Origin of the sequence: Paenibacillus sp. RC334 (assembly GCF_030034735.1) — a bacterium.
GTDB lineage: Bacteria > Bacillota > Bacilli > Paenibacillales > Paenibacillaceae > Paenibacillus > Paenibacillus terrae_A.
The window spans coordinates 5,190,072-5,420,757 of sequence record NZ_CP125370.1; the positions used below are offsets into that span (position 1 = coordinate 5,190,072).

The window sequence follows — 230,686 nt, forward strand, 5'->3', positions numbered from 1 at the left end:
ACACCTTGAATCATGGCATTACGCATTTCAGATAATGTATCCTGCAGGATAGGATCGTTTCTAAGCATCCCACTCTTGGCCTTGGTTGTCCAGAGCTTGACTTCATCATCGCTCATACCGGCTTTTTGTTCCGTCGTAAGCGGAGCGTATTTTTTATATCTCTCCTCACTAACCTTGCTGTTGAGTGTAGCAAGAACATCATTATAAGCATCAACAAAGCTTTGAATATTTTCGACGATCTTATCCGTATCTTTGGTAGCTTCTATTCTTGTCGCAGCACCACCTGCTGTCTTAAGCGTAATATCAATACCATTAATGGTAAAATTATTAGAAGATTTTTTGACTTCAAGTCCATTTACCTTTAGCAAAGCATCGGTTCCGTTCGTTGAAGATAGTTTAAACTCACTACTAATTTGAGAATCAATATTGAATGCTTGGGAACCGGTGGTTTTACTTGTTAATGACAAACCGGATTTGGCATCATATAGAGCAGTTACTCCTGTCTTACTGTTCTCATTAATTTTTTTGACAAACGATTCAATCGTTTCGTTGGCATCCACATCAATGGTGGCCCCACCAACCTGAACCGTACGAGCTGCCCCATCTGAAAAGGCAAGCTCAGTGCTTGCCTTTTCAGACCATGAGCTGTCTGAGACAGATCTTGCGGCAGTAGCGAGATTTATTACCGAGATATCCAATACCCCACTGGCAGACGATGAAGCCGATGCAGTCAACGCGTCACTATTTCCCGTTACTGTTACTTTCTGCGGATTCATTGAAGCAGTACGACTTAATGTACCTAGTTTATCTTGTAGAAATGAAACAACTTTAGTACTGGACTCACGATAGTTTTCCCGTTTCCATTCCATCAGTTGTTTTTGTTGATTCAGCTTATCTAGCGGTACACGTTCAGCAGTCATCAACTTTTTGACCATTGCATCAATATCCATCCCAGAGGCAAGGCCACTTATTCTGGTTACCATAATTATATGTCCCCCTATACTTTTTTATCGATAATTATTCCAGAAATTTCCATCATCATAGCCGCTATATCCAGAATTTTCTCAGGAGGTACCTCACGAATCAAATCTCCCGTTTCCTTGTTCATCACTTTTATCATGATTGCATGTGTCTTTTCATGTACCGATATTTCAAACGTCTTCTGTGGGCCTTGAATAGCATCAATTGCTTTCTGTAGCTCCAAAACTGCTTCCTCATGTGTCTGCTGTTTCTGCGCGGTACCACTTCTATTGGCTGTCTGGACAGCATCTTGTACAGTAGCATAATTGGTTTCGGCATCTGAAGGGGCTTCACGTTGTATTCCTGCTGATGGCTGAATCGGCAACAAACTCCCAGTGCTAGGGGGATCATCGAGTCCATAGAATAACCTCCATTAATAATATTAGACACAATAAAACCGTTCTGTATTTGAAATGCCAATACATTATATATCGGTAAATGAGTGCAAATATTTATGAAAAAAATAAAATAAAAAACAAAAAAAAGATCCTGCGATACACAGGATCTTTTTTTTGTAAACTTATGTCGTTTAAAATTAACGCAGCAACGACAATACGCCTTGTGGCGCGGAGTTTGCTTGTGAAAGCATAGATTGGGAAGCTTGCAGCAAGATGTTGTTTTTGGACAGAGTAACCATTTCTTTTGCCATGTCAGTATCACGAATACGGGATTCGGAAGCTGTCAGGTTTTCTACAGTTGTGCCCAAGTTGTTGGAAGTGTATTCCATACGGTTTTGCATAGCACCGAGGTTCGCACGTTGCTTAGCAACAGCTTCAATTGCAGCTGTTGTAGCAGAAAGTTTTACATCAGATTTGAGGCCACGGAAACCAGTGGAACTGATACCTTTAATACTGAGAACGAACACGTTATCATCAGCTTGGATTTTAACGGTTCCACCAGAAATCGCAATACCGTTGAATTTAGTGTTGGACAGGATTGCATCAATTTGACCGCCCAATTGACCAAGTTCTGCTTTGATGTTGGATTTATCGCCAGCGCTGTAAGTATCATTAAGTTGTTGAACGCCCAGTTCTTTCATACGAGTCAACATGGAGGATACTTCGTTCATTGCACCCTCAGCTGTTTGTGCGAAAGAGATACCGTCTTGAACGTTACGTTGTGCTTGTTCCAGACCACGGATTTGACCGCGCATTTTTTCGGAAATGGAGAGACCAGCAGCATCGTCAGCTGCACGGTTGATACGCAGACCTGAAGACAATTTTTCCATGTTTTTACTTGCTGCTGTGTTGTTCAATTGCATGTTACGGTGTGTATTTACTGCTGGTAAGTTGTGATTGATAATCATTTTATATTTCCTCCCTGAAATGGTTTAATTCCCACGTCCTTGTGGTATAAGCGTCTTCACAGGTCGGCCGCCCTGAAGAATTACCGCTCTAAAATATATATCGACCCTATGATGAGAATTGTTTATAGCATTCCAGCTTTTTTTTGAAATATTTTCTTAGTAGTTTTCGAAACTTTCAAACTCACCCAAGTGGAGATTTTCGATATTACGATAAACGGTGGAGAACATGGTTATATCAAAATTATTGTTCCAGATAATTAAGCATAAAATCTAGTCAAACAAAGACCGACACTTTACTTGTGTCGGCCTTCCTCAATGTATGTGCACCTCTAAGATTAGCGAATCAGGACTTTCTCTCTTCCATCTCCAACATTGCACTTTGAATGGCATTGGAATCCATAACTGCACATTGATTGTTTTGCTGAATAGCATCAAAGACTTCTTTTCGGTAAATATCGATATCCTTAGGAGCAGAAATACCAATTTTCACATTATCCCCTTCAACGGAAAGAACAGTAATGACGATATCATTCTGAATCACAATGGATTCACCCTTTTTACGCGTCAATACGAGCATCAGGACTCACCGCCTTTATCGGGCTCTATTCCATTCCATAATGGATGCTTAATTGTATAGTCTGTATTCTGCAAAACGATTTGCTTTCCTGTATGCTGTTCAACGTTAAAAATTAAAGGTGCAAGCAAATTCACCGTTGTTTTGGATTGATCGCTGTTCCATGTGCAGATACATCGTACTGCTATCTGTTCTTGACTGGTAATTCCAATATCCTCAAGAGCATCATCAGATAGCTCAAATTCATAATCTTCAAAAAAATCAAAGGGATTTACAGTAATAAAAATAGTAGCAGGTTGCTCTACTGCACTGAAAAGACTAAATAATTCATTATGCTCCTGTAGTTGAAATTCCCGAAGTTGTTCAAAGCCCGGTATTCCTTTTGGAAACACATAAAGAACGGTGTTGGTATCTTGGTTTTCTTCTTCTATTTTCTGTTTTGGGGTCATTAGTAACTCCTCCTATAAATAGTAACAAAAAAGCTACGGACCACTCGTCCATAGCTTCAAGTAACAATGTCAAAGATAAAAATCAACTCATAAAGTCCATCAGAGATGGCTGCATGATCTTGGCAGATGATTTCAAGGCAGCCTCATAGATAGTTTGGGCAGATGTAGCTTGAATCATCAGACTGGCAACGTCTGCATCCTCTGTTTTGGCTTGAAGTGTCGTCAAATTCAAATTACGATCATCTAAACGGGCTTGTACCAATTCAACCCGGTTCGTGCGTGCACCTACTTCAGACAAACTTGTTTGCATTTTGGTAAAACGGGATTCAATGCTTGAAAGTTGACTTGATATTGCTGTACTATTCCCACTGGTTAATGCGGTGGATAATGCATCCATGACCTTAAAAACATTATCTGCATCTGTCGATTTCCCGAAAAAATCGCTGCCTGACGTGTTTACCCGAAATGCATCTTGATCCCCGATCGCATAACTAACTGCACCTTGATCCGGATTAATCTGATCATAACTCGTGACCGTAGCTGATAGCTGATACGGTGCCTGATCATAATTTTGCCCATTGAAAACATACTTCCCACGAAGCTGACTGTTACCAATATTCATCATTTGCTCTTTTAGTTGGTCAACTTCCAGTTTAATCGAATCCAGGGCGGATTGAGGAAGTGTTTCACTTGAAGCCTGAACTGTCAGCTCTTTAAGCCGCTTCATTACATCACCGGCCTGTTGCATAGTCGTATCAGTAAAATCCAACCAGCTAACTGCTGCGTCTGAATTGGTTTTGTATTGTTCATTAGAAGCTAGCTCAGCTCTGTAACGTAGTGCATAGGTTACTCCTACAGGGTCGTCTGAAGGCTTATTCAACTTACGACCTGTAGAAATCTGGTTCTCCATTTTGCCCATATTATTGTTATTCCGATTCAGGTTACTGAGCAGTTGCATATTGGTCATCCCTGAGGTTACTCGAATTGGCATAACTTACTCCACCTTCTCATTATACTAGAGACCTACGCGGCCTGTACCATTAATCAGCTTGTCCAACAGTTGGTCAAATGTAGTCATGAACCGTGAGGCTGCACTATAAGCATGCTGAAATTTGATCATATTGGACATTTCTTCATCCAATGACACCCCACTGACCGACTGACGGTTCATGTCCACTTGCTCGGTCAACAGCTGTGCATTTTGTGATTGGCGCTCTGCTTCCTTGGTTTGGACGCCCAATTGTCCTACGATTGAACTGAAGAAGTCATCTACAGTGGTTGTCTGGGCTTGAGTGGTATTAAAGCCAAACTTCACATTTTTCAGGTTCGCCATTGTCAATGCCAAAGCATTGTTACCTACGGTTACCTTCTCATTCGCCGTACCCGTTCCATCTACCCGCAAAGAGCTGGAAATTTTGTTGGGATCATCTTGAATATCCTTATTCAGCGTAATATTACCTGCTGTAATGGCAGCCCCATCTTTGGAGGTAAAGAACGCCCCACCTTTTTGCGGTGTCGTGCCACTAAGCGTGTATCCTAGCTGGTGAAGGCCATTAATCCCTTGTACGGTTACTTTTAAATCGGCCGTCAAGGTTCTATTGTTATTCGCATTCGAGTAAGTGACTGCTGTGTTATTGGCACCCGAATTCAGTACCGTTCCCTCGGGTAGAACTGTACCTGCGGGTAAAGTAATTTCAATGTTGCCATTTGCCAGGGTATTAGCCAACTGGTCCATCTGACTCTTGTAATCCGCTACATATTTATCCCGGGATAGAATCATACCGTACACTTCTCCGCCGGTTAATGTCCCCCCCTGATATGCAGCCTCAAGACCAGCCGCCGTAATAGCGGTTACCTCTGTACCCGCAACAGCTACTTGTCCGGCCACCGTTACCTGATAGCCGTTATCCAACTGAGTTACCTGCACATTCGCAAGTTTGGACAACTGGTCAATCGCATAATCCCGCTGATCCCGCAAATCATTCGGGTTATCTCCAATTTGCTCCAGTTTATAAATATTACCGTTCAGATCCGCTACAGACTGCAATAATGAGTTCATCTCAGTTGTTTTTAATGTAACGTTACTAGTCAAATCAGAACTGAGTGCATCCAACTGTTTGCTGGCCTGATTCATAGCATCTGTCAGAGCAAGCGTAGTCTCTTTTACAATTTTGCGATTCGTAACATCCTGAGGATCTTGGCTCAGATCGGACCATGCATCCCAAAAGTTATCCATGACTTTGCGGATCCCCGTATCCGAGGGCTCGTTCATAATCGTTTCCAGCTTATTCAACGTATCATAGCGGATATCCCAGCCACCTTGAGAAGAACTTTCGTTGCGGTACTGGTCATCCAGAAATGTCTGACGAACACGCTCAATAGCGGTAAATTCGACCCCTGTACCCATCTGACCTCTTACAACAGAACGGTTCAAACCATACGCCTCCATAGATTCAGAGGCTTTCATACTGACCACTTGTCTGGAATAACCGGCTGTGTTGGCATTGGAAATATTGTGTCCGGTTGTATTTAATGCTGCCGTTTGTGTGTTTAAGCTTCTTTTGGCTGTTTCTATACCATGAAATGTTGAGACCATGTTTTCCTCCTTCTATTAGGCGCGTGTATCAAATAGGCCCGCCGTCACAGTTGATATACTTTTATCGGCCGGGCGCTGGTAAGTCGCTTCCGATTCCGCATAATATGACATACTCTCAATGGAAAAATCGATATAGGAAATCGCCTGCTGTATAAGCTGTTGATTCAACTCATTTAGTTTCTTCAATTCCTGAAGAGTATTCGCCAAATTTTTTTGAATATGAAGGAGCCGCTGCTTGTCTTCTAGATCAAAAACGAGACGGGACAATTCCGTAATATTGAGGTTCAACCTGGACTTAATACCACGTTCCTGCAAAAATGCATATGCAGCCTGCATACGTTGTTCATCCAACTGCTCAATGTATCTGGAAAGCTTCGATTCCTGATTCATGACAGCGATAAGTTGTTCCACCCGATTGGAGATCAGCGCATCTTTTTTCTGCTCTCCCAATGAAATTAATTGCTGATGTGACACTCTGAGTTCCTCCAACACATCAATCAGGCGCTCTAAAGGCATACCCTTCACCTAGCTTTCGGAAGACTGTTTGAAGTAAGGTAACAGCTTCTCTGCAATTTTGTCAGCATCCACACGGTAGGTTCCAGAAGCTACTTGCTGCTTAAGCTCCTGAATCTTTTTAACGCGGTCTGCGTCACTGCTGCGGTTCAGCATTTCCATCGCTTCCGGGGAAATCGAGACCTCGTCCTTGCGACGGGATTTCTTTTGTTCCTCCTGGCGTCCTGCTTCAATATTTCGTTGATATGGGTTAATGGCTCCGATGCGGTTGGTCTCGTTAATTTTCATAACTTCCACCTTCCTTATTTATTTGAAATGGTCAGAATGTATCAGACGACATAGCGTCGAACATGGTTCGTATTATGTCTTACTTCTTTATTTTGTGCATGTTTGCTAAAAATAAAAAAACCGATAAGCTCTATAAAGATTATCGGCGGTATTTGAAACTTTTTGAATAGCTGAATTCGTTTTTAATTCCCTTGTACTACTTTCCGCGAAGTTTATCAATCGCACTGTAGGTACCTGAACCCATACCATTACTCTGATCCTGCTTGCTGCTTTCGCTGGCGGCCTGATGCAGGTCTTTGGTCAGGCGTGTTCGACAAGAATCGCACATATGCCCTTCCCGTATCGGTGTCCCGCATACCTCGCAAGGATACGTCATATTAGGCGCATTAGCAATGGAAATACGTCCCTCACGTATAAAGGTCGTAACTTGCTTAACGGATATCCCGGTAGCCTCCGAAAGCTCCTGCATATGACAGCCCTTATTTTCACGTATATATTTGACGCATTGCTCGTATTCAAGCTCAATTTCTTTAATACAGTTTGGGCAGATTCCCCTAACATTCATAATAAACAGCTTTCCACAGCGAGGACAGTTATCCAAGTTCATCCTCTGCAGCGCCCCTTTCCTGTTTCCGGTCTTGTATTGGTGTATCCTTACATTACCTTACACCTAAGAGCCTCGTCTAGCGAATATTTTTAAAAAAAGAGTGATAGATTTTACACAATTGCACATTTTGTACGATATCATAATAAAGGTACAAAATGCTTAACGTACTCTGTATTAGGAAGTGCAACGAGAAATCTAAGCATTTAAATCCTACACCAGCTAACGGGGCCATAACCTAATATCAAATCTTTACTTACATCTATATAATGATATGCAAATCGCATGTAACCTAAGGAGACAAATGATTTCTCCCAGATCAATCTAATGCATGTGTCTATTTATCGTCATACAACGCTCAGGTTTTTAGATGAAAATAAAATAAGCGCCATTCCGGTTATTTCGGGAATAGCGCTTCACTATAATTAAAATAGCTGTATATGATTATAATTGGATGTAGATATACGAATCAAGATGAGGGAAAAACCGGGCGAAACAATCCTCAGAAGAATTCATGTTCACCTGTGCCCCGAATGCCACCAAGTAACTGCTACAAATCCGGGGGAACGGCGCCCATACGAATGCTCCGCACATGGAGTGTGGGTATTCATTATATCAATGCGACTAACATCATCCCAGCTTAAAATCTATCTGAAGATAGGTGTAGACGCACCATTGAAAATTTGCAGTCCAAAAAAACATGCTATTTCACAAATAATTATTCAAAAAAGCATTGTTTTAATAGAGGCCTTCCCGTATACTGTAGTCAAACACTTGGTTTAATAAAAACATTTTATTATGAATTTATAATGAATTATTTATTAGTGTTTGTTTGTGGAACTTGCAGTTCTTGGCCTGCTTTAATCAGGTCGTTGATTTTAAGCAGTTCTTCAACAGTTACACCGTATTTTTCAGCAATGGAAGTCAGCGTATCGCCATCTTGAACACTTACTGTGATTGTATTTACAGTAGCCGGTGTTACAGTTGTAGTAGCTGGTGTTGTTGTTTGATTATTGTTCTCGGCAGCTGGTTGAGCCGGTGTTGTAGTCGTAGCATTTTCAGTTCCGAAGAGTCTAGCTTCCAGTGCTTTCTGTGCTGCTTCTTGTTGTTCAATAATCAGTTGTAGTTCTGCCTGATCCTTGTTGTAATCCGAGTTAGACTTTGCGGATACTTGACCTGTAGCAAGTGGACTCAACAGAGATACTGCACCTAAACTGATTGCCAACATGCTAGATACTGCTACTTTTTTCATTACGTTTTTCATGATTTTTTTCTCTCCTCTTTTTTAAGTCAAATTTTAATTAACTGCTTTACTACTGAGCGAGACACTCCCAATGTCCGCTCTGTTGTCGTTAGCTAATCATTTATTACCAAACCATGTTAGCTATCAACAGATAGAAATTGTACTCCTATTTTCCAAATAAATCAACCTCTAAATTGAAATATTCTGTTTTCATCCCTCACTTCCTTACTTTTTGTGTGTGTCTATATTTTTATTATATACCTCTCTCTATCTCGTTGTCAAATCTTGCTTATTGTGCGGTTTAAAAGGCTTCTCTGCTCTAGCATTTGGGCTTTTCTCGGAACGGTATGAACTTTTTTCCCTGGCTCCAAACCAAAACTCTCGTAAAGGGGACATGAAATTCAGGCTTATGACCTTGCCAAAGTCAGACAAAAAATGGTCATATGTATACCCTCTTCGGATGCCTTTTCCCCTAAAACACGCGCACACGCTTGTAAAGTACTTCCAGTTGTATAAATATCGTCCACCAGCAAAACAGTAACATATTTATGATACTCCATTTTGCGTTGAAACTCAGCATTTAAAACAAAATGCTTAATTAACTCCGTCATACCTGGCACAACAGAGAACGCATTATACATCGTGTGTGTGCGTTCTTTTTTTGTTTTGAAGCTTTGTTTGCCAGTATCTTGCGGACGAGCAAGTAAAGGTAAAAAGAGCAGCTTATTCCGCTTGGCAAGCTCCTCTGCCAAAATTTGAGCCTGATTGAAACCTCGCTCTGTCAGTCGTGTCTCACTTACCGGAACACATGTCACCAAATTCACGTTCCGCAGAGACTGATTGAAACGAAAATATTCCCGACCAGTAAACTCATGCCTCATAGCCTGATAAGCCCGATGCATCATTTCGCCGAGCGGAGGACCGTACTTTTCATTTCCGCGATACTTAAACTGCCCAATCCATTCTCTCATGATAGGCGTATAGCTAGCCGCACTCCGATTACACACATAGTAGCGTGCTGTCCGGTCAGACCTTACACAATCAGGACAAAATGTCGAGCGTCCACAATGAACACATCGAATGTTGTGAATCCAGGGAATTTGAGCCGAACAAGAAGTACAAATCCCGGGAAACTTGGAAAAACTCCCAGCGTGAATTCCACAAGCGATACATGTTTCCGACTGACGCTGAAGTAGCCAATTCAAAAAAAGTTGAGTTCTGCGCATCATTTTCATACAAAATGCACCTCTCTTGGTAGTTTACGTGTCAACATTGCATCAGGTTTCACATTTCCAAAAAAACTTTTTTTATTTTGCGCATTTAATGTTTTACCTCCTGTAGATAGTCCTTTTTTCGCGCTAGTGTATTCATACGCTTAATTTGTCTAATCGCCCTCTTTTGGCCGCGAGTCCATTGGGGAGATGTGAAAACGACGCTTCCACGCGGGTCATCCTTCGACCTTCCTGCTCGACCAGCCATTTGTACCAGAGAAGCTTCATCAAAAAGACTGCTATCCGCGTCCAGTACATATACATCACTCCGTGGAACCGTCACACCGCGTTCCAAAATAGTGGTTGTGACCAGTACACGTATTTCAGTTGCCCGAAAGGAACGTACCTTAGCGCTTCGCTCTTCATCCTGGGATGAGGTGCCCGCAATTGGGATATGAGGCAGGCGTTTGATCAACAATTCTACTAGAGATTGAATATGTGAGATTCGTGTTACAAACAGGAAGACCTGAGCGCCGCGATGTATGGATGCGGACAAGCGTTGAATCAGGGATGCAGGAAGCCGCCCTTTTTGCAGCCAATGCTTCACCGGAGTAGTCTCCAAACGGAATGGGACAGGCAGTGGATGACGATGAAAACGAACGGGAACCTTGGCGTGCGGTAATAGGCCGCGTGCAGCCTCTTTTTGCAATAGTATCGGTGGAGTAGCAGACAAATAAATGAATTTCCCCTCCGGCTTACACACAGCCTGTGCGGCAAAGGCGAGCATAGGATCATTGTGATAAGGAAACGCGTCAATCTCGTCAATGACAACCAGATCAAAGGCCTGACGATAACGCAGAAGCTGATGAGTTGTCGCAAGTGTCAGCTGTCCCCTTTGCCAGCGTTCATCACTGCCTCCATAGAGCGTCACCATGCTTACATGGGGAAAGGCGATTGCCAAACGGGGGGCCAATTCCAGTACCACATCCCGACGCGGTGTCGCTACAAGCGCCGTTCCTCCATGCTCCAGCACATGTTGCAGGAGTGGAAACATCATTTCTGTCTTGCCTGCGCCAGTCACGGCCCAGAGTAAAAACCGCTCTGCCGCGACATCGGCCTTACCGCCGACGCCAGGCATGTGCCATACGCCTTCGCCAGTTGTTGGCGAAGAATGCCTGCTGCTGCTGTCGCGGGCAAGGACATTGCCCTGCGGCGCAGCAGCAGGGCTTGGCCCCCGGCGTGTAGCCATGCCACGCCGCAGCAGCTCGCACGCCCGGAGCCAGAGGCTTTGCGGGCGGACTGGCCCCCGCACCCCACCGGGCGGTGCGGCCAAAAGCGCAGCGCCGCTTCGGCGGCGGCGCGTTGCGCAGGGCTCAGCCCCCAGCGGTCAAGCTCCGCGGCCGGGGCTGTGTCCGCCGTGCGCGGCACGGCGGGTTTCGCTGCACCGCGCAGCAGCAGCGAGCACTCACGGCTGCGCCCCAGCGCGAGACACGTCTCGCAGTAGGCGCACGCCTTGCGTCCGCACGATGCACAGCCCGTGCGGTACATCGCCCCGCTGCCGCAACGATTGCAGCGGAGATCACGCGCGGCGGACCGGCGCGTATATGGTGCAAGGCCAGCAGCAAAGCTGAGCCGGCCTTGCAGGTACGCGAGCTGCGCAGCTGAGCGCCAAACGCGCTCCAAACCTGGCGCCGCCTCAGCCAGCAGCGCTTCAGCTTCCGGAACGAGCAACTGGCGTCCTGACAGCAAATCAGCCAGCACATCCGCTTGTCGTGCCACACACTCCATATCCAGTTTTTCGATTTCACTGTTAAAATGCCTTGTTTGACTGAGGTACGTTACTCCTGCCATTCTCCGTTCCTCACTCCCTCTCCCAAACATCATGCTGCTTGGATGGAGTATCTGCCCATCCCAAATGCATATAGCATCGATTCCTTTGGCCAAATACTGATCTGCGTCAAAAGGCTCTGAATTCAGCTCATCCTTTAGCTGTGCGAGAACGTATTGCCACCATTGCTCCCTTGTCCATCGCTCCATGTCCGTTGATCCCCTGAACACTTCACACAGCTTTACGCCCCAAGGCAACGGAAGACCTCGCCCCAGTATCACCCATTTTTCGACAGCATTCTCCTGTCCATCGCTCGCTTTCAACCACCATGTCATATCTACTCGAATATCCACGGATAAGCGGATATCCCATTTCCCCCTATAATTGACCACATATACCGAAATTTTCATTTGGCCCCCCTCCCACTCCTCAAGTGTTTGTTTTTCCTCCTACCCATACAACAAAAAAAGCACACTTCCATGGCTCATAGCCTGAAGTGTACTTCACATCATTCGGATTTCAGCGAAATCCCTTTTATCTTGCATATGCAATTCCTTATAACATTTATATCCGGTTTCGACCGTAATGTCCACAATACTTTGTCATTAACGAACAAGTGGAGCATCCACCAACGGGTTGACTGTTCTGAGGTCAATAACAACCTGCTTTTCACCGCCTGACCTCGGTAAAACCGGGTTTCCCGGTGAAAAACGATATGAAATGACCGAAACATCCATATGGCTGTAACCTATCATCCGTGTAAGGATCGGCAGCGTATCGTCCACGGATTCATCATCCAGTACCGTCACATGCAGCGGCTTACGACGTAACCAGGCAAGTATGCTCAATGAACGCATCACCCACTCCACACGTTCTCCGTCATTAGAAGTAATGACAATATAACGGGTCGGCCATTGATCCGAAGATAACGCACGCACATCGTCGCCATTGCGATAGGCTTGAACCGCTTGCCGTATATACATAAGATGCACGACTGCGGCTCCCAGACCATATATAAGCAATATCCAAACCAAATGAGCCATCACGAAGGTTCCACCTCCTCCTATAGCGACAATATATGCCGTATAACAGGAAGAGGTGTCACGGTTATGTACTGGGTTTCAAAGACTACACTTTACAGCGTAACCCATCCGTATTTGATTGAGTTAATAACCGCTTGTGTCCGGTCATCAACCTCCATTTTTTGCAAAATACTGCTGACATGGTTTTTGACCGTTTTTTCACTAATGAATAAATATTCACCGATCATCTTGTTGCTCTTGCCTTCTGCCATTAAGCGCAACACTTCAGCCTCACGACGGGTCAGTGGGTTATTTTCGCCTGCGACGAACTTCACGCCAGCTTCCTTGGTATGACCTTCAGCCATAGCCCCGGTTTCATTCAGGTACGTCATCCGACGGAGCTGCTGAATGAGTTTACCCGTTACCTTCGGATGAATAAACGCATACCCTTCATGTACAGAGCGAATCGCGTTAATGAGGGACTCGGCCTCCATATCTTTTAACAGGTAGCCGTTAGCTCCCTTGCGCAACGTCTCGAATACATAGCTTTCATCATCATGAATGGACAGAATGATAACTTTGACATCCGGGAACATCTCACGCAGTTTTTCAGTTGCCTCTACACCGTTTTCAATAGGCATATTAATGTCCATCAGAACGATATCCGGCTTCTCTACATTACAGAACTCCAACACCTGAATACCATCGCCACATTCGCCGATGACCTCAATGTCGTCCTCCATATTCAAAATACGTTTAAGCCCTTCACGGAACAACTGATGATCGTCCGCCAAGAGTACTTTAATGGGTGCGTTACTAATTTCCTGATTTTCCATGTTGTTACTCCTTTCCCTTTTCCACGTTGGTTGGGATATGAATCACTATCTTGGTGCCTTGATTCTCAGCTGATTCGATCTCCATTCTCCCCTCGAGCAGTTCAACCCTTTCCCGCATACCAATCAGACCAAAATGCCCATGATCTTTGCTTTTCTGCTGAAAAAGCTCTGGCTTAAAGCCCAGACCGTTATCCTGCACCACGATTTTTACAAGCTGCGCCTGATAAGTAATCTCAACAAGCACATAGGTAGGATAAGCATGCTTGGCAGCGTTGGTCAAAGCTTCTTGGATCAGACGGTAAATGGCTGCTTCCATCGCGGAAGAGAGACGGTGTTCCTTGCCCCTTGTTTCAAAAAGCGATCTAATCTTCGTTTTCTCTTCAAAATCCTGCACATATTTCCGGAGCGTCGGAACAAGTCCCAAGTCATCCAGGGCCATAGGACGCAGATTGAAAATAACCTTTCGCATTTCCTCAAGACTGGAGCGAACCTGTTTCTTCAAGTCTACTATTTCGTCCTGAACCATCTTAAATTCCTGCTTGGCGATCATTCTTTCCACAATTTCCGTCCTAAGCACTAGATGCGCAAGAAGCTGTGCAGGTCCATCGTGAATTTCACGGGATATCCGCTTGCGCTCCTCTTCCTGGGCTAAAATAATTTTCAGACCAATAAACTGCCGGTTTTTGGCCGATTCGATGATCCGCGTTACTTGTCCCAACTCACCCGACAAGTATTCCAGCACGACGCCCATCTGCGAACCGATGGTTTCGGCCCGCTCGACAGAGGCCTCGACACTTTTAGCCCGCTTTTGAAGATCATCTCTTCTGGCCTTGAGGTACATTTCCTTCTCGCGAAAGATCATCACATCGAGCTGAAGCTGTGTTGCTTTCTCGTAAGCCTGCTTGATATCCTCTTCCGAATAGCGGACAAAGTCACGGCTGACCTCAGTCAGCCGAATACGGGACCGCCGATAGTTCATTTCCAACTGGTCCACCTTTTCAATCGTTTCTGCCGTTTCCTTCAGGACGCTCTGGAGTTCCTGATTTAATGTGATCAGCTCGGTCCGGGCCGTGTCCAAAATTTCGAACATCTGATATTTACTGTTCTCCATCACCTGAATGGCATTCTTAATGACTCGGTCTATGATATCGGCTTGAAAGTCCACAAATGTTCTACTCCAATCCTAGCATTTCAAGTATATATCATACCATATCATGACTGGAGGGTGATGGTCTTCGTTTCTTGTTCCCATTTTACAGTCATTCCTAACTGCTCTGACACGAGTCTTAATGGGACTAAAGTCCTGCCACCTAACACAATGGGCGCTACATCAGTGCTCTGACGCTTGCCGTTCATGACGACTTCTTTTTTACCCACCGTCAAATCCATCAGCACACCGCCACGCATAATCGTAATCCGCTGATCGCCTGCGTTCCACTTGGCTTGCCCGCCAAAAGCGTCCAGCACGTACTTGATCGGTACATACGTTGAACCGTTGCGGGTCATCGGAGCCGCATCAATTGTTGTTAGCGTCCCGTTCACGGTCATTGACTTTTGTCCGATTGCCATTTGAGCCGTTCCTTTTTTGAGTCCTTCGGTTCCGACCGTTCCCGGTGTATTAAAAGAAATATTATCAAAAGCAATATTACCTGTTTTAGCACGCTCATCCTGACCTTCAGCGACATTGACTACATACAGGCGCTTGAGCTTCGCCGGATATGAGATATTCAAACCGCTCATGTCTGCGTTAATTGTTTTCCAGCCGTTCCAGTCGATCACTTTGGCCAGGTCTATATATGTCGTTTTGCCTTGGGCATCTTCCAGCTCCGCCCGCAACCAGTTCAGGCTCTTATCTCCTCTAACATCAATCGAGATGGATGTAGCCACTTGTTCAAGCGTTTTGCCAGTTGTACCGTTCAGCTGGGCGTAAGCATACATTTTACCACTGCCGTTCGTCATGTCATAATTCAGCTCAAGCACTTTGGAATTGGCATGGTCGCCATCTCCTTGTGCAACAGCCGCTGTGCCGGTAACGCCTTCCACATTCGAAGTAAAGTCAACCGGATACGAAACATTTTCGAAGTTCTCCCAGTTGTTTGTGCTCGCCCCGTCAGCAGACAGGAAGACGACAGCGCTGAAACCATCGTAGCGACCGATGGCATAGCCCGTTTTCACACCCGCATCTACCGTATTTACCGTAAGTTGATTGTCCTTAACACTTCCCTTAAAGCCGATGAACTCCCATTTGAGCGCATCTGACGAAATGCTGACGCTCTGGCCGTCTTTCGTCTTTGCAGTTACCGGAACCGCAATTTTAGCTCCTGCCGTAAGCGCTCCTGTGCCACTGCCTGCTGTAAGTGATGAAATTTCATCTGCTCCCAGCACAGTAACCTTGGTTGTAGCACTGGCTGAGCCACTGGACGCCGTCAACGTAGCTGTCCCTGGTTTGGCTCCCTTCACAACCCCCCCACTCACCGACACGACGGACGGGTTGCTCGATTTCCACGTCACTTGTACATTCGAGGTATCGAACGGATTGTAGTAGGTATCATAGCCTTTAAAAGAATAGCTTCCGGTCTGACCAATAAGCAGCGTTTTATTGCCTTTAATCGTGAAGCCTTTGAGCGTCCCTTTAGGCGCACTGGTGTACACACCCACACCGTTTACTACGCTCCGTTGCTCCGTACCGTATTCCGTATTGAACGTAAGTCCTGCTGTCGTATCTCCCAAATCACGGGTTACCATCGTGGTGGAGCCGCCCCCATCCAGGTTCATACCCTTCCAGACACCAATATCTTTCATCAGCGTTTGCAACTCACTCAGGGATACACCCACGCTGTTCCCGTTCTTCTCAACGGCAATGACGTAAGCGTAACGCTTGTCACGGGAATATCCCAAAGCCGTCCGCGCCCGCGTCCCGCCTATGCTCGTTGTACTGCGGGAAAACGAAGTTTTCTGACCGTCATTCACCAATATGGTGTGTCCGCCAATCATCATCTGGAGATTGGAAGGATCCACCTCACTCCCTGTCGATTTGACACGAAGATGATAGCTGGTTTCTACCGTTTCTCCCACTGTCAGATGGGCTTTGACATAATCGGCCGCTTTGCCGTGAGTACGTAAAATATAGCCGTCCTGTGGCACAGCCATATTCAACGTAGCATTGTTGGAAATTTGTGTAACCACACCATTTTGCACCAACACCTCGGTAGGCGTTGTTGAGCTGTTTTTCGGCCGCTCAATTGCTTTCCAGGCAGATGTATAAATATACATTGCGTTGGAATGACTATAGCTGCTTCCACTTGTTTCAGGCGAATACGAAGCCTTATTCATCCCCGTTAAAGGGAAAGTTGATCCATCCCCGGCTTTTACTGTGCCTTCAAAGGTAAACTGCTCTACCATTGGGGAACCGTCCTTGGTTACTGCAAAAGCATACATCCCCGTTAAATCGGACGGAGTAGACATCAATACCCCCTTCGATACTTGTCCACCAATCGGGGCACCCTCGCTGGAGGTATTAAAATAATCTCCGTTCACACCAGCGACTGCTCCAGTCTCTTTTGCCATACCACCTGTGCTTTGACGGGTTGTGAACTGTCCATTTTTCCCGGTCATAACATCCAGCTTGACATACGGATTTTGCAAGTCTACCCGGACGATATCAGCTAACGCTGTTCCTTTGGAGCCTTTAAAACGATAATTCATCAATGTTGCACCAGAAGTAATTATTTCTTCCCCCAACTTTACAGTTGAACCGGAAGCTGCACTCGCAATCGGCGCAGATATCCAGTCGTTTAACGGAATCAGGGCGCCTGTTCCGGCTACGGGTCCAACCCACAATACTCCCGCCAGTGTCAAAACAGCCCATCTTTTAGCGATCCCTCTGCCATCTACCTTCTCATTGCCTTGTTTCCTATTACCTAAAACCATATGGATGATAGCTCTCCCATCTTCATTGTATTCAAACGGACTTTTCCGATCATGTACTCTAAACTCTATCAAATAAACAAAAAAAGCCTCTTATGTTAATAGACTTATTATAAAGGCAAAAGTTACGAAAATCCCGTTAACTATTTCATAAAACACAAACTATAAATTGACGAATGCATAATCAGCACACTATAATACACATGAACTCATCGGTTCAAATAATACTGATTGGTTCAAATCTAATTTTGCAACCTATCGTGGAGGTTTGGAATCATGAATAAACAACGGGCACTCATCGTACTTACTTTATCCCTGAGCATTGTCATCGCTGGATGTTCCAGCGTGGAGAAAGATGCTAATCCAGGCTCAGCTGCACAGCCAACCGTTGTGCGTACTGCAGTTGTCAAATCCTCTCCGCTCCATACTGCCTATAACTTGTCAGGCACTCTACAGGCTTATGAGGAAAACACACTGGCTTTTCAAAATGGAGGCACCGTAGCCAGTGCATATCTCACTGTCGGCACCACTGTACAGAAAGGCAACGTAATTGCTAGTTTGGATGATGCTGACTACAAGCTTCAGGTGGCACAGGCGACAGCCTCCATCCTGGAGGCACAGGCTGGTATTGATAACGCACAGGCTAATCTACAGGCTGCTACCTCTGCGATTCAATCCGCCGATGCCGGCATTACAGGAGCCAGCGCGAATGTTAACAAGGTAAATAAAGGTGCACGTGCTCAAGAGAAACAGCAAGCGCAAGCCGCTGTAGATAAGGCACAAAGCGCCTATAATAAAGCCAAGACGGATAGCGAGCGTACGCAGAAGCTGTTTGAGGCTGGCGCTGCTACCGCATCGGATAATGAGAATGCTCGCCTGAATGCTACCGCAGCCCTGAAAGATCTGGAGCAAGCCAAGGAATCCCTGTCCCTTTTGCTGGAAGGGGCCACAGCCGAAGAGCACCAATCCGCCCAGGCTTCCTTTCAAGATGCGCTTGCGGGTAAAAGCAAGGCTCTCGCCGCCAGTGAACAAGCTGCTGCTTCCAAAAAACAGGCCCGTGCCAACTATGAAAAAGCCCTTGTCGCCAAAGGACAGGCAGAACTTGCGCTTTCACGTACTCGTCTAATTTCTCCTGTGAACGGCGTTATTTTAGGCAAGAGTGTAAATACAGGTGACTTGGTCGCTTCAGGCCAGGCCGTCTATCGCATAGGCTCCATTGACCGTCTCAAGGTACTGCTTCCAGTACCGGACAGTGAGATCAGAGATTGGAAGAAGGGGCAACAGGTCAGTGTCATGTTATACGAGGAAACCCGTCAAGGCACAGTATCCAACGTTTATCCGTCAACGAGTACCAATACAGGCAGGGTTAATGTAGAGATTGTCATTTCCAATCCGCAAAGAAACTGGTTACCCGGTCAGGTTATTAAAGCTGCTCATCAGGTAACAGACAAAAACGGCATTCTCATTCCGGCCGAAGCAGTCATTAACACGGGAAGCAAGCCATTCATTTTTAAAGATGTTCAAGGAAAAGCTGTTAAAACTTCAGTAGAGCTTGGCAATCAGGTCGTAGAAAATCAGCTTCAAATCGTATCCGGCCTTCGTGAAGGCGAACGTATTGTCATTAAAGGGGCGGAAACCCTGTTTGATGGAAATGCGATTCAGTCGGAGGAAGGCGGACGCCCATGATTGAGTATATCGTAAAAAAACGAAAAATTACGTTGCTGTTTTTTGTCATGCTGATTTTAGTCGGAATCTTCGGCTTTTTCCAGTTACCGCAGCAGGAGATGCCGGATGTCACAATACAGAATGCTATGGTTACAACAGTCTACCCTGGTGCTTCACCACAAAAAGTAGAACAAACCGTAACCAAAGAACTGGAAAAACGCATCAAGGAAGTGGAAGGCGTTAAAACGATTAATTCGACTTCTGGTAACGGATTCTCCTCTATTTTAATCGAATCCAAAAATGGAGTTGATCCTCAAACGGTTTGGGATAATATGCGAAAAAAAGTACAGGATGCGCAAGCTGACCTTCCCCAAGGTGCTGAAACACCTGTTGTGAATGATAAGCTGACCAGCTCGTTTATCGGCTCCTATGCCCTGGTCGCTGACTCTCCTGCACCGCTGTATAAACTAAATGATTTGACCACAACGTGGAAAGATCAGCTCAATACATTATCAGGTATATCAAGTGTCAAGTTCAATGGTCTTCCTGACCAGGAAGTACGTGTCCAAATCGACAATCAGAAGCTTCAGCAGTACCATCTGTCGTGGGGGCAGGTCGCACAAGCGATCCAGTCACAAATTGATCGGGTTCCTACCGGTGATATTGAATACAACGGACGCACCTTTCAACTCATTGTCAGAGAAACCCAAAAAGCCGAAGAATTAAATCAGGCCATTCTGACACGTACAGAGGAAGGGGCTCCTGTGTATTTGCGAGATGTCGCTACAACGGAGCTGGCACATCCCCAAGCAGAATACTTTGCCTATGTTGGGGGTAAACCAGCCATTACGCTAAACATTGGAGCAGAAAAAGGTACAGACGTCCCGCCTATGAGCGAAAAGGTCAATACCAAGCTCAAAGAGCTGGAGAAAACACTTCCCGAAGGTGTTCGCCTTGAAACTCTTTTTGCACAAAAGGATCAGGTAGATCATATCTTCGAGGACTTAAAACGTGAAACGATTCTTGCGATTGTGGCTGTTATTCTCGTTTGTATGTTGGGCTTGAATTTGCTTACCTCTGCTTTTGTCGCACTAGCGATTCCGATTTCGGTTGCGATTGCTATTATCTTTTTGCCTATGCTCGGTATTACACTCAATCAAATTTCCGTTGTCGGTCTGATCATTGTACTTGGCATACTCGTCGATGACGCCGTAGTGGTCAATGATAATATTGAGCGGAGACTTACGGAATTAGGAGAATCGCCTACAGATGCAGCTATAAAAGGAACCAAAGAGGTGATGCTTTCTATTTTGGTTGCCACACTGGCTACCATCTCGGCCTTTGCTCCACTGTTGTTTCTACCCGGAAATGTAGGGGCATTCATCAAGCCCATTCCCACCATTGTTTCTCTGACCATGCTTGCCTCCATGATCATGTCACTCACCATCATCCCTATTTTCCGAGAATGGTATGAGAAACGCAGACAGACTCGTCACCCTAAGGGTAAAACTAAACCGGCAGGCTTGTTGGGCCAACAGATTCAGTCTTTAAACAAGCTGTATTCACAAAAGTTGATGCCCAAAGTCATTAAGCGTCCCTTGCTGACTGCAATGGCAGGACTCATGCTCGGAACAGCCGCTTATGGATTGGTTCCTTTTACCTCAGTTGAACTCTTTCCTGAATCGGAGGACCCTCATGTCGCATTAAATATAAAGATGCCTATAGGCACCTCCGTTATAGAAACAGACCAGATCGTCAAAGACATTGCAGGCTGGATAAAGAAGCAACCCGAAACCTCCAAGGTCGTCTACAGTGCCGGAGGAACTGCACCGCAGTTATATAGTGACATTAATAGTTCGGGTGGAGATATTAGATATGATGAGACCGTAGGACAAATTGCCGTCGTCGGCAAACAAAATATTTTTGATCTCGATACGACAGTTGATGCTTGGGAACAGCATGTTAAAAAGTCCTATCCTGGAACTACAGTTACGACGTATGTTCCACGTCTGGGAGTCCCGGTGGGTAAGCCCGTTTCTATCCGGATTTCAGGTCAGAATCTGAATCAGCTGCAAACCCTTTCCCAAAAAGTAAAAGAGCAGATCGCCACAGTAGAGGGTACAACCGGCATCGTGGATGATATAGGAATTGAAAGATATGCACTGGATTTGCAGGTTAACAAGCAAGCCATGGATCAATATCTGGTAAGCTACACAGATCTGACCCGTACTCTGCTTCTATTAAAAGAAGGGGCTAAAGTTAGCCAATTTGATACAGGTAACGATCTGGTGGATATTAAATTGTATTTGAATCATAGCAACGAGGAGCCCAGCGCGCTTTTCCAACAATTAAGTGTAGTCAATTCAGCCGGTGTGCAGATTCCGTTAAACCAGCTCGTACTGGTTAAGCCATCATTTGCTATTCAGCAAATCAAGCATTACAATATGGAGCGGACGATTACGGTGGAAGCCGACTTGAACGGGCGAACTGCAAGCGAAGCGATGGTGGATGTAGAAAGCAAACTGGCACAAATGAAGTTCCCTGAAGGATATAAATGGGAAGTGGGCGGTGAAACCTCCGATCAGTCCACCATATTCGGGGATTTAGGGAAGCTGGCGATTGTTGTAGTCTTGCTCATTTTACTCTTGATCACTATGCAATTTTATTCTCTCTCCATTCCTATTATCATTATGACGACAGTGTACTTGGCAGCAGCCGGCGGCATTATTGGTATTTTCCTGACAGGTATGCCTATCGGATTTATGAGCATCATGGGAATTATCGCGCTGGCGGGAATTGTAGTGCGAAACGGAATTGTGTTAATTGAGTTCATCGAGGATGCCCGACATGAGGGAATGGAGTTGAAAGAAGCTGTGATAAGAGCAGCCGCTGCCCGTTTTAGACCCATTTTATTGACTTCTCTGGCTGCAATAGTAGGTATGATTCCGTTAGCTCTATTGGGAAGCCTGCTCTTTAAACCACTGGCGTTTACCGTCATTTTCGGATTGTTATTCTCGACTTTTTTAACCCTGTTTGTAGTACCATCATTGTATATGATCATGGCCAAGTTCAAGATGCGCCGTCAGCTCAAAAAACAGCAACACACGGCTATCACACCCGATCAACCTTTGTAGTTGCATGTAGTGAAGTATATACTGTCGGATTGAACCCTAGGGGGAAGTAAGTATGGAAAGCAAAAAAAAATGATATCTTACAGGCAGCCATTCGGCTGTTTTCCAGAAAAGGCTACTATTCAACATCTGTTGAAGAGATCGCAAAAGAAAGTGGGATGGCAAAGGCATCCTTTTATAAATATTTTCAGGGAAAAGAAGAACTGCCTCTAGAAATGTGCATTATCCTAGAGAAAAATATTGAACAGGATATCCGGGCACTTTACAGTAAACCTGATCTCACTAATCATGATAAACTGCACGGTTTTGCCGTTCTTTATTTGAAAAACCTCGTTGAAAACAAAGTGTATCTCATGATGGATCTTCCTGAGCCGTCCATGCTTATTTTTCAAAATGAGCAACTCAATGGCGCCTTTGAACAACATGAGTACAAGCTGTACAAATGGGTACGTGACTGTCTGATTGATGTTTTCGGACCGGAGATTGAAGATCATGCATGGGATATGACCTTTGTGCTAAAAAGTGTTGTATTTGAATATATTCGCTTCTTTGCCGATCGGATGAATGATGAAACGATTGAGCAGCTTGCGCAATTCATCATCTTCTTATCCAATTCCTTGGTTGCCAGCCTGAAGAGTACCGATTCGGCCTCTCATTTGTGGAGCAATCAGGGTTGGTTACCTGAAAGCATTCTAAGCAATCCCTTTGATCAGGGCCGCCAGATTAACGGCCTTCTCTACTCTCTGGAGGACAGTATTCTGCTGTCTTCATGGAGTTCGAGGGAAAAGCAGGAGTACCAGCAAATTGCGACTCTATTAAAGGAAGAAGCTTTGAAAGCGAATCCCCAAATGGGTCTTTTAAAAGCTCTTTTCTCATATTTGGAGCAGCGTAAAGAGCTGAAAAAAGTTTGTCATTTGCTTCAAAAGCTGTTGAATCTTACACCCCCAACAGAGTAGTAGGCGCTTAGAAATTCATCACAGCTATTCACAACTTAGCTTGTAGAATACATCAAAAAAAGACTGCTCATGTAAATCATGAGACAGTCTTTTTTTGGTTATTGCTTATATTTGATAGCATATGAGAAATTACAGACCGGCTTGCACTCTCAGAGCGTCAGCTTTGTCTATGCTCTCCCATGGCACATCCAGATCTGTACGACCAAAGTGACCGTAAGCAGCCGTTTGCTTGTAAATTGGACGACGCAGATTCAGCATTCGAATGATACCTGTGGGGCGAAGATCAAAATTGTTACGAATCAGTTCAACGAGCTTCTCGTCGCTTACTTTCCCAGTACCGTATGTATCGACGCTAATCGAAACTGGTGTAGCTACACCAATGGCATAAGCAAGCTGAATTTCCACTTTATCTGCCAATCCGGCTGCAACTAGGTTTTTCGCTACATAACGGGCAGCGTAAGCTGCGGAACGGTCCACTTTGGTCGGATCCTTACCGGAGAATGCTCCCCCGCCATGACGCGCATAACCACCATACGTATCTACAATAATTTTGCGGCCTGTTAGACCTGCATCCCCTTGAGGTCCGCCAATAACAAAGCGACCTGTTGGATTAATGTAATACTTGGTTTGCTCATCCAGCAATTCCGCAGGAACAACTGGCAAAATAACCTTTTCCTTGATGTCTGCCTGAATTTGCTCCAACGTAGTATCTTCTGCATGCTGCGTAGAAACTACAATGGCATCAATACGAATTGGCTTTCCATTTTCATACTCTACCGTTACCTGGGTTTTACCATCCGGGCGAAGGTACTTTAATGTTCCATCCTTGCGCACTTCGGCCAAGCGGCGTGCAATACGGTGAGACATTGCGATAGGCAACGGCATCAACTCAGGTGTTTCATTCGTAGCAAAACCGAACATCAACCCTTGATCGCCTGCTCCAATGTTTTCCGTTTCTTTATCTACTTCAGCAGGATCACGGCTTTCCAGAGCAGCGTTAACCCCTTGAGCGATGTCCGGCGATTGTTCATTCAAAGAAGTCAATACAGCGCAAGTATTATAATCAAAGCCGTATTTCGCACGTGTATAGCCAATTTCCTTAATCGTATTGCGTACAATGGATGGAATATCCACGTATTCCGATTTGGAGCTGATTTCACCAATGACGAGAACGAGACCAGTAGCTACTGATACTTCACACGCTACCCGTGCATTAGGGTCGTTAGCCAAAAAGGCGTCCAATACGGCGTCGGAAATCTGATCACAGATTTTATCCGGATGACCTTCTGTTACAGATTCAGACGTAAACAAATGACGGCCTTTTACAGACATGAATTTCAACCTCCCACAATTAAAATACATGAGGACTTATATAAAATCCTGACATGGCAATGGCACTAGCCAGACACTCTCACGCCAACATGTGGCCGGAAAATGACTTCTATACCTGATTAACAAAAAATGAACCTTTTCCGGTAGGAAAAGGTTGCGTACAAGCCTCAAATGCCATGATATCCTATTTAAAACAAGGTGTCAATTCATATCACCCAATTACAAAGCGCCAAACTAAGGCAAATTGACAAGAGTTAAATTTCTGATTCACATGAGGATAGCCTTATTTTTAAAAACGATTGCACGTCAAAATCAGTAAAAATTATTGCAACTTACAAGGTACCAAATTCAGATAAGCTGCGTTCGGCAGATTGTACCAATCGCTTGGTAATTTCACCACCTACAGAGCCATTCTGTCTTGATGTCAAATCGCGCCACTCCACATTTGCGTTTCCTTTAAACTCGCCCAACTCCGCAGCAAACTCACTGTCTGCACTCGGATGTATATGCGCATATTGGGGATTATAAACAGGAAGCCCAAACTCAGCAGCAATTTCATACTTCAAATCATGTAATCTGGTACGGCTTTCGGGAATCAATCGTCTTTGACCTCTTGATGCCATCGTACACACCTCCATCAATTGTATTTTCTTTCATGAGGTTAGTGTGCAGCGTTTGGAGTCAGCTTAGCCAAGAACAATTTTCTATCCTAAGAAGTATTTACGAAAAAGAACATTCCAACATACAACCTATTGGAGAGTATAACCGCCACGTACCATGACGACCAGGCCAAACTTCTGGCCTTCTTTTACCTGAATACCTCTTCCTTCTCTAGGAAAGGATAGTAAATGATTTTTCTCAACCGCCTGATTATGGACAATTTCTGTTCCAGAAGTGATATCAATAGCTCCGCTGGCATCCATAGTATAAACAACAGCATTCCCGTTACGTAAAATAAATTCCGCTCCAACTTTGGCAATCAGCTTTTGACCAGGCTTTACATCAACAACCTTCAATTCCTCGGTCTGTTCCACAGCTGTGGAAGCTTTACCTGAGCTAGAAGCTCCAGCTGTCGTGGCGTTAGAAGTAGCGTTTGTGGTGGGGGCTGCTGAGCTAGTCGTTTTACTATTAGTGCTACTTGCTGATGCTCCACCTTTGATTGCCGCAGCGATTTTCTGGTCAACATAGCTTTTGGTTACGACTGGATCATCAGCTGTACCTGGTTGTCCGGAGCTGGAGGCTCCATTAACTGAGTTGTTCATTAAGGAGCCTGCAACTATCCCTCCTCCAAGCAAAACTGCTGCCAGCGATACTTTGTAGCGTGATTTCATGTAAATCCTCCTACAGCAGGTTAATGCATCTGTAAAAAAAAATTATATTAGCATTATTATTGGCTTGCTCCAGAAGAACCGCCTTGCATAGCCCAAGGCTTGTCATAAGCCAGCTTCAACGTATCAATACTTGTAACTAAATCCTCAGCTTGTTGTTCTGCGGTAGTCACTTTCAGATTGGCTTCATAAACCTGGAGCTCGGTCGCCAAACCTACATCAAATTGCTTCTTAGCCATATCGGCCGCACTTCTAGCACTCACCAAACCAGCTTGAATCTGTGAGTACTGACTTTCTAATGCTTTGATGTTGTTATAAATTGTTCTTACGGCTTCTTCGAGTTGTCTCTTTGTGCCTTCTGTTGCATACTGAGCTTTTTCAACATTAAGTTGTTCAGCTTCATAAGGCGTGTTTCCTGAAGCACTAAAATTGTAAAGCCTCAGGCTCAATTCGGCCAAATCCACTTTTTGCTCACTTAACCAAATGGCAGTGCTGCTGGTAAGTACTTGGCTTACTTTTGTCTCTACATTATCTTTAAATTCAGAATAGACAGGCTTATCCTTCAATTCATAACGTTGCTCTGGCTTGTAGCCAATCACTTGATTCAAAGATACATATGCACTATCCAGATCTTTTTTAGCCTTTTCTAAAGCAGCTTGATTCTGAGTTAACTGATTAGTTGCTTGTGTAACCTCATAGTCACTTGACATTTGATTATCTCTTTTAATTTGTACAACCTTAAGCTTGCGCTCAGCATCTTCAATATTCAATGCAGCCAGCTTAACTGCATTTTGCTTTTGAAGGAGCTTGTTATAAAGATCCTTCACGTTGTATTGAATACCTTCCTTAGTCATGTCCAAATTCTTTTTTGCAGCCTCATAGTTAAGGTTGGTTTGAGCATAACCCTTAAAAGCTTTATCAGAAGCTTCAACGCCTGCCTCAGCAGGAACAAAGTCGATATTCTTACCTGCTTCTTTCATAATTTTCCCAGTTTGATCAATATTCGTTTCTGCTGTTTTAACTGAGGTACTATCAACTACAGCCAGTTTAACTGCATCATCATAGGTCAAAGAATCATTATAGTAGGTATCATAAGTAACTTTAGTCACAGGAGATGTGAAAGGCTTACTGGATAAGCTGTTGGTTTGACCATCAGTAGTGCTTCCATCAGCTTGATTTGAAATAGTTACTGTCCGTGTAGTCTTATCCCAATTTACTTTGGCGCCTAATGATTGGCTCACAAAGCGCAGAGGAACGAGCACTTGACCCTTTTGAATTTGAGTAGCTACATCGAGTTGTACAGGAGCACTATTCTTATAAGCAAGTTTAGAACCCACATTTAAAGTTAACGTATCATCATTTTTGGATGCAATTACTTTTTTAGCTTTGCTATCCCACTCCACTTGTGCTCCCAGGCTTTCAAAAACGCCGCGAAGAGGCACTAAGGTTGTATTTTGACTAATCACTGGTGACTGTGTATATTGCTGAGCTACACCGTTAATAATAACCTTTATATCACTTGTTTGAGCCCCTGCAAGATTGGCAAATGCAGAAGAAAGAACCAATGTGGAAAGTACCGCCACTCCAAAACGTTTCATAATTTCTCTCCTTTGTCAATAAGGCTAATAAAAGAAAAGGGCTCCAAAAGGAACCCTCTTCTCATCTAATTCAGTTAACTCAAAAGAGTTGCTCTTAAATTAGTTTTTGTTTTCAACAGTAACTGTTTTTGCAGTTGCATCATAAGTGATGGATGCATCCAGCGCTCTGCTCACCCAAGCGATTGGCAGTACAGTACGGTTTTTGTTAGTCACAGCTTTAACGTCCATACGAATCACAGAACCGTTAACAGTCAACAGGTTTGTGTTCAGTTTGATTTGAGCAACAGTGCTACCTTTGATCAGGGTAACTGTGGAAGTTGCTTTGTCAAACAGGATGTTTTGTTGGGATACACCCAGAGCTTCAGCTGCATAACGTACTGGCAAGTAAGTGCGTCCGTTTTCAGCATAAGGAGCTACTTCTGCTGTTTTACTTTGACCATCTACAGTGTAAGAAGTGCTTCCCAGTGTGAAGACAGCTTTAGTACTAGTAGCACCTGGAGCTGGAGTTCCAACAGTTGCGATTGCTGTTTCAGCAGCTGCAGTGTTGTTGTCTTTCCAGTTTTGAGTGTTGTCAGATGCGCCTTTGTATGCAGTGTAAGATACTGCGCTACCTTTCAGCTTAGCTACGATGTCGCCTTGAGCTACAGTACGGTCAACAGTCAGCTTAGGAGCTGTGATTGTGATTGTACTTGGAGTAGCACTTTCGCTATCGATGTAGAAGCTCAGACGGCCTTTGTTGCTTTCGCCGTAAGTATCAGTGGATACGCTCTTCACTTTAACGTCACCAGCTGTTACTTTAACTTCTGGAGTAGCAGCAAAACGTACGCCTGTTGGCAATTCCAAGATTACTTCACGGCTACCATCTTTCTTAACGAAAGCTTCTTTAGCCGCTTCAGTAATTGTGATGTCACCAACTTGTTGGTCGCCCAGACCGATTGTCAGGGTTGGTTTGGATGCAGCAGCCAAAGTAACAGCTTGCTTCACAGCTGCAACCTTAACAGTACCGCTCAGACCTTGGCTACCAGCAACATCAACGTTCAGGTCACCGGAGAAACCTGGCTGTGTAGCAACTTCAACGTTTTTCAGTTTCAAGCTACCAGCGTCAGTAGTGCTGTTAGCGTTGTTGAAAGTCAATTTCAAAGTACGTTTGTCAGAGTCAGTATAGGAAACCTCTGCTCCACCCAAACCGTTAGTGTTCTCCATAGAACCGGAGAAGCTGCTTCCAGGGTTGTTGCTTTCAAAAGTTGACTGCCAACGAGCACCCTCAGGCAGACGCAAAGTTACAGTACGTCCTTTTACAAAGGAATTAGCAACAGTTTCTTTAATTACGATATCACCAATTTTTTGCTCATCATGACCAGCAAGAATTGTTGTTGGAGTAGCAACGGAAACGCCACCACCGATTTGACCATAGCTACCAACTACAAGGGAGCTAACGTCAGTTGTTGCGTTACCAGAGATACTTACAGTAACATCGCCTTCTTTAGCACTGTTTTCATCATCAACATAGAATCCTACAGGCAATTGGAAAGAAGTTTGGGCATCACTTACTTTTCTCAAAGACAAAGTGAGTGTGTCACCATCAGCAGAATATCTCACGTCTTCTGGCTTAATTGCTTTGTCTGTGTTAGAAGTAAACAAAATAGTTGGGTCGGCTTTAGGAGCGGAATCCCATTTGAAACCGCTAGGCAATTTCAATTTAATATTGCTGTTACCCAAAGAACCAGCAGTTTCTTCTTTAACTTTCAAAGTTGCAGTAAAGTTTTCTTCACTGGAAACTGTATCAGCAGCAGACAAAGATACTTGACCAGAAGAAACTACGTTTGCAATTGTCGCTTCGCCGCTAGTAAAACCACTTGCAGAAGCTGCATCAATAGTAGCTTTTACAGGTCCATTGCTAGGTCCGTTAACATTGATTTTACCAAAGTTCAGATAAAGATCAACGCTATCTTTAGAGTTAGTAAAGTTGAAAGTCACTCTTGCAGAGTTATTAGTGAGCTTCTCTACAGTCAAACCTTCACCCGGAACATATCCAGTTTCTGCACGAGCAGCAGCATCATCATTGTTATCGCCTGGATCAATGTAAACGCCCAAACCATAAGTAGAATCAATAGCAGTAGGAACAACATTAGGGTTAGTAGCAAATTCAAAGCCTTTAGGCAATGTAACAGTGAAAGATTCACCTTTACCAACAGAAGCTTGGCTTACGTTAACTTTTACTCTACCCAGAGTAGTGTTTGTAGTTTGGCTTGAACCAATGCTAGGAGTATTAACAGCAGTATAGCTAGAAGCTGCATGAACTGCAGTTGGTGCAGTCAGTGCTGCGATTGGAGCTGCAACACCAGCAACCAATGTTGCTGTTGCCAGCACGTTGATCATTTTTTTATTAAACTTTGTCATAACCTTTTTTTCTCCTCCTTGAATATAACCAGAAATATTATTTTTGTCTTTTTGTCGGATCTTGTCACTCATCAGTCGTTACACCTCCTTTCCGAGCTTTATGAGAACCCTTATAAAATGATATCTGTGACAATATCACAGAAGCTTGGAATCTAGTTGAAAGAAAGCGTCCATTTATGACGTACTCCAGTATTATACAATGTGATAACAATGTCGTAAAGAATTTTTTTAGCGAATTATGTCTTTACGCTTTTGTACCCCTTTGTTTCATACTCACCCAATTAGACGTAGCATGGGTTCGAAAAGTTGCGTCCGTTTCAAAAAAAATTTTTTTATTTTTTTTGAATATGTATTCCGCTTTCCTACAGTCATAATTATACTATTGAACCTGTTCCTCCGTCATCCTACAACTTTTACCTGTTCAACCTTAATGTACAAGAGTTCTCTTGCGCATTTATGGTAGTCCCTTAATGAGTATATTCACTGTACATTATCCATAGAATATAAAGGATACATAAATCCCAAGGATACGCCCAGATTGAACACTTAAAGTAGTAGGTAATGACGGAGGATCAGCAATTTTTATAGCCTGCACACCCAGAGCAAAACAATTTACTTCACTATATTAACCTTAGCACCATCAGTAAGCAGGCTTATTCCCTTAACGGCAATGGTCTGACCCTCGGTAAGCCCCTTGGTTATTTCAACCTCCTTGGCGCTTTCCTGGCCTGTTTGCACTTCTACCCGTTTAGCAGTAGCACCCTCAACTACATAAGCATACTTTTTCCCAGCTTGCTCTGTAATGGCATCTTGTGATACCAAAATGTTTTGTGCAGCTTCGGATTTCATATAAACATACACAACCATACCGGATTTGAACTCGCCAGATGGATTGGGTACTGAAATTTCGACAGGATATGCCTTGAGATCATTATCCATAACCGGATTGACCGCTGTCACTTTAGCCTCAATGCGCTTATCCAAAGAGTCCACCCCTACGGTTACAATAGATCCTACCTTTAGCTTAAGCAACTCTTCCTCAGAAACGTTCACCTTGGCGAGGATAGGATTTGTATTTGCAATCGTAACAACGGCTGACTGAGGGCTGACCATTTGTCCTGTTGTACCAGTCACAACTGAAATGGTGCCAGACATAGGTGCTCTGACTACAGCATTGACAAGCTGACTACGTGCAGTGTCCAAAGCAGCCTTGGACTGATTGACCGAAGCACGTGCTACATCAATACCCGTTTTCTGTTGTGCAAGACGCAATGACTTCTGGGCATTAGTATATGTTGTCTGGGCACTTTCCTTGGATGTTTGCGCATTATGAAGTGAGAGCTGGGCGTTTTCCAACGCGGTTTGAGCTCTTCTATGCGCTATTTGAGACTGTTCCAGGTCAGATTGCGAAACAGCACCGGCACTAAACAACTGCTGGTTACGATTTAGCGTATTCTGAGCATCACGCACGGAACTCTGGGCATCTACCACAGCAGTCTGCGCTTGGGTAATGGCATTGTCTTGCTGTACCAGTGCGCTCTTAGCCTGGTCCACAGCAGACTCTCCCTGCTGAACAGATTGCGCTGCTCCGCTTTCAGCTTGCTTCAAACTAGCAAGTGCAACCTGGTAAGATTCCTGAGACTGCGTAATCGTGTCGTGAAGGTCTTTCTGATCAATCGTAAACAAAATATCGCCTTTGTTTACCTTTTGTCCCACCGTCAAATTAATGTTCAGTATTTTTCCGCTAATTTTCGGGGCAACCTGAGCCGTGTCTTTGGGCGCAAAGCTGCCTACAATACCTGATGAATCCTCAATACTGCCTTTAGCCACTTTTGCTACCTGGATCGGAATCGTTTTCTGCACCGCGGCCGGAGCGGCGGGGGCTTCCCCCCACCGCAGCCTGCCAATGCAACTGACAAAAGCAATGTCGTGGCAATCAGAGCACTTTTTTTATTCATTATATCTCTTCACCTCATTATTAAATGTGAACACTCTTTTGTTGCATCTTTGCTTCTTTTTTGAGCTGTCTTTTCAATTTCCGTTCTTTACGCTTTTGTATCCTATTATCCATGATAACGTAGACTACCGGAATAAGAACCAATGTAATAACAGCTGCGAAGGATAACCCGAATACAACAACAACTGCCATCGGCGCTTGTGACTCGTTACCACTGCCTGTAGCAAATGCCATTGGGAGCAAAGCTAGTACAGTAGCCAGCGTTGTCATCAAAATCGGACGCAACCGCTCAGACGCTCCATGAATAATAGCTTCATCCCGATCTTGTCCTTCTTTTCGGAGCTGAATGATGAAATCAATCATGACGATAGCGTTATTCACAACCAGGCCGACGAGCATAATATAACCGGTTAGAGCCGATACACTAAGACTAGATCCTGTTACAACCAAACCAATAAGCACACCTATTAATGTAGGTGGAATCGAGAACATAATAACAAACGGCGTAAGCAAGGATTCAAACTGCCCTGCCATGACCATATAAATCAGCACTACAGATAGCAATATAGCTACTGCCAGATTTGTAAAGGACTCCATCATTTGCTCATTTTGTCCACCACCCGTATCTGCACTATATCCCTCAGGGAAATGAGTACCTTTCAGGAGAGCATCTATTTTTTGATTAACTGTAAGAATGTCTCCTGTTCCGTCTATGTCAGCAGTAATCTGTACTTGACGTGTTTGATTCTCGCGTGTAATAGTCTCGGGAACCTCACGCTTATCGATACTGGCCACCGATGACAGAGGCACATCGATCCCTTGTGCAGTTGTAATCCGCAATGTTTGCAGATAGGCCAGATCATGGCGATACTCATTCGGCAACGATATTTTCACATCAATCTGGTCTTCTCCGGTACGATAGCTTGTAGCAACCGAGCCGTTAAAGGAGGTACTCACAACAGACAAAATTTGAGATGCTGACAAACCATATCGGCTGGCAAGCTCTCGATTAATCGTAATCTCATATTCCTCACGAGTAGCATTCAACGTACTCTTAACATTCACCGCTCCCGGTATATTCTTAACCTCAGCTACGAGATTATCCGAAAGCTCCCGCAATACTTCTACATCATCACCCTTCAAGTTGATGTTTACGGCTGATCCACTTGATAACCCGGTTGAGGATTGAAGAATGATTTCCGCATCAGGGATATTTTCAACTTTTTTTCGGAGCTCATTTACCACGTCGTCAGTAGGCCGGACATGCCCATCCTTCAGCGTAACGCTAATCTGCGCAGCATTAGCAGATGTTGAACCGGATACACTTGATACACCGCCTCCAGAGCCTATAGTTACTGACATTTTATCAAGTTCAGGAATCTTTAAAATTTCCTTTTCAATTCCTCGAACAACCTTCTCTGTTTCTTCCAACATGGTTCCATTAGGCATCGTTACAGAGAGCGTAAACTCACCTTGGTCCGATTCAGGAATAAATTCCGTTTTAACCATAGGAATCAAAGCTGCCGCAGCTACAAACATAAGCAAAGTAATAGTCAAAACACTTTTGCGGTGGTTAATCCCCCACTTGAGAATACGGCTGTATCCGCCTTTAAATTTCTCAAAGGCGATATTAAACCAGATAATCGGGTTAATCCCTTTATAGGTACCCGAAGAATATATTGACTCATCTGGTACAGTAGGCAACCAACGTGAACTAAGCATAGGTACAAGCAAAAGCGATACTAGCAAAGCAGCAATATGAGAGAAAATTACGGTCAAGGCTAACGGCTTAAACAGCACGCCCGCAATTCCATCTACAAATACAACTGGTAAAAACACTACTATTTGTGCAAGTGCAGATGCCATTACCGCATTACCCACTTGCTTGGAGCCATCAATAGCGCCCTGCAGCATGCTTTTGCCTTCATGTCGTTGTCTAAAAATATTCTCGATAATAACGACAGCAAAGTCAACAAAGGATCCTAGCCCCAGTAGCAATCCACTCAATGAAATAATGTTAATGGTTTGTCCACTGAAATACATCATCATAAACGTTGCTACAAAAGAAATTGGAATAACGATACTTGCAATAATTGTAGAACGTGCGCTATTAAGAAATAACAGTAACACGATAGCTGCAATAATAAGTCCTAATACAGCATGCTCTACTAGTGAATGTACAGAATCGCTAATAGGTTTGGAAGCGTCTGTGACCATCTCAAGCTGAGTCCCCGCAGGCAAGTTCTTACGGATTGAATCCAGACTTTCCTTAACAGAATTAGCAATGGCAAGTGTATTCCCTCCGGTAGCCTTTGTGACTGAAATATTAATACTTGGCTTACCATTGTATGTGGAAATGGTGGTGACATCATCCAAGGAATCTTCAATGGTTGCGACATCCTTTAATTTCACACTGCCTTTGCCCACAGTGATCGGAGTCTCTCCCATTTCCGAAACAGCCTGATATTCACCTTGGACCCTGATTTGAATCTCCGTATTACCACGATCAACAGAACCTGCAGAGCCGGCCACATTATTAGCTGATAATGCCTGGCTGATCTGATCTAATGTAATACCATAACTTTGCAGTTTGGCTTGGTCTACAGTAATTCGAACCAACCGCTCCTGTCCCCCAGACAAACCGACCGAAGCGACCCCTGAGATTCTTTCGAGCTGTGGTTCGATGATATCCTCTGCAATAGGCTTCAGTTTGTTAACATCCTGATCACCAGTAAATGCCAAATTAATTACAGGTGTAGCATTGAGATCCAGTTTCAAAACACGCGGTGAATTGGCAGCTTTGGGAAGTGAACCCCGAACACCATCCAATTTATCTCGCATATCCAATGTAGCCTGATTTAGATCTACTCCCCAGTTAAACTGAATCATGACCATAGAGGTCCCCTCAGAAGACTGAGAGCTAATCGTATCCACATCCTGAATGGACGATAGACCTTTTTCAATAGGCTTGGTAACCAATTCCTCAACTTCTGTCGGTGTCGAGTTTGGAATACTGGTCACTACCATAGCAATAGGCAGCTTCATATCCGGCATCTGCTCGACAGGAAGTCTTAACGCAAAAATACCGCCCCCGATCAACAAAGTAACAATTAACATAAATACTGTTACAGGACGGCGTATTGAAAACTGAGACATCTCATCACTCCCCACTCACTTCTTTATGTAGCATTTAAGCACACTAATCCTCTACTACGATGAAATAGGCGTAAAGTTTCAGATAAATGTGCAAAAAAACATATAAGCAAATAATAAACACATTTTGAGATAAATACTTAAAAAAAAGTAGTTAATTTAAATGCATTTATGGTAGTTCAAGAACAAAAACGCTGTAAACTTACCCATCAGTTATCTGCTCATTGTTATTATGGCATAGGCCCTTAATCCCAGTCAAATAGCTGATTTTTAAAAAACATCCCTCTCATGTATATGAAAGGGAATTCCAAGTTCGCATGGAGGGATGTTCAATAAATTCAGTTTTTTTAGGATCTAGATTTTAGGAAGCAACTTTTTATCAGCCATAACTTTAGCTATAATAATGGCCGCATCTCCACGCAAGGTCAGAGATGTAGGATTAAACATATACCCTTTTTTCAGATCACTAGCATCAACAGGTGAACCCGTGATAAAGCCCTTCTTGGCAATCGCAAGCACAGATGCTTGTGCATAGTAATCAATCTTGTCTGCATCTTTAAAGGTTTTAGACAGATTCTTCATGATCTTGTCGTGATCTGTCTCCAGCTTCAAATTCAATGCCTTGGCGATAATGACTGCTACATCCTGACGTGTAATTACATCTTCCGGCATAAAGATTCTCGGTTGCGAACCTTTTACAATACCGGCACGTGCGGCTGTTTCAATATAACGATAATCATAGAGAGCATCTGCCGATATCGTATTTGGAATAGACACGTCATCAAAATGCTTCGCTCCGCTGAAATTAAGAGGAATTTGCAGACCTTTGACAATCATAGACGTAAATTCGCCTCTTTTAATGTAGCTGTCAGGTCCAAAGCTATTAATTGGATCCATTGGGTTCATGACACCCTTAGCCAAAGTGGCCTCAATGTAATCTCTGGCATACTTGTGCTTAATGACATCACTATACGTTTCTCCAACCTTAGCTACAACATAGTAGCCGAAACGATCAAACGGTACTTTAATGGTATGTTTCTTCGGATCCACCACACCGCCAATGTTCTGCCAATCTTTAAGATCCGAATCAAAATAGAACACTGTCATTTGTTTCCCTGCATCCTGCGCGATACTGCTATCATACGTCAAGGTTAATGTTGCACGCTTGGATGGTACTAATTCATTAGAAGGATCACGCCAGTAGAAGTTTTTGATCTTACTACTGTCATTTTGTGACTTATTAGCCAGTTGATAAGGATCAGTACCATAAGTTACCGGATCGTAAGCATCCGTTTTGATATCATCTGCTGTACCTGGGTCAATCCAGAATACCGGACTTGACTTGGTAAAACGAGTTGGGAATTCTCTGTTGAAGTATCTACTTCCATCTGCAATCAAGCTCTGCATATCCGACAATGCTTTTTCAGTTTCAAATTCATGACGGTCCACCACACCATCTTCGCTATTTGCTATCGCAAAGTACAATGTATGACCAGAGAAAACCTGATTTTTGAATTGCTGCGGTTGATCATAATCCCGACGAATCAGACTAGTTCCCTTAGCAAAAGCAAGTGTAAGATTACCATCAAACACTTTGTGCGATGTTTTCATCGCTTCCATGTACTGCTCACCAGGAATATTAGTAGGCACATATTTAACCGTAATGGTCTGTTTCAGTTTATCTTTACCTTTTGTAACCACTACGTCAATTTTATTATCTTTGTTGGCCTTTAGACCTGTGACGATAGCTTTGTAGGTTGAAGGGTAATCAACAGTGCCATCATAATCAGAATCGAATCCCTCTTGAATTGCTGTTTCCTTACCTACCATAACACTATCTGCATTACCTGCGTTCACAACCACTTGCACAAAGTTTTGATTCACGATTCTCTTTTCAGGAAGCGGACGCAAAATATCAAAAGATGTGGATTGACCAGATACTTGCAGTCGGAACGTTGCAAATGGTCCGCTCTTGCCACTGTTGTACAAGGTAATGTTATAGGCTACTGGTGTTCCATCTTGCGGAACGGTTTGGTTTTTCAACACAAAGCTGAAATACTTTTTGTCCGGGTGATAGTACACAAGCAGGTCTTTTAATTCTTTATTTGTAAATTTATCTGTAGTGGAACCAGAGTTGTATGCTGTCTTAGCATCTTCTGCTGAGTAAAACTCATTATTCAGCGTCCAATTAACCTCGCTGTCGTCCGATCCCTTAATCTCCAAAATATATTGATCTTTATTGGCAATATCGCTTAACGAACCATTGACCTGATCCGCTTTACCCAAATCAGCAATACTGAATGTACCAAATACATTGATATTTTTCAGGGATGTATTGTAATTGGTATCATCCACTTTAGTGAAATTAGCATCTTTTGTTTTCGGTGCAATTTCGCTATATTTCGGAGTACTGCTCAAGCCACTAACAGGTGTAAAAGGAATAATCCCCTGTGTGTTTGGAACTGGAATTACTGGAATATTGGTCTGTGTAAAGTTTACTTTTACCGTATTGCTATATTCAATACCTGGCTTGTACACAAATTTGATTTCATTATTCCCGCTTGCCAGTGCGTTGGCTGCGGCTGTTTCCGAGGAAGAAGCAAGCTTAAAGTCCGCCCCTGAGCCATCCAAATCAACCAATACATTATTAATATACAGGAATACATTTCGGTTACTTCCAGTGTAATGAATATCTGCTGTGTTGCTCACATCAAGCAATTTACCTTTAAAGTAGCCCAATTGAGTCAGCTTATAGGTATTCAAGTTTGAGCTGGAGGTATTTAACGGAATTTGTTGTCCGTCATAAATCGTATCATATTTCATGAATGGACCCTGCAACAGATTCACTGTGGCTTTAATTAACTTGGTCGAGTCACCATTCAGGTAAAAATTCAGTACGTTCTGTCCTTCTTTAGGCAAAGTGTCTACATAAGCAACGATTTTCTTCACTTGTGTTGACTTGCCATTGATTGTCCGAATCACATCTTGAGGTGATCCTACAGTATGAACCGATACCCCAGAAAGCTCACTGATTGAAGAAGGTGCACCGTTAACAACGATGAACTCCATACCTACAGGAACAGATGGAGCATCTGTAGTCTTGCTCTTCATAGAGCTTCCAGTTAACTTCATAGCTTCATCTATGGCAGTCGCCTGATCAGACCCGCTTCCATTAATTCTACTCAACAATTGATTGTTAAAATCAGGAAGATAGTTTACATCATCAATATACGGCTGAGTGCTGCTGCGCAATGTAAATTGGACAGCCGATGGAGAAGGCGGGGTACTGGTATCACTATAAGTTAGACCCAAGGATACTCTGGTCAAATGATCCACCACAACCTCTGAAGGTACAGTCACCTGAAATGGATATACCTTATAACCATTGGATGTAACCACATTAGCAGTATCAATCGTGGCATCAATCCCACTAGCACTACCCACAGCACTGCCATTGTTACTCACATCTGTAAACCGTGCATTGATTGTAGCCACTCCCGGATCGGATGCACCGCCTGGAACCAAAACCTTACCCTTCAAAACAACTCCACTCGTAGTTGATACGGTAAAGTCAGGCGAAGTGGTCAGATCGGCCGACACATTCCCGTCCATGTTCAGGTTCAAATCGGAAAATTCAGGCTTGCCCGTATAGATCGTAATTTCACGTGTAACCGTAAGAGCCTGAGTTCCGTTACCCACTTTAAGAGTCACTATATTTTTACCCGGACTGAGTACAACGCTTCCTGTTAGTTTGTAGCCGGTATAAGAGTTAACAGTATACGTATTACTGCTTTTTGCAGACGTGAGTGTTACACTGTCAGCATTAGGCGCCGTACCTTGAATGACCACTTTAACGTCATCCGAACCGCTATTACCAGCGTCTGTCAGCACAGCTGTCTGGTTCTCTACTAACTGCTCAGTTTTACCGTTCAGCGTAGCAGACAGATCATAAACCTTTGGTCCATCCTGGTACTCTACGTAAATAGAATCCTTCATATCCGCCGAGTTTTGGCTGCTTTGGAATGTGATTCGGTTCAAACCAGGAAACAGTTTAATGTCTGTAACTTTAAGCGTGGAGCCAGTGACTGTAATTCCGCCCTTTTGGCTCTCATTTTTATTTACCACGTTAAGGGTCGTTCCATTTTTGGAGAGCTGGAATACACTATATGATATCGTGCTTCCGTTCACTCCGTTAATCGTTCCGTTAACTGTAATACGGTCCGTGTTTACCGACCTGGCTGAATCCACGTCATATTTTTCATTTGGAAAAATAAAATAAGTTCCCGTCGCAGCATGAGCCGTACCTACCAGGGCCGCCGGCACCAAGCCAATGATGAGACCAACCGTCAGCAACATAGATAGCAATCGTTTCAAATCATTGTCCTCCTTAGATTCTGTCGCACCTTGGGGTACGTAATCATTCAATATCTTTTTTATCGGTAGCGAACATACAAAAAATTAGTAAATACGCAAAAAAGGAGGGAGTTTTTTCATAGCGAAGAACAAAAAAGCCCTCAAACCCGCGGTATACCGCCAAGCTTGAAGGCTTACTTTTTAAAATAAAAAATTATAATTTCGAACGAGTCTGAGAATCTGGCTTAGCCAGCAACCGAATCAAGGTGTTAATCACCGGACGTTTGGTTTTACCGACAAGACCAATAACCTCGGCGCCGATCTGCAAGAAGAACATCATAATACATATCACGACAAAGATAACCCAGTTCGCTTCATTAAGCGCAGCATATGATTGAATCACGGCTAATACACCGAAAAATGCAGCAATAGCGTAAATAATCAATACGGTCTGTCTGTGGCTAAAGCCCAATTCACGCAGGCAGTGATGTAAATGACCTTTATCTGGTGAGAAAATCGGTTTTTTCTGCAACTTGCGACGAATGATTGCAAAAAATGTATCTGACAAAGGTACGCCGATAATGATCAATGGCGTAATAAACGATACAATAGCGATCTGTTTGAATCCAAGCATCGACAGCATCGCCAGGCAGAAGCCCAAAAATAGAGATCCTGTATCACCCATAAATATTTTTGCAGGATGAAAGTTAAAAAACAGAAATCCGATAATGCTGCCCAGCAGCACCAGACAAAGCATAGCAACCATATAGTTGCCCATCAGAAGAGACATTACAAAAATCGTTCCGATTGCGATTCCCGAAACACCAGCAGCCAGTCCATCCAGACCATCAATCAAATTGATGGCATTCGTTACACCTACAATCCAGAAAATCGTAAGCGGGATGGAGATCCAGCTTTCCAAAGAAGAATATGCATCCTGAAAAGGCACATTCACAAAATCAACACGAATATCAAAAGCAAATACAACCATACACGCAACGGCAATTTGAGCCAAAAATTTCAATTTTGCATTAAGATCAAAACGATCATCGAGAGCACCAATCAGTGTAATCAGCGTTCCGCCAATCAGAAAGGCTGCGATAAAATTAATATCCCGTGAGGACAACATTCCTTCAGGCACAAAAGGTAAAATCGCCAATAAGGACAAAAGAAATGCCAGGAAAATCCCCAGACCGCCAAGACGCGGCATAATTCGGGTATGTACCTTTCGGGCATTCGGCACATCGACGGCTCCAACCTTCACAGCAAATTTCTTGACGAGCGGTGTCAATAACAGCGCAAGTCCCAGTGCCATGATGAAACCAATAATATAGATCAATAGCATTTGATCATTCGACCCCCAATTTTAAAGCAATCCCTTTTCAGATGTAACCGCATTGAATTATACTCTGATCGAAAATAAATACCAAGCTTCATATTCTGGCAAATTAGTGGGTTTTGAAGGCAGATTCAAGCTATTTATCACACTTTTGTGACGTTTTCTTTTTCACGCATCACTTTCACGGCGAATTTCGGCAGCGCAAGCATTCTTTTGTAGCGACTTGGCTCTTTCAGTAGCCTATACAGCCACTCAGCTCTGAGCTTTTGGAACAATTTAGGAGCGCGTTTAGCTTTACCGGATATGACATCGAAGCTGCCGCCCACCCCCATCATCACGGGAACTCCTAATTCTTCTTTATATTTACCAATCCAGGGTTCCTGCGTGTCTGCTCCACGTGCTACAAACAGCAAATCGGGATTTGCTTCACGAATAGCTGCAATCACTGCTTCATCCTCTTTCGGTCCAAAAAATCCGTCACGCTTGCCGCAAACCGTAATTCCAGGATAAAGCTCATGTACCCGTTGTGCAGTCGCTTGAATCACCTCGGATGTCGATCCGAGCAAATAAACCTTCCAATGATAGTTTTCTCCAGCTCCAAGCAATTCATGTAACAAATCAAAACCCGCCACACGTTCTGGTACTGGATGCCCTACATAATTTGCGGCCCAAACCACGCCAGTCCCATCCGGGACGATGAGTTCCGCCTGCTTCATCACGGACATGTACATTGGATTTTCCAATGCAGCCATAACCATAATTGGATTAGCAGTAATTACTTGATGCGGACGGCGAGACTCTACCGCTTGGATCAATACATTTAATGTATCTTTCATATTAAGCCTTGATACCGGAACACCGAAAATCGGGACGGTAGGCACATTCGTAACCTTATCAACTGTCACTGTATCCATCATCCTTTGCGACACAAGTAATTAACGATATGCTGTGCCGGTAAGCGAGCCTCGCTTTTTAACAAAGCAATTGCCGCTCCCTGGCTCTCGATCCATTGACTTCGCTGATCCAGCAGTCGTACAGCCTCAGCAGCCAGCTTTTGACCATTCAGCGCTTCTGTGGTACCTACAGGCTGGCTACCGACACGATCAAGAAAATGGTCAATTTTCGGATCATAGGATATCCCCAACGGGGGCACATGATGGGATGCTGCATAAATCAGACTATGCAATCTCATCCCGATCATCAAACTGCAACGGCTGACTTCCAGCAGCATCTGCTGAGGATCGGTAACCTGCTCACACATGCTGACACGACTGCCCGTTTCCCTAACATCCCCTAATAAATCCATTACCATCCTTGAAGCCTGCTCATCGTCCGGCAGATGAAAAGGGAAAAAGCGCAAATGCACACGGCGTTCAGCAACTAATTTCTTCAAACCTTCCGCAATCGCCATTAATTCACGACGCTCCTTGTCCCAGTAACGTACCGACACACCAACAATCGGAAGTTCATCCTCCCCTTCAACAGCCGCTTTGTGCAAACCTTCAGAATGGGAGGGCATTGGAAGCCCCATTACGGGATCGGGAACAACCTCTACAGCAGGGCGTTTTAATTTCATGGTGCCCAGTAGCGCCGCAGACTGTTCATCTCTTACAGATACATATTCGCAGCGCTGAAACACAGACCGGATCATAGGGTAGAATATCTTCCGTTGCACCGGACCAATGCCTTGAGCATACACAAACGTCGGCTTTCCGGCCCACTGAGCCAGCTTGAGAATCGCAAGATAATAAGGAATGCTTTTGGGACTTGTTGCGTCCTGAAGCAAACTTCCGCCGCCGCTGATTAACCCGTCACTGTTTTTAATCGCTCTCCGAACTTCTCCCAGACTCATACGTGGTACGGCTTCTACTCCGTACATCTTCTGCGTCCAATCGGGGTCCGAAGACAGCACAACAGGCTTAACCGTAATACCCGCATGACGGCTTTCCTCCTCTAATGCTGTCAAAATCGACTTGAGCACTGCCTCGTCTCCACTATTGCGAAAGCCGTAATAACCCGAGATTATTATCGTTTGAACGGTGGTGACCATTTCTTCCAACATCCTTCCAGCACTTGCCACACGACAATTGCGATAATTCCCAGAATCAGACCAAATCCCAATCCTAGCAGCCCACGACTAAGCGAGAGTGCCGCTGGAGAATGAATGTGAGCAAAGGTATCGACCATAGAGGCTTGACCAATAACAGCTATAATCAGCAAATAGATCGCTTTGCGATATTTCAACGCAAGGAATGCACCTGCAATAAACAGTGGGTGTGCCATCAAAAATTCCTTATTACGCGGACGCACACCAAATGCATTCTCAAGGAAATTTCGGAAAACCAGCTCTGTGTTAGACACGGTACCCGCATTCCCTGTACGGCTCAAATAGTACACTCCTGCAGCTCCAATAACAGCCAGTACGATGACCCATAGTACGGTAATCGGCGTGCGCAGCAGCTTTGAGATTTCTTCGCGTATAGAAACGCCCCGATAAAAGAAAATATATATTGCCGCCAAAAAAATCGGCAAAATGTGAAGCAAACTTACGCCTCTAAATTGGTTCAGCACAAGGCTGTAAGCAATACTATTCAACAACGCAATAACAAACGGTACAGCAGCCAACGACAAGACTGCTGTCTGAACGTACAATACAAGTGTTTGAACGAGACGACGACCTACTGAAAGCTCAGGCTCCTGTTCACGTTTGATTCTAATCGTACGCACAGCAATAACCATTGCAACTGTGGGTCCGCTAATCGCTGCAAGTAGTGCCAAGCCCTGCTCCATCAAGCTGGAGTTCAGAACGTAAAGACCTGCTGAGCCAATCAATCCCAACCCAAATGCTAGCAAGGTCAACGCTGGAACAAAATACGACACCATAATGGAAAAGAAAGCCAGTGCCCCCAGCACAACCACCAATTTCAGGTAACGCTGGTACGACGAATCAACCACTTGAAATGGTTCAGCCTGTCCAAGCTCAAATCCCTTTTTCTCCATCCGTTGAACAGCATTACCCGGTTTGTCCAAACTATGGATCAGGTTATCTACAGAATCCTTCACTTTGGCCTCAGCCACACTGCGGGTCGGAGCTGTATTAAGATACAGCATGCGAATGTTGCGGTCCTTGGTCGCCAATGCAAAACGATCAGCCAACGTCTCCACATCAAGCGTTGAATCTTTGTCGCTCAGTGAGTACAGGCGCACAACGTTATATTTTATAGCGTAAGCCAGCTTGTTGAAGCCTGCCTGCGGTTTTTTCAAGTTTTCAATAGCGGCCAGGCCAATATTGTATTTGTTCAGTAGTTGAGCGAATGCCGCCAGACTGTTTTCTTTCTCATTATCTGTAAACCCTTTGACAGAATCTCCTTCAAACAAAATGCGTTTTACGCCATTCTCCTGAAAAGAAGCCAACGTCTCTTCCGTCAATTCCTGATTGTAAGGAAGACTGTCGCTCATCCGAGGAACGATAAAAAAATCCTTTACTCCGAAGCTGTTTCACGGCAATCGGATCAGGCTGCATGGGTTTGAGATACGCATCCTCTGGAGAAGTTTCTACAACGAGCCCTTCATGGCCCTGATAAGTCCATGGTTTTACGTTAATGTCCAGACTGTTAAAAGTACGTTCAATTAACGGCTTCAATGCCGAAGCGTTTTCCTGATTAGTGAAAACAACGTAAGTAAAATTCTCGTTGGCGGGTGATACCCGCTTTTCCATATCTGCAATGTTCTGAGTCGTATAGGTTACAACATGGCCTGCTTTGCGGAAATCATCCAGCGTGCTTTCATACATTGCCATACTGTTCACACCGGCCTGCTTTAAGCGGTCAAGCTGCTCATTCAGGTAATCCTGCGGGTGAGCCTGATACGAAGCTGCCTCCGTCAAATCCCGATAGTCGAATACGATCTCTACTTTTTTACTTGATGATTCTGTCTGCAGACGATCGGCAATTATAGGAATTGAAGCCAGCAAACCAAGTGCAACCAGAATCCATAACCATTTTCGAGAAGCCGTATTCCAATACTGCCATTTCTGATACACTAAAGAACCTCCTTAATATTCGGGATTTTGCAAAATCCAATGCTGCTCACCTTGTCCTTACTCAGTTGTTGGTAGGCACTCATTGGATTTTGCAAAATCCTCCGTTACCGGAACAAGCTTATTTTCCCAAAGCCTCTTCCAGTTTATTCTACAACACAGAAATAACCTCCACGGCGTACTGCCCTTTGCCGTGAGAGGTCACCGATTTCTTAGTTCGTATCCAATTACCTTAACCCTATTCTATTATAAATGGATTTAGCTCAAGCGTCTACGCGTGCCATAACAGCTTCCACCAGACGGCTGATTCTTCGCTCAGCATCCGCCAGAGAGGAACCTCGTACGGCAAAGTATACTTTAATCTTCGGCTCGGTACCGGAAGGACGCAAGCAGAACCACGAACCGTCTTCCAGTAAGAACTTAAGCACATTCTCTTGCGGAAGTCCGTCCAACCCCTGTGAGTAATCCAGCACTTTTTCCACCTTCACGCCTGCAATTTCCAGAGGCGGGGTAGTACGCCAATCCGTCATTTTGCCTTGAATCTGCGCCACTCCATCCTTGCCCTTGAGTGTGCGGGACTCCAGCTTTTCCAGAAAGTAACCAAACTGCTCGTACAGCTCCTCTAAAACATCATACAGCGTCTTGCCTTGGGTACTGTAATAAGCAGCCGCTTCAGCGATCAGCATAGCCGCCAAGACCGCATCCTTGTCACGGGCATAATTACCTGCCAAATATCCGTAGCTCTCCTCATAGCCAAACAGGTAGGTATAATCGCCTGTTTGGTCAAACTGATTCATTTTCTCACCAATGTACTTGAAGCCCGTAAGCGTGTTAAATACGGTTGCTCCAAAATGCTCAGCAATCACTGCGCCCATTTCACTCGTTACGATGGTTTTAATGACCGCTCCGTTACTTGGAAGCTTACCCGTTTCTTTTAGCTGGTTCAACAAGTAGTAGACCATGATCGCGCCAGACTGATTACCGGACAATACTACATACTCGCCGTCACGGTTTTTCACAACCGCTCCCATGCGATCTGCATCCGGGTCTGTACCGATCAACAAGTCCGCACCAATCTTTTCACCCAGCGCAATCGCCAGCTTGAAGGCATCGCGTTCTTCCGGGTTTGGAGATTTGACAGTGGAAAATTCAGCATCTGGCTGTTCTTGTTCAGGCACAATATGCACCTGCTCGAAACCGATTTTCTCCAACACATGGCGAATCGGTACGTTGCCTGAGCCATGAAGAGGTGTAAACACAACCTTGAAGTTTTTGCCCGGTCCAGCTGCAATCAGCTCACGATTAACACTCACACTGGCTACCGTATCCACAAACGCTTCATCTTCTTGCTCTCCAAGCCAAACCAGCAGGCCCTGTGCCTCTGCTTCTTCACGTGTCAGACGGTGAATATCAGCAAAAGAAGGAACCTCATGGATATAACCAATTACCTGCTCGGCCTGATCGGGAACAAGCTGACCACCTTCATCGTTGTATACCTTGTATCCATTATATTCAGGAGGGTTATGGCTTGCTGTTACGACAATCCCGCCACTGGCTCCCAAATGTCGTACGCTAAAAGAAAGCTGTGGCGTTGGACGCAAGGACGGGAATAGCTTGGCAACGATGCCGTTGCCTGCCAGCACCAAAGCCGCATCCAAAGCAAACTCTGGCGAGAAATGACGCGAGTCATGCGCGATTACAACCGAAGGCTTCCCTTCTTTCCCCGCATGCTGCTCCAAAATATAACGAGCCAGTCCCTGAGTCGCACGTCCAATGACGTAACGATTCATCCGGTTGCTGCCCGCCCCGATCACTCCGCGCAGACCACCTGTACCGAATTCCAGCTCTTTGTAAAAGCGATCCTCCAACTCCTGCTCGTTGCCTTCCAATGCGCGCAACTCCTGTTTGGTCTCTTCATCAATATAAGGGTCATGCAGCCAGCTCTCAATGCTTTCCAATGCTTTTTTACTCAACTGCGTCATGCCAATTTCCCCTCTCCGTTTTTGGTTGGTCAAAACAGGATTTCTATGTACACATCCACTCGGTTCAGACGTCGTGCTTATGTCAGCAGAGCTTGCTTATTGGGGAGGATCGGACAATGCAAACATAATCTCGCCCTCAGCTACTACTGTATCGCCTACCTTAGCCGTAGCCTTCCCTTTGCCGAATGCTCCTTTGGAACGGGTTATTTCCACTTCAAGCGTCAGCGTATCCCCAGGAACCACCTGTCCGCGAAAACGGAAGCCATCCAGCCCTGCCAAGAAACCAATTTTGCCGCGATTGCTTTCCAGATGCAGCAGTGCGAATGCCCCTACCTGAGCCAAGGCTTCAGTAATCAGCACACCCGGCATAACCGGATAACCAGGAAAGTGTCCAATGAAATGAGGCTCATTCATCGTTACATTTTTAATACCTACTGCTCTTTTCCCTTCCTCCAGCTCAATAATGCGGTCCACCAACAAAAACGGCGGCCGATGCGGGATAATCTCCTGAATTTGATTAACATCCAATTGCAATTTGTCCATTTACTTTAATAACTCCTCCCGCTTGCAGGGTTCAGGCCCTTAACAAAATAGAGCCGCTGCAAGCATAATATTACCCCGCCTGCGCTGCATAATAACAGTTCAAAGCGGTAACAATGTTAGATATCCTTCACCTACTGCAGAAGTGAAGGTTGAGATAAGGGGCTTTTTCCGCCGGTTATGCAACCAGAGGCGCGAAGAGGCCCTTTTGCCCGTGCTTGGTCTTACCCCGCAGTGTTTAAACTTCCCCATCATTATACAGTTATCAGATGTAAAAAGAAAATTACGCGGAAGTACCATATTGGGTGCTCCTATTATGGGGTGAAGCGGAGCTTCAATTTGAGTCAAGGGGGAGGAGGCTACGGGGATGGATCATTCTTCCGATCGCTGTTAACCCCGGATTTTTTCATTGTACAGAAAATTTAAAGGGTAAAATCCGGGGTTAAAGGCGAACGCTGACGCTTCTTCAGAACGATTCCATCCCCTCCGCCAAGTTACTTTTGGCTCAAAAAAAGAAAGCCTCGCTTCAATAATACTCGCTTGGCGTGAAGGGCGGAACAACACCGAAGGCCCATGCGATGGCCTTCATTGGCCCTCCAACGACGTGCTGCGTTGGGCCAGTTACGTTTGGGCATAACAAAACCCTGCGCCGCTTGGCACAGGGTTTTGTTGTTTTTATATGCTACCCAACACAAATTGCGAGTGGTTTACCTTAACAAGAGTGGGGTCGATTGCGGGTAGCCAGCGGAGCGAAGGATTTGAATCTGGAGAAGCGTAAGCGTTCGCCTTTTCAACGGGATTTTCACATCTGAATAACTTATAAAATAAGAAAATCCGGTTGCAACAGCGATCGTAAGATCAAATCATTCGCGGAGCGACCTTCTCCCTGCCCCACTATTTTTAAAGTAAACTAAGGCGCAAATATAAGATCAATGACATGCTGCCAGGTTTTCCATTCAAATACGCCTGCCAGCCCTTGCTTGCCTACGATCACATATCCTGCAATCAAACCACCCAGCAGCGAGAATAGGAACAGCAACGGGATTACGAAATAACGGGCAGTACTCCAGCGAGACTTCGCCTTTTCAGGCACCGGACGAGAATCGGGTTGTTCTTCTTTCATCACCAAATCCCTATGCCCTCAGATTGTTAGCCAGGTTCAACATTGTATCGCTAGAAGTCAGCGCCCGTGCCGCCAATTGATACATTCGCTGAACTTGCATCATGTCCGTCATTTCACCCGCTAAATCCACATTAGACTGTTCCAAATAGCCGGAACGTACAGATACGTCCGCTGGAACAGCGCCCGCTACACCTGCTGCACCAAATACATTCGCTTCTGTCACACCATATGCTAACACGAACAGGTTATCGTCCCGCTGTTCCAATCCTTCTGGACGTTGCACATCCATCAGCTTGATCCGCTGACCAACTATTGGATTTCCCGTTCCGTCTGGGCGAATGAGCAATTCACCGTCCGGGTTAATCGCTACCTTGGAGCCAGACGGAGCAGTTACAGGAACATCATTGTTATCCAGCACTTGATAGCCTTCAGCAGTTGTCAGGAACATCGTTTTGCCGTCATTCGGATCTGGAACAAAATGAAAGCTGCCGTCACGCGTCCAAGCCTTCTGTCCATTTCCCTGAACTTCGAACATGGCATTGCCCTGGATTGCCAGATCGGTAGGAAGCCCCGTCTCTTTAAGCGGTCCCTGCTCCATATTTTTCATAGCCGAAGCTAATTTCACACCGTAGCCCAAATTATAGCCGAGCGGCATAGCCCGTCCATTTTGGAGATACGTCGAAGGCTGCTGCTGCACATTGGCCAGCACATCTTCAAAAGAACCCTGTTTACTCTTATAACCAACCGTATTGACATTGGCGATATTATCGGCAATCAAATCCAAGCGCTGCTGCACACTGGCCATAGATACCATTGCGCCGATCATGGAGTTGTTCATCACTTACCCCCTGTTATACACGGCCTACTTCATTAACGGCCTTGTCCAAGCTTTTATCATAAAATTGAATGACCTTCTGATTCGCTTCATACGCTCTTAACGCAGCCATCATATCCACCATCGACTGCGAAGCGTCCACATTAGATACTTCCAGATAGCCTTGACGGACAGATACCACATCATTTGCAGTCATCGTTCTGGCCGTAGCACCGTCTGTATCATTCAGACGAAAATTCCCGTTACCTTCACGAACGAGCTGGTATGGACGGTCAATGACACTGATTCCGAGCGTCGTTCCCAACGTCTGATTGGAGGCTTTGTCCACCAATTCGCCCCGCTCATTTACTTTAAGCGCTGAAACAGCCCCCGTCAATTGAATCGGCTTACCATTCGTATCCAGCACTGCTGAACCAGTCGACGAGAGCAACGCACCCGTTCCATTTACCTGAAAATGCCCATCACGTGTGTAGCGTACATTACCGTTGCTGTCTTGAACCGTAAAAAACGCTTCCGGACGATAGGTGACTTCACCGTTAGCATTGATGAATTTCCCCGCCCGATCAAAAGCCATTGGCCGACCGGTTGCCGGGTCATTCACGTTAATATTGGACTGTATCGCGAAATCCGTAGCTTGTCCGCTATCCTTCAATGCCCCCTGAATGTAAGGGGAGAGGCTTTCCTCAGCAAAAACGCCAGTATTGAGCTTGCCGACCGTACGGTCCGGGTTATTTGGATTGCCCCCGGTCATCGAAATAAGCATTTCGGGAAAAGAACGCTGAACACTATTTTCCTGCTTGTATCCCGTTGTGTTCATATTGGCAATATTTTGCGTCACAGTGTCATGGCGTCGTTGTTGCGTTGTCATTCCGGCGGCCGCAGTATATAAACCTCTCAACATGTATCGTGCACCCCAATCCTGTACTCTCCTGGTCAAACATCTGCTCGTACGGAGGCATGGAAGCCAAAACCTAGATAGCCTGCCTGACCGTATACGAGTCTTTTATAATCACTATCGGCAGATTAGAACTTTTTCTTAACGACATGATCCAAATTATCCAGCATAATTCCTGTGCCCTTAACGACACAATGCATCGGATCTTCAGCAACCAGCACCGGAACACGCAGTTCCTCGGCAAGCAGCTCGTCCAATCCGCTCAGCAACGCGCCGCCGCCTGTCAAAATAACACCGCGGTCAATAATGTCGGCTGACAGTTCCGGTGGGGTCTGCTCCAATACAAACTTGGCCGCAGCAACAATCGCTGACACAGGATCTCTGAGCGCATCCTGCACTTCAGCCGCAGAAATACTTAACGTTTTAGGCAACCCGGATACCATATCTCGTCCCCGAATGTCCATCTCTGCCTGTCGTCCGCTCGGATGCACGGTGCCGATGGCGATTTTAATATCTTCCGCCGTACGTTCCCCGATCAAAAGCTTGTACTTTGTTTTCACATATTTCATGATGGCGGAATCAAACTTGTCTCCTGCCATTTTAATGGAAGAAGCCGTTACTACATCCCCCATAGAGAGAACCGCAACGTCTGTTGTTCCACCACCAATATCCACAACCATGTTGCCACTAGGCTCAAAAATATCCATTCCTGCCCCGATGGCAGCTGCTTTTGGCTCTTCCTCCAAAAATACTTCTTTAGCCCCGCTACGCTCCGCCGCTTCACGAATCGCTTTTTGTTCCACTGAGGTAATGTTCGTCGGCGCACAGATCAGAATACGAGGGTGGCTATACCAGCTTTTTCCCCCTACACGATTGATAAAATATTTTAGCATGGCTTCAGTCACTTCAAAATCGGCGATGACACCATCGCGCAGTGGACGGATGGCTATGATATTACCGGGAGTACGTCCAACCATACGGCGTGCTTCCTCTCCGACAGCCAGAACTCTTTTTGTATCGCTTTCTATTGCAACAACGGAAGGTTCGTCAAGAACAACCCCCTTCCCTTTGACGTGGATAAGCACGTTGGCCGTACCGAGGTCGATACCGATATCATTACTGAACATATTAAAAAGGCCCCCAAAGTGATATTTTAAAAAGCTAAGATTCGACAAGAAGCGGCAAATATATGTATAAACCTACGGTTACATGTCATTTTTCGATCTTGTACCATCTTTTAACATATCATACTTCAGGGGGTTGATTCAATGGCTTTGCCAGCCAATTCACTATATATTTTTAAGACTTGCCTGAAACGAGGATCTCCCTTCTTTTTCCGCTCGTTTTTTTGTACTTGATTTTCGTCGCTTCCCCTCCCCGCAGATGACGAATGGATTTATGGTATTCGAGAATGTGCTTCACCTGATCTGCAAGGTCTGGGTTGATTTCAGGCAGCCGTTCGGTCAGATCTTTATGCACCGTGCTCTTGGAGACACCAAATTCCTTGGCAATCGTACGGACCGTATTCCTTGTTTCCACGATACAGCGACCGATTTTGATGGTCCGTTCCTTGATGTAATCGTGCACGCTCCCGCCTCCCCACTGTGGATAGTTTGGTACATTATATGAGGAGTATGCCTATATATTCGCGGTATGGCGGGAAGACATGCTTCGGAAGGCCTATTTATTTGGCAAAAGCAACTTATGTTTACCCAATGAACTACAAAAGCACAAGAAAAAGCGAGGGATGATGATCCCCCGCTTTGCATGAAAAGCTATGCCGAATTTATTTTTTAGGAAGCAGACCGGTTGGATTCACTGGCTTGGCATCCTGATACACTTCAAAATGCAGATGTGTTTTCAAATCCTTTTCAAGTTCATTACGACCCGCCGAAGCGATGACATCGTTCTGTTTTACTTGATCGCCTTCTTTTACTTTCAGATCGTTCAAGCTTTGGTAAACGGTTCTGAGATTGTTATCATGCGTAATTTCCACAACATTGCCTGCCAGCGGGTGTTGTTCCACACGGGTCACCTTACCACTGAGGGCGGCTCTCACTTCGAACGTTTGATCATCGGCGCGAGAAAGATCAATGCCAGTGTTGGCGGTAAAGGTTCTATCGTACTCTACCATCGCAGCCGCCTGTTCGTCAGCTGTCGCGTTTTCGTCAAAGAATGGCTTTACGACCTGTACTGCGGCAGCATCCGCCACCGGCCATGCGAGATTTTCCGACTGGGCAACGACTTCCATACTTTCAGGCTGTTGTCCGGTGACATCGGTATTGACCGTTGATGTATTCTGTACCGATGAATTAGCTGGGTCAGGTTTGAAAGACTTCTGGTTGGCATCCTGATAGACCCACACTAAAGTTAGTATAATGGCTGCTGCGGCAATGTAGGCTGCCGGGTATGCCCACCTTTTGGACAACAGCTTTTTCCACGAAGACGGCCGTGAAGCCCTTCCACCCTGAAAGGTTTTGGGTGTTTCTTCATGATTTTGGTTCTGGTTTTTATTTTGTTCACTCATTTGCTCATCACCTCAGTAACCAGTGTTACCGGGTGCAACTCTTTTATACTTCAAAGTTTTGAAAAATTTACTAACTTAGAATACGAGAGGCTTGGGCAAAGGAAACGCCCGTGTAATAGTGAAGGAGAATTTGAGTGGCTGTATGTCCTTCCTTGGCCATTCCGTTAGCTCCCCATTGGCTCATACCGACACCATGTCCGTAGCCGTAGGTTGTAATGGCGATCTGATCTCCTTCGGCCTTCCACGTAAATTCAGCAGAACGCAGCCCCAGCTTGTTTCGGATTTCCGGTCCTGTAAAAATAGTGCCTCCTACCTCGATCTGCTTGATCCGATGCCCCTTTGTCTTGGAAAGTACCCGAATTTCCGGTATACTCCCTCCTCCAGTAGAAGCGGCTATCGCCGTACGGCTCAATCCCAATCTATCAAGCACATTCTGACGGCTCAGCGTGATGGTTTCTGTATAACGGGGCGCAAGCTGCTTGTCCCATGGACTTGACACACTCCGTAAATAAGGCACAGCCTTGGCCCATACATCCTCTGAATTTTCAGTATAACCGTTACTGGTAGAAAAAAAGGAAGCGGTAATCGGTTTACCCTCATATACCATGATCGTATCCTTGGTGTCGCGTACAGCCTGCCGGATTTTGGCCAGTTCTGCGGATTTGCCAGAATGCCCCCACTCTCTATTAAGTTTGGCTTTGGAAATGTAGGCCTGGTGCTTAACCGTATCGGTCACATCCGCCCCCGCCGGAGCGCCGCTGGTGTCATCAGCCAGCAAACGCCGGGCAATGAAGGTACGCGCGGCAATAGCCTGCGCCTTCAGCGCCTCGCCCTCGAAGCTGGGCGGCATTTCGGCTGCTACTACGCCGACAATGTATTGCTCTAGCGGCAGCGTCTCCGTGCGACCGGTGGACGTGACGTACACGCGCACGTCCGGCTCTGCCGCCGCTGGTACACTGCGCGCTGGCGCGGCGGGCACCGCAGGAATGGGCGGGACGCCCGGCAGGCGTGTAACAGGCGCCTCGCCCTTCGCAACCGCAGACGTGGCCGTGCGGTTGCTAGGCGGCAACGGCTGCGCCGTGTGGCTAGGCCATGCCAGCAGTGTGGGCACGGCGAGCGCTAGCGTCAGCAGGCCCGCCATAGCCGCGGCGGGCAGCCATGGGCGGCGGCTGCCCCAGCGCGGGACACGCCCAGCAGAAGGCCGCAGATGCGGCAGCAGCGCGGGCGGCAGGCTGCCGCGGGTCGTATCTGCCCCAGAGACGGGCGGCGACGCGGGGATAGGGCGCTGCGCGGGAGTGACCGCCGCCGCCGTACGCCGGGCGGTGAAGGTCACTCTGTCAGGAGCTGACGCGCCCGGCGGAACGATCTGCTGTGGCACAGGACGCCCTGCCTGTACAACAGCTATAGAGCCGTGACTGTCTCCCTCAGGTGAAGCCCGGCGATGTTCCTTGGAATGATGAATCGGTATACGAATACGAACCTGTGAATCTTTCATAAGCTGAAACCTCCATCAAAGGGCTTGAGTCCGGCTGGAAGCAGTGATATGCTCCAGCAGATACTTTCAATCATATGAGGTCGTCCACTTTGATAGAACCCTTTTAAGAGAACTGAAAGAATGAAAAAGACAGGCTGAAAACATAAAAAAACCAAGCCCTTTATGGACTTGGTTTCTCACTTGTTCGTAAATGTTACAGCATGTAGCCGCATGAGGCTATATACACTAAAGCTTAGGCCAGGGAAGGCTGGATCTTAAACAGATTCCCTGATGCCGGTTCTGGTATGACGCGCTCAGCACTGGAGACATCCAGCTTGGGCTCTTCTACCGTTACTCTGTAAATGTCCGCGCCTAACCCGGTCAGCTTCTCGGCCAGATGAACATAACCACGGTCGATGTGATGTACGCCGGATACCTCCGTTGTACCTTCCGCAATCAGTCCAGTCAGAATCAAAGCAGCACCTGCACGCAGATCTGTCGAGGTCACTTTTGCACCTGTCAATTTAGCATTGCCGGTTACAATTGCGGAACGGCCTTCAACTTTAATCTCCGCATTCATCAGATGAAATTCATCCACATGCATAAAACGATTTTCAAACACGGTTTCCGTGATAATGCTGGTGCCTTCAGCGGCAAGTTGAAGTGCCATCATCTGGGACTGCATATCCGTAGGGAAACCAGGATAAGGCAACGTTTTAACATCAACGGCCTTTAACGGTTTATCCGAAATCACGCGAATTCCATTTTCATCCGGTTGAATGATTACACCCATTTCTTCCATCTTGGAGATAACCGGTCCCAAATGGTCCGATATCGCGCCTTCTACATATACGTTCCCGCCTGTGATCGCAGCAGCAACCATGTAAGTACCTGCTTCTACCCGGTCGGGAATGACCGTATGCTTCACACCGTGCAGCTTTTCAACGCCTTCAATGCGAATAACGCCTGTACCTGCACCGCGCACCTTGGCACCCATACCGTTCAGGAAATTCGCAAGATCGACGATCTCAGGTTCCTTCGCAGCATTTTCAATGGTGGTAATGCCCTCCGCAAGAGTAGCGGCCATCATAATATTTTCGGTCGCACCTACGCTGGCTACATCCAAATAAACTTTGGCTCCACGCAGACGCCCGTTAATTTTAGCTTCAATAAACCCTTGGCCCAGACTAATCTCGGCACCCAATGCTTCAAAACCCTTCAAATGCTGATCAATCGGTCGCGTACCAATTGCACATCCGCCTGGAAGCGAAATTCTTGTGTGTCCCAAACGTGTAAGCAACGGCCCCATAACCAAAAACGATGCGCGCATTTTCCTAACCCACTCGTAAGGGGCTTCACAGGAAATTATCTTCCGTGCGTCAACACGAATGACCTCGTCTTGGTATGTAACGCCTGCTCCTAAGGACTCCAGCACTTTGCTAATGGTCATCACATCGTCTAGAGGAGGTGCATCAATGATAACACTTTCTCCTTCTTCTCCTAAAAGAGATGCGGCGATGATCGGCAGAACTGAGTTTTTGGCTCCGCTGACTTTGACACTCCCGGTCAATCTGTTGCCACCGCGGACGATAAATTTGCTCATCTATGGTTCCCTCCGCGCGTCATTTCCCTTTTCCATCATGGAAAAAAAGAACATATTCCGCTATTTTCATGCCTTGCTTTTTCATTACATAAAAAAACAAGATTTTACTAATACACTAACTGCCATCATAACACTGATTAAATCAAGTATACAAGCGTTTTTTAAACATGACGACTATTGTGTTTCCAGCCTGTCGGGCCAGCTATACACGTATAGTTCTTTTGTTTACCATTGTTAACAATATGGCGCGATGTTATTCGACAATTCCCGCAGATACAGGGCCATAAAGTCATATAACCCGCCCACTTCATATTAAAACACATTCTAAAGCATCTGGCTCCATGAGATATAGCTTAAAAGAAAGCCGGACACCAGCTGTCCCAACATAATGGCAAGAAACAAGTGCAGCAATCTGCCCTGTGGCCCCTTAGGATGCCTGATGAATAAATCCAGCTTTAAGCTCTGTAAAGCCCACCAAGCTAGCGCTATACAAATGAGCGACACGATCATGGAGACCAGCGCGGTCATACTCGCCGATTGACTTAACTGTTCAGCCAATTGCTGCTTCCCGTTCATCCGTAATCCCTCCCATCTGCGTCACAGACTTCTTTATAATACTCGGCGAACGCCTAATATGCCAGTGCTATTTCTACTTTCAGGACAATTATTTCGACAAAATACGAACATTTCCTTCTGTTTCGTGAATTTAAAAGGTACTATGTACCTAGCTATTAAGCAAGAAATGGGACAGTATTTTTTGGAAATAATATCAAAAAAAGGGCTCGATCACAGTGATCGAAGGAAGGAAAAGTCTACCTCATCTTCTTCTGCCGGAACATCATTTGGCAGAAACTATGAAGCGGTCTCCTTGTCATCCCATCCGTATACCATGCCGAACCCTTTTACAATCCAGTTAAAAACCCAATGTTAATTCTTATTGGTTCTGATGCTCGTTGCATTCAGACGATTAAGTGCCCGTTGCAGGGCTACCTCCGCCCGATGATGGTCTACTTTCTCCTGTTTGCTCTGGAGCCGCAGCTCTGCCCGCTCCCTTGCCGCACGGGCACGCTCCACATCAATATTCTCGGAACGCTCCGCACTTTCAGCCAAAATGACCACTTTATCCTTGCGGACTTCGACAAAGCCCCCATTGACCGCAATCACTTCTGTCTGACCGCCAGTTTTAATACGTACCGGCGCAATCTTCAAGGGAGTGACCAAGGGAAGGTGTCCGGGTAAAATCCCGAGATCGCCTTCCGAGCCGCGAACACTGATGCTGTTTACCTGTTCTGCAAAGACCAGGCGCTCCGGCGTCACAATCTCCAACAAATATGTGCTCACTTGAATCCCTCCTGAAAGCTGCCCGCAGACAGCTCACTTCGTAAGGCTCGGCTATTCTTCGCCTGTATGCTACAGCGTTTTGGCTTTTTCTACCGCTTCCTCGATGGCCCCTACAAAAAGGAAGGCCGCTTCTGGAAGATGATCATACTTGCCTTCCAGAATTTCTTTGAAGCTTCGTACAGTTTCTTTAACCGGTACATATTTACCCGGGAAGCCGTTGAACGTTTCGGCAACGTGGAAAGGTTGGGACAGGAAACGCTGGATTTTGCGCGCACGGGCTACCAGCATTTTGTCTTCTTCACTCAGCTCGTCCATACCCAGGATGGCAATGATATCCTGAAGCTCGTTATAGCGGGCCAAAATTTGTTTTACGCCTTGTGCTACATTGTAGTGCTCTTCACCTACAACTTCTGGAGCCAAAATCCGGGAGCTTGATGCTAGTGGATCAACCGCCGGGTAAATACCCATTTCGGAAATTTTGCGCTCCAGGTTTGTCGTTGCATCCAAGTGGGCAAACGTTGTAGCAGGAGCCGGGTCAGTGTAGTCATCCGCAGGCACATAGATGGCCTGAATGGAAGTAACAGAACCCTTTTTAGTAGAAGTGATCCGTTCTTGCAATTGACCCATCTCAGTTGCCAGTGTAGGCTGGTAACCTACTGCCGAAGGCATACGTCCCAACAGGGCGGAAACCTCAGAACCCGCTTGGGTAAAGCGGAAGATGTTATCAATAAAGAGCAACACGTCACGGCCTTCTTGATCACGGAAATACTCCGCCATCGTCAGACCGGTAAGGGCAACACGCAAACGTGCGCCTGGAGGCTCGTTCATTTGTCCGAACACCATCGCTGTTTTATTGATAACGCCGGAATCTCTCATTTCATGGTACAAGTCATTTCCCTCACGCGTACGTTCACCAACGCCTGCGAATACGGAAATACCACCATGTTCCTGAGCGATATTGTTAATCAATTCCTGGATGGTTACGGTCTTACCTACACCGGCACCACCAAACAATCCGACTTTACCGCCTTTGGCGTACGGAGCCAGCAGGTCGATAACTTTAATGCCGGTTTCGAGCATTTCTGCTTGAGTTGTCAATTCATCGAAGGCAGGAGCCTGACGGTGAATCGGATTTCTAGCTGCTTCACTCAAATCAGTACCATTATCAATTGGCGTTCCAAGTACGTTAAATACGCGTCCCAGAGTTGCTTCACCGACAGGTACCGAAATAGGTGCTCCCTGATCGATTGCTTCAACTCCACGAACCAGACCATCTGTGGAAGACATGGCAATACAACGCACACGGTTGTCACCAAGGTGTTTCGATGCTTCGAGCGTCAGGTCAACTTTGACTCCGTTCTCCAGCACAGTCCCAATATGAATGGCATTCAGGATTTCCGGAAGCTGTCCGCGTTCAAACTCAACGTCGACAACCGGACCCATGATGCTCACTACGCGTCCTTTGTTCATCTTTTGGTTTCCCTCCTACAAGCTTGCACAGCCGCAAATCCGAACTACACGATTTGTTTTGCGCCCGCAAATTATCATATTAGTATAGGACCAGCTATACAGCAGTCCGCAAAAAAAACCATTAAGACTGGGCACTTGCCCCTGCCACGATTTCCGTAATTTCCTGGGTAATAGCCGCTTGACGAGCACGGTTATAGGTCAGCGACAGCTCACCAATCAGCTTCGTAGCATTTTTAGTGGCAGATCCCATTGCTGTCATTTTTGCTCCCAGTTCACTCGCCTTACCGTTCAGCAAAGCACCGTAGATGAGTGTTTCCGCGTATCGCGGCAACAGCACTTCCAGCACTCCTTCCGGTGACGGCTCATACTCATAGTTAATCGAGGATGCAGCAGCAGCGGAATCCGGCGTCGCCATAGGCAACAGACGGTCAACGGTTGGAATCTGAGTCAATGCATTAACAAAGCGGTTATAGCATAGATACAGCTCATCAAATTCTTTGAGCTCAAAACCCTGCACAGCTTTGTTGGCAATCGTCTTGATATCTGCAAAAGCAGGTGTATCCGACAGATCTGTTACCGACTCGGCAATAGGAAACTCGCGGCGTCTGAAATAGTCCCGTCCTTTTCGTCCAATAATGAAAATTGTAAACTCATCCTGTGAACGGTGACGTTCCGCAATTGTCTGTGTAACCTGCCGCAAAATGTTGGCATTATAACCACCAGCCAGACCACGATCAGATGTAATGATGAGATATGCCGTCTTTTTGACCGGACGCGATTCCAGCATCGGGTGCTTAACGTTGTTTGACCCCGCAGCAATACTGGTCACAACTTCCCTAAGCTTTTCCGAATAAGGACGAGCCGCCTCAGCCTTCTCCTGAGCTTTTCTAAGCTTGGATGCAGCTACCATCTCCATCGCTTTCGTAATCTGCTTCGTACTCTGCACACTTTTGATCTGACGTTTAATCTCGCGCATACCTTTTGCCATGATTTCACCACCTTCAAGCTTTGGCAAAGCCAAAGCTACTTCGTAAGCATTCACTTAGCTTTGACAAAGTCAAAGCTAACTTCGTAAACCGGTTCTGGATATCCGGCCGTCCATGATGAAGGACAGTCCAGCCGGACTAATCATAAAGGGCCTGTTATTGAGTATAAAACATGCCAAGGAAGCCACAGCCCGGAGGGCACGCTTCCTTAGGACACTTCTCGTCATAAACTGGCAAATTCCAATGTATTAAACCGACGTGGCAAATGATTTTTTGAATTTCTCGATAGCTGCTTTGAGAGCCGCATCGTTATCAGGAACCAAGTCTTTTGTATCACGAATAGATTGAAGAATATCTTGATGATCAGACTCTATATAAGAAAGGAAGTCTTTCTCAAAACGTTTCACGTCTGCTACAGGAATATCATCCAGGAAGCCTTTTACCGCAGTGTACAAGCTCACAACCTGTTGCTCTACAGCCAGAGGCTGGTTAACACCCTGTTTCAAAATCTCCATCATACGCGCGCCGCGATCCAGACGAGCTTTGGTGGACTTGTCCAAATCGGAACCGAATTGGGAGAACGCTTGAAGCTCACGATATTGGGCGAGATCCAGACGCAGGGAACCTGCAACCTTTTTCATCGCTTTGATCTGAGCCGAACCACCTACACGGGATACAGAAATACCTACGTTAATCGCCGGACGTTGTCCTGCATAGAACAAGTCAGCTTCGAGGAAGATTTGTCCGTCTGTGATGGAAATAACGTTCGTTGGAATATAGGCAGATACGTCGGAAGCCTGTGTTTCAATGAATGGCAACGCAGTTAGCGATCCGCCGCCTAACTCGTCATTCAGCTTCGCTGCACGTTCCAGCAAGCGGGAATGCAGATAGAAAACGTCTCCTGGGTATGCCTCACGGCCCGGTGGACGACGCAGCAACAGGGAAAGTTCCCGGTAAGCTGACGCTTGTTTGGTCAAGTCATCGTATACAACCAATACGTGCTCGCCTTTGTACATAAAGTACTCACCCATAGCGCAGCCAGAGTAAGGTGCGATATAGAGCAATGGTGATGGGTCGGAAGCTGCCGCTGTAACGACAATCGTATATTCCAAAGCACCATGACGACGCAAGGTTTCAACGACTTGAGCTACCGTAGATTGCTTTTGGCCGATGGCAACATAAATACATTTCATGCCGCTGCCTTTTTGATTCAAAATCGCGTCAATCGCAATAGAGGTTTTACCTGTTTGACGGTCACCGATGATCAGCTCGCGTTGACCGCGACCAATCGGAACCATCGCATCAATAGCTTTAATCCCCGTTTGCATTGGCTCATGTACCGATTTACGGGCCATAACGCCTGGAGCTTGGCTTTCTACCGGACGGAATTCCGTTGTAGCAATCGGGCCTTTACCGTCAACTGGTTGTCCCAGCGGATTAACAACACGTCCGATCAATGCTTCCCCTACAGGAACCTGCATGATCTGACCTGTACGTTTCACTTGACCGCCTTCACGGATATCGGAGAATTGACCGAGAATAACAACACCGACATTGCTTTCTTCCACATTGAGCGCCAAGCCCAAAACGCCGTTTTCGAATTCAACCAATTCACCGGACATGACTTTTTCCAGTCCGTAGACGCGGGCAATACCGTCGCCGACTTCAACAACAGTGCCGACTTCAACGACCTCAATATCATTTTTATATTGTTCAATCTGACTTTTAATCAATGAACTGATTTCTTCAGGTTTGATACTCAAGTGTGTTCACCCCTATCTTCTATACTCGTCTGTTAAAGGATTTCTCAAGACGATCCAGCTTGCCGGCCAGACTACCGTCGTACAGCGTATCGCCGATAACCACTTTCAATCCGCCCAGCAGACTCGGGTCCACTATGTTTTCCACACGGATTGTTTTATGTTCACGGGCTCCGAATTGCTCGGCTACCGCTGTTTTTTCCTGCTCACTGAGCGCATAAGTGGAATACACCTTTGCATGGGCAAGTCCCAGCTTGTACTCCTGAATATCGAGGTATCCGGCGAGAAGAGATTCAAACAAATCCGCTCTGCTACGCTGGATCAACAGCTTAATCGTGTTGATCAGTGGGGCAGACAGCTTGCTCTCAAAACTGTTAGCCAGAACCTGAAGCTTGACCGCTTCCGTAATGTTAGGAGAGTTGATGAACTTACGGATTTCAGCATCCCCAGAGACAGCTTCTACAAAAGCACGCAGCTCTTGCTCGGTCTCCATAATGGTTTGCTCTTGCTCCGCCACTTCAAACAAAGCTTTCGCATACCGTTTGGCAACTACCGTATCCCGGCTCATGCTTTGCCTCCTACCTCTTTAAGGTACTGGTCGACAAGCTCTCCCTGGACTTGGTCTTCCTTGATTTCTTTTTGAATCAGCTTGGAAGCGATTTGTACCGAAGCACGGCCCACTTCGCTGCGCAGCTCGGCAACTGCCTTATTGCGCTCGCTTGTGATCTCACGAACAGCTTCGTCTTTCAGGCGGACAGCTTCGTCCTTAGCCTGAACGATAATTTGCTCCGCTTGCTTGCTACCTGTTTGTTTCGACTGCTCAATAATATCGTAGGCTTCTTTGCGTGCCTGTTGGAGAGCCTGCTTTTGCTCCTCAACATAAGCAGCAGCCTGTTCACGCGTCTGTGCCGCTTCATTCATTTGCTTCAAAACAAGCTCACGCCGCTTCTCCATAACTGAAAAGAGGGGGCCGAATGCATAACGGGTCAGCAACCAGTACAAGATCAAAAATGCAATTACAGTAAAAACGATACTTGTCCAATTAAAATGCAATTGAAGTCACTCCTTTCCGGTGAACGTCAGTCCTAGATCTTTCATATCTCAAACGAACAAAGAAGGCGCGGATGGCTGTGCCTTCCCCGCCAAACCTTGCTTCCATTCAATTAAGCTGCTGCGTAGAAAATGAATGCCAGGACGACACCGATGATTGGCAGTGCTTCGACCAGACCTACACCGATAAACATGACAGTTTGCAATGAAGCTTTTGCTTCTGGCTGACGAGCGATACCTTCAACTGTTTTACTTACGATCAGACCGTTACCAATACCTGCGCCGAGCGCACCCAAACCTACTGCGATAGCTGCTGCTATTAATGCCCAAGCTCCCATTTTAAAAATCCTCCTTAGAGATGTGTATTTGTGTTGTACATGTATTTGCAGTTAAGAGCGAAGCGCACTCCTGAACTTAACTAAAAACCGGAAACTGAAATGACCTAATGCTCTTCTTCGTGCGTATCAATTGCCTGTGAAATATACACGAACGTCAAAATGGTAAAGACGAACGCCTGAATACTGCCGACAAAGATACTGAATCCTTGCCATACAACCAGCCCCAGTACGGAGGCAATCCACCCTCCAACACCAATTGCTGTCAATTTCAGCAGCACACTAATCAAAACCTCGCCGGCAAAGATATTACCGAATAGACGCATACCATGTGTCAAAAGTTTCGAGAACTGCTCAATCAGGTTAATTGGCAAAAAGAAAGGGAATGGCTGAATGTAATGCTTGAAATAAGCTTTGGTGTTACGGAAGATTCCCAGGAAATGAACCAGCACAAAGATCATCAATGCCAGACCAATGGATACCCCTGCATCTGCGGTAGGTGATTTCCACCAGTTGACACCCACGTGGGCAGGTTCGCCCGGATGAGCCGCCTGTGCTTGCTCCAATGCTTCCTTGACTGGAACGATTTCATGCCCAAATACTTGTGCGCTTTGTACATTATCGAATTCAGTCACGATTCCGAACGGCAAACCAAGCATATTCCCGACGAAAATGAACATGATCAGCGTCATCCCCAATGATAGGAATGGCTTCCCTTTCTTCAAATCCATCGTACTGGATATAAGCCCTTGAACGAATTCTACAACCCATTCCATAAAGTTTTGCAGCTTGCCAGGATTGTCTACAGACAAATTGCGTGTTGCGGCAAAAGCCAGTCCAAACACAATAGCACAGGTTACTATAAGCATAATAATGATGGACAAGTCAATGTTGAACCCGCCCAATTGGATAATCGGTGATTCATGCAACATGTTTTCTCACCCCTTTCTCAGTTGAGCCATCATTTTTCCTGTAGCGCGAATATGATGCCTATAATTAAAAGAAGAAACTGTCCAGTTACCAGGCTTGCCATTACAGCGATCTCATGGAAATAGGCCGGAAATTCTATCGCCAGCACTACCGCCAAAATAGAGGTCGCTACACGAACTCCAAAGCCGATGCCCACCCTTTTCTTCTTGCCTTCACCGGCGGCCGCACTCGCAACCTGTCGAATTTTGTAGGCCATATACAGCACATTAAGACAGCTTACTCCCGTTCCCAGAATGATTCCGTGAGCAATGTCACGATGTTGGGGCATGAAGGCGGAGACCAGGAAACACAGAGCCATAATACAAAGCGCTACGATCCATAACATTTTTTGCATTCGGGTCATCTCACTCATGGTTATCCCTCAATACCTTTCCGATCACAAGGGCAATACTCAATGCGCCTACAACCAAGCCTGCGAGAACGCTTACGCCAATCCAAATTCCGGAACCACCAAGTTTGGTGTCTAGCCACTTTCCGGCATAAAAACCACCCAGTGTGCACACGGCCAAATCAATGCCGATAGCGCTCACCAGTCCAATTGCCTTGAAGGCATTTCCGGTGTTATTTCGGTTGTTGTTTTGCTTGGAAGGTTTGACCACTTTTCCATGTCACCCCTGCAATTCCAGTCCATTTTACTTAAATATAAGATGCTTTGTCAATTGAGATATTTTAGTGCCCTAAAGTATAAAATCAGTCGACAAAGCATCCTAAAATGCCGTACCCCTTGGTAACCGTACAGTTTAACTGTATGCTTACCCTGTAAGGATGATTATGTGGTGCGGACACCTTTTGTGAACATTGTGTGAAATTCTTCAGGACGTTCGGATTGAACACCATAATGGTGCAAAATAGCATTGACAATTCTTACCGAAGCTCGTCCATCGCCATAAGGGTTTGCTGCCTGACTCATAGACTCATATAATGCAGAATCCGTCAAAAGAGCCTTGGTCCGATTGTAGACGTTCTCTTCACTCGTACCCACCAGTTCCAGTGTGCCAGCTTCAATTCCTTCCGGTCTTTCAGTCGTATCACGCAGTACCAGTACAGGCACGCCGAATGAAGGTGCTTCCTCCTGAAGACCACCCGAATCAGTAAGTATGAGATGAGTGTGCGGATAAAAGTTGTGTAAATCCACCACATCCAGCGGATCAATCAGCTTAATACGCGGATGGTTGCCTAAAATCTCAAATGCAGGCTCCTTCACAGCCGGACTCGGATGAACTGGATACACGATAGCGATATCCTCAAACTCGTCTGCGATCCGTTTGACCGCACTAAAAATTTGGCGATGTGGTTCGCCCTGGGACTCCCGGCGGTGTGCCGTCATCAGAATCAGGCGTTTGCCTTCAGCCCATTCCAGCACCGGATGCTCGTAATCCTGGCGAACCGTATACTGAAATACGTCAGTCACGGTATTGCCTGTTACATATATTCGCGATTCAGGTTTATTTTCCTTCCGCAAATTCCCAGCAGATAAAGATGTAGGAGAAAAATGAAGATCAGACAGCACTCCTGTCAGTTGACGGTTCATTTCCTCAGGGTACGGAGAAAGCTTGTTCCACGTCCGCAAGCCCGCTTCCACATGCCCTACTTCGATCTGTTGCATAAAGGCCGCATAGCTGGCCAGGAAAGTCGTCAGCGTATCCCCGTGAACGAGCACGATATCAGGCTTTGCCTCACGTAACACAGGTTCCAATCCTTGAAGTACACGAATGGAAATTTCATTAAGCGTCTGACGATCCTTCATCACATCCAGATCATAGTCAGGGTGGATATTAAACACTTCCAGAACCTGATCGAGCATTTGGCGATGTTGAGCCGTTACGCATACTAAGGACTCGATATGCTCGGGGTGACGTTGAAGCTCCAAAATAAGAGGAGCCATCTTAATCGCTTCCGGACGCACGCCAAAAATAGTCATCACTTTGATTTTGGACATTTTCTGTTGAACCCCTTTTCAAGATAAACGTCCGGTTCCAAGACCGTTCTCCTATGAAAAACGACTTGTCCGTAACGCCCATATATTATGCCGAACCAGAGGCCCTTTACTTGGTTCCGTACAGACGGTCTCCCGCATCACCAAGACCCGGAATAATGTAGCCGTGATCATCCAGACGCTCGTCCAGTGCAGCAACATAAATATCTACATCAGGATGGGCATCCTGAACGGCCTTGACTCCCTCAGGAGCGGCAATCAAATTCATCATCTTAATTTGGGTACAGCCTCTCTTTTTCAACACATCAATAGCCGCGATCGCCGAGCCGCCCGTTGCAAGCATCGGATCAATCACGATCAATTCACGCTCAGTCACGTCTGTAGGCAACTTCGTATAGTATTCCACAGGCTGCAATGTCTCGGGATCACGGAACAGTCCCACATGCCCTACCTTTGCTGCCGGCAGCAGTTTGACAACGCCATCCAGCATCCCCAAGCCTGCACGCAAGATTGGAATGAGACCCAGCATGCGACCGGAAATAACCTTGCCTTCTGTCTCAGCAACCGGTGTCTGCACCGTAATGCTCTCCAGCGGGATATCCCGCGTAATTTCATAAGCCATCAATGTTGCTACTTCATCCACCAGTTCGCGGAAATCCTTGGTGTTGGTCCGCACATCGCGGATAAATGTAAGTTTGTGTTGGATCAAAGGGTGATCACAAACCACCAGTTTTGCCATGATATATTCCCTCCGGTATTATCGTCACGTTCTTTCGCACCAGAATATCGAACATCCTGTATGGAAAGGATCTATGTAACCTATTTGTACAAACCAAATAAGCACAGATGCAATGCGTGCCTGTAAATCCTGTTTATTATAACATTCCCTTGATTGATTTAACACCTGCCACCGCAACCTTTTGTCAAGAGGAAGATATGACAGGTAAAATGCATACTTCGCCACTTCAAGAGTGACTTTTGTCATACAAAAAGTGCATAAAAAAGGCTCTGACGGCACTTGACCGTCAGAGCCTTTTGAATTTTGGACTTCCTGCCTAACCTACAGGCTTTGTGTCCTAATACAGCATCAGTCTTTTATCTGTACTTCAAATTGTCCCATGCCTCCTGAAATTGCTGGAGCATTTCATCCTTCGTAATGACTCCCGCAATATAGGCCTGCATGCTACTACTCAGATCCTGATTCAGTCCCTTAGGGAAACGTTGAAAGTTCCAACTCCATATCTTGTCGCTGTTTTATTTTATTCCAGGCATTCGCGTAGTTCTCAAAATGGAAGGTCATCGGCCACGAAGCGAAATGAGCCAAATTGTCGCTTGTTTTTCCCATTACATTTCGACCTCCTTTTTCTTCGTCAGACACACCTGGATGCTGGTAATGATTGCAACGATGACAAAGAAAATAATGGCTTTGGCAGTACCCAATCCAAGACGGTTATTTGTAAACGCTTCATTATATATGTCCAAACGCAACAGACTCCGTCGACTTGAAGGGTCCACCCTTTGTCAGCGCCAAATTCAACTCAAATACTTTAAAGGACCAGGATATCGCCAGAAACAGGCAGAATCGCTAGAAATCAAAAAAAGGCTGTTCCCCCTCCGGCTTACGGAAGAAAAACAGCCTTATCAGTCACATCATATGTGTAGTCATGGCCCCCCCCCGGATACCAAGGCTGACAACCTGAGGCTGAGGGGGAGCATGAACAAGCCGATTGATTAGTATTGAATACTTGGGTAGATCGGGAATTTGTCTGTCAGTTCGCCAACAGCTTGGCTGGCTTTGGACAATACCGTATCATCCTTCGGATTTTTAAGAGTTTCGGCAATGATTTTACCGATTTTGACCATAGCCTCTTCATCCATACCACGGGACGTTGCAGCAGGTGTACCAATGCGGATTCCGCTGGTAACGAACGGACTGGTCGGGTCGAAAGGAATCGCGTTTTTGTTCACTGTAATGCCCACGGAATCCAGCACATGCTCCGCTTCTTTTCCAGTGATGTTCAAGCTACGCGTGTCCAGCAGCATCAGGTGATTATCCGTACCACCGGATACAATGTTAATGCCTTCAGCCAGCAATGTCTCAGCCAGCACCTGAGCGTTGCGAACTACGTTTTGTGCATAGGTTTTGAAGGAAGGCTGGAGCGCTTCACCCAAGGCAACGGCTTTGGATGCGATCACATGCATCAACGGCCCCCCTTGAGTACCTGGGAAAATAGCTTTATCAATCGCTTGCGCCCACGCTTTGCGAGTCAAAATCAGACCTCCACGCGGACCACGCAGCGTTTTGTGTGTCGTTGTTGTTACAAATTGAGCATGCGGAACCGGGCTTGGATGAATACCCGCTGCCACAAGACCCGCGATATGTGCCATATCGACCATGAACAGAGCGCCCACATCGTTGGCAATGGAAGCGAAGGCTTCAAAATCAATGGTGCGCGGATATGCGCTCGCGCCGGCTACAATCAGACGAGGGCGATGCTTGAAGGCTGCCTTGCGCACTTCATCATAGTCGATGCGGAAGTTGTCTTCACGTACACCGTAAGCGGCAAAGTTATACAACAAGCCGGAGGCGTTAACCGGGCTTCCATGTGTAAGATGGCCGCCGTGCGCTAGGTTCATACCCAGTACGGTATCTCCAGGTTTAAGAGCTGCCAGATATACTGCCATGTTCGCTTGCGCTCCAGAGTGAGCTTGTACGTTAGCATGCTCTGCACCGAACAGTTCTTTGGCACGGTCGCGTGCAATGTCCTCAACGATATCTACATGCTCACAGCCACCGTAATAGCGTTTACCCGGATAGCCTTCAGCATATTTATTTGTCAGTACAGAGCCCATTGCTTCCATTACCGCTTCGCTGACGATATTTTCGGATGCGATCAGCTCGATATTGTGGCGTTGTCGTTTCAGTTCAAGTCCCATTGCTTCCAGCACTGCCGGGTCACTTTTACGCAAATGTTCCATCATGATTGATTACTCCCTCTCCATGGTCAATTGTCAGGTATACAGGCAAGCGCCTGCTCCTCTGTTGGGTACCTCATCATCAATACAAAAAAGATACAAACATGCTGTCCAAACCAAATTGCAAATGCTAGTCACAGCTTCCGCCGGCTTCTTGCTCCAGACTATACACCGCTCGTTGTCCTCCGATGAGCGGGGGACGAGTGAACGCCGCCGTCACACGCGCTTCGCCAATCCAGCGAAGGCCTGGACGAAACGGAACAGCAATCGGTTGCAAATGCATACCGATCAGCGTCTCACCAATGTCTATCCCCGCATGTGCCTGTACATTCGCCGCCAGACATGCATCTTCCAGCGCACGATAGGCGACGGTAGCCATAGATCCGCCTGCCGTACGAACGGGAACGGCGGCAACCTCCGTCAGTCCCAGCCGCTCCAGCACGGCTCGCTCAACGACTAGCGCACGGTTCAAATGCTCGCAGCATTGAAATGCCACGTCAAAACCATACGCCCTGCTAACGGATTCCACTCCAGCCAGCAATTGCTGCGCTACATCGAGCGCTCCCGCCGTGCCAATCCTGCTTCCAACCACCTCACTGGTGCTTACCCCGATAACCAGCAAACGACCAGCCTTGAGACTGGCTGCTTCTGCTATTTCCTTCACGACAGAAGCGGTCTGTGCTTCAAGCGTAACCTCATGATCCAATTGTCCTGCCATTGGAACCTCCTTTGGTTGAACAGCCCCACAGAGACTGGGCACGGGCTTATGCCCCATGTTCAACACACTCTCTCCTGAATCACAATCTGACTATATTATAGCCGATGAATCGGATTTCGAGCAGGAAAAATGGAAGACCCAACTAAAAAAAGGACCCTCTCTCGGTTCGAATACTCGAAGTAACAGCACACGGAAGAATCATTGTCATTTGTCTGGACAGAAGGCCACCGGAGGCCGGACCTAGCTCATATACGAAAAAAGAGCAGTCCACAGCCAATGTGGATTTGCTCTTTTGCCCAGGCGACCGGCCGTATATCCGGTGCTCCATCGTGGTTAATCCCACTTTTGTCGCCAGTTACACCGGATTCTTGTTTTTCCACCTTATCTTAACGGATTAACCGTCGAAAATCAACAGATCCCGTACAAAATAGATGAGTGATACAAACTTTATTCGGACAATGCCTTTAGCTTGTCCACCAGCTTATGCAGCGCCGTTCGGATTTCCCCAGCCGTGACATCGTAATCTTCACGCGGACCGCCGAACGGATCAGAAATATCAAAGCCCGGAATACGTTGATGCAGTTCAATCATCCGCTCACGCTCCCGTGCCGAAAGCTCCTGCCCCAGCGAACCCATCAGTTGTTGTGAAGCGTACAGACCATCCAGCTCCTGTACATCATTCAGCACCGAATCCCGGTCCTCCACATATTCCTTGAGCGTAAACACTTTGCCCGCCGTTTGGGGAAAGCGCTGAATTACGTGCTGCTTATGCCCTTGGGTCAAGGTTAAAATCAGATGCGCCCACTCGGCAAGCCCACCGTTCAAAGGAGTTGAGGTGATTTGATCCGAGATATTGTGGTCACGTAGCACCGCCTCTGCATGTCGGGAAATGGGTGTGCCTTCCATCGCAGCTACTCCCGCCGAACGCACTTCCAACCCTAGTCCGTGCTCAGTAGCCAGCTTGCGCAGCATCCCTTCAGCCATCGGACTGCGACAGGTGTTCCCTGTGCATACGAATAAGATATGTTTCAACGTCTTCACCCCCCGTATGTTGAAATAATATATAATTAAAACATAAACATAAAGCCGAACGCCAGTAGAATGGCACCGCCCACCGCTTCTCCATAGTCTCCCAGATTGCGGCTGACCTTTCGGCCTAACAGCAGTCCCAGCATCGCCATCGCTCCCCCGCAAAAGCCAAACGCCAGAACGGTTAGTACCAAATCACTCTGGAACATGCCAAGTGACACCCCAACAGAAAAGGAGTCAACGCTCACTCCAAGCGCAAATAGCAAAAGGCCCAAGGACGAACGATGGTCCAACACCTGTACTCCGTCCCCTTTGAAGGAATTATAAACCATATGCCCGCCCAAAAGGATGAGTAATCCCCCTGCAAAGTAGGTCGTCACATGGCCCAGTAAAGAACTCATATAATGGCCTGTGAACATACCCAGCAATGGCATCAGAATGTGAAAAAAGCCAATGACCGTGCTGATCCGCAGCACGTCCCGCAGGCGTATTCCTTTCATGCCGATCCCTACGCCCAACGATAACGCATCCGTCCCCAGCGCTACAGCCATGACCAGAATCGTTACAATCTGCCCGGCATGGGCAGAGGCTGCCAGCATACTCCATCCCCCCAAATATCCGTCCGCTCTTGTACACGTTATGCGGACAAGAGGCAAAACAGTACAAGCATACGGTGAACGTGCCTGTACCGGGATAAGTTGAGAGGAAACAATGCTGAAAAGTTAATCCATCTAAAGCCTCTACATCATTGGACAAATATCGGCGCCGTCCTAGAGACGGACGATCCGATGGCCCGCCGCTTTGAGCAGGCGGTTCATAACGGCGTCTCCCAGCCCTTTCGGCGGACAGGCTTCCGCCAAAATAAAGGTGACGCCTTCCTCATCGCAGCGGCGCAGCACGCCGTACAGGCGCTGCGCTGCCTCATGGAGTGCGTCCAGCTTGCCCAGCGTGTAAACGCGCTCTCCGGCATAGCCGGCGGCATGCTCGTCGAACGCGAGCACTGCTGTGCGCTCCCCCCGCGCGGACGCCTCCGCCAGCGCGGCGCGAATCCAGCCCGTCACCTCAGCGGTTGACGGGCCATGCACTACGCTCAAGCAGCCTCGCGGCGCGTAGTGCGTGTACTTCATGCCCGGCGAACGCGGTGCCGGGCTATCGGCGTCCTCGCCGGGCGAAGCGGCGACCAACGCAGGGTCCAGCTCGACGGCGCGAGCGACCGCAGCGAGCTGCTCGGCCGTCACGCCGCCGGGGCGCAGGATGGTGACGGTTCCGTCGTCACCGGCCTGCACCACCGTGGACTCCAGCCCCACACCCGTGGGGCCACCGTCCAAAATGCCGCCGATGCGGCCCTCCAGGTCCTCACGCACATGGTGTGCAAGGGTCGGACTGGGCCTGCCCGAGCGATTGGCGCTTGGCGCAGCCAGCGGACAGCCTGCTTCTGCGATCAGACGCAGCGCTACCGGATGGTCCGGCATGCGCACGCCGACCGTGTCCAGCCCCGCCGTCACACGAGGCGACAGTGCTTGAGGCATCACAGGCAACACCAGCGTCAGCGGTCCCGGCCAGAACGCATCCATCAGCGCCCGCGCCGTATCATTCACTTCCGTTACCATGCCGTCCAGCTGGGCAGGGTCGGAAACATGCACGATCAGCGGATTATCGGAAGGACGCCCTTTGGCGGAGAATACCGATTCTACCGCTTCCGTGCTACGCGCATCAGCGCCCAAGCCGTACACCGTCTCGGTAGGGAACGCTACCGTCTCTCCTGCTTGCAGCAGCACAGCGGCCTCACGAATGCCTTTTTCCGCCGCAATACGGTCTTGTCTGGATAACATTTCACCAGATGATTCCCCTTCAACAACCAATTCTCTTACGTCCCACCATTTCGTATGGGAATCGGCCAACGGCGGCTTTAGCCCATGAAGCCCCTGTTCGTCCAATACCCGCTCACATATTTTCTTCTGCAAAGACTCTCCGCGCAAACCTTGTATTTGGTTCGATTTATCACTCATATTAGATCATCCCATATCTTATTGTCATACAGTCCTGGTTCAGTTAGCTCTATCCCTAAAGAACTTACTTGGGCGGCTTATCTGAACCAAATCTGTCCATGTCTCATAGCTGTAAACCCTATATCCCATTATAACATACCGGGGTCATGCACCCGTTGTTCTCTTTTCTACAACTTACGACGATTAGGCAAAAAGACCACTCACCCATCCCCACAACCCCGTCAATGCATCCCATAGAAAAAACCGTACTTCCGGCTCCTTGTCAGCGGCATTCGTCCGTCCGCCTCCTTGGTCCGCTTTTGCCGAGACCGTTTGAGCTGCCGTTTCCCCGCTGCCCGCATCAATGAAGCACAACGGAGGAAACAGCACGCACCACCAATTTTGCCCTTTGCCTTGTCCCAGCGTGACCCGAAGCGCTTCATAATCCCCTGCCGGATAGACAAGCCCACCGTACATCTTCGTCGGAAAAGGTACGTTTGCCAATTCTACCTGATGATCGTACGAGATGCCCCGTCGAGCCAGTTCCGCACCTACTAAACGGTCAATTTCGGGTAAATGAGCAGCAATCAGCACTCTGGCCTGATCCAAACTTTGCGGGTTTTCCAGCTTGCCAACCCACGCATCCATCTGTTGTACGATGGTATCCCTAATTTCACGTTTTACCAGCTGATCCTCTGGACGATCCGAATTGGCCAAAATGCGCAATCGGATGGAATCATGAGGAATGACGCCCGCTCCTGTCGTTGCCATCCCTGCCACTACAGGCCCTCTTGTCCCTGTTGTCATGGCGGCATCTGTTTTTTGACCTTCCCACGACATCAATAATATTGAAATACAAAATAGTATCATTGCAGCTTGCTTGGTCCAGCTTCTCATCCCAATCCCCCCAAACTCTATCATGTCTATCAGTCTGTCCGGTTTGGGAGAGGCTAAACCTATGAATCTCGTAAAATGTTCAAGACCATTTTAAAAACACCCAATACACCCTACATCAAGCACATGGATCTGGGCCGAAGCTTCGGAGCAGTCCGCGAATACGAAAAAGCCCAGATTTCACAATCTGGACCCTTCGTATCTCACTATTTCCCCTCACCCTAAGCATCAAGTGACATCCATTTAGAAGCATAGCATTAAGCCTTCTTCTCCTTCGCCAAACTCACTCTGGATGGCTGTGGCAGATCGTCCTCCAGCTCCTGACCGTGGACCTTAATACTCATAACCAAGCCAATGCTAGCCATGTTAATAAGCAAAGACGTCCCCCCATAGCTTATAAAAGGGAGCGTAATTCCCGTCAGTGGCATGATGCCCAAAAACGCGCCGATATTTTCAAAAATCTGATACAGCAACATGGATACAATACCGACGATAAGATATGGTCCGGCACGGTCACGGCATTCCAGCGAGATCAGGATCATTCGATGAATCAAAATAAAATATAGCAACAACAGCACCGACGAGCCAACAAAGCCAAATTCCTCCGCTACGACCACAAAAATAGAATCCGCATACGTGTAAGGCACACGACCGGATTGAACCGAAGTCCCCTGCAAAAAGCCTTTGCCCATCATCCCGCCAGAGGCAATCGCCAGCTTGGCATTTTTGGTATGGTAAGATGCCTTTGCGGTCGCTTTTTCCGGTACCAGCCAAGGGTCCAGTCGCTCTACCCAGTGACTACGGCCAATCCCCTTCATAAAAGAATCGATCTCATCATGAAACGAAATATAGGCTTTGAGCCCGCCACCAACGGCAACTACAAATATGGTAAATCCGATCAGTGCATGGGATGCCTTCACATTACCAATCCATAGCATACCAAGGACGATGACGATGTATCCGAGCGCATTCCCCAAGTCATTTTGCACCATGACCATAGCAAAAGGGACAAAGCTCACCAGAGCGACTGGAAGTACATCCTGAACAAAATACAGCTTGCTCTTGCGCTTCTTAATCAGCATATAAGTCAGAAAAATGATAAGAACCAGCTTGAATACCTCAGCAGGCTGAAGGTTCAAGCCACCGATTTTCAAAAAGCCCTGAGAGTTGTTAACCGTCCCGCCAAAAAAGCCGAGAGCAAGCAGGAATATTCCGCCTCCATATACATACAGTGCTTTTTTAATAAATATTCGAAAATCGACTACCGCTATACCCAAGATCACCACAAAACCCAATATATAATACCCGATCATCTTCTGGTAGTCATTGCCGTGCTCCGCCAAGTTGGTAGGGCCTCTGCCCGCGCTATATACCGTTATGATGCTGATTGCCATCAGCAAAACCAGAATGAAGATCACCGGACCGTCAATTTTTTTCAATTTCTGAAGCATGATTTCCCCCTGAGCCGTTTCTCGGTCATACTCCTTTTATTCTAAAGGAAAGACTCGCAAAAAGAAAATGCAGCATTATTCCGCAACGCCCAGGACATGACGTTCGATTCCAGCAAGGTCTGGAACGATTAGAATCGTATTCCAATGACCTGCCTGCTCCAGCAGTCCAGCCACGTCTCTGGCCTGTCCCATGCCCAGCTCAAACCCGATCAACCGCGGCGGAGCCTGAAGCAGCCCAAGCTGCTCCAGCATCGCCCGATACGGGCCAAGTCCGTCAGGCCCGCCATCCAGCGCCATACGCGGCTCATGGTCGCGCACCTCCGGCTGCAAGCCTGCGATGTCGGCGGCCGGGATATACGGCGGATTGGACACCAGGATGTCCACCGCCTCTCCCGCGAACGGCGCCAGCAGGTCGCCTTCGCGCAGCTCCACGGCTGCGCCGTTGACAGTGGCGTTATGCGCCGCCATCTCCAGCGCTGCGGCGGAGATATCCCCCGCCACCACGCGCCAGCGGGGCCGCTCAGCCGCCAGCGTGACGGCAATCGCCCCGCTGCCCGCGCCGATATCGAGCGCCTGCGGAGCGCCGTCCGGCCACAATCGGTCGCCGTGCTGAAGAATAGCCTCGACGAGCAGCTCTGTCTCGGGCCGCGGAATCAGCACCGACGGCGAAACCGCGAACGGACGGCCATAAAACTCCTGCCGTCCGATAATATACTGCGCCGGTTCACCCGCTGCTTTGCGGGCTATGACCGCTTCCCACGCCTCTTTACCCGAGGCTGGGAACGGATCGCCCAGCGCAGCGTAGAACGCCGTGCCTTCCAGCCCGAGCACATGCTCCAGCAGCAGACGAGCGTTATGCTGCGGCTCCAGCACGCCGCAGCTTCCTAAAAAAGAAGAAGCCTCAACTAAGGCTTCTCTGATACTCATGCTCCGCTCCGGCGACATCCGATACACAAGATCGCGTTCGTGTCCCAAAACTTAAACCTCTTGTTCCATCAAATCAGCCTGCTCTGCAATCGTGAGCGCCGATACGATTTCTTCGATCTCCCCGTTCATCACCTGATCCAGCTTGTGCATGGTCAGCCCGATGCGATGATCTGTTACACGGCTTTGCGGGAAGTTGTAGGTACGAATACGCTCACTGCGATCCCCGGTACCTACTTTGCTCTTACGCTCGCCTGCATATTTGGCTTCCTCTTCCTGACGAAGCATATCCGAAATACGGGCACGCAAAACCTGGAGTGCCTTCTCCTTGTTGGAGTTTTGGGATTTACCGTCCTGACAGGTTGCCATAATGCCTGTTGGCATATGCGTTACACGCACCGCCGACTTGGTCGTATTAACGGACTGACCGCCAGCACCGCTGGAGCAGAACGTATCTACGCGGATATCCTTGTCGGAAATTTCAACATCCACTTCTTCGGCCTCAGGCATAACGGATACCGTAGATGTAGATGTATGAATACGTCCGCCGGATTCCGTCGTCGGAATCCGCTGTACGCGGTGTGCTCCGCTTTCGAATTTCATTTTGCTGTATGCACCGCGTCCGTTAATCATGAAAATAACCTCTTTGAAACCTCCGAGGTCATTCATGTTCGCGTCCATCAGCTCTACACGCCAGCCTTGGGTATCGGCATAACGAGTGTACATCCGGTACAGATCCGCCGCGAACAATGCCGCTTCGTCACCACCCGCTGCACCACGAATCTCGATAATCACATTCTTATCATCGTTCGGGTCCTTCGGCAGCAGCAAAATGCGGATTTTCTCGTCCAGCTCCCGTTTGCGGGCACTGAGCTCATCAATCTCCATTTTTACCATTTCACGCATCTCGTCGTCCAGCTTTTCGGCCTGCATAGCTTTAGCAGCGTCCAGCTCTTCAACGACAGTTTTATATTCAGTATATGCTTCATAAGCAGGCTGTAAATCAGACTGTTCTTTGGAATAATCTCTAAGTTTCTTGCTATCGTTCGCTACATCCGGATCGCAGAGCAGTTCGCTCAGTTTATCGTAGCGGTCCGCCAATGATTGCAATCGGTCCAACAAGCGATTCACCTCTTCAGTTAAATTAATATGAAGCCAGATTCAAATTCACTGGCTACAGCTCTTTATTATACCAACTAATTAATTAATTAGCTACTAAAAATACTTCTAATTCATGAATTGAATAACAACCATAATTTAATAATAAAAAGCCGCCACCCAATACAGGCAGCGACTACTTTATTTAGCACAATGTTTTATACTGCAAACCTAATGTTATACATTAAAACGGAAATGCATAACGTCTCCGTCTTGTACCACATATTCCTTACCTTCCAAACGAAGCTGACCACGTTCCTTAGCCCCGTTCATAGAACCAGCAGCAACCAAATCGTTGTAGGATACAACCTCGGCACGAATAAATCCGCGTTCAAAATCCGTATGGATTACGCCTGCAGCGCCCGGTGCCTTTGTTCCTTTGTGAATGGTCCATGCGCGTACTTCCTGCACACCCGCTGTGAAATACGTATACAGACCCAACAAGCGGTAAGCTGCTTTAATCAGACGATTCAGACCGGATTCAGCCAGTCCCAGTTCCTCCAGGAACATTGCCTTGTCTTCGCCTTCCAGCTCGGCAATTTCAGATTCTACTTTGGCGCTAATCGGCACCACTTCTGCATTTTCCGCTACAGCAAAATCACGTACCTTTTGCACATAAGGATTGCTGTCGGCTTCCGTTACACCGTCTTCGCTGACATTAGCTGCGTACAGTACAGGCTTCATCGTAAGCAAATGAAGATCACGTACAATCAACTGTTCTTCATCCGACAATTCCACGCTGCGCGCAGGCTTATCAGCATACAGTGATTCCTTGATCCGCTCCAGCACTTCAACTTCCTGGGTGTATTGCTTGTTGCCACCCTTCATGTTTTTGCGGGAACGCTCAATGCGCTTGTCTACGCTTTCGATATCCGCCAGAATCAGTTCCAGATTAATGGTCTGAATGTCACTGATCGGGTCGATTTTGCCGTCCACATGGGTGATGTTCTCATCTTCAAAACAACGTACTACATGCACAATCGCATCCACTTCACGAATATGAGCCAGAAACTTGTTACCCAAACCCTCACCCTTGCTCGCACCGCGTACAAGTCCTGCAATATCAACAAATTCAAAAGCCGTCGGTACCGTTTTGTTCGGCACAACCAGTTCAGTCAGCTTATCCAGCCGCTCATCCGGTACTTCAACGACACCCACATTAGGGTCAATCGTACAAAATGGATAGTTTGCGGATTCCGCACCCGCCTGCGTTATTGCGTTAAACAGTGTTGATTTGCCCACGTTCGGCAAGCCCACGATCCCCGCTTTTAAAGCCATAATCAGAACAACTCCCGTTTATATAAAATGTGCGTTATGCCATCCGTTAGTTTACCAACCCACATTATATATGAGAACCCGTACATGCGGCAAGCATATGGCTGTGACTTTCAGGATTTTGCTACAACCTCTACTTCTTCATTTAAATCTCTTTGCTCATCTGAATATCTGTAACCCGATAGCCGGACTTGCGATACACATGCAAAGCCCGCTCATTATGCCCAAATACATGCAAACCGATGCGAACAGCTCCCAGCCTGCGAGCTTCCTGTTCCAAAGCCCCCATCGCCATTGTACCTAACCCCCGCCCCTGATATGAATCGTAGACGAGAATATCCAGCAGAAAAGCTTCTTTTCCTTGCACGCTATCCGTAATATTGAACCAGATATAGCCCGCTTCCTCTTGGCTCTCCACATCATCAGTATCCGAATACATCAGCATGTAAAGGTGAGCATGGGGAGTGTCCAGTCTCTGTGGCAGGTATCGGGCAAAGCTTTCTGCCGCGCGTTCCGGCGCTTCTTCCACCGTCCATGTGCCTGCCTGGATTTTTTTCGTCCGCGTAGTCTGCGAGCGAGCGCTGCTCAAACCGTTCATATTGCTCTGCGTTCATCGGTACCAAGGTTGTAGTGCTGCTCATGCGTTCACCTTCTTTCTCAACCGAGTCGTGTCTTTAAGTCCTTTAATCCCAGCTACTCCAATTCCGAACATGACTGTTCGCAGTTCCAGCTCCACCTGCTCCAGCCGCGCTTCGAGCGCCTCTGTGGAGGCGACCGCCGATCCGAGCAGCGACCGTCCGAAACCCGCCATATCAGCGCCCAAGGCAAGCGCCTTGGCTGCATCGACACCGTCTCTAAGTCCGCCACTGCCGATCACTGCGCCATTCGGCTGCGCGGCCCTGACTTCTACGATACAATCTGCGGTGGAGTTCCCCCAATCCGCAAATGCTTCCGCCGCTGCACGGCGCACAGGATCAGAATTGCGGAATTTTTCCACCTGACTCCAGCTTGTCCCGCCTGCGCCCGCGACATCAATAAAAACCGCGCCCGCATCGTACAATCTCGAAGCCGTCTCGCCATCTATGCCCCAGCCTACTTCCTTCACACCTACGGGCACTGAAAGCTGGCGGCACAGCTCTTCAATACGACCAAGCAATCCGCCAAAATCCAGATTCCCCTCGGGTTGGAAAACCTCCTGCAATCCGTTCAAATGCAGTACAAGCATGTCCGCTCCGGCAATCTCTACCGCACGGCGACAGTCGTCCACGCCAAATCCGTAGTTCAACTGCACTGCTCCCAGATTGGCAAGGATCGGAATATTCGGTGCCAAGCGACGAACCGCAAAAGTCGGAGCCAGTTCTTCTTTTTCCACCGCAGCTCGCACCGAGCCTACTCCCAGCGCCCAGCCGCGTTTCTCCGCTGTTTCTGCCAAGCGCTCATTAATCGCTCCCGTCTCCGCGCTGCCGCCTGTCATGGAGCTAATCAGCAGCGGCGTTCGCACTGCGCGCCCCAGAAAAGTAGTGTCCAAACGTACCTCATCAAAATGCAGTTCAGGCAGTGCACAGTGTTTAAAGGCATAGCGCTCCAGTCCATTCGTGATGCCTTGGCCTGCCACGTCCTCTTGCAAACAAAGTCGGACATGCTCTATCTTCCGTTCACCTGTGCGTGCAGCAGGCAGCAAAGAACCGGATTTGCCGGAAATCTCAGGTGTTTCAGATTTATTTTCCACATTACTCATCTATGTCCCACCTCATTCAGGTCACTTCATGTATTTACATTGGTCTGAAAACACAAATAAGACCGCTCCCGAACACGGTAACCGATCTATTTATGTATTATTACAGGCAATTATTTGATACTTTTATTGTAGCATGGATGGAAAAATATATACACAATCGCGAGCCTTTCCTTTGCTTATATAAACCGTTCAGGTGAGTTTTGTTTGTGCCTTAGTCCTCAATGTCTTCGTAATAATCATTTTTTTGCTTTTCCCAGTACCGTCTGTCTCCATCTGTAATTTCCCTTAGCACTTTACATGGATTTCCTACGGCAACCACATTATCAGGAATGTCTTTGGTAACGATAGATCCAGCCCCAATAACTACATTATTTCCAATATTCACTCCTGGAGTGATTACGGTATTTGCGCCAATCCATACACTGTTTCCAATCGTTATCGGTTTACCAAATTCCAGCAAGGTGTTGCGCACATCTGAATCTATCGGATGCCCAGCCGTATATACGCCTACCCTGGGGCCGAAAAAAACATGATCCCCTATTGTTACTTTCGCTACGTCAATAATGATGCAGTCATAATTGGCATAGAACTGATTGCCCACTGTAATGTGACAGCCATAGTCACAGCGAAATGGGGGTTCGATATATATCTCCTGACCTGTAGACTCGAACAGTTGTTTAAGTAGCTCTACCCGGTACTCCTGTTGCTCTTCCGTACTGTAATTGAACAAACGGGTAAGCATTCTCGATTTCTTGCTATCCTTTGCCAATTCTTTTCCGCCAGCCATATATAGTTTGCCTTCTAACATATTTTCTTTATTCGTTGCCATGTACACTTTCCTTCCTGTTTAAAAGGTTTTCATTTCACTCCATGAAGTTGGACAAATGCCTGATACTAAATTATAGTACAGTTTATTATCATGCTTTTAATAAGTATTGTCAAAAGCATGGAAGGATATATAAAACGACATGTCCACTTAAAGCTTTGTCTATTCTTTGCGGCTTTTAGATAAGCGGCGGTAAGGAGTTCTTTGTATGACAGCACAGCTTTCCAAAGATCCAAAGTTCGTTCGCAATATGCTATTCTTATTATTTGCTCTTCCAGGTGTGGCTTTTGCATCTTGGGTCTCCCGAACACCTACAGTCCGGGATACACTGGGTGCTTCAACTGCGGAGATGGGAGTTATTATTTTCGGAATGGCGGCAGGCTCTATACTGGGACTACTGAGTACAGGCCACATCATTGCACGTACAGGTGCGCAACTGGTTATCCTCGGCAGCTCGCTGTTGTTTTTAATAGGTTTTATAATTATAGGTGTAGGGACTGTCTTTTCATTAACGGGTATGGTATTCGTCGGACTTGCTATTTTCGGATGCGGCTACGGGTCGGCAGAAGTCGCTTTGAATGTGGAAGGGTCCGCTGTTGAAAACCGTTTAAGCAAAACCCTGCTGCCTGCTTTCCACGGATCGTTCAGCGCTGGTACACTTATAGGCGCAGCCATCGGCTCAGGAGCTGCCGCAGCCCACGTCCCTGTGCTTATACCACTCTGGCTGTTCTTATTGCCACCACATCTATTTATTTGTATCGATTCCTGCCCTCCCATACAGGTAAAGAAGCTTTGGAGCATTCTCCTCAAGCCAGATCCGTCTTATCGCAGCAGCTTGCTGTTTGGAAGGAACGACGGGTTCTGCTCATTGGTATTATCGTACTGGGTATGGCCTTTGCGGAGGGATCAGCGAATGATTGGCTGCCTTTAACCATGATAGACGGGTACGGAGTAGATTCTTTAACCGGCTCTTACATTTATGGTTTATTTGTCGCAGCGATGACGATTGGGCGTTTTACTGGCGGATTCGTATTGGATAAGTATGGAAGGGTGCCTGTTTTAAAAGGAAGTGCGCTCATGGCAGCTGTCGGCATTGTTCTTGTGATTTGGGGACCGCATTATGGGGTAGCCGCATTCGGTGTGCTGCTATGGGGTCTTGGAGCCTCGCTTGGCTTTCCCGTAGGATTATCTGCTGCGGGAGATGAACCCCAAGGGGCAGCCGCCAGAGTGGGTGCAGTGGCGACCACCGGATACATTGCCTTTTTAGTAGGCCCTCCCGCATTAGGGTTTCTGGGGGAGTCTTTCGGTCTCTTACACGCCATGATCGCGGTACTTATTGGTGTTATCATTGCCGGCCTTCTATCAAACGCTGCCAAGCCAATAGATTCCAAAGAAACTCATTTAAAGTGTCCTAATAACGATTTAACATAGCCTCATATCTTAATAAAAGACAAAAAAAGCCTTGAATATCAAGGCTTTGCTTGAGAGAAAGTCCAGGGAACTTTTCATTCCATTTTGTATATTTATAAATTGAAATATTAATAGTTTTCCCCTGCCCGTCAGTTCCCGTTCAGCTTCCTCCACATAGTACTACGCCCGATTCCGAGCCGTTTGGCCGCCTTAGACTGATTCATGTTTTCCTCCTGCAAAACCAGCAAAATGATATCCTTCATGATATCATCGAGTGTCTGGTTCATATTGATGCTGGAGATGGAGCGCTGCGGGCGCTGCGATTCTTTTTTTAAAGTCGCCGCCACCTCTGCTTTGGTAATGCAGCTTCCCATTGCATTCAGGGCCAGTTCCTCGACCACCCTTTTTAACTGCTCCAGGTTATCCTCCCAATAAAAATCCCGCATCAGCTCCACCGCCTCCGCTTCAAAATCAATCCGTGCCTTCTCCGGGGTTTCATTCATCTCATGGCGGCACAGACGGATCAAGTTCGGAATACTTTCTTTTCGGCTGCGCAGCGTGGGCAGCTGCAATTTTAGACAGCCCAGGTTGTTGGCGAACAGCCGGCATATTTCATCCGGTTCATCATCCGAGTTGCGGCAGGAATAGGAAAAGATAATTTTGTTGTGCGAATAGACGGCCCCGTCTTTAAAATACTCATGCATTTGCTTGATAAAAGAAACTGACAGTACCTCCACATTTTTAATATAAATGATGTGTCCGATCTCCATAAACGGCGAGTTGCTGTGCTCCAGTATCCACTTCCATTTTTTACTTGTCATTAGAATGCAGTCGATAATCATCAGCGGCTTTTGCCTGATGAAATGATCTTTATTCAGAAAGCAGGTTTTATAGAGCTCGTTGGCAACTATATTTTTGCCGGTGCCGACCTCGCCGATAATGATCACGGGGCTCATGCTCTGGCCGTATTTATGAATTTGGGCGATGATTTCCTCAATGGCTGCGCTTTGGTCAAACCAGATATGATCCCTGTCCCAGTCCTGCTCGTCCTCGAACCGGATGGCATAATCATTGTGCTCCCCACCGGGTCCAAGCTTCTCGAAGAGGAACAGATTCATGCTGATCCCCTGAATATTCATCCGTATTCCTTTGATTTCCCAGATGCTTCTGCTTTTTTTTTTCTGAACTGCACGTCTTGCCTGTGCCGCAGCAAGGGCAACCTGCTGCGCAACTCCGCATCCGCTTCAGCGCGGATATTGTCCTGCAAGGTGGAATGGAATACACTTCCGTCATCCCCGTACACCACAACCAGACTGTGTTTTGTGGAGGCATTCGCATTTAGATGCTTCTTTCTCACATGTTGTCCTCCTTTTTCGATCATTTTTGCAATTGTTTCAAATTGAATCATTTCACCTTTTAAATCTCATTGAACATATAGGAATACTAATATAAAGTATACAATCATACAACCAAGCATTTTGAAAAATGCTGAACCTACAAAATTTGATCTGTTATGGAGGTAACCCGATGTCAAATCCATCCTTTTCACTACACGGAATCGTCACCACTGTGCTCACCCCGTTCACCGCTGATTTGAAAATTGATTATCCCTCATTGCAAAAGCAAATCCAGGCTGCGCTCGATGCCGGTTCGTCCGGTTTCCTGGTTCCCTGTCTTGCCAGTGAAATCGCGCATTTGACGCTGGACGAGCGGCGCGAAATCGTGAAAGCCACCGCCGAGGTCAGCAAAGGCAAAGCCTTGATCATCGCCAGCATCAATGCGCCGACAGGCAAAGAGCGACTTGGACTGCTGGACGACTTCCTGAAATATGGAGCAGATGGCGCCAATATCATGCTGGATTACACGACGGACAGCCAATATTGGCAGGATATTCAGGAGATTGACAAGGCGCGGCCCCCTTTCCTGATCCTCCAGGATGTGGACGGCCAAGGCGACGGATTAAAGGATGAGCTGCTGCTCCGTTGCTTTCATGAATTTGCCAGCGTGGTCGGGGTGAAGGTGGAGGTGAAGAACAACAATCCGAAATACTCCAGGCTACTGCAGGCAACGGACGGGGCGATCAATATTTCCAGCGGAAAAGGGAACGAGCAGCTCATCGAGCTGCTGGACAGGGGCGTGCAGGTCGTGATGCCGTCGGGGTTGTTTGAAATTTTCAACGGAATCTATCAACGTTATGCGGCAGGCAACCGGGAAAGCGCCAAGCGGTTATTTTATGCGGCACTTCCGATTATTGCCTACACGCGCCAGGACGGCACGATCAACCGCGCTTTTCACAAACGGTATTTGCAGGCCACCGGCGTGTTCACAACCCATCTTACCCGCGAAACCGCTTATTACGATGCCGTCAACGAAGCCTACAACCGGGAATTGCTTCAACTGGCCTTAACTATCAAAGAAAATATCGATCAATATTGATAAGCCTCACCGCTTCAAATTGTTTCAAAACGAAACACTTTTTCCAAGCAAAAGCTTTGACTGAAAAAAGTGATCTGGCTAAAATAACGTAAAAGCATACAAAAACGATGTGAATTATATGTTTTTAGAGAGGAGCTTTCGCAATGAAGTTGAACACATCTATGCACACGGTAAAAATGGCAGGCCTGTTATTGTTGGTGCTGTTGACAGCATGCGGTCAAAACACAACGGCTCAGAGCACGAATGCGAAAGCAGGCAGGGAAGCGGCGACACAGCCGGAAACGGTGACCACTTTGCTGGTAGGCACAGGCGGAACGACAAAGCCTTTTACCTTCTCAAATGACCAAGATGAGCTGGATGGCTACGACATCGCCCTGTTGAAAGCGGTGGACGAGTTGCTGCCACAATACGAAATCAAGTTTGAGCGGGTGAAGTTCGACGGAATTTTTTCTGGAATTGATGCGGGGCGTTACCAGATCGGAGCCAACAGTATTTCCAAAAAGCCGGAGCGGGAAGAAAAATATCTTTTCAGCTCGGAGCCTTACGGCTATGCCAGCACAGTTATTGTGAAACGGAAGAATGAGGACACGCTGAAAAGCCTAGATGATCTCGGCGGAAAAAGAGCCATAGTCACCACCGATGGCAGCGCGAACGACAACTTCATCGAAGCGTTCAATAAAGAGCATCCCGACAATCCGATCCAAATTACCTATGCCGATCTGGAGGATGTCCAGGTCTATCAGAAAATTGAAAACAATGAGCTTGATTTCAAGCTGCACGGCTTGTCCTCATACAAAGAAATCGTGGACGAGTTCGGATTCAAAAATCTGGACAAAGTGACGCTCCCGCTGGAGCAGGCCAAACGGATCAGCGATCCCGGCGTATATTTTATTTTCCCAAAAACGGACAAAGGAGCGGAAATCCGCACTGCGGTGGACGGCGCACTGGCCACATTAAGAGCGGACGGAACGCTTTCCAGGCTGGCCGTTCAATATTTTGATACGGATATCAGTAAGGGCACGGCCGAATAACTGATCAGGCAGTACGAAAGGGGTCTATTTTATGCCAAATCTATTTGATTTTGGTGTGGTTATGGATATGATTCCGCAACTCATCAAGTACATTCCAATCACATTCGAAATCGTGCTGTTATCCGTTGTTTTCAGTTGGCTGATCGGATTCGTCGTGGCTCTGGTCAAAATAAACAAGGTGCCTGTGCTCTACCCCCTGTCCGGCTTGTATGTTTCCTTCATGCGGGGCACCCCGCTGATCATACAACTGTACATTGCCTACTTCGGCATACCGCTGCTGCTGCAATACTGGAGCCATGCCCAGGGGGTGGAGTACAGCGTGAACGGGATCAACCCGATAGTGTTTGTCGTCGTCGCGTTTGCGCTTAATGAGGGCGCCTACTGTTCGGAGACGATCCGCGCCGGCCTGGAAGCCGTGGACAAGGGCCAGACCGAAGCCGCCATGTCCATCGGAATGACCGCAAGCCAGACCTTTTTCAAAATTGTGCTGCCCGAGGCTTTGATCGTTGCCCTTCCTTCACTCGGCAATGCCTTTATCGGCATGATTAAAAACACTTCGCTGGCGTTTACCTGCGCCGTGGTGGAGCTGACTGCCGGAGCCCGGCTGCTGGCCTCAAAAAACTATCGCTTCTTTGAATCCTATGTCGCGCTGGCTATCATCTATTGGATTATTACCATCGTTGCCGCACGGCTGATCCGGGTCGCCGAGAACAAACTAAGAGCAAACGAAAGACAGGTTGACTTCAATGATACGAGTTCGTAGCCTTCATAAGCAATTTCATAAACACCAGGTTCTCAAAGGCATTGATCTGGATGTCGGGGAAGGGCAGGTCGTGGCCATTATCGGCCCGTCCGGTTCGGGCAAATCAACCATTTTGCGCTGCATCAATTACCTGGAGAAGCCGGAAGACGGCATTATCGAATTAGACGGCAGGGTAATCGATGCCAGACAAGCGAAAAAAAACGACATTCTTTATTTAAGGCAGCATACAACAATGGTGTTCCAGCAGTTCAATCTGTTCAAGCATAAAACGGCGCTGGCAAATGTCATGCTGGGGCTTACGGAAGTGCAGAAAAAAAGCAAAGCCGAAGCGCGGAAAATCGCTGATCATTATTTGGACAAGGTCGGTCTGAGCAACAGAAAAAGCTATTATCCCCGGCATCTTTCCGGCGGACAGCAGCAGAGGGTAGCGATTGCCAGGGCGCTAGCGTTGAACCCCAAGGTCATTTTGCTGGATGAACCGACCTCGGCCCTGGACCCGGAAATGGTAAACGACGTACTGGAGGTGATCCGAACCGCCGCCCGCGAGGGCAGAACGATGATTATCGTCTCGCACGAGATGAATTTTGTCTATGAAATTGCCGACAAGGTCATCTTCATGGACAATGGGCAGATTGTGGAACAAGGGACCCCACAGGATATTTACCTGAGTCCCCGCCAGGAGAGAACCAGACAATTTTTGTCCAAGGTCAATATCGGCTCTAATTACTCTATTTGACGAGCAACTGCTGCAGCTATAGGTTGCGGCATTCAACTACCCAAGGGAGGCTAAAGCAATGAGTACATTAAAAGAGTACTTGCAGCAGAAACGGGAAGCGGGTCTGCTTCTCAGAGAAAAGGCCGAGCAACAGCCGGAATACAACCGCTTCAGCGCCAAGGTAAAGGCCAAGGGGCGCAGCGGCGTGCGTGAAATCCGCATCCGTGATTTCCAGGTCATCAGCGACAGCCCAGAGGATTACGCCGGCTACAGCCTGGGCCCAAGCTCTCCGGAGCTTCAGCTTGGCGTGTTGGGAAGCTGCCTGACGCATATTACGCTGATCCAGGCTTCACAGAGGGGAGTCAGCCTTGACGCGCTGGAGGTTGAGGTGAGCGGCCAGCAGCACCCGCTGGCGGGCAGCCCCGGATACGAGCATATTCCGATTTTCCCGCACAATATCCGCTACAAGCTGCATATTACATCCTCCGAGTCACAGGAAACCATTGACGCGCTGCATAAGGCCGTGGAGGAGGCCTGCCCAATACTGAATCTGCTGCTGAACCCGCAGACCATAGAAGGCGAGCTGTTCCTTGCCGCCCCCGAGCAGGTGTAAACGGATTTTTCGAAAAAAGCTGCAGCGTTATCCAACTGATCGGGATATATAGCAGTATCCTATAATTGCAAAGGAAGTTATTTGCCCATGCTTCACTCTTTGAATGTGCGGCTGAACCGGTTGATGCCCCTGATCACTCCGATCAGCATCATCGTAGGCGTGTTTTGCGGCAGCAGCCTGTCATCCTTTACTTATCTGTCGCCATGGCTGTTTGCCTTCATGACCTTTGCGGGAAGTATCAGTCTCGGGTTCAGAGATTTCCTGAATGTGCTCAAGAAACCCGCTCCGCTCATTATCTGCCTGTTCATTCTGCATCTGGCCATGCCGGTCGTTGCTATGGCCTTCGGCCATTTAGCTTTTCCCGGGGATGCCTATACGATTACCGGACTGATTCTGGCCGCGGCCATTCCGACCGGAGTCAGCAGCTTTGTCTGGGTCAGCATTTATAAAGGCAACATCGCCTTAACCCTGTCGATCATTCTTATCGACACGATACTAGCTCCTTTCGCCGTTCCCGGTGTCCTCTCGCTCTTGATCGGAGCGAGCGTGAAGCTGGACGCGGCGGCCATGATGGGCAGCCTGTTCTGGATGATCGTCGTCCCCTCGCTGCTGGGCATGATCCTCAACGAATGGACCAAAGGCACCGTCGCCCCGCGCTGGAGCCCGCGGCTGAACCCGCTCTCCAAGCTGATGATGGCTACAGTGGTAGCCATTAACGGGTCAGTTGTCGCACCTTACCTGACCCATCTCAACCTGAGGCTCGCCGGTCTTGCCGCCGTCATTGTTGCACTGGCTTCCACTGGATATATGCTGAGCTACTGCTCCTCCAGGCTGCTGGGCTGGAACGAAGCGGATCAGGTAGCGCTCATCTTCAACGGCGGCATGCGCAATATCAGCGCAGGGGCCGTCCTGGCCGTCTCCTATTTCCCTGCTCCGGTCGCACTGCCGGTCGTGCTCGGCATGGTGTTCCAGCAGATGCTGGCCTCCCTGGTCGGCTTTCTGCTCGGCCGACGTTCCCGCATCCGTGAGCGCCGCGGGACGGCTTCCGCGGCCTGATAATTAAGGGGCCTTCCGCAAAGGGTAGCCCGAAGCAGCAAACGAGCCCGTTCTCCGCATCAATATGGAGAACGGGCTCGTATACTTGGAAATAGTCTTAACGATAGCATTTTTACACCCAGCAGAACGTCGCCCGGATGATGCGCCCCTCTATCTCCAACGTTTCTCCATTTTTTTCATCCATTGAAGTCGTACCCTAGGCGACTTTTTATATCCCAAAACTCGCACAACAACAGAGCAGGGAACACCCATTAATGCATCGCCTGCAATAGCACAACCTAATAACACAGCTACGGATGCGGCTGGCCTTTTAGCAGACTTCAATTCCCTGTTTGATAAGCTTCATGATGTCAAGATAAAGGTCAGGTCATATTAACATCCGTTATCCCTTCATCGAATCAGGTACATGTGAAATGCTTTCTTGCTGGTCCTTCGTACGTCCGTTGCCGAACTTGAATATCAAAATGCCTCCGATAATGACCAGCACGCCGATCAGCTTGGTGAAGGTGAACGGAATCTTTTCCAGTCCCAGCCATCCTAACGAATCCCACAGCAAAGCAGTGCCCAATTGTGCCGTTAATACGATAGAGATCGCATAAGTCGGACCAAGCAGCTTCACTCCTTGTACCAGACAGAACACCACGCCAACACCAATCATTCCACTGAACCAGTACCACGGCTGCATATGCTGTAGTGTAAATGTATTTTTCCCTGCAAAAATAAGACTGCCGAGCAAGGAGGCCAGAAACCCCGTTCCCAGCACAAGTGTGGTTGTAGCCCATGAACCTGTCCGTTCGTTCACCTTATTATTGAATATCGTTTGCAGGCTAACAAAGGCTCCTGCGATAACCGCCAGTACAATTCCTGATAGCATAATTTCAACTCTCCCCCGCTAATTCTTTTACGAATGATTATGCTTCATAAATATTATGGCCTGCCAGTTGGCCCAAACCTTCTCTGTCACGAATTACAATATAGCCCCGTGCTCGTTCCACCAATCCATCTGCGCTCATCTTGCGAATCACACGGTTGAGATGCCTATAGCTGGTTCCGATTAAATTCGCCACATCTACGAGACTGGATGCCCGCAGTTCCTCATGAAAAGAAGCATCACCTTCGTCAAAAGAAACGGATAGCAGGTAACTGGCCAGCCTGACTTCCACAGGATACATTAAGTTAAAGCTGGAGAAGTCGGAATCCATGCAAAACTTCCGGGTAACGATATCCAGCAAAAATTGCAGCATTGGAGCGTAGTCTCTGCCATATTTATTCATCCACTGGTGGTGAATACCGATTACATATATAGGAGACACAGCCTCCACCGTGTTGATCACGTTGCTGCTGCGAATATATTCAACATCTCCTATGATCTCAATCGGTGTTTTAAAGCAAAGAACCAGTGTTTTACCTTCCGTTGAACTGGTATAAATCTTGACCTTGCCCTGTACCAATATGTACAGATGTTCAATGGAATCCCCTTGGGAGCACAGCTTTTCCCCTTGTTCCAAACGATGCAGCGACAAATGAGGCCGCAGTGGCTCATGTAGTATCGATTCTAACTGATGCAATTGTAAAAAATGCTTCAGTTGCTCTTGATCCTGAATTTCTTTCATGCTTGGGCTCACCTTCGTTTTCTACGTTCTGGGTTCCTTCTCCGAATAAAGTTCTATTTAGAGCTTCAAAATGATCACACCCGCAATCATCATGCCAATGCCTATAAATTGCGGGAGCTTCATCTTCTGCTTCACTACACCGAACCATCCGTTTATATCAACCAGGAAGGTCAGGCACAACTGGGCAATCAACAGCGCCGAGATCGTGAACGTAACCCCAATATGCTGAATAGCGGTGACTTCACTAAATATGATGATAGCTGCAAAAGCGCCACCTAAGAGATACATGGGCTTCACCTGCTTCATCTCTGCCAAGCTGCCATCTCGTGTAAACATCCAGACCAATGCCGCCAAAATAACACCCGTCAGTTGAGTAACCGTAGCCGCCTGCCATGTACCGATATCCTGACTAATCCGTGTATTCGCTACCCCTTGCAGCGTAATACAAGCGCCTCCCAAAAAAGCAAACAAAATTCCTCTCATGAATCGTTATTCTCCCTATCTAAGTGACTTTTCTATTTATTAAAGTATAGGTTAGTCTCACCATAAAGGACATATGTCCTGAAACAACTCCAACCATCCATACCTTTCCTTCCGATCATTACGCTTCAATCCTGTACACTTGCGTTAATAACTAGACAGTATCCCATCATAAACTGCAGGTTCCGGCACGATAAAATGGAATGCAGCATTCAATTGAGGAGTTGAACGCCATATGGCTAAACATAATTGGCTGCATCGAAAAAGCCGTACTATTAAAATCATTATCCTGTTACTCATCCTGTGGCTGATTGCCGTCATGATCTATCAGACCCATAAGCCATTGCCCCCCTTCGTCTCCTATGAAAGTCAGGAGTATTCAACCAACGAGGTGAACTTCTGGACGGATTTGACCTATCCCTCCAGGGATGGAAGTACCGCACAGCATGAAGGGCAAATTTTAAACCGTATGTTTGGGATCATTGATGAAGCCAAACAATTTATCGTCATCGATCTGTTTCTGTTCAACGATTATAAACATAAGGGCCAGCGCTTTCCCCAAGTCAGCGCACAGATGACCGAGCGTCTGATTGCCAAAAAGAAGGCTCGTCCCGATATGCCTATCTTTTTCATTACGGATGAAGTCAATACCAATTACAATTCATCTCCCAATCATTTGCTGGAGAATATGAAGCGAGCGGGAATTCAGGTCGTTCAGACTGATGTGGACCCGCTGCGGGATTCCACGCCGATCTATTCTGCCGTGTGGCGTACCTTTTTCCAATGGTTCGGACAGCAGGGCACGGGCTGGATTCCCAACCTGATGGCCAGTGACGGACCTGACGTTACGGCACGCTCCTATCTCAAGCTGTTGAACGTCAAGGCCAATCATCGTAAATTGGTTGCCAGCGAGCAGACAGCGCTCATTTCCACAGGCAACGTTCACGATGCGAGTGCATATCACTCCAATGTTGCGCTGGAGGTGAAGGGACCCATCATCGGGGACATTTTACAAACCGAGCAGGCGGTGCTGGACTTCTCTGGCGGAGGGCAGCTTCCTGCCTATACGCCACAAGCAGAAGCCTCTGCTCAATCGGGAAAAGACAGATACCGGATCCAATATCTAACCGAAGGCAAGGTATACACATCGGTTCTGGATGCCATCGGGCAAACAAAGAAAGGCGATAGCATTCATATGGGCATGTTTTATTTGGCAGACCGTAAAGTGTTGAACAGCCTTCTGGATGCCTCTGCACGCGGTGTGAACATCCAATTGTTGCTGGACCCGAATCAAAACGCGTTTGGACAGGAAAAAATCGGTATCCCCAATCGTCCGGTTGCCAAAGAACTGTCCGATAAATCGGGCGGAAAAATCCAAATCCGCTGGTATAATACGACCCATGAGCAATACCATACCAAGCTAATTTATATTGCCAAGGGACAAGGAGATCACATCATTTTGGGCGGCTCCACGAATTTGACACCACGTAATCTGGACGATCTGAATCTGGAGAATGAATTGCGGGTGGCCGCTCCAGCGGACAGTAAGCTGACCCGACAGATTGCGGCCTATTTTGATACATTGTGGAATAACCGGGGAGCTAAATACAGTCTGGATCTGGAAGCTTACGAGGATAATTCTACATTTTGGAAAGATATACTATATCGTTTACAAGATATGTTGGGCTTTACCACATTTTAAAATTGGGATGGCACTGTTGCGTGCTTGCTTGCTTTCTTCATTCAACCTATAGCAGCGGTGAAAGCAGCCGGGCGAGTGATTCCATCAAACGCTTGAACAGACGCTTCTTCATAAATTCCTCGCGGACGATCAGGCTGGCAGACTGCAAATCCCGCTCGTAATCCGCCACCATCTGCTGTACACTATGCGTTCGGATCAACAGAGCGTTCACTTCAAAATTCAGGTGGAAGCTACGCATGTCCATATTAGCCGTCCCGATGGTCGCAACCTCTCCGTCAATAATGAGAAGTTTGGAATGGAGGAAGCCTTTTTCATACTCATATACCTTGACCCCAACCTCCAGCAACGTTTGGAAATACGAATGGGACGCGAGGAACGGCAGCCACTTGTCCGGTTTCGCAGGAAACAGAATCCGCACGTCCAAACCGGACAGAGCCGCCATCCGCAGTGCGGTCAAAATATCTTCATCCGGGATAAAGTAAGGAGTGGCAATCCATACCGATTTGCGGGCGGATGTGATCATGGAGAAGAACAGATTTTTGAGCACTCTTCGCTCATTATCCGGGCCGCTGGCAATAATCTGCACGCCTCCGTCCGTAATTGGCTCGATTTTGGGGGACAGATATTCCTTATCCAGCACCGATTCACCCGTCATATGAAGCCAGTCCTGCAAAAATATAAGTTGCAGCGTCCGCACAGCCTCGCCCTTTACGACCATGTGCGTGTCACGCCAAAAGCCGTAGGCTTTGTTGCGGCTGAGGTACTCATCCCCTACATTCAGACCGCCGATCAATCCAATATTGCCGTCGATAACCACAATTTTACGGTGATTACGGTAGTTTACCCGGCTGGAAAAGAACAAGATCCGTGCGCCGCCATAAGCGACGACTTCTATCCCCGCATCCCGCATTTCCTTCAAGAAAGTCTTCGACAGCTGAATGCTGCCCACCGCATCGTACATAAACCGCACCTTGACGCCAGCTTTGGCCTTTTCGATCAAGATTTCCTGAATGCTGGTGCCGATATCATCCGACCGAAAAATGTAGTATTCCATGTGGATATGATGCTCTGCCTTGCGTAGTTCCGCCAATAGTGTGGAGAAGGTTTCATCTCCGTTGTTCAAGATTTGGGTTTCCGCCGCAAAATAAATCGGGGAACGGGCCAGCCTGCGTGCCAAACGCATCAACTGCTGCTGCTCATCTGTAAAGCAGGTCAGATCGCGTTTGACGTGCATGGCATCCTTCTCAATACGGTCGTAAGCCTGCTGGTCACGCAATGCCTTTTTGTTATACTTGCGGCGTTTGAACACATTTTGCCCAAACAAAAAATAAAGAGGAAGTCCAACCACTGGCAGCAAGGCCAGCAGCAAAATCCAGGACATCGTGGTGGAAGGATTACGATTCTCCGAAAAAATAATCAGACTGATGGAGATAACCGACAGGGTAGAAAAGATACTGATAACGGTTCCTTCATTTGTGCCGATGGAATTAAACAAGCCAAAATAATAAATACCAAAAACCATAGCCGCAATTAACACGGCCAGTAAGCTTCGCCTCATAATTTACCTCATTTCCAATGCACTGCATCCTCATCAAGCAGCAAGAAACAGACAATGTATATATGAACTGGATGATTCATCGTTAAAAAATAGACATCTTCATTATACTGTACATGAGAACCTTATTTCTTCCCACTTTTTTGTTAAGATTTATGAAGAAAAAAAGAATCCGTAGAAAAACTCAAAACAAAACCGGATAAAGCCGGGTTGACACTTACTTTTTTTCGTGCAAAAATAAACTAACGAACGTTAGGTAGGTGAGAATGATGGGAATGGAAGACATTCGAAAAGCCGCTCTTTTCCAATTTGCAGCCAATGGGTATGAGGGGGCATCCTTAAGCAATATTGCCGCTGAGGTAGGTATTCGAAAACCTTCTATATATGCGCATTTTCAAGGCAAGGAGGATCTGTTTCTACAGGTGGCGAGGTACGCTTTTCAAGAGCAGAATTTACGTATTTTTGAATACTTTTCGGAACGCAGAGATCAGCCGCTGGAGCATACGCTGCATGACTTCCTGTTTTGGATGGGACAGGAATATGAGAGCAACAACACAGCCAAGTTTATGCTTCGCTTTTCCTTCTTACCGCCTGTGTCTTTGTATTCCGAGGTTCTGGATATTGTTAATCCTTTTCTGGAAAATATGGAGCGAAAATTAACTCGCATCCTCCGGAATGCACGAGATAGGGAGCCCTTTGGACATATGGAGCCAGTGGATGTGGCTCTATCCTTCATAACACTGCTGGACGGAATCATGGTGGAACTGCTCTATAGTGGTAGCCTCAACTACCACCGAAGATTGAAAGCTGCATGGCCTATTTTTTGGCGCGGGATTACGTTAACCCCGCCTCATGAAGCGTGAAGAACAAGAACATAACGAGTGATTAATTTACAACTATTCTATATTTAAAGGGGAACGCTCATCATGAATCGCAGCTGGATTTATGTTTTTATAGGTGGCCTTATTGAGGTCGTATGGGTCTCGGGTCTGAAGCACGCAGATTCTGCACTCGCCTGGATTGCAACCGTGCTGGCTATAATAGCCAGCTTTTATTTGATCATAAAAGCGGCCAGCCGTTTGCCCGTAGGCACGGTATACGCTGTATTTACCGGACTAGGAACAGGCGGAACCGTTGTAGGTGAAATGCTGCTGTTCGGGGAACCGTTTCAATGGTCCAAAACGCTGTTGATCGCGCTTTTGCTGGCAGGTGTCGTAGGCCTGAAATTGGTTACTGACCGGGATGCTCAGGAAGGGAGTGGCGCATAATGGCTTGGATTGCATTGGTTATCGCGGGATGCTCGGAAGTGTTTGGAGTCATTGGCATGAAAGGAGTTACGGTTGGCAAGGGCTGGAAAGCACTCATGCTCATGGTTCTATCTTTTGTCATTAGCTTCTCGCTGCTCAGCTACGCCATGAAGAGTTTACCCATGGGAACTTCCTACGCGGTATGGACAGGCATCGGAACGGTCGGCAGCACGATTACGGGCATGTTCTTGTACGGTGAACAAAAAAGCGTATTGCGTGTCCTGTTCATCGCTATGATTCTTGCCGCAGCACTGGGTTTAAAGCTAATTTCTTAAAGGAGTGATACCTTGTGATTACCACCGTAACGCTTAACCCGGCTGTAGATAAAATCTACACGGTTGCAGGCTTCGGTCTGAATGCCGTCCACCGGATCGAGGGCGGCCTGACGGTGCCGGGCGGCAAAGGCGTCAATGCCGCCCGTGTCATTCGCACGCTGGGCGAGCCTGTGCGGGCGACCGGGTTTGCCGCCGGACACACTGGGCGGCTGCTCATCGACGGTTTGAGCTCGGAAGGCGTAAGCGCCGATTTCATCGAAACGGCGCACGGGGAAACCCGTCTCGCCATTACCGTGCTCGACCCGTCCACGCGCACGCAGACCGAGCTGATCGAAAGCGGCCCGACTATCGGGCCGTCTGAGCTGTCCGCGCTGCGGCGCAAAATCACGACCCTTGCCGCGGACTCGGCTTGGGTCGTGTTCTCGGGTAGCCTGCCTCGGGGCTGCCCGCCGGATCTGTACGCCGAGCTGTGCACGCTGGCGAAGGCGCGCGGTGCGCGAGTGGCGCTGGACGCGAGCGGCGAGGCCTTGCGCCTGGGGCTACGCGGCAGGCCCGACCTCGTGAAGCCTAACGAGGACGAGGCCGCCCGCTTCGCCGGCATCGACGCAGCGCGCCCGGGTGCCGCTGAAGCGGCGGCAGCGCAGCTGCTTGAGGCCGGAGCGCAGCTGGCCGTCATCTCGCTCGGCGCGCGCGGAGCGCTGGCGGTGACGCGTGATGCGCGCTACCGCGTGAGCCTGCCGGACGCGGACATTGTCAGCGCGCTCGGCAGCGGTGACGCCATGGTCGCCGGGCTGGTCACCGGCGCGGTGGCGGGGCTGGAGCTCCCGGCCATGCTACGGCGGGGAGCGGCCTGCGGCACGGCGGCGGCTTTGCACGCCATGGCCGGAAAGATCGAGCTCCAGGACGTGCAACGTCTGGAGCAGGGTATTACAGTGACGCTGTTGTAATCAGCGTCACTTTTTTTCATCCAATCCAAACATTCTTTTATTCGATATTCCGAATATTGGATGCTCTGAATGTCCTGTTCTCCAACTGCCTTACAACAAAACTCTGTTTTCCAGTATATTTTTCATACAAATATGCGACTTCGAAGGGCCTAATTTCACCAGTGAATCCTGAAACTCTGCAATTTCCTCTACCGACGCAGTTTGTAACTTGATGAGATAATTAAATTCCCCGCTGATGCGAAATAAATCGGTGACCTCCTTCACTTCTCTACAAAAATCAACCAGCTCTTGGCAATGCTCTGTCTTTAATAGAATAAAAGTGGTCGTTCCCCGATTCAGTTCACGTAAATTAAATACGGTGCTATAACCGGAAATAATCCCTCGATCCTCCAGCTTGATAATTCTTTCTTTAACGGACGGTTGAGACATCGAGATTTCTTTACTGATCTGGGAAATAGATATCCGGGCGTCATGCTGAAGCAACTGCATAATTTTGTAATCAATATCGTCTATGTGATGATGCATATCAAGCACCTCCTGCTTCGATCTTAAAAAGTAATGTTTTTTGTACGAATTAACTTTTATTTAATAACTAATATAGGCTAAAATCCTCACTTTTCATATATATGAACCTTATTATTATCCATATAATAAGGTGAACTTATTTATAAGGGGAGATTTTGAATGAGCGTGAAGGGTCTTGCACATGTGGCGATCCAAGCCCAGGATTATCAAGCAACCATTGCATTTTATACGGAGGTGTTGGGTTTTAAAAGAGGACATCATTGGAGTCTGCCGTCCTTTCAAATTCGGGAAGCTTCCATGCTCATTTCACCTGATCAAAGGACCTGTCTTGAAATTTTTGATAACGATGCAGTCATTCCCGCTCAAGGAAAAAAAGCTTCCTCGGAGGATGAAATTGCCCACGGTGCTTTGCTGCACTTCGCATTTTACGTGGATAATGTAAACGAAATATACCAAAAAGCCCTTGCTCATGGAGCAAGAACCTTTGTAGAACCGGATCAGCTCACGCTTGGTGAGCCCCCTCTGGTGGTAAAAAATGCTGTGATCTACAGCCCCAATGGCGAGGTCATCGAATTTATCGAGGATGTAGATTTTGATATGTCCTTGTCCAGCAAAAAATAGTCAGCATCGTTATAAGCTCATGATTTCAAATTTACTGAAAAGTCCGCTTCTCCAGGAAGTGGGCTTTTTCATATTTCACTTAACCCTGATCTATGACCAATCCGGAAGAATTAAAACGATTTTAATAATGGACCGATATATTGATAAGCTACCTTTTTCACCAACATGGATGGTCACGAAATTATATTTAATATTAAACTATGCAAAGGAGTAGATTATCATTTCAATTGATTTCAATGTATATTGGTTTCATTTTAGCTCTGAGCTGCTGATGCCGTTCTTCTGCTTGCTTGGACTAGTACTCATCTATTTTGGATTCAGGACCATCCGCCGCCATCGCTACCGCAAACGCCATTGGGTTCGTACCAAGGGGCAAATCGTGGATGCGCATATCGAGGTAGACGTTGATATCGTTCCCTTTGACCGTGATGATCCGGTAGATACCAGTTACACCCGCCGATTGAAGGTACGCTTCTACACCACTTCAGGTGAAGTCGTAGAATTCTGGAATCCTTATAGCACCAATCTGAGCTTCAACAGGGTTGGCAGAAAGATTAACGTATTATACAATCCAGCGAACCCTCGTGATGCCCTAATTGCAGGCGGTGTAAATGGTGCAGGCTGCCTTGCCTTTATGCTGTTTCTGATCGGTATTCCCTTCGCTTTGAGCGGGGTATTCGCGTTACTGAAGTTTTTCTTGTAACAAGGTTTGGATCACATACTGTTCATAAAATTTACCGCCATATAAATAGCCAAGCCTAAAATAATCAAGGCCGATATTTTATTGAGCATGATGCCGAATCTTCCTTCTGAATCCATACGTCCTACAAGACGTCCGGCCGTCGCCAAACCAATAAACCATATCCACGATACCGACACGGCGGCCAGTCCGAAAGCCCAGCGTTCCCCACCATCATATTGGAGGGAGCTGGTTCCAATCACGCCGACGGTATCCAGAATGGCATGAGGATTCAGTAAGGATACTGAAGCAGCAAAAATCATCTGCCGCTTCGGCGGCATAGGCTGGCTTTCTCCCGAGGAAGCCGCCTTCGATTTCCACAGGGTCCAGGCCATATAAAGCAGAAATAGACAGCCTGCTGCATAAAGCGCATTCGTAAGCCACAGAAAACGCTGCAAAATAAGGGAGACGCCCCCCAACTGCGAGCCCAATCAGGACCGTGTCACAGACTCCCGCCGTAATAACGGCAGGCAGTGCATTGCGAAACCGCGACTGTGACGCCCCCTGATTAAACACAAATACATTTTGCACTCCCAAAGGCAAAATCAGCCCCAATGCCAATAAAACGGCATGGATAACAGCTTCTAGCATGTTATGTACTCCCCCAAAAATCATTACCTACCTTCTCTCTCATCTTTCGATATTTCCTTCCTGTCCTTGATGTGATTATCGCTCTGTATTTTCTGAGTTTTCTGCACATCCGGTAAATCTTGCATGTGCTCCAAACGATTTACTGTAAGCTGATAATCCTGAGGGTTGTTCATATTGAAGACGGCTTGCTGCCACATTTCTAAGCTCGCTCCCGGCCCATCATCCGCTGTCGCATAACGAACGTTCAGGAGATCCAGCCAGCCAATCAGACGCAGACGACCATTGCGCAGACAATGCTCGGCGGACGGCAGCACACTTCGATGATACATGCCCAGCAACGGATGTATACGCCCATCCACAGAAGTGATTACCGCTTGTAATGCTGATTCCGTTGCCCGGTTCAACAAGCCATTTCCACCCATCAGTGCTTGCTCCCCTTCCGCTTCTTGTTTCCTTTGGTCACTGGTTGTCTTTTGCACCGCTGCCCAGTCCGTTGTATGGGCAATCAAGGCACGTAGTACCTCTGGCTGCACGAAGGGCATATCACAGGCGACGACAATCCCCCACTCCGTGTTGGAAGCAGAAAGCCCCGCATGGATGCCGCTCAAAGGCCCCAAGCCAGGATACAGGTCTGTCGTCGTTTCCAGACCAAACCGTCTATACTGCTGCGTATCTCGGGCCACGACGATAACTCGTTGCGCTACTTGCCCTAGCACAGCAGATATTCTCTCCAGTACTGTAACTCCCCCAAGCTGGAGCATCGCTTTATCCTGTCCCATTCTGCTAGATCGTCCGCCTGCTACGATAATTCCAGTCACCTCCACCATCACCATTAAACCTCCTTTTCCCAGATAAATTCTATCATTAATTATGAATGATTACAGAATAGAGCCATCACTTCGAGGATTTCCTGTTATATAAGTGGATTTCAAAAAAAGGGACAGCTCTAATCATAGCATCCAGATAAAGAATAAAAAATGGCGATCCATCTGGATCGCCTGAAAATAGAAAGTACCTCTTTATCTCTTCATCTAGTTCATTGCTTTTTAATTCGTGAATTTAATGAGTTGCAAAAACCGTTTCAGTATGGAAGTCGCTTCCACCCGGGTCGCCTGCTGTTTAGGGGCAAGCAAGCCGGGGGAGACGCCTTTAATTAAGCCTTGCTCTGTAGCCTTCGCCATAGCCTCTTGAGCCCAAGGAGAAACAGCGGATGCATCGCTGTATATCTCTTTATATTTCTCACTAGCAGGGCCAGCATTCAGAATTTGGGCATAATGTGCTGCCTTTTCGGTAATAACCACGATCTCCTCACGGGTAATCAATTTTTCTGGTCCAAATGACCGATTCCCGTAACCACGGATCAGGCCGGCTTCCATTGCAGCTCCCACACTACCAGCATACCAGGCGTTTTCTTTCACATCCGTAAAATGTTCCGTTAACGGCTTTTCCTGCATACCGAGCCCACGCACAAGCAATGCCACAAATTCAGCTCTTGTTACAGCTCGATTCGGCTCAAAAATATCAGGCTGGACACCTTTGACAATCAGCTTGTTTGCTAACATCTCCACATCTTTTTGCGCCCAATGATTCTCCAGATCCTTAAACTTTTTGTCTGCTGATACTACAGCATAAATACTGTTATGATTTGATTTGATGATTGCCTCTGTTTGGCCATTCACATTCCGAATCAACACGGGAACTGACGATAACGCGCCTGTTTTAGGATCGAACCATACGGCCGCTACGTGCTCAGGATCAACTTCATGATCCAGAATTAACTTCCGTTCCACGTAGTGCCCGAAAAATTCAGTGATCTCTTGATTTCCGGCCATAAGCTTGAAATCAACCGGGTTTACCACAACACCTGCTAAACCCGTGTCAGCAATAGCTTGTCTTACTTGTGCACCGTTTTCGCCTGTCAAAGACGAAATTTCAACTGTCAGACTATCTTCTGGATATAATGCGACTAATTTGTCGATCAGTTCAGTAGAAAGAGTAAACTGGGCTGCTGCTGTTCGTATGCTAATCGGCAGATTTGTGTTTTCTTTCGCGTATTGTTGTAAAAAGGCGGAAGGTATACTCACTTTTGCTGCTTCACTATAGCCAGAAGCATCCACCACCAGTTCTTTCTGGTCAACATTTGTAACATTTAGAGCTTGACCCGCGTCTCCATCATTCAAACCGATAAGTTGAATAGTACTGCTCTTATCGGATGCTGTCTTAGCGTCTGCTATTACAACACCAGTCTTGTTCTCTGTTGGGGAAGCAGCAGACGAAGTATCCTGATCAGACGTTTCTTTATCCTTAGAACGACGTGGGCGCTCATCTCGTACGCGGAACGTCCAATCCTCCGGTGTATGCATCCCCACATACGGGTTCATCGCCAAATCCGTCAGCGCTCCTGAGGTAATTTCCAGATAGTAGGACTTTCCTTCCTCCAGTTCACCTGATAGCTCAATGTACGCTATATTTTCCTCGCCTTTTAGCATAAAATTCGAATTCCCGGCTCCGGTTATCCGCAGCTCTCGTACCACGGTTCCTCCCAAGGCTTCGTGCAGCCTTACATACCCCTGGCCCCACTTCATCGGCTCATTAAACTCCATCATAAAGCCTGCAACTGGGCTCGATCCACTTAGCTCTGAACCTTCCGGTGATACTTTCCTTACCAGCTTCGGCGCTGTGACGTCTGCTGTCCGGAAGCTCCACGTGTTCTTGTCCCAAATTGCATTGTTTCCCTGGCCTGCACGGTCTACAAACATCCCCGAGCTGACCTCTACATAGTAGTCTGTACTATCCGTCAGCAGGTGATCCAGTTTCATCACCACACTTTGGCCACTGAAACGTATATCTCCCCCTGTAACCGTTCCTCCGCTTACGTTTATTCTTCCCACTTCGCTCCCATCCTGCCGATGCATGACAAGACGGCCTGTGCCCAGTTGCATTTCTTCGCTAAAGGCTATTCCCAAATCCGGCGTGAGCGTATGTGCATATTCACGGGGATATGTATAGATAGAATATGGGCGCTCATCTCGTACGCGGAACGTCCAATCCTCCGGTGTATGCATCCCCACATACGGGTTCATCGCCAAATCCGTCAGCGCTCCCGAGGTGATTTCCAGATAATACGACTTTCCTTCCTCCAGTTCACCTGATAGCTCAATGTACGCTATATTTTCCTCGCCTTTTAGCATAAAATTCGAATTCCCGGCTCCGGTTATCCGCAGCTCTCGTACCACGGTTCCTCCCAAGGCTTCGTGCAGCCTTACATACCCCTGGCCCCACTTCATCGGCTCATTAAACTCCATCATAAAGCCTGCAACTGGGCCCGATCCACTTAGCTCTGAACCTTCCGGTGATACTTTCCTTACCAGCTTCGGCGCTGTGACGTCTGCTGTCCGGAAGCTCCACGTGTTCTTGTCCCAAATTGCATTGTTTCCCTGGCCTGCACGGTCCACAAACATCCCCGAGCTAACCTCTACATAGTAGTCCGTACTATCCGTCAGCGGGTGATCCAGTTTCATCACCACACTTTGGCCACTGAAACGTATATCTCCCCCTGTAACCGTTCCTCCGCTTACGTTTATTCTTCCCACTTCGCTCCCATCCTGCCGATGCATGACAAGACGGCCTGTGCCCAGTTGCATTTCTTCGCTAAAGGCTATTCCCAAATCCGGCGTGAGCGTATGTGCATATTCACGGGGATATGTATAGATAGAATATGGGCGCTCATCTCGTACGCGGAACGTCCAATCCTCCGGTGTATGCATCCCCACATACGGGTTCATCGCCAAATCCGTCAGCGCTCCCGAGGTGATTTCCAGATAATACGACTTTCCTTCCTCCAGTTCACCTGATAGCTCAATGTACGCTATATTTTCCTCGCCTTTTAGCATAAAATTCGAATTCCCGGCTCCGGTTATCCGCAGCTCTCGTACCACGGTTCCTCCCAAGGCTTCGTGCAGCCTTACATACCCCTGGCCCCACTTCATCGGCTCATTAAACTCCATCATAAAGCCTGCAACTGGGCTCGATCCACTTAGCTCTGAACCTTCCGGTGATACTTTCCTTACCAGCTTCGGCGCTGTGGCGTCTGCTGTCCGGAAGCTCCACGTGTTCTTGTCCCAAATTGCATTGTTTCCCTGGCCTGCACGGTCTACAAACATCCCCGAGCTGACCTCTACATAGTAGTCTGTACTATCCGTCAGCAGGTGATCCAGTTTCATCACCACACTTTGGCCACTGAAACGTATATCTCCCCCTGTAACCGTTCCTCCGCTTACGTTTATTCTTCCCACTTCGCTCCCATCCTGCCGATGCACCACCAGATGGCCTGCTCCCAGTTGCACCTCTTCACTGAATGCCATAAACAGATTTTCATAAAAAGAAACGCCGCTTGCCTGAGGTGAAAGCCATGTATAGTATGGGGGCTCGTCTATTTGCGCCTTCATATAGACCGATGAAACCACGCTGGATGAAGAAGCTTCTTGGACGAACCCGTCAGAAACGGATACATTCTCCGTCGCGTTGTTGCTTACACTCTCTGATGCAAACGCCGCTGAAATATAAGGGTTTGCCAGGTTGAGTACCTGTGTTGTCAGTACACTTGCCTTAATCATTCGATTTACATGATTCTTATTTCTTTTTTCTTGCTCATATACGTACTCCTTTTATTTGGGTGTGAATGGAACAGTGAAATTCATGGATCTCACTCTTAATTTCCATATAATCTTGCTGACATTTCCATATGAAATCCCCGAAGTACAGCAGAATTTGCTCCCCTCTGATCTGAGAATTCCTACTGCTCCGAATGGCGTCCATTTTACTGTACAAAAACTCATACCGCATACGCTGGCGAGGCAAAACATATATTTTGAAAAAACAATTGCCTATTAATGAGGTAAACAAGTTATCAAACTGCCCAAAGGACACGTTTAGCATATTGAACTGCTTCAGACTAAGCTTATGTTTGATATCGAGCAGAGCGTGGTGAATCTGTTCCATAATTGCTTGAAAGGCCTCTTCAGCCCGCTGAAGCTCTTCAATGCGTGACCTCAGATACAAGAGATCGTATTCCGAATTACTGCTGGTTTGCAGCCACGAATCCTCAATCGGACCTTTTAACCGCGTCTGGATTACCTCTTCCAAGTTCTGAAAAGATGTTCCCTTGATAGCAGCGCCTTCACGCGTTGTGTTAATAAATTCAGTTCCCTTCGCTGTACTGATGTAAAATTCCATCTCTGTTTTCATTTTGATAAAAGAATGTCGTGTAACCACCTGCTGGCCATGAACGCCCTGTACACGCGGCAAATCCGCACTAGCTGGAACACCTTGGGCATGAGTAATCCCCTCAGCATAATATTGTTCATCACGATAAGCTAAATTTTGCCCCACCAGCACAATAGGGTCTGCTTTCATCCGGATCATACATTGGAGTGCAATGACCGCTACAGAAGGAGCATCGTTAATAATCGTCGGTTTATGTCCCTCCGGTGTGCGCAATATGTGCATGGAGAGCTCATCCTGAGAGATGATGACATGCATAAAACGACCTGGATAATCATCGAGTGTGTGTTTGCCGACCGTACTGCCGAAAATGAGTGGAATAGAATCAATTCCCTTGTCGATCACCTTTTGAATGACATTTACGTTGTATTCGTTCGGATCATAACTGAACGTGCCATGCGGGTATATGCCATGCTCCACCATCGTGTTCACTGCCGACCCTACCGTAAACAGGTACGCAAGATTATTCTCCCGAATGTAGCGCAGGTGCTCAATTTCGTCGTTAAGGGAAGGACCAGCTGATATTATTAAGGCTGGCTTGCCTGCAATATGCTCTGATCCCGTGTACAGAAAATCCGAACTATGTAAAATAAAGGGGATATTATGCATACTGTTTAGTGCCCACTTTTTCTCATAAACATGGTTGATAGCCATTTTCTCCTTCTTGCTGGACACCATCCTGTACAATATTTCATTAAACTTCTTCAGTTCCGCAGTAAATAAAGAGCGATACGGGAGCCACGGAACAACCAGCACTCCAGATACACGATCAATCAACCTGTGCAGTGTACCGAGCGTCTCCCCAGTAATTGCTCCTACCATAACTTCTTCGATCATCTCATCAGCCAGCCAGTCGTTTTCATTCAGGTGCTGCAAAAAAATATTCATCACACCAGTATCCGGCTCGACGATGGAGAAGCTGGTATTTGGGTGTCTACGCAAAAATTTGCGGATATGATACCCTAGTCCTACTCCAAAAAAAATCACGTGCGCTTGAGGTTTAACTTCTTTAAAATCGAAAACAAATAGCTCTGCTTCCCGCCCAGGCTGCTCAGGATCATGCAAATAATATGATCGCCCCTCACGAGTCAGTGCTATGTTGGGCTCGTTGGTTTTAGAAGCCAGCAACTCATATCCTTCTCCTGCCTGAAGCAGATGAAGCCGAGGAAAACGGCGGTACAAGGAATTGTCTCTACGATGCTGCGATGCCATTTTTCATTCCTTTCCATCCGATATCTCATAAAACCAACGATATAGGTCAGATAAACCCATATATTCCCTCATAGGGAATAGTATTCTAGTTTTATGTAATATCTGCGTCATTATATTTTAAATCAGAAAAAAATAATCCTAAATCACCCTGATTATGGATTAAGTATCGGCTATTCTTTGTATAAACTTTAGGTCTTAAGAACCTATTTTTAAATAAGGATTTTGTAACCAACCAAGTATCTGCTTGAACCAACAATATATAGACTCAAACGCTGCAGTTCATCTACATGTCGCCCCTTGGAGCACCAAAAATAAAAACCAACAAAATAACGCAATAGTCATTAAGTTTGCTTAAACTATTATCGAATTAGTATCCTCGAATAAATATTACATAATTGTTAATTTATTGGTTTGTTAACCCTTTCAACACATGATACATTGGATAGAGAACCTTCCCATAGATCGGCATCCTATGCTTTATTCTCTACCGGGCTAAGAAAGGAATGGCTTGCCTTGCAAAATAGAGAAATTCAAGAGACTCCTCTATACTCCTTAAAGCTGTACAATTTTTTTCTGTATGGAGCCATGGTCATTTTCTCCAGCTTCTTCCCGTTGTATCTTCAAGAGATCGGCATGGACAAGCTTGAGATCGGGAGCCTGATGGCGATTGGGCCTTTTGTATCGGTATTCGCGAATCCCTTCTGGGGATATACCAGTGACCGGAGTCGTAACCTTCGGCGTATTTTACTGTTTATGATTACAGGTACATTACTGCTGCTGCAAGCTTTATTTCATGTCCATACGTATGTCATGATTTATGTGTCGATGATCGGTTTTTATTTCTTCCAAAGTCCTTTGTTCGCCCAAAGTAACAGTCTCATTCTCAGCTACATTGAGGGCACGGACCGGAAATTCGGCTCCTTCCGCATATGGGGTTCCTTCGGCTGGGCTGTGACGGCGGCAGTAGCTGGCCTGATCATTGACCAAACGGGAATATCCAGTATATCCACCATCTTTACTGTGCTGCTTCTGGCTGCCCTGATCTGTACCCTGGCGATTCCACCACTGAAAAGCAGCGTTGAAACGGCAACCATTCATTTGCGTGGCTTTGGCAGCATTTTAATGAACGGATACTTTATATCTTTCATTTTGTTGGGTATCTTGGTATCCATTCCGAATTCGATCAACAGCGCCTTTATGTCCCTGTATATCACCGAGCTGGGCGGGTCCAAGCTGATGCTGGGTTTTGCTGTCTTTATGTCATCGATATTCGAAATTATTGTTTTTTTGCTGTTCGACCGCTTTTTGAAGAAAAAAATGACAGTAATGGTCGGCTGTCTGGCCCTTGTCAGTTTGCTGTTTGCTTTACGTTGGGAGCTCATGGCCTTGGCCACGGACCCGATTCAGATCGTATTCATTCAGGCACTTCATTGCGTCACCTTCGGTGGATATTTCTATGTAGGCACCCAGTTGACCGTCCTGTTCACACCGATAGCTTACCGCTCATCCGGGCAGGCCGTATATACGTTGACGTGGAGTGGGATATCTGGCATTGTAGCAGGCTTTGCAGGAGGCTGGCTGTTCCAGAATTTCGGTGGCGAAATGATGTACAATGCAGGTGTCTTCTTTGCCTTGCTCGGCTTTATAGGATTCGCCATCATGTGGTATATGCTGTACAAGAATGGTTACAAGCCCTGTCATGCCGAAGACCACAAACAAGCAGAAGAAGCCCCTTAACAACACCCGAGGAATATAACACCCTTTTCTTCTCTTGCTTGCCCCTTACAGACAGGGATGTCTAGTATCGCCAACTATCATTATATATAGAGCCCGTGAGCGTAAAGTAAAGGAGTCTGCCAATGGCAGACTCCTTTTTGACTTGATCGCACGAGGCTGCCATCCGTCCCATGCTTTCCAATAACCTATTGCTTGGGCAATTGGAAAGAGCTTTTCAGTGATACCACACGGTTGAACACAGGCTCACCCGGCTTGGAAAGCTTCGGATCGACACTAAAATAACCATGACGGAAAAATTGGAACTTGTCCTGCGATTGTGCTTCCTTCATATTCGGCTCGACAAAGCCGTGAGCAATTTCCAGAGAGTTTGGATTCAATTGGTCGAGGAAGGTTTTTTCCGTTCCATCCTCTTCAATCGCTTCCGGATCTTCTGCGTTAATCAAAGGCTCATACAGGCGGAATTCAGCAGGAACGGCCTGAGTAGCCTCCACCCAATGGATTGTGCCTTTGACTTTACGTCCGGTAAAGCCGGATCCGCTCTTGGTTTCTATATCGTAGGTACAATGGATTTCCGTTACATGACCATCCGCATCTTTAATGACATCGTTACATTTGATGAAATAAGCATGCTTGAGGCGTACTTCATTGCCTGGGAACAGGCGGAAGTATTTGCTCGGCGGATTCTCCATGAAATCCTCACGCTCGATATAAATCTCACGCGAAAACGGAATTTGGCGTATGCCCAGCTCCGGATTTTCCGTGTTGTTTTCCGCTTCCAGCATTTCAACCTGTCCTTCAGGATAGTTCGTAATGACCACCTTCAACGGATCAATGACCGCCATTGTACGAGGTGCCTGTAGCTTCAAGTCCTCACGTGCAAAATGCTCCAGCACTTGCAGGTCAATCACGCCATAGGCTTTGGAAATGCCCGTCTCATATACAAAGCTGCGGATCGCTTCCGGCGTATAGCCACGGCGGCGCAAGCCGGAAATCGTTGGCATACGCGGATCATCCCAGCCGTCTACATGCTTCTCATCTACCAGAAGCTTGAGCTTACGCTTGCTGGTTACGGTTTGAGCCAGGTTCAACCGTCCAAATTCGTATTGGTGCGGTACCTTTTCCATCTCGCATTCGGCTACAACCCAATCGTACAACGGACGCTGATCCTCAAACTCCAGCGAACAGAGCGAGTGCGTTACACCCTCGATGGCATCCTCTAGCGGATGAGCGTAGGAATACATCGGGTAAATGCACCATTTGTCACCCGTGTTGTGATGCTCGGTATGCGAAATACGGTAAATCACCGGATCACGTAAATTAATGTTTCCCGAAGCCATATCAATTTTGGCACGCAGCACCTTTTCACCGTTTTGGTATTTCCCTGCACGCATTTCTTCGAACAGCTTGAAATTTTCCTCCACGCTACGTTCACGGTAAGGACTGTTTTGCCCCGGTTCGGTCAGTGTGCCACGAGTTTCGCGGATTTGATCCGCGCTTTGATCGTCCACGTAGGCTTTACCCTTCTGGATCAGCAAAACGGCGCGCTTGTACATTTCGTCAAAATAGTTGGAGGCAAAATGTTTCTCCTCCCATTCGTAACCCAGCCACTTCACGTCCTCCTGAATGGAGTTTACGTATTCCGTGTCTTCCTTCGCCGGATTCGTATCGTCAAAACGCAGGTTGGTGCGTCCTCCGAATTCATCTCCCAACGAGAAATTGATCCAGATGGCTTTGGCATGTCCAATGTGCAAATATCCGTTCGGCTCCGGTGGAAATCGTGTAACAACTTCCTTTACCTTACCGGTACGTAAATCCTCTTCAATGACACTCTTAATAAAATTGGGGGGAGTGATCGGCTTCTCCACGCTAATCAACCTTTCTTCCGTGTAATCTGTACAAAATCTGTTCCCTTAAATATACCCTTTCACACCGCATAACTCAATAAAATGAAAAACCTTATGCCCTCTTCAGCCCAAAAAGTAACAAGTTATGAAAAAGAGTTAACATTTCTGACAAATAAATTCGTTATAGTGTATATATCTTTTATTTTACCCGGAAAAGGAGAACCCACCCGTGTTTAAGCTACTCATCGTGATCCTGCTGTCTATGCTTTTGTCCTCTTCCAGTATAATTTCCGGTCATCCTTCACCGGATCCGGCACCTGAACCCATACAATCGCGTCCGTTAGCCGTCGCTCCTGAAGACTCATCCGTAAAATTGTATGTTGAGGAGCCGTCCCAGGGGCTATTCCGTACAGCCACGCTGAAAATCGGCCAGCAGCGTCGTACATTCGCATGGTCAGGCTCAGCAGATGTCGCCACCGCACCACAGTTGTACTATACGGATGTAAACGGCGATGGCGTTCACGAAGCTGTAGTCATCCTGACCCTCGCCTCAGGCACAGGTGTCGAATTGCAGGAGCTTCATATCGTCAACGCACAGACCATGGACGAATATCCGGTTGAATCGGCGGCAGATGCTGTGTCCCGGCGGGTTCACAGCAGTGTAGAATTGTGTGACCACAACCAGCAGGTGCATATTACAGTCACGATTGATGGCATCACACACACGCTCGACCCTAAAGCATCGGCGTTTTACGATGATCCAGCCCATTTTACAGACCGCCTCGATTTCAGCTCTGTCGTCATGTACGATGCCGAACAACGTCCTCTACGCGCCACCGTATCGGGCAGCGTATCCCCAACCGAATTTGTAGGGGATTTGGAGCTGAAGTATGTATATGAGCATGGACGGTTCCGGGTGGGACCTATTGAGTTTGCAGCTTCCTCTCCATTTTGACGACTCTCGCAGAATAAGGTAGCATGGGATTAAATGCTAGACTGGCTGGTTTAGCGATTTTCCGAGTGAAAGAGGGGATCAATCATGTTTACATACGCGTTGGACGAACGCACCGTCCTTCGTCCGCTCACCAAGGAGCATGTGCAGCCTCTGTTTGAGCTGATCGAAATGTCCCGTGACCGCCTGCGTCAGTGGCTTCCATGGGTGGATTCCACTACGGAAGTCAGCCACACAGAGCAGTTTGTGCAGAGCGCCTTAAAGCAAGCCGCAGAGAACGGCAGCGTGACCGCCGGAATCTGGCTGGATAATGAGTTGGCTGGCATCATCAGCTACCATGAAGTCAATTGGACTCACCGTTCGGTCAGCATTGGATACTGGCTTGGACACGGTTACGAAGGACAAGGTCTTATGACCAGCGCATGCCGCGTATTCATCGAGTATGCGCTGATAGAGCTGGACCTTCACCGGATCGAAATCCGTTGCGCCACCACCAACCGCCGCAGCCGGGGGATCCCGGAGCGTCTGGGCTTCGTGCTCGAAGGTATTATCCGCGAAGCGGAACTGCTGCCCGACGGCTATATGAACCATGCTGTGTACGGCATGCTCCAGAGCGAGTGGAAACAGCTTCGGTAACCTTGCACCATAAAACAGCGCCGCAACCCGTTTAGGGTCTGCGGCGCTGTTCCTTATGAACGGCTTATAGGATGCTATAAGAAGCTGATTGAGCTATAGAATCCATGTCTATTTTAAGAAATAGGCCATTAACACATCGTCCACGAATTGGCCCGCTATGTAAAACTCCTCATGCAAACGTCCTTCGATCGAGAATCCGCATTTTTCATAAAACATTAGGGCCTCCGTGTTGCACGAGAGTACCCGCAAGCTTAATTTGCGAATGCCCTCAGCGGCTGCAATATCCTTCATGGCGTTCATAAGCGCCATCCCAATACCGTTGCGGTGATAGGCTGGATGCACGGCTATATTTATTTCTAACACATGGCAATTACTAGCCAACAGCGTTGGAGAACGAAATCCGATATAACCGCAGAGCACTCCCTGTTCGATAGCGACCAGTTGAGAGCCCGGAGGCGTATTGCGCAAAAACTCCCCACGCGACTTCCATGACAGCGAGGCGGGGGCCGTTCGTTCATTCCATACCAATTCATCCAGCGCAATCAGATCAGGAGCATCCTTCATCTCCGAATGACGTATCGTCAGGGGTTGACTTGTAAGCAATTTCTTTCAATCCTTCCTGTGAAGGCGTTCCTGAAGTATAGGCAGCAACCATTCGTCATTTATTGTACCATAATCACGGGCTTGTCACAGTCTTTATTAGGACTTAAGTACTGGAAACGTCTGCCTTGGACGTAGTAGTCTCAAAAGCATCCTCTTCACAGCGGGAACGGTTCAATCCGCTATGCAGAATAAAGAACAGGATGGACAAAACCGCCACGCCCGCTGCCAGCCAAAGTGTGGGTGGCAGACCTCCGCCATCATATAGCCTCCCCATAATATAAGGCCCCATCACCCGTCCGGCAGCGCCAATCCCCCCGACTAACCCGATGTAAAAGGGTGCTCCCCGACCTCCATGGTCGGACAAAAATGCCGGAACCGCTGGTGCGATCAGCATCTCTCCCAGGGTCGCCAAAACCATGGCGAATATCATCCCCGTATAGTTCTGTGTGCCTAACATGACGATATAAGCTGCCAAATAAAATCCCCCTGCCCACGTCATTTGAGCCGAAGCGTGACGGGCATAAAGACGTTTGAGCCAGAAAATAATCGGCTGTGCAGCAAAAATAAGCACACCGTTCAGTGTCCATAGTAGCCCGTACATCGTTTTAGGCAAGCCCTGCTCAATAATATATGGAGATACGCCCGTATTCCAGATCGAATTACCGAACCATAAAAAGAGCGAGCCCAACCCAACGAAGAGATACAGCCTGGTATCACGGAAAAGCAGCCGCGCTGGTATTTCCTCTGTTCTTTTCTTCACGGACTTGCTGAGCTGAACTTCCCCCTCTTCCCGGTCGACCCTGCTCAGATAGGACCAGAAAAACCCGGCAAATACCGCAGAGGTAATCCCGTTCATGACAAAGCTGAGCTGATAGGAGAGATCGGCCAGAACGCCACTCAGTCCAGTACCCAACGCCACCCCTATATTATTGGCAACATAGATAATGTTGAACAGCTCTCCACGACGGTCAGCAAAGCGAAAACCTACAAATGCCTGAATCGCGGGCACAGATACGACATTAAAAAAGCCGATAAAGCCCATCATAATAACAAACGCAACCCAGTGACCGCTGGTAAAAGGAAGCGTGAGAAGTCCCAACGCGTTCATTGCCAGCGAGCCGACAATCAGTTTTTTGGCCCCAATGCGGTGATAAAGGGCTCCTCCTAGCACCTGACCAAAAATCCCGCCCAGGGACTGCACCAAAATCGCAATCCCCGCATCTCCCATACTGCGGTGCAGCTCGTCAAACACATACATGCTAACCAACGGCCACATTAGAGAGCTTCCGGCGGAATTAATCAGGCTGGCGACAAGAAACACTTTCACTTCTTTCGGATAAGAATCCAACCATTTCATATATTCTGTTTCTCCTTTAGCATCTGACACCATAAAAAGACATTATCTCATTGACGCTTCACATTCACCACCGTTGAAAAGAAAGTAGCCCCCCGCCCCATATCCGACAGTCGGTCAGAGGTTAACACATTGGCACGCTGTCTGCGTCCTTTACCTTCCCACCATAACCCTTGGCTAATCACCGTACCAGGCAGCATCAGATCCGTGACTTTGGCTTTCAGCTCATACGTTCCCCGGTCGTTCCATACCGTAACCGGATCACCGTCCGCGATGTCTCTTGCCTGAGCATCCTCCGGATGAATTTGCAGCAAAGGCTCCCGTTCCAGCCGCTGATGCTTCGGTAAATTTGCAAACGTGGAATTCAGAAAATTATGATTCGGCGGCGAAATAAACATCAGCGGAAACCGCTCGTCCGCTTGCGGTCGATGCTCTCCGTCGTATCCTTCAATCAGCGGCACATACGAAGGCATCGCGGGCAGACTCGCTTGCTTCATCTTTTCCGAATACAGCTCAATCTTGCCTGAAGGCGTAGTCAGACGATCCAGATAGGTAGCCTTCGGCGTCATGTCCAGTTTGACAAAAGGTGACTTTTTTAAGGCTTCCAAAGTCACACCGTTGAGATAAGGATTCGTCGGGTTATCAAGTGCACCCGCGATCATGTCCTCTTCGCTTTCCATGAAAGCAGCCTCATCAAAGCCCATAGCCTGTCCAAGCAGGCTAAACAGCTCATAGTTGCTTTTGCTTTCCCCGAGTGGTGCAATGACAGGCGCCTGCATCTGGATATAATGATGCCAATACGATTTATACAGGTCTGTGCCTTCAAAAGAAGACGCCGCTGGCAGTACAATATCCGCATAGCGGGCCGTATCGGTGAGGAACAGGTCGTGAACGACCGTAAACAGATCCTCCCGTTCAAACCCCTGCGTCACCCGATCAGCATCAGGTGCTACGACAACCGGATTGCTGCAATACACGAACAGCGCCTTGATCGGCTCGTCCTTCTGTAGCAGCGCTTCGCCGATTTGGTTCATGTTGATCGCCCGGGCATCCGGGTTCTTACGCAGATCAGGACGCGCCAGGTTGGCACCGTTGAATTTGCCGTAAGCCCCATTGGAACGTGATGCTCCCCCGCCGTGCTTCAGCCATTGCCCGGTGAGCGCTGGCAAGCATGTAACCGCGCGTACATTCATGCCGCCATTATCGTGATGTTGAAGCCCGTTGCCAATGTTGATATACGCCGCTCGTGCCTGTCCATACATCTCCGCCAGACGAATAATATCTGCCTCCGGCACACCTGTAATACGTGAGACCCGCTGCGGGGTATATGCCCTCACATGCTCGCGCAGTTCCTCATGACCGACCGTATAGCGGCGCAAAAATTCATCGTCCGTCAGCCCTTGCTCGAACAGTACGTGCATAACACCCAGCGCGAGCGCAGTATCCGTTCCCGGGTAGAGCGGAATGAACCAATCCGCCCATTGCGCTGTCCGATTGCGGTGGACATCAATGACGATCACCTTGGCACCTTTTTTACGTGCCTTCTCAGCCAATACCACTTGATGCATATTGGTGCTGATGACATTTCCACCCCATACAATAATGAGGTCAGCATCCTCTGTATCCTCCGGACTGGTGCCACCCTTAAAACCCATGACGGATGCCCAGCCTTCATTCCCAGCCACACTGCAAATCGTCTGGTCCAGTTGGCTTGAACCCAGCGCATTGAAAAAACGGCGATCCATCCCGTCCACACTCAACACGCCCATATTGCCGTAAAAGCTGTAGGGGAGAATAGATTCCGGTCCGTCCGTGCGAATCAGTTCCTTGAAGCGGCCTGTAATGGTATCCACTGCCTCCTCCCAGCTAATTCGTTCGAACTTCCCTTGCCCCTTGGGACCTACACGCTTCAACGGATAGAGCAGCCGTTCGGGGTCATACACTCGCTCCGTCATATTGCGAACTTTGTTGCAAATGGCCCCCTTCGTAATAGGATGATCCGGATTACCGGTCACCTTGACGATCTTTCCATCTTCCTTGTGAAGCAGGAGCCCGCACGTATCCGGGCAATCCAGCGGACATACAGCCGGAAAAATACCGTCCGTACGCTCCGTCACTCGCTGCCTCCCTTGCAAGTCTTGCTGAAGCACAGCCTCAGGAGACGCGCTGTTGCGATGATCCATGATGTTGATGCTCCTTTCCATTACCGTTTCCAAAAATTACACTGTTCTTATCATATATACAGCTATGTCCTATGGCAAGAGAAGGATTTTTCCAACCCAAATCCGTCCACAAAGCTCAAAAAATCCGCTTGCTGCTCACAGCAAAACGGATTTCTAATATTCTATATTATTTTTGACAATACCTGTTTCAGTAATGAATACCAAGGGTAAAAGAGATCAAGGCATTATTGACGAGAGCACACTCATCCTCCATGCCAAATCATGGACCACTCCCAAAAAAATCCGCCATGACAGGTTTCGTTCCCCCGGACCTGTCATGGCGGATTTACTTTGTTCCCATTTTTCCAAAGCGCTGCTTAATCAAGCATGGTCACTCAACGGAGTTGTTGCAGTAGATGAAGATGCCTGAGATGAATCATTCACAGAATGTACAGCGGAATGAGGCTTTTTCAAATATGCCAACCAGTAAGCTCCAGCTACGAACATGCTTCCTCCCACCAAATTCCCCAGCCAAACCGGAATGAAGTTCATGACATAATCTGCCCATGAAAAATGACCTGCGAAAATAGCCGCCGGAATCAGAAACATATTGGCTACAACGTGCTGGAATCCGATAGCTACAAAGGCCATCGTCGGGAACCAGATCCCCATAATTTTGCCACCGATCGAATCCGTGCTATACGCCAGCCATACAGCCAGCGCTACCAGCCAGTTACATCCAATACCGGATATAAACGATTGCAAAAAGCTTTCATGCAGCTTGTGTCCCGCCATATCCACCACTTTGTCCAAATAAGGTCCTGTCTCGGTTAAACCCAGCACATGACCAAAGAAAAAGGCAACAAACAACGCGCCCGCAAAATTACTAAGCGTAATAATCGCCAAATTACGGAACATCGCCCCGGTCTTGATCCGTCCTGCCCATCTCGCCAGTGGCACAGCCATCATATTACCGGTCAGCAATTCTCCGCCTCCGATCAATACCAATACCAGACCTACAGGGAACACGGCTGCTCCAATAAAAGTAGCAATACTTCCCCATTCTTTGGGCGCGCTTGCGATAACACGTATATCCAGCAAAAATCCAAGCGCAATAAATGCACCTGCCAAAAATCCCAATACCACTGCCACAGTCCATGGATTGTTCGCTTTGGCCACTCCTGTTTCCACCGTCTTTTCAGCAATCTGCCCCGGTTTATAACTTGCCATATATTCCGCTCCTTTAACATCTTTTCACTCGAATGTTCTCTCTCATATTTTATTTAAAATCAGTGATTTTGTTTGTGAAAAAAATCACTTTAATGAGTATTAAAAAAACAGCCCTTGGATAAAGGACTGTTTTTCGTGTATTCTTGCATCTACCGCGCCACTAAGTGCCTATGATTTAGTTATATTCTTCCTTTTCAACTGCCCTCAGGAACCAAATAACTCCTCCGAGTCCTACCAGCGCCACGGCTACAAGAAAAAGGATATAAAACAAATCCATAAATCACTTACCCCCTAATCCTTATGCTCTCTATATTGTACTATAAGGATTCATCTGTACGTCTCATATTGTTGACAAACTTATGAACAATGTCACAGACAAAATGAATTATACGGTAACTGGCTTCCGTTCAGATATCAGCGGCAATGCTTGCAAACCCGCTGCATTCAAGAAATTCCAAGGCTTATTATAATGCGGCTGAAAGAAGAAATCCACAAAGGCCAGTTGATCAATGGTCATATGATTTTGGATCGCCACCGACAGGGTATTAATCGATTGGGTCAAATCTACCTTCGACATAATTTGTGCCCCGACAATTCTCCGTGTTTCCTGCTCATATACAACCTTCAGCAGCACCTTTTCCGAGGTTGGCATAAATTCAGGACGGTAGCTGTCCTCAATGGTTACGGCCTCTACAGCCATGCCTTCGTCCGCTGCTGCCGCTTCCGTCAAACCTGTTCCTGCAATATTATCTTCATAAATTTTAATACCCGAAGTTCCCTGTGTTCCCATATAGGCAATGGTCGGCTGAACCAAATTGCGTGCCACCAGCGTACCCATACGAACAGCGTTGGTTGCCAATGGAATATAAGCCGTTTTGCCTGTCGGGTTGTAGCGTATTGCACAGCTATCGCCTGCGGCAAATACGTCCGGGCAGCTGCTTTGCATATAATTGTCCACAATGATCGCGCCGTTGGGCAGCATGTCTACCTGACCTTTAAGCAGATCCGTTTGAGGACGGAAGCCGATGCAGAGAATAACAAGCTCTGTTTCATATTCTCCTTTGGATGTAACCACTTTATTCACCTTACCGTTACTTCCTTCAAAACGGCTCACTGTTTCTCCCAGCACCAGCTTGATGCCATGTTCCTTCAAGGAACCTTCAATTCGGTCTGTATATTCCGGGTCCAAATATTTATTCAAAATACGATCCGCGCTGTCAATCAGCGTAACGTTCTTACCGTTCATTTGAAAAGCTTCCACCAGCTCAACACCGATATATCCGGCTCCGACAACTGTAATGTTCTGTACATGCTTGGCTTTCTCAATGATGTCATTGGAATGATTATAGTTTTTGCAAAGCAGAATATGATCGAGCTCAATACCTTCCAGCTTCGGAATAATAGGCCACGAGCCTGTAGTTACAATCAATTTATCAAAGGTGTCCGTGAATTCTTCTCCTGTTTGGAGATTGCGTGCTTGCAGCGTTTTGCCTGCTGTATCGACATTCGTTACCTCATGAAGCATCTTGGTCACGACACCCAGCTCAGCCAGTTCATTCGGGGAAGAATAAAATAATCCGTGCGGATCTTTGACGACACCACCTACGTACAGTGCAATACCACAGGATAAAAACGAAATATTGTCATTACGCTCGTAAACGGTAATTTCTGCATCTGGATAGCATTTGGCTGTGTTGACGATGGCTGCCGTACCTGCGTGTGTACATCCGATAACTGCTACTTTCATGTTGAATTCCTCCTTGGTGTGGGCATAAAATGTATAATAATTGTGAATTGTTTCACGTAACTACTTTGTTGATTGTGATTTATTTCACTTCATGCACTTATTATAGTGTGATATTTTTCACATTACAATAGCTATTTATGATATTCACAATTTGTCCACATTTTTAAAGTCAGGAAGATACAACGTCAATCGTTTGCTGCAACACCTCTTTGCTTCATTCAGTTTTTCCCGTATGGGGCTTGATTATGCCTTTTTATCAGGCTTTCAAATGCTACTGCAACGATCAATCAAATGTGAAATACAGAAAGCAAAAAAAGGCCGAATCTCGGAAAACAACGGAGATTCGACCTTATCTAAACGTATATTTCTGACTAAGCTGGAAACTATTACAGGAGTTGCTCGATAGCCGCTTTCATCGCCTCTGGTGATTCCTTGGGTTCAAAACGCCCCACAGGCACACCTTCACGATCCACAATGAATTTCGTGAAATTCCATTGAATCGTGCCATCTTCCTGCTCTCCAGGCTGCTGCCTTTTCAAATATTCAAACAGAGGTGCTGTATCCGGACCGTTAACGTCCACTTTAGCGAATACCGGGAAATTAACCCCGTAATTCAGTTGGCAAAATTCAGCCGCTTCCTCGCTGCTGCCCGGCTCTTGACCGCCAAATTGGTTACAAGGGAAGCCTAATACAACCAGTCCCCGATCCTTATATTCATCATATAGCTTTTGCAAATCCCCATATTGCGGGGTAAGTCCGCATTTGCTTGCGGTATTCGCGATGACCATCACCTTACCGGTGTAGGTATCCAGAGGAACCTCCTGATTCGCTGGTGTTACGGCATGATGTGAATAGACAGACATATAGCACCCTCCTTTGTTTCGCTTGGTTTAAGTTTCATCACCTATTTTACCCAAAACGAGACGGGCACGCCAACATCCCTCGACTTTAGCGAGACGCCACCACTTCGAGTCTGCGTTCTTCACGTTCTGAAGCAGACATCCTTGGACACGCAAAACAATACCGCTGGCCTCCACCTGTCTTGTAATATTGGCAGCAGGACGGTTTCATATATGCCTTCTCACCAGGACGGTAAGGGTTATCCAGCTCAACAAGACGAACCGTAAACGGGTTTCTTTTACGCCCGAATACCTCTCCCTCCAGCTCCCGTGTCACATAATCATAATCTTGTTCAAAATGCTCCACATCCTGTGGATCGGTTAGCGATGGCTGGACTCTATCCTTAAAATACAGCAAAGTCAGCGGAAATTGTCCCCACATCTGTCCAACAGATGCACCTCCTACCGAAGCCATCGCCTCCAGTATCGGTCTGATCTGCAAGCTGTAAAAGTCACGCAACGCCTGTTGCGCCTGCCCGGATGAATGATGCTCGTCTTGCCTGATGTTGTCCAGCTCTGTTTGGTCGATGACCTGAAAGCTGATGGCGGGATATTTCCCTTGATAACAAATATGAAATCTGAGATTGGAAACGGACAGATCGAGACGGCGTTCACACAAAGACACCATAAAATGCTGAGCAAACACAAGACCTCGCAGCTGGTTCACAAAATAAACGGCTGTGGTCAAGCCGTCTTCCGCACGCAGCAACTCACCATAATACTCTATCACAGAGCCAAGCTTATCCGGTTCAAGCCATTCTGCCACGGGCCCGGAGTATACCGCATCTTCTGGTGTGTCTGTCACTATTCGCGCTAATTGCTCAAGCTGATCATAATCCAGTGGTTTCATTAGGTCTCCTTTATCCTCTTGCCGCTACCTGTGGTCTGGCTTCACGCCGCTCGGAAACGGAGCCCACCAGTTGATTCTCTTCCAGTTTCAATCCCTTTGCGGCTTGGCTTACGGCTGGTTGTCCGGCCAAAGCATACGGAAGACACAGCGGTACACCTGTACGAGGATCTGTTACGATATCTGCTTCAATACCGAACACCTCGCGCAGCACGTCAGGGGACATGACCTCGGTTGGCGTTCCTACAGCCTCGGCCTTCCCTTTTTTGATCGCGATCATATGCTGGGCGTACCGGGCTGCATGGTTCAAATCATGCACGACCATGACAATGGTACGTTCGGCCGAAGTGTTCAAATACTCTAACAAATGCAACACTTCCAATTGATGCGCCATATCCAAAAAGGTAGTCGGTTCATCCAGAAACAAAATATCCGTATCCTGCGCAAGCGCCATGGCAATCCATGCACGCTGGCGCTGACCGCCAGAAAGCTGGTCGATCGGGCGATCGTGGAACTCGCTCATTCCTGTCACCTGAATGGCCCACTCTACCATTTTACGATCATCTGCTTTCATAGAGCCAAAGCCTTTTTGATAGGGGAAACGTCCGTAAGATACCAGTTCCGTCACAGTCAATCCTTCCGGTGCAGTCGGATTTTGCGGCAAAATAGCCAACTGCTTCGCTACCTCCCGGGTGGATTGCTTATGAATGGATTTACCATCGAGCAGAACGCTGCCGCCTTTAGGATTCATGATGCGAGCCATCGTCTTCAGAATGGTGGACTTGCCGGAGCCATTTGCGCCCACCAATGCTGTGATTTTCCCTTGCGGTATTTCAACGTTCAGATCCTCCACAATCAACCGATCTTCATAAGCAATATCCAGATTAGCCGTTTTCAGACGAAACATTCGGAATCATTCCTTTCCCTTATCTAATATATAGTCACGGGCTTAACGCACGATATTCATCAAAACTTCATCCTATCTTTATATAATAAAGATATTGATAATCATTATCAAGTGTTAACTGGTTTATTTCCTATATCATACAGTGCATATCATCCAATATTTCCTCAAAATTTCGAATCACATCTTCCAACCAAGGCAAGGATGCTCATGATTAAACTCAAAACTATATCTACATTGAGACACACCTGTTGATTAACCACTAAATGGTAGAAAAAAAGCCGTCAACTCGGTAAAATGTTTGTACCTCTACAAACTTAACCGAAAGGTGACGACTCCATGAAAAAGTCTATCACGATTACATCTATCCTTCAATCCATTCTGACACCAGAAGAAGTGCAAAACGTTGTCAAGGAAGTTGATTATGAAGACAAAGCCCGTAAATTCACGGTAACCCACTTACTTCATTACTGGTGTACAGCTGCTTTAGAACAATGGGACGGTTATCGTTCGGGTGTGGATCATGCCAATCGCAGTGGCCTGCCTGTAGTTCATTATTCTTGTTTTTCTACCAAAGCCGCCGAAGTCCCTTTTGCTCTATTTCAGGAGCTTTTACATCGGGTCATTCACAAGTGTAGCCGAGAAACACGCCGAAAACTTACGTTTCCCAAAGAATTACTCCTCATCGATTCAACGACCGTGACGGTGGGAAAAACACGACTCCCCTGGGCTCCTTATCACGGAGAGCGTTCTGGCATTAAACTTCATGTGGCTTTACGAGCCGAAAACGGGCGACCTCTTCAGGTCGTCGAATCGCTGGGTTCCAAGCATGAGGGCCCTATGAGTGAAGCGCTGGCTCAGCCAGACTACATTTTGGTGATGGATCGTGCTTATGGAAACTGGAGCGTCTGGATGACTTCAAAAACGTCATTCGGCTTCGCGACAACGTTCATTTGGAAAGACCTCATGCCCTTTCTCGTCTCCCAAAGACAGATTCATCCGTCATTCGAGATATCACTTGCCAATTGGGGACACCGCAGTGTCGTTCCAAGCAGCGTCATCGTGTGGTGATGTTTCAAGATTTTGAAGGCCGAGACATCCGAGTCGTGACCGATTTAATGCAGGTCACGGTAGAACAAATCGCACAGATGTATAAAGCTCGATGGCAGATTGAGGTTTTTTTTCGTTGGATCAAGCAACATTTGAATATTCCAACGCTGTTTGGTACGACCTAAAATGCGGTCTATGGGCAACTGTTCTGCGCGCTCATCGTCTATGTCCTGCTCAAATGGCTATTTGATGCTGCTCAAACGACGTGGCCCAAACACGCCATTCTTTCCTTTGCCAGATTTTCCCGACTTTCCCTTCTTCACAAACTGCCTGGTGAATGGCTAATTCTAATTCAACGCATTCTTCTCCAGAGTACTTCTAGTTTTATGAATTAAATTACTTATTATGGTTAATCAACAGGCGTGGAACTGAATCGAATGTATAGTGGAGATACAAGAAATTCACAACAAAGAACTCCCCGTAATACTCATCTGTGGGGCGGCTAGAGACACGGTAGTTATAGTAGATAGGGATTTGCCCCGTACTGCGGGGAAAGGTCACGGGAAGTTTGGATGAGGGGTTCACATTACCAAACAATATATCGGAAACGGCTCTGCCCGCTTCAATACCGCTGTGCTAGGCGTATAACATGGCTTTGGCGTAAATAGACGGGCCTTCAAGGGCAAGGGGAAGGCCCGCGCATACTACGGCTACAATGTTTTTATTAAAACGGCGTATTTCTTCCAGTAGCCTTATACGCTACGGGCTTCGCCATACATGTTCTGCTCCGCTGTCACGGCCACTAACCATTGTCTTTTGAATATCAAGGTCAAAATTCGTCAAATATTCCTTTCATAAATTAACCCTTCCTTCATGTTTGACAACACTCATCCGCATTTGTAAAATGCCCTCGCCTAGCGCACACATGCTTTGGTTTATTTTAAGATTCCAAAGCATCTTTAAGAAATTGAAGTGAATCATGACGAAATGCACTTGTTTTTGATTCGTCTATATGATGAAAAGTAACATCATCAATATTTGGAATATTTGATGTATCATAAACATAGCAAGAAGATAAGCCAAACGTATCCAGCAGAGCTATCAGTCTTGAATCCATTGATTTGGGGTCTTGTGGATTATCAGATACCGGGAAAACCAAAAATGGAACCTTATATAAAATGGCAAAAACAGCCCCATGAAAAGCACTAGTAATAAAATACTTAGCGTGTTTTATGTACCCTACAAATTCCTTCGGACCAAACGTAGCTGCTCCAGCAGTTGCAAGAGATATAATCTCGTATCCGTACTTTTGTGAAAGTGCTTCAGCATATTCCTGAACCCCTGTATCTCGTAAATCATAAGTGAGTATATAGGCTTTTTCTGGCGGAGTAGCAGCTATATCATCCCATTCGGATTTATCAAGAAGCATTACAGGATCCAATACATGAGTAACCTCTCCATTTTTCATCGTTTTCACAAAAGGGATTGCACTTTTTTCACGAACAGAAACAAAGTCTAAGGAATTAACGTGTGGAGCAAGGATATTTTTTCGATCGGGCTCTATTTCTGCTCCTCCCATGCTTGCTGCGTATGCAGTTTTCGTTTTTGATGCTGGAACAAAAGAAAGTGCCATACAGGGTAAAATGTCATCGGAAATAACCCATGGTAAACCCCATATTTGGTCGCTACCGCAAACAAAAATATCGTAATCATCAACACATTCTGCAATATCAGATACTGTATATAAGCGTTCGCTGTGGGGAATGCTTTCGGAAAAAGTCCTAAAATGTTCAGCACTTTTAGCACTTTCATATGCTTGTAAGGTGTATTCGTTTAGCCACTTGAATGTAATTTGCTCACAATGAAATCCTAACTTAGCTATAGCTTTTTGCAGTGCATAAGCTCCAAGTTGGCCACCGTAATTATAGTTTTTGTAATAAAGAGTAATAATTCCAACTCTTTTCATAATAATCTCCATTCCGACTAAGTCGGCACAAACAGGAATGAAAGAAAAGTGCCGAAAAGTCTACATAAATTTGAATTTTGCAACAGTATAGCGTAATAAATCATCCTAAAATGATTTATTTGACTATCCAATTAGCTCAAAAACCGCCGTTTTTGCATCCATCTCACTAACACAAGTTATTTTTGAACAGTTCATAAATCCTTCGCTTAGTTTTATTATTTATATTCTTACTATTTATACAAACTTTTCAAAATATCTTCCAGCGACGATTCTCGTACCCGAATATCCACCACATTATACCGGGAAGCAACATAGCTGATAGCTTCTCCCGTTCGCATTTGATTATGAAGGATTTTATAGAAATGTTTTTGCGTTTCGACTCTTTGCAATTGAAAATGTTCGTGAATTATTGGTGGTATAGACTGATCGAACTCAACCTCTAAAATATACTCGGTTTCTTTATATTTTTCGTGGAAATCAATTTGTTCACCATCAAATAATAGTTTTCCCTTGTCGATTAACACGAGTCTTTGAGCCACTTCTTCAATATCTTTAGTATCGTGCGTGGTAAGTAGAATAGTGGTATTCTCCTCTTTGTTAATTTGTTTCAAAAATTCCTGAACTCTATCTTTAACAAGCACGTCTAAACCTATGGTTGGCTCATCAAGGAAAACTACTTGAGGTTGATGCAAAAAGCATAATGCCAAATTAGCCCGCATACGTTGCCCCAAGCTTAACTGTCTCACAGCCTGAGATAAAAAATCACCCATATCCAGCATTTCAATAAGTCTATCTCGCTGACGTTTATAATCCTGGGGCTTGATTTTGTACATAATCTTAAACATTTCAAAAGTATCACGCACAGGTAAATCCCATAGCATTTGAGAACGTTGCCCAAACAATACCCCAATTTTAAGGGCGTTCATTGTTCGGTTCTTGCAAGGATCATGGCCAAACACACGCACTGTACCCGAACTAGGAGTAAGGATACCCGTAAGCATTTTAATTGTTGTAGATTTACCTGCACCATTTGGACCTATAAAGCCCACCATCTCTCCTTGTTCGACGGTAAAATTGATATTTCTCACAGCGCATTTTTTTGTATAGCGAGGTCTAATAAATTCTGCAAAAACGGAACGATTGCTTTCACGATTGCGGATTTTATAATCCTTAGTCACATTTGATAATTCTATTTGTGGCATAAGCCCACCTCCTACAATGAACATAATTTAAGTTTCACGTACCTGCACTTTCATACTTGCTACTTAAAACCTGCCAACACAAAGCAGTAATCCCAACCAACAAAACAGCAACGATTGGTGCCAGCCACATAGTTATTTGCGGCATTATACCATCTTCTTTTCCAAGCAAAACTTGAATGGGATAGTAACTGGTAAACCCAAAGGGCAGTATTGTTGTAAATACAAATACAATAGCACGCGGATAAATGGTAATAGGATACTGAGTAAAACCCCGCACTTCCGAATAAAACATGCTCGTAGGTGACTTAGAACGAGTCCGGATCGCAGGCATGTCGCATATAAGCATCATACAAGCATTAATAACCGCCCCACTGATAATGACTATTACAAACCAAAGCCAATGTAATACAGTCCAAGAGATACCAAGTTGCGCAATGCTATACACCAAAACCCCTATCGATAATGAAATATGCGAAATAAATCCGGCATTATATGTGGTAGCCATTACATAAAAAAATGGTGACATTGGGCGAGTATACGCCTCATCGAGTTGACCATTTATAGCCATATTAGGGAAACCTCTGCACATATGCGTAGTGAAAGATGCCCCCAAAGCATATGTCAATAACCATACGGCATACATAAAAATGATTTCCGTTGACTCCCAGCCAGCCAATGAACCAAAATTCCACACCATTAAAAACAACATTAGTATTGAAATACTATAGCTAAACCATTGTGCAACAATACCGCCTAAAAACGCTCCAAGGTATTCAAAACTTGATCGATACACATATTTAATAATTGTAAAAAACACTCGCAACGTATGCAGAATTTATCCCCCCTGGACTACAATTTTATATTGAACCCTACTCCAAACAAATCGCTCTAAGGCAAACAGTAATGCAATCCAAAATACTTGCATTACTAGAAGCGTAACTATACCATCACCACGTATACGCCCCAAGTAAATTTCCATAGGAATAAATAAGGAGAATTGGAAAGGTAAAACATCGCTCACGGCTCTTAACCAATCGGGGTAAAACCATAGTGGCAAGACTGTGCCACCAAACAACATAAACAATGCCCCTTTGTACAAGCGAATATACCAAAAACCCATAAGCCAAAAGACTGAATAGCTGATTATCAGGTCAATTAAAATATATATGATTCCCCCCATTATTGCGGCTAAAATAAAAATTCCAAAAGTTACTGCGGATACGGGGGGTAAAATTCCGATTAACACGGTAGCTGCAATAAAAATAGGAAGGGAACTTGTAAACGTACTTACAACTGCCTTTGAATGCAAGCCCATCAAAAGTTGAAAATGATACGAACATGGCCTTGTAAGAGCGTGAGAAATATCCCCGGAATGGATATCTTTTCCAATAGATTCGCTAAATGTCGATGTTGTCCACACCATAAGAATATCCATTACCACAAAATAGGTTATAGTTTCAATTAATGTAGAATCTCCGCCATTTCCTGTCTCATATAAAGCCATCCACAATGCATAACGCACCCCCAACATAAACAATGCTGAAGTTACCCCCGCAAAAATATTGGTGCGATAGGTTGTAAACTGACGAATACCTTTAGCAATTGTGATGCAGTATAAATTAAATGCATTTCTCACGCAGGACGCACCTCTTTTTTTCTACATGCTGATTTGTAGTAAAGTATCTCTAAATTTTTCTCTATCTTGCTTATCCCAGCTTTCTAACATACGTGCTATCTCATTCCATTTCGAATAACATTCATATTTAGGTGCAGGAGAATATTCAACTCTAAATAATTCAGAATTAATATTAAATTTATTGTTATTTTTATTTAAGTAGTCTAAAGCCCGCCTTAGCTCGTCACCATAAAAAGGGTAAAAATCATCCTCCCATTCTCCATTAGATTCTTGTTTAAGTTTTTTTTGGGTTCTATTAATATACGAGCCTGTCCATTTGAAATGATGAACTTGGCAGATAATTTCATTTGTTATTAGATGATCTTCAGCAATAACTGCATGGCTGCCTTCACTCAACGTTATGTGTCCTTTACATGCGGTTATTTTATATGGCCATGAATCGGCAATAGGAAAAGCAAAAAACCCACACATAGGAAATTGTTCCCAAATTGATTTATCATAATTTATTAATGGTAAATCTCCATCTTGTGCAAATCTATCTAATAAACAGCCTGAAATATAATCAACGTTGTCATTTTTAGAATTAATTATTTTTTTGATATCATTTGGATAAATTTGAAATTCATCTGAATCAGCAACAATAAACCAATCATCACTATATTTATTTATTGTTTCATTTATCAACGATGTTGTTATTCCACCGCTCCAATTTCCTGTATATATTTTTTCGGGAGTTATGCCTTGCTCTCGAAATACTAACAGTTTTTCATCGATTAGATGAAGCATATTCTCAGGTAGATGTAAAATTATATGAAAAGAATCAACTCCTATTTTTTTGTAGTGGTCTATAAAAAATGGGAATAACTCTAAATCTGGTGAAAAAACGGAACATAGTCTAAGAATTTGTTTCTTCATTACCTACCTACCTTCTAATTATTTTATGACTATCTAATTAGCTCATAATGATGACACGCACGCCACTTGTGAAGTGGTTTTGGTAATATACCTAACATCAGACGATAAGCGAGGCATAAGTGAGCTGGTTCTCAAGGATAAAGGCCAACTCATAGAAAATTCCCATATCGTCATTATCTGTGGATGGAATAAATTCATCATTTGAAACACTTCTTGTATATCCCAAATTCAGCATTATTTCTTTCATTTCCCCTATAAAGCGCTTATTTAAAAGTAAATCAATATCACCAATACCCCTCAATAAATATCATCATACAACAATTTTGAAAGAGCAACTCCTTTCATTAATACTACAGGTATTTTTTGATCTTCAGCACATCTAGCTAGCCTATCCAGTTCGTTTAAGTACAACTGTCCTTCCTCTATTAGCTTACTTACTTTGTTACCAAATTTTTCCTAACACCAACCGATAATAGCTCTCTAAGATAGTTATATGGTACTAGAAACATCTTCTGATTTGTGCTCTATCAAAAAATGATTCCCAGTCTATATCGACGTAATTTTGTATGTTTATTCCTTCGGGAGAGTCAATATTATGTGCTATCTCAATAAGAAGCTTATCTTCGTTACATAAACTACTAAGAACTGAACTCATGAAATCCCATCTCTTTATCAAGTTTATTGTTAATAACAATATTAATTAATTAACCTATTACCGTAACCTTTTCTTATATTATATTTACAAATTTTGAAAATGCAACATATTTCCTTGATTAATACTGTTAAAATTTATGACTTTAAGCATATTTTCAGGTGAATTCGTCGATATAAAGGCGACTTACCCCATCGGATAATCTGTCTTTTTTCCTAGACAGGTTGCTTATCACATGCAGACAGATCTTAAATAGCTTGAACTTCTGGCCAAAGTTCAGCTTTTACTGTCCACCCATGTGTAATTGGCGTATCATAACCAGGCTCAAGAGCAAACTGGTTAACGTTTGCTGCACACCTTCCATTATGGCTTCAATATCACTTACCTCTGTTTCGAGTGGGGCCGATAAGTCAAGAGAGAACCCTTTAGGTGTAGCTCCCATAGCTAAAACATTACCGCATGTACATGCTGCTGCCCATCTTCCATAAAACTTAAATTTTCTTCCAGAGTTAACTTTCTTTTAATGTATGAGGGATGATCAATCGAGTTAGACAAGGTATGGTGCACTCGGATCCCCAGTAAATTCAGAAAGGTTTAAAATAATACAGCCATCAAATTTCTCAATTTTGGCTGTAGAGGCATACTTCCCCAAGACATTTCGGATAAACGATTTTTCCTCTAATTGTTTCAATTGCATTTTAATTAATCACTCCTTATAGAATGTGTACCCAAGGTTTTTATGCCTCATGGGTATCTTGAGAGTGAATTATAGTTACTAGACTATTGACTTGTCAATACTAGTCAATTATGTTTATATTACTTACTTAACATATGACTAACGCATTTTCACAAAGTACAGAGTAAATCAAACTGGTTTGATACCCATTACTTATCCGCTGGATCATTGATTCAACAAAGGGCCTACGATTCTTTAAAAGAATTATGCATTATGGAAACGCTCTCTCGTTTTACCCCTGTCCTAGTAGGTACACTACCCCTTAACCTGAACGTAAGTGGTAGTGATCTTGATATCCTTTGTTGCTTTGAAGATCAAGAAAAGTTTTACGAATATTTGTCTCTAAATTTTTCGAAACACTTTAGGTATTTCATAATTCATTCGTTATCACATTACGCAAGTCTTTACGTAACGCAACACGATCAACCCAATTACTTGTACGTACATTTATTTATTGACAAAAAGAAGTTAAAATGGAAGTATATTATTTATGTGCCAACATATATGAGAGAGGTGTTAATGTGAAGTTCGATACATCGCCACAAAAGCTAAAAAACAAACGATTAATTTTTGCACTGCTAGCGCATCAAGACGAAGATGTATTAACTGCTCAGATAGATAACATTCGTTATTTTAATCCAAATGCCGGCATTGTTTTGTACAATGGAGGTACGAATGTTAATTTTGCTAAAAATATGAATGTATTAATTTATCCTCAGAGTCATCCATTGAAATACGGAAATATCGCGCCGTATTTTTGGGAAATTATGAATTGGATCGAAACTATGCAACTAGATTACGACTATATAATGAATGTTGATCATGATATGCTTTTTATCAAGCATGGTTTCGAAACATTTCTTGACGAGATTATGAAAGAAAATGATTGCATAGGATGGAGACTCGAAAATTCTATTGATCATCCAAATTCAGTTCCAATCGAAAGTATGGTAATTGAATGGAATTTATGGAAGCCTATTTTCAAAACTAATATTTATAAGAGTTATTTTAACCCTGGTCAAGTTTACACTCGTGCAATAGTCAAGCGTATGCTCACTCATGTCGAACATTCAGTCGTCGAACCTCTTATTAGGAACTCAGAGGCTTACGCCTTAGAAGAGGTTTTTTTTGTCACGCTTGCAATGGCTTGTGGAGGCAAAATAGGCGAATATCCTGGCGGAAGTAAATTTAACGAAGCCGTACGATGGGGTGAAAATATCACTTACATGGATATGAATGAATCCAATAAGAATCCGAATTATTATTGGATTCATCCCATTAAAGGCGAAGAACTCATTCAATTAAGCAGACAGATTCCAAAGATACCGAACAGAACAACGTGCAATCTGTAAATTCGCTAATTAGGTCTCTAACTATTAAGTATTCATGTTGAACACTCCTGCCACTTAGTAAGGCTACAATCGGGGGATTCTTTGATTATCAAACCTATTGATTTGAAGTTCTCAGGTCATACCACTCCGCTTTATAAGAAAGCTGACCGCACAAATTCTCTCCATGATTAATCTGCAATGGATTTAGTCAACTGCTTGTTTTTAAGCATATTCACTTGCAGACTTTCGATGTTGATCGTTTTGTTCTCACGTCGTGAATGCGTGCCGCTTCTTGCTTTGCTTTATGGTTACTACTTAGGTACCTAAGTAGTAACCACTTACATCGTAAGCGTCAAATAGCCCACATCTTCAGGACAAGGGTAGAGTAAAGGGCTGGGACTGCCAGCCCCTTCTCATCAAACCGTACGTCAGACTGGCTAACAATTATTAAAATCTCGTTTTTTGGCATGAAAATGGATGTCCTTTGTCGAATTTCTATATAAGGAGATGAGCGTGTATGCCTTATATCGAAGGTGAAGATAGATATCAAATTTATTTACTGCCAAATACGTTGGACGACTTTGTAGAAGAAGAAAATTCTGTCCGAGTCATTGATGCCTACGTCGATAGTTTGGCCCTGGAAGAATTGGGGTTTTCAGATGTATCAGAGTACCAAAGCCGGGCAAAAACCCTATCGCCGGGAGGATCTTCTCAAGCTCTATCTTTATTTCTATATGAACGGCATCCGTTCCTCTCGCAAGATGGAAACCGAAACGAAAAGAAACATTGAACTGATGTGGCTAATTGGCAAGCTCCAGCCGGACCATGGCACATTATCTGCTTTCATGAAGAATAACCAAATAGCTATAAAAAAGCTGTTTAAAGAGTTCACCTTAATGTTAAAAGGTTTCGGATTGATCGATGGTCAACTTGTCGCGATAGACGGTACAAAATTAAAGGCGGACTGCTCTAAAAAACAACACTTTAATACTAATGTTATCAGTAAGAAGCTAGAGTACATCGATCAAAAAATCGATGAATACTTGCGTGATTTTTTAACGGAGAACAATCGCCAAAAAAAGCAGGAAATCACAGAGAAGTTAGAGGATTATCAAAAGCGAATGCATGCGTTGCAGGTAATTAAAAAGAACTTAAGGATACGGGTGAAAATCAGCTTTGCGTTACCGATTCGGATGCTAAATCAATGAAAAATAACGGGAAGCATGAAGTTTGTTTCAATGTTCAAACTGCGGTGGACAGCAAGTATAAACTAATCGTGGACTGCGATACGGTCAATGATGTCAACGATCAAGGGCAGCTGTCCAACATGGTGCAGAAAACAAAGCAAGTTTTTCATGATCAAAAAACCACAATTGTGGCCGATACAGGCTATTTTAATTACCTTGAAACATCGACGTTGTCGATGAAAGCACCGAACTCTTAATTAAGCCGCATTTGGGGTTCCAGGATACGTTTGACTGCCGCTTGCACGACACGGTCTTCTACGGTAGGAATGCCTAGAGGTCTTAACGTGCCGTCCGCCTTCGGGATGTGGACTCTCTTTACCGGCTTTGGCCGGTACGTCTTGCTTCGCAGCGCGTGCTGAAGGGCTTGTACATGGCTCTCCAACTCAGACTCGTATGCCTTTAGGGTCACTTTGTCTACGCCTGCAGCTCCCTTATTGCGTTTCACCTCTCGAAAGGCTTCCTCCAAGTTTGGTACTGCCCAAATCTTGTCGATGAGGCTATACCATCTGCGCTTCTTGCCACCTTCTCCTTCACGGAAATGCCTGACGGTTTTCGTCTTTTCCTCCATGCTTTATCTACTTCCCTTCTAACACCCAGCGGATTAGCCCTGTGGGCAGTATTCCGAGTGCATGGTTGGTCCTTAACCCCAGACGGTCTACCATTATGTTCGACCCCGGTTCTACGCGCTTCGTGGCTCCCCGGCTTCTGCCTGGTACATGGCAGTTTTTTTCAGCACTTCTCTTTCACGGTTTCGGGCTTCGCACCAGGTCACTGCCTTTTCAAGTCGGCGCCTGCATCGGCGACTCTGCGCCAATTCACTTGCCTTTGCGGCCTTTCCGGCAAGCTTCTTCACTACTATCCCTACGTCTGACTTCTTACCCTCCGTCGTTTCGTTCTTGACCTCACGATCAACGAAAGTTACCGCTTCGCGGAGAGGATAAGATCTCCTTGGGTCACGTCATCGCACTTTCCCCCGAATCCAGTCCTCTTAACCTACAAGAGTTACGGATGGTATGGGACGTTCCTTTCTTTTGCAAGGTTGTCCTACTCTGCCGGCCAACTTGGTTTTGCCGCCTGTTCCGGGTTTTGCCTTCTCATCCTCAGCACCCTTCCTCACGGACAGAGCACTATGAGTCAGCTATGTACTTCCGCCATCTCGCGGTGTACCGGGGGACCTTCACCCGTTAGCACGATGCGCTGCCAAGCGCACAAAAGGAGGTCCTGCAGGACCTCTTCCGATTGATTACAGACATATGTATGAAGTTAAGAGATGGAATAGGCGTAAATAGGCTCGATCGGCTTAAAGTACAGATACCCGTCGTCCCATGGCTGGAAGTGCAAGTCCATTCGTGAATTCTCCCAAGGGACAGGGGGACCTTTTGTGCCGAGACGACCCGGAATCACAGTCACCTCAATGACAGCGTGAAATTCCTGATAGCCGAACAGCAAATTCTCGTGCATCGCGATATTCTCATACTTATTCCCAAAAAAGCATGTTCCTCCTGCAGCTGGTAATGATAATAGATGTAGCGCGCCATCATTCCCCGCTTCAGATGAGCGATCCGGCCAACACGTCGCTCCACTGGATTTTTGCGCAACCAATGCTCATAACCTGCGGGTTCATTGAAGTGGGATACTGCCATGTTTGGGGGTGTAATGGATTATTTCCAGCCGTTTGTCTAGACGCAAAGCCGTTTCGGATTCAAAAGCTTCATATAACGAGGCTATTGAGTCGGTATTCAATTTGCCTATCACCAAACGGATTTTGGGTGTACTCGGGTAATGAACGTCTAACAATTTCCGAACTTGCTCCACCCACACCATTTTTGTGCGACGAGGACGAACACTGACGTGCCGCCAGCCTGCAAGTGGTTCGGTGAAGATAAAGATACTACAGGTTCCATGGTGCACGTATTCCGAGTCTTCGTGCATTGGCTCGGCGGGCTTCATCGGGATCGGTTTTCGTGCGTCATCCAGTAGTTTGGAACGGTTTCTCATCCATACAAATCACAGGACATGGGTAAATGGTATACCTCTGGTTGTCTCCTGTGCACGGATCTGTCTCTGGATCTCGTTACGATTCAAAGGTATTATCACATGCGCTGGAATATCGAGACAGAATATCGTTACTTTAAGGAACTTCTCAGTTTCTAGAAAACCTGCATCAAACCCGTACAGAAGACAGTCCAAATGCTTCAGCCATGAGACGTATAGATTTCATTTTGGCGTCAAAGTCATGAATAATGCTTGCGACCATGATTTCCTGTGTATGATAAGCCTCACTCAATTGCTCAATTTGGTGCTTCACCTGCTCGGGTGAGCCAACCACCATGCGCTTGCGATTCTCGCGGATGCGCATCCGGTCATATGGCGTATACGGATAGGCCAATGCCTTTTCTACGGAAGGTGTGCCGGCTGAGCGCATTCCCTGCTCCAGCAACACCAGGGACAGGTCCATACTGGAAGCCAATCGGTTGGCTTCCTCTTCGGTATCCGCACAGATAGCAAATACAGCGACAAGTGAACGCGGCTGATCACTGTGCTGCGAAGGCTTAAAATGCTCCTGATACTCTTTCATCGCTCCTGTGCCGCCTTCGCCGTTGATGAACTGCGCAAATGCAAAGCCCACGCCACGTTCGGCTGCAAGCCCTGCACTGTCGCCGCTGGAGCCTAGCAGCCACATTTCTGGCACGGTTTCTACGAGCGGCATCGCCTGTAATGAGCCGAAGCGATGCTCACTGCCTGTACTATCATGCAAATAAGCTAGCAGGTCATCCAACTGCTCAGGGTACAGATCGACGCCACCTCTAATTTTGCCCTCCTGCAAGGCTCTGGTAGCGATTGGCATGCCTCCCGGGGCACGTCCCAGGCCCAAATCCATGCGCCCCGGGTACAAACCCTCCAGTACACGGAAGTTTTCCGCTACTTTATAGGCGCTGTAATGCGGCAGCATCACACCCCCTGATCCCACTCGAATTGCCCGGGTACGAGCGGCCAGATGCGAAATCAATACCTCAGGGCTGGAACCAGCAAGATTAGAGGCAGCATGATGCTCTGATACCCAAAAGCGATGATACCCCAAGCGCTCCGCCTCTATAGCAAGCTCAGCGGTCTTTTGTAATGCTTGCGCATGCGTCATGCCTTCCGATACCGGAGATTGGTCAAGAATGCTGAGTTTTATCATATAAAGTCTGACCTTTCTGTTTGGGAATAAGAATAGGCATTAATTATAGCACGCGAAGCCACAGTTACCCAAGAGGGCTCAATTTTATTTACCCTGAAAAATTGATTTCACACAGGAATTGGAAATGTTTATTTTTCGTTGAGGCTCGCCTTCACTTTATCCGCTTCATAAAGATGAGAACGCTTTTTAAAGAAACTAAACAGATGTGTGACGATAACCTTCAATACAGCATAGCCCGGAACCGCCAGTATAATCCCTACCACTCCAAACAGATTGCCCGCCGTCAGAATGACAAAGATAATCGTGATTGGATGCACCCGGAGAGACTTGCCCATAATTTGCGGAGAAATAAATTTACCCTCAATGAGCTGTACGACTGTCCATACAATGACCATTTTGAGCAGCATAACCGGAGATGTTACCAAAGCTACAATTAATGCAGGCGTAATGGCAATCACAGGTCCCAAATAAGGAACAACGCTCGTAAAGGACGCAATGACGGCAAGCGTCAGAGAATAGTCCAGTCCGATGATCAAGTAGCCGATATACAACAGCACCCCGATACAGAAGCTGACAATAATCTGCCCCCGGATATATGAGCTGACCTGATGATTCATTTCGGTCATAATGCGATCAGTCTCTTTACGAAACATAGGCGGGAACATCTTCAGCACCGACTGTGGCAGCTTGCGTCCATCCTTCAGCAGGTAGAACAGAATAAATGGAACCGTAGCGATCGCAAGCACCGTTTCTGTGACTACACCCAAAAAACTTCCCAAACTTGCCCAGATATTATTAATGAAGGCAGATAACTTTTCAGAAGCTTTGGAGGCCAGCTCCGACGGATTGATTTGAATCGTGTTTTGGAACTGGTTCACGAAGTCACTGCCAATTAATTTCTCAAACTGTTGTTGTACTTGCTCGCTATATGCAGGCACATTTTGAATCAATCCCTGAATCTGATCGCGGATCACGGGCACTACCGATGTAATCACGATGGTAATGATCCCTATGATGAGCAAATACAGCACAATAATGGAGTATATCCGCTTGACCTTGTTGCGCTCCAGTACATCAACCAGCGGATTGAACAGATAGTACAAAACTCCGGACAAAATGACTGGGAGAATGATCGTTTTCAGCAGCACAATAACGGGGGTAAATATGTACGAAATTTTGGTAAGCACCAATACATTTAAGCCGATCAGCAGCAGTACCAGCAGGAATAACACAAACTTGTTGTTCAGAAAAAACTTTTTGAATCGGTCTTTCCATGCCGGAGTTGTTTCCACATGACATTCCCCTTCTCTTTAAGCAAATGAGTGTAATGACCCTTCATATCGTTAAGATATATTCTTAGATCAAAATATACAAGGTTATACCCGAATAAACACAAAAGCAAACAAAGTTGTACGACAGCATACAGACTTTGCTTGCTTTGGAATGTTATGGAGTATCGTTTGTCTTGGTTGCAGCGGAATCCGTCGTTGTGGTCACAGGTTTGTTTTCTTGCTCAAACATATTTTGTACAAAGTTCTTAAGCTTTCTCTGGTCCACACCCAACACCTGTGCCCCCTTAACCGTTGTCTCTCGCACCAGCTCATTCGGTGGAATTTGCTGTTTCGCGATCGTTTTGGCGTCGATATTAAAGCCCAATGAAGCCAGTTGCAGCATTTCCGTTGTGCTCAGATTCGTTTCAATATATGGAGAGATGCTGTTTAAAATACTTGGCAGCTTAATCAGAGACGAGGTCGACTGGATTTTGCCACCCAGCTCGGTAATAAATTTGCGTTGCCGCTCCGTACGCGTAAAATCGGAAGTGGCATCATGACGAAAACGCACATATTGCAAGGCCGTTTTACCGTCCATGTGCTGCATTCCCTTTTTCAAATCAATATCAAACTGGTGCTTGTCTGCTTTGGAAGTGTAGTACATATCCTTTTCGACATCCAAATCAATACCGCCCACAGAATCCACCAGCGCAATAAAGCCGTTAAAATCCGTGTATACATAGTATTGGATCGGTATGCCGAGCAGGCCGCTCACCGTTTGTCTGGTCAGATCAGGCCCGCCGTAAGAAAATGCAGCATTCAATCGACTTTGCCCATGGCCCGGAATATCAACGTACGTATCACGCAGGATGGACATGAGCGTAGCCTTCTTCGTGACCGGATCAACAGAAGCAACCATAACAGAGTCAGAGCGTCCTGAATCCTCCCCGCGTGAATCGCCGCCCAGCAGCAAAATATTCACTCTCTCTTTCCCATCCCACTCTGGGGGAAGAGATACTTCTACAGGCTGTACATTCGTTGGGGACTGGCTTTGTGCTTGCGGCTTAAATTTCGAATCCTGACCGGTAGCGACCGAAATTTGATTTGTAAAATGATATATAGAGTAAGCATAATATCCGCCCACCAAAAGAACTGCCGCAGTCACAGAAATGCCCAGCCATTTTAATATTTTTCGCATATTTTCGAGTAACCTCGCTTTTATTCAACATCTTTCAGCTTATAAAAGCATACCCTCCCTGCAAGTTATCTGTCAATTCGCGTCGTCTGTTCAGCGTACACGATTGACCTGTGACTAATGGTAGTTTTCCTTGTCTGTCACGCTGTTATTCTTATGTTCTTGCGGCGCCAGGTTAGCTTTGTCAGGAGTGTCCGCGTACCATGGATTAAGATGCACAAGCACCTCGTAAACCCTCGGCTCCTGCTTCATCACGGCCCCTTTGATCAGCCGGATAATATCATGTCCCTGCTGAATCGTCAGGGAGGCATCCACAGAAGCGCGGATATCCACAATAATGTAATGACCGTGCTCACGGGCACGGATGCGGTCAATTCGCTGAACCTCGGCTACACTTAGGGCTGCTTCGGCATAGCTTTCGATTTCCTCGGTTGCAATCGCCTTTTCCATCAGTACATCTATGGATTCACGGCCCATTTCCCACGCCAGCCTCAGAACCAGCAATGCGACCACAAACCCGGCAATCGGGTCACCGTAGGATAAAATATGAATGCTCCAGTGCTCCCCGATCAAGCCCAAACCGATACCCAGTACAGCAGCAGCGGAGGCGTACACGTCCGCCAGATGATCTTTGGCCGTAGCAATGAGACCCTGGCTATTGGCTGCCCTTCCGATACGGATCGTATATATATACAGCCATTGCTTCCAGAGCAGGGAGATGATCGCCGCCACCAATGCCAGTATATGTTCCTTCGGCATCGGTTCAAACAGCGCCATAATGGAATGGTAGCCGATAAATATGCCGGCTGCGAACAAAATGACCGCTACCACGCTGGCTCCAATAACCTCTGCCTTGCCGTGACCATATGGATGATCCTCATCCGGCGGCAGACTCGATATACGCATCGCCCCCAGCGCCGTTGCCGAGGCGATTACGTCCCCGGCGTTATGCACACCGTCAGCAACCAGCACTTTGCTGTTGAACATGACGCCTGTAATGATCTTAATGCCGGTTAATAGGATGTTGCTGATCAGACTGATCCACGCTGACACCATAGCGCGTTTGCCCATATCCTGTTCCTGCATGATGTATAACCTCCGTATCTATCTTAAAAACAACTGTTATCGCCAAGTTAATCAGTTGTTTTTAAGGCAGCTATGCTGCTGGTTTTCTTTAGTTGCTCAGCGCAGTAATGCTGCTTATGTCATCCTATGATGCTGCCGCATCGGCGGCATGGGTGGAGATGATAATAGCCCCGGAAGATGAGCCTCTCCGGGGCTATTATCATAACCATAGTTGAGCGTTCTATGAGAACACTCTTGCTTTATCTGGACCGTCCGCGACGGCCTCCCTGTCCTTGTGCCCCGCGCGGTCCGCCCTTGGCCTGTCCACCACGACCACCTTGGCCTCCGCGTGCGGAACCACCGCTGCTGCGGTCATACCCGCCGCGTTCGCTGCTTTGCCCTGCGGAGCGTCCTTGGCCTCCGCGCGTGGAACCGCTGCTGCTGCGGTCATACCCGCCGCGTTCGCTGCTTTGCCCTGCGGAGCGTCCTTGGCCTCCGCGCGTGGAACCGCTGCTGCTGCGGTCATACCCGCCGCGTTCGCTGCTTTGCCCTGCGGAGCGTCCTTGGCCTCCGCGCGTGGAACCGCTGCTGCTGCGGCTGGAGCGACGCTCGCCGCCTGCGGATGCAGCGCGCTCTTCGCGCGGCTGCTCCCGCTCGGTGCGGCCACGGCCTGCGCCGTCACGGCGACCCGCCTGTTCGCGACCGCTGCCCCGGCGTCCGCCGCCGGAACCGTTGCCGCCGAAGGAACGGCGGTCGTTTCTGCCTGAGCGGTGTTCTCCGCCCTGCCGCTCAGCTGTATTGGCAGCAGGTCTACGCTGCCCGCCGCCCTCGCTGCTGGTGAAGGTAACACCAGCAACCTTCTGGATGTTCCGAAGCTCTGGAACATCCCGTGGCGTGGCGAGCGTTACCGCCACACCTTTGCCTCCGGCACGGCCGGTACGCCCGATGCGGTGAATGTAGCTTTCGGCATCCTGCGGCATGTCATAGTTAAAGACATGCGTTACGCCTTCCACATCCAGGCCGCGTGCGGCTACATCGGTCGCTACGAGCAGTTGAAGCTTCGCTTCACGGAACGCCTTCATTACTTGCTCACGCTTGTTCTGGGACAAGTCCCCGTGCAGCTCGCCGCTCTGGAAGCCCATTTCTTGCAACTGCTCATTTAGCGCAGCAGCGCGGCGCTTCGTACGGCAGAAAATTACAGCCAAATACGGACGATCTGTATTCAGCATGTCCACCAATGCCTGCTGCTTGCCCCGATCCGTCGTCTGTACAACGACCTGACGGATTTGGCTCACCGGAACGGAAGAAGCAGACTTCACTTTTACATCCACAGGCTCGTTCATATATACACGAGCCAATTTGCGGATACCTGCTGGCATCGTAGCAGAGAACAGCATCGTCTGCCTCCGGTACGGAACTTCCTGAAGAATCGTCTCTACATCGTTCAGAAAGCCCATGTGCAGCATTTGGTCAGCTTCATCCAGCACCAGCATTTTAACACCGCTCAGATCCAGCGTGCCGCGTCTCAGGTGATCCAGCAATCGTCCGGGTGTACCGATAATCAACTGTGCGCCGCCCTTCAGCTTGCGAAGCTGACGCTCTACATCCTGTCCTCCGTAAACAGCCAGCAACGACAAGCTTGGCTCCGTAGCCGCCAATAAGTTCGCTTCCTGTGTAATCTGGAGCGCCAGCTCACGCGTTGGAGCAATCACGAGCGCCTGCGGATGGCGCTTGTCCAGATTCATTTTTTGCAAAATCGGCAGTAAAAACGCAAGCGTTTTACCTGTTCCCGTATGCGCCTCGGCAATAACGTCCTGACCTTCCATCAACAGCGGAATGGACTCCTGCTGTACAGGTGTTGGTGCTGTAATTCCCTGCTCTTTCAAGGCGTCTACCCAATGTTGCTCTACGCCTAATGCTGCAAAATTCTTCAAGTGGTATTCACTTCCCTTATCCGTATTCAATATGTGTCACGTAAAATAGGTTCATGTGCCATATGACATTCATCGTTCCATAGTTCAGAATTCCCATTTTTGTATCGGTTCTCATTCAACCCTTTTCAGGAAGGGAGCTTATCCGTTATCGTTGATTCTGTTCATGTAACCAAAACATACGGCCGCAATGCGGCTCAGGCCGTTCCATATATGACTTTCCTAGTATACGCGAAGTTGAACGGGTTTCCAAACCATTTTAATGAACGGATGCAAAAGGTGAATTTAGTTACCATGTCAGATATTATGAAATAGGAAATGCTCGAACAGAACACCCAGACATAAATTATGTTTTCCAATCATGGACTTGTTTTTCTTTACCACAACCTTGAAAAATCCATTATACTAAACATCAGGAGGTTGAAACTTATGCATATTCAGGTTCAAAACGTTGAGAAAAAAGAAAACGATTATCTCATTCATTACAAAGCCGGGGGCACACTGCCGTTCGTTCCGCATGATATTGTTCTGATTCATGGCAAGCAGTATTTTATCGGCACGATTGTGGAGGTAGGGGCGGAACAGGCTCTTTTACGTATCAATCCGCAATATGAGAGCCAGTTGGCAGGCTCCATCGGGCTTGAACTGGCTTTCTCACCGACCGTCTCCATTCAAGGAGCAGATAAAATCGTGGAAAAGCTCGGATATTTCCCTCCCTTTCATTATGACCAAATTACAGCAGCTGATATCACAAAGGACCAGATAACATTGACGATTGAGCTATCACCCCCTACCGTACTGATACCCAAATCACCCGATCTGACTCCTTCCGCTGAACAGCCTTTACGTTCTACATCTTCAACGGAAAATGTACCCCGTTACGCGGTGTCCTTTACTTTTTTAGAGACAAAGGAACATGAGTTGACCGCTATGGAAACGGAAAATATCATTTTACAGCTTGATTTCCGTTATGAAGAAGCGGATATGGTGATTGATATTGATGCATTAACCGGACTGTCAGGCAGCTTCCTGTGCAGAGGCATCCGTGCGGAGATTGCAGAGTTGAATGAATAAACAGGAGGCTCGGGAGCTGCTGCGCTGTCATTCTTTTACACATGATGATCTGGATCATCCCAAAATGACGAACGGATTTTTTCTGTTGCAGTTGGCGCAGCAGTCGTCCGAGGATGAGCTTATTCGTATGGAGGCGCTGAAGGTCATCGGACTGTACACGGATGGCAACCAGCAGCCGACCATTTTACGGGGAATTTGCGAGCTGCTGGTCACGCCTGACGAAGATGATGATGTGCAAATAGCCGCTTTGCAAACTTTGGCATGGATGCCCTGCTCGGAAGCAGAACTCGGATTGGCCCTGAAGCTGATCCACAGTGATGCATACATATTAGTCAAGGAAGCAGCCTTTGCGCTGCTGTGCTCACATAAGCACCTGCCTTTCGCACAACATGCCCTGAAGCAATTGTTACAACATGAGGAATTCGGCGTGTCTGCCAAGCGGGAACTGTCAAGATAATCGACAACCAAAGGAGAATCAACCTACTCATGCGAGTCAAAATATTTATATTCATACTTATTATCGGGGTAATATGTGTTCCCGCCTATTTCATCATGAGCAGCTTCGGGTTATTTCAAAATGAAAAGGTACTTGTACAGTACAAGGTTGCCGTGGACTTGGAGGGTGAAAAGTATGATGCCTGGCCTGTAATCAGCAGCTTTACCGCTATAGACAAAAAAGGCGACGACCGTCAGCTCTACTATCAGGCGGAAGGCGCCGGCTTAGAATACTTGTTTCAGTTAGCCTATGGACAATATGAACTCAAGCCCTCCAAAGAAAATCCTTTTCTGGACGGAAGGATTCACTACACCCTGGATCATCCCGATTACGTTCGGCAAGAGAAGAAATATAAGAACGCCAACGATTACAGTCAGTTACAGCATTATTATAACCAGCAGGAACAAGTCATCTATACTTATAATCCCGAAGCCAGGCTTGACAAGGCATATGTTCGCTCCATTATCACAACAGGTATGACTCGCAGCTCTGGTGGATCAAGCAGTCTTGTGAAAGATAACTACATCAATATCAGTAGACTGTTCAAGGACAAGCTGGGAATTACCGTAAAAGTAGACGTGGACGAGGACAATAAAATCGTTACTCTATTCATAATATGAAAAATATCCGTGAGAAAGGAAGGGGATACTTATGACAGAAACACAACAATATCGATTGGGACCTGCTTATTTGGAGGGATGGGCTGTACCCGAGAACCCGGACGCATGGATCGAGCAGGAATGGACAGGAAAGCTCCGTTCTCAGGCCGGACATACGAAATTTCATATTTTTTATTATGGAGAGTGGATGGACGAGCTGATCGCCGTGACTGAATTTGCACCTCAGCTCATGATTGCGGAGGATACGGTCACGGGCGAACAGATCGTGATATTTGACGGAACCCGACACGGTTACGACGCACTGCTATGCGAAGTATATACGGAGGAACAGCAGAACAACCGCACTCCCCTTTTACCCTATTTAGATGAAGACGGTGAGGATACGTTTGAGGTGAGCGTGACCGCTTATTACAATGTCGATTGGGATGATGAATTTTCAGACGATGTGGATGAGGATGGGCAGCTTGAGCTGATCAACGGCAAGCTATGCGATTTTGAAGAGGCGAAGCGGAACGGCTTTGATGCGATTAGTATTACGATTACAAGCGCCAAAGGTCTGAAAACAGAAATCATTCAGGAAGAGCTGGCCTGACGAGGATGGAACAGAAACGCTTCAAGGATGAATCTCTGAGCGTGAGCGGTATGAATGAATGGGTATTCACCAATCTGGAACGTTTTCAGAGCAATCCTGTCAATACCACCTATTATATCATCCCGGAGGAAGAGCTATGGGAGCTGGAGGATGCAGGTCTCACCGTCACCAATCACCGCGATGAAAGTATTCCCGCTTCCCTTCCCGATCACCATGCACAGACATGGCTGGAGATAGCGACCGTGCAGGATGTCATTGAAGTGCTACCGCAGCGGCAACGAGCCGGACATCCACCGCATCGCACAGGGACTTCAGTATTACCATGAATACGATGCTTTTATGGAATAAGCGTCTCCAGCCGCACTTTTACCTCAGGATCAGCCTGTTTCAGACTGCTTTTCAGCTTTTTCTCGCCGCCCCAAATTCGGTAAACGAGCAGCTCTTTGTCGTAATCGTCCAGCTTCTCAAGCTCCTCGACCAGCACCTGTGCCTGCTCCACATTTTGGATTCCGGACGACTTCAACGGCTTGGCACTTTGGTTGCCTGCCAGAAGAATCTTCGTCCAAACTGGAATCGTGTCCGGTGTCAGTCCATGCGCTTCGGCAAAAGCAGCCGCGTAGCCGTCCTGTACCGACTGATGCTCCGTGTCCACCAGCTTCATATAGCGAATCACCAATGGAAAATAGTCCGTTCCTTTCAGGCCCAGTCCCATCACCGCATAGGTGCCCGGCATCGCCGATTTTTCTCCCGGATCCACATCGTTGTACCACTTGAACTCTTCCATCGCGATATCTGCATATTCAGCCAGTAGCGGGTAGAGAGCTGGATATTCCAGTGCATTGGCAAAAAAACGATGCAACGTGGATTTAGCCAGCTTGGGCACAGGCAGGATATTTTTCACCTTGCTCTTGAGCTTCAGGCGATATTCCTTGGTAAAGCCCTTCTGTAAAATATCGCATACATATACGAGCGCTTCCCTGTAGCTCTCTTCTTCCTCCGAACGAATATGAACCTCCAGCGTTTGCAAAATATCATTCGCTTTACAGGTGACACGCTCGCTTGTGTATAGCGCTGGAATGCTACCTGATCCGCTCTTGAGCCACTGGGCGGCCTGCTCCGAGCCTAGCTGTGAAGCGATCTCCAAATATTTCTGCCGTGCATCGGCATCGGTCGAACCCACTCGCATCGCGGTGAGCAGGAACATCTCTATGGCTGGTGCAGGAATATCTGAAGGACGAATATCAGGCTTCACCGTATAATCCAGCCCGTAGCTTTTTTCACGATCCGCATACCTCGCCAAAAATTCATCTTCGGCCCAACGCTTCAAGTCACCGTTAAGCTGATGTCTCCATGCTTCCTCACGATTGCGGCTCACCTTCACTTTTGCATCCATTCGATCCAGAAGGTCACCTACCCGTTCGGCATCTATAGGGTACAAATGAGGATCGAGCAAGTGCCTCACAAAGAAAAAATCGTCCTTTTCCTTCGGCACAGCTTTACTGGAGGGGTTGAGCTTCTGTTCCACAAACTGCTGGATAGAGGCTAACAAATGCTGTCGTTTATCTTCGTTTAGAAGTGAAAATGTAAAATGGCTGGATTTCTTCTCCAAGACCACTTCCAGATGAAATTCCAGCCGATAACGAAAGAACATGGAACTAAATTTTTCAGACTTAAACAGCGTCTCTATCCGTTCCCTGATCACAGGCATCCATTCGTCCTGCACCTGCTGGAGCGTTACACCCTCCGTAAAATTAGGAATCTTCGTATCCGGTTTACGACTGTCCCAATCAAATAGCTCATAGATGTCTACCCGTAGTCCGTTCTTATTACACATGACGTTCAAGTATTCATGAATTCCTTCGTGAAGGGCACTTTTTGTCTGGAATTCGGCGATTCGTTTTTGCTCAGAAGCGTATACCTTATCAATTGCCTCGAAAATCGGATCTATGTATGCTTGTACCCCTGATGCCATTATGATGTGTTCCTCCTTCATCCCCTACAAATTGTAGTTCTAACGTAATTAAGATAGACTAATTTATAACTATTTTATTTCCTGATTATAGCATATCTCTCATTTACTTTTGGACTCAATGAGCAGAAAGCAACGGAGCTTCGTAATGAGATTCTGTCATTCTTGCAGAAGCAGCATTGCCGGACTTTAAAGTAAAAGGAGGACGAATGAAAATGACGGCATATTTTGAGCAAACCCTTGATAGGCTGGGGGATATCGCAAAACGTCTGAGACAAAGCGGAATGCCTGACGTGGAATACAAGTGGACGGAGGGCATCTCCACAGGTGAGCTAACTGCGCTGGAGGAAGGACTACAGAGACCTTTACCCGCCTCCCTGTCAGAATTGATACAACGATGTGGCAGCCTATACCTGTTATGGTCGCTCCCCCAACACTGTATTGTAAGTGATGTATCGGGACGTACAGGTGAACATAGCTCCATCTCTGATTACGAACTGAACATACTCGAAGATATCACGGGTGAGTTTGGCTGGAATCATGAGTATATTAGCTATTTCACATCTTATGGGGAAAATGCAGACTCACCAGCGACGACGGACGAACATCGGTATCTGATTTTCAACTACAACGGTGCGGGCGATCCGGTACTGCTCGATTTGGCGACATCATCTGCCGAGCCAGCGGTGTTCTGCTATGATCACGAGCAGGATCAGTTCACCTTGCTTGCGGACAATCTGCCCGCCTATATAGACACCATCCTCACACTACACGGCCTATGGATATGGAATTGGACGACAGTGATTGACGAGCATGGCATTCAGCTAAAAAGTCCCCCGCTACAAATGTGGGTACGCTGGCTGGATACGTTCTGCAATGTGAAGCTGGAGGATGCCCATTCACTTGAGGCTTTGATTAGACACACCACGATGCATGGTGTAGACAATCCTGCCATATTACAGGCTTTTCAGCCCTATGATCCGAAGGATATTTTCCTTGCCTGGGAGCAACTCATTCAGCATAACCCTACACAACTCGCTACATGGGCCGTTTTTATAGGAGAAACCGCTGGCGACGGGGCTGCCGCCTGGGTCCGCTCCTTATGGCAGCCGGGCAACGTGCAAGCGTGGACTTCTTCTTCGGTTCCCAATAGCGGCTCTATTGCTGTAGGTACATTTGTATCCACCCGTGCCTACCTGACCGCCCGCTGTCTGCCTGGGCATGAAGGCTTGGCATACGTGTGCAATTACCTGCTACAGCATTCAGCGGTGGATGGTAAATTAGAAGGGTACACCGCTAACGGGCAGTTACAGCATTTTCATTCACCACAGGTCATTGACTGGATCCGGGATAAGGTGAATCATCCCGTAGAGGGCTGGGCAGCGCTTTTCGCCCACTCCCGTCCTACAGCTGAGCAGCTGCTTGAATGGCTATCTGATAGCGAGCTTCATCAGAAAATCACAACCGAAGCATTGAATATCATGATTCAACGGGATCTTCTTCCCACTCTGGAAGCAGACACTTGGGCTAACATCTCAGACCTGCTTCATGCTTCTTTGCAGCTTGTTATGCTCAAAAAAGATAAACGCCGTATTGAAGCAGTGCTGGAGCAGCTTTCTGATTTGGGGCTTTGTTAACCTTTTGGAGCCGCTGCGTCAGCGGCTTACCCCCTTGAAAAAGGTATCTATAGTAAATGAAATTAATTCGTCATTCGATTTTTCCGTAGGGAAATCAAAATTCAGGAGCAGAGAAGTCAAGCCGTGCAACATGCTCCACACGGATGTGGCGATCAGGCGATCATCCCCTTGAGTTATGCTGCCATCATCCATAGCGGCTTTTAGTCCGGATTCAAGCAGCTCAAAGCCTTTAAAGCGTCCACTGTCAATAAGGCTGATTAAGCTTACAGATTCCAGGTTGCTGATAAACAGGATGTTGTAATATTCCGGGTTAGCCGTTCCAAAACGAACATAAGCGTCGGACACTGTTTTCAGCACATCCAGGGCATTCAATCCTGCTGCCTGTGCTTCTTCCGCACGCTGCTGAAGAGACTGCAAAAACATGGAATTTCCTTCAATCAGCAGTTCTCGGACAATCGCTTCCTTATTGGCAAAATAATGATAAATGGTCGTTGGCGAATATTCGATCTGATCCGCAATTTTGCGCATAGAAACTTCGGCATACCCTTGGTTCAGGAAAAGCGAGCGGGCGGCCTCGATTATTTTCCGGCGGATTTCACTGCTTTCACGTTCTCGGCGTTTGATATGTTTCATAAGTAGGTGTAGACGCCATGCAGGGATACGTCAAAAGTATAACCCTTTCTTTTGAATTCAGTTGCGAAACCGCCGGCCAGGGTATGACTTTCAAAAACAGCCGTTCGGTAACCGAGCGCGGAGAGCCTTGCTGCACAGGACAAACCGCCAAGACCTGCGCCGATGACGATAACATCATACTTGTTCATGATTTCATCTCCTTTATTAACATTGTTATTTAAATTAACACCGTTAAGTTAAAGGGATTATAACCCACAACATTACGTTTGGGAAGCCCCGGTTTTTGGGGTTATCTGTCGGGGCTAACCATCAAAACATAAGAGATTTAGCTCTTATTACATTACAGCCGCAAAAGTTAAGATAATACAAAAAACATCCAAAATTGTAGCGCTTTCACTTGTCAAATTCCAATGAAGATGCTATCCTGCAAGTGGGATTGTTACTGAAAAGGCAAAACCCGAGTACATTTGTGTACCCGGAGTTTGCCTTTTTTTGATTTTATATCGATGCAGCATTATACAGTCAACCATCCCAAGCATGTGTAAGCGCTTTAAAAAAATGACACCAAAGGAGATCAATTTCATGCAAAGAAGACGTTTCGCCCTTGTTTTACTATCTTTCGTGTTCCTGCTCACGATCGTTTTCCCGTCCTCCAGCTCTGCCGCGGCATCCGATGTACCAGCACCACAGGCTACCCTGCTTACTCAGGTACAGCCTTTGGGTGAAGTCGTTTCTGCTGTTGTACTGAAATACAGCACCAATATTGACGGGGCATCCTTGTCCACTTCCAGCTTTCAGGTTCAATCTGTACTCAATGATGTATACACAGACAGAACCGTGACTGGTGTGTATACCAACGATTCTGGAATCATCACCAACCGCAGTACTCATGGCAAATATGTCGTGATCGAACTGGATACACAGGATAAAAATGCAAGTACCCTTACTTACGATGCAACGAGTGGCGTCAACCGCATCAATACGTTGAATTATTACATTAGTCAAAAGAAAGACATTGCATCTCAAAAGAAAGCAGTCATTCCAGCCACTGCACAGACTGTAAAAGCAACCGATAAAGTTACACCTATCGTGGACGATTTCCAAAAAAACACCTTTGAAAATAAAGACGGCTTCAAACTGAACTACTTTACGTTTGAGCCTAAAGTAGAGTCTGGCAAAACCTACCCGCTGGTTGTGTTCCTGCACGGAAACGGCGAGCGTGGTGACGGAAACGGAGTAAACCTGCTGGCGAATGCTGGTGCCGTTACTTGGGCTTCTCCTGAGCAGCAAGCCAAACACCCTTCCTTCGTAATCGCTCCACAAAGCCCGATTGACCTGGAACATAAATTTATTTGGGCGGATGAGCCGCGCAACAGCGCTGTAGCCGATCTGGTACGTGAAACGGCGTTAAAATATCCGATCGACACTAACCGAATCTATATCGTTGGTATTTCTCAAGGAGCTATGGGAACGTGGAGATTGTTGGAGAAAAATCTTGATTTGTTCGCCGCAGGTGTGCCGATTGCCGGTTTGACCAACTATGAAAAAGCCGTTAACATGTATGCACCTGTTGATCCTAAACACGTGGAAGTATTGAAAAACGTACCTATTTGGGCCTTCCATGCCGTAGACGACACCTCGGTAAGCCCTAAAAACTCGCAAGAAATGGTAGCTGCCATTAAAGCACAAAACGGAAATCTCATTCATTTTACTGAATATGAGGCAGGCATTATCAAACCTGTAGGACACTTCTCATGGGTTCCCGCTTTGCAAAATCAGGATATGATTGAGTGGCTGTTTGCACAAAAGAAATAAAATTGTTTTTCATATCTCTAAAAATAAAGCGCCAGATAGGTTCGATATCCGTCTGGCGCTGTTTTGCTATCTAAAAAAACTACGACAGCATAATTAACTAACTTATAAGTGAATTCCATTTTTGCTCTAAGTCGTTGAGGTAGCCTGCGCTATTGCGATTAAATTTTTTGCGTAATATAACGCTGGTTAAACGCTGATCCCACAGTGCTTTTCGAGATTTATAGCGAGTAAAGCAAACTGAGCGCAGTCGTGAAATGACATGTTCTTGGCGCAGTGCATCATTCACTAATACGATCATTTCACCATTGCGTATGATGTAACTGTTCCAATTACGAAGTCCCGTAATACGACGGTGACTAGCCTTCGTCCGTCGAAAGAATTGCTCTAAGTCATTGCTCGTTCTTGGAATGTAGTAATGGTCATAACAAGTGAACAAGCCTTTCCAAAACCCTCTGGAAAAGTTAAGTAAATTGTTAACCATTAGCTCGTCACTCTGATGCGTGTAGGTTTGTTTCACCCATTCCAGTAGCAGGGACAGTTCCCACACAGCCGTCTCACTACTTTTATCTTCCTCAGGAGTGAGAATGCTAGCGATATGTTCCAAGGGTTTCACTAGCCGCGAAACGGCTGTATAACTAGGTTTTAATTCTTCAATTTTACTGAATATTCTGACAACACCTTGAAGTAAATTAGGCTCTTTTTTTACTCAAGCATCTTTGTAAGGAAGCTTGTATGGCTTGTGCACGTTCATAAATTTTGGTACTCCTAACGCTGATAATCTGCCGTTCTACCTTACGGATTCCAAAGGTAATAAACTGGATACAGGGATCGCCGATCAAGGCGAGCCAGAGGGGATAATCGCGTTCATGACGGTTGGTCATAAGCTGCCGCAAGAGATGGTATTGCAAATCAATGTGAATCGCATCGGTGGGACTGAGGGAAGCTGGAAAGGCCAACTTCAAATCGACCAACTGAAGTCATCAACCCCAAGTACCAAGTAATCCGTGCTTTAAAATTTCCAATGAGAAAGGTGGACACCTCATGAGTGTCCACCTTTTTTTGTCGCGAATAAATCAATTTTGAACCGGGGTCCCTTTTCATTGGTTTTGAGATTTATAAAGTATGGATTCAGCAATCGGTATGCCGGGACAGCAACCGTCAGTGCTTAGGTAAGAACTTTTATCACTTCAACAACAATCTTAGATTAATAAACTATGCTGCCCGTTAGCTGAGCGAAGGGCTGCCACGCGGCAGCCCTTTCGATGTTGAATCTATAGTTCCCCGAGGGAGTTTAATAATCATAATACGGTGTTAACAAAATTTAGTGTATATGCTCAGGGTGACACTCACCTTTATGACAGTACCTGTACTAAAAGTGCGTACTTACATATTTACAGTGCAATCTTTATACTCAAAGAAGGAAATAAATAAATTTCTATAACCTGGAAATATAAAAACTTAAGAAAGAGGGATAATTATATGTCTAATGCTTGGAAAGTTTACTTATTAGCCGCTGTTAGCTTCTTGCTTGGAACATCCGAGTATATCATAGCAGGGATTCTCGACACAGTTGCAAGAGACGTTAATGTCTCCGTCGCTGCTGCTGGTCAGCTCATTACTGTTTTTTCACTCGCCTATGCTTTTGGAACACCTTTCCTTATCGCATTTACAGCACGAATGGAGCAGCGCAAGCTTTTAGTTTATTCACTTGGTGTATTTGTGATTGGAAATATTATCGCCGTAGTTTTACCTGGCTTTGGATTTCTTTTAGTCTCACGCGTTATTCTTGCACTAAGCATGGGAGTATTCGTTGTAACCTCCTTTACTGTCGCTACCAAGATGACTCCACCTGATAAACAGGGAAGTGCAATTGCAACAATCCTTATGGGCTTTAGCACCTCGTTGATTATCGGTGTTCCGCTAGGCAGAGTTATTGCTTCCGCTTATGATTGGAGATTGATCTTCGAAGGAATCGGTGCACTTAGTATTCTTGCGATGATCGTTATACTCTTAGTCATCCCACGCTCAAATGGCGATGAGTCGGTTCCCTTGCGCAAACAGCTTGCTTTAATTAAGCAACCGAAAATAATTGCAGCCCTAATGATCACTTTCTTATGGATTTCTGGTTATTCTACGGTCTACACCTACATTTCTCCCTTCCTGCTGTCGATTACAGGGATGAACAGTAAAACAGTTATCATTGCTTTATTCGCTTTCGGGATTGCCAGCTTATTCGGCTCAAAGCTTGGCGGCTATAGTACGGATAAATGGGGATTCCCTCGTACTTTATTTGTCAGTATGGTACTGCATATAGTAGCCTTAGTTCTACTGTCATTATCAGCCCAATCGCCTGCTATCGTTTTCCTTGTGCTCATATTTTGGGCTCTCTCTGCTTGGTCAACAAGTCCAACTCAGCAATATCACTTAATGACGCTTGCTCCGGCGGCCTCAGGCATTATGGTGAGTATGAATAGTTCAGTTTTACAGCTTGCTATGGGTGCTGGTGCAGGAATTGGAGGCGTTTTCGTGGAACAAGTTTCCTTAGCTTCGATTAGCTGGATTGGAGCTGCGGTTGTTGCCATCGCTGCAATAACCGTTATGGTATATTTACGAGTAACCCACTCCAAAGCTTGACAATCTGTAATAGTTAGCTTTATTAAGACTGCTATAAAAAAGAAGTATTTCCCTGTTCAGGAGATACTTCTTTGTAATATAAACAAGACAACTATGCCTACCGCTGTACAGCCTCCAGAGCTGGCGAACTGTTTTTCTCTCCCCACTCGCACATCATATTTAACAATGGAATGAGAGAAAGACCACTTTCAGATAATGAATATTCAACTTTTGGAGGTATTTGGGGAAATTCCTTGCGTATGATAAGCCCATCTGCCTCCAGCTCTTTTAACATGATGCTTTGCGTTTTAAAGGAAATGGTACCGATACATCGATTCAGCTCATTAAACCGCATTACCTTATTTTCAGACAGCCAATACATAATGATCATTTTATATTTACCGCCTATTAAGGACAACGTGTATCCAAAGCCAGTTTCTTTTAGTTTCACGCCAGTTGGAATATAGGTTTCGCGCACAAGTTACACTCTCCTTTTGGTAAGTATATGATATAAATATGCATACTTTATAATACATCATTATGCAATCTTATTGAAAGGATGTAAATCGCTATAAAATTTGATATATCCTAAATTTGAATAAATTTTAGAAACGGAATGGGACCGGAACGATGGCAGCGCGAACGCGGAGGGCGAGTGTTGGCCAAAACAGGAAACGGTTAGTTGAGTAAAGATAACCTTTTTATTACTTCTTCAGATATTCGATTCACAATGGAGAATGTATCTAAATAACCCTCTATGACAATGTCTGAACTTGGTTTAACTGTCCTTTCCATTTCCAAATAAGCCGACCTTCCCTTAACTAAATAGTTTTTTAACTATGACAGCATAATTAACTAGCTCATAAGTGAATTCCATTTTTGCTCTAAGTCGTTGAGGTAGCCTGCGCTATTGCGATTAAATTTTTTGCGTAATAGACTGTTCCGTTTTCTCTGTTACAAGCGCTTTGGATTCAACTTGCTCTATTTTTCGTTCGATGTCGCGAATCCCGCGCATGCTCTTTTTGAGTTCCATTTTTAACTTGCGATCGGCGTCGATAATGGGCTTAGCAATGTCTTTCAGATAGTGGTACTGACTTTACTTTCGCGTAACTCCTTATTACTTATTTTATAAATAAAATGACTCGATTCAATAAATACAACTCTCTAATTCTACTGTACTGCTGAAATTGCTAAAAGGCCCATTTTTTCTTAATAATAAAAAGCGCCGGGTTCATTCCCCCCAACGCTTCCTTAATGCCTTCATGTATGAAACAACGATTATTCCACTTTGCCGCCCTCTACGACCAATTGGTCTGTAAAGCCTTCTCCGTAAACAGAGGTCAGTGTGTCCTTGTAGGCTTGATGCACAAAGTTTTCCTTGCCTAATGTAGCCAGCTCATTGTTGATCCAGTCTAACAGCTCCTTATTTCCCTTCGCTACTGCGGGTGCAATCGTATCCTGGCCGCCAAAGGCCGGAATGGTTACGGTGAAGCCGGGATTGGCTTTCGCCCAAGCGATCAGCTCTGTATTATCGTTAGCGATGGCAGCGCCGCGCTTGTCTTTGAGAGCTGAGAAAATTTCCGTGTACTGATCGAATTTGAGCAGCTTGATGTCAGGATAATTTTTCGTAAAATAGGTCTCAGCCGTCGTTCCTTTTGCGACAATCAGCTTCTGATCCGAGTTCTTCAATTGATCAATCGTAGTGATCGGAGCGCTGTCGGGTGATACAATGCCAAAGGATAATTTCATGTATGGATTAGTAAAATCGACCTTTTCTTTGCGCTCGTCCGTCACGGTAAAGTTAGCCATGATGATGTCTACCTTGTTGGATTGCAAATAAGCGACCCGGCTGGCGGCATCCACCAGCACGAACTCTACCTTGGACTCATCGCCCAGTAGATCCTTGGCAAATCGTTTCGCAATATATACGTCAAAGCCCTGATTTTTCCCTTCTGAATCCACGTAGCCAAAAGGAGGCTTATCCGCGAATACACCAATTCGGATTTTGCCGTTCTTTTTAATGTCCTCAATTGAAGCAAATTTTGCCGAGCCAGAACTGCCATTGGTATTGCCACCTGCTCCTGCGCAGCCCGTCAATCCGATAAGCAGCAGGCTTACAGCCAGCAATAATGCCGTTAACTTCAACCCTTTTTTCATCGTATTCATCCCCCTGTTTATGTAGTTTCATACTGAAATATATCCAGAAAGTGCTGGGCACGCTCTGTTTCCGGTTGGGTAAAAAATTGCTGTGGCGTGGTCATTTCGCATATTTGTCCTTGATCCATAAAAACGATACGATCCCCCACCGACTTGGCGAATCCCATCTCATGCGTCACGATAATCATCGTCATTCCCTGTCGCGCCAGTTCTCGCATCACATCCAGCACCTCCCTGACCATTTCCGGGTCCAAGGATGCCGTGACTTCGTCAAAGAGCATAATTTCAGGGTTCATACACAGTGCGCGTACAATCGCAATCCGCTGCTTTTGTCCGCCTGATAACTCTCTCGGATACGCATCCTTGCGATCCAACAGACCGACCCGTTCCAATAATTGCTCCGCTTGCTTGAGCGCTTCCTGCTTGTTTCTTCGCTGCACTTTAAGCGGGCCTAGCAATATATTTTCCAAAACGGTCATATGGGGAAACAGCTCATAGTTCTGGAATACCATCCCGATATGCTGTCGTATCTCCCGCCAATTCACTTTTTTATCCGTAAGATCCTGCCCTCTATATTGGATTTCTCCGCCTTGGACTGGCTCCAGACCATTGAGGCATCGCAGAAGTGTGCTTTTTCCACAGCCCGAAGGGCCAAGAACAACCACGACCTCCCCCTTCGTTACCTCCAGATCAATCTGTTGGAGTACCTTTCGATCACCGAAGCTTTTGTCCAGCCCTCGAATCTCCAGCAAAACCTCCACAGCCTCTGCCATTACGCCACCCCATCCTGCTAATTTTGCCATCTGCGTTCGAATCTTTTGGAAAGTCTGGACAACGGATAGCATACGAGAAAATATAGTATAAAAATAAAACCGTACACCCAAAAGGATGCAGCAGGCGCTTTAATCACACCAAGCTCAATAATCTGTTGTCCGACCTTTACCACCTCTACCACGCCAATCAACACCACCAATGACGTTGTTTTGATCATCCGTGTCGCCAGATTAATAGAACCCGGCAGCATTCGGCGCACCGCCTGAGGAATGAGCACATGACGGTATAACTGTCCATACGTCAGACCCAGTGCTTGCCCGGATTCCACCTGATGCTTGGGTAACGATTCGAGCGCACCACGAACGATGTCACCGATCTCCGCCGCACCCCATAAGCTAAACACGATAATTGCCGTTAGCTCCCCGCTAATGTTCACATTCAGCAAAGGCGTGAAGCCGAAGTACACGACATACAGCCAAACCAAAATCGGAATAATGCGAAACGTCTCCAGATAAAGCCGTAATACAAATCGAATCGGTCCCGACTTTAAAGTGCGCAATAGCCCCATCACGATGCCCAGCACTGTGCCGATCACAATCGAAATAAATGCAATTTCCATCGTAACGAGTAACCCACCTAACAGACGCTCAAAATTGGAACCTTCAAAAAGCACATTAATCCCCGAATTCTGCATATCGCACCTTCCTTTCCACCCATGTCAGCAGCATCGACAAAGGCAAAAGCAGGACGAGATAAGCCAGCACCAGCAGAATCAGCGATTCCGCCGTTTTGTAGTACATGCCGATCAGGTCTTTTGCCACATTCATAATATCTAGCAAAGCAATGGCGCCAACAATGGAGGTTTCTTTGAGCAGAAAAATCGCATTCGCACCCAACGACGGAACACTGATAGCAAAGGCCTGTGGCAAAATAACATACCGCGCCAGTTGCACCTTGGACAGTCCCAAGCTAAGCCCGGATTCCGTCTGAGTTTTACTCACTGCTTCAATCCCACCACGGAACGCCTCTGCCATATACCCTCCGCCCAAAAAGGTCATACCAATGATGGCGCACGTCATTTCACTCATATGCAACCCAATTTTTGTAAAACCATAGTACAGAAAATACAACTGTACCAGCAGCGGTGTATTTCGGGAAAGCTCAATATACGCTACAATAATGCCGCTGATACCCTTCACCTTGTAATACAACACGATACTGCACAGCAAACCGACGATCAGCGAAAAAAGTATGGCCCAAAAAGCAATCTTCAGTGTAAGCCACATCGCCTCACCATACAGCGGCAAGCTCTCTACGATAAACTCCCAGTCTAAATTCATATGTACATACCTTTCAATTTTCGATTAATCCTATGTATTTTGTGAGTTTAATAACAATGATTGTATTCCAGCCCAATTATTACGTCAATACTCCGACAAAAATTTGTCATATTTATCTATGATTTAGGAAGAAAACCTTTATTTCATTTCAGAAATGCATGCAAAAAAGCCTGAAATGGCTAAATTCCATTCCAGGCTTTGATCTATTCTATACGATTTATCACACCAGCGGCTCCGTAACTACAGAACCGCCGAGCTTTTCCACAATCAAACGGCTTTCCTCGTTCAGTCCCCGCAGGGTAATCAATTTACCGGATTTCGTGTACTTTTGCAGCACCTTCCCAATGGCGGTTACCGCAGAATGATCCCAAATATGCGATTGGCTGAAATCCACCACCACGCGTTTCGGATCATCCGAAGGTTCAAAATGGTCGACAAAATGAGTCGTCGAAGCGAAAAACATCGGACCGCTAACATGGTACACCTTTTCATCGTTGTCCTCTGTCGCGCTGATGCGGATTTTAGCCATTTTCCAGCCAAAATGCAGGGCACTCAGCAACACACCCACGATAACTCCCTTAGACAAATCATGCGTAGCCACCACAATGACGACCGTCGTAACCATGATAAGCGTGTCCGCTTTGGGAACCCTGGCTATGTTTCGGAGCGAATTCCAGTCCACTGTTCCGATACACACCATAAACATAACTCCCACCAGTGCGCCCATCGGTACTTCCTTCACAACCCCGCCGAGCACCAGCAGCAGAAAGGCCAGAAACACCCCTGCCGTGAAGGTGGACAAACGCCCTCTACCTCCCGAGCTAACATTAATAACGGATTGCCCGATCATAGCACAGCCACCCATACCGCCGAAAAAACCATTTACAAAGTTGGCAATCCCTTGCCCACGGGCTTCCCGGTTTTTATTGCTTTTCGTTTCGGTCATTTCATCCAAAATACTGGCTGTCAGCAATGATTCCAGCAGTCCCACCAGCGCCATCGTAAAGGAATACGGCAGCAATATCCACAATGTATGCAACGACCACTCAATTTGCGGCATATGGAATGAAGGCAGTGAGCTAGTCAGCGTACCGATATCGCCTACGGTTTTAACATTTAACCCGAACATATACGTGATGATCGTCATGATAACGATTGCCGTCAATGGAGCGGGAATGCTTTTCACAAACCTCGGCAAAATATACACAATGAGCAGCGTACCCGCCACCATCGCGTACATGATCCAATTGGCTCCGTGAAAGTGGGTGAGCTGCGCCATAAAGACGAGAATCGCCAGCGCATTCACAAACCCGGTCATGACTGGCTGCGAAATAAAGCTTATAAAACGCCCTATTTTAAAAACACCCAGCAGCACCTGAATAATACCTGCCAAAATAGTAGCCGCAAACAGATATTCCACGCCATGATCCTTCACCAAACCCACGACCAGCACCGCTACAGCCCCGGTTGCTGCCGAGATCATCGCCGGGCGCCCGCCTGCAAAAGAAATAACAATTGCCATCGAAATGGAGGCGTACAGTCCGACCATCGGATTGACGCCGGCAATGATCGAGAAGGCAATCGCCTCCGGGATTAGTGCCAGCGCCACGGTCATACCTGCAAGTATATCAGCCCGGATATTACCGAACCATTGTTGTCTAAAATTCATACGGTTTCTTTCCAGCCTCCTATATTAACGGAGAACAGCGTGTTGACCCGCGCCCGGTGTCGTTCCGGGCCTCCGTCCAGCGGCCAATCGCATAGGCTCTCCTATGATTCGGCTCGTTTCTCTCACACGAACCCGCCCGTTATATTCAGTCCATCATTATAACGTAAGGGGTTCGCAGAAACGAGTCAGGTAAGAGGCTATTTGGAAAAAGAAAACAGGCGTTTCCTTGGAATATCGCGTGTTTCCTTCGTTTAATTCGTTTTCTTATAATTAAAATTTTCGCAATTCCCGTACAAGCTCCAATAGGGCGTCAGAGATATCCGGGTCGGAGCTATGCTGGAGCATGCTCTCAAAGTCAGGTAATGCCCGCTTCAATAACCGATAACTATAATCGTAATAGCTCCAAAAGGCCACCGGATCATAGCCTCGCGCTTCTTCCTCTTCCCATTCCAATTCATCTTCTTCAGGATCGGTGTCTTCTGGCCACAGATATTTTTCATCCAACAGCATGGTCAGGGATTCGACAGACTTCTGTGAATCGGCTTGTGCATTTTGCATGTCCAATGCCCCGATAACTGCGTGATAACACTCTAATTCTTCTAGCGTGATATCATCCGCTTTTCTCGCATGCATATTTCTTAATAAAAAGAGCAACGCCCATGGCGTAACCTGCCACAATGTGCCCTGATGCTCAATCAGATTAGCAATGTCATCATATTTTCCGTCCGATATCAATTGCGGCAGCTCGCTACCCCTGCCATATGGAGTCGTCAGACGGTGCCACGGCACATCGGTGATTTGGAAATTATGAATGGGGATGGTGTTGATCTCATGATTATCCATGGCTCATCCTTTCCGATGGGTATCTAAAATCTTCCTGATTTAAAAATAGAATACAGCAAAAAAGCAACCATTAAGAGAGCGACGACAAAGCCAATCTCAATCGCAGGCACATTCCACAGCACAGTCGCCTGATGATTCAGCGATGAACCGATAATTAGGCCGACCATAATAATGCTGAACGCCAGCAGTACGATGCTGAACGACAGGCGATTGCTGATTTGATCCAGCCTGCGCAAGAGCATTTCCAGCTCCGGCACGGTGACCTCCAGCTTGAGCTTGCCTTTGCTGATAATCGAAGCCAAGTGCCTTGCCTGCCCTGGAAGCTCCATCAGCGTCTCGACCAGCTCGGTCGCACCGCCCAGCAGCTTGCCCCGGATACGGCGACTGCTAAAGCGCTCCTTTAACAGCTTGTTGCCAAAAGGCTCCGCCAGAGCAAGAATGCTAAGATCAGGGTCGAGATGCTCAATGACCCCTTCCAGCGTCAGCAGCGATTTGCCGAGCAGCAAGACGTCTGAAGGCAGGCCGATCCGGTGCCGCTGTGCTGCGCCGAACAGGTCGTTCAGGGCATTACCGATGCTGACCTGCGAGAACGGAACATCCGAGTAATCTTCGCGCATCTTATCCAGATCGGCACGCAGCGCGTTCATATCCGTATCTGGCTCAACCAGCCCCAGCCGTTCGATAGCCCGAACCATGGCATCGGTATTTTTGCGCATCAGCGCGATAATAAGCGAGGCAAGATGATTCTTCATCTCTTCACTCAGCCGCCCGGTCATGCCGAAGTCCAAATAAGCGAGACTGCCATTTTTCAGGACAAGCAAATTTCCCGGATGAGGATCGGCGTGAAAAAAACCTTCAATAAAGATTTGATGCAGCATACTGTTTACCAGCCGCTGTGCCAGATCCTTCAAATCATATCCACGACGTAATAGCTCTTCTCGATTGCCCAGATGGGTACCATCCAAAAACTCCATGGTTAACACACGTGAAGAGGTATGGTCCCAATATATTTTCGGAATATGGATATGCGGGTCCTGCTCGAACTGGAGCGAGATTTTCTCCGTATTGCGGGCTTCATGGTTGTAATCCAGTTCCTGAATAAGCGATCTGCCCAGTTCCTCCACCATCTGGCTAAGCTGATAGCGTCCCACCCATTCCCAGCGTTTGACCGCTATTGCAGTCAGTTCCCGCAAAATATCCAGATCCCGACGAATGATGCGGTTCACGCCAGGCCGTTGGATTTTAATGGCGACCAGTTCTCCGCTGTGCAGCTTACCCAGATGCACCTGACCAATGGAAGCAGCAGCCAGCGGAACATCGTCAAAACGGGTCATAATATCCTCCAATGACGTGTCCAGCTCCTGTTCCAAAATGCCGCGTGCTGTTTCAGCAGAAAAAGGCGGCACCTGATCCTGAAGCTTGACCAGCTCACGGATAATCGGCTCCGGCAACAGGTCTGCGCGCGTACTTGCCAACTGCCCAAGCTTAATAAACGCAGGCCCCAGATCCTCCAGCACCAGCCGAATCCGTTCGCCCAGCGTTTTGGACTCTGGCGTTTCTCTCATCAGCCACTTACGGGGCAGCGATAATAGCTGGAACAGGCCTATTTCCTCCACCATATAGCCAAAGCCATGACGCGCCAGCGCCATGGCAATTTCCCGGTAACGACCGGCGTGCTTTATACGAACCGCCATTTTAATCCAGTCGGTTCCCTTCTTCAGCATCGCTCGAACCCGTAAGCGCTGCCTTTTCTTTTTCCAGCTCCGCTACCTGTTTTTCCAGGGATGCCACACGTTGCTCCAAACTTGCGACATCATTTTCGGTAGGTACGTCCAGCTCCTGCAAAATGCGGCTAACCTGCTCGCGGATTGCCGTTTTGAATTGTCCCTGTTCCTCTGTGCCCCGTTCGATCAGACGATCGACCAGCGCTTTGGATTCCGATGGTGCAAGTTCTCCCCGGTTTACAAGATCCTCGACGGCTTTTTCCACCTTTTCTTTGCTGACAATGGTGAGGCCCCATCCCAATGAGATGGCTTTTTTGAACAAATCGCTCATGATATATCCTCCCCTACCTGTGATTTCCTATAGTATAACCCGAAAAGGGGAACCGCATAAAGTCCGCAGCTCCCCTTCCCTAGTTAGAAGACATCAGTTATACTAGCCCCGCAAGCGTCCGGCCCACTTGGCAGCCTGAAGAATCAACTTTCGATACCCTTCATGCTGGAAGCTTGGCTGATTGTGTCCAGGCATCAAATAGACAACCCGACCCAAGCCATAGGACAACGACCATGCTGCTGGGCACCATTGGCCCTCGTATTCGTATTCCATCAACAGTGTTTTTTCAGTAAACGGATCAAAGTCAAACCGATACGGCTCCTCCTCGATCTCAAACGGTTCAATCCCTTCCATAATCGGGTGGTCCGGCTCCGTCACCTTGAAGGACAACTGGCCCGCAACAGGATGCCGCAAAAAACGCGCCCCAATGAGCTGTGCAATTTCATATCGGCCTTGCAACGTAATTCCGTTGTGCAGCACGAGCAGTCCACCCCCGCCACTGACGTAGGACAGCAACCCTGCTGTTTGCTGGGGAGACAGAACCTCCTTGCGGCTATCGCAGTATGAGATGCATAAATCAAATGAGGCCAGGTTTTCCTTGAGCAGCATTTTACGATTCTCGCTGCATTGTACTGTCATCCAATCCTGTAAAATATGGCTAATCTCTCCGTCCACCCCTTGTAGCGGGTGAAACTCCGGATACGTATAATCTCCTAACAACAATGCTTTTCTTCTTTCCATGATGAATCCTCCTTGCCTAATCTGTATATAAGGACTTTAAAGGCGATGTCCCGTGTCATTTGTTCTTATTTGTGTCGTCTCTGGGCTCAAAAATTTAAACTAGCCCTCACCCGTTGCGCATAACACCGCCATCATCGCCCGAGCTATGGCATATATAAATAATTCTACAGGCGGGCTATTAAATCCTTTAGCAGAAGATTATAGCATATATATTCGATCGGAATAAACATATTCAAAAATTTATATGCGTGAACACTGGCGAATTCATCGGTTTATGGTATACTCGTAAGAAAAAAAGCGTGTTCATGTGTTTTCTAAAAAAGGCTGGATCGCTTTTTAGTAAGAAGTTTATGCTTGCGGTTATAGAATTGTTAAGCTCTTCTTAAAACTTATACATTCTATGAATCTTAAAAACCGGGGAGGTTGCATGAATGAAGAGGACTGGAATGACCCGGCCTTTGGACAGCTTGGGACGAATTGTGCTTCCTAAAGAGTTGCGCATGACGATGGAGATTGACATCGGCGATCCATTAGAGTTTTTTATTGAAGACCAGACACTCATGCTCCGTAAGTACAAATCAACCAATTGCATATTTTGCGGTGCGGTTGATACGAACACTTATTTTAAAGACCAGTTTATTTGCGACGAATGTACAGCAGCAATGAAAACGGAAGATTTGCTTCCGGTCACGGTGGCAGAAACCAATTTGACTCCAATCAAGCAAAATATGCATATGAAAAAGATTTATCAGCGTACAGATGTTATTCTGGAAAAAATGAGAGAGCTTATGGAAGAGCATCCAGCATCCTCACAAAAACAACTCGCTTCTATGCTAGGCGTGAGTCAGGGAAGGATTTCCCAGTTGAAGAAGCTCATGTGAGTAAATCACCAAAAAAGTAATGAATACGCTTCCATGTTATGTAAGGTTGAATCTTACCTAAGTTTAGAAAAGCCGGACCCTTGTCAGCAAGGAACCCGGCTTTTTTGGCGTACACATGAAGTTGTTCTTTTATCCTGTTAGGAACTATAGTTGCGATGGTTGCCAGATGGTGGATTACTGACCGAATGCCCTGCATTTTTCCACCCAGCGTACTGCCGCCTTGGGAAAAGAAGCGAGATGGATATGTGTATAGGCTGCCAACAGGTTCCCCTTCACATAGCCTTCGCTCTGGAGCCCGCGCATCCCCTTGGTTTGATAGGCATAAGGGTACGGGGAGGCTGATTCATCATAGACCATCACGGAATAATGAAACTCATGTCCCCGGATTGTCTCTCCAGCCTCCAGCAACAGACAATCCTGTAATGCAGTTGCTTCCCGGTAGCCGAGCGCGGCCCGCTTGTCCTGCATTCGCACATCGGACGGGATGACCCCCGCCATGCTATGCACAGCACCGGAACGATCTGTAAGCGTACGTGCCAGTACCATGTAACCACCGCATTCGGCGAATACAGGCATATCCCCACTCACCGCGTTGCGGATATCTTCCAGAAAGCCCGTATTCGCAGCAATGGCAGCGGCGAACTCCTCGGGGAAACCACCGCCCAGATATAGGCCGCTTGCCTGCTCAGGTACGCGTTCTCCAGCCAGCGGACTGAAAAAGGAAAGTTCAGCTCCCGACTGACGCAGCAAATCCAAATTTTCCGGGTAGTAAAAATTGAACGCCGCATCTCTGGCAACGGCAATGACCGGACGTTCCCCGGCGTCGGCTTGCGTCTCCGACGAAAGCCGATCCGGGGCAAATAACGGCTGCACTGGCAGAGACAACGGCGGAGCCGAGTCCGCCAGTACCCGCAGCGCGGCCAAATCCGTGCCTGCGCGGATCAGCTCTGCTGCCCGTTGAAAGAGCGGCTCCAGTTCGCCGCGCTCGACAGCCGGGACCAAGCCCAGATGACGCTCGGGAATATCCAGACCGTCGTCACGTTGGAGCCAGCCGAGCACGGGGATGCCGCACTCCTGCTCGATCGCCTTTTTGACGATGCCGTAATGCCCTTGGCTTCCGCAGCGGTTCACGATCACACCCGTAATGCGCAGCTTCGGCTCCAGACGCTGGAAACCTAGTACAATAGCGGCCGCGCTTCGTGCCATACTACGTACGTCAACGACCAACAGCACAGGGCTATCCGTCAGCATGGCGATTTCGGCAGTCGACCCGGTGTTGCTGAGCGGGTCCTTGCCGTCAAAAAGCCCCATGACGCCTTCAATCACGGAAATATCCGCACCTTCGGAGGCACGGATAAAGGTTTCACGCACCGTATCCGGCGAGGTCATCCATGAATCGAGATTACGCGAAGGCATTCCGGTCGCGGCGGTGTGATAGGTCGGATCAATATAATCCGGCCCGCACTTAAAACCCTGCACCCGCAGGCCGCTATCGGAAAAAGCCTTCATCAGCCCGAGGGTGACGGTCGTTTTGCCCGCGCCACTGCCCGTTCCAGCCACGACAATACGACTTCTGTGTGCAACAGAGGACTGAGCTGTTCGCACATCCTGCTTATTGCGATCAGTCATAAGATACCCGTGCTACGGATATCGTCATATTGCCGCTTTTTTTCTTCTCCAGCAGCCAATGATCTGCACCGGAGGATAACAGCGCTGAAGGCTCGCTGACACCGTATGCTCCTGTGTACTTAAAGACCGTTTCCGATGGATTGGGAAGCTGTACGGTGTTTAGCTCTGACGGGATGTACGTCACCAGCTCCCAGCCGTATTTGGCGCAAAGGGCAAGCAAACCCTCTTCATCCTTTTTCAGATCAATGGTCGCAATATTGCGCACGCTTTTCACTGACAAGCGAAGCTCATTCAAGCTGTCCAGCACGCCAGCCTCCAGCTCCTCCACAGCAGTCCCCCGATTACAGCCGATGCCGAGCACCAGACTTTTCGGACGATACAGCACACCATTAGCCAGAAACCGTTCCTCTTCCTCCGGCTCCAGCAGACGGTCGCTAACGACCAATGCGGCATTGAACGTCTCTTGTGAAGCTTCTGCCATCGAAGCATATACCTTGATATGGGCAGGCACAGGCTTGTCATAACGCCACCAGTTCCGTTCGCCTGTCTCTTGCACGAGCGCCACAGGCTCCTCATTCACAACAGCCGCACTTACCGGAGTTGCCTTGTCGAAGCTGTCGACCACCCAACCCAATTCCCGACCGAACATGTCCACCGGAATCGTACCCTGCACATCCGATGCAGTCGTAATTACCGGGCGTGCGCCGAGTACCGAAGCCACATGACGGGTCAGTTCATTGGCACCGCCCAAATGCCCGGACAGTACGCTAATGACATGCTCCCCGCGATCATCAATGACGACCACCGCCGGGTCTACCTTTTTATCCACTAAAATCGGCGCAATCATACGGACGACCGCACCGAGGGAAATAAATAAAATAATACCGTTATATTGCTTAAATAAATCCGGCAAAATCAGCTTAACCGAGCCTTCGAACAATTCAATACCGCGCTCCTGCTCGTCGCCCCGCTCAAACTTGGACATGTAATACACATCCGTTCCCGGAAAGCTGGCTCCTAAATTACGAACCATCTCCACTCCGTGCTTCGTGATCGCCACAGCGGCAAATGGATTACTCACCGGGCTTCACTCCCTTCCGGTAGCCGTGGGTGAACGACTTATCATACAACTTGGAACGATGCGCGTCCTTGTCTACCAGACCAGGGTCCAGCGCCCAACCTGCCAAAATCATCGCATGCATCGTAATTCCCGCTGCGCGCAGATCGGCAGGCAATTGAGCGAGCGTTGTGCGCACGATCTTTTGGTCTGGCCAGGTTGCACGTTGTACAACCGCTACAGGTGTGTCCTCGCTCCAGCCAGCCGCCAGAAACTCAACAACGACCTTCTTCGCCAACGTTGCACTAAGGAACAACGCCACTGTACAGTGATGGGATGCCAAGTCGCGCAGCTTTTCCCGATCCGGTACAGGTGTGCGGCCCTCCGCACGCGTCAGGATGACGGTCTGCGTCAGGTCAGGCACAGTCAGCTCTGCGCCAAGTACGGCAGCAGAAGCGAAGACCGAGCTAACACCGGGCACGATTTCGTAAACGACTCCGCGCTGCTTCAGCAGCACCATCTGCTCCAAAATCGCGCCGTACACTGCCGGGTCCCCCGTATGTACACGAGCTACACTGCGTCCAGCCTGCACAGCCTCGCTCATAATTTCGACCTGCCGCTCCAGATCCATGCCTGAGCTTTGCAGCACCTGCGCCTCTGGCTTGGCCGTGGCAATCAGCTCGTCGTTCACAAGTGAATCCGTATACAGAACCACATCTGCCGTACGTAAAATTCTTGAGCCTTTGACAGTAATCAGCTCCGGGTCTCCGGGACCCGCTCCTACGATATATACTTTCGGCTCCAAACTCATTTGCTCACCACCATCAGACTCAGATATTCAAGCTCCTGTCCGCGCAGCTCGCGCGCGTTACGCCATACCATTTCATAAGGAGAAGTGACCTTGGTAATGACAGACGCCCGATCCCCCAGATTCAGTTCATCCAGCACATCCAAAATCAGATCCAGCACCTTGGCAACCTTGATAAACACGACCGTATCGTGATTTTCAATCGCCCGCTTCATCGCTTCCTTATCATGGGTAGCCGGAATAATACCGACCTGCTGATCTCCGTCTGCCAAAGGCAACTCCAGCGCCGCCGCTGCTCCCAGCACAGAGGAAATACCCGGAATAGATACAATCGGCACCTCGGGATGAAGCTCCTTCATGAGACGCGCTAAGTGAATAAAGGTACTGTACAGATTCGGGTCCCCCTCGGTGACAAAGGCTACATCCTTGCCTTGACTCAGAGCCTCCCAGCAGGCAACCACCGTCTTGTTCCACTCCCGTTCCAGTACAACCGGGTCCTTGGTCATCGGGAAAATGAGCCCCAGCATCTCTTTTTCCTCTGGGTTTACGTACAGCTCCACGATTTCATGGGCATACGATTTGCCTCCCCGACGTTTCTTCGGATAAGCCACAACTGCGCATTCTTGAAGCATACGGTACGCCTTGACCGTAATCAGCTCGGGATCACCCGGCCCCACGCCTACGCCGTAAAGTGTTCCTGTTGCCGCCGTATTCATGCTGTCTCTCCCCCTCTTGATCTACCAAATTACTCCCCTGCTATCTCGTCAGCCGCTTCCACCGACGGCCGCCCCGTAATGACATATATCGGATTCAGTCCGTCAAAACGCGTCATATTCAAAATCGGCTTGCTACGCGCTGTTTGCAGTAACGTCACCGAGGTTTCCAGCCCCGCTTCTTGCATCGCCTTCATGCCGTCATGCAGCGTCTCAATCGTTGCGGCATTCACTACAATTCGTCCATCCGTACGCAGACGGGAAGCGCACAGCCGAATCAGCTCCGCCAGCTCTCCCCCGCTCCCGCCGATAAACACCGCATCCGGGTCTGGCAGCTCTTCCAGTCCGGCAGGCGCTTTGGCGTGAATGACCGGAAAATCGGTGCGGAATTTGATCTTGTTCGCTTCCACATTGGTGAGATCGCCTTCATTCTTCTCAATGGCAAACACTTGCCCGTACTTCGCCAGCCGCGCACACTCCACAGCTACAGAACCAGAGCCTGCGCCAATGTCCCATACGATGCTTCGCTCTGTCAGACGCAGCTCGGACAGGCTGAATACACGCACTTCGCGCTTCGTAATCAGCCCTTTTTCCGGCTTGCGCTGGTGAAATTCCGCGTCCTCAAAGCCAAACCCCCGACGAATCGCAGGTACGTCCGCACCTTTACGGCGGCGCAAAATAACCACGTTCAGGGGTTGGAACTCTCCCCGCGCCATCTCTTCCAGCGTATAATGCCGATACGTCTCATCCGGTCCGCCCAAATGCTCGCCGACAAAGGCATCGTATTCTGTCATGCCATAATGCAGCAGATAGGCAGCGACTGCGACGGGATGATTCCGGTCGTCCGTCAGCAGCGCGACCTTGTTCTGTCCGTCGATCCGCTGCGCCAGTCCGGTCATCGGACGACCGTGTACGCTTTCCAGCACCGCATCCTGCCAGCTCTCGCCCAAACGCGCGAACGCCAACTGAACCGAGCTGAGATGAGGCAAAATATCCAGATGCTCAGCCCCCAGCTTGGCGGATAAATACCCTGCGATGCCAAAAAAAAGCGGATCGCCTGACGCAAGCACGACAATATCCTTGTCCTCACGCAAACGTCCCAATTCTTCCACCACGGCGGAAAAGCCGCTCTTTAATGTTCGTTTTTCCCCTGCGGCTGTCGGAAAAAAGGCCAGTTGGCGCTCTCCGCCAACCAGCACGTCCGCACGCTCGATTCGCTCCAGCGTCTCCTGCGACAGACCTGCCCCTCCATTTTCACCGATACCAATGACACGGATCACTCTACTCACCGACTCTCGCCCTCCCCAGCACATTCCCTTTCATCGTTACCAGTACCATTTCTACAACGATTCCACCACCTGCATGCTCCAGACAATGCTGACAACCATAGGTGCACAGCTTTTCAAAAAGCTCAACGCATTCGCTTCGGTCATCATATCCGCCACCTGTGTAGCTGTATTCGCCTCAACCACCGCCGCTGCAAGCGACTCGTCCACACCCGCTTCACGCGCGACCTCGGCCAAAAAGCCGAAATCCACCGGGGCGCTCTTGGAATGAACCATCATGACACCTTGAGCGACCTTCGATAGCTTGCCGGGCATGCCGACGAGAATAATTTTCTTCATTCCCAGCCGTTTTCCATGCTTGATCGCAAAGCCGACAAAATCGCCCATCTGAATAAAGGCTTCTTCCGTGAGCTGATCGTACATTTGCATTGCATATTTTTCACTGCTGCCGCCTGTGGTCAGGACAATTTCCTTGCAATCCATCGCTTGCGCAACCGATATGGCCTGTACGACACTGGCTTTATAAGCCGACGTGGAAAATGGAACCACCACACCTCGCGTACCCAGTATGGAAATACCGCCAAGAATACCAAGTCGCCCATTCAGCGTCTTCTTGGCAATTTCTTCGCCGTCCGGTACGCTGATGACGACACGGACACCTTTGGCCGATCCATGCTCTTCAAGCACGCCTGTGACGGCCTCCGTAATCATCCGGCGCGGCACAGGATTGATCGCTGCTTCCCCGACAGGCACAGGCAGGCCGGGCTTCGTCACCCGCCCCACGCCGATACCGCCGTCGAGCTCAATGCCCGGTTCCTCCCGCCAGCTAACAGACGCGATAATTCTCGCCTGATGCGTTGCATCCGGGTCATCGCCGCCGTCCTTGATCGTCGTGCAGGAAGCCTCGTCCACGTTCAGCACAGGCTCGATCAGCTCAAACGCATGATCGAAACCCGCTGGCAGCGATATCACCGCTTCCTTCGGCGGAATGCCCGTGATGAGCAGTTGCACCGCTCCCTTGGCAACCGCAGCCGCACAGGCTCCGGTTGTAAAGCCTGACCGCATCGGCTTGTCCGGCGCGGGGGCTTCACCACTTTTCATCCGTTTGGGTCTGTCGGCGGACGCCGCTTCCTTTTTCATGCCAATTCCTCCTTAACCTCTCATGCTGATCATGCTCCAATTCATTTCATGATACAGCAAACGGGCAACCGCATCTAGCGGACAGCCATTAAGGAGATTGCATTCAATGCCGCCACGACGATTGTACTGCCGCCCTTGCGCCCAATGTTCGTAATGAACGGAATATCCAGCTTGCGCAGCTCGTCCTTCGATTCTGCCGCCGATACGAAACCGACTGGCATCCCGATAATCAGGCCGGGCTTGGCCGCTCCTTCTTTCACCAGACGAATCAGCTCCAGGAGCGCTGTCGGCGCATTACCAATCGCATAAATACCGCCTTCGCCTGCCTGAATCGCTTTGCGCATCGAAATGATGGCGCGAGTCGTATTCAGTCTTTTCGCTTCCTCCATCACATCCGGGTCCGAAATGTAGACATGCACATCTCCGCCAAACTGACGGATACGATCCTTGCTGAGTCCCGCCTGAATCATTTGCACGTCCGCGACCACCTGCTGCCCTGCGCGAATGGCCGCAACCCCGGCTTCAATCGCTTTCGGATGAAATACCATGCTACGGCCCAGCTCAAAATCAGCAGACGCGTGAATAACGCGCTGAACGACTGGATATTGCGCTTCTGTAAAAGGATGCTCTCCCAGTTCTTCCGTGATCATCTCGAAGCTTTTGCCCTCAATCTCCTGCGGCTGCACCGTCAGCGGTTTGAAATCTGTTTTAAAATCCATCGTTTCGACTACTCCTTTATGGAAAATTAGTTTATATACGCATTTTAAGATGACTATATTTTAAATACACGTCAGAAAAAGTTCTGGATTTATCGGATTGACTGGGTTGTTAATTACCCGGATCGATCAGATTCACAGGGTCATAGTTCAGATCGAAGGGTCCATTTTGGTTGTGCGCAGTGCGTCGATCACTCCGTCAAAATGATCAAATACGGTGCCAAATTCCACTTCCGGTCTGGAAATCAAAATGACATGAATACCCAGCTCCAGGGCAGATTGAACCTTCTCATCCACCGCTCCCGTGCGTCCGCTTTCCTTGGTCACCATCACCGTCGTGCCGAAGTGCCTGTACAATGCCTCGTTCATCTCGCGGGAAAAAGGTCCCTGCATGGCGATAATATTTTTTTGCTCCATGCCTAGCTCGCCGCATTTCTCCATATTGTCCAGACGCGGGAGCATACGTGCAACCAAACGAATCTCCGGGTCTTCGAGCAAATGCTTGGTGAACGTGCCGAGCGTCTTGCTGCCTGTCGTAAGCATTACTGAGCCTTTGAGCTGCTTCGCTTCCAATGCGGCTTCCTCATAGGAGGGTACGATGTGAAGCAGCGGATGATTGTCATACACCAGCCCTGCCCGCTCGTAGCGAACATAAGGAACCCCGGACTCGCGGGCGGCTGTCATAGCATTCGCATGTGCTTCTTCTGCAAAAGGATGACTGGCATCAACGATAGCCTGTACTCCCTGTTCCCGAACCACTGCTGCCATTTCATCGGCTGTCATTCGACCTGTACGTACGTCCAGCCCCACTTCGGACAGGCTCGCTGCCGCGCTTTCTGTTACGACGGAGGCCAATACTTTGAAGCCGTTGTCACGGATTTGCAGCGCCAGTTCCCGAGCATCGCTCGTTCCGCATAGCATGAATATCATGAGCCCTTCACCTGCCCGCTGCCAGAAATGCCGCTTCCGTTCACCACAGACGGCGTATGTGCATGATCGTGGTGGTGTTCATGATCATGGTCATCATGGCTGTGCGCATGTACATGCTCATGCTCGTGGTTGTGATCATGTGAGTGTTTCTCATGATGATGATCGTGTCCATGTGCATGGTGGTCATGGTCGTGATGATCATGATGGTGATCATGATGGTGATCGTGGTCATGTCCGTGATCGTGGTCATGTCCGTGATCGTGATCATGGTCGTGGTGATGATGGTGGTGCTCCTGCGCCTCCAGACGGAACTGGCAGTTATCGCAATTGGCCATCACCTTGCCAACCAAGCCTTCGTTGGCACGCTCCAGCACTAGCTCGACCAATTGTGGATGGAACCCAAAATATCCGCCCATTTCCACTTGTAATGCAGGATGAGACTCCGCAAATTCCTCCGTCATTTCTCCGATACGCTTAATCAGCACACCCGTGAATAGAAAGTATGGAAGCACGATGATTTTTTTGGCGCCTAGACGTAGACAACGCTCCAAGCCATCTGGAAATGAGGGTTGTGTCACACCGATAAAGCTGCTCTCCACCCACGTATACGGGAGTTTTTCCCACAGCATACGGGTAATTTTGAAAAAGTCGCTATTCGCATCCGGATCGCTGCTTCCGCGTCCCAGCACCAGCACAGCCGTTTCTTCATCCGTCACCTCGGCAGAAGCCTCCACAGCGCTATCCATACCGGCTGGAACCGCAACCGGACGTGCCTCTTTCAAGCGACTTTGCAGAATACTGACAATTTTTTCGTGAACGCCAATCGGACGTCCATATACAAATTCCACCTGAGGGTATTTAGCCTTCGCACGATCAATCGCCATCGGAATATCAATTTTGGCATGTCCCGCCGCGAACAGAATAATCGGAACAAGCACGACTCGCGTCGCCCCTTGTTCCACACATGCCTGCACACCCTCAGCAATGCTGGGCCGTGTCAACTCCAAAAAACAGGTTTCCACACACATATCCGGCACACGATCTGCCACCGCCTGTGCAAACTCCAGCAGCTCCCGGTTCCCCTCCGGGTCCCGACTTCCATGTCCAACCAACAATATTGCATTCACTGCTGTATTTTCCTCCTCATCAAAATAGGGATGACCTGCAAGACGCCCTATTTTATCTATATGCTTACATCCATAAAAACAGGCTTTCTAGCCCATTAATCACCACAAACGGCATTCACTTCCACTATTGCAGGCGCATCTTCATGCCGAAAACCCGCTACCACGCCCACACGCTTGAAAAATTTATGAAAACGCTCGTTCGGATGCCCTTTTTCCTTATATTCAGCGATGACGTTCTCAACGATATCCGTAATCTGATCCCCCGGAATGCCCTCTGCCACAGGTTGAGCGGCATGAGCGTTGCGTCCGAATTTTTTGCCGCCGAGGAACAGATCGTATCCTCCCTTGCGGTACACAATCCCGATATCCTCCAGCACCGCTCCATAGCAGGCCATACCGCAGCCGTTCAAAGCAATGCTCGTTTCCTTGGGTGCCTGCAATCCGCCCAGTACAACCTGTAGATGCTCTGCCACAGGCACAGCGTCATCCTTCTCCATATTGCAGAAGTCGCACGCCTTCACCTTAAACACATCGCCAATCGGCATCACGATGAATCGTTCATCCCGCAGCCGCCCTACCAGCTCCTCCGGGTCCGCGCACGGCACGCGCAGCACGATCTGGTGATCCGGCGTGTACTCCAGCTCGCCTTCATCACCCGCTACCTCGGCGAGCAGCGCCATCTGGCGAGCGGTGAACTTCTTGTTTCCCACGCCGGGGGAAACGCCCACCTCAAACAACGCAGGCTTGCCAAAGCTGCCTGTCGCTGTTGCAGCCGTAGCCACCGCTCCGGCCACGGCTGCCGTTCCAGCGACGCTCACGGCGGGCGCTTGCCCGCTCCAGCGCGCGCTCGCTTCGCCCGGCAGCTTACCGCCCGCAGCGAGGCGGCTCAGCGCCTCCGCTGCCAGCGATGCCGGGACCGCCCCGGCTTGCGCCGCAGGCGCGGCCTGCACGGCAGCCACCGCTTGCGGGCGTGCCTGCGTGGCAACCGCCGCAGCAGCACCGCTCGCGGAAGGCGCGGTCCCGCCAGCTCCCGCAGGGGCTGGCACTGCGGGAGCTGCGCCTGCCTGCGACGCATTCAGCGGGCGTTCCTCTTGCGCGCCCAGCGACCACGGCTCCGCTTCCGTGCGAAGCCGCTGATGCGGCTTGAGCGCCTGCTCGGTCGCATCCAGCGTATACTTGCGCTGATACCCGCGCGGCGTCACGATCAGGCCGTCATACACCATTGTCGAGGAATTGCCGATAATGACGGTCGTCAGCATACCGATATCATGGTTCAGCATGTCCTCCAGCGTCGTCACTACGACTTGCTGACGGTCACGGTAAGCACTCTTGACCAACCCGACCGGAGTCTGCGGATCACGGTAGCGCAACAAAATGGACTGCGTCTCAACTATCTGGCGTGTACGCCGACCACTGCGCGGATTGTACAGTGCAATGACAAAATCTGCCGAAGCTGCCGCTTCTACACGTTTCACAATCGTTTCCCAAGGGGTCAAATGGTCACTCAGACTGATCGTGCATGCATCATGCATGACGGGCGCACCCAACAGCGAAGCACAGGACTGAATCGCCGATATTCCCGGCACGACTTCTACCTCAACCCCGTCCTCACGACGCCACCCCTTTTGCATCAGCACTTCGTACACTAACCCGGCCATGCCATATACGCCTGCGTCTCCACTGGAAATGACGGCTACCTTCTTGCCCATCTCCGCCTGTCGAACCGCCTCCTGCGCACGGCTCACTTCCTCTGTCATCCCTGTGCGCACAATCTCCTGTCCGTTCAACAACGGACGGATCAGATCCACATAGGTGTTGTAGCCGATAATGACCTCACTCTCGGCCAGCGCATCCAGCGCCCGTTTGGTGATATGTTCCATATCCCCCGGTCCGAATCCAATCACGAGCAATTTTCCTAATTGGCTCATCGTTATCCTCCTTCTTAAATCTAGGCTATGTTTTCCACACTTCTATCTATTTCACTTGTATATGGACATCCTGTAACTCAAAAAAACCCATCCTGCCCGGATGGGTTTCCTATGTACGCATCGTATCATCAGACGGACACAGCATAAGAAGACACTTCTTGTCTTCCGCCATCGTGTCGTTGCTTTCCATCTGCCTGTTCACGCTTGAAACGCTTCTGCACGTTCAGCTCCACGCAAACCTGTAAGCAACATGGAAAAAGCAGCGTGCGCCTGATTTCCTGATTTCGTACACCCATCCTCTCCGCGAAGGTTAACGGTGCATACAGATCAAGGTAGGTCTCCTGGCTCGGCATCAACAGATTTTTTCGTCTTCCCCGTTTTCTTACGAGTGACGTCTGAAAAAATCCTCTTCCTTACAGTGGCGGGACCGCTCGGGACTTGCACCCGATTCCCTGTTACCCTTCGTTCCATCGCAAAGGCACCTTGTCTGTCCGCTATTTGATTATGGGTCTTATCATAACCTTGGCTCAATCAGTTGCGCAAGCATGAAAAACGCTTTATTTCAAGTTCTCTGCCTTATTTTTTAACATATGCAACAATTCGTCCGGGTCCGCAGAGATACTCAGCAGCGTTGGGTGGTCAACTCCGGTAAATCCCTCGCGCACACTATGACGCACCATTTCCGCCAACGGGTCAAAATATCCGTTCACATTCAGCAGCCCGATGGGCTTGCGATGAATGCCGATTTGCGCCCAACACAGCACCTCGAACAGCTCCTCAAAGGTTCCCAAGCCACCCGGAAGGGCAATGAATGCGTCGGCCATTTCGCTCATCACCGCTTTGCGTTCGTGCATGCTCGCCACCTCAATAAATTCGCTAACTCCCCGGTGGATAATCTCTGCATCGAATAAGAGGGTCGGCATAATCCCGGTGACCTGACCGCCCCCTGTCAGCATCGCATTCGCGACCTCGCCCATCAGCCCCTTGCTGGAGCCTCCATAGATTAAACGGACATGATGTCTCGCCATAGCCTCTCCAAGCTTGCCTGCCTCCTGAAGATATACCGATGAATGTCCGGGTCTGGACCCGGCAAATACACAAATGGAATTCATAACGTCTCAGCTCCTATTCTGGTATCCCGCATCGAGGCTTTTTCATTATATTAAATAAATATTTTCGCTATAACAAAAACTTCTGTCGATGCATTTCCAACAAAAAAAAGATAAAGACCCTGTAGGCCCTTATCTTCATTTTACCCTTTATCGCAAGGATATGGGTTAGTTTTCAGTTCACAACTTCAAGACCGCAGCCGTGCACCGAGGCGCTATGCTCAAAATATCTTCCCAGCTCCACCATCATAGCGCCCATTCGTTCCTCCACCGGAAACACAATCCGTTCAATCCCTTCCTCCAAAATGGACTGCGCCGTCACCTTGCCTACCGACACAGCGATCACATCCTGGCGAAAAGCTTCCAGCACGTCTTCCATCTGCTTCTGGTCCCTCGCATATTGAGCCAAAAAGCGGATCTGTGGACCGCTGGTGAACGTAACAGCATCAACATTACGATTCACGATATCCGCCAGCAACGCTTGCAAATTCGCTTCCTCTGGTGGAATATGCTTGTAAGGAAGCACCTGCCGGGTTACTGCCCCCTGCTCGTCCAGCCACTTCACCAGCCGTGGGGCCGGATCACCATGCAGCTGCAACAGCACTTCCTTCCCCTTCAGATCATACGGCGCAAAAGCACGCGTTAACCCGGTCAAGCTTCCATCCTCGTCTCGTACATCTGGCGTGAAGCCACGCTTTTTGAGTCCATTGACCGTCTTGTAGCCCCGCGCCGCAATATTTGAGCCTAGCAGCAGCTCCATAATCTGTTCCGCCACGCCCATATCCTCCGCCATATCGAACAGCGCGTCCAGCCCCATACCTGTCGTAAAAATGTTCCAGTCCGGCGGCCGCTTCACCCACGATACAACCGCATTGCGCAGCTCAATATCATCCAGAAAAACCGTGCCCTGGGCCGGACGCTGCACTGGCTCGCCTCCCATTTTTGCAACCAGCATTGCCATTTCGTCTGCTTTACGGGGACCGGCAAGAGCAACTCTCTTGCCTGCCATGCGTTGTGCCATCCTGTTCCCTCCCTTGTAGAAATCGAAGTCATAATCCTTTCTACCAAGTATACAATTAGAGGGCTGAAAGACAAATAAGAATTCTTTTTCCTATGAATACAGTAAACTTATAAGTTAGCTTGTTCTGTTCTGCTTGCCTGCTGGCTTTCTTGCTGGCTTTCTTGCTGGCTTGTGCTATCCTGCTTCTCTCCAGATGGCTTATGATATTCGTTATATTCTTCAGGCTTGGGTCGGAGCAGCAGCCATAGCACAAAAGGCATGAAGACAAAGAAAATAATCATCACCATCGTCCACTCCCGGCTAAAATCATAAATTTGGACGATATTAGAAAACAGCATAAAGGAACAGACATAACCCAACAAGCCTACGGGCCAAACCATCAGACTCCCCCGTGTATGGGCAAACATGCGCTTTACCGCCAAACTGGTAACGTACAGATCAACACCAATCTTTGTAAGCAGGGTTGGTACAGTCAGTGCAGCCACAAACAAGTCGAACCGATCCAGAAAGTCGGTTAACTGCAACTGACGCGCCAGTTCATACGATGGATAAAACAGCCGCGACAAGATAGGAACTCCAATAACCAGCTCCTCCAGCAGCACCATGATGATCATAAAAGCGGTTCCGGTCAAATGTCCTAGCCACGCGCTCCGGGGACCATAGCTTTTTCCCGAAATCACAAAAGGCAGCAGCATAATATCTGCCATATATCCGAGCATACGCCAGCTACCTTTGATAACTCCATTTACATCCGGGTGCAAAATCGGTCTCAGTGCCGAAAAATCCATATTACGCCCGAAAACAAGCGGCATCGTCAGCATCGTCAGAACCGACAACGGTACAAAAATCTCCGCCATATTCACAATCGTGCTTATACCGCCCTTAGCCATGAACGTTAAGGTCAGCAGCATAATAAGGGATATGACGACAATCGGAGTCAGCGGCAAAAGTACAATTCCAACCAGATCGGTAATAATTCTCAGATCTCGTGCAAAAATGATCAGGAATAAAATAATATAAACCACAAGCAGCATACGCCCTAGCACGGGGTGAGAGCTGACTATGGCCTGTAGCAGATCCTGATCCGGAAAACGCCGCTTAAGCTTCAACATCGCCCAGATCGGCAAGCATATTACGATGGCAGCAATCGCACAGGTCCAATAGGCATGCTGATGCGCGTAATCTGCTGCCTGCGTCGGAGCATGCACAATGGTAATACTGACCTCCATCAACATACCAAGCAGCACGATTTGTCTGGTTGTGAATTGCTTCATACAGGTACATCCTCCTTTTGGCCGCAGGCATCCATTACATGCGTTGCAATGCAGCCGACGTATGCATATCAATGAACCGGATCATTTCCAAGTCTTGCTTCATTCTACTTCCCCCGTTCTTCTCCTATACGCTTGGGTCGTAGCACAGGCACTATGGCTGCAACCACGCAGGTCCAATAGGCATGTCGTTCTGCGAACGCTGCCGCCTGTGAAGGAGCATGTAACAGGGTTATATTGGTCTCAAGCAACACACTGAGCAGTATGATTTGCCTGGTTGTGGACTGTTCCATGCACGAGATCCCCCTTTTTCCCCACAGGCATCTTGCTCTCTTTACAACACAGGAGGGATCCACATGTCAATGAAACGGCTTAGCCATGTGGCCACATATACGGAACTCTTTGTCAAGGTGCCGTATATCCAGATACCAATGCTAATGACATACAATACGCGTGAGACCCAGCGATTGACTGCAGGTGCAGATTTCAGACTTTTGCGGTCAATCAGATACATGAACAGCGTAGCCAGCACCAAAGGCAACAAAAATACTTTATTCATTTTGGATGTCCTCCTTTTTGATCCCGAATGGTTTGGTGACCGCACCGATATTCTCAATATGCACGATCGGATTTATGGTGACCTCCACCTTGGGATACAATTGCTCCCATCGAGGTTTAATCCGTTTCCATTCATCTGGACGACTCATAATGATAGCCCGGCCAAAGCCAAGTATGTCTGAATGATATTTTTGCTGAATAACCCGGACAGCCTCACCCAGCTCTTTCTTGATCTCTTCGGCAACCTGCTGCTCCAGCCACTTCAAATTTTCCCCATTGGATATATCGAAAGTGGTCTCATCCTCTCTTACATTCCCGTTGCAGTTCAGACGAATGGTCATTCGAATATCATCCCCCTGAATATGAGGCTTGATATGGACGTTATTTTCGATGAGATGAACGGATATATAACCAGCACCTTTAGGAGGGGGGATGAATATCTCCGTATCCTTAGCCTGCTCCATACCCAATAGCAGAAACCGGCTTAGATGGTTATCTATAATCCCCGTTACCCTGTCTTTGCGAAATACAGCCAGCCCATCCACCTGAATATTCGTCTTCTTGTCCTTTATGTTGGCGGGACCATTTTTTACGAGAGACATCACTGGCACAGCCGGGTCAATACCATCCATCAGGATTGAATTCATCAGCAATTTAATGGAGCGAGGTTTTTTCATATATGAGTAATTAAGCTCACGCACCATCTCTGCTGGATATTGCTCAATCGGGGCATCCGCCTGAAGCACTTCCAGCGTCGAGCCCTTCGTTATGACGACCAGCGAAGACAGACGGTTCTGCGGAATACGCGCCAGCACATCCATCATTTTGCTGATCCCCTCACGTGCCAGTGCCTCGCCGAATAATAGCACCCGCCGATGGGAATAATTCAGCGTTCGTGAAACCCCTCGCTGTTCCTCAGTGCTTGCTCCCCGGAAGCTTGGACCTATCTTGGACTCCAGATAATAGGATTTCGTTCCACTAGTACCTCCACCGCCTCCTGTGCTTCCCGAAGATCCGAGTTGTCCGGGAAGAGCAATTTGCATCGTTACACGGTATTGATCCCCTTCCTTATCCAACCCGGTCCCCATTACAAAGGCTACATCGTTCACTTCACGGCGATCCCAGCATCCACCCAAAAGAACAGAACAAAGCAGCAAACAGCTGAGCACAGCCGCTTTACGTACTTTCCCTGCATCAGACTCTTTGGGCTTCTTCATTACCATCCCTCCTCGGTTGTGGGCGATCCATTCATGTTTCCCTTCGCTCGTTTGTTGTTACCTTTTCCAATCCAGGAAGGACGTTTGGTCATTTTCCACCATGGCGCACGAACGACGATATCCTTTTGGTCCATGTGATTGTATGGGCTATACCCGCTCATGTAAGGCACACCAAACGACGTTAGCTTGGTTAAATGTGTAGCGAGCAGTGTGGTCGCGATAATGATTCCAAACAGCCCGAACACACCTGCCATCAGCATAATCGGGAACCGTAACATGCGGACCGTAATAGCAAAGTTAAAACGCGGAATAGTAAACGACGCAATACCTGTGAGCGACACGATAATAACCACCGGTGCCGACACAATTCCCGCCTGTACAGAGGCTTGACCGATAACAAGTGCACCGAGGATACTGACAGCCTGGCCGACCGTTTTGGGGAGACGAATCCCCGCTTCCCGTAACGCCTCAAAGGAAATCTCCATAATCAATGCTTCCACCAAGGCGGGGAAAGGGATAGATTCACGCGCCGCCGCAATGCTCAGGATGAGTGTCGTCGGCAGCATATCATGATGATAGGTCGTGACCGCTACATATAATGCAGGTAAAAAGAGGGCTAATATGAGAAAAAGAAACCGAATCCAGCGCACCATGTTACTGATGAAAAAACGCTCGTAATAGTCTTCGCTCGCTTGCATCATCTGCCACATCGTGACTGGCCCAATCAGGGCAAAGGGCGTACCGTCCACAAAAATGGCAAAACGTCCTTCCAGCAATTGCGCGGTAACCGTATCCGGACGTTCCGTGTATTCCATTTCCGGAAACGGTGAAAACGGGTGATCCTCAATCAGTTCCTCAATGTATCCTGTCTCCAGCACACCATCTATTTCGATATCGCTAAGCCTTTTTTTCACATCCTCCACCAGCTTCGGATCTATGATGCCCTCAATATAGGTAAGTACAACACCTGTTTGGGTTTCTGTTCCCATGGTCATGCTGTGCATCTTGAGCTTGGGGGTCTTCAGCTTGAATCGCAGCAAAGCGGTATTTACACGAAGGGTCTCGGTAAATCCTTCACGCGGCCCACGAATAACCGCCTCGGTCTGAGGCTCCTCCACGCCACGGCGGACGCCTCCCTTAGCACTGAAGATATACGCACGAGACTTACCGTCTACGAACAAGGCGGCATTGCCGTCCAGTATCGCCGCCGAGACCATTTTCCATTGATCCATCGTTTTGGTCTGGGACATGGAAATCCGAGTTTCATCCAGCGGATCTAATGTTCCGTTTACCTCGGGGTCGTTAAGCATCATGCCCAAAATGAAAGGTCGCAGGATATGATCCTGCAAATCCTCCGATTTCACCGTGCCTTCAATATAAGCCAACATCCCTTTGCGTTCAGGGGAAATCATCAGCTCTCGATAGACGATATCAGAGCAATCCTTGAAAATATCACGCAAAGCAGTCAAATTGTCTTCCAGACTGCTCCGTAACGGCTGTTCCAGCCATGATGGTTCAGGCAGTCCTTTAAGAGCATCGTAATTTCGTGTCTTGCGATCTGCAGCCGGAATCGTGCGCCGGCTCCACGGTAATCTCGGCAGCTTGGGAAAGTGAACTTTCTTCATCGTTATCCCCCTCTACGAATGGCCGATCAGGTATATGACATGTAGGATGTACCAGCCTGCGCAGGATTATGTATCCAACAGTCTCAGCATGTTGAATAGATGACAAAAAGACCCTGCAATCATGCAGAGTCTCCGAAAACATCATTATAAAATGGTGATTAATCTCCCCAATATTCGTCAGGATGGTACTCAATCTCAGAACCAGCTTCGAACGTAAGCTCCCCTGTCTGATCATTATATTTCACGCTTTCCGGGTTAACGTAATACCAATGCTTCACAATGGCTCCGTCCTCTGGCGTTACAAAACGGAATACATTCAGTTCCCTGCTATAACGCACAATCTCCACCGCTGCCTCACGCGGCAGCTCTTGAAGCGTGAAGCGAAACACGCCGTCCGCCGATTCCAAACGGCAATCCAAAGTCTGCTTGCGGCTGTCAGCAAAGCTGCGACCCGTGACGGCATGCTTGATCAGCCATGTTTCCTGCTGCGCCATTGCGCGCACCTCCTTTTAGGGCAAATCAATCAGCATATAAAAGACAGGCTCCTGTGCCTCCAGCGACAGCTTCGGCTCCTGCTCAATGCGGGCCGAATCGCGCCCGTTCAGCATATGTTCACCGTTCACACGCAGTGAGCCTTCGATAACAAACAAGAACACGCGTCGCCCCTCGGACTGTGTGAATTCCACACGCTCTCCGGTCTGAAGCTTGCTTAAATAAATCGTCAAATCCTGATTAATCGCAGCTATTTCGCCATCCGTGCCCGGAACACGCTTCCCGGCAACAACAGGCAGAAGCTGACCATGCAAACGATCCGGGTTGAACGCAGTAGCTTCATACGACGGTTCCAGTCCTCTCGTAAGCGGGCTAAACCACAATTGCAGCAGACTGACATCCTCTGTTTGCGAAGCGTTGTGCTCCGTATGGATGATCCCGTGGCCTGCGGACATCCGCTGGATACCTCCAAAATTCGTCACCGCCACATGTCCACGGTTGTCCTCATGACGCAGCTCGCCGTACAGCACAATAGAGACAATCTCCATATCACTATGCGGATGCGCCCCAAAGCCTCGTCCCGGTGCGATCACGTCGTCATTACAGACACGCATGGGACCAAACTCTGTATTGTTATCATCCTGATATTCCGCGAATGAAAAGCTGTGACTGCCCCGCAGCCATCCCTTATCGAAGCTGAATCGGGAAGCAGCCGGATATATTGTGAACATAGTAGCCCTCCTTCAGGAAGAAAAATGAGATCAAATCTTTTTCATTGTACCTGAGCCCCAACGATAAAGCTATGCCCCCGTCTGGGCGATAATTTCATCCATAAAAGACTGCAAGGTACTGGTCACATAGGCTTCCTTACGACGGATAAATACCGTTGTCACTTCGTTGTACGGCTCAGGCATTGCATGACAATGCACCAGACCCCGGGCAGCCAGCCCGCTGATCGAGGATTCAGGAAAAACCGTCATTCCAATGCCAGCCGCCACACTGCCGATAATCGTCTCGAATGTTCCAAACTCCATAATCTGCTTGGGAATAATGCCCTCCATCTTGAGCCAGGTTTCCAGCCGCCCACGGTAGCCGCAGCCTTTTTTATATAAAAGGAGCGGACGGGTCGTTACATCCTCAACGGAAAAGTCATCTCCTTGGGAAACAAGGACCAGCTTTTCCTGAAACACATCCAACTGTTCAATGAGGGGATGCTTCACCGGTCCGGTCACAAAGGCACCATCCAGCCTCATCTCCGCAACCTCCTGTACCAGGTGCTCCGTAACCCCTGCCTTGAGGGACAGCTCGACATCCGGGTACTTGCTATAGTAAGCATGTAAAATCGCCGGGAGAGCGATCACTGTCTCCACGATTCCTATCTCCAACACCCCCGAGGGCGCTGAGGTACTCTGAAACGCATGTTTCATTTCCTCGAATTGCGACAAAATGCTTTTCGTATATTGCAACAGACGCTTGCCCTCCGCGTTGAGGATCATGCCCCGCTTATGTCTATAAAATAAAGGCGTTTGCAGCTCCTTTTCCAGTAGCTTGATTCTGGCCGTTACATTGGACTGGACATAGCTAAGCTCGGCTGCCGCCTTGCTGACACTGCCATGAGCAGCCACCGTCTGGAAAATGTTTAAGTCGTTCAGATCCACTACTGCTCCCCCTTATCGTGAAGGACAAGGCCATCAAAATTGACGTACCTTGTCACTTATTATCATTTTAAATGATGATAACGTTTATTTTCAATCATTTTACCAACAGCTCCCTATCCATTATGATGTGTCTAAGATATGTCCGCTGCGGCCGGCAAGGAGGAGCTTTCTTTCACCATGAATAGACAAATCATGACCGGATCTTTATTGTGCCTGATCGCCAGTATGTCCTGGGGGGCCATGTTTCCGGTTTCGCACATTGCATTGCAACAAGTCAATCCGCTGTACTTTTCATTTTTACGTTATTTTTCGGTTACGCTCATACTGATCGTGCTATTGTGGCTCAAAGAGGGACGTGCTGCTTTTCGCTTTGAGGGCAAGGGCAAGACATTGCTGTTCTTTGGTACGATGGGATTTACCATTTATAATATGGCCGTTTTCCAGGGACAGCACGCGATGGGTGCAGCAGGTACCATTGTAGCTTCTATTATGGAAGTGCTGATGCCGATGATTTCGATTGCGATGATATGGGTCATGACCCGTAAAATGCCGCCAAAATACACACTGATCAGTATGATGATCGCACTGGCTGGAGCTGTACTCGTGATTACAAACGGAAAATGGACCTTTTTCACACTCGCCGGACAGCATTTGCTGCCGCTGCTGCTCATTTTCGCAGGGGTGATTGGGTGGGTCGTGTATTCCATGGGAGGCAGCCATTTTGCAGGGTGGTCCACTCTTCGATACTCTACCTTAACCTGCCTGCTCGGAACTCTGGTTTCCTTTGTAGTCGTCACAACCGCCTCCGCCTTCAACTGGGTTGCGGTACCAGACTGGCAGCATGTATGGTCGGTCAAATATGAAATGAGCTTTATGATCCTGCTTCCGGGGCTGGCAGCCTTGCTGAGCTGGAATGCCGGAATCCGAATGCTGTCACCACTGAACGGAATTTTGTTTATTAACTTTGTACCGATTACCACACTGGTGCTTATGTATTTCCAAGGCTATACCATCAGCCATTTTGAACTGTACGGGACATTGCTGGTCATTTTCGCGCTGCTGCTCAACAATATGGTTCAGAGAAGTTCTCTACGCACTTCCGACAGTCCGCGCCGCATGCGTTTTCGGCTGGATCGTCGCAAGTCATTCCAAAGATAATTTTTGTACCTACGACAAAGAAGTTGTGGCAAAATGCATGTAAAAAAAAGCGCCCGGACATGAGATAAACTCATGTATCCGGGCGCTTTTATCGTTTTATTGATCTTTTCCTTCTACTTGGAAACGTCCGACCAGTTCGCGCAGTTCCTCTGCCATTTGGCTTAGGTCCGCTGAGGAAGAAGCAATTTCCTCAATAGAAGCGAGCTGCTGCTCAGCGGCGGCTGAGATCGACTCCGTGTTGCCCGCTGCCTCGTTCGAAATATGGGAAATATCGCTCATAATACTCACGACACCTGACGCACCCCGAGCCATTTCCTGTGTCACTCCGGTAATGTCATTGATATGCTCCATCGCTCGTTCCACGGCATGGCTAATTTCTGCAAAGGATTGCTCCGACGTGCTTACCGAATCAATTCCTTCCGTAACTCGTGTCCGTGCTTGGTGCATAGCTGTCAAAGCATGGTTCATATCCACCTGCATCGCATCAATACGCTGCGAAATCAAGGTAGCCGATTTGGCCGATTCCTCGGCCAGCTTACGTACCTCTGTCGCAACCACAGCAAACCCTTTACCATGATCCCCGGCGCGTGCCGCCTCAATGGACGCGTTTAGTGCCAGCAGATTCGTCTGTTTAGCAATTCCGGATATAACGCTGATAATATTCACAATTTCACCGGAGCGCTCGCTAAGAGAATCCATCGCCTGTCCCAGATCATTAACCGTCTCGTCGATGTCATGCATCTTCTGTACAGCTTGCGTAGCTGCCTTGCTGCCCTCTTGAGCTGACTCGGCATTTCGCTTCACATTCTCAGATACGCCCATCATTCGCTCGGATACATTCTCAGCCTGCCGGGCAAGCTCCTCCATACGCCCGGAGCCATATTTTACACTCTGAACCTGACGTTCGCTGCCTACGGCTACATCCTGAATAGCAATGGTGACATGCTCGATGGCTTTGGTCGTCTGATCTGCACCCGCAGCCAGCTCCTCTGCCGAGGAACCTACCCGATCTGTTGTTTCGTGTACGCTTCGAATCATCGTACGTAAACTGTCCACCATCGTTTGAAAATGGGAAGATAACTCGCCAACCTCATCTGTTTTTCCGGTTTCCAGATCTCCCGTCAAATCTCCTTCACTGATTCGCTCTGCCGATTTTTGCAGCCTGCGGATCGGCACCAGAACCGAACGGGTGATCAGGAAAATCGCAACAAGCGCAATCACCAACGAGGCTGCCAGCACGAAAATAGTTACGTAACGCATGGCAGCGGTGGCATCGCTAATTTCAGATTGATGGAAGGTTCCTGCAATTTTCCAGCCGGTATCCTCATTCGTTACATAGGTCAAATATTTCTCATGATTATCATGCACGTAGTTAAAGTTTCCGCTCGACGCAGTGTACATCGTATTAATAAAGCTTTCCTGAGAAGATGTACCCGGTTTAGCCGTAGGATGGACCACAAATTTTTTCGTATGGTCCATAATGACGATATACCCTTCCTGCCCCACTTTGATGGAAGCCAGCTTACGTACACTTTCCAGATTCAGAGAGATTCCGAGAACACCGGACTGGTCGGAGAGCGTTTGAGATACCACGACAACAGGAATACCCGAAGAATTGATGATGACAGGGGTGATCATCACCTTACCGGGCTGCTTCATCGCTTCGATGTACCATGGTCGTTTGCGGGGATCAAATGTACCTTCGTTCTCCTTGGGTACGCCGCGAATCATCAAGCCCTCTGTTGTACCGACAAAAATATCGTTCGCATCTTCGTGTAAGCCTTTGTATTGGATCAGCTCAGGCTGAATCAACGGACTATTTCGACCGTCAATCATCGATCTGTCGAGGCGCTCCGCCAAATAACTCGCATCTTTAATTTTACTGGCGATTGCATATTCAATAATTGAGTTGGCCGTCGCTACCCCCTGATTTGCACTGCTGTAGAGCTGTTTCTCCATAGCATTAAATGATGATTTATAGGTCGCGATAGATATACTTAAGCTTGGTAACAACAAAACAAGTAAAAATCCTAAAATCAGCTTGTTCCTGAGTGTCCAAATGGTTTTTCTCTTTCGCATTTTTTCCATGTGTTTTTCCCCTTTACTTGAAAAGCTATGTTTTTGAAATTACACTCGATGGAAGTTATATCGGTTAAATAAAGCAAATGATTTACATCCAATTTTCATAAATGAGCAAAATAAAAAAACCGCGCCCTGAGACTAAGGACGCGGTTATATGATCATTTAGACCTGTACGTTACTGCTTTCATGCTTTTTACGGCTGAACAACTGATCCAGCGAAAGAAAACGTGCGCCAACCAACGCTTGCTGGAGACTGGCGAACAGAACCAGAAGATCAAATTCAATCGAGCCAAAGGGCTGTCCTTTTTTAGCAGTCAGCAATACACCGATCATAACGATGGTCAATGCTGCCCCGGCGAGTCGTGTCCCCATGCCCAGGACAAGCGCAATACCGCCAACTAGCTCAACTGTAGCGACCACAGGAGCCAACCATCCAGGAAGTCCGATACTTTGGAAGAAACCTGAGGTACCGTCTAATCCCTGAAATTTTTGTGAACCGTGAACAATAAAAATAACCCCTGTAAAGATTCGTACCAACAGTAATCCAATATTCGTAAGTGTTTGATTCATATGCTCATCTCCTCTTAATTTGTGTACAGATTAGGTAATCAACACTACAAAATGTAGTGTATTATGCATCAATAATCGGTAGCGCATAAAGCGCCACCCATTAGGATATATCTTGCCAAACTACATTAACGCCAGGGCAAACATAAGCGTCAGCATCACTAGCACATAGCTGGATAACATAATCGAACGCCAGGGCAATTGGATTACCGGCTCTTGCTGAGGGTCTAGAATACGTGAGATCCGATAATTAATGGACGTTTCTGCAAAAGAGGAACAAGCGGCGGAATTCACCAGATGGGCATTCGCGGGCGTCATTCTCAGCAGTTTGAGCAATGCACTTCCAATTCCCATTGGTGAACCTGTGCGTTTAATTGCTTCATTGTCAGCCAAAATTTCACGGGCTATCTTATAATGGTTGGTAATATGACGCAGCACCGGCAAGTAGAACAGCAATGTGGCGCACATTTGCAGCAACCATGTCTTTAATGGATCATAATGCTTCATATGATACGCTTCATGGTATATGACAGCCTCTTCCTCGTACTTGTCCAGTAGGGACAGCAATGCGGAGGATAATACAATGCGAGGCTTCCATAATCCCATGGTGAAAGCGGCAGGCTTGGCATAATCAATGACCCAAATCCGGTCGGCTCCCAGTTCACGATATCGTTCACCCAGTGCCTCCGTCAGCGGCAGGTCACGCATCCGGCGCAGTCTGCGGAAAGCCGCCCTTGTAGCCATACACTGCCGTATCGCTTCTACCCCGGCAATCCCAAAGGTGAGAAAGACGAGTCCACTGAGGGCATCCACCATGTAGCCAATTCCATAGTTCTGCAACAGACTTCTACAAATCTGAAACACGTTAAAATCCAATTTCCAGCCGAAAATATGCTGCCCGGCGTACATACCCATCTGTATAAGGGCGAAACCCGAAATAAAGGCGCCTGCTGTAAACAGTAATTTAGAACGTGTTTTCCACATCGTCTATATATCCTTTTTCCATTGTTTAATTTTTTGTTCCAGACGTTCGATCAGCATAGGATCGGCCACCTCCAGAGCATCAATCATATGATTTACAGCGAGTGGACCGAATTCATCCACCAGTTCGTGGCTTAACTCCTTGGACTGTTCATCCCTGAATTCTTCCCTGCTCAAAACCGGTCGATACAAAGACGTTCTCCCGCGTATACTCTTACTCAGTATTCCCTTTTCCACCAGACGGTTCATCACGGTCATCACCGTATTGAAATTAAAGTCCCGATCCCCCTCCAACGCGGTCTGCACTTCTTTGATGCTCCGATCCGAAGTGGACCATAAAATATCCATAATTTTGGCTTCCAGAGGTCCGAAAAATCGGTTGAGTCCGGTTTCGCCAGTTTTAAAATTCAGTCGTTTCATAAGAAGCACCTCACACTACCGATTGTAGTGTATATATCCTGATAAAGTCAACCGTCACACCTAATGTCAGTTTCTTCAAAGGGATTTATATACATCCGCCGAATGTCTCCATCCGGCGGCAATTCATAGCCTGATCAGCTTCAGTTCAATCCGCCAATCTGTAGCCAACACCTCTTACCGTTGCAATATATTCAGGCTCCGCAGGCCGGTCGCCCAGCTTCTTGCGCAAGCTTTTAACATGCACATCCACGACATTGCTGCCGCCTACAAAATCCGTCTCCCAGATATCATGCATCATCTGCTCCCGAGAAATGACTTTGCCTTGAGCATCAATCAGCTTCAACAACAAATCATATTCCGTTTTGGTCAGATTTAATTGATTCTCTTCTTTATATACTAACATTTTATCACGGTCAATCCAGATGTCCTTGAACACCGTACGACGGCTGCCTTGCGTTGCCTGACGGGAAGCTGCCGGATGACGTACAATCATCCGTTCAATGTCATGCACCATATGATTAGAAGCCAGCGGCCATACCAGCACCTCTTCCGAAGGAAGCAGCTCATGCGCACGAACAGCCATCCGATCCTGAATCACATACATAACGGGTGTATCTTTCATCTGTTCCGCCTCAAGACGATTACGGATATCCAGTAATTCACTCCGTGTATCGGTAGCGGTCAAATCGTAAATCAGCAGATCGCTTCCCAAATGACGTTGTACTTCAGGCTCCCAGCGATGGAACACCATCACATCAAAGCACGCGTCTGACAACGTACGTACCAAACCATGAACGACACCCGGAACCGAGCTGATCAGAACGATGCGGCGTGTAGTCGGGCAGTACAACGGCTCATTGGAAGGAACCGTCTGTAACGCAGGGGCAGAGGGAGCGGATAACATCGTTGTCCAGTTACCCTTCACCCGTTTAGGCATCTCGGCTGCTGTGAAACGATTCGTTATTTGATTCGCTTGCTTTGGCATTCCTTACACACTCCTCCGAATACGACATGGGCATGGGCGATGGTATATCCCGTTTCATGTGCAACCGTCTCGATCCAATCATGTGGAACCTCGCTCATCACTTCATCTACCCGTCCACATACCTGACAAATAATATGCTGATGATCATCCATTCGTCCATCATAACGACTGGCAGCTTCCCCTAGCTTCAACTCGCGGATCAATTCCTTATCTGTTAAATAACGTAGCGAATTATATACCGTTCCATAGGCAAGATTATATCCGCGCTCCATCAACCGGTTCATAACATGTGCTGCGGTAGGATGATCGTGGGCCTCACGAACCACATCATATACCGCTTGGCGCTGCGAAGTTAAATTTAAAGTTCTCATACCGCATCTCCCTTAACGATCGCAGATTATATTTATTCTCAACTTATAATTACAATAATAAATCAATTTAGAATAAGTATAAATCCTAATTCATTTCAAGTCAATGGGATCGGATAAATTGAGCCACTTTGCAACACAATGTATACAAGATATACGTTCAGCTCATACACACGGGGAGGATATTTTATGAAAATACTCTGGATATTCACACTCTTTATGGTACTCATGCTCGGAACCAATCTGCTGGTGAACTGGCTATTTGGTATTCATAATCCTTGGGATTCTATTTCATTGGCTTTTGGCACCCTGCGACCATCCGAATATATCGTCTTGGCAGGAATGCTGCTGTTGCTCTTTGTTACCGTGGGCAAAAAGCAAATTGGATACGCACTTCAATTCCTTTTCTCACGATGGTCACGTTTTCTGAGAGTTCCCTCTTCTAACTCTGCTTCTTCGCACAAGAGCCATCAGAAAAAGCAGAATGGGGAAAATGTAAACAAATAATGGATGAATATAAATTAGGGACTGCCGTCCAAATTCAAAATGCTCGCTCAGGCTCGATGTTCCTATCTGGGACCACAGTAAAACAAGGATACCGCAGGGAAGCAGCGTTTTTCGGTAGGGTAAACCAAATATATCGGATATCCCCACCGCGGATGCATAGAAGAACAAAGCCACTTTAAAAAAGTCCCCGATCAGTACAGACATCAGTATAATGACATCGGGACGCTGGACGTATTCCGAAAGCTGGACATTCGCAAACGTGCTTAATAATGGAAAGATAGAACGCTCCGTTATATCCGTACCCAGCACGGTTACATTTAATATGGCGACTTCAACTAAAACGATACCCGCAGCTATAATGCCCACATAACCTGCTCTGGTCATCTGTGAAGGCTTATGTACACAAGGGATAAACATCATGAAACAGATCATTTCACCGTAAGGAAAAGGCAAACGTTCTCTAATTACTGAGCTGAGTACAGGCTTAAAGCCCTGACTCATTACAGGCCTCAGCTCTTCCAGATGAATGCTGCCCGATAAGATTAATAGTGTAGTTCCCCAGAAAATGACGAGTAACACCACCGAAAGAAAGATCTGTCCAGTGCGGGCCAACACTTCAAATCCGAGCCAGAGAACATAAATCACACATATTACCATCAGAAAGGCAACGACCATACTTGGTGTTTTTTCCAGTATGGAGACACGGACCAGCTCAGTCTCATCGCGTAGATTTCTACTGGTTAAATACAGAAAAAACAGAATGTACAGTATCCCCACTGCTGTTCCACTCGTATTCCCGAGCAATTTACGGGCATAGGTGGTCAACGTTTGGCCGGGAAACATTTCTGCTGTGTAGGTATACATTCGGAACAATACGATCCCGACACCCATAGCGATGAGCTGGGCAATCCATGTATCCCGTTCATATTCATTATCCAAATTGATAATGACCGCATTTCCCAGCAGAAAATGGAACATAAGAATGAGCATTTGCCCGGTACTGACCAGCCTTACGTGTCCAAGACCATGATTCACGAAGCATTCTCCTTCCTTGTTGTGTTTTCGGTCTTCTTAAACCAGGACACCATTAGCAACAGGAGCGGGAAAAATACAGAAAATATAGGGAATATGTATTTCAACACGAAATCGCCTATTTTAATATGCTCCTGATAGCTTTGAGCCATCAGTACCGAAGATATGAGCATAATTATTCCGAATGGCAGCAGCAACTTGCGGCTAGAAGTGTTAAATACGTCTTCTGCTGCCTTTATCGCCGCATAATAGAAAATAAAGATCTTAAAAAAATCAAAGATAATAACGGTCATGACCCCAATAACATCCACCCTGTCGATGAAATCCGATATTTCCACCTTGCTGATCGTGGATAGTATCGGGTACGTGGCCCGCTGGAACACGTCCTCTCCGAGTGAAAGTACGTTTACCAGCGCAACTATGGTCAGGATGATGCCCCCCAGCAGCACAGCGGAAACACCAACGCCGTTGGCACGATAGTCTTTCTTTAATGTGGGAAGAATCATCGTAAAGGTAACCATCTCACCAAACGGCAGCATCAAGGCCTGTGAATAAATCACCCGCCATATCGGCTGCCAGCCATGCTGGGCAATAGGCAGCAGATTCCCCCAGTCCACAATGCCGGACAACATGAGCATTACATTCGTTGCGAGCCCCAGTACCAGCATAAAGACCAGCAGCCAAATCGCTGTTCGCCCCGCCACTTCAAGCCCTAAATGCATCACGTACATCACAAGCGCGATCATCAGAGCACTGATGATGATTAACGGTGTATGCGGGAGTGTCCGATCGGCAATCAGTGTCCCCGTATCTCGAAGATCACGTGCCCCACCGTACATAAAAAAAACAATATACAAAAAAGCAATCACGCCTCCTGCCTTTCTGCCCATGATAACTTTGCTGTATTGCGTCATAAGCAAATTGGGGTAGCGTCTGTGAAGGCTGCCGTAGCACAGAAAAAGCAGGGCCCCAAGCCCTGTAGCGATGAGGATAGCCAGCCATGCATCCTTGCCCGCATCCCTTCCAGGAATGGACATCATAGACGTTCCCAATTCAAATAGAATCATGAGGGAAATTATCTCTATCGCATCTATTTGTATTTTTTTTCATCGCCTTGCCTCCTCCCCCTGTTCGACTATTCGGACTCACCCCTTGAATACGGGTTGGTCCGTGCCTGCGTATGCTTCAGTACCGAAGTGACCTGAACACGAACGGTGCTTTCTGCAAAATAACGGCTCCATCGGGAAGAAAGCCTTTTCCATTGCGCAGGATGGCTTCTCTCCAGCTCAAGGCCGAAGCCGAGTACATCGCTACGGGTACGCTGAACCTCTCTAACCGTTGATGAAATCACTTTTTTTGTTTCCTCTGCCCATTGCCTCTGCAAGCTTTTCATCACCTCTGGACTTTTCAAGTCAATCGGACACTCAGCTTCCTGTATCGCCCCGACTTGCTTTAAGTCAATTACAAAAACAGGCTCTCCTTGCTCCATCAGGCTGCGTACATTTGCCTTAGAGAACAAGGTTTCGATCCCGATGACTTCGCCTTTCTTGCCGCAGCTCAATGTGGTTTCAGCACTTTTCACCTTGTTGTTCACGATAGACAGTCCAATCGCCTGGTCATCTTCCAACCAGTGTACGAGACGATCCTTTCGGAACACTCCCATCCCGGTAATACGCACGATCGCTTCCGGTAAAATATTGTCCACATTGTTCTTACGGGGGGCCTGCTCCATCCTACCATCCACTTTTACGCCCGTAAGAAGAGGACCGCCGCCCTTATTGGACATGCTGCGAATGACATCGTCGAGACTCACGGCGTAATCCCCTGCATACAAACGCTGAGATGTTTCCAGCTTTCCTGAAATATCATTAGCAGGAATACGGCCGATCGCGGTCATGGTTGCCAGTACATCCTTCCCAGTCTCACCGCGCGCTACCAGCATTTTCATCGTGAGCCGGGTCTCCGTATACCTTTCCAGAAAATCCAGCGTATCTCCGATTCCACGCCGTGCCAGATTTTCCCCAATGACGACCAATCTTGCATGGGCCAGAGAAATTTCGCGTGGAACCTTCTGTGAAGCTTTGCGGATGGCTTGAAAAAGACTGTTCCCCTTTTCCTGAAACAACACGATAGGGGTATCTCCTCTCGCTTTGGCCCCGGCGATTTCATCTGCCACGATAACCTGCAGGGAAACCTCATAATCCGTTTCTCCAGCCACATCAATGCCTATTGCCGCTACGACTGCTCTCTGATTTAGCTCTACTGAATCCCAACAACCAGACAGGAGGGGCATCAATAGTAGCCCCACCAGGCTCAGAGCCCACATTCTCCCCTTGAAGGTTACCGTGCTTCGTTCATTCCCCTTCCCCTGATACACCCTCGGCTCCCCCCTCCTGCATCGGTGTCGTTTTATCGGAAGAGGAAATTCCGCTTCCATCCTTCATTCGTGTCTGGTTAGTAGATGTAATGCTTTTAGGACGTGTCCGCATCATCCAGAATGGGAGACGCAATACAGCATCCTTTTGACTCTCCAGTACAAAGGGGCTGAAAGGGGCCATGTAGGGCACCCCAAAAGAACGTAGGCTGTTCATATGGGCAATCAGCGCAATCAGCCCCAATGTAATGCCATACAGCCCCATAAACGCTGATAGTATCATAAAAACAAATCGGAACAGTCTCCCGGCCACCGACATGTTATAGGCTGGAATGGCGAAGCTGGCAATCCCCGTCAGGGCTACCACAATCGTGAGCAGCGGGGTGACGATCCCGGCCTCCACAGCCGCTTGTCCCAAGACAAGCGCACCAATAACGGATACCGTTTGTCCACCCACACGTGGCATTCGAATACCCGCTTCACGCAAGATCTCAAAAGTAACCTCCAAAATAAGCGCCTCCAGAAATGCCGGAAAAGGAACGGATTCCCGCTGAGCCAGTATGCTGATCAGCAGCGGGGTCGGTATCATTTCATAATGATACGTCGTTAAGGCAATGTAGAGAGAAGGCCCCAAGATTAGAATGATAAAGCTGATATATCGAATGAGTCGGACGACAGTCGCCATATCGTAACGTTCCTCATAATCCGAAGCACTCTGAAAGAATTGGGCAAATACGGTAGGCATCACTAGTACAAACGGATTTCCATCTATGATGAGCGCCACTCGGCCCTCCATAATATTGCTACTGATCGTATCGGGTCTTTCCGTGTTATAGATCGTTGGGAATGGTGTGAAATTATGGTCCTGTATCATCTCCTCTACCATACCGGATTCGAATACGGCGTCGATATTGATGTTTTTTACCCGTTGACGAACTTCATCTACAACACTTTGATCTGCAATATTCTTCATATACAGCATGGCTACATTCGTGAGGGACGTGCTTCCTACTTTGAACATCTCCATCGTAAGATCGGAGCTTTTAATCCGCCGTCGGACAAGAGAAATATTCGTGAACAGGGATTCCACAAATCCCTCTTTCGGTCCCCTGACGACAGACTGTGTGGTGGGCTCGTTGACCGCACGCTTCTCTCCTCCACGTGTGCCACACGCAATGGCCTTTGTACACCCTTCCAGTAAAATGATCGTATCTCCCATCAAGAGCTGTTCCATCATGGAGTTCCAATCATCGCATTCCTTCACTTCACCAAGTTCAAGTGCATGGCCCTGTATCCGACTGTAAAGCCCTTCTGCACTTTCTACCTCAGCAGCCACCTCGGCGGATGGTCGGCTAAGCAATGATTTCATGACGAGTTCATTCACTGTGTCCGTCTTGACCATACTATCCAGAAATACAATGGCAGCAGGAACGTCAGCTTTCAGCCCCAGACTAAAGCGGCGAATCAGGAAGTCCGGGCTGCCTGACGTCAATTCCTTGATTTGCTCCAGGTTGGTTTCCAATTGAGCCTCGATCTTAAGAAAATGCGAAGAGCTTCCATTATTCCTGTCCGCCCCCGACTTTTTATTATATTTGCGATAGGGATAGCGAATCATGAGCAAACCTCATCTCCAAAGTGGCAGTAATGGACCCCACATCTTTTTCCTAATTCTTGTATATTTGGAGTATGCTCAATCTATTCCCAGTTATGCACTAAGTGTAAGGACGAAACGTTATAAGTCACATCCGCGTAATAAATTTCAATAAATTCTTCATTTCCAAGCCTAATGTCAGTTTTTTTGATAAAATGAAGAAATATGCCTCTCGGGAGGGTTAACATCTTGTTCAGTACGTTTTTTGTAAATACCTGTATCCTTGTCACCTTTTTGTACATAACCGGGCTCATATCTCAAAGATATAAAATCCGCCTACATACCTTAAAGCGTAAGGCACATTGGATCGGAGGCGCTCTTTTTGGATGCTATGGCATTATCTTGATGTACTATTCGTTCCCAGTGGGCTTTAATACAATTGCCGATCTTCGTCATCTGGCCATCGTAGCTACGGCGGCTTACATTGGCGGACCGGCAACACTCATGACTACCCTATTTATATGCTTAGGCAGATTAATGCTGTTTGGTATCACCACTCAAGCCATTGTGGGGGCTTTTTTTATGATGCTCGTGGGCCTGGGTTGCGCTTTGCTGTCACATCTGTCCTGGTCACGTTTAACGAAGATGATGATGATGAACGTTTTCGCTTTGGGAATTATTTTCTGCTCTCTCACAATTAATTTGAATGATATTAATGATGTTCTGGACGTTTATCCGCTCCATTTTGTTATTTCTATGGCAGGCGGATTTCTTCTGTATCTCATTGCTGAGTCCATCAATACCTCCAATGAGCTATTACTTCGTCTGGAGCATACCTCCTATACAGATCATCTCACCAATTTAAGCAACAGAAGACAGCTCGAATTTTCATTGGAAGAGCAGCTTCCTCAAGCTCGTCAACGTCACGAGCACTTATCTGTACTGGTGTTGGATATTGATCATTTTAAAGAAGTGAACGATACCTACGGTCATGCGGCCGGGGATGCAGTGCTGCGTCAGCTAGGTCAGATTTTGAGGGAAAAATGTCGCTCCTTTGATGTGGTAACCCGCAGCGGCGGGGAGGAATTCACCGTACTTCTGCCGAATTGTGCTTTCCGGCAAGCGTTACGCATAGCGAATCAGATCCTTGGCGGGGTAGATCAGTACGAGTTCGTTTTGTCAGACGGGCTTGTACTCAAAGTCACGGTGTCTATCGGCGTAACGACCTTTCCCGATACCGGGGAGGATATGTCAGGGGCGGCTCTGCTGGAACAGGCGGATAGAGCGCTATACGAAGCTAAAAATGCAGGGCGTAATCGGGTCTGCTCCTATCAGGTATAAAGCGGGCATTCTTTTCATTTACGATTTCGCATCATATGAGCACCCTACAGAAATAGCCGATACAACCCTCTCTCGGAAGAGTCGTATCGGCTATTATCCGTTTTGAAAAAAATGTGTTAATCCCCTTTGGAAGAAGCCTTGGCATCCTCGCCTTCACTATGGCTACTGCCGCCCACCACCAGCGTTGTACGCTTGGCGAGTGAGGCCAGCGTATGAGACTCCCATACCTCCAGCATACGTCGTTCGCTCTCGACTACGATTTCCGATACGGCGGTTGCAAGCTCCTCACAAAAAGGATTCGTCTCTGGCTCATGCATCATACCTGGAAAAATCGGATCACATATTTCAATGGCGTGGTATATATCGGCAAGTGTAATATGGTCTGCCGAACGGGTAAGCACATAGCCTCCCTCACGGCCTTCACGTGCTTCTATTAATTCTGCCTGTACAAGTCGCGTCAGCACCCTGCGCACCAAGGTGACCTCACAGTCAATAGAGCGGGCAATAGACCCGCTGGCACAGAGCTCTCCATGCTTTTCCAAATAGACAAGAGCCTTTACCGCCACCCCAAGCCATCTGGGCGTTGCGGTGCGTAGTCTTTTTTCACTATTCAAATGAAATGACACCCCTAAGCTGTAGAAACTTCGTTGAATGCATTGTACGTGAAGTCAGAAGTAAGTTCAAGCCTGAAGGCTGGAATCTCCTGTAGCACAAGCGCTCAAAGTAAAATAACTTAGCCGCACTTCGCCACTCAACCACAGGTACACATCACGTGAACCTGAGACTGTACCCAGTGCTTCGGAGAGCGTCATCCATGCTTGCGCTCCTCCCGTATGGCCAACGTTTATACGTGCTGCAACTTCGCTGTCCGGCGTATCCAAACAAAGCTCAATTGCTGCATCGCTACTATTGCCTGACACGCGGCATTGAAGTTCAACCGCGCTCACCGTATCTAATTCTACGCCATGAAAGGCAATCCAGCCGGGACGTTGAGGTGAACGCGGACGTACACAGGCCTCCTTTTGCTCCTTGCTTTCATCCAGCAGGATACGGGAACAATCATCAAAGTTTTCGGCGCGAATGCTTTGTTCGGCTTGACGGGGCGGAATAACTTCACCTCTAACGTTCACAGGGTGCTCCAGCCGGATATCCGCTGAAGAAGCACCTGCCAGCAAGGTGTACTCGCCAGCTTCAACGCAATAGCGATCCCGTGTGACATCCCAAATCGCCCAATCCTTCACTCGCATTGTAAAAGAAATCGTTCGCGTCTCCCCCGGCTCCAAGCGGATGCGTTGAAATCCACACAACGTCTTCAATGCTCGCTTTACTCGCGAAGCTCCGGGCCGTACATATAGCTGTACAACCTCCTCCCCAGCAGCTATGCCCTGATTCGTAACGTCCACCCATACATTCAGGGTATCCGTGGCATCCAGGGCACCAAAAGAGTTCACACGACCTTCGGGGACGGACCTGTCGTTTGAATCGGGCGCTTGGGCATCTGTGCGCAGATGGCTGTACTCAAATGGCGAATACGTCAAACCGTGGCCGAACACGTATAAAGGTTCACCTTCAAAATATTGATAGGTACGTCCGCCGCGAATAATATCGTAATCTTTGATATTACCCAATTGATCCTCTGCTTGATACCATGTCATATTCAAACGACCCGCTGGCGCGTAATCCCCAAACAGCACATCCGCTACTGCCGTGCCATGCTCTTGCCCGGCATGAGACGTGTACACGATCGCTGGAATATGCTCCTGTACCCAAGGGATGGCAAACGGATAGCTGCCCGTCAGAACCACGATCGTATTAGGGTTAACCCGATACACTTCCTCGATGAGCCGCTGCTGGGAAGCTGCCAGCTCCAAGCCCGGACGGTCATTCTCTTCCTTACCGTTAATCAGCGGGTGATTGCCGACGAATACAATCACTGTATCTGCAGCTTGCGCAGTGGCTATTGCTTCCACTAAACCATCCGACACCGTCTCTACCCGGAATGTTGTATGGTCCTGGTTAGCGGCTTCCGTTACCTTCAATGAACCCTCTGTCCCTGTGATCACAGGCTTGCCGTTCCATGTTGTCCACAGATGCTCCCCTTTTTCAACAGGAGTCAGTCCAAAGACTTCTTTGACATACCAGCCATACGCTTCCTCAGCTGTCACACGAAGCGTTTCCTCATCGCTCGTCACATAGGTACCCAGGCGCTCGTCGGTCAACGTGACGCTGCCGTAGCCCCAATCGTTCACGGTCAAAACCGTTGGTTCGGCATCATGGGACAACCGCATGTCACCGAAGGAATCAACTGTAAGCTTCGCTCCGTCAGCCGCCGCCGCGAAGGTCACGCGATCCTTGGCATCGCGGTATATGACGCGCTCCTGGGCGTCTTCGGTTTCCAGCTTGGCGCGAATCGCTTCAAGCGGTGTCACAAAATATGGAAGCGTGCCGGAATACCAGTCGCGGTACACCTCATTGCCGAGCGCCCCGATCACCGCCACCTTGCCGCACCCCGCAGGGTCCAGCGGCAGGAGCGAACGCTCATTTTTCAACAGTACGATCTGCTCTCTCGCTGCACGCAACGACAGTTCACGGGCTTGCTCTGTCATCAAGACCTCTTCCCCGACCAAGGCATAGGGATTGTCTGTCGCCGGATCAAATTCCCCGAGACGAAAGCGAACACGAAATGTATGGAACAACGCCTGATCCAGGTCCGTTTCTTGCAGCGTTCCTTGCGCCAAGGCATCACGAATGGCCTGCTTGGACAAATCCGCATCATCTGTAATGCTGTCGATCCCCGCGCGAATAGATTCAGCCACACCCGGTGTGTGGGAGTCATAATACTGATGGTCCTTTACGATTCCCATCACATCACCAGCATCACTGACGACAAAGCCGTCCATTCCCCATTCGTCCCTGACAATATCATTAACACCGTGGTACAACGTAGCAGGCGTTCCATTAATCAGGTTATAAGAGGTCATCATGGACTGGGCTTTGCCTTCCGTAAAAGGCTTCTCGAAGGCTTTCAGATAGTATTCACGAAGGTTTCGCGGGTCTATGCTGGAGGAATCACTTCCCCGGTCCACCTCGTTATTGTTTCCGAGGAAATGCTTTAATGTCGCAACCGCTTTCAAATATACCGGATGATCGCCCTGTATGCCTTTGACCAATTCCTTCGCCAGTTCTCCCGTCAAATACGGGTCTTCTCCATACGCTTCCTCATTACGCCCCCAGCGCGGATCACGCTCCATATCTACGGTTGGTGCCCATAACGTCAGTCCGTTTAGAGCCGGGTCACGGCGGTAGTACACACGCGCTTCATCCGAAATAACCGAGCCGACTTGTCGCATCAGTTCCGTATCCCACGTACAAGCCAACCCCACAGGCTGTGGAAATGAAGTCGCCTCTCCTAACCAGGCTATACCATGTGCTGCTTCCGTACCATGCTTGTATGCGGGGACTCCCAATCGTTCAATGGCAGGCTGATATTGCAGCATGGAATCAATCTTTTCCTCCAAGGTTAGCCGAGACACCAAATCCCGTACACGTTCGTCCAGATGAAGCTTCGGATTTTGAAAAAGATATTCTAGATCCGTTGTTTCATGACTCATATCCGTCATCTCCTTGTCTCCATTTAAAATATCATAAAAGGCCGTTATGAAAGCGTTTTAATATATCATAGCGAAAAAGGAGTACCCCGGCAACAATTGCTGTTGCTCACCATTTGGTGTCTTTCCTCAATCAATACCGAATAGACCAGTGTCGCCAATGGCGTGGATATCGGTGTTTGTTAGGACATGAGCTTATAATCACGAATTGTAGCTTCGTCCGCGCCTTCTACAGAACCATTCAGGAAGCTCTTAGCCAATGTACCTGGTTAGTAACAGTGTGTAAATTAAAAAAATTGTATATTTTCTTCAATAAATAAAGCAAAAAACAAAGCAAAAAATAATATTTTTTGGTATAATCAGGATATATAATCAAAGGAGGAAGGGTTTATGAAAAATACCGGAATGACACGGCCTCTGGATCAATTGGGGCGAATCGTGCTTCCCAAGGAAATGCGCACCACGATGGATATCAATATTGGTGATTCGCTCGAATTTTTCGTGAATGAAGAAGGATTTGTATTAAGGAAATATACAGGTGTATCCTGCAAATTTTGCGGCGCAGTTGATCATTTGACTTATTTTCGTGATAGCTTTATTTGCGCCGATTGCATTCAGGTATTAAAGACAGAGGAAAATGTACATCCCACCAGCACCGAAGCCATCCAGGCTCAAGAACATACCAAGCCGGTTCGTAACCATACAACCTGGCAGCCTAAACAATCCAGAGTCCAGCAAGGAGAAATGGTAAAAAAGCTCCGAAAGCTGATTCAGGAACATCCCAACCTGCCGCAAAAGGTATATGCCGAAATGCTCGATATCTCACAAGGCCGGGTGTCCCAACTGAAAAAGCTGCTTTAAATTATTCAGTAATTTATTACAAAACATACTCAGATCCAATGGATTGCCATCCTATTTGTTTTCCGTCAAATATTCGATCGTCAGGTGTAGAATAAGGAGCGTATTCGTTGATGTGTTCCTAACTTTCACCTGACTTTTTTGTGCGTTCTCCCCCTGTCGACGTGACAATAATCACATACTCTCTATCCATCCATATATACAATATATAGACCGAAACAATTGTTTAGTACACGATATCGTCAATATATTGTTTTTTGGAGAATAATATATATTTTACTATATGGAGGTTTTTGCAATGAAAGTGTTGGAGGAACATCAATTATACAGCATCGGCGAGCGGGTCATTGGGGCACAAGACTTGGACATGCTGCGGGAGAATGCAAATTTGAATGGAGAGTCGTTCAGTGGAAAAATGAGTAAGCTCGGCTCCGAGTACGCCAAATGGTATGCGCGACTACGTGTGCTTCCGCCTGAACTGACAGACGCTATCGACCACGGATATGTGTATGTTCACGATTTGGACCAATATGTGCTCGGGACTACGAACTGTATCTTTATACCTTTTGGTCGTTTGTTGCAAGATGGTTTTAATACAGGCAATGGCTCTGTGCGCACACCACAAACCATTATGTCTGCTATGGCACTGGTGGCTATTATATTTCAGTCTCAGCAAAACAGCCAATTTGGAGGTGTCTCTGCCAATAAAATAGACTGGGACCTTGCTCCTTTCGTGGCCCGGTCCTTCCGCAAGCATCTGCGCAAGGGACTCCGTCTGTTCGGAGAAGAAATAGAACCCACCCTGCCTGATGACGAATTACATATAGCCAGCAGCCTATTACAGGAGGTCTGCCCTCGTTCATACGCATTCGCACGTGAAGAAACGGAGACGGAGACCCGCCAGGCCGCTGAATCCCTTATTCATAACCTGAATACCATGAGCAGTCGGGCAGGCGGGCAAATTCCGTTCACATCACTGAATTACGGTATGTGTACTTCTGCTGAAGGGCGGCTTGTTACGCAATCATTGCTGGAGGCCACTATTCGTGGCCTGGGCAGCGGGGAAACCCCTATTTTCCCACAGCATATTTTCCAATGCAAAAAAGGAATTAATCAGGCCGAAGGCGATATCAACTATGACTTATTCATGCGGGCAGTAGAATGCTCCAGCAAACGTATGTATCCCAATTTTGTCAATGTGGATGCTACCTTCAACCTGCCCTATTACCGCGCAGATGATCCGGATACCATTATTGCGACGATGGGCTGCCGTACCCGCACCTTTGCTGACCGTTTCGGCAGAAACCGTCAAAGCGGCAAGGGTAATCTCTCATTCAATACGATTAATCTGGTGCGTCTTGGCATTGAGTACGGTATTTGCACAGGCAAGCGCAAGATACCTGACCGGGATGGCTTTGATACCAGATTGGAAGAGGTTATGCGCATTGCCGTGGACGGACTGATCCATCGCTACCATATACAGACCAGCCAGCCGGCAAAAGCCTCAGACTTTATGATGCGCGAAGGGGTATGGGAAGGCGGAGAAAAGCTGGAGCCGGATGAAAAAGTGGGCAACGTACTGAAGCACGGTACGCTGTCGGTCGGGTTTATCGGGTTAGCCGAATGCATGAAGGCACTGTATGGCAAGCACCACGGAGAGGATGACGCTGTATACCGTGAAGCACAGCGAATCATAGCTTCTATGCGTGTCTACTGCGACCGTATGAGTGAATTGCATGATCTTAACATTACACTATTCGCTACGCCTGCCGAGGGTCTATCCGGCAAGTTCACGTTGCTGGATCAGCGTGATTTTGGAATTATTCCCGAGGTAAATGATCGAGAATACTACACGAACTCTTTCCACATTCCTGTGTATTACACGCTCCCGGCTGCCCGTAAAATCAGCCTCGAAGCCCCATTTCATAATCTGTGCAACGCTGGTGCGATTTCGTACATCGAGTTGGATGGTAATGCGCGGAATAACCCGGAGGCGTTTCTTAAAATTGTACAATACGCGCTCCATCAGAACATTGGGTACTTCTCCATCAATCATCCGGTAGACCGCTGCACGGAATGCGGCTACGAGGGCATTATCGGGACAAGCTGTCCCGAATGCGGTGCTGATGAAGAACATACGCATTTTCAGCGCTTGCGCCGGGTAACCGGATATCTGACAGGTGATTATACCGTTCGCTTCAACGCCGCGAAGCAGGCTGAGGTGCGTGACCGGGTGAAGCATCGGTGAATTTGTGCGGCTACATTCCGGAATCTCTGAACGAAGGGCATGGCCTGCGTACCGTCGTATTCATTAGCGGTTGCCGCCATGCCTGCCCCGGCTGCTTCAATCCCTCGTCATGGAGCTTCCGCGCAGGTGAACCGTTCACACTGGAGCGACAGCAGGAAGTCATCCGTGACATCGCAGATAATCCACTGCTAGACGGGTTAACCCTTTGCGGCGGAGACCCTTTTTTCTCGGCATCGGAATGCACGCAGTTTGTGCGCGACTTCCGCGCTGCCTGCCCTGACCGAACCGTGTGGGCCTATACGGGCTTTGACTATGAGGAGCTGCTTACGGATCAGGCCCGCCGGGAGCTGGCGCTGCTGTGCGATGTGATTGTGGACGGCCCTTTTGTAGAACAGCAAAAGGATCTGACCCTTCCCTTCCGGGGCAGCCGCAATCAACGACTGGTGGATGTGAAGGCCAGCATTCAGGCAGGATCTATAGTTACATTAGCCTAAGGCGATGTTATACTCGCATGAGATACTACACCCTAAGACAAATCCTTTCCTTATGGAGAGGGCTTGTCTTTTTTTGCATGTAGTTCATTTTAGATTTAAACAGAGTTTATATTGCGTATCCTGCAAGTTTCACTTATGATGGTGAACAAGTATACGAGTGCATAATTATTCGTCATACCATAATCGCATAGCTTGGAGATAGGTGTCTGTTCTATTCAGTACAGGCTTAAAAGGGAAGCTGGTGCAAGTCCGGCGCGGTCCCGCCACTGTAAACGGGGAATTTTCAGCTGTTGATACACCCACTGGTCCACAGACCGGGAAGGAGCGCTGAAAGTCATGATCCGTAAGTCAGGAGACCTGCCTATTTCAACAACATCGCAAGTACCTACGGGAGATAGGGAGGTGTTAAGAGCAGTCGCCGAATTTTCATTTTTTAAATAACGGAGGCATTCTTTCCCCTACTCATTTTTAACCCCGGGGAGGAATGTCTTTTTTTGTACGCAAAAATAAACTGGCTACCAGCCTGGGAGGAAAAGTACATGTCATTTACCGAATTGCCTGAGTTGTCCGGCTTGATCAGCAGTAACCTGGGATATCCGCGTATCGGAGGAAACCGGGAATGGAAGAAAGCACTGGAACGCTTCTGGAACGGCAGCATGGATGAAAGCGAATTGCATACCGAGATGAAACGATTGCGATTGGAGCATCTGAGCAAGCAGCGCGACAAGGGAATCGATCGAATTCCGGTCGGAGACTTTTCCTATTACGATCACATGCTTGATACATCCGTGATGTTCGGTCTGGTGCCGGAACGGTTCAACTACCGTCCCGATGGGCCTGTTCCTCTGTCCGTCTATTTCGGGATAGCCCGTGGACAAAAGGGTGCCACCGCCAGTGAAATGACCAAATGGTTGAATACCAATTACCACTACATCGTACCGGAATTGGCAAATGCAACTCCGGTGTTCACCGAGAATAAGCCGTTGCAGGCTTATCGTGAAGCGAAACAGGAACTAGGTATTGAAGGTAAACCCGTCATTATCGGTCCTTATTCGTTCGTTGCTCTGTCCAAAGGCTATGACCGTAAGGATTTGGCCGCGATCATACGAAGCTTCCTGCCACTGTACGCCCGCGTCCTGTCTGAGCTGGCTGCGGAAGGCGTTCAGTGGGTGCAGGTAGATGAGCCTGTCTTGACCACCTCATTCCCGACAGAGGATTTGGACATTATTCAGGAGGCCTATGAGGCTCTGGCCCAAGCTGCTCCATCCTTAAATATCGTGCTGCAAACCTACTTTGGCAGTCTGGATCATTATGAGCGCCTGTCTACGCTCCCGGTACAGGGAATAGGTCTTGATTTTGTGCATGATGATGGCGAAAACCTGGAACATGTGCTACGACATGGCTTCCCCGCAGGGAAAACGCTGGCCGCTGGTGTTATTGACGGGCGCAATATATGGCGTTCCGATCTGAACACCGTAGCTGCGCTGCTTGGACAACTGGCAGAGCAAACCACCGCTGCACAGCTCATCGTGCAGCCATCATGCAGTCTGCTGCATGTGCCAGTCAGTCTGGAAGCAGAGCACAAGCTGGACCGAGAGCTGGTGCAAGCGCTGGCCTTTGCCGATGAAAAGCTGGAAGAAATCGCAGCTTTGACCGCTGCGCTTGGCAAACGCGAACCCTCGGCAATTGCCAAGCTTGAGCAGAGTGCGGACGCGGTAACCCGCTTCAACAGCTCGGCGGCACGAGTACAGACCGCTACCGATATGGCGGATCTACTGGCGAAAGAGCCGCAGTCACGCAGCGTTCCCTTCGCTGAGCGTCGTGTGATCCAGCAGGACAAGCTGAATCTGCCTCCACTGCCTACGACGACGATTGGCAGCTTCCCGCAAACCGCAGAGGTTCGCAAAGCCCGTCTGCACTATCGCAAAGGGGAATGGTCTGCCGAGCAGTATCGGACGTTCATTCAGCAGCAAATCAAGGAATGGATTGATATCCAGGAGGACATTGGCATTGATGTGCTCGTACACGGGGAATTTGAGCGGACAGACATGGTTGAATTTTTTGGCGAAAAGCTGAAAGGCTTTGCCTTTACACAAAACGGGTGGGTGCAGTCCTACGGCTCCCGGTGTGTTAAACCGCCGATTATATACGGAGACGTGTCGTTCGATCAACCCATGACCGTGGAAGAAACGGCCTTCGCCCAATCGTTGACCTCCAAGCCAGTCAAAGGAATGCTGACAGGTCCGGTAACGATTTTGAACTGGTCCTTCGAACGTAATGATATTCCTCGCAGTCAGGTTGCTTTACAGTTAGCACTGGCCCTGCGTGCAGAGGTAGAAGCACTGGAAAAAGCGGGGATTGGCATGATTCAGGTCGATGAACCCGCGATCCGTGAAGGGCTTCCACTGAAAAAAGAACAGCAGCAAGCCTATCTGGCGTGGGCGGTTCAAGCCTTCCTTGTTACAACAGCAACCGTTGAACCCGCCACCCAAATCCATACGCATATGTGCTATTCCGAATTTCAGGATATGATCCAATCCATCTCCGATATGGATGCCGACGTCATTTCTATTGAAACCTCGCGTAGCCACGGAGAACTGATTGTCAGCTTTGAGGATCAGGTGTATGACAAAGGCATCGGTCTGGGCGTATATGATATCCATAGCCCGCGCATTCCCGATGTGTCAGAAATGCTGAGTATGATACAGCGTGCCCTGCGCGTACTGCCTTCTGATTTATTTTGGGTCAATCCAGACTGTGGCCTGAAAACCCGCACCAAGGATGAATCCGTCGCCGCATTACAGCAAATGGTGCTGGCTGCTCAAGCAGCCAGAGATTCGTTGGCTGTATCCAGCTAATTTCTATAACCCTCCCCTTCCCGGCCCTCTTTTTTCCTAAACGCCGGAAGGGGATTCTATTCCAAATCATATAATGTGTATGCCCCTTGAATATGCTCGGGTGTTCCCTGCTTCATATGTACACCCAAGCCATGCTCTCTATCCCAGGAACAGCTAAAATTCAAATACAGCTCATCCTCTTCCGCTGAGTCTGGAATCAATATAGACACCAGCTGTAACCGTTTCAGCAGTTGTTCCGAGCGTTCCACATAAGGCGCATATTCATCCGGGTCTTCTCCCCATGAGGTATAAGCGCTCCGGTACTTTTCCACTACATCTGCATAGTAATGGTGTATCGCTTCCAGCACACGAGGATGAATGTCTGACCCATGTGCCATATATTGCTCCCATGTCTTTTTTTGCTCCTGCTTAGGCTCTCTTACGGCCTGTGCTTCTTCCTCGGAATCGGCGGACACAATAAACTCTATCTCTACCTCCGAGTCCTGTCCGTAAAAATGGAGTTGTACCGTGCCCCGAAGCACGACTTCCTCTGATACTTCCCAAGTCTCATCATCCTGATCCAGCTCCATATACCAGCGTTCCCAATTCATCCTTTACCCCATCCTTTTCATAAGAAATGATCTTTATCTCTATGGACCCTTTTATTTGAGCATTTTGCAACAATCCCAAGAGCGATTTCAAATCAGCAATATATAGATCGGAACGGTTTAGTTCGTCTATCTATTGTACTTTCGAGCGTTGGGAATCGAATGATGCAACATGCTGATTTTACAATTTAACATCCTTAAGAATGAAATTAAAGCAGTTCCTTTTCCGCAAATTCCTCCAAGATTCGGCGTTTTTCTAAATAGAACTACTTTTTTCAGCAGCATTCGCTATCTCATTGACTCTAAAAGCGAAAGAAAACTCCTAAAATGAGCCCGCAGATTTATTTTTAAAATTTTAGTACCTTGCATTAAACAGTACATGATGTTAAATTATACCTGACTACTGATTTATGATTAGTACCTGAAATCTCTTATGTTCAAGCACACATTTCTCCCCCATACTCCAAACGACACCCATGAAGCAATGATAACATCCAGGAAGGGAGCACCGCTCATGAATGTGAACATCCAATTCAAAAAAGGGGTGCTGGAACTGTGCGTTCTTGTTTTAATTGGGCGCAGGGACCGTTACGGCTACGAACTGGCTCAGGCCGTCTCCCGTCATATCGAAGTAGCCGAAGGAGCTTTATATCCGCTGCTTCGCCGTCTGGTATCAGAGGGATACTGTACAACTTATTTACAGGAATCGACCGAGGGACCCCCCCGTAAATATTATCGGCTGACCGATGCAGGCAGCAATTACACGAGAATACTTACACGGGAATGGAATGAATTTGTCCATCATGTCGCAAGCCTACTGAAGGAAGGAAATCCCGATGAATAGAAAACAGTTTCTTACAGAGGTGGAGCAACGTCTCTCCCCTCTCCCCGCAGAGGAACGTAATGAGCTGCTTGGTGATTTAAGTCAGCATTTTGACTATGGGTTGGTGAATGGAAAAAGTGAGGCCGAAATTGCCAGCGAATTGGGCAACCCGGAGGATATCGCTCGCGAAGCGCTGGATGATCCCAATGCAACCTGGAATACATCCCCTCCTCCACTTCGCCAGGGAAGCTTCGCACGCAATCTATTTACTTTCTTAGGGCTGTTGTTTCTCAATTTGTTAATCTCCATTCCTGTCTTAGCGTCTTTGTGGGCAGTATGGGTTTCGTTGGCCGCAGCAGCGGTCAGCTTGATAGTGGCCCCCCTTCTTGCTATCGCAGATTATGCGCTGAACGGCAACTTTTATCCCGCTAAATTCTTTTTTTCCATCATGTTGACCGGGATTGGCCTATTGCTGCTGTCTGGAGTACGCTACCTTTTGAACCTTCTGGTCATAGGTACGGTTCGATACTGGAAATGGAATCAGACTACCCTGAGGGGAGCTAACGAGTAACATGAATAAAAAATGGTTTATTGCAGCGGGTCTATGTATCATCATCGGTGTGGCCGGGATGGTAGCCTACGGTGCTCCATGGAACCAACAAGCGATGCAGGAAATAACAGCTATTGATAAAAAATGGACGTTCACACGTGGACAGCTACAGGAACTTAAAGTGAATAGCTCCGATGATGTCTCTATTGTCTTTACTCCCGGTTCCGGCGAGCAGGGCACGATACGCATGAGTGGAGAAGTCCAGACAAAAGTAGCCGACCAGATTCATAATGCCCGTATTGAGAACGGTAAGCTTTCCATTCAATCTGAGCCAGCCCTTTCCTTGGCATTCTTCTCTATCTCTCCTGATTTGAAACAAACGATCACGGTAGAAATGCCCGCTGGTGAAACCCTAAAAGGGCTACAGGCAGATGTACATTCAGGAAGCGTAAACCTCCAGGATGCCTCCATTCAAAACACAAACATCACAGCCACTTCTGGCAATGCCGAGATTTCAAACCTCCAAAGTACCCGCTTGGTCGCCAAGTTAACATCCGGCAGTTTTACGGCTAGTCAGGTTACAGCAAATATGGAATTGCAACTCACTTCAGGGGATGCCAAAATTAACGATTATAGCGGCAATGGTCAAGTTTCCCTGACCTCCGGTATTACGAATATCACACAACGTACCACAGCCAACCTGAAAGTCGATTCAGACTCCGGTGATGTGAGGATTAAGCAGGCCCCTGATTTTAAAGGTATTTATAATGTCCGCTCCGACTCAGGAAGTATAGATACTCCCGAATCCGTTCCCGGCAGTGTGAACGTTATAAAGGTCAAAACGACTTCAGGCGATATTCATATTTCCAAATAGGCCATCATGACCATTGTCAGCGGTCTTCTACTCCAGGTCGCAACTAAGCGAAATAAGCGACCTGGAGTGGAAGTTTGGTTCAGGGAAATTAAATCAGTATAATATAACCATGTGCTTAAATGCACAACTTGTATGTAGCCATAAGGAGGAGACTGGATGGAACTTAAAAATAAAATAGCCATTATTACAGGCGCCACCAAAGGCATTGGTAAAGCCATTGCCGAGGCCTTGGCCAAGGAAGGCGTCAACCTGGGATTAATCTCACGCACACTACCTGACCTGCAAAAGCTGCAAGATTCACTGGGGAGTACATACGGCGTGAAGGTGGTTAGCGCTGTCGCGGATATATCTGATCGCGCACAGGCCGCTGCAGCTGTAGCCTCGCTGGAGCATGAGCTGGGCGCTGTCGATATTTTGATTAACAACGCAGGAATTGCTACATTCGGCACAGTCGCAGACATGGACCCCGAAGAGTGGGAACGCATGATCCGCGTGAATTTGCTGGGAACCTATTATGTCACACACGCGGTTCTTCCGAGCATGCTTGCTCAGCAGAGCGGCAACATTATTAATGTATCCTCTACAGCAGGGGAACGAGGCTTCGCCACAGGCTCGGCGTATTGCGCCTCCAAGTTTGCTTTGATGGGCTTCACGGAGTCACTGATGCAGGAGGTTCGCAAATCCAACATTCGCGTCACCGCGCTGACTCCAAGCACAGTCAATACGGAACTGGCAGCAAATGCAGGTTTGCCGATTGGCGACGAGGACCGCATGCTTCAGCCACAAGATATGGCCGACCTGACATTGGCGGCATTGAAGCTGCCTTCGCGGGTTCAATTAAAAGTAGCCGGTATTTGGACAACCAACCCACAATAATTTGACTCGACATCTTAGATTCATTGGGCTGTACCACGCTCCGGCAGACGTCATTGTTCGTCATGCTGGAGCTTCTTTTTTGTTCATAGCTAATACAATTCAAACTGCAATATACGCGCTTTGTACTTTACAACATACATAACCTACGATTTTTGCACCGATAAGCGCAATTATGAGAGGGGAAATGAATAATGAAAAATACAGGAATGACACGACCATTAGACCATCTGGGCCGCATCGTACTGCCCAAGGAGCTGCGAAATTCTATGAATATCAATATTGGAGATGCCCTTGATTTTTTTATTACATCAGAGGGCCTGATGATCCGTAAATATACAGGGGTATCTTGTTATTTTTGCGGTGCTGTAGATGACCTGAGCTACTTCAGAGATCATCTGATATGCAGCGATTGCATTGAGAAACTAAAGAGCGATAATCCCTCCAGTCATTCAGGCGAAACACGTCCTGCTCAGCCCAAGAAAAGAAGGAATTACAGAAATCAGACTGAGCTCCTGCATAAACTAAAACAGCTCATGGAAAAACACCCTAATGTTTCACAAAAAGAATTGGCCGAGATGCTCGAATTGTCTCAGGGACGTGTGTCACAGCTAAAAAAACTTCTACTTTGAATCGTTCCAATTACCCGCTTTTGATCTCGCCACACAAAAAAAAGAGCCTGTCGGCTCTCGGATCATCATCCTTATGCAATGTCAGACTGCTCCACAACCGGGACCCGATAGGCCAACAAGGACTCTTCAATAACGATGGAAATGAACGTTGTCTCAATCTTCGGCACCAATCCGAGCGCATAGTTCCATGCATTTTCTTCAATTTGCAGCGCAAACCGTTGCCGGGTCCCTAACTCGCTCTCCTGTTCCATAGCATCGGAGAGGTCAGGCAGCTCAGAATCAGCGGCGTGTCCAATCTCATGCGCAAGCACAACCGTAAAGTACTCCTCGACTCGTTCGACGCTGCCAAACATCTGAATACATTGTGTTTCAATCGTGTCCATATACATTGTAATGGTGTGAGCATTCATGGCATATTTGCCCCCAATCAGCCGCCCGCCGGGAAAACGTTTCTCCAGCTTGACCGTCACACCTATATCAGCCCGTTGCAAAAGCTTAGCGACGATGCGCTCTGCCTGATTTCTTTCCAACTCCGCCTCGCTCCTCGACCTTATGACATGAAAAAGCTGAATTTACTCTAATCATATAGAATAGGAACCCGAATCCGATACTTAAAGCTTTCCATGAACATGATCAAGAATGGAAAGGACAGCCTTGGGGCTTCTTCTGCATATACGGCTTCTCTTGAACTCCGAAATTTGGCTTTACAAGCCGATTATCGTAGGAACTATGAAAAATATGCGTTGTCGCCGGAGATAACGGCGGGATCAGCCATGTCCAATCGCCTGTGAGCGCACGCCCCGCCTGGGCTTCCCGTTCCTCAAACAGCTGGAATTGTGCAGCTGCCGTATGGTGATCGACAATGCTGACTCCCGCTTTTTTAAAAGAATACAGCACAGCACTGTTCAACTCCACCAGCGCCCGATCGCGCCATAACGTCGTTTCGCTTGAGGTATTCAGCCCCATCAGCTCGGCTACCTGCGGCAGTATGTTATAACGGAAGGGATCGGCAAAATTACGCGCACCAATCTCTGTCCCCATATACCAGCCGTTAAAAGGAGCTGCGGTGTAGATGATACCGCCAATCTCCAGCGTCATATCTGAAATCATAGGTACGGCATACCAACGCAAACCCAACGAAGCCAACCCCGGAAGTTCCGGGTGTTCAATAGGTACCTCCTGCACCAAATGTTCGGGAATATCAAACAGCTCAGGAGGCTGTCCACCTGCTTCCACAATCAGCGGCAATACATCAAAGGGAGTCATGGCTCCTTGCCAGCCCATGCGGCGGCATGCATTTGTGAATTCTACCGAGATCGGGTCCCCGATTACTCCTTCAGCGCTCTCATAGCCGGCATACCGAATCAATTGATGATTCCAAATGCGAATATCCGGTTGCCCCGGCTTGGACGAGCGAAACACGGTAAGCGTCGGCTTGATTTTACCGCCATTTGTCCCTATGCGTATATGCTCTAACAGCTCATGAACCACTTCCGCTGTACTTGAAGCCTCGCGGGCATCCCTTACCAGAAGCTTATCCCAAAACAAACGACCGATACAACGATTGCTGTTACGCCAAGCCATCTGTGCCCCATGCTCCAGCTCATCATAGGTATGATCATACGTTCCCGAAGTATCTATGTCATGACGAATATCAAGAAGCCGGGCCTCCGCTTCATCACGGCTTCGGCCCAGCTCCTCATAACATGTATATATAAACTGCTTCGCTTCACGCAAAAGCTGTTGCTTCACTTCCATACGTACACCCCATCCCGGCAGCTCTCAATACTTATGAGCCAGTTGTCTTTCGCGCCTATCCGTCATTATACTCCAGTGGTGGTCTGGAACCAACGGGATGTGTGTCTTGTTCACCTGATCTTCATATCCATGGGAATCTCTCCCAAAAGCTTATCCCAAATATGCGTTGAGCATCCAGATATGTTTATCCACCGCTTCTCTCAAGCCATTAAGAAGATCCTCAGTCGCTTTGTCATGTGCCGCATCCGCTGCTTCCATGCCGTTAGCCAGCTCAGTTGTGATGGTTTTGAAATCCGTAACCACGGATTTTACCATATCCTCGGCTGTCTGCTCACCTGCTGACTCCTGAATGGCTGACAGTTGCAAATGCTCCTTCAAGGTAGCGGCAGGACGGCCTCCAATGGCCAGCAAACGTTCAGCAATCATATCCAGGTTAGCTGTCGCTTCATTATAAAGCTCTTCAAATTTTGCATGCAGTGTGAAGAAATGAGGTCCTTTTACGTACCAGTGGAAATAATGCAGCTTCGTGTACAACACCGACCAGGTAGCTACCTGACGGTTCAAAGCCTTATGCAATTCTTGAATAACCTCTTGTGTAGGTTGAGCGTTCGTATGATTTAATGTACTCATGTGTAATTCCCCTCTCATCATCCATAGTATAGTTGGAGTGAAGCCTGAATTCCCGTGACATTAGTGTTTGATTAACCTGCAAATCCCATGCGTGATTCCAATAAATACTCAGTAATTAATTTAGACTTAATCTAAATCCTGTTTTAATTATAACATTAGGTCAGTTATTTGCAAGAGCTTATTAGGCCTTAATCATGAAGATTACGTGAAGTGTCATATCCTTTGAAAATTCATTTATCTTTCGTATCGTTCAATACTTGCAACGCAAATTCTATATGCATGCGCGCCCCAAGAATCAAGGCTCGTTCGTCGATATCAAATTGGGGATGGTGCAGCGGATACGCTTGCTGTGTACCTGGTGTGCTTATCCCGATAAAACCGAATACGCCGGGAACCTGCTGTGTATAGAGCGCAAAATCCTCCCCGGCTAAAAAGGGAGCAGCCAGCACTTCCGTACTTTCCACTCCAAAGACTTTCCCTGCCGCGCGCACCGCAGCTTGTACGACCACAGGATTGTTTTGAAGAACCGTTCCTGTCCGTTGCACAATATGTGCGGAGCCGCCATGTAAAGATGCAATACTGTTCGCACGATCCACAATCGCTTGGGTGATCCGTTCAACCGTCTCTGTGCGAAAAGCCCGGAAGGTTCCCGTAATTTCGCTGTGACCTGCGATAACATTTTTGGCGCTGCCTGCTTGCAGTGTACCGAAAGATAGGACAGCCGCTTCCTGCGGATCGATGGCGGTGGACATAAATATTTTAATATCCGTGATGAATTGGGCGGCCATAATTATGGCATCCGAGGAAAGATGGGGCGTGCTATGATGTCCCGAAAGTCCGGCAAACCGGATTGTAAAATGCGAAGAAGCGGCCATAGACGTGTGCCGATGAAATCCAATCGTTCCTACAGGAAGATCCGGCCATACGTGCATGGCAAACACCGTCTTTACATCCTCCAGTACACCAGCCTCGATCATATCCTTTCCTCCACTAATCAGCCTGCCATCCAGGGGAGACACCAATGCCCCCTCCTCTGCAGGCTGAAAAACAAACTTAATCGTACCTCGAACCTGATCTCGATTATGACTGAGCACCTTGGCGGCTCCCAACAGCATCGCTGTATGTGCATCATGACCGCACGCGTGCATGGCTCCGGGTATCGTGGAGATATAATTGGCGGTGTTTTGCTCTGTTACAGGCAAAGCGTCTATATCCGCACGCAGTAGCACCGTATCCCCGGCCTGTGTTCCGCGTAATATACCAACTACTCCTTTACCAAAATGCTTCCCGACTTCTGTCTGTACCTCCAGCCCCCAGCTTTGGAGAAGCTCCGCTATGTACGCAGCCGTCCGTTCCACCTCAAACAAAACTTCCGGGTAACAATGCAATTCCCTTCGAAATGCAATCAAATCCGTTTCCAACGCGTCCGGCACTACAAGACCATCAAAAGCACGAGTCATTATTGAACACTCTCCTAAAATCCAATCGGAATATTTGTAGTATATATCCAGCCTAAATGTAGTCTTTATCCCGCAAGCCGTCAACGCGTTATACATAGGTTACATTAATACGAGTATAGAAGATGTTAATTTTGTCTGCTAAAGCACCAGTTCAGCATATATCTCCTTTATATACTCATGAACCCTACCACACGGGGAAAATTGGATGTGATCACCCAACCACACGATTTTCTCATTCCTGGTTATTGACGTTAAAAAATCTGGCTTTCCAAAGTGCTGCTCAATATGTGCTTGCTCACTGGATGACATGGTATAATAGATTAAAAAAAGGTTTGATATAAATGGAAGATTCTCTTGATTTTCGCAAAGATCTTTTTCTTTACGTTTTGAACTTGAAAATTCACATAGAAAACGGAGCAGATAGAATGGTGCTGTGCTGTACAAGCGAAGCGGTCGCTTTTGTCCCCGGATTTCTCCCCTGATTATAAGCTTTGTTCCGGAAATCCGGGGGCGGTGGCGATGGGAAGCACCATCTGTCTGCGGAGTGGCACTATAGGTAACTTTTTAAGATCATCTTATATGATTGGTAAACTGGCTTTTGTTTCTAAAAGGAGCGAATCCATCACAATGGGAGGTGCTGACCATGAACGAGCCTGTACTGAAAAAAGCGATGAATACCTTGGAATTCCTAAGTCAGGATCGGGAAGCCCGTCTTCAATATGAAGCAAGACAACGGTATTTACATGATGAGGCATCCATGATTGAAGGAGCAAAAGAAGAAGGCAAGGCAGAAGGTAAAGCAGAGGGTAAAGCAGAAAGTCGGGCTGAAATTGCACGAAATATGCTCCGTTTAGGCTTAGGTATAGATATTATCGCCAAAGCGTCCGGTTTGTCGGAAGCTGAAATTCGAGCGCTTCAATCATAAAACTGACCACGACAAAAGAGCCGACCCGCAAAAGGGTCGGCTCTACTAATTATTCTCTTATCTCCAAAGGATCCACAATCAAAGGTACAACCTTGCCCGCGTTTACATCAATCAAGCCGTGATCAGTAATTTTCAAAGCCGGGCTGACTGGCAAAGAATGAGTGCTCAGCGACATGATTGGATTGTAATGGCGGTAACCGAGCGACAGCAAGGCAGAACGCAGCTCCTTCACGTGGGCCGCCACCATTTCTAGCGGTCCTTCTGTTAAAATCCCGCCTACGGTTAACGGCAAATGGGACAGCACCTTGCCATTTTCAACTACGCAAAAGCCGCCTTGACTGGAAAGAACCGTATTCGCCGCTAATATCATATCCTGCTTGTTATGCCCTACGACCAGCAAGTTATGGTTATCGTGCGAATACGTGGTTGCTACCGCCCCGCGCTTAATCGTGTCTCCCCCGATCAAACCATAGGCACGGTTACCATTCTTGCCATATCGCTCAAAAGTAGCGATAAGCCCGTGTTCGCTCTGTTCCCACATCAGCTCACCATTCGCCACCTGCTCAGGTGCAATACGTTCGCTCGTAAAGGTCGATCCGTCCTTCACCATCATAATACGGCAATGATGTGTACCATCCGCTACATCCAGCTCTACGATAAAATCCCGCTCTGTGAGAGGCTTCAGCTTTACACTTTGGTAAAAATGAGGTGGAAAACGGCAGCTTAACGAATCTTGATGATACTCTTCAAATTTATCGAATACCTTTTGCCCATCCTTGTACACCCGCTCTACTTCAAAATGGCTCAGGTCAGACAACAAGACAAAATCAGCTATTTTCCCCGGTGCAATCGTGCCCCGGTCGTGCATACGCATCCGTGTCGCAGGCGTGAACGTAGCAGCATAGATCGCATCCTCAGGCTTCATGCCCATCCCGATTGCTTTGCTTACAATATGGTTCAGATGCCCACGCTCTACGAAGGAATCCGGCATCACATCATCCGTTACAAAGCAAAAATGCTGCGCCACGTCTTCCTGAATCAAATACTCCATCACTTCAGGGGTCATGGATTTTTCCTGAATCTCAATGAACATCCCCGCAGCCATACGAGCCTTCATGCCTTCAATGCTTTGGTGGGTATGGTCAGAGCCAATTCCCGCGTAGATTAACTGATGCAGGTCCAGATCAAGCAACTGCGGCGTATGCCCTTCAATGATCAGCTCCGGGTAATGCTCACGAACATGGCGTAAAATACGGTTGGTCTTGCCCTCCGGATCACGAATCACATCCACATAATTCATAATTTCACCCAGACAGATCATCTCACCGGTTTGCAACAGTGCGTCAATCTCAGGAATATCAATCTCGCCCCCTGAGGTTTCGAGCGGCGTTGCCGGGACAGAGCTTGGAATACCGTAAAACATATCAGCCACGCAATCTTTGCTGGCCGCCATCATTTCCCGAATGCCTTCCAATCCAAAAACATTCGCCATTTCGTGCGGTTCCGGTACAATCGTCGTCACGCCGTTGCGAATGAGTCCATAGGAAAAGGTCGCCGGTGTCACCATTGTGCTTTCAATATGGAGATGAATGTCGATCAGGCCGGGAATCATATATTTCCCGTGCCCTTCTACAATTTCATTCACTTCAAACGACTCCAGGCCACGCTGACCGATATACATAAACTTGCCGTCAAGTATAGCAACATTGCCTTCCTCGAACGTCTTGTAATAGCTGTTATACACTTTAACTTGTAAAATCATTTTGTCTGCACGCATGATGTATCTCCTTCATCGAACCCGCTGATTATTGGACCAGCACCATTTTATCTGCCGGAAAATGCAGGGTAACCCGTTGACCGCTCAGGTACGGCGTGTCCATCTCCTGATTGGCGGTGAAGCTTCCTTTCGCCGTTTCTACCACATACTGATAGCTGCGCCCCAGGTAAGTGCTCACCTTGATAATGCCGGGCAACTCATTTTCTCCCGTCTCATTGCCTGCTGTGCGGATAACCAAATCATCCGGACGAATAGCCCCCTGACGGGCACCCGGCTGGACTGTACCCTGATTACGGGCCACACTAAACGAAAGATCGCTTGTACTCAGGAGAATTCGTTCCCCCTCCTCAACGCGTTCGTCAAAGGACAAGAAATTATTGAATCCGATAAAACGGGCGACAAATTCGGTGGTTGGATATTTAAAAATCGTCGATGGCGCATCCAACTGCTCGATATTCCCCTTGTTCATAATCGCAACCCGGTCAGATATCGAAAAACATTCCTCCTGATCATGCGATACGTATACAGTGGTAATCCCCAATTCCTGTTGAATACGGCGAATTTCTACACGCATATTCACACGCAGGTTCGCATCCAGATTACTCAGCGGTTCATCGAACAGCAGCAGGTCGGGTTCAATCACAAGCGCCCGTGCAATCGCAACACGCTGACGCTGTCCACCGGACAGTTCGCCAGGGAACCGCTTTTCAAAGCCCCCCAGACTGACTGTATCCAGCATAGCCATAACACGGCGTTTTATATCATCTTCCTTCACCTTGCGCAGCCGCAGTCCAAAGGCAACATTATCAAAAACGGACAAATGCGGGAAAAGCGCATAGCTTTGGAATACAAAACCGAAATTCCGTTTGTTCACCGGAACCCGGGTGTAATCTTTATCGCCAAACAAAAACGTCCCTTGTTTAGCTTCGAGAAATCCTGCAATCAGACGAAGTGTGGTCGTTTTGCCACATCCACTCGGTCCGAGCAACGAGAGCAATTGCCCCCGTTCGAGCTGCAAATCGAAATCCTGCAAGATCAGTTGGTTATCATAAGCGACCGATACACGATCCAGAGTAAGCAGTGCCATATGGTTGAAGCCTCCATTACCTTTTAGTGAAGTAAGACAATCCCATCAGTCGTTCAATCAAGAACATCAGAATACCGGTCAAAATCATCAGCATTACCGAAATCGCTGCAATCGTCGGGTCAAAATAATTTTCGACGTAGGTCAGCATTTGAATAGGCAGGGTGCTGAATCCCGGTCCTGTCATGAAGACGGAAATGTCGACATTGTTGAATGATTCCAGAAAGGCAATCAGGATAGCCGCAATAATACCCGAACGGATGTTGGGCAGAACCACCTTGAAAAAGGTTTCCAGCCGTCCGGCTCCCAAGCTGAGTGCTGCTTCCTCAATCGCAAAATCAAAGTTGGACAAGCTGGACGCAATGACCCGTATAATGAACGGCAGCATAATTACCGTATGTCCGATCAACAGTCCTGCGTATACCGGCAAATGATAAACAATGATCAGATAACGCAGCAGTGTAAAGCCCAGCACAATACCCGGTATGAGCAGCGGGGAGAGGAACAAAGCATTCAGCGCATCCTTCCCGTGAAACGAAAAACGACTAAGCGCATAAGCGGCAGGCATGCCGATCAGCAGCGCCAAAATGTTACCCAGCAGAGAGACGACAATCGACGTTTTGAACGTGGACATAAACAGATCCACTTCAAAAATATTTTGATACCAGCGCAAGGAAAAGCCCTGAGGAGGAAATTTTAATACCGTGCCCGGCTCGAAAGAAGTGACCGATATGATCAACAGCGGACCGAGCAGAAAGACGAAGACCAGCAGGCTAAAGAAGCCTAGTCCGTAATGTTTCTCCCGCATATCCACCTACCCCTTCGGATTGAGTTTATGGGCCGCCTTATTTAAGAGACCGACCACGATAAATGTAATGACAATCATAATCGTTGCAATAACGGAGGCGAGAAACCAGTCATTCAGCGTCATCGCGTTCTGATACAAAAATGTAGCAATGACGCGCTGTTTTCCTCCAAGTAGTGCTGGTGTCGTATAAGCCGTCAGGCTGCCCACGAAAACGAGAATGCTTCCGATAATCAGGCCCGGCACAGACAGAGGAAATACAATTTTACGGAATGCGCTGAATTTGGAGGCACCGAGACTCTGAGCTGCATGGACGAGATCACCGTCGATATTTTCGAGTACACCAATCAGTGAAATAATCATCAGCGGTAAAAACAAATGCACCAGACCAATAATCATCGCCGCCGGGGTATACAAAATATTGAGCGGCTCATCAACGAGTCCTAAACCGATGAGCACGTTATTCAGCAGCCCTTTGCGACCCAAAATGACCATCCAGCTAAATGACCGCACCACCGGACTGGTCAGCAAGGGGAAGATAGCCAGCGCCAGCAAAATCCCTTTGCGGCGCGGGGCCTTTTGCGAAATATAATAAGCCGTCGGGAAGCCGAGTAGCACGCATACGAGCGTCGTAACGATACTGACTTCCAGCGTAGTCAGCAATATTTTCAGAAAATAAGGGTCCTTGAAGAAATGGAGATAGCCTTCTAGGGTGAATGAGCTGTTCTGTACGAAGGTCGAGCCGATCGTTAACACAATCGGAATGACCATGAACACCGCCAGAAAGAGCAAACCTGGCAGCAGCAGCCAATACAAGTATGTTTTCTTCATGGGTAGCTCCTTGCGGTTATCAATATGTTATTCCTTGTTCAGCACCTGAATAAACAGTTCCAGAAATGCCTCGTTTTCCACCTGTTCGCACACGTTCATGTTCGGGCTATGATTGAGACGATTCTGTACATCGCCCACCGTTTGTCCGTCACATATACGGCTGGAGGTTTCCACATCGACATACATTAGCGAAGTTTCCACCAGCCTCGAATTCAGCGCAACGCCTACAGCAAGCGGATCATGAAGCGCACACGCTTTTACTCCGTTACGTTCCTCATAACGCTTGGTATAAATGGCTGTGCTTTCAGCCACATAGCTGCGAATCGCCGGATCGGTGAGACGGGCAATATGGTCCGTCGTCAGCAGTGCCTTCCGTGTTACATCCAGTCCCACCTGTACCAACCGCCCAAATCCGGCATGAAATACGATCCGCGCCGCTTCCGGGTCAGCATACATGTTATATTCTGCTACAGGCGTAATATTGCCGCACCCGTGAATAACACCACCCATAAAAATGACCTCATTGACGTATTGCGTCAACTCCGGGCATTTCAGAAGCGCCAACGCCAGATTCGTGAGCGGCCCGGTGCAAACCAGGGTCAGTTCTCCAGGGTGAGCCATGACTGTATCAATGATGATGTCCGGCGCAAAACCTTCAGACGCCGAAATGGCAGGGACAACTCCACTCAATGCGCCCCCAATACCGTCTTCCCCATGAATACGGTGCTCATGCAATCCTTTACGGATTAATGGAGCATCGGCCCCCCGATAAACCGGAATATCCGGTCTATCCAAAAGGTCGAGGATTTTGCATGTGTTCAATGTTGCCTGTTTAAGCGATACATTACCGCATACGGTAGTAATCGCTGTAACATCCAGCTGGCCGCTTTTGGTGGCTAATAAAATACCCAACGCATCATCAATACCAGTATCTACATCTAATATGACTTTTTTCATTATTGAGCAACTTCCCGGTTCCAGCGATCCGTCCATGCCTTGATATGGTCATTGACGAATTTCATATCCAGCTTGGTCAGCTTGTTGACCACATCTGCACCATACGTAATTCCTTCTGTATCCGCACCGGACAGCACCACCTGCGTATTCACCGGAGAATCAACCTTCGCCTTGGCGGACTTTTCTTGAACTTCCTTGCTTAGCTGCCAGTTGATAAATTCCTCAGCCAATTCTTTTTGGTCGGAGCCTTTCACCACGTTGATCGTGTTCATTACTGCATAAGCCCCTTCACTCGGCGCTACAAATTTGGCTCCAGGCACTGCTGCTTTCAAATCTTTGAAGTACATCTCCATAATCGGTCCGCCCGCGATTTCCTGCTGACTGAACATGTTGACGAATTCGGACGTCTTGCTATAAAACTTAACAATATTCGGACTCAGCTCTTTCAGTTTCCCGAATGCCTGGTCTTCATTAAAATCTTTACTACCCGCTACCTTGGAGGCCGCGTCTACAACCATCGGTCCAGCCGTAGCCGTAATGTTCGGCAGGGTCACGTTTCCTTTGAACTCACTGCCCCACAGATCAGCCCAAGAGGTCACATTCTTTTTAACCAGCTCCGGGTTGTAAGCAATACCAAGGCGGCCAACCGTATAAGCAGGGCCATACTCCTCACCCAGCGGTGCTTTGGCAATATCATAAATTTGATTCAGGTTCGGCACCTTGCTGCGATCCAGCTTTTCAAACAAACCCTGTTGAATTCCCTGTTGGGCATAATAATCAGACAGATAAATCAGATCGACGTCTGTGCTTCCTTGACTAATTTTGTTCAACCGTTCTGCGTTATTCCCAATCTCTACTACAATATCAACGTTGTGTTCCTTCTCAAAAGGCTCATACACTTCTTTGTTAAAAAAGTCCTCGGAGAAGCCCCATGTGGAAATGATTAGCTTCTTCTTGCCATCAGCCGAGCTGCTTTTCCCATCTTCCTGACCTCCGGTAGCATTGCTGCCGCAACCTGCAAGCACAACAGATGCCAAGGTCAAAGCCATGAACCCTTTAAACCATTTTTTCATTTGAAACTCCCCCTATTTATTCATTCTGCGAACCTGATAACACAAAAAAGAAAAGTACTCTTGTAAAACAAGAATACTTTTCTTCGTAAACAAAGAATAAGCTGATCCCGCTGCGCGTTATAACAGGTTCTCCCCTCAGATAGATCCGAAGCGAAAAGCCGAATATCCAATTGTATTAGGATTCTTTCAGTATGATGTTCGTGATTGCCCACTGCGTTGCTGAATCATAGTCGCGCAGTAGAGCTTCAATATCGAGCCCCATATCCTCAATCAGCTTCTCGCGAAGTCTCTTCTTATACAGCATGGACATTCGGAAATCCACTTCCAGCTTCAAGCCGGGGGCTTCCACTTCCAATGCCGCCGAGCGTGGAGAACGCCGGTGCTTCGCAACAAAGGTAACAATGTTGTTCTCAACGGTGGCCCGCAGTAGCGTGGTGCCGAAGCCGAACAGTTCCTTTGAAATTTCGTTGTAAATCTGGCACATCCGCTTCTTGCTTTCATTACTGTCGAGCAGCGTCATGAACCCACCCTCATCAGCATATTACGTACAATCAATCTTTCAACACGATAGATTATACATAAATATATGATAAATAGCAATAAAAATCCCTAATATAATAACATATGATGCGAAAAAGCGAACAATATGTCGAACTTTGTAGAGCATTGTAGAGCTTTAGAATATTTTTGTACTTTTTTTCGGCTAAGATATCATAACCCCTGGATAGGCAAGTAACGTTAAGCCATAAATTTTACCGTTCTTCACTTTTGGTACGATGCTGAATTACATAAATAAAAGGATATTCGCCTTTGCTTATTTTACGTTTCCACTCTTGGATCATATCTTCTTGGGTAGGCGGTTTCTCGTTTACGATTGCTCCTGTAGTTTCTTTAGCCATACTCTTTACCCTCTCACGATGGATTTAGTTATTGCGTCTTTATCTTTTCTCCTGTCATTTTGATGTTACCATCCATTTCTATCAGACTTGTTTTACATTTTAAACCGATGGCATCCTTCGCTGTGACTTGTATTGTGTTACCCGCATTGAATACTAAGTTGCCGTCAGCCTTAACACGGATGTCCTTTTTACTCCGCAGTTCGATTCCATGGTCATCCAGCAGTCGAATCACCACTTCATCGTCATTCCCCGTGATTAAAATTTCATTTTTCTCAAATATAATAGCTTTGCGGTACTTAGTCATAAATATCTTCGTTGACGGGTCCTTAATAAAGTCTCCCCCTTTAGATCTCTTTCGGATCGAGTGGGTTACAATAGCGTCTTTTTCGTTATGGGTCGGAAAGTAGATATCTACAAAGTCAAAAAGCTCCGGCATGCAGTACCATCCCGTATTCCCTTCCGATGTATAAAATGTAGCAGTTGGAAAAGCAAAGGTTTCCTTAACGTTCGGCTTGACCTTATCCATTTCATAAAAGAATACCTTCACATGATCCTGTTCAATTCCAATCACTTTCGACTTCAATGATATGCCACGAATGTTCTCGTTTACAATCAGTTCCTGCTTCATTCCATCAGAGGTGGTTAGCACATATTCATGCCATAAGGAATTGTGTCGTATAAACGCAACAGACTGCAAGACGTATAAAGCTTTCCCTTTGAATTTAACCTCAGCCCCAATTTGTAGCAGGACATCTTTCGGCCCCGTCGTTTGCACTTTATAATACAAAAGATTGTCGTCTTTGCTTGCCCCTGGTTTGGTTTTTCTGGTCATAGAGTAGTTATACTGTTTCAGCTCACCTTTATGGACACCATCGGGTAATCCAAAATAAAACTGAGGGTTCTCTCCTATCGGATCAGGTATCAGTCCCCAACCAAGCCGAGACGCTATACGTTTCAGAAACGACCAGTCCGTCTCGTCGAATTGCATCGTAAATCCCTGTAAAAGCTGATCCTTTAAGCGACTGGTACAATTGGCTTTAGGATATGATTTGAGTACATGTTCAAGCAAAGCCTGTAGCTTCATTTTTACATTTTGAAAGGATTGTCTATGAGGCACTTCATCCAGCTGGCTAGTATAGGATAGGGCTTCGGCGACCAAATAAGCTACATTGGACACCAACTTGATTCTGAACTGCGTGACTAATCCCCGGAACAACACAATCTGTTTCTGATCATCATTCAGGTAAGAAACAACTAACTTAGCTCCTGCCTCCATATGATCCGTATACTCTTCCATTTGAGTGCCGGTTAACACACCCGTTAAAAAGACTTTCACATGCTCATTCATTTTCTGTACAACTTTAATTTTCGGATTTTTAAGAGATAAAACCGTTCCGTTATACTTGATGATTGGATATCCCATGTCTCTGCCCCTTTTTGTCGGTTAGTTTACGTTTATCCGTTGTTTGCTTACGTATTGAATGACATCTTTAATGGTTTGATTATGCCCCTGATCGTTGATGGCCTGATCCAATGCAGGGAGCGTGGTAAAAGTTTTATTTTTCTTTTGAAAGTAGATACCTGCTATAGGAAATGGATCAACTCTACCAGGTCCATGAATTCCGTTATCCACACTACTAATGATGATAACATCCTTTAATCCATCCTTATTCACATCCTTGAAGGCCACCGCTTCTACACCTCCGTAACGTGCGACCCACTCATGATTCCCGTAGAACTCGGGAAATGGATATATAATATGTCCTTGCTCATCTAAAAGGAAGAAAAAGAATTTACGAAGACCTTCCGGATATCCATATGTGGATACAAACCTTCATAACGAATACCCGTATATTGAACACTCAAGAACCGTTCACTTTGCCGTTTAATTTCATAATCAATCTCTACATGAGCTTCAGTACCAGAATCGACATGTTCGTGTAATCCTTTTACCGCTTCGGTCTTAAGAATTTGGTTTAAAGATTTTTGCTTTGCAGTATCCTTGAGTTTTGTAATTTGAGGGTATTTAATCACGATTCCATGTTCCGAATATTTCGCTTGAATGAGTTCGTAGCTTTGCTGTTCAATATGAGCATTTGAGCTGATGCTATGTTCAGAATCAATACAGACTTCTCCACTTCTAGAGAACTCAATGGTAATGTTCTTATCAGAATGATCACTGTTTATTAAAAAACCATCGCGGTGGTCTAAAACTCCGATACTCATGCTATCATGTTGTCGATTCTCGAAAATAATAGGCTCATTCACATCCTTGTTCAAATACCACAAATCAGGGAGCTTCATCTTATCTATTACTATTCTTTCCTGCGTCCACTTTTGCCCAGACAATTCCCACAAAGCAACAAATACTGGGGCTGGATGATATATTGAAACATATCCCCCTAACATCAACCGTATTCCGTGGTCTGAATCTCGAACCACAAAATCCGTAGTTAATTCTGGCCCATCATCGTTAAGCATCTGGGCGTGCACAAGCTGCTTCGCACTCCACCACTGAACAAATGTATATTTACCTCCGATCGTACCTGTTAGCGTATTAGGTGCTCTATAATTCACAACTCTAACGTTTAGCCGTTGATTTTTTAACTGGAACGTTTTCGTTATCACAGTAAGTTTGTTATCAAACTGTTCTGCAAATTCTCCGTCCTTCATCTCTACACTTTCTGGTTCGTTTAGCAACAAATTAAGATCCTGTGTGAAGTCCTGAAGCTTACTTTCTCTGACATCAGAATCCATATTCTCATTGCTGATTATATGAAGTGTCTCTAGCAACGTATCCAGCCTTTTCGAATAGGAAATCATTTTGGCTTCATTTTGGAGAGAAAGCGTATGATTTGTTGCTGCTTTTGAAGAATCATTTTCCTTCGTACATCCGTTCAGTACTACACAGGAAATTAGTAGTAACAGCACGTAACAATTCGCCCGTACTTCAAGTAACTCATGCTGGATATCACGCTCTCTACAATTTATCGTTTATCTCTATACTCATAATCCTCCACTTGCCTGACTGTTTTTCTAATGTAAACGTAATTTCTTTTTTTGCTCTTTCTTCTAATGAATTATCTTTTACCAAATATACTTTTCGGTTCTCATCGCCGCTAATCTCTTCATAACTCAGGTCCAACCCCGAGTAAGATAAATATGCTAAACTGGAAAAATCGATGACATCCTCAAAATCATATGTTTGCCTTGCTGCCAGATCGGTGAGCTGGTCCATTTCAGGGAAAGGTAAGCCAAACCATTTCATAAGATAATCGACTTCCAAGTAATTTTGTATCACAGCCTTGGGATCGGTTGGATATACAAACTTTTTATTTTTATACAAAAGCTCCATTTTTTCTGGTCCTGTTCCATCATATTTTTGATAGACTACGATGGTATGCTCCTGAATGTCACTAAACTCGTAATAATCGACACTTTCAAAGACACCGTCATGATCGGTATCTTTTAACGTCCGAATCCCTTGCCCAGTAGCATTAGGAAAATCAGAATTTATACTTTTAATATGATTATTTTCCAAGGCATATATGGAGAATCCCTCGGAGTAAGCACCTCCATCGCCTATAGAGTATACAACGATAAACTTTTGATCCGTTTGATCCAGCTTCATGATTTTCACATCAGTATTTAGATGCACAACTATAACGGGGTCCTCTAGTTTAGCAATGATGTGATAGCCCGCATCCTCCCGGACTATAAATATGTTGTAAATTTCCTCTTTTTCTAATCCAAAAGCAAGCACGTATTCCAGCTTTCCATCACGGTCCAAATCTTCTTTTATTATTTTTTGAAGATGCTCATTCTTGGGTTGAATTTTCTTTATAAACTGATCTAATGTGTCAGAATCTTGCACAGTAGCTTTACTAGAATCTTTCGTTATCTCAGGACTAACAATAGTTGGTGTAGCTGATTTAGGAGCAATACTTTTTACCTCAACCTCTTTATTCACACCACAACCACTGAAAATTAAAATGACTAAAACAAGTACAAATAACTTTTTATTAATCACACTTCCCCTTCTTTCAAATTTCCTATTTTTATAATAACTCGATTATTTTGATGAAGCCTGTGTAGGTTCAGGGCAAGCAGCTGCAGGCATATTTTTATATACGGGTATCCTAAAAGTAAGAGGTGCGTCCACAGTTTTAAGACCCTTGGAAAAACGATCCGATTTTATATATGCATCCATAATATTGGTAGCATACTGCTTACTAATAGTTCCATTGTTCCTGAAGGAATTTACATTCCACTTTAGGCTATAAAGAGTATCTTGCCCTTTTTGAATATAATTTTCATTAATCCATTTACCTCCGCCGATTATTGCACTATCGACAGAATTCCAGTTCTCTGACTTAGCTTTTTTTGCACCATTTTTGAGTGCATTCCCATCGTTTGCACCAATGCCATACATGTTGTACCAACCGATATATTCCGGGACCTGTCCCTTTCCTAAAGTTGAAGTTCCGCCTCCCGATTCAACCATGGCCTTTGCCGCTAAAAATACTGCACTCGCCTCATTGCCGCCTGCCTTTAGAAATACATCCCCTTTATTAGCCAAACTTTTGCTTAGCACTTTATTAACAGCCTCTTTATTTTGGGTGTTCTTATCATACTTTCCGGACAAAAATTGGAATACACGAGACTCGGTAAGAAAATTACGAGGATCTAAATAATATGAAACTGCCTTAGGAGAAGCAGCATTATATCCTCTATCATATTTAAACTTTGGATCCCTCCAAGACGGTGAGTATCCATATTTGCTCACTTCAGTGCATACCAATCCATTTTTCATTTCTGCCTTGAGAAAACTATTAAAATCTACATTAGTTTCTTCCGCTATAAAACGCCAGGAGGGATGCTGCTTGTGTAATTTTAATAGTGCAGGCCTGTATGATTCCGGGAACTTAGAAAGCTCAGCTTCAAAACTATCATTTTCTGATTTATCAGAAGGTACCTGTGCAGGTTTAGAATCATCCTTCTTAGGTGGTTCTTTAGTGCTCGTATCGATCAGGCCCAACTTCTCGCGAATGGCTCGTCCCGCCTTCTCAGCGGCTAACTTTTGCTTGATATTTCCGCTTGCCTCAGCAGCCATCCAGCGGACGCTTTCTTTTTGCATCTGCTCTTGAGCCCACTTGGGGAACGTGGCCATTTCACGTAACTTGCTTCGAAGTCCCTCTGCCAGCTTTTGCGCTTTACGCATCCCGACCTCGTCGCCGTTTGCTTTAGCGATATACCAATCCTCCTTGTATTTACGCATCCAGGTTTGGGCCCAGTCAGGATAATTCAGTTTTTGTTTCTTTTGTTCTGCCGCAAGATCAAAAGCCTTTGCTTTCCTGTGTGCATTAGCGGTTGTTAAAGCTTTCAACATAGGTGTTGCACCAAACGTTGGTTCTTTCCATTTCATATGCCTTCTCCTTTTTTTAAGAATACTTAGAAGAATCGTATCTCCGACATACATGTATCGTGATATTTGCTTCCTTTCTCTACTGCCTCAATCGTTATTTTCACAAATGAGGTGTGAACGGGATTATCAATAAATTCGTTTCTCATAAAATGGTTATCTATCATCATGGTCTGTCCATTTGAGAACTCTAGTTTCATTCGCTTAACTCTATTATTTGCTTGGAAAGTATCAGATGACTTAGCCAAGCCATTTATGAGTTCGAAACCTTTCAATTCTTGCACAGAACCAAAATCAATCTTAATCCACTCCCCAATCCCGTCTCCCTTAGCCCCTTCACACCATGCTGTACTCGCATCTCCATCCATAATGTTACGGGCAGCATAGGAATTTCCTGCTTGGTCAGAAAGCATAGAAGATGCGCTAATCTTCTTTGCCGGGATACTTTTCCGATATTTCACCAAATCCGTTGTAGTCTGTACCCATTGTGTAGGAACGGTGGGAAATCCTATCCGATGCATGATATCAGGATATTTTATAAGCAGACCTGTTTGAGTATCACGTTGTTCTACTTCTCCCGACGAGTTCAAATAAGCGATTATTCGGCTATCCAATGTTAAAACAGGAGCTTCAGAGGTCTTTGCCAACAACCTCCTATGATCATTCTTTAAATCCAAAATATACGTCTGGTTAGAATTATTGTTGGTATAGACCAGTAGGTCGTTCTGAAGCCATTCTTTAACCTGTATATTCTCTTGTCCCATGCTGATTCGTTTGATTTCTTTATTATTCAGTAGATCAAAAATGATTAAGTTATTATTACCATCCTGAATACAGAGCTTCTTGCTATCTGGAGAAAAATGATCATAAAGAGCAGAATCATTCGTACCTTTATGGCTCAAAATATTGAGCTTTTTAGTAAGTCGTTCCTGAATACTGTATTGATAAAAGGCCCCATTCTTTGTATAAATACATCTACTTAAATCAGGGGATACCACAGCATAGTAACTATTTGGTATATTGAACTGATATATTTTCTTAGACGTGGATAAGTCATAGATTAGGAAGGCGCTGTAATCCAAATAGTTTGTTTCTCTGTATAAAACTATGGCTTTGCCATCATCAGAGATTCGGTGTATCTCCAGTTCACTTTTAGGAAAACTCTCCTTATTATTTGCATATAACTCATCTATAATGTCATCTAAAACAATATAGGTATTACCTGTGGAGTCTTCCATATCCGCCAAATAGTCTAAAGACTCGCTATCATTTTCACCTTGGAGCCACATCCAATTTATTTGTTTTTTATTCTGTGTTGGTTTTACTACCTGATCTGTATTAATTTTATTGTATTCGCTCGATGTTATACTATTATTATGTTGAACACAGCCATATAAAATTGAAAACGCCAAACAACATATTATTGTTGTTTTTCTCACCCAATCCCTACCTCCTAATACTTCTTTCCATTTCATTGCTTCTACTATTTCTTTCTGTCTTTTCGATCAATTATGGTCAGCCCCTGAATTGATGTATTAGGTTCTTCTGTTAAAGAATGTTTCACCACTCCTAGCACAATAAGAAATTGTGTAAACTCGTCTTTATGGATCGTAATACAACCAATTGAAGTTTTATTAGGCAACCGATCTTCGTTAAAACCCTTGTGAATGTTGATACCAGTTGCATTATGGGGCTTCTTGTTTTTACCTTTCGTAGAAGGTACTACTCCTCCATTTCTAACGCGTAACGCTGGATACCTCTTTTTCAGATCATTAATCTTGTGCCATCCACCCACAAATTCATATACCCCATCATTTACCGTGGCATCCTCATTTTCATAATCTGGAAGTGTACTTGCATTATTGCTTGTATATTTAATTTCGCCGTCTATCACCACAATTGCCATCGCTCCATACCGACCTTCCGGGTGATCTTCTTGTTTATGACTATAAGAGCCGTCTCCTTCAAAGAAGAACACAAGTGGTGCCTTGTGGTTCGAAGAAAGCTTCTTTTGAATAATACTGTTATTGGTGTAATCATTTACTCTATACAGAGCTTGAGCCTGATTACCTTTTATGCCTTTATTACTTATATAATTTTCAATCTTTTTCACTGCTACTAATCCATCTTTATAATCCTTAGGATTTAATGGCTTCGGTTCTTCCTTCGTCGGCTTTTCAGGAGTAATCGGCGTCTTCTTGCCCGGTTCCGTTTTCGTTATTGGAACAGTCGGCGTTGCAGCCTTATTAACCTTAGGCCATGGAAGAATGCCGTTGGCTACTTGATGCAGATACACTGCGAGCACATCACGGCCATAGCCCTTATTCTCCAGACCGTATTTTTTCGCAAAATCTTGCAGTGCCGCGTTAAGCTCCTTATCCCAATCGCCTGTTGTTGGAAGCTTGTACGAGAAGCTGTCTGGATACTTCTTGGCAAGCTTGTTCAAATTCTCTCTCGCAAGCTGGCTGTTCACGCCATACTTACTCCGCAGGGCGGCGGCTTCCTTGGCAATGGCCTTTTGATCGGCAACGGTCAGCTTATGGGCCGCATCTGCGTATTGTCCGGACAGCTCCTCTAGCCGGTTCGCATCGAGATAGGAGCTGGCAGAATGCCCACGAATCAGCTCGTTGATTAGCACATTGTCACGCAGTTGGTTGGCGAGAAGATGCATCTGCTTTTGCTTGGCTTTGTCATTTGCGCCGTGCGCTTCCCACCACTGGGACGTGTATTCATGCATTTGCGCTCTGGCCCAGGCAGGCATACGATCTATTTCTGCCACCTTCTGACGCAATTGCTTGGCCTTGGCTGCTGCTTCCTTGGCACCCTTTTTGTCACCTGCTGCCACGGCTTTGTAATAGTCCTTTTTAGATTGAAGCAGCAAATCCTGCACCCATTGCGGATATCCCTTTCCCTTCAATTCTTGAATCAGGGATTTATAGGCTTTCAGTTCTGCATCAGGCACCTGATTTTTTATGAGCTTACTGGCCTTGATATGAAGCGTTCCATCGGTTCGGATATAGCTAGTTTTGCACGTCAGAGATATTTCGCGAGTAGCGGTCATCTGTACCTTTTTACCATGCAGCACCAAGTCTGTATCGGCGTGAAAGGTAAGATCGTGATGACTATACACGTGAATACCGGAAGCAGGATTTAAGCGTACAAGTATCTTTTCTTTCTGGGTGGAGAGAGCTACTTCTTTATCATCGAATCTCGCCACTTTTTGAGTTTTGGTATGAAACAGCTTTCTTGCTGGCTTGCTGATTTCATCTCCTTTGTAGTCTCTCTTACGCAGGGATTGAACCACGCGAGCTTCCTGCTCTTTGTTGGACGGAAAATATAAATGGACATGATCCCCAAGCTCGGGCATGCAGTGCCAACCGATTCCACCACCGGTATAC

The 230,686-nt window shown here is 47.1% G+C and carries 208 protein-coding genes, 11 pseudogenes and 3 riboswitches (2 of these 222 only partly in view); of the genes and pseudogenes, 49 read left to right on the forward strand and 170 right to left on the reverse strand.

The annotated features are described in order from the left end of the window. From fliD to QMK20_RS23905, 17 genes and pseudogenes are all read right to left on the reverse strand, one after another. A protein-coding gene (gene fliD / locus QMK20_RS23825; RefSeq protein ID WP_283653545.1) for a flagellar filament capping protein FliD crosses the window boundary here: on the reverse strand, positions 1–983 show its 5' portion. 490 nt of this gene lie to the left of the window's left edge; 983 of the gene's 1,473 nt are visible here — the first part of the coding sequence; the start codon lies at positions 981–983; its stop codon lies beyond the left edge, outside the window. A 14-nt stretch (positions 984–997) separates the two neighbouring features. Then, positions 998–1,348, reverse strand: coding sequence for a flagellar protein FlaG (locus QMK20_RS23830; protein ID WP_283653546.1), 351 nt, complete (start codon positions 1,346–1,348; stop codon positions 998–1,000). Between the two features lie 207 nt (positions 1,349–1,555). Then, positions 1,556–2,326, reverse strand: coding sequence for a flagellin N-terminal helical domain-containing protein (locus QMK20_RS23835; RefSeq protein WP_283653547.1), 771 nt, complete (start codon positions 2,324–2,326; stop codon positions 1,556–1,558). A 343-nt stretch (positions 2,327–2,669) separates the two neighbouring features. Next, complete coding sequence (csrA, locus tag QMK20_RS23840; protein ID WP_283653548.1) at positions 2,670–2,903, reverse strand: carbon storage regulator CsrA; 234 nt, start codon at positions 2,901–2,903, stop codon at positions 2,670–2,672. Next, positions 2,903–3,349, reverse strand: coding sequence for a flagellar assembly protein FliW (locus QMK20_RS23845; protein WP_283653549.1), 447 nt, complete (start codon positions 3,347–3,349; stop codon positions 2,903–2,905). Before QMK20_RS23845 ends, csrA begins: the two co-directional genes overlap by 1 nt. A gap of 82 nt (positions 3,350–3,431) precedes the next feature. After that, entirely contained in the window at positions 3,432–4,340 is a 909-nt protein-coding gene (flgL, locus tag QMK20_RS23850; RefSeq protein WP_283653550.1) for a flagellar hook-associated protein FlgL, read from the reverse strand. 24 nt (positions 4,341–4,364) lie between these two features. Beyond that, positions 4,365–5,945, reverse strand: coding sequence for a flagellar hook-associated protein FlgK (gene flgK, locus QMK20_RS23855; RefSeq protein WP_283653551.1), 1,581 nt, complete (start codon positions 5,943–5,945; stop codon positions 4,365–4,367). Between the two features lie 15 nt (positions 5,946–5,960). Then, positions 5,961–6,461, reverse strand: coding sequence for a flagellar protein FlgN (locus QMK20_RS23860; protein WP_283653552.1), 501 nt, complete (start codon positions 6,459–6,461; stop codon positions 5,961–5,963). A 9-nt stretch (positions 6,462–6,470) separates the two neighbouring features. Beyond that, positions 6,471–6,746: a flagellar biosynthesis anti-sigma factor FlgM gene (gene flgM, locus QMK20_RS23865; protein WP_014278436.1), complete on the reverse strand. Its 276-nt coding sequence runs from the start codon at positions 6,744–6,746 to the stop codon at positions 6,471–6,473. A gap of 196 nt (positions 6,747–6,942) precedes the next feature. Continuing rightward, positions 6,943–7,353: a TIGR03826 family flagellar region protein gene (locus QMK20_RS23870; RefSeq protein ID WP_283653553.1), complete on the reverse strand. Its 411-nt coding sequence runs from the start codon at positions 7,351–7,353 to the stop codon at positions 6,943–6,945. A gap of 811 nt (positions 7,354–8,164) precedes the next feature. Then, a complete protein-coding gene (locus QMK20_RS23875) occupies positions 8,165–8,614 on the reverse strand; it encodes a LysM peptidoglycan-binding domain-containing protein (protein WP_283653554.1) in 450 nt (149 codons plus the stop codon). A gap of 386 nt (positions 8,615–9,000) precedes the next feature. Further along, positions 9,001–9,345, reverse strand: coding sequence for a ComF family protein (locus tag QMK20_RS23880; RefSeq protein ID WP_283653555.1), 345 nt, complete (start codon positions 9,343–9,345; stop codon positions 9,001–9,003). 568 nt (positions 9,346–9,913) lie between these two features. Continuing rightward, a pseudogene (locus QMK20_RS23885) lies at positions 9,914–12,042 on the reverse strand (ATP-dependent helicase ComFA). A gap of 195 nt (positions 12,043–12,237) precedes the next feature. After that, a complete protein-coding gene (locus tag QMK20_RS23890) occupies positions 12,238–12,675 on the reverse strand; it encodes a hypothetical protein (protein ID WP_283656335.1) in 438 nt (145 codons plus the stop codon). 92 nt (positions 12,676–12,767) lie between these two features. After that, positions 12,768–13,490, reverse strand: a complete 723-nt coding sequence (locus QMK20_RS23895; RefSeq protein WP_007432713.1) for a response regulator — start codon at positions 13,488–13,490, stop codon at positions 12,768–12,770. 4 nt (positions 13,491–13,494) lie between these two features. Beyond that, positions 13,495–14,655 carry a sensor histidine kinase gene (locus QMK20_RS23900; protein WP_283653556.1) on the reverse strand — a complete coding sequence of 387 codons (1,161 nt, stop codon included), beginning with the start codon at positions 14,653–14,655 and terminating at the stop codon, positions 13,495–13,497. Between the two features lie 47 nt (positions 14,656–14,702). Beyond that, positions 14,703–17,420, reverse strand: a complete 2,718-nt coding sequence (locus tag QMK20_RS23905; RefSeq protein WP_283653557.1) for a stalk domain-containing protein — start codon at positions 17,418–17,420, stop codon at positions 14,703–14,705. 273 nt (positions 17,421–17,693) lie between these two features. Here QMK20_RS23905 and QMK20_RS23910 point away from each other — a divergent pair, with 273 nt between their 5' ends. The 3 genes from QMK20_RS23910 to QMK20_RS23920 all read left to right on the forward strand — a co-directional run bounded on the left by QMK20_RS23910 (position 17,694) and on the right by QMK20_RS23920 (position 23,169). Then, a complete protein-coding gene (locus QMK20_RS23910; protein WP_283653558.1) occupies positions 17,694–19,103 on the forward strand; it encodes an efflux RND transporter periplasmic adaptor subunit in 1,410 nt (469 codons plus the stop codon). Next, a complete protein-coding gene (locus QMK20_RS23915; RefSeq protein ID WP_283653559.1) occupies positions 19,100–22,216 on the forward strand; it encodes an efflux RND transporter permease subunit in 3,117 nt (1,038 codons plus the stop codon). Before QMK20_RS23910 ends, QMK20_RS23915 begins: the two co-directional genes overlap by 4 nt. A 74-nt stretch (positions 22,217–22,290) precedes the next feature. Next, on the forward strand, positions 22,291–23,169 hold the full coding sequence (locus tag QMK20_RS23920; RefSeq protein WP_283656336.1) for a TetR/AcrR family transcriptional regulator: 879 nt from the start codon (positions 22,291–22,293) through the stop codon (positions 23,167–23,169). A gap of 129 nt (positions 23,170–23,298) precedes the next feature. On the opposite strand, the gene metK is transcribed toward QMK20_RS23920, so the two are convergent. From metK to QMK20_RS24170, 50 genes and pseudogenes are all read right to left on the reverse strand, one after another. Beyond that, positions 23,299–24,501: a methionine adenosyltransferase gene (gene metK / locus QMK20_RS23925; RefSeq protein WP_044648613.1), complete on the reverse strand. Its 1,203-nt coding sequence runs from the start codon at positions 24,499–24,501 to the stop codon at positions 23,299–23,301. 332 nt (positions 24,502–24,833) lie between these two features. After that, entirely contained in the window at positions 24,834–25,124 is a 291-nt protein-coding gene (locus tag QMK20_RS23930) for an alpha/beta-type small acid-soluble spore protein (protein WP_283653560.1), read from the reverse strand. 126 nt (positions 25,125–25,250) lie between these two features. After that, complete coding sequence (locus QMK20_RS23935) at positions 25,251–25,832, reverse strand: hypothetical protein (protein ID WP_283653561.1); 582 nt, start codon at positions 25,830–25,832, stop codon at positions 25,251–25,253. A gap of 56 nt (positions 25,833–25,888) precedes the next feature. Beyond that, on the reverse strand, positions 25,889–27,427 hold the full coding sequence (locus tag QMK20_RS23940) for a stalk domain-containing protein (protein ID WP_283653562.1): 1,539 nt from the start codon (positions 27,425–27,427) through the stop codon (positions 25,889–25,891). Between the two features lie 99 nt (positions 27,428–27,526). Beyond that, positions 27,527–29,899: a copper amine oxidase N-terminal domain-containing protein gene (locus QMK20_RS23945; RefSeq protein ID WP_283653563.1), complete on the reverse strand. Its 2,373-nt coding sequence runs from the start codon at positions 29,897–29,899 to the stop codon at positions 27,527–27,529. A gap of 540 nt (positions 29,900–30,439) precedes the next feature. After that, positions 30,440–31,657 carry an efflux RND transporter periplasmic adaptor subunit gene (locus QMK20_RS23950; RefSeq protein ID WP_283653564.1) on the reverse strand — a complete coding sequence of 406 codons (1,218 nt, stop codon included), beginning with the start codon at positions 31,655–31,657 and terminating at the stop codon, positions 30,440–30,442. A 148-nt stretch (positions 31,658–31,805) separates the two neighbouring features. After that, positions 31,806–34,940 carry an efflux RND transporter permease subunit gene (locus tag QMK20_RS23955; RefSeq protein WP_283653565.1) on the reverse strand — a complete coding sequence of 1,045 codons (3,135 nt, stop codon included), beginning with the start codon at positions 34,938–34,940 and terminating at the stop codon, positions 31,806–31,808. 351 nt (positions 34,941–35,291) lie between these two features. Beyond that, a complete protein-coding gene (locus QMK20_RS23960; protein ID WP_283653566.1) occupies positions 35,292–39,311 on the reverse strand; it encodes an S-layer homology domain-containing protein in 4,020 nt (1,339 codons plus the stop codon). A gap of 193 nt (positions 39,312–39,504) precedes the next feature. Then, positions 39,505–40,635, reverse strand: coding sequence for a glycosyltransferase family 4 protein (locus QMK20_RS23965; protein WP_044648751.1), 1,131 nt, complete (start codon positions 40,633–40,635; stop codon positions 39,505–39,507). 137 nt (positions 40,636–40,772) lie between these two features. Next, complete coding sequence (locus QMK20_RS23970) at positions 40,773–41,534, reverse strand: WecB/TagA/CpsF family glycosyltransferase (protein ID WP_283653567.1); 762 nt, start codon at positions 41,532–41,534, stop codon at positions 40,773–40,775. An 8-nt stretch (positions 41,535–41,542) separates the two neighbouring features. Beyond that, the gene (gene csaB / locus QMK20_RS23975) at positions 41,543–42,679 is read right to left on the reverse strand and encodes a polysaccharide pyruvyl transferase CsaB (RefSeq protein ID WP_283653568.1); all 1,137 of its coding nucleotides are present in this window, start codon (positions 42,677–42,679) and stop codon (positions 41,543–41,545) included. Next, a pseudogene (locus tag QMK20_RS23980) lies at positions 42,655–44,671 on the reverse strand (DUF5693 family protein). The gene csaB and the pseudogene QMK20_RS23980 overlap by 25 nt, the downstream one beginning before the upstream one ends. Positions 44,672–44,931: 260 nt before the next feature. After that, positions 44,932–46,650 carry a phospho-sugar mutase gene (locus tag QMK20_RS23985; protein WP_283653569.1) on the reverse strand — a complete coding sequence of 573 codons (1,719 nt, stop codon included), beginning with the start codon at positions 46,648–46,650 and terminating at the stop codon, positions 44,932–44,934. A gap of 96 nt (positions 46,651–46,746) precedes the next feature. Then, complete coding sequence (gene fabZ, locus QMK20_RS23990; RefSeq protein WP_283653570.1) at positions 46,747–47,193, reverse strand: 3-hydroxyacyl-ACP dehydratase FabZ; 447 nt, start codon at positions 47,191–47,193, stop codon at positions 46,747–46,749. 907 nt (positions 47,194–48,100) lie between these two features. Then, positions 48,101–48,313: a DNA-directed RNA polymerase subunit beta gene (locus tag QMK20_RS23995; RefSeq protein WP_283653571.1), complete on the reverse strand. Its 213-nt coding sequence runs from the start codon at positions 48,311–48,313 to the stop codon at positions 48,101–48,103. A gap of 10 nt (positions 48,314–48,323) precedes the next feature. Further along, complete coding sequence (locus QMK20_RS24000; RefSeq protein ID WP_283653572.1) at positions 48,324–49,151, reverse strand: flagellar hook-basal body protein; 828 nt, start codon at positions 49,149–49,151, stop codon at positions 48,324–48,326. Between the two features lie 13 nt (positions 49,152–49,164). Next, entirely contained in the window at positions 49,165–50,049 is an 885-nt protein-coding gene (locus QMK20_RS24005; protein ID WP_283653573.1) for a flagellar hook-basal body protein, read from the reverse strand. A gap of 122 nt (positions 50,050–50,171) precedes the next feature. Then, positions 50,172–51,170 (reverse strand): rod shape-determining protein, encoded by a 999-nt coding sequence (gene mreB / locus QMK20_RS24010; RefSeq protein ID WP_044646231.1) that lies wholly within the window; start codon positions 51,168–51,170, stop codon positions 50,172–50,174. A 172-nt stretch (positions 51,171–51,342) separates the two neighbouring features. Further along, positions 51,343–51,630, reverse strand: a complete 288-nt coding sequence (gene spoIIID / locus QMK20_RS24015) for a sporulation transcriptional regulator SpoIIID (RefSeq protein ID WP_007432737.1) — start codon at positions 51,628–51,630, stop codon at positions 51,343–51,345. A gap of 199 nt (positions 51,631–51,829) precedes the next feature. After that, a complete protein-coding gene (spoIIQ, locus tag QMK20_RS24020) occupies positions 51,830–52,570 on the reverse strand; it encodes a stage II sporulation protein SpoIIQ (RefSeq protein WP_283653574.1) in 741 nt (246 codons plus the stop codon). Positions 52,571–52,640: 70 nt separating this feature from the next. Then, a complete protein-coding gene (spoIID, locus tag QMK20_RS24025; protein WP_283653575.1) occupies positions 52,641–54,065 on the reverse strand; it encodes a stage II sporulation protein D in 1,425 nt (474 codons plus the stop codon). A gap of 232 nt (positions 54,066–54,297) precedes the next feature. Beyond that, the gene (murA, locus tag QMK20_RS24030; RefSeq protein ID WP_283653576.1) at positions 54,298–55,647 is read right to left on the reverse strand and encodes a UDP-N-acetylglucosamine 1-carboxyvinyltransferase; all 1,350 of its coding nucleotides are present in this window, start codon (positions 55,645–55,647) and stop codon (positions 54,298–54,300) included. Positions 55,648–55,971: 324 nt separating this feature from the next. Beyond that, positions 55,972–56,223 carry a DUF1146 family protein gene (locus QMK20_RS24035; RefSeq protein ID WP_044646227.1) on the reverse strand — a complete coding sequence of 84 codons (252 nt, stop codon included), beginning with the start codon at positions 56,221–56,223 and terminating at the stop codon, positions 55,972–55,974. A gap of 351 nt (positions 56,224–56,574) precedes the next feature. Next, complete coding sequence (locus QMK20_RS24040; protein WP_283653577.1) at positions 56,575–56,988, reverse strand: F0F1 ATP synthase subunit epsilon; 414 nt, start codon at positions 56,986–56,988, stop codon at positions 56,575–56,577. Positions 56,989–57,057: 69 nt separating this feature from the next. Next, entirely contained in the window at positions 57,058–58,458 is a 1,401-nt protein-coding gene (atpD, locus tag QMK20_RS24045; protein WP_014278469.1) for a F0F1 ATP synthase subunit beta, read from the reverse strand. Between the two features lie 121 nt (positions 58,459–58,579). After that, positions 58,580–59,446 (reverse strand): ATP synthase F1 subunit gamma, encoded by an 867-nt coding sequence (atpG, locus tag QMK20_RS24050; RefSeq protein ID WP_044646224.1) that lies wholly within the window; start codon positions 59,444–59,446, stop codon positions 58,580–58,582. A 246-nt stretch (positions 59,447–59,692) separates the two neighbouring features. Next, positions 59,693–61,207 (reverse strand): F0F1 ATP synthase subunit alpha, encoded by a 1,515-nt coding sequence (gene atpA / locus QMK20_RS24055; protein ID WP_283653578.1) that lies wholly within the window; start codon positions 61,205–61,207, stop codon positions 59,693–59,695. Positions 61,208–61,226: 19 nt separating this feature from the next. Next, the gene (locus QMK20_RS24060; RefSeq protein ID WP_044646223.1) at positions 61,227–61,772 is read right to left on the reverse strand and encodes a F0F1 ATP synthase subunit delta; all 546 of its coding nucleotides are present in this window, start codon (positions 61,770–61,772) and stop codon (positions 61,227–61,229) included. Further along, complete coding sequence (atpF, locus tag QMK20_RS24065; protein ID WP_283653579.1) at positions 61,769–62,257, reverse strand: F0F1 ATP synthase subunit B; 489 nt, start codon at positions 62,255–62,257, stop codon at positions 61,769–61,771. The genes QMK20_RS24060 and atpF overlap by 4 nt, the downstream gene beginning before the upstream one ends. Before the next feature lie 110 nt (positions 62,258–62,367). Next, positions 62,368–62,592 carry a F0F1 ATP synthase subunit C gene (atpE, locus tag QMK20_RS24070; RefSeq protein WP_014278475.1) on the reverse strand — a complete coding sequence of 75 codons (225 nt, stop codon included), beginning with the start codon at positions 62,590–62,592 and terminating at the stop codon, positions 62,368–62,370. 104 nt (positions 62,593–62,696) lie between these two features. Next, a complete protein-coding gene (gene atpB / locus QMK20_RS24075) occupies positions 62,697–63,521 on the reverse strand; it encodes a F0F1 ATP synthase subunit A (RefSeq protein ID WP_283653580.1) in 825 nt (274 codons plus the stop codon). Between the two features lie 29 nt (positions 63,522–63,550). After that, positions 63,551–63,931 (reverse strand): ATP synthase subunit I, encoded by a 381-nt coding sequence (locus QMK20_RS24080; protein ID WP_044646220.1) that lies wholly within the window; start codon positions 63,929–63,931, stop codon positions 63,551–63,553. Then, positions 63,924–64,178, reverse strand: a complete 255-nt coding sequence (locus QMK20_RS24085; protein WP_283653581.1) for an AtpZ/AtpI family protein — start codon at positions 64,176–64,178, stop codon at positions 63,924–63,926. The genes QMK20_RS24080 and QMK20_RS24085 overlap by 8 nt, the downstream gene beginning before the upstream one ends. A 170-nt stretch (positions 64,179–64,348) precedes the next feature. Beyond that, entirely contained in the window at positions 64,349–65,518 is a 1,170-nt protein-coding gene (gene wecB, locus QMK20_RS24090; RefSeq protein WP_283653582.1) for a non-hydrolyzing UDP-N-acetylglucosamine 2-epimerase, read from the reverse strand. A 106-nt stretch (positions 65,519–65,624) separates the two neighbouring features. Further along, positions 65,625–66,254, reverse strand: coding sequence for a uracil phosphoribosyltransferase (gene upp, locus QMK20_RS24095; RefSeq protein ID WP_013312332.1), 630 nt, complete (start codon positions 66,252–66,254; stop codon positions 65,625–65,627). Between the two features lie 471 nt (positions 66,255–66,725). Then, positions 66,726–66,860, reverse strand: a complete 135-nt coding sequence (locus QMK20_RS24100) for a hypothetical protein (RefSeq protein WP_283653583.1) — start codon at positions 66,858–66,860, stop codon at positions 66,726–66,728. Continuing rightward, positions 66,860–67,094, reverse strand: a pseudogene (locus tag QMK20_RS24105) (sugar ABC transporter permease); the annotation flags it as partial. The gene QMK20_RS24100 and the pseudogene QMK20_RS24105, both read right to left, overlap by 1 nt. Positions 67,095–67,246: 152 nt before the next feature. Continuing rightward, the gene (locus tag QMK20_RS24110; RefSeq protein WP_044646218.1) at positions 67,247–68,497 is read right to left on the reverse strand and encodes a serine hydroxymethyltransferase; all 1,251 of its coding nucleotides are present in this window, start codon (positions 68,495–68,497) and stop codon (positions 67,247–67,249) included. Positions 68,498–68,621: 124 nt separating this feature from the next. Then, positions 68,622–69,209 carry a TIGR01440 family protein gene (locus QMK20_RS24115; protein ID WP_283653584.1) on the reverse strand — a complete coding sequence of 196 codons (588 nt, stop codon included), beginning with the start codon at positions 69,207–69,209 and terminating at the stop codon, positions 68,622–68,624. Between the two features lie 287 nt (positions 69,210–69,496). Beyond that, positions 69,497–69,578: riboswitch (ZMP/ZTP riboswitch) on the reverse strand. 78 nt (positions 69,579–69,656) lie between these two features. Beyond that, positions 69,657–70,241 (reverse strand): low molecular weight protein arginine phosphatase, encoded by a 585-nt coding sequence (locus QMK20_RS24120; RefSeq protein ID WP_283653585.1) that lies wholly within the window; start codon positions 70,239–70,241, stop codon positions 69,657–69,659. Positions 70,242–70,276: 35 nt separating this feature from the next. Beyond that, positions 70,277–70,837 (reverse strand): manganese efflux pump MntP, encoded by a 561-nt coding sequence (locus tag QMK20_RS24125; protein ID WP_283653586.1) that lies wholly within the window; start codon positions 70,835–70,837, stop codon positions 70,277–70,279. A gap of 171 nt (positions 70,838–71,008) precedes the next feature. Further along, positions 71,009–72,247, reverse strand: a complete 1,239-nt coding sequence (locus QMK20_RS24130) for an L-threonylcarbamoyladenylate synthase (RefSeq protein WP_283653587.1) — start codon at positions 72,245–72,247, stop codon at positions 71,009–71,011. A 183-nt stretch (positions 72,248–72,430) separates the two neighbouring features. Next, positions 72,431–73,123, reverse strand: coding sequence for a stage II sporulation protein R (spoIIR, locus tag QMK20_RS24135; RefSeq protein ID WP_283653588.1), 693 nt, complete (start codon positions 73,121–73,123; stop codon positions 72,431–72,433). A gap of 254 nt (positions 73,124–73,377) precedes the next feature. Beyond that, on the reverse strand, positions 73,378–74,571 hold the full coding sequence (locus tag QMK20_RS24140) for an FtsW/RodA/SpoVE family cell cycle protein (protein WP_283653589.1): 1,194 nt from the start codon (positions 74,569–74,571) through the stop codon (positions 73,378–73,380). Positions 74,572–74,646: 75 nt separating this feature from the next. Then, on the reverse strand, positions 74,647–75,546 hold the full coding sequence (gene prmC / locus QMK20_RS24145) for a peptide chain release factor N(5)-glutamine methyltransferase (protein ID WP_283653590.1): 900 nt from the start codon (positions 75,544–75,546) through the stop codon (positions 74,647–74,649). 3 nt (positions 75,547–75,549) lie between these two features. Further along, on the reverse strand, positions 75,550–76,617 hold the full coding sequence (prfA, locus tag QMK20_RS24150) for a peptide chain release factor 1 (RefSeq protein WP_025683383.1): 1,068 nt from the start codon (positions 76,615–76,617) through the stop codon (positions 75,550–75,552). 213 nt (positions 76,618–76,830) lie between these two features. Beyond that, positions 76,831–77,931, reverse strand: coding sequence for a redox-regulated ATPase YchF (gene ychF / locus QMK20_RS24155; RefSeq protein WP_014278491.1), 1,101 nt, complete (start codon positions 77,929–77,931; stop codon positions 76,831–76,833). A gap of 142 nt (positions 77,932–78,073) precedes the next feature. Then, a pseudogene (locus tag QMK20_RS24160) lies at positions 78,074–78,569 on the reverse strand (GNAT family N-acetyltransferase). Continuing rightward, entirely contained in the window at positions 78,566–79,666 is a 1,101-nt protein-coding gene (gene fni / locus QMK20_RS24165) for a type 2 isopentenyl-diphosphate Delta-isomerase (RefSeq protein ID WP_283653592.1), read from the reverse strand. Before fni ends, QMK20_RS24160 begins: the two are co-directional and overlap by 4 nt. Before the next feature lie 211 nt (positions 79,667–79,877). Next, complete coding sequence (locus tag QMK20_RS24170; protein WP_283653593.1) at positions 79,878–80,495, reverse strand: sugar O-acetyltransferase; 618 nt, start codon at positions 80,493–80,495, stop codon at positions 79,878–79,880. Between the two features lie 205 nt (positions 80,496–80,700). Here QMK20_RS24170 and QMK20_RS24175 point away from each other — a divergent pair. Then, a pseudogene (locus QMK20_RS24175) lies at positions 80,701–81,923 on the forward strand (MFS transporter). Positions 81,924–82,051: 128 nt separating this feature from the next. Here QMK20_RS24175 and QMK20_RS24180 read toward each other — a convergent pair. Together QMK20_RS24180 and QMK20_RS24185 are read right to left on the reverse strand one after the other, a co-directional pair. Continuing rightward, complete coding sequence (locus tag QMK20_RS24180; protein ID WP_283653594.1) at positions 82,052–83,020, reverse strand: helix-turn-helix domain-containing protein; 969 nt, start codon at positions 83,018–83,020, stop codon at positions 82,052–82,054. A 17-nt stretch (positions 83,021–83,037) separates the two neighbouring features. Then, positions 83,038–83,259, reverse strand: coding sequence for a hypothetical protein (locus QMK20_RS24185; protein WP_283653595.1), 222 nt, complete (start codon positions 83,257–83,259; stop codon positions 83,038–83,040). Positions 83,260–83,429: 170 nt separating this feature from the next. On the opposite strand from QMK20_RS24185, the gene QMK20_RS24190 reads away from it, so the two are divergent. The 6 genes from QMK20_RS24190 to QMK20_RS24215 all read left to right on the forward strand — a co-directional run bounded on the left by QMK20_RS24190 (position 83,430) and on the right by QMK20_RS24215 (position 88,516). After that, the gene (locus QMK20_RS24190; protein WP_283653596.1) at positions 83,430–84,338 is read left to right on the forward strand and encodes a dihydrodipicolinate synthase family protein; all 909 of its coding nucleotides are present in this window, start codon (positions 83,430–83,432) and stop codon (positions 84,336–84,338) included. Positions 84,339–84,481: 143 nt separating this feature from the next. Continuing rightward, positions 84,482–85,369 (forward strand): transporter substrate-binding domain-containing protein, encoded by an 888-nt coding sequence (locus tag QMK20_RS24195; RefSeq protein WP_283653597.1) that lies wholly within the window; start codon positions 84,482–84,484, stop codon positions 85,367–85,369. 31 nt (positions 85,370–85,400) lie between these two features. Next, on the forward strand, positions 85,401–86,132 hold the full coding sequence (locus QMK20_RS24200) for an amino acid ABC transporter permease (RefSeq protein WP_283653598.1): 732 nt from the start codon (positions 85,401–85,403) through the stop codon (positions 86,130–86,132). Then, on the forward strand, positions 86,116–86,868 hold the full coding sequence (locus tag QMK20_RS24205; protein ID WP_283653599.1) for an amino acid ABC transporter ATP-binding protein: 753 nt from the start codon (positions 86,116–86,118) through the stop codon (positions 86,866–86,868). The genes QMK20_RS24200 and QMK20_RS24205 overlap by 17 nt, the downstream gene beginning before the upstream one ends. A 58-nt stretch (positions 86,869–86,926) precedes the next feature. Next, positions 86,927–87,460, forward strand: a complete 534-nt coding sequence (locus tag QMK20_RS24210) for an OsmC family protein (protein WP_283653600.1) — start codon at positions 86,927–86,929, stop codon at positions 87,458–87,460. An 87-nt stretch (positions 87,461–87,547) separates the two neighbouring features. Next, a complete protein-coding gene (locus QMK20_RS24215; protein ID WP_283653601.1) occupies positions 87,548–88,516 on the forward strand; it encodes a bile acid:sodium symporter family protein in 969 nt (322 codons plus the stop codon). A 382-nt stretch (positions 88,517–88,898) separates the two neighbouring features. Here the strand turns inward: QMK20_RS24215 and QMK20_RS24220 are convergent, their stop codons facing one another. From QMK20_RS24220 to QMK20_RS24230, 3 genes are read right to left on the reverse strand one after another with little or no spacing between them, the layout of a single operon-like run. After that, on the reverse strand, positions 88,899–89,390 hold the full coding sequence (locus QMK20_RS24220; RefSeq protein WP_283653602.1) for a DMT family transporter: 492 nt from the start codon (positions 89,388–89,390) through the stop codon (positions 88,899–88,901). 37 nt (positions 89,391–89,427) lie between these two features. After that, positions 89,428–90,129 (reverse strand): Crp/Fnr family transcriptional regulator, encoded by a 702-nt coding sequence (locus QMK20_RS24225; protein WP_283653603.1) that lies wholly within the window; start codon positions 90,127–90,129, stop codon positions 89,428–89,430. Positions 90,130–90,186: 57 nt separating this feature from the next. Further along, positions 90,187–90,612 carry a DMT family transporter gene (locus tag QMK20_RS24230; RefSeq protein WP_283653604.1) on the reverse strand — a complete coding sequence of 142 codons (426 nt, stop codon included), beginning with the start codon at positions 90,610–90,612 and terminating at the stop codon, positions 90,187–90,189. Positions 90,613–90,844: 232 nt separating this feature from the next. Between QMK20_RS24230 and QMK20_RS24235 the strand changes: the two genes are divergently transcribed. After that, positions 90,845–92,311 carry a phospholipase D family protein gene (locus tag QMK20_RS24235; protein ID WP_283653605.1) on the forward strand — a complete coding sequence of 489 codons (1,467 nt, stop codon included), beginning with the start codon at positions 90,845–90,847 and terminating at the stop codon, positions 92,309–92,311. Positions 92,312–92,357: 46 nt separating this feature from the next. Here QMK20_RS24235 and cls read toward each other — a convergent pair whose 3' ends face one another. Continuing rightward, the gene (gene cls, locus QMK20_RS24240; protein WP_283653606.1) at positions 92,358–93,869 is read right to left on the reverse strand and encodes a cardiolipin synthase; all 1,512 of its coding nucleotides are present in this window, start codon (positions 93,867–93,869) and stop codon (positions 92,358–92,360) included. A 266-nt stretch (positions 93,870–94,135) separates the two neighbouring features. Between cls and QMK20_RS24245 the strand changes: the two genes are divergently transcribed. From QMK20_RS24245 to QMK20_RS24260, 4 genes are all read left to right on the forward strand, one after another. Further along, on the forward strand, positions 94,136–94,729 hold the full coding sequence (locus QMK20_RS24245) for a TetR/AcrR family transcriptional regulator (RefSeq protein ID WP_349362263.1): 594 nt from the start codon (positions 94,136–94,138) through the stop codon (positions 94,727–94,729). A gap of 63 nt (positions 94,730–94,792) precedes the next feature. Continuing rightward, positions 94,793–95,134, forward strand: a complete 342-nt coding sequence (locus tag QMK20_RS24250; protein WP_283653608.1) for a DMT family transporter — start codon at positions 94,793–94,795, stop codon at positions 95,132–95,134. After that, complete coding sequence (locus QMK20_RS24255) at positions 95,134–95,448, forward strand: DMT family transporter (RefSeq protein ID WP_283653609.1); 315 nt, start codon at positions 95,134–95,136, stop codon at positions 95,446–95,448. Before QMK20_RS24250 ends, QMK20_RS24255 begins: the two co-directional genes overlap by 1 nt. 14 nt (positions 95,449–95,462) lie before the next feature. Then, the gene (locus tag QMK20_RS24260; protein ID WP_283653610.1) at positions 95,463–96,395 is read left to right on the forward strand and encodes a 1-phosphofructokinase family hexose kinase; all 933 of its coding nucleotides are present in this window, start codon (positions 95,463–95,465) and stop codon (positions 96,393–96,395) included. A gap of 90 nt (positions 96,396–96,485) precedes the next feature. Here QMK20_RS24260 and QMK20_RS24265 read toward each other — a convergent pair whose 3' ends face one another. Further along, a complete protein-coding gene (locus tag QMK20_RS24265; RefSeq protein WP_283653611.1) occupies positions 96,486–96,920 on the reverse strand; it encodes an Lrp/AsnC family transcriptional regulator in 435 nt (144 codons plus the stop codon). A 159-nt stretch (positions 96,921–97,079) separates the two neighbouring features. Here QMK20_RS24265 and QMK20_RS24270 point away from each other — a divergent pair, with 159 nt between their 5' ends. Continuing rightward, a complete protein-coding gene (locus QMK20_RS24270) occupies positions 97,080–97,541 on the forward strand; it encodes a VOC family protein (RefSeq protein ID WP_283653612.1) in 462 nt (153 codons plus the stop codon). A gap of 271 nt (positions 97,542–97,812) precedes the next feature. Beyond that, positions 97,813–98,244 (forward strand): DUF3592 domain-containing protein, encoded by a 432-nt coding sequence (locus tag QMK20_RS24275; RefSeq protein ID WP_349361880.1) that lies wholly within the window; start codon positions 97,813–97,815, stop codon positions 98,242–98,244. A gap of 11 nt (positions 98,245–98,255) precedes the next feature. Here the strand turns inward: QMK20_RS24275 and QMK20_RS24280 are convergent. The 4 genes and pseudogenes from QMK20_RS24280 to QMK20_RS24295 all read right to left on the reverse strand — a co-directional run bounded on the left by QMK20_RS24280 (position 98,256) and on the right by QMK20_RS24295 (position 105,366). Beyond that, a pseudogene (locus QMK20_RS24280) lies at positions 98,256–98,871 on the reverse strand (LysE/ArgO family amino acid transporter). A 23-nt stretch (positions 98,872–98,894) separates the two neighbouring features. After that, positions 98,895–99,698, reverse strand: a complete 804-nt coding sequence (mobA, locus tag QMK20_RS24285) for a molybdenum cofactor guanylyltransferase (RefSeq protein WP_283653614.1) — start codon at positions 99,696–99,698, stop codon at positions 98,895–98,897. A 219-nt stretch (positions 99,699–99,917) separates the two neighbouring features. Then, positions 99,918–103,487: an Ig-like domain-containing protein gene (locus QMK20_RS24290; RefSeq protein ID WP_283653615.1), complete on the reverse strand. Its 3,570-nt coding sequence runs from the start codon at positions 103,485–103,487 to the stop codon at positions 99,918–99,920. Positions 103,488–103,521: 34 nt separating this feature from the next. Beyond that, the gene (locus QMK20_RS24295) at positions 103,522–105,366 is read right to left on the reverse strand and encodes a motility associated factor glycosyltransferase family protein (protein ID WP_283653616.1); all 1,845 of its coding nucleotides are present in this window, start codon (positions 105,364–105,366) and stop codon (positions 103,522–103,524) included. A gap of 513 nt (positions 105,367–105,879) precedes the next feature. Here QMK20_RS24295 and QMK20_RS24300 point away from each other — a divergent pair. After that, the gene (locus tag QMK20_RS24300) at positions 105,880–107,103 is read left to right on the forward strand and encodes an MFS transporter (RefSeq protein ID WP_283653617.1); all 1,224 of its coding nucleotides are present in this window, start codon (positions 105,880–105,882) and stop codon (positions 107,101–107,103) included. A 185-nt stretch (positions 107,104–107,288) separates the two neighbouring features. Here QMK20_RS24300 and QMK20_RS24305 read toward each other — a convergent pair whose 3' ends face one another. Next, a complete protein-coding gene (locus tag QMK20_RS24305; RefSeq protein WP_283653618.1) occupies positions 107,289–108,968 on the reverse strand; it encodes a glutamine--tRNA ligase/YqeY domain fusion protein in 1,680 nt (559 codons plus the stop codon). Between the two features lie 208 nt (positions 108,969–109,176). Between QMK20_RS24305 and QMK20_RS24310 the strand changes: the two genes are divergently transcribed. Beyond that, the gene (locus tag QMK20_RS24310) at positions 109,177–109,902 is read left to right on the forward strand and encodes a copper amine oxidase (RefSeq protein ID WP_283653619.1); all 726 of its coding nucleotides are present in this window, start codon (positions 109,177–109,179) and stop codon (positions 109,900–109,902) included. Positions 109,903–109,986: 84 nt separating this feature from the next. After that, on the forward strand, positions 109,987–110,535 hold the full coding sequence (locus QMK20_RS24315) for a GNAT family N-acetyltransferase (RefSeq protein ID WP_044646191.1): 549 nt from the start codon (positions 109,987–109,989) through the stop codon (positions 110,533–110,535). A 108-nt stretch (positions 110,536–110,643) separates the two neighbouring features. Here the strand turns inward: QMK20_RS24315 and QMK20_RS24320 are convergent, their stop codons facing one another. The 8 genes from QMK20_RS24320 to QMK20_RS24355 all read right to left on the reverse strand — a co-directional run bounded on the left by QMK20_RS24320 (position 110,644) and on the right by QMK20_RS24355 (position 120,284). Next, complete coding sequence (locus QMK20_RS24320; protein WP_283653620.1) at positions 110,644–111,138, reverse strand: GNAT family N-acetyltransferase; 495 nt, start codon at positions 111,136–111,138, stop codon at positions 110,644–110,646. A 103-nt stretch (positions 111,139–111,241) separates the two neighbouring features. Then, positions 111,242–112,495, reverse strand: a complete 1,254-nt coding sequence (locus QMK20_RS24325; RefSeq protein WP_283653621.1) for an MFS transporter — start codon at positions 112,493–112,495, stop codon at positions 111,242–111,244. 47 nt (positions 112,496–112,542) lie between these two features. Next, positions 112,543–114,675 carry a molybdopterin-containing oxidoreductase family protein gene (locus QMK20_RS24330; protein WP_283653622.1) on the reverse strand — a complete coding sequence of 711 codons (2,133 nt, stop codon included), beginning with the start codon at positions 114,673–114,675 and terminating at the stop codon, positions 112,543–112,545. A gap of 360 nt (positions 114,676–115,035) precedes the next feature. Then, positions 115,036–115,884: a formate/nitrite transporter family protein gene (locus tag QMK20_RS24335; protein ID WP_283653623.1), complete on the reverse strand. Its 849-nt coding sequence runs from the start codon at positions 115,882–115,884 to the stop codon at positions 115,036–115,038. 385 nt (positions 115,885–116,269) lie between these two features. Beyond that, positions 116,270–117,631, reverse strand: a complete 1,362-nt coding sequence (locus tag QMK20_RS24340) for an FAD-dependent oxidoreductase (RefSeq protein WP_283653624.1) — start codon at positions 117,629–117,631, stop codon at positions 116,270–116,272. Between the two features lie 386 nt (positions 117,632–118,017). After that, on the reverse strand, positions 118,018–118,494 hold the full coding sequence (locus QMK20_RS24345; RefSeq protein ID WP_283653625.1) for a glutathione peroxidase: 477 nt from the start codon (positions 118,492–118,494) through the stop codon (positions 118,018–118,020). An 85-nt stretch (positions 118,495–118,579) separates the two neighbouring features. After that, positions 118,580–119,380 carry a hypothetical protein gene (locus QMK20_RS24350; protein WP_283653626.1) on the reverse strand — a complete coding sequence of 267 codons (801 nt, stop codon included), beginning with the start codon at positions 119,378–119,380 and terminating at the stop codon, positions 118,580–118,582. A gap of 10 nt (positions 119,381–119,390) precedes the next feature. After that, positions 119,391–120,284 (reverse strand): ABC transporter ATP-binding protein, encoded by an 894-nt coding sequence (locus QMK20_RS24355; RefSeq protein WP_283653627.1) that lies wholly within the window; start codon positions 120,282–120,284, stop codon positions 119,391–119,393. A gap of 336 nt (positions 120,285–120,620) precedes the next feature. On the opposite strand from QMK20_RS24355, the gene QMK20_RS24360 reads away from it, so the two are divergent. Then, entirely contained in the window at positions 120,621–121,352 is a 732-nt protein-coding gene (locus tag QMK20_RS24360) for a transposase (protein WP_283653628.1), read from the forward strand. Then, a complete protein-coding gene (locus QMK20_RS24365; protein WP_161797173.1) occupies positions 121,235–121,516 on the forward strand; it encodes a transposase in 282 nt (93 codons plus the stop codon). Before QMK20_RS24360 ends, QMK20_RS24365 begins: the two co-directional genes overlap by 118 nt. A gap of 211 nt (positions 121,517–121,727) precedes the next feature. Here QMK20_RS24365 and QMK20_RS27810 read toward each other — a convergent pair whose 3' ends face one another. The 9 genes and pseudogenes from QMK20_RS27810 to QMK20_RS24400 all read right to left on the reverse strand — a co-directional run bounded on the left by QMK20_RS27810 (position 121,728) and on the right by QMK20_RS24400 (position 128,399). Next, entirely contained in the window at positions 121,728–121,958 is a 231-nt protein-coding gene (locus QMK20_RS27810) for a glycoside hydrolase family 3 C-terminal domain-containing protein (RefSeq protein WP_404580059.1), read from the reverse strand. Between the two features lie 313 nt (positions 121,959–122,271). Beyond that, positions 122,272–123,297, reverse strand: coding sequence for a polysaccharide pyruvyl transferase family protein (locus QMK20_RS24370; protein ID WP_044646182.1), 1,026 nt, complete (start codon positions 123,295–123,297; stop codon positions 122,272–122,274). Between the two features lie 230 nt (positions 123,298–123,527). Continuing rightward, on the reverse strand, positions 123,528–124,499 hold the full coding sequence (locus QMK20_RS24375) for an ABC transporter ATP-binding protein (protein WP_044646181.1): 972 nt from the start codon (positions 124,497–124,499) through the stop codon (positions 123,528–123,530). Positions 124,500–124,533: 34 nt separating this feature from the next. Further along, positions 124,534–125,316 carry an ABC transporter permease gene (locus QMK20_RS24380; RefSeq protein WP_044646180.1) on the reverse strand — a complete coding sequence of 261 codons (783 nt, stop codon included), beginning with the start codon at positions 125,314–125,316 and terminating at the stop codon, positions 124,534–124,536. Positions 125,317–125,334: 18 nt separating this feature from the next. Continuing rightward, entirely contained in the window at positions 125,335–126,135 is an 801-nt protein-coding gene (locus QMK20_RS24385; RefSeq protein ID WP_283653629.1) for an ABC transporter permease, read from the reverse strand. A 21-nt stretch (positions 126,136–126,156) separates the two neighbouring features. Then, positions 126,157–127,050, reverse strand: a complete 894-nt coding sequence (locus QMK20_RS24390; protein WP_283653630.1) for a hypothetical protein — start codon at positions 127,048–127,050, stop codon at positions 126,157–126,159. Positions 127,051–127,147: 97 nt separating this feature from the next. Further along, positions 127,148–127,351: a hypothetical protein gene (locus tag QMK20_RS24395; protein WP_283653631.1), complete on the reverse strand. Its 204-nt coding sequence runs from the start codon at positions 127,349–127,351 to the stop codon at positions 127,148–127,150. 634 nt (positions 127,352–127,985) lie between these two features. Next, positions 127,986–128,177 (reverse strand): annotated as a pseudogene (locus tag QMK20_RS27815) (hypothetical protein); the annotation flags it as partial. Between the two features lie 72 nt (positions 128,178–128,249). Continuing rightward, the gene (locus tag QMK20_RS24400) at positions 128,250–128,399 is read right to left on the reverse strand and encodes a hypothetical protein (protein WP_161797171.1); all 150 of its coding nucleotides are present in this window, start codon (positions 128,397–128,399) and stop codon (positions 128,250–128,252) included. A gap of 207 nt (positions 128,400–128,606) precedes the next feature. Between QMK20_RS24400 and QMK20_RS27820 the strand changes: the two genes are divergently transcribed. The 4 genes from QMK20_RS27820 to QMK20_RS24415 all read left to right on the forward strand — a co-directional run bounded on the left by QMK20_RS27820 (position 128,607) and on the right by QMK20_RS24415 (position 131,213). Then, positions 128,607–128,963, forward strand: a complete 357-nt coding sequence (locus QMK20_RS27820; protein ID WP_404580053.1) for a DUF4269 domain-containing protein — start codon at positions 128,607–128,609, stop codon at positions 128,961–128,963. After that, a complete protein-coding gene (locus tag QMK20_RS24405; RefSeq protein ID WP_283653632.1) occupies positions 128,960–129,790 on the forward strand; it encodes a hypothetical protein in 831 nt (276 codons plus the stop codon). The genes QMK20_RS27820 and QMK20_RS24405 overlap by 4 nt, the downstream gene beginning before the upstream one ends. 638 nt (positions 129,791–130,428) lie before the next feature. Next, positions 130,429–130,977, forward strand: coding sequence for a transposase (locus tag QMK20_RS24410; RefSeq protein WP_283653633.1), 549 nt, complete (start codon positions 130,429–130,431; stop codon positions 130,975–130,977). After that, entirely contained in the window at positions 130,974–131,213 is a 240-nt protein-coding gene (locus tag QMK20_RS24415; protein WP_283653634.1) for a transposase, read from the forward strand. Before QMK20_RS24410 ends, QMK20_RS24415 begins: the two co-directional genes overlap by 4 nt. Here QMK20_RS24415 and QMK20_RS24420 read toward each other — a convergent pair. From QMK20_RS24420 to QMK20_RS24450, 8 genes are all read right to left on the reverse strand, one after another. Then, a complete protein-coding gene (locus QMK20_RS24420; protein WP_283653635.1) occupies positions 131,210–131,584 on the reverse strand; it encodes a reverse transcriptase family protein in 375 nt (124 codons plus the stop codon). The genes QMK20_RS24415 and QMK20_RS24420 overlap by 4 nt on opposite strands. 695 nt (positions 131,585–132,279) lie before the next feature. After that, a complete protein-coding gene (locus tag QMK20_RS24425; protein ID WP_235332247.1) occupies positions 132,280–132,477 on the reverse strand; it encodes a hypothetical protein in 198 nt (65 codons plus the stop codon). A gap of 159 nt (positions 132,478–132,636) precedes the next feature. Then, the gene (locus tag QMK20_RS27825; RefSeq protein ID WP_404580054.1) at positions 132,637–133,014 is read right to left on the reverse strand and encodes a transposase; all 378 of its coding nucleotides are present in this window, start codon (positions 133,012–133,014) and stop codon (positions 132,637–132,639) included. 166 nt (positions 133,015–133,180) lie between these two features. Beyond that, positions 133,181–134,200, reverse strand: a complete 1,020-nt coding sequence (locus QMK20_RS24430; RefSeq protein WP_283653636.1) for an LLM class flavin-dependent oxidoreductase — start codon at positions 134,198–134,200, stop codon at positions 133,181–133,183. Between the two features lie 128 nt (positions 134,201–134,328). Next, positions 134,329–135,492 (reverse strand): AI-2E family transporter, encoded by a 1,164-nt coding sequence (locus QMK20_RS24435; protein ID WP_283653637.1) that lies wholly within the window; start codon positions 135,490–135,492, stop codon positions 134,329–134,331. Positions 135,493–135,646: 154 nt separating this feature from the next. Beyond that, on the reverse strand, positions 135,647–136,669 hold the full coding sequence (locus tag QMK20_RS24440; protein ID WP_283653638.1) for an LCP family protein: 1,023 nt from the start codon (positions 136,667–136,669) through the stop codon (positions 135,647–135,649). Between the two features lie 114 nt (positions 136,670–136,783). Further along, positions 136,784–137,752, reverse strand: a complete 969-nt coding sequence (locus QMK20_RS24445) for a cation diffusion facilitator family transporter (RefSeq protein WP_283653639.1) — start codon at positions 137,750–137,752, stop codon at positions 136,784–136,786. Positions 137,753–137,991: 239 nt separating this feature from the next. Next, entirely contained in the window at positions 137,992–139,665 is a 1,674-nt protein-coding gene (locus QMK20_RS24450; protein WP_283653640.1) for a DEAD/DEAH box helicase, read from the reverse strand. Between the two features lie 426 nt (positions 139,666–140,091). Between QMK20_RS24450 and QMK20_RS24455 the strand changes: the two genes are divergently transcribed. The 5 genes from QMK20_RS24455 to QMK20_RS24475 are packed head-to-tail and all read left to right on the forward strand — an operon-like array spanning position 140,092 to position 142,770. Beyond that, positions 140,092–140,736, forward strand: coding sequence for an immunity 50 family protein (locus QMK20_RS24455; RefSeq protein ID WP_283653641.1), 645 nt, complete (start codon positions 140,092–140,094; stop codon positions 140,734–140,736). After that, positions 140,729–141,193, forward strand: a complete 465-nt coding sequence (locus QMK20_RS24460) for a HEAT repeat domain-containing protein (RefSeq protein ID WP_283653642.1) — start codon at positions 140,729–140,731, stop codon at positions 141,191–141,193. The genes QMK20_RS24455 and QMK20_RS24460 overlap by 8 nt, the downstream gene beginning before the upstream one ends. Positions 141,194–141,222: 29 nt before the next feature. Then, positions 141,223–141,852: a hypothetical protein gene (locus QMK20_RS24465; RefSeq protein ID WP_283653643.1), complete on the forward strand. Its 630-nt coding sequence runs from the start codon at positions 141,223–141,225 to the stop codon at positions 141,850–141,852. Between the two features lie 31 nt (positions 141,853–141,883). Continuing rightward, positions 141,884–142,444: a hypothetical protein gene (locus QMK20_RS24470; RefSeq protein WP_283653644.1), complete on the forward strand. Its 561-nt coding sequence runs from the start codon at positions 141,884–141,886 to the stop codon at positions 142,442–142,444. 5 nt (positions 142,445–142,449) lie between these two features. Further along, entirely contained in the window at positions 142,450–142,770 is a 321-nt protein-coding gene (locus QMK20_RS24475; RefSeq protein ID WP_283653645.1) for a hypothetical protein, read from the forward strand. 11 nt (positions 142,771–142,781) lie between these two features. Here QMK20_RS24475 and QMK20_RS24480 read toward each other — a convergent pair whose 3' ends face one another. Further along, complete coding sequence (locus tag QMK20_RS24480) at positions 142,782–144,416, reverse strand: DUF6138 family protein (protein ID WP_283653646.1); 1,635 nt, start codon at positions 144,414–144,416, stop codon at positions 142,782–142,784. A gap of 212 nt (positions 144,417–144,628) precedes the next feature. Here QMK20_RS24480 and QMK20_RS24485 point away from each other — a divergent pair, with 212 nt between their 5' ends. Then, a complete protein-coding gene (locus QMK20_RS24485) occupies positions 144,629–146,050 on the forward strand; it encodes an SMI1/KNR4 family protein (protein ID WP_283653647.1) in 1,422 nt (473 codons plus the stop codon). Positions 146,051–146,068: 18 nt separating this feature from the next. On the opposite strand, the gene QMK20_RS24490 is transcribed toward QMK20_RS24485, so the two are convergent. Both QMK20_RS24490 and QMK20_RS24495 read right to left on the reverse strand, forming a co-directional pair. Then, positions 146,069–146,683, reverse strand: a complete 615-nt coding sequence (locus QMK20_RS24490) for a TetR/AcrR family transcriptional regulator (protein WP_283653648.1) — start codon at positions 146,681–146,683, stop codon at positions 146,069–146,071. 11 nt (positions 146,684–146,694) lie between these two features. After that, positions 146,695–146,871 (reverse strand): annotated as a pseudogene (locus QMK20_RS24495) (FAD-dependent oxidoreductase); the annotation flags it as partial. A gap of 394 nt (positions 146,872–147,265) precedes the next feature. Here QMK20_RS24495 and QMK20_RS24500 point away from each other — a divergent pair. From QMK20_RS24500 to QMK20_RS24510, 3 genes are all read left to right on the forward strand, one after another. Beyond that, the gene (locus QMK20_RS24500) at positions 147,266–148,498 is read left to right on the forward strand and encodes a PHB depolymerase family esterase (RefSeq protein ID WP_283653650.1); all 1,233 of its coding nucleotides are present in this window, start codon (positions 147,266–147,268) and stop codon (positions 148,496–148,498) included. Between the two features lie 737 nt (positions 148,499–149,235). After that, complete coding sequence (locus QMK20_RS24505; RefSeq protein WP_283653651.1) at positions 149,236–149,499, forward strand: hypothetical protein; 264 nt, start codon at positions 149,236–149,238, stop codon at positions 149,497–149,499. 478 nt (positions 149,500–149,977) lie between these two features. Continuing rightward, complete coding sequence (locus QMK20_RS24510; protein WP_283653652.1) at positions 149,978–151,132, forward strand: MFS transporter; 1,155 nt, start codon at positions 149,978–149,980, stop codon at positions 151,130–151,132. A gap of 97 nt (positions 151,133–151,229) precedes the next feature. On the opposite strand, the gene QMK20_RS24515 is transcribed toward QMK20_RS24510, so the two are convergent. From QMK20_RS24515 to QMK20_RS24560, 10 genes are all read right to left on the reverse strand, one after another. Then, positions 151,230–151,589 carry a winged helix-turn-helix transcriptional regulator gene (locus tag QMK20_RS24515; RefSeq protein WP_283653653.1) on the reverse strand — a complete coding sequence of 120 codons (360 nt, stop codon included), beginning with the start codon at positions 151,587–151,589 and terminating at the stop codon, positions 151,230–151,232. 800 nt (positions 151,590–152,389) lie between these two features. Further along, positions 152,390–153,268, reverse strand: a complete 879-nt coding sequence (locus QMK20_RS24520; RefSeq protein ID WP_283653654.1) for a cysteine ABC transporter substrate-binding protein — start codon at positions 153,266–153,268, stop codon at positions 152,390–152,392. 17 nt (positions 153,269–153,285) lie between these two features. Continuing rightward, positions 153,286–154,041: an amino acid ABC transporter ATP-binding protein gene (locus QMK20_RS24525; protein ID WP_283656337.1), complete on the reverse strand. Its 756-nt coding sequence runs from the start codon at positions 154,039–154,041 to the stop codon at positions 153,286–153,288. A gap of 17 nt (positions 154,042–154,058) precedes the next feature. Continuing rightward, positions 154,059–154,736 (reverse strand): amino acid ABC transporter permease, encoded by a 678-nt coding sequence (locus QMK20_RS24530; protein WP_044644408.1) that lies wholly within the window; start codon positions 154,734–154,736, stop codon positions 154,059–154,061. Beyond that, on the reverse strand, positions 154,717–155,382 hold the full coding sequence (locus QMK20_RS24535; RefSeq protein ID WP_283653655.1) for an amino acid ABC transporter permease: 666 nt from the start codon (positions 155,380–155,382) through the stop codon (positions 154,717–154,719). The genes QMK20_RS24530 and QMK20_RS24535 overlap by 20 nt, the downstream gene beginning before the upstream one ends. A 220-nt stretch (positions 155,383–155,602) precedes the next feature. Next, positions 155,603–157,051 (reverse strand): SulP family inorganic anion transporter, encoded by a 1,449-nt coding sequence (locus QMK20_RS24540; protein WP_283653656.1) that lies wholly within the window; start codon positions 157,049–157,051, stop codon positions 155,603–155,605. Positions 157,052–157,321: 270 nt separating this feature from the next. Further along, the gene (locus QMK20_RS24545) at positions 157,322–157,894 is read right to left on the reverse strand and encodes a hypothetical protein (RefSeq protein ID WP_283653657.1); all 573 of its coding nucleotides are present in this window, start codon (positions 157,892–157,894) and stop codon (positions 157,322–157,324) included. Between the two features lie 23 nt (positions 157,895–157,917). Further along, positions 157,918–159,588 (reverse strand): ABC1 kinase family protein, encoded by a 1,671-nt coding sequence (locus QMK20_RS24550; protein ID WP_283656338.1) that lies wholly within the window; start codon positions 159,586–159,588, stop codon positions 157,918–157,920. 1 nt (position 159,589) lies between these two features. Further along, positions 159,590–159,949, reverse strand: a complete 360-nt coding sequence (locus QMK20_RS24555) for a phasin family protein (protein ID WP_283653658.1) — start codon at positions 159,947–159,949, stop codon at positions 159,590–159,592. A 102-nt stretch (positions 159,950–160,051) separates the two neighbouring features. Further along, entirely contained in the window at positions 160,052–160,690 is a 639-nt protein-coding gene (locus QMK20_RS24560) for a ThuA domain-containing protein (protein ID WP_283653659.1), read from the reverse strand. Positions 160,691–161,121: 431 nt separating this feature from the next. On the opposite strand from QMK20_RS24560, the gene QMK20_RS24565 reads away from it, so the two are divergent. After that, positions 161,122–161,571 (forward strand): AbrB/MazE/SpoVT family DNA-binding domain-containing protein, encoded by a 450-nt coding sequence (locus QMK20_RS24565; protein ID WP_283653660.1) that lies wholly within the window; start codon positions 161,122–161,124, stop codon positions 161,569–161,571. Positions 161,572–161,745: 174 nt separating this feature from the next. On the opposite strand, the gene QMK20_RS24570 is transcribed toward QMK20_RS24565, so the two are convergent. The 20 genes and pseudogenes from QMK20_RS24570 to QMK20_RS24665 form a co-directional block, all read right to left on the reverse strand. Further along, entirely contained in the window at positions 161,746–163,200 is a 1,455-nt protein-coding gene (locus QMK20_RS24570) for a cobyrinic acid a,c-diamide synthase CobB (RefSeq protein ID WP_283653661.1), read from the reverse strand. After that, the gene (locus QMK20_RS24575; RefSeq protein WP_283653662.1) at positions 163,193–164,281 is read right to left on the reverse strand and encodes a cobalt-precorrin 5A hydrolase; all 1,089 of its coding nucleotides are present in this window, start codon (positions 164,279–164,281) and stop codon (positions 163,193–163,195) included. Before QMK20_RS24575 ends, QMK20_RS24570 begins: the two co-directional genes overlap by 8 nt. Further along, positions 164,274–165,068, reverse strand: a complete 795-nt coding sequence (cobM, locus tag QMK20_RS24580; RefSeq protein ID WP_283653663.1) for a precorrin-4 C(11)-methyltransferase — start codon at positions 165,066–165,068, stop codon at positions 164,274–164,276. The genes QMK20_RS24575 and cobM overlap by 8 nt, the downstream gene beginning before the upstream one ends. Next, positions 165,065–165,781 (reverse strand): precorrin-2 C(20)-methyltransferase, encoded by a 717-nt coding sequence (cobI, locus tag QMK20_RS24585; protein WP_283653664.1) that lies wholly within the window; start codon positions 165,779–165,781, stop codon positions 165,065–165,067. Before cobI ends, cobM begins: the two co-directional genes overlap by 4 nt. Before the next feature lie 29 nt (positions 165,782–165,810). After that, positions 165,811–167,067 carry a precorrin-6y C5,15-methyltransferase (decarboxylating) subunit CbiE gene (gene cbiE / locus QMK20_RS24590; RefSeq protein WP_283653665.1) on the reverse strand — a complete coding sequence of 419 codons (1,257 nt, stop codon included), beginning with the start codon at positions 167,065–167,067 and terminating at the stop codon, positions 165,811–165,813. Beyond that, positions 167,060–168,204 (reverse strand): annotated as a pseudogene (locus QMK20_RS24595) (cobalt-precorrin-5B (C(1))-methyltransferase). Before QMK20_RS24595 ends, cbiE begins: the two are co-directional and overlap by 8 nt. Positions 168,205–168,278: 74 nt before the next feature. After that, positions 168,279–168,923, reverse strand: a complete 645-nt coding sequence (locus QMK20_RS24600) for a precorrin-8X methylmutase (protein ID WP_014278561.1) — start codon at positions 168,921–168,923, stop codon at positions 168,279–168,281. 147 nt (positions 168,924–169,070) lie between these two features. After that, entirely contained in the window at positions 169,071–169,850 is a 780-nt protein-coding gene (gene cobK, locus QMK20_RS24605) for a precorrin-6A reductase (RefSeq protein WP_283653666.1), read from the reverse strand. Then, the gene (locus QMK20_RS24610) at positions 169,847–170,977 is read right to left on the reverse strand and encodes a sirohydrochlorin chelatase (RefSeq protein ID WP_283653667.1); all 1,131 of its coding nucleotides are present in this window, start codon (positions 170,975–170,977) and stop codon (positions 169,847–169,849) included. The genes cobK and QMK20_RS24610 overlap by 4 nt, the downstream gene beginning before the upstream one ends. A gap of 95 nt (positions 170,978–171,072) precedes the next feature. Continuing rightward, a complete protein-coding gene (gene cobJ / locus QMK20_RS24615; protein ID WP_283653668.1) occupies positions 171,073–172,905 on the reverse strand; it encodes a precorrin-3B C(17)-methyltransferase in 1,833 nt (610 codons plus the stop codon). A gap of 314 nt (positions 172,906–173,219) precedes the next feature. Beyond that, positions 173,220–173,405, reverse strand: a riboswitch (cobalamin riboswitch). Positions 173,406–173,462: 57 nt separating this feature from the next. Then, positions 173,463–174,017: an LOG family protein gene (locus QMK20_RS24620; RefSeq protein WP_283653669.1), complete on the reverse strand. Its 555-nt coding sequence runs from the start codon at positions 174,015–174,017 to the stop codon at positions 173,463–173,465. Positions 174,018–174,189: 172 nt separating this feature from the next. Further along, on the reverse strand, positions 174,190–175,035 hold the full coding sequence (locus tag QMK20_RS24625) for a uroporphyrinogen-III synthase (protein WP_283653670.1): 846 nt from the start codon (positions 175,033–175,035) through the stop codon (positions 174,190–174,192). A gap of 107 nt (positions 175,036–175,142) precedes the next feature. Then, positions 175,143–176,309, reverse strand: coding sequence for a GerAB/ArcD/ProY family transporter (locus QMK20_RS24630; RefSeq protein WP_283653671.1), 1,167 nt, complete (start codon positions 176,307–176,309; stop codon positions 175,143–175,145). Between the two features lie 104 nt (positions 176,310–176,413). Further along, the gene (locus tag QMK20_RS24635) at positions 176,414–176,599 is read right to left on the reverse strand and encodes a hypothetical protein (protein ID WP_349361883.1); all 186 of its coding nucleotides are present in this window, start codon (positions 176,597–176,599) and stop codon (positions 176,414–176,416) included. 41 nt (positions 176,600–176,640) lie between these two features. Then, on the reverse strand, positions 176,641–176,865 hold the full coding sequence (locus QMK20_RS24640; RefSeq protein ID WP_283653672.1) for a hypothetical protein: 225 nt from the start codon (positions 176,863–176,865) through the stop codon (positions 176,641–176,643). Then, the gene (locus QMK20_RS24645; RefSeq protein WP_349361884.1) at positions 176,858–178,087 is read right to left on the reverse strand and encodes a Ger(x)C family spore germination protein; all 1,230 of its coding nucleotides are present in this window, start codon (positions 178,085–178,087) and stop codon (positions 176,858–176,860) included. The genes QMK20_RS24640 and QMK20_RS24645 overlap by 8 nt, the downstream gene beginning before the upstream one ends. Further along, positions 178,081–179,706, reverse strand: coding sequence for a spore germination protein (locus tag QMK20_RS24650; protein ID WP_283653674.1), 1,626 nt, complete (start codon positions 179,704–179,706; stop codon positions 178,081–178,083). Before QMK20_RS24650 ends, QMK20_RS24645 begins: the two co-directional genes overlap by 7 nt. A gap of 158 nt (positions 179,707–179,864) precedes the next feature. Continuing rightward, entirely contained in the window at positions 179,865–180,200 is a 336-nt protein-coding gene (locus QMK20_RS24655) for a hypothetical protein (protein ID WP_283653675.1), read from the reverse strand. 15 nt (positions 180,201–180,215) lie between these two features. Next, a complete protein-coding gene (locus QMK20_RS24660) occupies positions 180,216–180,929 on the reverse strand; it encodes a pirin family protein (protein ID WP_283653676.1) in 714 nt (237 codons plus the stop codon). A gap of 69 nt (positions 180,930–180,998) precedes the next feature. Next, on the reverse strand, positions 180,999–181,856 hold the full coding sequence (locus QMK20_RS24665; RefSeq protein ID WP_283653677.1) for a LysR family transcriptional regulator: 858 nt from the start codon (positions 181,854–181,856) through the stop codon (positions 180,999–181,001). Between the two features lie 177 nt (positions 181,857–182,033). Here QMK20_RS24665 and QMK20_RS24670 point away from each other — a divergent pair, with 177 nt between their 5' ends. Further along, entirely contained in the window at positions 182,034–183,014 is a 981-nt protein-coding gene (locus QMK20_RS24670) for a DMT family transporter (RefSeq protein WP_283653678.1), read from the forward strand. A gap of 96 nt (positions 183,015–183,110) precedes the next feature. On the opposite strand, the gene QMK20_RS24675 is transcribed toward QMK20_RS24670, so the two are convergent. The 6 genes from QMK20_RS24675 to QMK20_RS24700 all read right to left on the reverse strand — a co-directional run bounded on the left by QMK20_RS24675 (position 183,111) and on the right by QMK20_RS24700 (position 188,420). Next, the gene (locus QMK20_RS24675; protein WP_283653679.1) at positions 183,111–185,102 is read right to left on the reverse strand and encodes a methyl-accepting chemotaxis protein; all 1,992 of its coding nucleotides are present in this window, start codon (positions 185,100–185,102) and stop codon (positions 183,111–183,113) included. 156 nt (positions 185,103–185,258) lie between these two features. Continuing rightward, on the reverse strand, positions 185,259–185,666 hold the full coding sequence (locus QMK20_RS24680; RefSeq protein ID WP_283653680.1) for a DoxX family protein: 408 nt from the start codon (positions 185,664–185,666) through the stop codon (positions 185,259–185,261). A gap of 120 nt (positions 185,667–185,786) precedes the next feature. Continuing rightward, on the reverse strand, positions 185,787–186,647 hold the full coding sequence (locus QMK20_RS24685; protein WP_283653681.1) for a M56 family metallopeptidase: 861 nt from the start codon (positions 186,645–186,647) through the stop codon (positions 185,787–185,789). Positions 186,648–186,650: 3 nt separating this feature from the next. Beyond that, a complete protein-coding gene (locus tag QMK20_RS24690) occupies positions 186,651–187,064 on the reverse strand; it encodes a BlaI/MecI/CopY family transcriptional regulator (protein WP_014278583.1) in 414 nt (137 codons plus the stop codon). 145 nt (positions 187,065–187,209) lie between these two features. Continuing rightward, on the reverse strand, positions 187,210–188,049 hold the full coding sequence (locus QMK20_RS24695) for a winged helix-turn-helix transcriptional regulator (RefSeq protein WP_283653682.1): 840 nt from the start codon (positions 188,047–188,049) through the stop codon (positions 187,210–187,212). Continuing rightward, complete coding sequence (locus QMK20_RS24700) at positions 188,025–188,420, reverse strand: Fur family transcriptional regulator (protein WP_283653683.1); 396 nt, start codon at positions 188,418–188,420, stop codon at positions 188,025–188,027. Before QMK20_RS24700 ends, QMK20_RS24695 begins: the two co-directional genes overlap by 25 nt. Before the next feature lie 186 nt (positions 188,421–188,606). On the opposite strand from QMK20_RS24700, the gene QMK20_RS27830 reads away from it, so the two are divergent. Beyond that, positions 188,607–188,924, forward strand: coding sequence for a YczF family membrane protein (locus QMK20_RS27830; RefSeq protein WP_283657419.1), 318 nt, complete (start codon positions 188,607–188,609; stop codon positions 188,922–188,924). Here QMK20_RS27830 and QMK20_RS24705 read toward each other — a convergent pair. From QMK20_RS24705 to QMK20_RS24720, 4 genes are read right to left on the reverse strand one after another with little or no spacing between them, the layout of a single operon-like run. Then, complete coding sequence (locus QMK20_RS24705) at positions 188,835–189,959, reverse strand: GerAB/ArcD/ProY family transporter (RefSeq protein ID WP_283653684.1); 1,125 nt, start codon at positions 189,957–189,959, stop codon at positions 188,835–188,837. The two genes, QMK20_RS27830 and QMK20_RS24705, sit on opposite strands and share 90 nt — an antisense overlap. Continuing rightward, complete coding sequence (locus tag QMK20_RS24710; protein ID WP_283656339.1) at positions 189,956–191,056, reverse strand: GerAB/ArcD/ProY family transporter; 1,101 nt, start codon at positions 191,054–191,056, stop codon at positions 189,956–189,958. Before QMK20_RS24710 ends, QMK20_RS24705 begins: the two co-directional genes overlap by 4 nt. Before the next feature lie 35 nt (positions 191,057–191,091). Continuing rightward, on the reverse strand, positions 191,092–192,333 hold the full coding sequence (locus tag QMK20_RS24715; RefSeq protein WP_283653685.1) for a Ger(x)C family spore germination protein: 1,242 nt from the start codon (positions 192,331–192,333) through the stop codon (positions 191,092–191,094). Continuing rightward, entirely contained in the window at positions 192,311–193,945 is a 1,635-nt protein-coding gene (locus QMK20_RS24720; protein ID WP_283653686.1) for a spore germination protein, read from the reverse strand. The genes QMK20_RS24715 and QMK20_RS24720 overlap by 23 nt, the downstream gene beginning before the upstream one ends. 225 nt (positions 193,946–194,170) lie before the next feature. Between QMK20_RS24720 and QMK20_RS24725 the strand changes: the two genes are divergently transcribed. Next, positions 194,171–195,262 (forward strand): GGDEF domain-containing protein, encoded by a 1,092-nt coding sequence (locus tag QMK20_RS24725; protein WP_283653687.1) that lies wholly within the window; start codon positions 194,171–194,173, stop codon positions 195,260–195,262. Positions 195,263–195,378: 116 nt separating this feature from the next. On the opposite strand, the gene QMK20_RS24730 is transcribed toward QMK20_RS24725, so the two are convergent. The 3 genes and pseudogenes from QMK20_RS24730 to QMK20_RS27475 all read right to left on the reverse strand — a co-directional run. Next, positions 195,379–195,876, reverse strand: a complete 498-nt coding sequence (locus QMK20_RS24730; protein ID WP_283653688.1) for an Rrf2 family transcriptional regulator — start codon at positions 195,874–195,876, stop codon at positions 195,379–195,381. A 66-nt stretch (positions 195,877–195,942) separates the two neighbouring features. After that, positions 195,943–198,873, reverse strand: a complete 2,931-nt coding sequence (locus QMK20_RS24735; RefSeq protein WP_283653689.1) for a glycoside hydrolase family 3 C-terminal domain-containing protein — start codon at positions 198,871–198,873, stop codon at positions 195,943–195,945. Between the two features lie 135 nt (positions 198,874–199,008). Then, positions 199,009–199,139 (reverse strand): annotated as a pseudogene (locus QMK20_RS27475) (DUF7916 family protein); the annotation flags it as partial. Positions 199,140–199,260: 121 nt separating this feature from the next. On the opposite strand from QMK20_RS27475, the gene QMK20_RS24740 reads away from it, so the two are divergent. The 4 genes from QMK20_RS24740 to metE all read left to right on the forward strand — a co-directional run bounded on the left by QMK20_RS24740 (position 199,261) and on the right by metE (position 205,328). Continuing rightward, complete coding sequence (locus QMK20_RS24740) at positions 199,261–199,731, forward strand: AbrB/MazE/SpoVT family DNA-binding domain-containing protein (protein WP_014278591.1); 471 nt, start codon at positions 199,261–199,263, stop codon at positions 199,729–199,731. Positions 199,732–200,026: 295 nt separating this feature from the next. Then, on the forward strand, positions 200,027–201,976 hold the full coding sequence (locus QMK20_RS24745; protein WP_283653690.1) for an anaerobic ribonucleoside triphosphate reductase: 1,950 nt from the start codon (positions 200,027–200,029) through the stop codon (positions 201,974–201,976). Continuing rightward, the gene (gene nrdG / locus QMK20_RS24750; protein ID WP_283653691.1) at positions 201,973–202,470 is read left to right on the forward strand and encodes an anaerobic ribonucleoside-triphosphate reductase activating protein; all 498 of its coding nucleotides are present in this window, start codon (positions 201,973–201,975) and stop codon (positions 202,468–202,470) included. The genes QMK20_RS24745 and nrdG overlap by 4 nt, the downstream gene beginning before the upstream one ends. Positions 202,471–202,653: 183 nt before the next feature. Beyond that, a riboswitch (cobalamin riboswitch) is annotated at positions 202,654–202,849 on the forward strand. A gap of 160 nt (positions 202,850–203,009) precedes the next feature. Then, positions 203,010–205,328 carry a 5-methyltetrahydropteroyltriglutamate--homocysteine S-methyltransferase gene (metE, locus tag QMK20_RS24755; protein ID WP_283653692.1) on the forward strand — a complete coding sequence of 773 codons (2,319 nt, stop codon included), beginning with the start codon at positions 203,010–203,012 and terminating at the stop codon, positions 205,326–205,328. A gap of 56 nt (positions 205,329–205,384) precedes the next feature. Here metE and QMK20_RS24760 read toward each other — a convergent pair whose 3' ends face one another. Continuing rightward, positions 205,385–205,918 carry a DUF6985 domain-containing protein gene (locus QMK20_RS24760; RefSeq protein WP_283653693.1) on the reverse strand — a complete coding sequence of 178 codons (534 nt, stop codon included), beginning with the start codon at positions 205,916–205,918 and terminating at the stop codon, positions 205,385–205,387. A 511-nt stretch (positions 205,919–206,429) separates the two neighbouring features. On the opposite strand from QMK20_RS24760, the gene QMK20_RS24765 reads away from it, so the two are divergent. The 5 genes from QMK20_RS24765 to QMK20_RS24785 all read left to right on the forward strand — a co-directional run bounded on the left by QMK20_RS24765 (position 206,430) and on the right by QMK20_RS24785 (position 209,667). Next, on the forward strand, positions 206,430–206,759 hold the full coding sequence (locus QMK20_RS24765; RefSeq protein WP_044644363.1) for a PadR family transcriptional regulator: 330 nt from the start codon (positions 206,430–206,432) through the stop codon (positions 206,757–206,759). Further along, on the forward strand, positions 206,752–207,309 hold the full coding sequence (locus QMK20_RS24770; RefSeq protein WP_283653694.1) for a DUF1700 domain-containing protein: 558 nt from the start codon (positions 206,752–206,754) through the stop codon (positions 207,307–207,309). The genes QMK20_RS24765 and QMK20_RS24770 overlap by 8 nt, the downstream gene beginning before the upstream one ends. Before the next feature lies 1 nt (position 207,310). Then, on the forward strand, positions 207,311–208,162 hold the full coding sequence (locus QMK20_RS24775) for a DUF4097 family beta strand repeat-containing protein (RefSeq protein WP_283653695.1): 852 nt from the start codon (positions 207,311–207,313) through the stop codon (positions 208,160–208,162). A 156-nt stretch (positions 208,163–208,318) separates the two neighbouring features. Continuing rightward, positions 208,319–209,038, forward strand: coding sequence for a 3-ketoacyl-ACP reductase (locus QMK20_RS24780; protein ID WP_283653696.1), 720 nt, complete (start codon positions 208,319–208,321; stop codon positions 209,036–209,038). 191 nt (positions 209,039–209,229) lie between these two features. Further along, entirely contained in the window at positions 209,230–209,667 is a 438-nt protein-coding gene (locus QMK20_RS24785) for an AbrB/MazE/SpoVT family DNA-binding domain-containing protein (RefSeq protein ID WP_283653697.1), read from the forward strand. A gap of 71 nt (positions 209,668–209,738) precedes the next feature. Here the strand turns inward: QMK20_RS24785 and QMK20_RS24790 are convergent, their stop codons facing one another. The 4 genes from QMK20_RS24790 to QMK20_RS24805 form a co-directional block, all read right to left on the reverse strand. Further along, positions 209,739–210,197, reverse strand: coding sequence for a hypothetical protein (locus tag QMK20_RS24790; RefSeq protein ID WP_283653698.1), 459 nt, complete (start codon positions 210,195–210,197; stop codon positions 209,739–209,741). A 103-nt stretch (positions 210,198–210,300) separates the two neighbouring features. Continuing rightward, the gene (locus QMK20_RS24795) at positions 210,301–211,425 is read right to left on the reverse strand and encodes a nitric oxide synthase oxygenase (RefSeq protein ID WP_283653699.1); all 1,125 of its coding nucleotides are present in this window, start codon (positions 211,423–211,425) and stop codon (positions 210,301–210,303) included. 150 nt (positions 211,426–211,575) lie between these two features. Further along, positions 211,576–212,055 (reverse strand): Dps family protein, encoded by a 480-nt coding sequence (locus tag QMK20_RS24800; protein ID WP_283653700.1) that lies wholly within the window; start codon positions 212,053–212,055, stop codon positions 211,576–211,578. 230 nt (positions 212,056–212,285) lie between these two features. After that, positions 212,286–213,515 carry a M20 metallopeptidase family protein gene (locus tag QMK20_RS24805; protein WP_283653701.1) on the reverse strand — a complete coding sequence of 410 codons (1,230 nt, stop codon included), beginning with the start codon at positions 213,513–213,515 and terminating at the stop codon, positions 212,286–212,288. Positions 213,516–214,098: 583 nt separating this feature from the next. Here QMK20_RS24805 and QMK20_RS24810 point away from each other — a divergent pair. After that, positions 214,099–214,440 (forward strand): annotated as a pseudogene (locus QMK20_RS24810) (Rpn family recombination-promoting nuclease/putative transposase); the annotation flags it as partial. A gap of 49 nt (positions 214,441–214,489) precedes the next feature. Here QMK20_RS24810 and QMK20_RS24815 read toward each other — a convergent pair. The 15 genes from QMK20_RS24815 to QMK20_RS24885 all read right to left on the reverse strand — a co-directional run. Then, positions 214,490–216,217, reverse strand: a complete 1,728-nt coding sequence (locus tag QMK20_RS24815; RefSeq protein ID WP_283653702.1) for an adenine deaminase C-terminal domain-containing protein — start codon at positions 216,215–216,217, stop codon at positions 214,490–214,492. A gap of 28 nt (positions 216,218–216,245) precedes the next feature. Further along, entirely contained in the window at positions 216,246–217,304 is a 1,059-nt protein-coding gene (locus tag QMK20_RS24820; protein ID WP_283653703.1) for an ABC transporter ATP-binding protein, read from the reverse strand. Positions 217,305–217,320: 16 nt separating this feature from the next. Next, positions 217,321–218,109, reverse strand: coding sequence for an ABC transporter permease (locus tag QMK20_RS24825; RefSeq protein ID WP_044644351.1), 789 nt, complete (start codon positions 218,107–218,109; stop codon positions 217,321–217,323). 6 nt (positions 218,110–218,115) lie between these two features. Next, positions 218,116–218,937, reverse strand: coding sequence for an ABC transporter permease (locus tag QMK20_RS24830; protein ID WP_283653704.1), 822 nt, complete (start codon positions 218,935–218,937; stop codon positions 218,116–218,118). 27 nt (positions 218,938–218,964) lie between these two features. Next, entirely contained in the window at positions 218,965–219,894 is a 930-nt protein-coding gene (locus QMK20_RS24835; protein WP_283653705.1) for a nucleoside hydrolase, read from the reverse strand. After that, entirely contained in the window at positions 219,894–220,967 is a 1,074-nt protein-coding gene (locus QMK20_RS24840) for an ABC transporter substrate-binding protein (protein ID WP_283653706.1), read from the reverse strand. The genes QMK20_RS24835 and QMK20_RS24840 overlap by 1 nt, the downstream gene beginning before the upstream one ends. Before the next feature lie 175 nt (positions 220,968–221,142). Next, positions 221,143–221,487 (reverse strand): hypothetical protein, encoded by a 345-nt coding sequence (locus tag QMK20_RS24845; protein ID WP_014278613.1) that lies wholly within the window; start codon positions 221,485–221,487, stop codon positions 221,143–221,145. Between the two features lie 232 nt (positions 221,488–221,719). After that, the gene (locus tag QMK20_RS24850) at positions 221,720–221,866 is read right to left on the reverse strand and encodes a hypothetical protein (RefSeq protein WP_283653707.1); all 147 of its coding nucleotides are present in this window, start codon (positions 221,864–221,866) and stop codon (positions 221,720–221,722) included. Positions 221,867–221,894: 28 nt separating this feature from the next. Continuing rightward, on the reverse strand, positions 221,895–223,289 hold the full coding sequence (locus QMK20_RS24855; protein WP_283653708.1) for a hypothetical protein: 1,395 nt from the start codon (positions 223,287–223,289) through the stop codon (positions 221,895–221,897). 21 nt (positions 223,290–223,310) lie between these two features. Continuing rightward, positions 223,311–223,556, reverse strand: coding sequence for a hypothetical protein (locus QMK20_RS24860; protein WP_283653709.1), 246 nt, complete (start codon positions 223,554–223,556; stop codon positions 223,311–223,313). Between the two features lie 83 nt (positions 223,557–223,639). Beyond that, on the reverse strand, positions 223,640–224,797 hold the full coding sequence (locus tag QMK20_RS24865) for a polysaccharide deacetylase family protein (RefSeq protein ID WP_283653710.1): 1,158 nt from the start codon (positions 224,795–224,797) through the stop codon (positions 223,640–223,642). 49 nt (positions 224,798–224,846) lie between these two features. Further along, on the reverse strand, positions 224,847–225,896 hold the full coding sequence (locus QMK20_RS24870; RefSeq protein WP_283653711.1) for a hypothetical protein: 1,050 nt from the start codon (positions 225,894–225,896) through the stop codon (positions 224,847–224,849). 42 nt (positions 225,897–225,938) lie between these two features. Further along, a complete protein-coding gene (locus QMK20_RS24875) occupies positions 225,939–227,291 on the reverse strand; it encodes an N-acetylglucosaminidase (protein ID WP_283653712.1) in 1,353 nt (450 codons plus the stop codon). A 26-nt stretch (positions 227,292–227,317) separates the two neighbouring features. After that, positions 227,318–228,727 (reverse strand): NADase-type glycan-binding domain-containing protein, encoded by a 1,410-nt coding sequence (locus tag QMK20_RS24880; RefSeq protein ID WP_283653713.1) that lies wholly within the window; start codon positions 228,725–228,727, stop codon positions 227,318–227,320. Between the two features lie 44 nt (positions 228,728–228,771). Beyond that, on the reverse strand, positions 228,772–230,686 hold the 3' portion of the coding sequence (locus QMK20_RS24885; RefSeq protein ID WP_283653714.1) for a phage baseplate assembly protein V. 950 nt of this gene lie beyond the right edge of the window; only the last 1,915 of its 2,865 coding nucleotides appear in the window; the start codon falls outside the window, past its right edge; its stop codon occupies positions 228,772–228,774.

What these genes read in the sequence shown, in the direction of transcription:
- QMK20_RS24470 (WP_283653644.1), top strand. Translation starts at nt 141,884, where the DNA reads ATGACAGAAACACAACAATATCGATTGGGACCTGCTTATTTGGAGGGA.
- QMK20_RS24080 (WP_044646220.1), bottom strand. Translation starts at nt 63,931, where the DNA reads ATGAGTGAGATGACCCGAATGCAAAAAATGTTATGGATCGTAGCGCTT.
- QMK20_RS24635 (WP_349361883.1), bottom strand. Translation starts at nt 176,599, where the DNA reads ATGGAACAGTCCACAACCAGGCAAATCATACTGCTCAGTGTGTTGCTT.
- QMK20_RS24245 (WP_349362263.1), top strand. Translation starts at nt 94,136, where the DNA reads ATGGGAATGGAAGACATTCGAAAAGCCGCTCTTTTCCAATTTGCAGCC.
- upp (WP_013312332.1), bottom strand. Translation starts at nt 66,254, where the DNA reads ATGGCAAAACTGGTGGTTTGTGATCACCCTTTGATCCAACACAAACTT.
- QMK20_RS23890 (WP_283656335.1), bottom strand. Translation starts at nt 12,675, where the DNA reads ATGGCTCATTTGGTTTGGATATTGCTTATATATGGTCTGGGAGCCGCA.
- QMK20_RS24170 (WP_283653593.1), bottom strand. Translation starts at nt 80,495, where the DNA reads ATGGCAACGAATAAAGAAAATATGTTAGAAGGCAAACTATATATGGCT.
- QMK20_RS24325 (WP_283653621.1), bottom strand. Translation starts at nt 112,495, where the DNA reads ATGAAATGGTTGGATTCTTATCCGAAAGAAGTGAAAGTGTTTCTTGTC.
- QMK20_RS24780 (WP_283653696.1), top strand. Translation starts at nt 208,319, where the DNA reads ATGGAACTTAAAAATAAAATAGCCATTATTACAGGCGCCACCAAAGGC.
- QMK20_RS24355 (WP_283653627.1), bottom strand. Translation starts at nt 120,284, where the DNA reads ATGTTTCGTCTGAAAACGGCTAATCTGGATATTGCTTATGAAGATCGG.
- QMK20_RS24695 (WP_283653682.1), bottom strand. Translation starts at nt 188,049, where the DNA reads ATGCCAAAGCAAGCGAATCAAATAACGAATCGTTTCACAGCAGCCGAG.
- cobJ (WP_283653668.1), bottom strand. Translation starts at nt 172,905, where the DNA reads ATGAGCCAATTAGGAAAATTGCTCGTGATTGGATTCGGACCGGGGGAT.
- QMK20_RS24645 (WP_349361884.1), bottom strand. Translation starts at nt 178,087, where the DNA reads ATGGTAATGAAGAAGCCCAAAGAGTCTGATGCAGGGAAAGTACGTAAA.
- atpG (WP_044646224.1), bottom strand. Translation starts at nt 59,446, where the DNA reads ATGGCAAAAGGTATGCGCGAGATTAAACGTCAGATCAAAAGTGTGCAG.
- ychF (WP_014278491.1), bottom strand. Translation starts at nt 77,931, where the DNA reads ATGGCTTTAAAAGCGGGGATCGTGGGCTTGCCGAACGTGGGCAAATCA.
- QMK20_RS24250 (WP_283653608.1), top strand. Translation starts at nt 94,793, where the DNA reads ATGAATCGCAGCTGGATTTATGTTTTTATAGGTGGCCTTATTGAGGTC.
- QMK20_RS24110 (WP_044646218.1), bottom strand. Translation starts at nt 68,497, where the DNA reads ATGATGGAACATTTGCGTAAAAGTGACCCGGCAGTGCTGGAAGCAATG.
- QMK20_RS24510 (WP_283653652.1), top strand. Translation starts at nt 149,978, where the DNA reads ATGTCTAATGCTTGGAAAGTTTACTTATTAGCCGCTGTTAGCTTCTTG.
- QMK20_RS24425 (WP_235332247.1), bottom strand. Translation starts at nt 132,477, where the DNA reads ATGCACGAGAATTTGCTGTTCGGCTATCAGGAATTTCACGCTGTCATT.
- cls (WP_283653606.1), bottom strand. Translation starts at nt 93,869, where the DNA reads ATGAGGCGAAGCTTACTGGCCGTGTTAATTGCGGCTATGGTTTTTGGT.
- QMK20_RS23945 (WP_283653563.1), bottom strand. Translation starts at nt 29,899, where the DNA reads ATGAGTGACAAGATCCGACAAAAAGACAAAAATAATATTTCTGGTTAT.
- QMK20_RS27825 (WP_404580054.1), bottom strand. Translation starts at nt 133,014, where the DNA reads ATGAGAAACCGTTCCAAACTACTGGATGACGCACGAAAACCGATCCCG.
- QMK20_RS24530 (WP_044644408.1), bottom strand. Translation starts at nt 154,736, where the DNA reads ATGCAGAATTCGGGGATTAATGTGCTTTTTGAAGGTTCCAATTTTGAG.
- QMK20_RS24295 (WP_283653616.1), bottom strand. Translation starts at nt 105,366, where the DNA reads ATGGCATCGCAGCATCGTAGAGACAATTCCTTGTACCGCCGTTTTCCT.
- QMK20_RS24265 (WP_283653611.1), bottom strand. Translation starts at nt 96,920, where the DNA reads ATGCATCATCACATAGACGATATTGATTACAAAATTATGCAGTTGCTT.
- QMK20_RS24570 (WP_283653661.1), bottom strand. Translation starts at nt 163,200, where the DNA reads ATGACTGATCGCAATAAGCAGGATGTGCGAACAGCTCAGTCCTCTGTT.
- QMK20_RS24225 (WP_283653603.1), bottom strand. Translation starts at nt 90,129, where the DNA reads ATGAAAGAAATTCAGGATCAAGAGCAACTGAAGCATTTTTTACAATTG.
- QMK20_RS24745 (WP_283653690.1), top strand. Translation starts at nt 200,027, where the DNA reads ATGAAAGTGTTGGAGGAACATCAATTATACAGCATCGGCGAGCGGGTC.
- QMK20_RS24290 (WP_283653615.1), bottom strand. Translation starts at nt 103,487, where the DNA reads ATGATTAAGGCAAGTGTACTGACAACACAGGTACTCAACCTGGCAAAC.
- mreB (WP_044646231.1), bottom strand. Translation starts at nt 51,170, where the DNA reads ATGTTCAGTAATGATATCGGTATCGACCTCGGTACGGCCAACGTGCTT.
- QMK20_RS24685 (WP_283653681.1), bottom strand. Translation starts at nt 186,647, where the DNA reads ATGTGGAAAACACGTTCTAAATTACTGTTTACAGCAGGCGCCTTTATT.
- QMK20_RS24335 (WP_283653623.1), bottom strand. Translation starts at nt 115,884, where the DNA reads ATGGCAAGTTATAAACCGGGGCAGATTGCTGAAAAGACGGTGGAAACA.
- QMK20_RS24415 (WP_283653634.1), top strand. Translation starts at nt 130,974, where the DNA reads ATGAAAAATAACGGGAAGCATGAAGTTTGTTTCAATGTTCAAACTGCG.
- QMK20_RS23930 (WP_283653560.1), bottom strand. Translation starts at nt 25,124, where the DNA reads ATGGCATCAAGAGGTCAAAGACGATTGATTCCCGAAAGCCGTACCAGA.
- flgK (WP_283653551.1), bottom strand. Translation starts at nt 5,945, where the DNA reads ATGGTCTCAACATTTCATGGTATAGAAACAGCCAAAAGAAGCTTAAAC.
- QMK20_RS24445 (WP_283653639.1), bottom strand. Translation starts at nt 137,752, where the DNA reads ATGCAGGAACAGGATATGGGCAAACGCGCTATGGTGTCAGCGTGGATC.
- QMK20_RS24795 (WP_283653699.1), bottom strand. Translation starts at nt 211,425, where the DNA reads ATGGAAGTGAAGCAACAGCTTTTGCGTGAAGCGAAGCAGTTTATATAT.
- QMK20_RS24205 (WP_283653599.1), top strand. Translation starts at nt 86,116, where the DNA reads ATGATACGAGTTCGTAGCCTTCATAAGCAATTTCATAAACACCAGGTT.
- QMK20_RS24460 (WP_283653642.1), top strand. Translation starts at nt 140,729, where the DNA reads ATGAATAAACAGGAGGCTCGGGAGCTGCTGCGCTGTCATTCTTTTACA.
- QMK20_RS24815 (WP_283653702.1), bottom strand. Translation starts at nt 216,217, where the DNA reads ATGCGTGCAGACAAAATGATTTTACAAGTTAAAGTGTATAACAGCTAT.
- QMK20_RS24735 (WP_283653689.1), bottom strand. Translation starts at nt 198,873, where the DNA reads ATGAGTCATGAAACAACGGATCTAGAATATCTTTTTCAAAATCCGAAG.
- atpB (WP_283653580.1), bottom strand. Translation starts at nt 63,521, where the DNA reads ATGTTGCATGAATCACCGATTATCCAATTGGGCGGGTTCAACATTGAC.
- QMK20_RS24625 (WP_283653670.1), bottom strand. Translation starts at nt 175,035, where the DNA reads ATGGCACAACGCATGGCAGGCAAGAGAGTTGCTCTTGCCGGTCCCCGT.
- flgL (WP_283653550.1), bottom strand. Translation starts at nt 4,340, where the DNA reads ATGCCAATTCGAGTAACCTCAGGGATGACCAATATGCAACTGCTCAGT.
- cobM (WP_283653663.1), bottom strand. Translation starts at nt 165,068, where the DNA reads ATGAGTTTGGAGCCGAAAGTATATATCGTAGGAGCGGGTCCCGGAGAC.
- QMK20_RS23910 (WP_283653558.1), top strand. Translation starts at nt 17,694, where the DNA reads ATGAATAAACAACGGGCACTCATCGTACTTACTTTATCCCTGAGCATT.
- QMK20_RS24235 (WP_283653605.1), top strand. Translation starts at nt 90,845, where the DNA reads ATGGCTAAACATAATTGGCTGCATCGAAAAAGCCGTACTATTAAAATC.
- QMK20_RS24875 (WP_283653712.1), bottom strand. Translation starts at nt 227,291, where the DNA reads ATGAAATGGAAAGAACCAACGTTTGGTGCAACACCTATGTTGAAAGCT.
- QMK20_RS24410 (WP_283653633.1), top strand. Translation starts at nt 130,429, where the DNA reads ATGTATCAGAGTACCAAAGCCGGGCAAAAACCCTATCGCCGGGAGGAT.
- spoIIR (WP_283653588.1), bottom strand. Translation starts at nt 73,123, where the DNA reads ATGAGAAGCTGGACCAAGCAAGCTGCAATGATACTATTTTGTATTTCA.
- metK (WP_044648613.1), bottom strand. Translation starts at nt 24,501, where the DNA reads ATGTCTGTAAAAGGCCGTCATTTGTTTACGTCTGAATCTGTAACAGAA.
- csaB (WP_283653568.1), bottom strand. Translation starts at nt 42,679, where the DNA reads ATGGTCACCACCGTTCAAACGATAATAATCTCGGGTTATTACGGCTTT.
- QMK20_RS24390 (WP_283653630.1), bottom strand. Translation starts at nt 127,050, where the DNA reads ATGAAGAAACAAATTCTTAGACTATGTTCCGTTTTTTCACCAGATTTA.
- QMK20_RS24480 (WP_283653646.1), bottom strand. Translation starts at nt 144,416, where the DNA reads ATGGCATCAGGGGTACAAGCATACATAGATCCGATTTTCGAGGCAATT.
- spoIIQ (WP_283653574.1), bottom strand. Translation starts at nt 52,570, where the DNA reads ATGAGTGAACAAAATAAAAACCAGAACCAAAATCATGAAGAAACACCC.
- QMK20_RS24680 (WP_283653680.1), bottom strand. Translation starts at nt 185,666, where the DNA reads ATGAATCAAACACTTACGAATATTGGATTACTGTTGGTACGAATCTTT.
- QMK20_RS24835 (WP_283653705.1), bottom strand. Translation starts at nt 219,894, where the DNA reads ATGAAAAAAGTCATATTAGATGTAGATACTGGTATTGATGATGCGTTG.
- QMK20_RS24490 (WP_283653648.1), bottom strand. Translation starts at nt 146,683, where the DNA reads ATGAAACATATCAAACGCCGAGAACGTGAAAGCAGTGAAATCCGCCGG.
- QMK20_RS24190 (WP_283653596.1), top strand. Translation starts at nt 83,430, where the DNA reads ATGTCAAATCCATCCTTTTCACTACACGGAATCGTCACCACTGTGCTC.
- QMK20_RS24035 (WP_044646227.1), bottom strand. Translation starts at nt 56,223, where the DNA reads ATGAACGGGAAGCAGCAATTGGCTGAACAGTTAAGTCAATCGGCGAGT.
- QMK20_RS24115 (WP_283653584.1), bottom strand. Translation starts at nt 69,209, where the DNA reads ATGGCAGGACAATTGGATCATGAGGTTACGCTTGAAGCACAGACCGCT.
- QMK20_RS24400 (WP_161797171.1), bottom strand. Translation starts at nt 128,399, where the DNA reads ATGCAATTGAAACAATTAGAGGAAAAATCGTTTATCCGAAATGTCTTG.
- QMK20_RS24660 (WP_283653676.1), bottom strand. Translation starts at nt 180,929, where the DNA reads ATGTTCACAATATATCCGGCTGCTTCCCGATTCAGCTTCGATAAGGGA.
- QMK20_RS24440 (WP_283653638.1), bottom strand. Translation starts at nt 136,669, where the DNA reads ATGCGAAAAATATTAAAATGGCTGGGCATTTCTGTGACTGCGGCAGTT.
- QMK20_RS24350 (WP_283653626.1), bottom strand. Translation starts at nt 119,380, where the DNA reads ATGAAACCACTGGATTATGATCAGCTTGAGCAATTAGCGCGAATAGTG.
- QMK20_RS24825 (WP_044644351.1), bottom strand. Translation starts at nt 218,109, where the DNA reads ATGCGGGAGAAACATTACGGACTAGGCTTCTTTAGCCTGCTGGTCTTC.
- QMK20_RS24675 (WP_283653679.1), bottom strand. Translation starts at nt 185,102, where the DNA reads ATGGAAAAAATGCGAAAGAGAAAAACCATTTGGACACTCAGGAACAAG.
- QMK20_RS24630 (WP_283653671.1), bottom strand. Translation starts at nt 176,309, where the DNA reads ATGAAGCAATTCACAACCAGACAAATCGTGCTGCTTGGTATGTTGATG.
- QMK20_RS24500 (WP_283653650.1), top strand. Translation starts at nt 147,266, where the DNA reads ATGCAAAGAAGACGTTTCGCCCTTGTTTTACTATCTTTCGTGTTCCTG.
- QMK20_RS24520 (WP_283653654.1), bottom strand. Translation starts at nt 153,268, where the DNA reads ATGAAAAAAGGGTTGAAGTTAACGGCATTATTGCTGGCTGTAAGCCTG.
- QMK20_RS23870 (WP_283653553.1), bottom strand. Translation starts at nt 7,353, where the DNA reads ATGAACTTGGATAACTGTCCTCGCTGTGGAAAGCTGTTTATTATGAAT.
- QMK20_RS24855 (WP_283653708.1), bottom strand. Translation starts at nt 223,289, where the DNA reads ATGGGATATCCAATCATCAAGTATAACGGAACGGTTTTATCTCTTAAA.
- QMK20_RS24375 (WP_044646181.1), bottom strand. Translation starts at nt 124,499, where the DNA reads ATGCCACAAATAGAATTATCAAATGTGACTAAGGATTATAAAATCCGC.
- QMK20_RS24345 (WP_283653625.1), bottom strand. Translation starts at nt 118,494, where the DNA reads ATGTCTGTCTATTCACATCATGCCGTAACACCAGCGAATCAGGAGGTT.
- QMK20_RS23965 (WP_044648751.1), bottom strand. Translation starts at nt 40,635, where the DNA reads ATGCTATTGATCTATATTATTGGTTTCATCATGGCACTGGGACTTGCG.
- QMK20_RS24340 (WP_283653624.1), bottom strand. Translation starts at nt 117,631, where the DNA reads ATGAAAGTAGCAGTTATCGGATGTACACACGCAGGTACGGCAGCCATC.
- QMK20_RS24545 (WP_283653657.1), bottom strand. Translation starts at nt 157,894, where the DNA reads ATGGATAATCATGAGATCAACACCATCCCCATTCATAATTTCCAAATC.
- QMK20_RS24255 (WP_283653609.1), top strand. Translation starts at nt 95,134, where the DNA reads ATGGCTTGGATTGCATTGGTTATCGCGGGATGCTCGGAAGTGTTTGGA.
- QMK20_RS24200 (WP_283653598.1), top strand. Translation starts at nt 85,401, where the DNA reads ATGCCAAATCTATTTGATTTTGGTGTGGTTATGGATATGATTCCGCAA.
- mobA (WP_283653614.1), bottom strand. Translation starts at nt 99,698, where the DNA reads ATGGTGGAGGTGACTGGAATTATCGTAGCAGGCGGACGATCTAGCAGA.
- QMK20_RS23835 (WP_283653547.1), bottom strand. Translation starts at nt 2,326, where the DNA reads ATGATTATCAATCACAACTTACCAGCAGTAAATACACACCGTAACATG.
- QMK20_RS24360 (WP_283653628.1), top strand. Translation starts at nt 120,621, where the DNA reads ATGAAAAAGTCTATCACGATTACATCTATCCTTCAATCCATTCTGACA.
- QMK20_RS23905 (WP_283653557.1), bottom strand. Translation starts at nt 17,420, where the DNA reads ATGGTTTTAGGTAATAGGAAACAAGGCAATGAGAAGGTAGATGGCAGA.
- QMK20_RS24820 (WP_283653703.1), bottom strand. Translation starts at nt 217,304, where the DNA reads ATGGCACTGCTTACTCTGGATCGTGTATCGGTCGCTTATGATAACCAA.
- QMK20_RS23915 (WP_283653559.1), top strand. Translation starts at nt 19,100, where the DNA reads ATGATTGAGTATATCGTAAAAAAACGAAAAATTACGTTGCTGTTTTTT.
- QMK20_RS23895 (WP_007432713.1), bottom strand. Translation starts at nt 13,490, where the DNA reads ATGGAAAATCAGGAAATTAGTAACGCACCCATTAAAGTACTCTTGGCG.
- QMK20_RS24275 (WP_349361880.1), top strand. Translation starts at nt 97,813, where the DNA reads ATGCCGTTCTTCTGCTTGCTTGGACTAGTACTCATCTATTTTGGATTC.
- QMK20_RS24315 (WP_044646191.1), top strand. Translation starts at nt 109,987, where the DNA reads ATGTTTACATACGCGTTGGACGAACGCACCGTCCTTCGTCCGCTCACC.
- QMK20_RS24720 (WP_283653686.1), bottom strand. Translation starts at nt 193,945, where the DNA reads ATGATTCGCTATCCCTATCGCAAATATAATAAAAAGTCGGGGGCGGAC.
- QMK20_RS24485 (WP_283653647.1), top strand. Translation starts at nt 144,629, where the DNA reads ATGACGGCATATTTTGAGCAAACCCTTGATAGGCTGGGGGATATCGCA.
- QMK20_RS24465 (WP_283653643.1), top strand. Translation starts at nt 141,223, where the DNA reads ATGCGAGTCAAAATATTTATATTCATACTTATTATCGGGGTAATATGT.
- QMK20_RS24330 (WP_283653622.1), bottom strand. Translation starts at nt 114,675, where the DNA reads ATGGATCATCGCAACAGCGCGTCTCCTGAGGCTGTGCTTCAGCAAGAC.
- QMK20_RS24655 (WP_283653675.1), bottom strand. Translation starts at nt 180,200, where the DNA reads ATGGCGCAGCAGGAAACATGGCTGATCAAGCATGCCGTCACGGGTCGC.
- QMK20_RS24540 (WP_283653656.1), bottom strand. Translation starts at nt 157,051, where the DNA reads ATGAATTTTAGACAACAATGGTTCGGTAATATCCGGGCTGATATACTT.
- QMK20_RS24430 (WP_283653636.1), bottom strand. Translation starts at nt 134,200, where the DNA reads ATGATAAAACTCAGCATTCTTGACCAATCTCCGGTATCGGAAGGCATG.
- QMK20_RS24765 (WP_044644363.1), top strand. Translation starts at nt 206,430, where the DNA reads ATGAATGTGAACATCCAATTCAAAAAAGGGGTGCTGGAACTGTGCGTT.
- QMK20_RS24060 (WP_044646223.1), bottom strand. Translation starts at nt 61,772, where the DNA reads ATGAGCCGGGATACGGTAGTTGCCAAACGGTATGCGAAAGCTTTGTTT.
- QMK20_RS24130 (WP_283653587.1), bottom strand. Translation starts at nt 72,247, where the DNA reads ATGAGTGATAAATCGAACCAAATACAAGGTTTGCGCGGAGAGTCTTTG.
- QMK20_RS24840 (WP_283653706.1), bottom strand. Translation starts at nt 220,967, where the DNA reads ATGAAAAAATGGTTTAAAGGGTTCATGGCTTTGACCTTGGCATCTGTT.
- QMK20_RS24830 (WP_283653704.1), bottom strand. Translation starts at nt 218,937, where the DNA reads ATGAAGAAAACATACTTGTATTGGCTGCTGCTGCCAGGTTTGCTCTTT.
- QMK20_RS24670 (WP_283653678.1), top strand. Translation starts at nt 182,034, where the DNA reads ATGAATAGACAAATCATGACCGGATCTTTATTGTGCCTGATCGCCAGT.
- QMK20_RS24420 (WP_283653635.1), bottom strand. Translation starts at nt 131,584, where the DNA reads ATGGAGGAAAAGACGAAAACCGTCAGGCATTTCCGTGAAGGAGAAGGT.
- QMK20_RS23955 (WP_283653565.1), bottom strand. Translation starts at nt 34,940, where the DNA reads ATGTCTCAGTTTTCAATACGCCGTCCTGTAACAGTATTTATGTTAATT.
- QMK20_RS24000 (WP_283653572.1), bottom strand. Translation starts at nt 49,151, where the DNA reads ATGAACAACTCCATGATCGGCGCAATGGTATCTATGGCCAGTGTGCAG.
- QMK20_RS24220 (WP_283653602.1), bottom strand. Translation starts at nt 89,390, where the DNA reads ATGCTATCAGGAATTGTACTGGCGGTTATCGCAGGAGCCTTTGTTAGC.
- QMK20_RS23995 (WP_283653571.1), bottom strand. Translation starts at nt 48,313, where the DNA reads ATGAAAGAAGAACAACCCGATTCTCGTCCGGTGCCTGAAAAGGCGAAG.
- fabZ (WP_283653570.1), bottom strand. Translation starts at nt 47,193, where the DNA reads ATGGACAAATTGCAATTGGATGTTAATCAAATTCAGGAGATTATCCCG.
- QMK20_RS24620 (WP_283653669.1), bottom strand. Translation starts at nt 174,017, where the DNA reads ATGAATTCCATTTGTGTATTTGCCGGGTCCAGACCCGGACATTCATCG.
- QMK20_RS24805 (WP_283653701.1), bottom strand. Translation starts at nt 213,515, where the DNA reads ATGACTCGTGCTTTTGATGGTCTTGTAGTGCCGGACGCGTTGGAAACG.
- QMK20_RS24555 (WP_283653658.1), bottom strand. Translation starts at nt 159,949, where the DNA reads ATGAGCGATTTGTTCAAAAAAGCCATCTCATTGGGATGGGGCCTCACC.
- QMK20_RS24760 (WP_283653693.1), bottom strand. Translation starts at nt 205,918, where the DNA reads ATGAATTGGGAACGCTGGTATATGGAGCTGGATCAGGATGATGAGACT.
- QMK20_RS24370 (WP_044646182.1), bottom strand. Translation starts at nt 123,297, where the DNA reads ATGAAAAGAGTTGGAATTATTACTCTTTATTACAAAAACTATAATTAC.
- QMK20_RS24180 (WP_283653594.1), bottom strand. Translation starts at nt 83,020, where the DNA reads ATGAATCTGTTCCTCTTCGAGAAGCTTGGACCCGGTGGGGAGCACAAT.
- QMK20_RS24215 (WP_283653601.1), top strand. Translation starts at nt 87,548, where the DNA reads ATGCTTCACTCTTTGAATGTGCGGCTGAACCGGTTGATGCCCCTGATC.
- QMK20_RS24195 (WP_283653597.1), top strand. Translation starts at nt 84,482, where the DNA reads ATGAAGTTGAACACATCTATGCACACGGTAAAAATGGCAGGCCTGTTA.
- flgM (WP_014278436.1), bottom strand. Translation starts at nt 6,746, where the DNA reads ATGAAAATTAACGAGACCAACCGCATCGGAGCCATTAACCCATATCAA.
- QMK20_RS24740 (WP_014278591.1), top strand. Translation starts at nt 199,261, where the DNA reads ATGAAAAATACCGGAATGACACGGCCTCTGGATCAATTGGGGCGAATC.
- QMK20_RS24565 (WP_283653660.1), top strand. Translation starts at nt 161,122, where the DNA reads ATGAAGAGGACTGGAATGACCCGGCCTTTGGACAGCTTGGGACGAATT.
- QMK20_RS24850 (WP_283653707.1), bottom strand. Translation starts at nt 221,866, where the DNA reads ATGGCTAAAGAAACTACAGGAGCAATCGTAAACGAGAAACCGCCTACC.
- QMK20_RS24140 (WP_283653589.1), bottom strand. Translation starts at nt 74,571, where the DNA reads ATGCTTCAGAAATTGAAAAAAATTGACGGTCCGGTGATCTTCATTCTG.
- QMK20_RS24005 (WP_283653573.1), bottom strand. Translation starts at nt 50,049, where the DNA reads ATGTTGAGAGGTTTATATACTGCGGCCGCCGGAATGACAACGCAACAA.
- QMK20_RS24525 (WP_283656337.1), bottom strand. Translation starts at nt 154,041, where the DNA reads ATGGCAGAGGCTGTGGAGGTTTTGCTGGAGATTCGAGGGCTGGACAAA.
- QMK20_RS24700 (WP_283653683.1), bottom strand. Translation starts at nt 188,420, where the DNA reads ATGAGAACTTTAAATTTAACTTCGCAGCGCCAAGCGGTATATGATGTG.
- QMK20_RS27830 (WP_283657419.1), top strand. Translation starts at nt 188,607, where the DNA reads ATGAAAATACTCTGGATATTCACACTCTTTATGGTACTCATGCTCGGA.
- QMK20_RS24560 (WP_283653659.1), bottom strand. Translation starts at nt 160,690, where the DNA reads ATGGAAAGAAGAAAAGCATTGTTGTTAGGAGATTATACGTATCCGGAG.
- metE (WP_283653692.1), top strand. Translation starts at nt 203,010, where the DNA reads ATGTCATTTACCGAATTGCCTGAGTTGTCCGGCTTGATCAGCAGTAAC.
- QMK20_RS24640 (WP_283653672.1), bottom strand. Translation starts at nt 176,865, where the DNA reads ATGAATAAAGTATTTTTGTTGCCTTTGGTGCTGGCTACGCTGTTCATG.
- wecB (WP_283653582.1), bottom strand. Translation starts at nt 65,518, where the DNA reads ATGTCCAAAATCAAAGTGATGACTATTTTTGGCGTGCGTCCGGAAGCG.
- QMK20_RS24690 (WP_014278583.1), bottom strand. Translation starts at nt 187,064, where the DNA reads ATGAAACGACTGAATTTTAAAACTGGCGAAACCGGACTCAACCGATTT.
- QMK20_RS24230 (WP_283653604.1), bottom strand. Translation starts at nt 90,612, where the DNA reads ATGAGAGGAATTTTGTTTGCTTTTTTGGGAGGCGCTTGTATTACGCTG.
- QMK20_RS24210 (WP_283653600.1), top strand. Translation starts at nt 86,927, where the DNA reads ATGAGTACATTAAAAGAGTACTTGCAGCAGAAACGGGAAGCGGGTCTG.
- cobK (WP_283653666.1), bottom strand. Translation starts at nt 169,850, where the DNA reads ATGATATTCATGCTATGCGGAACGAGCGATGCTCGGGAACTGGCGCTG.
- QMK20_RS24100 (WP_283653583.1), bottom strand. Translation starts at nt 66,860, where the DNA reads ATGGGAAAAACAAGCGACAATTTGGCTCATTTCGCTTCGTGGCCGATG.
- fni (WP_283653592.1), bottom strand. Translation starts at nt 79,666, where the DNA reads ATGAGTAATGTGGAAAATAAATCTGAAACACCTGAGATTTCCGGCAAA.
- QMK20_RS24775 (WP_283653695.1), top strand. Translation starts at nt 207,311, where the DNA reads ATGAATAAAAAATGGTTTATTGCAGCGGGTCTATGTATCATCATCGGT.
- spoIID (WP_283653575.1), bottom strand. Translation starts at nt 54,065, where the DNA reads ATGAAAGATTCACAGGTTCGTATTCGTATACCGATTCATCATTCCAAG.
- QMK20_RS24270 (WP_283653612.1), top strand. Translation starts at nt 97,080, where the DNA reads ATGAGCGTGAAGGGTCTTGCACATGTGGCGATCCAAGCCCAGGATTAT.
- QMK20_RS24535 (WP_283653655.1), bottom strand. Translation starts at nt 155,382, where the DNA reads ATGAATTTAGACTGGGAGTTTATCGTAGAGAGCTTGCCGCTGTATGGT.
- QMK20_RS23845 (WP_283653549.1), bottom strand. Translation starts at nt 3,349, where the DNA reads ATGACCCCAAAACAGAAAATAGAAGAAGAAAACCAAGATACCAACACC.
- QMK20_RS23985 (WP_283653569.1), bottom strand. Translation starts at nt 46,650, where the DNA reads ATGACGCAGTTGAGTAAAAAAGCATTGGAAAGCATTGAGAGCTGGCTG.
- QMK20_RS24125 (WP_283653586.1), bottom strand. Translation starts at nt 70,837, where the DNA reads ATGCTGGCAGCCTCTGCCCATGCCGGGCAGATTGTAACGATTCTGGTC.
- atpD (WP_014278469.1), bottom strand. Translation starts at nt 58,458, where the DNA reads ATGAACAAAGGACGCGTAGTGAGCATCATGGGTCCGGTTGTCGACGTT.
- QMK20_RS24600 (WP_014278561.1), bottom strand. Translation starts at nt 168,923, where the DNA reads ATGGATTTTAAAACAGATTTCAAACCGCTGACGGTGCAGCCGCAGGAG.
- QMK20_RS24475 (WP_283653645.1), top strand. Translation starts at nt 142,450, where the DNA reads ATGGAACAGAAACGCTTCAAGGATGAATCTCTGAGCGTGAGCGGTATG.
- QMK20_RS23860 (WP_283653552.1), bottom strand. Translation starts at nt 6,461, where the DNA reads ATGCCTTTAGAGCGCCTGATTGATGTGTTGGAGGAACTCAGAGTGTCA.
- murA (WP_283653576.1), bottom strand. Translation starts at nt 55,647, where the DNA reads ATGAGCAAATTTATCGTCCGCGGTGGCAACAGATTGACCGGGAGTGTC.
- atpE (WP_014278475.1), bottom strand. Translation starts at nt 62,592, where the DNA reads ATGGGAGCTTGGGCATTAATAGCAGCAGCTATCGCAGTAGGTTTGGGT.
- QMK20_RS24650 (WP_283653674.1), bottom strand. Translation starts at nt 179,706, where the DNA reads ATGAAGAAAGTTCACTTTCCCAAGCTGCCGAGATTACCGTGGAGCCGG.
- cobI (WP_283653664.1), bottom strand. Translation starts at nt 165,781, where the DNA reads ATGAATACGGCGGCAACAGGAACACTTTACGGCGTAGGCGTGGGGCCG.
- QMK20_RS24455 (WP_283653641.1), top strand. Translation starts at nt 140,092, where the DNA reads ATGCATATTCAGGTTCAAAACGTTGAGAAAAAAGAAAACGATTATCTC.
- QMK20_RS23875 (WP_283653554.1), bottom strand. Translation starts at nt 8,614, where the DNA reads ATGAAAAACGTAATGAAAAAAGTAGCAGTATCTAGCATGTTGGCAATC.
- QMK20_RS24800 (WP_283653700.1), bottom strand. Translation starts at nt 212,055, where the DNA reads ATGAGTACATTAAATCATACGAACGCTCAACCTACACAAGAGGTTATT.
- QMK20_RS23940 (WP_283653562.1), bottom strand. Translation starts at nt 27,427, where the DNA reads ATGAAACGTTTTGGAGTGGCGGTACTTTCCACATTGGTTCTTTCTTCT.
- QMK20_RS23935 (WP_283653561.1), bottom strand. Translation starts at nt 25,832, where the DNA reads ATGAAATCACGCTACAAAGTATCGCTGGCAGCAGTTTTGCTTGGAGGA.
- QMK20_RS24785 (WP_283653697.1), top strand. Translation starts at nt 209,230, where the DNA reads ATGAAAAATACAGGAATGACACGACCATTAGACCATCTGGGCCGCATC.
- QMK20_RS24845 (WP_014278613.1), bottom strand. Translation starts at nt 221,487, where the DNA reads ATGACGCTGCTCGACAGTAATGAAAGCAAGAAGCGGATGTGCCAGATT.
- QMK20_RS24770 (WP_283653694.1), top strand. Translation starts at nt 206,752, where the DNA reads ATGAATAGAAAACAGTTTCTTACAGAGGTGGAGCAACGTCTCTCCCCT.
- csrA (WP_283653548.1), bottom strand. Translation starts at nt 2,903, where the DNA reads ATGCTCGTATTGACGCGTAAAAAGGGTGAATCCATTGTGATTCAGAAT.
- QMK20_RS24550 (WP_283656338.1), bottom strand. Translation starts at nt 159,588, where the DNA reads ATGGCGGTTCGTATAAAGCACGCCGGTCGTTACCGGGAAATTGCCATG.